This is a genomic window from Geobacter sp. AOG2 (assembly GCF_019972295.1).
Classification (GTDB): domain Bacteria; phylum Desulfobacterota; class Desulfuromonadia; order Geobacterales; family Pseudopelobacteraceae; genus Oryzomonas.
In genome coordinates this window covers 3,555,574-3,735,749 of the sequence record NZ_BLJA01000001.1, presented here as the reverse complement: position 1 = coordinate 3,735,749, position 180,176 = coordinate 3,555,574, and the positions used below count along the sequence as shown (strand labels likewise).

158 protein-coding genes, 2 tRNA genes, 2 rRNA genes and 3 riboswitches (1 of these 165 running past the window's edge) are annotated in these 180,176 nt (G+C 59.1%); of the genes, 65 read left to right on the top strand and 97 right to left on the bottom strand.

The window, feature by feature from the left end; translation table 11 throughout:
• The 7 genes from LDN12_RS16985 to LDN12_RS16955 form a co-directional block, all read left to right on the top strand.
• The coding region (locus tag LDN12_RS16985; protein ID WP_223923833.1) for a hypothetical protein at positions 1–186 on the top strand (186 nt) is incomplete at its 5' end.
• 20 nt (positions 187–206) lie between these two features.
• Positions 207–701 (top strand): chemotaxis protein CheW, encoded by a 495-nt coding sequence (locus LDN12_RS16980; protein WP_223923832.1) that lies wholly within the window; start codon positions 207–209, stop codon positions 699–701.
• A gap of 409 nt (positions 702–1,110) precedes the next feature.
• Positions 1,111–1,473 carry a lipid asymmetry maintenance protein MlaB gene (locus LDN12_RS16975; RefSeq protein ID WP_223923831.1) on the top strand — a complete coding sequence of 121 codons (363 nt, stop codon included), beginning with the start codon at positions 1,111–1,113 and terminating at the stop codon, positions 1,471–1,473.
• Positions 1,473–2,081, top strand: coding sequence for a protein-glutamate O-methyltransferase CheR (locus LDN12_RS16970; RefSeq protein WP_223923830.1), 609 nt, complete (start codon positions 1,473–1,475; stop codon positions 2,079–2,081). The genes LDN12_RS16975 and LDN12_RS16970 overlap by 1 nt, the downstream gene beginning before the upstream one ends.
• Before the next feature lie 5 nt (positions 2,082–2,086).
• Complete coding sequence (locus LDN12_RS16965; RefSeq protein ID WP_223923829.1) at positions 2,087–2,686, top strand: MBL fold metallo-hydrolase; 600 nt, start codon at positions 2,087–2,089, stop codon at positions 2,684–2,686.
• Positions 2,687–2,769: 83 nt separating this feature from the next.
• Positions 2,770–5,784 (top strand): methyl-accepting chemotaxis protein, encoded by a 3,015-nt coding sequence (locus LDN12_RS16960; RefSeq protein ID WP_223923828.1) that lies wholly within the window; start codon positions 2,770–2,772, stop codon positions 5,782–5,784.
• A gap of 66 nt (positions 5,785–5,850) precedes the next feature.
• On the top strand, positions 5,851–6,345 hold the full coding sequence (locus LDN12_RS16955; RefSeq protein WP_223923827.1) for a chemotaxis protein CheW: 495 nt from the start codon (positions 5,851–5,853) through the stop codon (positions 6,343–6,345).
• A 497-nt stretch (positions 6,346–6,842) separates the two neighbouring features.
• On the opposite strand, the gene LDN12_RS16950 is transcribed toward LDN12_RS16955, so the two are convergent.
• The 8 genes from LDN12_RS16950 to LDN12_RS16915 all read right to left on the bottom strand — a co-directional run bounded on the left by LDN12_RS16950 (position 6,843) and on the right by LDN12_RS16915 (position 15,711).
• Positions 6,843–7,187, bottom strand: coding sequence for a DUF4923 family protein (locus tag LDN12_RS16950; protein WP_223923826.1), 345 nt, complete (start codon positions 7,185–7,187; stop codon positions 6,843–6,845).
• Between the two features lie 277 nt (positions 7,188–7,464).
• Positions 7,465–9,906 carry a PAS domain-containing sensor histidine kinase gene (locus tag LDN12_RS16945; RefSeq protein ID WP_223923825.1) on the bottom strand — a complete coding sequence of 814 codons (2,442 nt, stop codon included), beginning with the start codon at positions 9,904–9,906 and terminating at the stop codon, positions 7,465–7,467.
• Positions 9,907–9,967: 61 nt separating this feature from the next.
• Positions 9,968–10,558, bottom strand: coding sequence for a DUF1638 domain-containing protein (locus LDN12_RS16940; protein ID WP_223923824.1), 591 nt, complete (start codon positions 10,556–10,558; stop codon positions 9,968–9,970).
• Positions 10,555–11,598, bottom strand: a complete 1,044-nt coding sequence (locus tag LDN12_RS16935) for a uroporphyrinogen decarboxylase family protein (protein ID WP_223923823.1) — start codon at positions 11,596–11,598, stop codon at positions 10,555–10,557. The genes LDN12_RS16940 and LDN12_RS16935 overlap by 4 nt, the downstream gene beginning before the upstream one ends.
• On the bottom strand, positions 11,595–12,275 hold the full coding sequence (locus LDN12_RS16930; protein ID WP_223923822.1) for a B12-binding domain-containing protein: 681 nt from the start codon (positions 12,273–12,275) through the stop codon (positions 11,595–11,597). The genes LDN12_RS16935 and LDN12_RS16930 overlap by 4 nt, the downstream gene beginning before the upstream one ends.
• A gap of 402 nt (positions 12,276–12,677) precedes the next feature.
• Complete coding sequence (locus tag LDN12_RS16925; RefSeq protein WP_223923821.1) at positions 12,678–13,496, bottom strand: OmpA family protein; 819 nt, start codon at positions 13,494–13,496, stop codon at positions 12,678–12,680.
• 37 nt (positions 13,497–13,533) lie between these two features.
• Positions 13,534–14,136, bottom strand: a complete 603-nt coding sequence (locus tag LDN12_RS16920; protein WP_223923820.1) for a TetR/AcrR family transcriptional regulator — start codon at positions 14,134–14,136, stop codon at positions 13,534–13,536.
• 207 nt (positions 14,137–14,343) lie between these two features.
• The gene (locus LDN12_RS16915) at positions 14,344–15,711 is read right to left on the bottom strand and encodes a multiheme c-type cytochrome (RefSeq protein WP_238482116.1); all 1,368 of its coding nucleotides are present in this window, start codon (positions 15,709–15,711) and stop codon (positions 14,344–14,346) included.
• A 577-nt stretch (positions 15,712–16,288) separates the two neighbouring features.
• On the opposite strand from LDN12_RS16915, the gene LDN12_RS16910 reads away from it, so the two are divergent.
• On the top strand, positions 16,289–16,810 hold the full coding sequence (locus LDN12_RS16910; protein ID WP_223923819.1) for a V4R domain-containing protein: 522 nt from the start codon (positions 16,289–16,291) through the stop codon (positions 16,808–16,810).
• The gene (locus LDN12_RS16905) at positions 16,780–17,658 is read left to right on the top strand and encodes a GGDEF domain-containing protein (protein ID WP_223923818.1); all 879 of its coding nucleotides are present in this window, start codon (positions 16,780–16,782) and stop codon (positions 17,656–17,658) included. The genes LDN12_RS16910 and LDN12_RS16905 overlap by 31 nt, the downstream gene beginning before the upstream one ends.
• A 70-nt stretch (positions 17,659–17,728) precedes the next feature.
• Here the strand turns inward: LDN12_RS16905 and LDN12_RS16900 are convergent, their stop codons facing one another.
• Positions 17,729–20,008 carry a PAS domain S-box protein gene (locus tag LDN12_RS16900; protein ID WP_223923817.1) on the bottom strand — a complete coding sequence of 760 codons (2,280 nt, stop codon included), beginning with the start codon at positions 20,006–20,008 and terminating at the stop codon, positions 17,729–17,731.
• Positions 20,009–20,683: 675 nt separating this feature from the next.
• Here LDN12_RS16900 and LDN12_RS16895 point away from each other — a divergent pair.
• Entirely contained in the window at positions 20,684–21,664 is a 981-nt protein-coding gene (locus LDN12_RS16895) for a DUF4382 domain-containing protein (protein ID WP_223923816.1), read from the top strand.
• 274 nt (positions 21,665–21,938) lie between these two features.
• Here LDN12_RS16895 and LDN12_RS16890 read toward each other — a convergent pair whose 3' ends face one another.
• Positions 21,939–22,331 (bottom strand): hypothetical protein, encoded by a 393-nt coding sequence (locus LDN12_RS16890; protein ID WP_223923815.1) that lies wholly within the window; start codon positions 22,329–22,331, stop codon positions 21,939–21,941.
• Positions 22,332–22,680: 349 nt separating this feature from the next.
• Here LDN12_RS16890 and LDN12_RS16885 point away from each other — a divergent pair, with 349 nt between their 5' ends.
• Positions 22,681–23,181: a cytochrome P460 family protein gene (locus LDN12_RS16885; RefSeq protein ID WP_223923814.1), complete on the top strand. Its 501-nt coding sequence runs from the start codon at positions 22,681–22,683 to the stop codon at positions 23,179–23,181.
• A 198-nt stretch (positions 23,182–23,379) separates the two neighbouring features.
• Positions 23,380–23,934: a YceI family protein gene (locus LDN12_RS16880; protein WP_223923813.1), complete on the top strand. Its 555-nt coding sequence runs from the start codon at positions 23,380–23,382 to the stop codon at positions 23,932–23,934.
• A 223-nt stretch (positions 23,935–24,157) separates the two neighbouring features.
• Here the strand turns inward: LDN12_RS16880 and LDN12_RS16875 are convergent, their stop codons facing one another.
• Positions 24,158–25,135, bottom strand: a complete 978-nt coding sequence (locus tag LDN12_RS16875; RefSeq protein ID WP_223923812.1) for a helix-turn-helix domain-containing protein — start codon at positions 25,133–25,135, stop codon at positions 24,158–24,160.
• Positions 25,132–25,722, bottom strand: coding sequence for a hypothetical protein (locus LDN12_RS16870; protein WP_223923811.1), 591 nt, complete (start codon positions 25,720–25,722; stop codon positions 25,132–25,134). Before LDN12_RS16870 ends, LDN12_RS16875 begins: the two co-directional genes overlap by 4 nt.
• A gap of 673 nt (positions 25,723–26,395) precedes the next feature.
• Between LDN12_RS16870 and yecR the strand changes: the two genes are divergently transcribed.
• Entirely contained in the window at positions 26,396–26,791 is a 396-nt protein-coding gene (yecR, locus tag LDN12_RS18020; RefSeq protein WP_374045067.1) for a YecR family lipoprotein, read from the top strand.
• 151 nt (positions 26,792–26,942) lie between these two features.
• Here yecR and LDN12_RS16860 read toward each other — a convergent pair whose 3' ends face one another.
• The 15 genes from LDN12_RS16860 to alr form a co-directional block, all read right to left on the bottom strand.
• On the bottom strand, positions 26,943–27,785 hold the full coding sequence (locus LDN12_RS16860; protein ID WP_223923810.1) for a hypothetical protein: 843 nt from the start codon (positions 27,783–27,785) through the stop codon (positions 26,943–26,945).
• A 246-nt stretch (positions 27,786–28,031) separates the two neighbouring features.
• On the bottom strand, positions 28,032–29,744 hold the full coding sequence (locus tag LDN12_RS16855) for an NAD(P)-binding domain-containing protein (RefSeq protein ID WP_223923809.1): 1,713 nt from the start codon (positions 29,742–29,744) through the stop codon (positions 28,032–28,034).
• 422 nt (positions 29,745–30,166) lie between these two features.
• A tRNA-Gly gene (locus LDN12_RS16850) sits at positions 30,167–30,241 on the bottom strand.
• An 88-nt stretch (positions 30,242–30,329) separates the two neighbouring features.
• Entirely contained in the window at positions 30,330–31,517 is a 1,188-nt protein-coding gene (locus tag LDN12_RS16845) for a glycosyltransferase family 4 protein (protein ID WP_223923808.1), read from the bottom strand.
• Positions 31,510–32,454 carry a glycosyltransferase family 2 protein gene (locus tag LDN12_RS16840; RefSeq protein ID WP_223924098.1) on the bottom strand — a complete coding sequence of 315 codons (945 nt, stop codon included), beginning with the start codon at positions 32,452–32,454 and terminating at the stop codon, positions 31,510–31,512. The genes LDN12_RS16845 and LDN12_RS16840 overlap by 8 nt, the downstream gene beginning before the upstream one ends.
• A gap of 163 nt (positions 32,455–32,617) precedes the next feature.
• On the bottom strand, positions 32,618–33,592 hold the full coding sequence (locus tag LDN12_RS16835; protein ID WP_223923807.1) for a glycosyltransferase: 975 nt from the start codon (positions 33,590–33,592) through the stop codon (positions 32,618–32,620).
• 215 nt (positions 33,593–33,807) lie between these two features.
• Positions 33,808–34,662, bottom strand: a complete 855-nt coding sequence (ccsB, locus tag LDN12_RS16830; protein ID WP_223923806.1) for a c-type cytochrome biogenesis protein CcsB — start codon at positions 34,660–34,662, stop codon at positions 33,808–33,810.
• Between the two features lie 16 nt (positions 34,663–34,678).
• Positions 34,679–36,043: a cytochrome c biogenesis protein ResB gene (locus LDN12_RS16825; RefSeq protein ID WP_223923805.1), complete on the bottom strand. Its 1,365-nt coding sequence runs from the start codon at positions 36,041–36,043 to the stop codon at positions 34,679–34,681.
• Positions 36,044–36,249: 206 nt separating this feature from the next.
• Positions 36,250–36,513 carry a cytochrome c3 family protein gene (locus LDN12_RS16820; RefSeq protein ID WP_223923804.1) on the bottom strand — a complete coding sequence of 88 codons (264 nt, stop codon included), beginning with the start codon at positions 36,511–36,513 and terminating at the stop codon, positions 36,250–36,252.
• Positions 36,514–36,603: 90 nt separating this feature from the next.
• On the bottom strand, positions 36,604–37,116 hold the full coding sequence (gene purE, locus LDN12_RS16815) for a 5-(carboxyamino)imidazole ribonucleotide mutase (RefSeq protein ID WP_223923803.1): 513 nt from the start codon (positions 37,114–37,116) through the stop codon (positions 36,604–36,606).
• Between the two features lie 186 nt (positions 37,117–37,302).
• Complete coding sequence (gene purD / locus LDN12_RS16810) at positions 37,303–38,577, bottom strand: phosphoribosylamine--glycine ligase (RefSeq protein WP_223923802.1); 1,275 nt, start codon at positions 38,575–38,577, stop codon at positions 37,303–37,305.
• Positions 38,578–38,693: 116 nt separating this feature from the next.
• Complete coding sequence (gene purH / locus LDN12_RS16805; RefSeq protein WP_223923801.1) at positions 38,694–40,250, bottom strand: bifunctional phosphoribosylaminoimidazolecarboxamide formyltransferase/IMP cyclohydrolase; 1,557 nt, start codon at positions 40,248–40,250, stop codon at positions 38,694–38,696.
• A gap of 209 nt (positions 40,251–40,459) precedes the next feature.
• A complete protein-coding gene (locus LDN12_RS16800) occupies positions 40,460–41,698 on the bottom strand; it encodes an ASKHA domain-containing protein (RefSeq protein ID WP_223923800.1) in 1,239 nt (412 codons plus the stop codon).
• The gene (selD, locus tag LDN12_RS16795; protein ID WP_223923799.1) at positions 41,698–42,726 is read right to left on the bottom strand and encodes a selenide, water dikinase SelD; all 1,029 of its coding nucleotides are present in this window, start codon (positions 42,724–42,726) and stop codon (positions 41,698–41,700) included. The genes LDN12_RS16800 and selD overlap by 1 nt, the downstream gene beginning before the upstream one ends.
• Positions 42,727–43,121: 395 nt before the next feature.
• Positions 43,122–44,255: an alanine racemase gene (gene alr / locus LDN12_RS16790; protein ID WP_223923798.1), complete on the bottom strand. Its 1,134-nt coding sequence runs from the start codon at positions 44,253–44,255 to the stop codon at positions 43,122–43,124.
• 184 nt (positions 44,256–44,439) lie between these two features.
• Positions 44,440–44,545: riboswitch (TPP riboswitch) on the top strand.
• Positions 44,546–44,611: 66 nt separating this feature from the next.
• On the opposite strand from alr, the gene thiD reads away from it, so the two are divergent.
• The 3 genes from thiD (at position 44,612) to LDN12_RS17895 (ending at position 50,159) form a co-directional block, all read left to right on the top strand.
• Positions 44,612–46,093, top strand: a complete 1,482-nt coding sequence (gene thiD / locus LDN12_RS16785) for a bifunctional hydroxymethylpyrimidine kinase/phosphomethylpyrimidine kinase (protein ID WP_223923797.1) — start codon at positions 44,612–44,614, stop codon at positions 46,091–46,093.
• Positions 46,094–46,120: 27 nt separating this feature from the next.
• A complete protein-coding gene (gene thiC, locus LDN12_RS16780) occupies positions 46,121–47,407 on the top strand; it encodes a phosphomethylpyrimidine synthase ThiC (RefSeq protein ID WP_223923796.1) in 1,287 nt (428 codons plus the stop codon).
• A 105-nt stretch (positions 47,408–47,512) separates the two neighbouring features.
• Positions 47,513–47,587: riboswitch (cyclic di-GMP riboswitch) on the top strand.
• Positions 47,588–47,759: 172 nt separating this feature from the next.
• Positions 47,760–50,159, top strand: a complete 2,400-nt coding sequence (locus LDN12_RS17895) for a hypothetical protein (RefSeq protein ID WP_274382226.1) — start codon at positions 47,760–47,762, stop codon at positions 50,157–50,159.
• Here the strand turns inward: LDN12_RS17895 and LDN12_RS16770 are convergent.
• From LDN12_RS16770 to LDN12_RS16755, 4 genes are all read right to left on the bottom strand, one after another.
• Positions 50,140–50,859, bottom strand: a complete 720-nt coding sequence (locus tag LDN12_RS16770) for a FadR/GntR family transcriptional regulator (protein WP_223923795.1) — start codon at positions 50,857–50,859, stop codon at positions 50,140–50,142. The genes LDN12_RS17895 and LDN12_RS16770 overlap by 20 nt on opposite strands.
• Before the next feature lie 220 nt (positions 50,860–51,079).
• On the bottom strand, positions 51,080–52,327 hold the full coding sequence (locus tag LDN12_RS16765; RefSeq protein ID WP_223923794.1) for a (Fe-S)-binding protein: 1,248 nt from the start codon (positions 52,325–52,327) through the stop codon (positions 51,080–51,082).
• Between the two features lie 325 nt (positions 52,328–52,652).
• The gene (locus LDN12_RS16760) at positions 52,653–54,023 is read right to left on the bottom strand and encodes an FAD-binding oxidoreductase (protein ID WP_223923793.1); all 1,371 of its coding nucleotides are present in this window, start codon (positions 54,021–54,023) and stop codon (positions 52,653–52,655) included.
• A gap of 246 nt (positions 54,024–54,269) precedes the next feature.
• Complete coding sequence (locus LDN12_RS16755) at positions 54,270–56,216, bottom strand: L-lactate permease (protein ID WP_223923792.1); 1,947 nt, start codon at positions 56,214–56,216, stop codon at positions 54,270–54,272.
• A 354-nt stretch (positions 56,217–56,570) separates the two neighbouring features.
• On the opposite strand from LDN12_RS16755, the gene LDN12_RS16750 reads away from it, so the two are divergent.
• Complete coding sequence (locus LDN12_RS16750) at positions 56,571–57,119, top strand: lactate utilization protein (protein ID WP_223923791.1); 549 nt, start codon at positions 56,571–56,573, stop codon at positions 57,117–57,119.
• Positions 57,116–59,254: an L-lactate dehydrogenase (quinone) large subunit LdhH gene (gene ldhH / locus LDN12_RS16745; RefSeq protein ID WP_223923790.1), complete on the top strand. Its 2,139-nt coding sequence runs from the start codon at positions 57,116–57,118 to the stop codon at positions 59,252–59,254. The genes LDN12_RS16750 and ldhH overlap by 4 nt, the downstream gene beginning before the upstream one ends.
• 196 nt (positions 59,255–59,450) lie before the next feature.
• On the opposite strand, the gene prfA is transcribed toward ldhH, so the two are convergent.
• The 5 genes from prfA to rho form a co-directional block, all read right to left on the bottom strand.
• The gene (gene prfA, locus LDN12_RS16740; protein WP_223923789.1) at positions 59,451–60,518 is read right to left on the bottom strand and encodes a peptide chain release factor 1; all 1,068 of its coding nucleotides are present in this window, start codon (positions 60,516–60,518) and stop codon (positions 59,451–59,453) included.
• 141 nt (positions 60,519–60,659) lie between these two features.
• Positions 60,660–61,586, bottom strand: a complete 927-nt coding sequence (locus LDN12_RS16735; RefSeq protein WP_223923788.1) for a DUF1385 domain-containing protein — start codon at positions 61,584–61,586, stop codon at positions 60,660–60,662.
• A 199-nt stretch (positions 61,587–61,785) separates the two neighbouring features.
• The gene (gene thyX, locus LDN12_RS16730; protein WP_223923787.1) at positions 61,786–62,478 is read right to left on the bottom strand and encodes an FAD-dependent thymidylate synthase; all 693 of its coding nucleotides are present in this window, start codon (positions 62,476–62,478) and stop codon (positions 61,786–61,788) included.
• A gap of 216 nt (positions 62,479–62,694) precedes the next feature.
• The gene (gene rpmE, locus LDN12_RS16725; protein WP_223923786.1) at positions 62,695–62,895 is read right to left on the bottom strand and encodes a 50S ribosomal protein L31; all 201 of its coding nucleotides are present in this window, start codon (positions 62,893–62,895) and stop codon (positions 62,695–62,697) included.
• 261 nt (positions 62,896–63,156) lie between these two features.
• Entirely contained in the window at positions 63,157–64,404 is a 1,248-nt protein-coding gene (gene rho / locus LDN12_RS16720) for a transcription termination factor Rho (protein WP_223923785.1), read from the bottom strand.
• Between the two features lie 449 nt (positions 64,405–64,853).
• On the opposite strand from rho, the gene LDN12_RS16715 reads away from it, so the two are divergent.
• The 18 genes from LDN12_RS16715 to LDN12_RS16630 all read left to right on the top strand — a co-directional run bounded on the left by LDN12_RS16715 (position 64,854) and on the right by LDN12_RS16630 (position 83,585).
• Positions 64,854–66,839, top strand: coding sequence for a proton-conducting transporter membrane subunit (locus tag LDN12_RS16715; RefSeq protein ID WP_223923784.1), 1,986 nt, complete (start codon positions 64,854–64,856; stop codon positions 66,837–66,839).
• Positions 66,840–66,976: 137 nt separating this feature from the next.
• On the top strand, positions 66,977–67,855 hold the full coding sequence (gene glyQ / locus LDN12_RS16710) for a glycine--tRNA ligase subunit alpha (protein WP_223923783.1): 879 nt from the start codon (positions 66,977–66,979) through the stop codon (positions 67,853–67,855).
• Positions 67,855–69,918 carry a glycine--tRNA ligase subunit beta gene (glyS, locus tag LDN12_RS16705; RefSeq protein ID WP_223923782.1) on the top strand — a complete coding sequence of 688 codons (2,064 nt, stop codon included), beginning with the start codon at positions 67,855–67,857 and terminating at the stop codon, positions 69,916–69,918. Before glyQ ends, glyS begins: the two co-directional genes overlap by 1 nt.
• Before the next feature lie 177 nt (positions 69,919–70,095).
• The gene (locus LDN12_RS16700) at positions 70,096–71,652 is read left to right on the top strand and encodes a bacteriohemerythrin (RefSeq protein WP_223923781.1); all 1,557 of its coding nucleotides are present in this window, start codon (positions 70,096–70,098) and stop codon (positions 71,650–71,652) included.
• Positions 71,649–72,275, top strand: coding sequence for an imidazole glycerol phosphate synthase subunit HisH (gene hisH, locus LDN12_RS16695; protein WP_223923780.1), 627 nt, complete (start codon positions 71,649–71,651; stop codon positions 72,273–72,275). Before LDN12_RS16700 ends, hisH begins: the two co-directional genes overlap by 4 nt.
• A 139-nt stretch (positions 72,276–72,414) precedes the next feature.
• Positions 72,415–73,146, top strand: coding sequence for a 1-(5-phosphoribosyl)-5-[(5-phosphoribosylamino)methylideneamino]imidazole-4-carboxamide isomerase (gene hisA, locus LDN12_RS16690; RefSeq protein WP_223923779.1), 732 nt, complete (start codon positions 72,415–72,417; stop codon positions 73,144–73,146).
• A 1-nt stretch (position 73,147) separates the two neighbouring features.
• Positions 73,148–73,909, top strand: a complete 762-nt coding sequence (gene hisF / locus LDN12_RS16685) for an imidazole glycerol phosphate synthase subunit HisF (protein WP_223923778.1) — start codon at positions 73,148–73,150, stop codon at positions 73,907–73,909.
• Complete coding sequence (locus tag LDN12_RS16680; RefSeq protein WP_223923777.1) at positions 73,906–74,232, top strand: phosphoribosyl-ATP diphosphatase; 327 nt, start codon at positions 73,906–73,908, stop codon at positions 74,230–74,232. The genes hisF and LDN12_RS16680 overlap by 4 nt, the downstream gene beginning before the upstream one ends.
• A gap of 307 nt (positions 74,233–74,539) precedes the next feature.
• Positions 74,540–74,737 (top strand): 30S ribosomal protein S21, encoded by a 198-nt coding sequence (gene rpsU, locus LDN12_RS16675; RefSeq protein WP_223923776.1) that lies wholly within the window; start codon positions 74,540–74,542, stop codon positions 74,735–74,737.
• 7 nt (positions 74,738–74,744) lie between these two features.
• On the top strand, positions 74,745–75,188 hold the full coding sequence (locus tag LDN12_RS16670; protein WP_223923775.1) for a GatB/YqeY domain-containing protein: 444 nt from the start codon (positions 74,745–74,747) through the stop codon (positions 75,186–75,188).
• 212 nt (positions 75,189–75,400) lie between these two features.
• On the top strand, positions 75,401–75,892 hold the full coding sequence (locus LDN12_RS16665) for a CvpA family protein (RefSeq protein WP_223923774.1): 492 nt from the start codon (positions 75,401–75,403) through the stop codon (positions 75,890–75,892).
• Complete coding sequence (gene dnaG / locus LDN12_RS16660) at positions 75,889–77,640, top strand: DNA primase (RefSeq protein ID WP_223923773.1); 1,752 nt, start codon at positions 75,889–75,891, stop codon at positions 77,638–77,640. The genes LDN12_RS16665 and dnaG overlap by 4 nt, the downstream gene beginning before the upstream one ends.
• Before the next feature lie 29 nt (positions 77,641–77,669).
• Entirely contained in the window at positions 77,670–79,418 is a 1,749-nt protein-coding gene (gene rpoD, locus LDN12_RS16655) for an RNA polymerase sigma factor RpoD (protein ID WP_238482115.1), read from the top strand.
• 5 nt (positions 79,419–79,423) lie between these two features.
• Positions 79,424–80,722, top strand: coding sequence for an outer membrane protein assembly factor BamD (bamD, locus tag LDN12_RS16650; RefSeq protein ID WP_223923772.1), 1,299 nt, complete (start codon positions 79,424–79,426; stop codon positions 80,720–80,722).
• A 227-nt stretch (positions 80,723–80,949) separates the two neighbouring features.
• A complete protein-coding gene (locus tag LDN12_RS16645) occupies positions 80,950–81,387 on the top strand; it encodes a MarR family winged helix-turn-helix transcriptional regulator (protein WP_223923771.1) in 438 nt (145 codons plus the stop codon).
• Complete coding sequence (locus LDN12_RS16640) at positions 81,384–82,661, top strand: MFS transporter (RefSeq protein ID WP_223923770.1); 1,278 nt, start codon at positions 81,384–81,386, stop codon at positions 82,659–82,661. The genes LDN12_RS16645 and LDN12_RS16640 overlap by 4 nt, the downstream gene beginning before the upstream one ends.
• Before the next feature lies 1 nt (position 82,662).
• Positions 82,663–83,229 (top strand): isochorismatase family cysteine hydrolase, encoded by a 567-nt coding sequence (locus LDN12_RS16635; RefSeq protein ID WP_223923769.1) that lies wholly within the window; start codon positions 82,663–82,665, stop codon positions 83,227–83,229.
• Between the two features lie 20 nt (positions 83,230–83,249).
• The gene (locus LDN12_RS16630; RefSeq protein WP_223923768.1) at positions 83,250–83,585 is read left to right on the top strand and encodes a hypothetical protein; all 336 of its coding nucleotides are present in this window, start codon (positions 83,250–83,252) and stop codon (positions 83,583–83,585) included.
• Between the two features lie 104 nt (positions 83,586–83,689).
• On the opposite strand, the gene LDN12_RS16625 is transcribed toward LDN12_RS16630, so the two are convergent.
• The 8 genes from LDN12_RS16625 to LDN12_RS16590 all read right to left on the bottom strand — a co-directional run bounded on the left by LDN12_RS16625 (position 83,690) and on the right by LDN12_RS16590 (position 91,898).
• Positions 83,690–84,286: a hypothetical protein gene (locus LDN12_RS16625; RefSeq protein ID WP_223923767.1), complete on the bottom strand. Its 597-nt coding sequence runs from the start codon at positions 84,284–84,286 to the stop codon at positions 83,690–83,692.
• Between the two features lie 35 nt (positions 84,287–84,321).
• Positions 84,322–85,443 (bottom strand): glutamate 5-kinase, encoded by a 1,122-nt coding sequence (gene proB / locus LDN12_RS16620; RefSeq protein WP_223923766.1) that lies wholly within the window; start codon positions 85,441–85,443, stop codon positions 84,322–84,324.
• Between the two features lie 2 nt (positions 85,444–85,445).
• On the bottom strand, positions 85,446–86,453 hold the full coding sequence (gene obgE / locus LDN12_RS16615) for a GTPase ObgE (RefSeq protein ID WP_223923765.1): 1,008 nt from the start codon (positions 86,451–86,453) through the stop codon (positions 85,446–85,448).
• A gap of 3 nt (positions 86,454–86,456) precedes the next feature.
• Positions 86,457–87,626 carry a recombination-associated protein RdgC gene (gene rdgC / locus LDN12_RS16610; protein ID WP_223923764.1) on the bottom strand — a complete coding sequence of 390 codons (1,170 nt, stop codon included), beginning with the start codon at positions 87,624–87,626 and terminating at the stop codon, positions 86,457–86,459.
• A 152-nt stretch (positions 87,627–87,778) separates the two neighbouring features.
• Complete coding sequence (locus LDN12_RS16605) at positions 87,779–88,753, bottom strand: 4Fe-4S binding protein (protein ID WP_223923763.1); 975 nt, start codon at positions 88,751–88,753, stop codon at positions 87,779–87,781.
• 52 nt (positions 88,754–88,805) lie between these two features.
• The gene (locus LDN12_RS16600) at positions 88,806–90,224 is read right to left on the bottom strand and encodes a DegQ family serine endoprotease (protein ID WP_223923762.1); all 1,419 of its coding nucleotides are present in this window, start codon (positions 90,222–90,224) and stop codon (positions 88,806–88,808) included.
• Positions 90,225–90,349: 125 nt separating this feature from the next.
• Positions 90,350–91,021 (bottom strand): response regulator transcription factor, encoded by a 672-nt coding sequence (locus LDN12_RS16595; RefSeq protein ID WP_223923761.1) that lies wholly within the window; start codon positions 91,019–91,021, stop codon positions 90,350–90,352.
• Positions 91,022–91,088: 67 nt separating this feature from the next.
• Positions 91,089–91,898: a pyruvate, water dikinase regulatory protein gene (locus LDN12_RS16590; protein WP_223923760.1), complete on the bottom strand. Its 810-nt coding sequence runs from the start codon at positions 91,896–91,898 to the stop codon at positions 91,089–91,091.
• Between the two features lie 229 nt (positions 91,899–92,127).
• On the opposite strand from LDN12_RS16590, the gene LDN12_RS16585 reads away from it, so the two are divergent.
• The 5 genes from LDN12_RS16585 (at position 92,128) to LDN12_RS16565 (ending at position 101,087) form a co-directional block, all read left to right on the top strand.
• Positions 92,128–92,685: an MXAN_5187 C-terminal domain-containing protein gene (locus tag LDN12_RS16585; RefSeq protein ID WP_223923759.1), complete on the top strand. Its 558-nt coding sequence runs from the start codon at positions 92,128–92,130 to the stop codon at positions 92,683–92,685.
• 28 nt (positions 92,686–92,713) lie between these two features.
• The gene (gene mfd / locus LDN12_RS16580; RefSeq protein ID WP_223924096.1) at positions 92,714–96,211 is read left to right on the top strand and encodes a transcription-repair coupling factor; all 3,498 of its coding nucleotides are present in this window, start codon (positions 92,714–92,716) and stop codon (positions 96,209–96,211) included.
• A 152-nt stretch (positions 96,212–96,363) separates the two neighbouring features.
• Entirely contained in the window at positions 96,364–98,940 is a 2,577-nt protein-coding gene (locus tag LDN12_RS16575; RefSeq protein ID WP_223923758.1) for a bifunctional diguanylate cyclase/phosphodiesterase, read from the top strand.
• Positions 98,941–99,046: 106 nt separating this feature from the next.
• A complete protein-coding gene (locus LDN12_RS16570; RefSeq protein ID WP_374045066.1) occupies positions 99,047–99,991 on the top strand; it encodes a peptidylprolyl isomerase in 945 nt (314 codons plus the stop codon).
• Positions 99,992–100,100: 109 nt separating this feature from the next.
• Positions 100,101–101,087 carry a peptidylprolyl isomerase gene (locus tag LDN12_RS16565; protein ID WP_223923757.1) on the top strand — a complete coding sequence of 329 codons (987 nt, stop codon included), beginning with the start codon at positions 100,101–100,103 and terminating at the stop codon, positions 101,085–101,087.
• A 97-nt stretch (positions 101,088–101,184) separates the two neighbouring features.
• Here LDN12_RS16565 and LDN12_RS16560 read toward each other — a convergent pair whose 3' ends face one another.
• The 9 genes from LDN12_RS16560 to LDN12_RS16520 form a co-directional block, all read right to left on the bottom strand.
• Positions 101,185–101,925 (bottom strand): response regulator, encoded by a 741-nt coding sequence (locus LDN12_RS16560; protein ID WP_223923756.1) that lies wholly within the window; start codon positions 101,923–101,925, stop codon positions 101,185–101,187.
• Positions 101,926–102,013: 88 nt separating this feature from the next.
• Positions 102,014–103,486, bottom strand: coding sequence for a D-glycero-beta-D-manno-heptose-7-phosphate kinase (gene rfaE1, locus LDN12_RS16555; RefSeq protein ID WP_223923755.1), 1,473 nt, complete (start codon positions 103,484–103,486; stop codon positions 102,014–102,016).
• Positions 103,487–103,531: 45 nt separating this feature from the next.
• On the bottom strand, positions 103,532–104,380 hold the full coding sequence (locus tag LDN12_RS16550) for an energy-coupling factor ABC transporter ATP-binding protein (RefSeq protein WP_223924094.1): 849 nt from the start codon (positions 104,378–104,380) through the stop codon (positions 103,532–103,534).
• Positions 104,377–105,144, bottom strand: a complete 768-nt coding sequence (cbiQ, locus tag LDN12_RS16545) for a cobalt ECF transporter T component CbiQ (RefSeq protein WP_223923754.1) — start codon at positions 105,142–105,144, stop codon at positions 104,377–104,379. The genes LDN12_RS16550 and cbiQ overlap by 4 nt, the downstream gene beginning before the upstream one ends.
• A complete protein-coding gene (meaB, locus tag LDN12_RS16540; protein WP_223923753.1) occupies positions 105,141–106,097 on the bottom strand; it encodes a methylmalonyl Co-A mutase-associated GTPase MeaB in 957 nt (318 codons plus the stop codon). The genes cbiQ and meaB overlap by 4 nt, the downstream gene beginning before the upstream one ends.
• Positions 106,098–106,349: 252 nt before the next feature.
• Positions 106,350–106,499 carry a hypothetical protein gene (locus tag LDN12_RS16535; RefSeq protein ID WP_223923752.1) on the bottom strand — a complete coding sequence of 50 codons (150 nt, stop codon included), beginning with the start codon at positions 106,497–106,499 and terminating at the stop codon, positions 106,350–106,352.
• 16 nt (positions 106,500–106,515) lie between these two features.
• On the bottom strand, positions 106,516–106,833 hold the full coding sequence (locus tag LDN12_RS16530; protein ID WP_223923751.1) for an STAS domain-containing protein: 318 nt from the start codon (positions 106,831–106,833) through the stop codon (positions 106,516–106,518).
• Position 106,834: 1 nt separating this feature from the next.
• Positions 106,835–107,443, bottom strand: a complete 609-nt coding sequence (locus LDN12_RS16525) for a hypothetical protein (RefSeq protein WP_223923750.1) — start codon at positions 107,441–107,443, stop codon at positions 106,835–106,837.
• Positions 107,440–108,642, bottom strand: coding sequence for a PP2C family protein-serine/threonine phosphatase (locus LDN12_RS16520; RefSeq protein ID WP_223923749.1), 1,203 nt, complete (start codon positions 108,640–108,642; stop codon positions 107,440–107,442). The genes LDN12_RS16525 and LDN12_RS16520 overlap by 4 nt, the downstream gene beginning before the upstream one ends.
• A 290-nt stretch (positions 108,643–108,932) precedes the next feature.
• On the opposite strand from LDN12_RS16520, the gene sixA reads away from it, so the two are divergent.
• Entirely contained in the window at positions 108,933–109,472 is a 540-nt protein-coding gene (gene sixA, locus LDN12_RS16515; protein ID WP_223923748.1) for a phosphohistidine phosphatase SixA, read from the top strand.
• Between the two features lie 64 nt (positions 109,473–109,536).
• Here the strand turns inward: sixA and LDN12_RS16510 are convergent, their stop codons facing one another.
• A complete protein-coding gene (locus LDN12_RS16510) occupies positions 109,537–110,586 on the bottom strand; it encodes a hotdog domain-containing protein (protein ID WP_223923747.1) in 1,050 nt (349 codons plus the stop codon).
• A gap of 657 nt (positions 110,587–111,243) precedes the next feature.
• Here LDN12_RS16510 and LDN12_RS16505 point away from each other — a divergent pair.
• The gene (locus LDN12_RS16505) at positions 111,244–111,693 is read left to right on the top strand and encodes a bacteriohemerythrin (protein WP_223923746.1); all 450 of its coding nucleotides are present in this window, start codon (positions 111,244–111,246) and stop codon (positions 111,691–111,693) included.
• A 141-nt stretch (positions 111,694–111,834) separates the two neighbouring features.
• Here the strand turns inward: LDN12_RS16505 and LDN12_RS16500 are convergent, their stop codons facing one another.
• Positions 111,835–113,163 (bottom strand): anaerobic C4-dicarboxylate transporter, encoded by a 1,329-nt coding sequence (locus tag LDN12_RS16500; RefSeq protein WP_223923745.1) that lies wholly within the window; start codon positions 113,161–113,163, stop codon positions 111,835–111,837.
• A gap of 355 nt (positions 113,164–113,518) precedes the next feature.
• Here LDN12_RS16500 and LDN12_RS16495 point away from each other — a divergent pair, with 355 nt between their 5' ends.
• Positions 113,519–115,048, top strand: a complete 1,530-nt coding sequence (locus tag LDN12_RS16495) for a radical SAM protein (RefSeq protein WP_374045095.1) — start codon at positions 113,519–113,521, stop codon at positions 115,046–115,048.
• A 150-nt stretch (positions 115,049–115,198) separates the two neighbouring features.
• Positions 115,199–115,540, top strand: coding sequence for a YciI-like protein (locus tag LDN12_RS16490; RefSeq protein ID WP_223923743.1), 342 nt, complete (start codon positions 115,199–115,201; stop codon positions 115,538–115,540).
• 511 nt (positions 115,541–116,051) lie between these two features.
• Here LDN12_RS16490 and lhgO read toward each other — a convergent pair.
• Genes lhgO through LDN12_RS16450 form a run of 8 tightly spaced genes read right to left on the bottom strand, consistent with a single transcriptional unit; the run spans position 116,052 to position 123,276 of the window.
• Positions 116,052–117,251, bottom strand: coding sequence for an L-2-hydroxyglutarate oxidase (lhgO, locus tag LDN12_RS16485; protein ID WP_223923742.1), 1,200 nt, complete (start codon positions 117,249–117,251; stop codon positions 116,052–116,054).
• Positions 117,252–117,280: 29 nt separating this feature from the next.
• Positions 117,281–117,802 (bottom strand): aromatic acid exporter family protein, encoded by a 522-nt coding sequence (locus tag LDN12_RS16480; RefSeq protein WP_223923741.1) that lies wholly within the window; start codon positions 117,800–117,802, stop codon positions 117,281–117,283.
• A gap of 24 nt (positions 117,803–117,826) precedes the next feature.
• The gene (locus tag LDN12_RS16475) at positions 117,827–118,150 is read right to left on the bottom strand and encodes a DUF1634 domain-containing protein (RefSeq protein WP_223923740.1); all 324 of its coding nucleotides are present in this window, start codon (positions 118,148–118,150) and stop codon (positions 117,827–117,829) included.
• Positions 118,147–118,980 (bottom strand): sulfite exporter TauE/SafE family protein, encoded by an 834-nt coding sequence (locus LDN12_RS16470; protein ID WP_374045094.1) that lies wholly within the window; start codon positions 118,978–118,980, stop codon positions 118,147–118,149. The genes LDN12_RS16475 and LDN12_RS16470 overlap by 4 nt, the downstream gene beginning before the upstream one ends.
• Before the next feature lie 18 nt (positions 118,981–118,998).
• On the bottom strand, positions 118,999–119,592 hold the full coding sequence (locus LDN12_RS16465) for a PAS domain S-box protein (protein ID WP_223923738.1): 594 nt from the start codon (positions 119,590–119,592) through the stop codon (positions 118,999–119,001).
• Positions 119,593–119,621: 29 nt separating this feature from the next.
• Entirely contained in the window at positions 119,622–121,046 is a 1,425-nt protein-coding gene (locus LDN12_RS16460) for a sigma-54 dependent transcriptional regulator (RefSeq protein WP_223923737.1), read from the bottom strand.
• Positions 121,043–122,830 (bottom strand): transporter substrate-binding domain-containing protein, encoded by a 1,788-nt coding sequence (locus LDN12_RS16455; protein ID WP_374045093.1) that lies wholly within the window; start codon positions 122,828–122,830, stop codon positions 121,043–121,045. The genes LDN12_RS16460 and LDN12_RS16455 overlap by 4 nt, the downstream gene beginning before the upstream one ends.
• Positions 122,831–122,889: 59 nt before the next feature.
• The gene (locus LDN12_RS16450) at positions 122,890–123,276 is read right to left on the bottom strand and encodes a PilZ domain-containing protein (protein ID WP_223923736.1); all 387 of its coding nucleotides are present in this window, start codon (positions 123,274–123,276) and stop codon (positions 122,890–122,892) included.
• Positions 123,277–123,651: 375 nt separating this feature from the next.
• Here LDN12_RS16450 and LDN12_RS16445 point away from each other — a divergent pair, with 375 nt between their 5' ends.
• The gene (locus LDN12_RS16445; protein WP_223923735.1) at positions 123,652–123,999 is read left to right on the top strand and encodes a hypothetical protein; all 348 of its coding nucleotides are present in this window, start codon (positions 123,652–123,654) and stop codon (positions 123,997–123,999) included.
• Between the two features lie 105 nt (positions 124,000–124,104).
• Here the strand turns inward: LDN12_RS16445 and LDN12_RS16440 are convergent, their stop codons facing one another.
• Positions 124,105–125,148, bottom strand: coding sequence for an NAD(P)-dependent alcohol dehydrogenase (locus tag LDN12_RS16440; RefSeq protein ID WP_223923734.1), 1,044 nt, complete (start codon positions 125,146–125,148; stop codon positions 124,105–124,107).
• Between the two features lie 199 nt (positions 125,149–125,347).
• On the opposite strand from LDN12_RS16440, the gene LDN12_RS16435 reads away from it, so the two are divergent.
• Positions 125,348–126,247 (top strand): AraC family transcriptional regulator, encoded by a 900-nt coding sequence (locus LDN12_RS16435; RefSeq protein WP_223923733.1) that lies wholly within the window; start codon positions 125,348–125,350, stop codon positions 126,245–126,247.
• A gap of 37 nt (positions 126,248–126,284) precedes the next feature.
• On the opposite strand, the gene LDN12_RS16430 is transcribed toward LDN12_RS16435, so the two are convergent.
• From LDN12_RS16430 to LDN12_RS16420, 3 genes are all read right to left on the bottom strand, one after another.
• The gene (locus tag LDN12_RS16430; RefSeq protein WP_223923732.1) at positions 126,285–128,231 is read right to left on the bottom strand and encodes a CHASE2 domain-containing protein; all 1,947 of its coding nucleotides are present in this window, start codon (positions 128,229–128,231) and stop codon (positions 126,285–126,287) included.
• A 76-nt stretch (positions 128,232–128,307) separates the two neighbouring features.
• Positions 128,308–128,943: an OmpA family protein gene (locus LDN12_RS16425; protein WP_223923731.1), complete on the bottom strand. Its 636-nt coding sequence runs from the start codon at positions 128,941–128,943 to the stop codon at positions 128,308–128,310.
• Entirely contained in the window at positions 128,943–129,386 is a 444-nt protein-coding gene (locus LDN12_RS16420) for a FecR domain-containing protein (RefSeq protein WP_223923730.1), read from the bottom strand. Before LDN12_RS16420 ends, LDN12_RS16425 begins: the two co-directional genes overlap by 1 nt.
• A gap of 157 nt (positions 129,387–129,543) precedes the next feature.
• A riboswitch (cyclic di-GMP riboswitch) is annotated at positions 129,544–129,620 on the top strand.
• 92 nt (positions 129,621–129,712) lie between these two features.
• Here LDN12_RS16420 and LDN12_RS16415 point away from each other — a divergent pair.
• Positions 129,713–130,312, top strand: a complete 600-nt coding sequence (locus tag LDN12_RS16415) for a porin family protein (RefSeq protein WP_223923729.1) — start codon at positions 129,713–129,715, stop codon at positions 130,310–130,312.
• A 108-nt stretch (positions 130,313–130,420) separates the two neighbouring features.
• Here the strand turns inward: LDN12_RS16415 and LDN12_RS16410 are convergent, their stop codons facing one another.
• Positions 130,421–130,948, bottom strand: coding sequence for a hypothetical protein (locus tag LDN12_RS16410; protein ID WP_223923728.1), 528 nt, complete (start codon positions 130,946–130,948; stop codon positions 130,421–130,423).
• A gap of 237 nt (positions 130,949–131,185) precedes the next feature.
• Between LDN12_RS16410 and LDN12_RS17825 the strand changes: the two genes are divergently transcribed.
• Positions 131,186–131,623 carry a thioredoxin domain-containing protein gene (locus LDN12_RS17825; protein WP_238482113.1) on the top strand — a complete coding sequence of 146 codons (438 nt, stop codon included), beginning with the start codon at positions 131,186–131,188 and terminating at the stop codon, positions 131,621–131,623.
• A 28-nt stretch (positions 131,624–131,651) separates the two neighbouring features.
• On the opposite strand, the gene LDN12_RS16395 is transcribed toward LDN12_RS17825, so the two are convergent.
• Positions 131,652–132,242, bottom strand: a complete 591-nt coding sequence (locus tag LDN12_RS16395; RefSeq protein ID WP_223923725.1) for a TetR/AcrR family transcriptional regulator — start codon at positions 132,240–132,242, stop codon at positions 131,652–131,654.
• Positions 132,243–132,480: 238 nt separating this feature from the next.
• Here LDN12_RS16395 and LDN12_RS16390 point away from each other — a divergent pair, with 238 nt between their 5' ends.
• Positions 132,481–134,043, top strand: a complete 1,563-nt coding sequence (locus LDN12_RS16390; protein ID WP_223923724.1) for an acetyl-CoA hydrolase/transferase C-terminal domain-containing protein — start codon at positions 132,481–132,483, stop codon at positions 134,041–134,043.
• An 82-nt stretch (positions 134,044–134,125) separates the two neighbouring features.
• Complete coding sequence (locus tag LDN12_RS16385; protein ID WP_223923723.1) at positions 134,126–134,296, top strand: ribbon-helix-helix protein, CopG family; 171 nt, start codon at positions 134,126–134,128, stop codon at positions 134,294–134,296.
• 102 nt (positions 134,297–134,398) lie between these two features.
• Here LDN12_RS16385 and LDN12_RS16380 read toward each other — a convergent pair whose 3' ends face one another.
• The 3 genes from LDN12_RS16380 to LDN12_RS16370 all read right to left on the bottom strand — a co-directional run bounded on the left by LDN12_RS16380 (position 134,399) and on the right by LDN12_RS16370 (position 138,534).
• On the bottom strand, positions 134,399–137,065 hold the full coding sequence (locus LDN12_RS16380; RefSeq protein WP_223923722.1) for a pitrilysin family protein: 2,667 nt from the start codon (positions 137,063–137,065) through the stop codon (positions 134,399–134,401).
• Between the two features lie 67 nt (positions 137,066–137,132).
• Positions 137,133–138,095 (bottom strand): metal ABC transporter substrate-binding protein, encoded by a 963-nt coding sequence (locus LDN12_RS16375; RefSeq protein ID WP_223923721.1) that lies wholly within the window; start codon positions 138,093–138,095, stop codon positions 137,133–137,135.
• Between the two features lie 61 nt (positions 138,096–138,156).
• Positions 138,157–138,534: a hypothetical protein gene (locus LDN12_RS16370; RefSeq protein ID WP_223923720.1), complete on the bottom strand. Its 378-nt coding sequence runs from the start codon at positions 138,532–138,534 to the stop codon at positions 138,157–138,159.
• A 185-nt stretch (positions 138,535–138,719) separates the two neighbouring features.
• Here LDN12_RS16370 and LDN12_RS16365 point away from each other — a divergent pair, with 185 nt between their 5' ends.
• Positions 138,720–139,001 (top strand): hypothetical protein, encoded by a 282-nt coding sequence (locus LDN12_RS16365; protein WP_223923719.1) that lies wholly within the window; start codon positions 138,720–138,722, stop codon positions 138,999–139,001.
• A 76-nt stretch (positions 139,002–139,077) separates the two neighbouring features.
• Here the strand turns inward: LDN12_RS16365 and LDN12_RS16360 are convergent, their stop codons facing one another.
• From LDN12_RS16360 to LDN12_RS16285, 16 genes are all read right to left on the bottom strand, one after another.
• Entirely contained in the window at positions 139,078–140,442 is a 1,365-nt protein-coding gene (locus LDN12_RS16360; RefSeq protein ID WP_223923718.1) for a hypothetical protein, read from the bottom strand.
• Positions 140,443–140,555: 113 nt separating this feature from the next.
• Positions 140,556–142,031 carry a glycosyltransferase gene (locus LDN12_RS16355; protein WP_223923717.1) on the bottom strand — a complete coding sequence of 492 codons (1,476 nt, stop codon included), beginning with the start codon at positions 142,029–142,031 and terminating at the stop codon, positions 140,556–140,558.
• 45 nt (positions 142,032–142,076) lie between these two features.
• Complete coding sequence (locus tag LDN12_RS16350; protein WP_223923716.1) at positions 142,077–142,607, bottom strand: hypothetical protein; 531 nt, start codon at positions 142,605–142,607, stop codon at positions 142,077–142,079.
• A 15-nt stretch (positions 142,608–142,622) separates the two neighbouring features.
• A complete protein-coding gene (locus LDN12_RS16345) occupies positions 142,623–143,513 on the bottom strand; it encodes a sulfurtransferase (protein WP_223923715.1) in 891 nt (296 codons plus the stop codon).
• A gap of 20 nt (positions 143,514–143,533) precedes the next feature.
• The gene (locus LDN12_RS16340; protein WP_223923714.1) at positions 143,534–144,286 is read right to left on the bottom strand and encodes a glycosyltransferase family 2 protein; all 753 of its coding nucleotides are present in this window, start codon (positions 144,284–144,286) and stop codon (positions 143,534–143,536) included.
• Positions 144,283–146,112, bottom strand: coding sequence for a VTT domain-containing protein (locus LDN12_RS16335; protein ID WP_223923713.1), 1,830 nt, complete (start codon positions 146,110–146,112; stop codon positions 144,283–144,285). The genes LDN12_RS16340 and LDN12_RS16335 overlap by 4 nt, the downstream gene beginning before the upstream one ends.
• A 132-nt stretch (positions 146,113–146,244) precedes the next feature.
• Entirely contained in the window at positions 146,245–147,309 is a 1,065-nt protein-coding gene (locus LDN12_RS16330) for a sulfurtransferase (RefSeq protein WP_223923712.1), read from the bottom strand.
• Between the two features lie 192 nt (positions 147,310–147,501).
• Complete coding sequence (locus tag LDN12_RS16325) at positions 147,502–148,338, bottom strand: hypothetical protein (protein WP_223923711.1); 837 nt, start codon at positions 148,336–148,338, stop codon at positions 147,502–147,504.
• Between the two features lie 130 nt (positions 148,339–148,468).
• Positions 148,469–150,406 (bottom strand): sulfurtransferase, encoded by a 1,938-nt coding sequence (locus LDN12_RS16320; protein ID WP_223923710.1) that lies wholly within the window; start codon positions 150,404–150,406, stop codon positions 148,469–148,471.
• Positions 150,407–151,008: 602 nt separating this feature from the next.
• Positions 151,009–152,058: a DUF2569 domain-containing protein gene (locus LDN12_RS16315; protein WP_223923709.1), complete on the bottom strand. Its 1,050-nt coding sequence runs from the start codon at positions 152,056–152,058 to the stop codon at positions 151,009–151,011.
• 443 nt (positions 152,059–152,501) lie between these two features.
• Entirely contained in the window at positions 152,502–153,872 is a 1,371-nt protein-coding gene (gene pcnB, locus LDN12_RS16310; RefSeq protein WP_223923708.1) for a polynucleotide adenylyltransferase PcnB, read from the bottom strand.
• A 245-nt stretch (positions 153,873–154,117) separates the two neighbouring features.
• A tRNA-Asn gene (locus LDN12_RS16305) sits at positions 154,118–154,193 on the bottom strand.
• 166 nt (positions 154,194–154,359) lie between these two features.
• Positions 154,360–156,078 carry a cytochrome b/b6 domain-containing protein gene (locus LDN12_RS16300; protein WP_223923707.1) on the bottom strand — a complete coding sequence of 573 codons (1,719 nt, stop codon included), beginning with the start codon at positions 156,076–156,078 and terminating at the stop codon, positions 154,360–154,362.
• A gap of 200 nt (positions 156,079–156,278) precedes the next feature.
• Positions 156,279–157,556 (bottom strand): acetate kinase, encoded by a 1,278-nt coding sequence (locus tag LDN12_RS16295; RefSeq protein WP_223923706.1) that lies wholly within the window; start codon positions 157,554–157,556, stop codon positions 156,279–156,281.
• A 79-nt stretch (positions 157,557–157,635) separates the two neighbouring features.
• Positions 157,636–158,961 (bottom strand): dicarboxylate/amino acid:cation symporter, encoded by a 1,326-nt coding sequence (locus tag LDN12_RS16290; protein WP_223923705.1) that lies wholly within the window; start codon positions 158,959–158,961, stop codon positions 157,636–157,638.
• Positions 158,962–159,041: 80 nt separating this feature from the next.
• Entirely contained in the window at positions 159,042–159,545 is a 504-nt protein-coding gene (locus LDN12_RS16285) for a MarR family winged helix-turn-helix transcriptional regulator (RefSeq protein ID WP_223923704.1), read from the bottom strand.
• 215 nt (positions 159,546–159,760) lie between these two features.
• On the opposite strand from LDN12_RS16285, the gene LDN12_RS16280 reads away from it, so the two are divergent.
• The 7 genes from LDN12_RS16280 to LDN12_RS16250 all read left to right on the top strand — a co-directional run bounded on the left by LDN12_RS16280 (position 159,761) and on the right by LDN12_RS16250 (position 165,129).
• Positions 159,761–160,180 (top strand): ubiquinol-cytochrome c reductase iron-sulfur subunit, encoded by a 420-nt coding sequence (locus tag LDN12_RS16280; protein ID WP_223923703.1) that lies wholly within the window; start codon positions 159,761–159,763, stop codon positions 160,178–160,180.
• Positions 160,181–160,196: 16 nt separating this feature from the next.
• Positions 160,197–161,300, top strand: a complete 1,104-nt coding sequence (locus LDN12_RS16275; RefSeq protein WP_223923702.1) for a cytochrome bc complex cytochrome b subunit — start codon at positions 160,197–160,199, stop codon at positions 161,298–161,300.
• Between the two features lie 17 nt (positions 161,301–161,317).
• Complete coding sequence (locus LDN12_RS16270) at positions 161,318–162,106, top strand: multiheme c-type cytochrome (protein ID WP_223923701.1); 789 nt, start codon at positions 161,318–161,320, stop codon at positions 162,104–162,106.
• A gap of 177 nt (positions 162,107–162,283) precedes the next feature.
• On the top strand, positions 162,284–163,033 hold the full coding sequence (locus LDN12_RS16265; protein WP_223923700.1) for a hypothetical protein: 750 nt from the start codon (positions 162,284–162,286) through the stop codon (positions 163,031–163,033).
• Positions 163,034–163,108: 75 nt separating this feature from the next.
• The gene (locus LDN12_RS16260) at positions 163,109–163,306 is read left to right on the top strand and encodes a type II toxin-antitoxin system HicA family toxin (protein WP_223923699.1); all 198 of its coding nucleotides are present in this window, start codon (positions 163,109–163,111) and stop codon (positions 163,304–163,306) included.
• The gene (locus tag LDN12_RS16255; protein WP_223923698.1) at positions 163,303–163,656 is read left to right on the top strand and encodes a toxin-antitoxin system HicB family antitoxin; all 354 of its coding nucleotides are present in this window, start codon (positions 163,303–163,305) and stop codon (positions 163,654–163,656) included. Before LDN12_RS16260 ends, LDN12_RS16255 begins: the two co-directional genes overlap by 4 nt.
• A 267-nt stretch (positions 163,657–163,923) precedes the next feature.
• A complete protein-coding gene (locus tag LDN12_RS16250; protein WP_223923697.1) occupies positions 163,924–165,129 on the top strand; it encodes a Fic family protein in 1,206 nt (401 codons plus the stop codon).
• An 80-nt stretch (positions 165,130–165,209) separates the two neighbouring features.
• Here the strand turns inward: LDN12_RS16250 and LDN12_RS16245 are convergent, their stop codons facing one another.
• From LDN12_RS16245 to cobO, 3 genes are all read right to left on the bottom strand, one after another.
• Complete coding sequence (locus LDN12_RS16245; RefSeq protein WP_223923696.1) at positions 165,210–165,926, bottom strand: SDR family oxidoreductase; 717 nt, start codon at positions 165,924–165,926, stop codon at positions 165,210–165,212.
• Between the two features lie 248 nt (positions 165,927–166,174).
• Entirely contained in the window at positions 166,175–166,579 is a 405-nt protein-coding gene (locus LDN12_RS16240) for a cobalamin B12-binding domain-containing protein (RefSeq protein WP_223923695.1), read from the bottom strand.
• Between the two features lie 174 nt (positions 166,580–166,753).
• Positions 166,754–167,281: a cob(I)yrinic acid a,c-diamide adenosyltransferase gene (cobO, locus tag LDN12_RS16235; RefSeq protein ID WP_223923694.1), complete on the bottom strand. Its 528-nt coding sequence runs from the start codon at positions 167,279–167,281 to the stop codon at positions 166,754–166,756.
• 220 nt (positions 167,282–167,501) lie between these two features.
• On the opposite strand from cobO, the gene LDN12_RS16230 reads away from it, so the two are divergent.
• The 3 genes from LDN12_RS16230 (at position 167,502) to larA (ending at position 172,192) form a co-directional block, all read left to right on the top strand.
• Positions 167,502–170,477: an NAD-glutamate dehydrogenase domain-containing protein gene (locus LDN12_RS16230; protein ID WP_223923693.1), complete on the top strand. Its 2,976-nt coding sequence runs from the start codon at positions 167,502–167,504 to the stop codon at positions 170,475–170,477.
• Between the two features lie 174 nt (positions 170,478–170,651).
• On the top strand, positions 170,652–170,897 hold the full coding sequence (locus tag LDN12_RS16225) for a YtxH domain-containing protein (RefSeq protein ID WP_223923692.1): 246 nt from the start codon (positions 170,652–170,654) through the stop codon (positions 170,895–170,897).
• A gap of 32 nt (positions 170,898–170,929) precedes the next feature.
• The gene (larA, locus tag LDN12_RS16220; protein WP_223923691.1) at positions 170,930–172,192 is read left to right on the top strand and encodes a nickel-dependent lactate racemase; all 1,263 of its coding nucleotides are present in this window, start codon (positions 170,930–170,932) and stop codon (positions 172,190–172,192) included.
• 96 nt (positions 172,193–172,288) lie between these two features.
• Here larA and LDN12_RS16215 read toward each other — a convergent pair whose 3' ends face one another.
• Positions 172,289–173,533, bottom strand: a complete 1,245-nt coding sequence (locus LDN12_RS16215; protein ID WP_223923690.1) for an OmpA family protein — start codon at positions 173,531–173,533, stop codon at positions 172,289–172,291.
• Between the two features lie 289 nt (positions 173,534–173,822).
• The gene (locus tag LDN12_RS16210) at positions 173,823–175,199 is read right to left on the bottom strand and encodes an OmpA family protein (RefSeq protein WP_223923689.1); all 1,377 of its coding nucleotides are present in this window, start codon (positions 175,197–175,199) and stop codon (positions 173,823–173,825) included.
• A 252-nt stretch (positions 175,200–175,451) separates the two neighbouring features.
• Here LDN12_RS16210 and hemB point away from each other — a divergent pair, with 252 nt between their 5' ends.
• Positions 175,452–176,426, top strand: a complete 975-nt coding sequence (hemB, locus tag LDN12_RS16205) for a porphobilinogen synthase (RefSeq protein ID WP_223923688.1) — start codon at positions 175,452–175,454, stop codon at positions 176,424–176,426.
• Between the two features lie 34 nt (positions 176,427–176,460).
• On the opposite strand, the gene LDN12_RS16200 is transcribed toward hemB, so the two are convergent.
• Together LDN12_RS16200 and LDN12_RS16195 are read right to left on the bottom strand one after the other, a co-directional pair.
• Positions 176,461–176,898 (bottom strand): hypothetical protein, encoded by a 438-nt coding sequence (locus tag LDN12_RS16200; protein WP_223923687.1) that lies wholly within the window; start codon positions 176,896–176,898, stop codon positions 176,461–176,463.
• A gap of 37 nt (positions 176,899–176,935) precedes the next feature.
• Positions 176,936–177,817: a L,D-transpeptidase gene (locus LDN12_RS16195; protein ID WP_223923686.1), complete on the bottom strand. Its 882-nt coding sequence runs from the start codon at positions 177,815–177,817 to the stop codon at positions 176,936–176,938.
• A 167-nt stretch (positions 177,818–177,984) separates the two neighbouring features.
• Between LDN12_RS16195 and LDN12_RS16190 the strand changes: the two genes are divergently transcribed.
• Entirely contained in the window at positions 177,985–179,052 is a 1,068-nt protein-coding gene (locus LDN12_RS16190; RefSeq protein ID WP_223923685.1) for a low specificity L-threonine aldolase, read from the top strand.
• A 38-nt stretch (positions 179,053–179,090) separates the two neighbouring features.
• Entirely contained in the window at positions 179,091–179,249 is a 159-nt protein-coding gene (locus LDN12_RS16185) for a hypothetical protein (RefSeq protein ID WP_223923684.1), read from the top strand.
• Between the two features lie 141 nt (positions 179,250–179,390).
• Here the strand turns inward: LDN12_RS16185 and rrf are convergent.
• Positions 179,391–179,507, bottom strand: a 5S ribosomal RNA gene (gene rrf, locus LDN12_RS16180).
• 241 nt (positions 179,508–179,748) lie between these two features.
• Positions 179,749–180,176: ribosomal RNA gene (locus tag LDN12_RS16175) — 23S ribosomal RNA — on the bottom strand (it continues 2,527 nt past the right edge of the window).

Genomic DNA, 180,176 nt, shown 5'->3' with positions numbered 1-180,176 from the left:
GTCGATGCCGCGGGGGGACAGTTCTCGGCGGTGGCGGTCAGGCCCCAGAAAAAGCAGGTGCCGGCAATCGCCCCGGCAAACGGCTATCGCAAGGCGCCGAAACCGGCAAAGCGATCCGCCACTAGCGGGGTGAGCCTGAACATGGGAGACCACGACAACCTGGACGAGGCTTTCGAAAAATACTAGACACCGAACAGGAGGTTCCCATGGCGGTTGCAGCGATTGCGGAAACCAGGCAGTACCTGACCTTCAAGCTGGCGGAGGAGGTATTTGCCGTCGATGTGGCGAAGGTGAGAGAAATCCTGGAGTTGACCACCATCACCAAGATCCCCCGGACGCCGGATTACATGCGGGGGGTGATCAACCTGCGGGGCAGCGTGGTGCCGGTGATGGACATGCGTCTCAAGTTCGGCATGGAGGAAACGGAGCAGACGGTGAACACCTGCATCATCGTGGTGGAGGTCGTGCACGAGGACGAGATCGTGGTCATCGGCGCCCTGGCCGATTCGGTGCAGGAGGTGTTCGAACTGGAACCGGACCAGATCGAGCCGCCGCCGAACATCGGCGCCGGGCTCAACACGGAGTTCATCCTGGGCATGGGCAAGAACGGCGGCCAGTTCATCATGATCCTGAATATCGACCGGACTTTCAGCAGCGCGGAGCTGGACCTGGCGGGCGAGGCGATGCAGGAGGCCGCCTGAGGCGCGCCGCGACACGTTGAAGGCTGTGGGGCCGGGGCTGCATTGTTCGGGGAGTGGAACAGTGCAGTACCGGCCCTTGGTTTTTTCGGAGCGGGGCAACGCCGCGAGGAGAAGCGGGAACATCGGGCAGCCCCACAAAAACCCCCCACCACCGCCCTCCGGCCGGCACCGCCTGGTGCCCCCCCTTCGCACATTTCTGCAACAGGTGTGTGACACACAAAGTGTTCCATAATTAAATCTCAATAATTATTTTTCAATAACCGCAGTGACGCTATTGCATCTATTTATCTGAATTTGCATACTATTTTATTTTTCCGTCCCCGAGCCGGCATCCTGGCACACAACGTGGAATATTTACACTCACCTGTAACGGCATTTTGATTTTTTCAACGCAAGGAGGCCTCGCGGAATGGCTGTTTTTTCGGTACGGATCGAAACGCTCCCCCAGGAAGCCGGGGCGGTGGTCGTCAGGGTAGCGGGCCCCACCGGGGCAACCGATGTAAGCGCCCTTCTCATGCAACTGCTGGAGGCCTTCGAGCAGACCGACGACGTGATCCTGGACCTTCACGGCGTAACGAGGATCGATGCCGCAGGCCTGCAACTGCTCTGCTCATCCCACAGAAGCTCGATCTTCAGCAACAAGGGGTTCAGGATAACCGGACAGGACCGGCCGGCCATCCGGGAAGCCGCAGCCGCTTCGGGCCGGGTGCGCACGTCGGGCTGCGCCATCGACGTCCAACACAGTTGCATCTGGTCGGGAGGCAACAGCTGATGGCCTTCACCTTTTTCATGCGCGATCAGCCGACCCTGGAGCATGCCGCGGAGCACATGATCCGCTATGCCAGCGGCCGCAGCCGGATCAAGATCTGGGATGCCGGCTGCGCCCTGGGGCAGGAGACCTGGACCATCGCCATGATCCTGGCCGAACGGATGAACCAGTTCGGGTTCAAGAACCTGCGCATCGACGCCACCGACTACGACAGCGCCAACAACTTCGGCGATTGCGTCACCGCCGCCACGTATCCCGCCGACGAACTCCAGCGGACTCCGCAGCAACTGCTCGCCAAATACTTCGAACCGGCCGACAAGCCGGGGTATCTCCGCGTGAACGAGTTGCTCCGCAGTCGCGTGACCTTCCAATACCACGATCTGCTCTCGCTGAAACCGGTGGGGGGCGATTACTGCCTGGTCGTCTGCAAGAACGTCATGCTCCATTTCCAGTACCCGGAGCGGGTCGAGGTGTTCAGGATGTTCCACCAGGCCCTGGCGCCGGGCGGATATCTGGCCACGGAGAACACCCAGAAACTGCCCCACGAGGTGGCGCACCTCTTCACCCAGGTCGTGCCGGACGCCCAACTGTTCAAGAAGGTCGGAGACTGACCGCCATGAAGATCATTCCCCTGCGGCATAACGATACCACCTACAGTTGCAACTCGTACCTGATCCTCGGCGACTGGAACCGGATCGAGGACGTCAATACCATCATCGATCCCGGCACCGATAGCTTCATCATCGAAGAGATAGACCATCTCCCCACCGGCTTCGGCAAGATCCCGGTGGCACAGGTCATCCTCACCCACAACCATTTCGACCACGCGGGGGCGGTCAAGGCCCTTAAGGCCCGTTACAACGCCCGCGTGCTGGCTTTCAGCGACGGTGCGGGGGTTGACGAACTCCTCAACGACGGGCAGTTCGTCAAGGCGGGCGACGGTATCATGGAGGTGCTCCATACCCCCGGCCATTCCTCCGATTCCATCTGCCTGTACGCACCGTCGGAAAAGGCGCTTTTTTCCGGGGACACCCAGGTGCGGGTGCGCTGGCCCGGCGACGTGTACTCCCCGGAGTATGTGGAGGCGCTGTTCAAGCTGGCCTGCCGGGATATCCAGAAGATCTACCCCGGCCACGACGAACCCATAACGAGCGATTGCCAGGAGATGATCTTCAAGACATTGAGCAACGTTAAAAGCTCTGAAAACTTACCATAAGGCGGTCAGGCGGCGGAGACTATTCGAAGAAAGGTTTTATGATCGGGCGATTTTCCAAAATCGACCGAACTAAAGGAGGTAGTATGCTGAAGAACATGAAGATCGGTGGACGGCTGACGTTCGGATTCGGCATTATTGTGGCGTTGCTGGTAATAATGTTTGGTTTGTCGCTCTTTCGCCTCGGTTCCCTCAACCACGAAATCGACGACCTGATCCACGACAAACTCGTAAAATCCAACCTTGCCGGCGACTTGCAGGACCAGGTTAACGTCATCGCCCGCGCAAGCAGGAATATCATCCTGTTGGACGATCAGAAGGACATCGACAAGGAAGAGGCCCGCATCCAGGAAGCGCGCAAAAAATCCGTGGATGATATAACCAAGCTCGACAAGATGATTGCGAGCGACACCGGCAAAGCGCTGATGAAAAAGGTGAACGAGGACAGGGAGCCCTATCGGCAGAGCACGGAACTCCTGGAAAAAACGGCTCTTGCCGGCAAGAAGGCCGAGGCCAGGGTCGTGCTGTTCGAAAAGGTCCGGCCGGCACAATCCGCCTATATGGATTCATTGCAAAAACTGGTGGATTACCAGCAAAAGCAGAGCGAGATGGTCGGCAACGACGCTTTCGCCGTGTATAAGGCAACGCGCAACATGCTGATCGGTCTCGGCATAGCGGCCCTCTTGATCGCATATTTCGTATCCCGTTTCATTACCCGCTCCATCACGGTGCCGATCAATGCCTGTGTGGATGCGGCCAACAAGATCGCCGTGGGAGACACCGACGTTGCCTTCGACACGAACGCCACGGACGAGACCGGCATCCTGCAACAGGCCATGCAAAAAATGGTCGAGGCGATCAACCGCCTGGTGGCGGATGCCGGTATGCTGTCCGATGCCGCCACTGCCGGGAAACTGGCGACCCGCGCCGACGCCTCGAAACACCAGGGCGACTTCCAGAAGGTCGTTGCCGGGTTCAATGAAACCCTGGATGCCGTGATCGGGCCGCTGAACGTGGCTGCCGAGTACGTGGACCGGATCAGCAAGGGGGACATCCCCCCCAGGATCACCGACAACTACAACGGCGACTTCAACGAGATCAAGCTCAACCTGAACAACTGCATCGACAACGTCAATGCCCTGGTCACCGATGCCAACATGCTCTCCAGGGCCGCCGTCGAAGGCCAGCTTGCCATACGCGCCGATGCAGGCAAACATCAGGGGGACTTCCAGAAGATCATGACCGGGGTGAATGCCACCATTGACCGGCTGGTGGGACTCCTCGACTCCATGCCGGCGCCGGCCATGATCATCGATACCGATTTCACCGTCCGGTACATGAACGAACTGGGTGCCAGGGTCGGCGGAAAGACGGCTGCCCAGGTGATCGGCACCAAATGCTATGACCACTTCAAAACCTCGGACTGCAAGACCCAGAACTGCGCCTGCCACCGTGCCATATCGGGCGGCCAGACCGCCAGCAGTGAAACCGATGCCCACCCGTCGGCGGGACTCGACCTGGATATCGCATACACCGGGCTGCCGCTGAGGAACGAAGCGGGGCAGATCATCGGGGCGTTTGAGGTGGTGACGGATCAAACCGAGATTAAAAAAGCCATGCGGCTTTCGGCAAAGGTCGCCGAGTATCAGGATAAAGAGACGCAGAAACTGGTCGGCTGCCTTGAAAAACTTGCCAAGGGAGATACGGAGTTTTCCGTTGTCACCGAACCCGCCGATAACGATACCCAGGGCGCCAAACAGACCTTCGATACGATAGCCGAAGCGGTCAACACCTGCGTCGCCGTCGTCAATGCCCTGGTCACGGATGCGAATATGTTGTCCCGCGCCGCCGTGGAAGGCAAACTGGCGACCCGTGCCGATGCCTCCAAACACCAGGGCAACTTCCAAAAGATCGTTGCCGGGGTCAATGACTGCCTGGACGCGGTTATCGGCCCGCTGAACGTGGCCGCCGAATACGTGGACCGCATCTCGAAAGGCGACATTCCGCCGGCGATCACGGACAACTACAACGGCGATTTCAACGAGATCAAGATCAACCTGAACATCCTCATCGAAGCCACCAACAGGATCACCGCGGCGGCCAAGGAGGTGGCCACCGGCAACCTGATGGTGGAGCTGAAGGAACGCTCGCCCAGCGACGAATTGATGCGCGCCCTCTCCGACATGGTGGCCAAGCTGGTGGAGGTGGTGAACAACGTGAAGGCCGCCGCCGACAACGTGACGGCAGGCAGCCGCGAGATGAGCGCCAGTTCCGAGGAGATGTCCCAGGGGGCGACGGAGCAGGCGGCCGCGGCCGAGGAGGCGTCCTCCAGCATGGAACAGATGACCGCCAATATCCGCCAGAGCGCCGACAACGCCTCCCAGACCGAGAAGATCGCCATCAAGAGTTCCGAAGACGCCAAGGAGGGCGGCAAGGCGGTGGCCGAGACCGTTTCCGCCATGAAGGAGATCGCCGGCAAGATCTCCATCATCGAGGAGATCGCCCGCCAGACCAACCTGTTGGCCCTGAACGCCGCCATCGAGGCGGCCCGGGCCGGGGAGCACGGCAAAGGTTTCGCGGTGGTGGCCGCCGAGGTGCGCAAACTGGCGGAACGGAGCCAGAAGGCGGCAGGCGAGATCGGCAGCCTCTCCACTTCGAGCGTGGAGGTGGCCGAAAAGGCGGGCGGCATGCTGGCCCGCATCCTGCCCGACATCCAGAAGACCTCCGAACTGGTGCAGGAGATCGGCGCCGCCAGCCGCGAGCAGGACGCCGGGGCCGAGCAGATCAACAAGGCCATCCAGCAGTTGGACCAGGTCATCCAGAAGAACGCCGGCGCCGCCGAGGAGATGTCGGCGACCGCCGAGGAGCTTTCCTCCCAGGCCGAACAACTGCAAAGCTGCATCGACTTCTTCAAGGTCGATGCCGCGGGGGGACAGTTCTCGGCGGTGGCGGTCAGGCCCCAGAAAAAGCAGGTGCCGGCAATCGCCCCGGCAAACGGCTATCGCAAGGCGCCGAAACCGGCAAAGCGATCCGCCACTAGCGGGGTGAGCCTGAACATGGGAGACCACGACAACCTGGACGAGGCTTTCGAAAAATACTAGACACCGCGAACGGGCGAGGGGCGAAGCGACCCCCCTCGCCCGACGGTTAATCAACAGGAGGTTCCCATGGCGGTTGCAGCGATTGCGGAAACCAGGCAGTACCTGACCTTCAAGCTGGCGGAGGAGGTATTTGCCGTCGATGTGGCGAAGGTGAGAGAAATCCTGGAGTTGACCACCATCACCAAGATCCCCCGGACGCCGGACTACATGCGGGGGGTGATCAACCTGCGGGGCAGCGTGGTGCCGGTGATGGACATGCGTCTCAAGTTCGGCATGGAGGAAACGGAGCAGACGGTGAACACCTGCATCATCGTGGTGGAGGTGCTGCACGAAGACGAGATCGTGGTCATCGGCGCCCTGGCCGATTCGGTGCAGGAGGTGTTCGAACTGGAACCGGACCAGATCGAGCCGCCGCCGAACATCGGCGCCAAACTCAACACGGAGTTCATCCTGGGCATGGGCAAAAACGGCGGCCAGTTCATCATGATCCTGAATATCGACCGGACTTTCAGCAGCGCGGAGTTGGACCTGGCGGGCGAAGCGATCCAGGAGGCGGCCTGAAGCGCGCAAGTATAGTGTAACGGCGCCCGGGAGGGCCGGCCGGAAATGCGTGGAGCCGGCCTGCATTGTTCAGAAAGATGAACATGCAGGTCCGGCTCTCTTTTTTACCTTATGCGGCTTGTGGGAACCGGGCGACGCCAGGATGGTTCTCAAGGAGAAGCGGGAACATCGGGCAGCCCCACAAAAAAACCCCACGACCGGAGGAATGGTCGCAGGGCCCAAAAAGGAGGAGTGCCCATCTTAGGGGTTAAACACCGGCAAAGCAATGAAAACAGCGCCTTACGAATTCTTTCCTTGATTGGCCCTTTTTCGCCGCAATGTGATCGGCCATGTCCTTGTTTCGGCAGTGAAACGGTGTGCGTTTCGAGGAGAAAACACGGGGCGGTTCCGGCATACATACCGGCAGAACGCCCTTACCGGGTGCCATGGTACTGCGCAAAAAGGCTTCCCATCGGCAACGGTCTCGTGTTCAGACGCGATTTTTTCCGAATCGACCGCTACTCTTTCTTAAACCTGGCTCCTTCCTTGCTCATCAGGGAATCCCCTTCAAGTACGAATTCAAAGGTTTGACCCGTTTTGCCCGGTCCGGTGGTGAAGATGACATGATTACCCTTTACCACATATTTTCCCTGGGAGGATCTTTTCCCGAATCTGTTGGTAAACGTTCCATCCTCTTTTAGTTCAATGGAAACAGTGGATGCCATTATATTTACGTACTTACCGGTTACCTGAAGCTTTGTCTCCCCGATGGCGCTCTTACCGGTCCCGCCCTGGGCGGCGCCGGCACACCCCATAAGGGTCAACAAGCCCCCTATCACCAGCATTACCATAATTTGCTTCATAATCGTCTCCTCTGCGCATGTTAAAAACAGGAATCCCGGGAACGGCAGAGGGTTATGAGCCCCCCGATTTCAGCCCCGGCGTAATGGGCCTGGCGAATGCCCCGAACACGCCATATCCCTCTTCTACATGACAAAAACACAATTTTCAACGCAATTCGGAAGCATTACCGAAAAACGGCCATGCCATAGCTTCTCCTCGAATTTCCGTTCCCGGACAAGGAATCGCGCCACCGGTCTCCTCCCTTTCAGCCCTCGGGATGAGACGACCCCGCCTCCGTCAATAAAGCGCCTTTATCGCCTCCCTGAGCGCCGAGAGCCGGTAGGGTTTCTGGATAAAGCCCGCCACCCCCTTGCCGGCAAACTTCTGGTTGACCTCATGCTCGCTGAAACCGCTGGACATGATCACCTTGACGCCGGGATTCAGCCGCCGCAGCTCCCGGAAACACTGCTCGCCGTCCATATGCGGCATGGTGAGGTCCAGGATGACGAAGGCGATGCCGGGAGCGGCTTTAAAGGCTTCTACGGCTTCCCGGCCGTCGTTGGCGGTGATGACCTCGAACCCCAGTTCCTGGAGCATTGCCTTCCCGATACCCCGCACGGTCTCTTCATCGTCCACCAGGAGCACCGTGCCGCCTCCTCTCCACTGGTCCGTCGAATGGCTGCCCTCATGGTTGAACAGTTCGGCCGGTTTGCCGCTGGCCGGCAGAAGGATCTTGAAGGACGTGCCTTTGTCCAATTCGCTGTAGACCTTGATCGCCCCTTTATGGCTTCTCACGATGCCCATGACCGCCGCCATGCCCAGTCCCCTGCCGGTAAACTTGGTGGTATAGAAGGGGTCGAAGATCTTGGCCAGGGTATCCTTGCTCATGCCGCAGCCGGTGTCCGCGATCTCCAGGTAGACGTACAGTCCCGCGGTGATGTTCTCGTCCAGCCAGACGTCCTTCAGGTAGCCCTTGTCGCAATCCATGCAGCCGGTCGTTATGGCGATGACGCCGCTCTTGTCCCCGATCGCCTCCGAGGCGTTGATCACCAGGTTCATGATGATCTGGCGCATCTGGGTGGCGTCGGCCTCCACCGTGGGCAGGGAAGGGTTCAGGTTGAGCCGCAGTACCGCCTTCTTGGATATGGAAACCTCCAGCATATGGAGCATATCCTCCAGCAGCCGGTTCAGGTGGATATGCTCGACCACGAACTTGCCTTTGCCCGAATAGGCAAGCATCTGCTTGGCCAGGTCCGCCGCCCGGGCCGCCGCCTCCTCGATCCTGTGCAGGTTGTCCACGGCGGGCGATTCCTTGTTGATGCGCATCAAGGCCAGATCGGCGTTGCCGAGGATCGCCATGAGGATATTATTGAAGTCGTGGGCAATGCCGCCCGCCAGAACCCCCAGGCTCTCCAGTTTCTGGGCGTGAAGCAGTTGCTGTTCAAGATGAAGCCGCTCCGCTTCGAACCGTAGCCGCTCCGTCAGGTCGCGGGCTGCGGACAGGCTATACTCGACACCTTCAAACCAGAACAACTTGATCCCGATCTCCACCGGGATCAAACGGCCGTCCTTGGCCCTTTGACTGGTTTCGATACGGAGCGCGTCGTGCGCCTTGATCTCCTCCCAATGTTTGGCCCATATTTCGGGGGGAAAGTCCGGATCGATGTCGAATACATGCATGGCCAGAAACTCGTCCCGCGTGTATCCGAGGGTTTCGCAGGCCGCCTTGTTGACATAGAGGAAACGGGCGTCCTTCCCCACGAGGAAAATCGAATCGCGGGCATTGTCCAGGGCGTGGCGGTACAACTCCAGGGTGCGGCTTTTCTCCTTCAACTCGCTGATATCGCGGTGGATCGCCAGGACCATCTGGCGGCCGCTCAGTTCTAAGAGTTGCAGGGATACGAGCATGGGGCGGATGTCGCCCGTTTTCGTGCGGTGGGCGGTCTCAAAACTGATCGTTCCCTCCCGGCGCAGCACCTCCATCACCTCGGCCTGGCCCGCCGCGTTTTTGGTGGCTTCAAAGTCGGAGAGGGCGAGGGCCGCATACTCCTCGCGGGAATAACCGAGCAACGCGTGGGCCGCCGTGTTGAACTCCAGCGGACGGAAGGCCGGGACCCCCCAGAGCACGATCCCGTCCGGAGACTGATTGAACAGGGTGCGGTACAGGGTTTCCGATTCCTGCAGCAAACGGTGGGCTTCGGACAGCTGGGAATAGTTGGCGATCTCGTTGTCCAGCATCACCCCGGCATAGACGAAGAAAGGCTGTAAATCTTCGTAGATGCTCGGGTTGGTGAGTTGCATCCCCTCCATGCGGATGGCGCCGATGTTCCGTTGGCGGGACACGAGGGGGAAGATCCAGTTTTCAAGCGTAACGGCACAGGTTTCCCCGGGGTAAGACACCTGCCCGTCGGGATTGCCGGACTGCCGAGGCTTGCCGCCGGCCAGTACGGCGGCGACATCGGGATCCGGGAGTTCCGCGAACTCCCGGCTGGCTCCGTACACGTCCCTCATCTGCCAAAGACCGTCAAGATGGTAGAAGATGGAGATGTTCGCCGCTCCGATGGTCTGCATCAGAATATCGAGGATACGCCCCACCGTGTTGTCCAGGCCCGCCACCTTGCTGAGACCGACCAGCAGATTGTTGATCAACTCAAGCCGTGACTTTTGCCGGGCAAGTTCGACCAGCCGGTGGTCCAACTCCGCTGTCGCCGTGACGGTCGCCTGTTCCTCTTTGTTCATGAAATGCCTGCCTTTGTGTGGTCTCGGGTCCCGTGCGGTGAGTCGCGGGAGGTAATTCGCATTACGGGTTTGAATCAACCGCGCGGGGCACGAGGGTTGCCGCAAGGATTGCTTCAAGATGTTCGAGCCCCACGTCGACCCAGCGCAGCTCCAGGGAGGTCATGGCGCTGACGGCTTCCGCCTCGGCGCTGAAATCCCCCGAACAGGGGGTGCGGATCGCCAGCAGGTACGTGTGGGCCGTGCGGAAGATGGAGCGCATGATCTCCGGGTCGCCGGGCATGACGCCGCCGACTATTTCCCGCCAGTGGAGCGCCCAGTCCTCGAACAGGAAGAAGGCCCCCTGCTCCAGCTCGCGACAGAACATGTCGTGGCCGAGATAGATTTCGACGCAATTCTGGCCGGGCGTTCTGGCGACGCGGGCAGTTTCCAGGATTTGATCCATGCGCGGGTGGCAGGCGCCGTAAAAGACGATCGACGGCTCCGCGGCATGCAGGCTCAGACACCTTTCGAGACCGCTCTCAAGCCGGTCGAAGTCGACGTGCAAACCCGACGGCAGGAATGCGGTCTCCAGACGCCAGCCGTTTTTTTCGGCAAGAAAGCGGATCTCCCTTTTCAGGATGCCGCATCCGATGATGTTGCGAGGCGCCGTCACGGCAGGCCGTCCCCATAGGAGCCGTGTTTGATGGCGGCATCCACCAGCGCCCGGATGTTCGGTTCCGGGATCCTGAACGGCATCAACAGGGTGCCGAAGGCAAAACCGCCGGCCCGCTTGCCGGCCTGCATGATGCCCTCCACCTCCCGGTCGATCTCCTGCGGCGACCAGTCGATCAGCCTGATATCGTTGATGGCGGCGGCGATCAGCGCCTGGGGGCCCAGGATGTTCCTGGCCTCGGCGATGTCGTCGTAGGGATTGAGGTAATAGGCGCCGATGCCGGTATGTTCCTTCAGGTCGGCGAGGATCGGGTTGATCTTGCCGCCGCCGTTGAAGAAGACGACCCCCGCCGGGCCGGGGTCTTCCAGATCCCTGATCACCCAGGGGAGCGCCAGTTCCCGGAATTTCGCGGGGGTGATGAAGGTGGCGGAAGCCACCGGGTCGACGTACACGATCAGGTCGGCGCCCGCCTCGCGCAATGCCGTGATCTGCCGGGAACAAAACTGCGAGCACAGCTCCAGCAGCCGGTCGCGAAGCTGTATGTCGCCGTTCAGAAACAGGTCCATCCACTGCCCGATGCCCATGAGCATGGACGGCAGGCTGAACGAAGCCGTCACCACGCCGAGCACCGGCCAGCGCCCCTGCGACTCCTGTTTCAGCATACGGATGCAGTGTGTCAGTTGCCGGAAGCGGGGATGATCGTTCAGATCGTCCGGGACGTGCAGCTTCCCGATGTCCTCGGGGCGGCCGATGGCCAGATGGCCGACGTTGGGCGGGCCGTCGTCGGCATAGACGATGTTCCGGCAACCGAGCACCTCCGCCTCCAGGGCGGAATAAAACATCCCCAGCAGGGTATCGTAGCCGTATTTCTCGCGAAGGCGCACCTGCCCCTCGGCCACCAGGTCGCCGCTGGAGTAGTAGTGCTTCAGGGAAACGCCCAGCTCGCCGGCCCCCTGGTCGAGGAGGTTGCAGACGATCGGCACCCGGTCGGGTGTTGCGCCGGTAAGTAGCGCTCCGAAGCGGTCCAGGCCCGTGGTCACGACCGCAACTCCTTCACCAGACGGGCTACCACGGCAGGCGCCTCGGCGGCGGTATCGGCCCAGGCGTCGGCCCCGACCTCGCGGAACAGGTTGTCGTGGAAGCGATAGGGGGCGCCGCCCACGATGATCCGCATCTTGTGCTCCAACCCCTGTTCGTTCAGCAGTTGCCGCACCCGCTTGGGGCCGCGCTCGCCGGTGGCGGTATGGATCATCATGGAGGAGATGCCGATGACCTGGGCATTGGCGGAAAGCGCGGCTTCGACGAAGCGCTCGGGGGCGACATTGATGCCCAGGTCCGTAACCTGGAACATCCTGGCCTTCAGGCAGCCGCTCACGATCTTTTTACCCAGGCCGTGGAAGTCGCCGTGACTGGTGCCGATGACGACGTGCCCCTGCACTTCGGGGGCCGATGCGAACAGCGGGATCAAACGGTCGGTCACCTCCTCGGCTATCTGCGATGCCAGGAAGTGCTGTGACAGGGTTATCAGGTTGTCGGTGGAAATCATCCCCCCGATCATCCGCTCCATGCCGGGGACGACAATGTCGAAGATCACCTTCTCGGGCGCCATGCCGTCATCCAGGGATTCCTGTATGACCTTCAGCGCCGCGGCTTTATCGGTATCGAAGAGGGCTTGCAGATAGGCATTCAGGGTGCGTTGTTCCATACTGTCAGCCATGACCGATTCTCCTGTCCGGGCATGCCTGCCCGTGGTGGAGCGATTTCATGCTGCTGGATGAAGTGATACGACCGGGGCGAGATGAGGCCGTTTCTATATAACATTAACCTTGGTTAAATTAAATGTATTTTTGCCAATGATGGATCACCCTTGGGCAAACGGCGGATGCGCCGTGCGCGCGAGCGGCGAATCCGGCCGGCGGAGATGTGGCTGGGGGGATACGGACGGCAGCGGGGTAAAAGGCCAAAAAGCCCTTTTCCTGTGAGTGGAAGGCGTGAGTTGCGGTTCCGGCGAGGGGAGACGGACTCTCTTCCGGGAGCTTTGCGGAGTAACAGACCAGGGTGGGTTTCAACGGCGCGGCGAATTTTTCGGGGCAGGGTAAAACGGGCTCATGCGCCGGACCTACCGGGCCGCGTCATGTCCCGGCGGCTGCGCCTCCCACTTCCCCGCCTCGGAATTCAACAGGACAATGTCGACCCGCCTGTTTCTGGCGCGCCCCTCCTGCGTATCGTTGGTGTCTACAGGGCGGTATTCGCCATAACCGACGGTTGAAATCTTTTCGGGCGGCAAGCCGAAACTCTCCGTGAGCAAGTGCATGATGTTGTTCGCGCGGCCGGTCGACAGCTCCCAGTTCGAGCGGAACTGTGCCGTGCTGATCGGCACGTTGTCCGTGTGCCCCTCCACCCGCACGTCGTTATCGTAGTTTTTCAATGATTCCGCAATGGTCGAGATAATAGCCTGCGACTGCGGTTTCACCGCTGCGCTGCCGGAATCGAAAAAGCCCGCTTCCTTGAGGCTTATCACCAAGCCCCGCTTCGTTATGCCGACGTTGACCTTCTCCCGCATGCCTTCCTTGGTGAGGTAGGCCTCGATGGACGACTTGATCTGCCTGAAATCCGTATCGGTCGCCACGGTCCGGGGCACTATCGTTCTCGCGCGGTTCCTGTCCGCCGGGTTCGTCGCCAGTCTCGGTTTGATATCCGGTATGGGGGTAAGGGCGCTTGAGGTGATCACATTGATCTTGGGCGACGGCGCGCCGGTCTGCGCCATGCCGAAGGCGCTTTGCATCGACTGCATGACCTCTTCGACCTTCTTCTTGTCCGATACGGACATGGCATACATGACGACGAACACCGCAAACAGCAATGTCAAAAGGTCGCCGTAGGATACAAGCCATCGTTCGTGGTTGGGATGCTTTTCCGGTTCTCGTTTCAGTGCCATAAATGACCAGTCGTCTATAAGATAGCCCAAAAAAAATTCAGGCCCTCAGAAGCCTGTCGAAAAAAAGCGCGAGACAATTTGTCACGGCCGCGGCGTCGTTTTCGATCTTCATGCGGACGATGCTGCCCTGCCAGGCGTCCCAGAAGAACAGGGCCGCGTCCTGGGGATCGACATCGGTTCTGGCGTATCCCTTTTGCTGGGCCTTGTCGATTTGGACGGCAATATTGGTACGCATGTCGTTAATGATCGCCGAAGTGGCATTACGGCACAAATCGCTGGTTTCACAGATTTCGGCGGCTATGAGGGCAACGGCGCAAAACGTTTTGACGGACAAGACCTCGTGCTTTTCCAGCAGGGTGATAAAGCAGTTCCTGAGCGCCTCAAGAGGGTCGGGGGCAGTGTCGTCGAAACACTCGTGCCATTTTTTCCAAAAGTCGATGGAATGACCCTTGATGATTTCGACCCCGAACTCTTCCTTGCTTTTGAAGTAGGTATAGAAGGAGCCTTTCGGCACGTTCGCCTGATCGACGATCTCCTTGATGCCCGTTCCGTGGAAACCGCGCTGGGAAAACAGGGCAAGGCCCACCTCAAGCAGGTGGTTGCGGGTTATTTCGATTTTATTCGGCTTGGTCACGGTCATATTATATGACCGGTCGTCTGTATGGTCAACACCTTATTTTCCATGAAGTATTCCCGGTATCGCCGGTACGGAGACGGAAAAATACCGGTTCGCGGCCACGCCCCTATCCCCGCGCCGCCCGAACGGACAGAGCCCGGACTGCGCTGCAATCCGGGCTCTCGAACCGCCATCCGGGGCGGGAAGTCCAGGGCTCCCCGCTATCGCCGGTTACTGCATCTTCTCGCCGTAACGCTCCTGGTAGTACTTCTTGATCTTGTCCAACTGATCCTTGCTCATCCCTTTTATGTACCACTCGTGTCTGACGTCATGGGACAGATACTTGTCCACGAGCTGGTTGTACAGCTCCGGTCCGGCGACGTTCTTCACCTCGGGCAGGAACTCGCTGTAGAAGTTCTTCGACACGTCGTAGATGCCGTGCCACCAGGCGTAATCGGGGCCGGACATGGCGGCGCCGTGACGGGCGCGTCTCCCTTCGTGGTGCCACAGCTCCCAATAGATCCAGTCGAGTTTATCGTCGAAATCGGCCTTGGTGAGCTTGCCCTTGTCCATGAGCTCTTTCCTGATGGCGGTGGCGGGCTTGGCAAACTTGCTGTCGTAGAGATCCACCAGATTGTCGAACTGCTTGTAGTGCCCGTCGATGAACGGCGAGGAATGGCAGTTGCCGCACACGTCCTTCATGGCGTCCCGGCGCTTGTCGAAATTCTCCAGTTTTTTCGAGACGGGCGGGCGCAGGTTCCAACTGATGCGCGCACCGACGTCATGGGTTACCGGCTGGTTGGGGGTGGCGCTCATGTGGCAGGTGGCGCAGGTCGGGGCCGCGGTATAATCCTTGCCCACCACCCACGAATCCTTGTCGAGATTGAGCTTGTCCTTGTTCACGGCATAGAGGATGCCGTGTTTGGACTCCTCGTACACCTCTTTCTGGGGATGATCCGGGCCGAGATGGCATTTGTTGCAGGTTTCGGGCTGGCGGACCTGGGCTTTGGAGAAGCTGTGCCGGGTATGGCAGGCGGAGCACGATCCCCGCGAACCGTCGGGGTTGATCCTGCCGATGCCGGTATTGGGCCAGCTGTTGGTGTCGAGCTTGCCGTTGGCCAACACCTTGACCTTGGCGCCGTGGCACTGGAGGCAGCCGACCGCAACCGCCTCGGGACCGCCCACCACCTCACCGAGATAGTTGTCGAGCGAGTTCAGGATATCGCCCGCCTTGGCGTGGTGGCTGTTGGTCATCTCCTTTTCTTCCTTCGCGTGGCACTTGCCGCAATCCTTCGGCGTCACCAGGACGGCGATCGTGTAGCCGTAGTGCTTCATGGCGTCGGCGTCGGTGGTTTCCGCGCGGTGGCAGGAAAAGCAATCGACCCCTTTCTCCGCATGCTTGCTGGTCTTCCAATCCTTGACAAAGGCCGGGGATTGGGCTTCGTGGCACGAGATACATGCCTGGGCCTCTTTGGAGATCTTCGGTTTCGGCTCCTTCCCCTTTGCCTTGGCGGCCTCGCTGCACGGGGTAAAGGCCAGAACCGCCACTCCGATGAACGTCGGCACCACCATCCAAATGTTACGCTTACCCTGCTTCATACCTGTGCTCCTTTCATGGGGACATCTACTGCACGCGCGGAAATCCGTAAACCGGGACGGTACGGGTAAAACCCTTTGGCACTGAGACGCAGGCGAAAAAGGGGCTGTTCTTTGCAGCCTGTCAGCCCGGCAGGCCTCACGGAAGTCAGTTCGGAGGATGGGTACGTTGATATCAGGGAATGCGTTTTTATAATTTGACGTAGATCAAAAACCGTGCTTTTGATAATTATACCTCGGATTTCGATGGGGGCACGGGTCAAGGGAGGTTGCGAGGACCATAACGTCAATCAAGACTCAGCCAATGTGTGAAACGCCCCTCCCGAAGCCGTTACCGCCATACCCCGGAATGGAGCCCGCAGGGAAGCGAGCGAGAACCGCCGCCCGGCGATCACCATAATCCATTACAAAAACACGCTATTTTTCTCCCTTTTTTTACAGTTTGCGTTAATTGTATTAATATATTAAAATTAAACTACTCTTTAAATCTACCGATATAAGTCTCAATCGACTTCACGCGGCTCCCCTCCCCGACCTTTGTGTTTGTCTCTCATAACGTCAACCTCATGAAAGGGGCGATATGGATACGGCGTATAAATATGAGTTTTCATGGGACCTGCTTGGCGACCTCAAGTTGGGACGGCCCAACCTGGGGCCCAACACCCGCCTGGAAGTCTACCGCCTGATGCAGTTCTGTTTTCGCGATGTCATTGAAAAAGCGCATGGGACCGGGGAGGCGGACCGGATTTTTTATGAGGCGGGATACCTGGCGGGACGGCACTTCTATACCAACCTCATCGAACCGGCGCACAACCTGAACGAGTTTCTCGGCAAGCTTCAAATGCTTCTCATGGAACTCCGGATCGGAATCCTGCGCATTGAGGAAACCGACCTGGAAAAAGGGTACTTCGTCATCACCGTGTCGGAAGACCTGGATTGCTCGGGCCTGCCGGAAAAGGATTATGAGATCTGCACCTATGACGAGGGCTTTATTGCCGCCCTCCTGGAAAGCTTCACCGGCAAACGATTCAAGGTAAAAGAAGTCGACTGCTGGTGCACCGGAGACCGCACATGCCGCTTCACAGCCCAAGCCGAGCCGTAACGGAATTTATGGATACACGTACCAGCGAGATTCTGGCTGATTTTGCCGCAGGACGGATTCCCCCGCAGATCCCCGATGATTGCGACTATGCCGAAGAGCTGAAGATGCTTGCCGCCTATCTGGACGAGTGCTACCGCTTCGCCATGGACATCTCCGGCGGCGATTTCTCCCATAACCACGTGGCCCTGAAAGGCCGTTTCGCCGGCAGCCTCAAAAACCTCCAGGCCAATCTGAAACACCTGACCTGGCAGACCAGGCAGATTGCCCAGGGCGACCTTGCCATGCGCATCGATTTTCTCGGGGAGTTTTCCTCTTCGTTCAACTCCATGGCCGAAAGCCTCGAACACGCGCGGAACGAACTCCTTCACATGAGTACCCACGACGGCCTGACCGGCCTCCACAACCGGGCCTATTTCGATACGGAGATGGACCGGATCGTCAAGGGGAGAGGCTATCCGGTCAGCATCATCGTTGCGGACGTGAACGGTCTCAAACAGGCAAACGATGTTCAGGGGCATGGGGCGGGCGACAAGCTGCTCAGGCAGGCTGCCAAGGTACTGCGCAGTACGTTCCGGGGTGAGGATGTGGTTGCACGCATCGGTGGCGACGAGTTTGCCGTCATCATGCCGAAATCCTCCGAACCGGTAGCCCTGGCCTCGGTTGAGAGGATTCGCCGGCAGATCGTCGAACAGCAGGAGGAAAACAGCATACCGCTTTCGTTGGCTATCGGCGTCGCCGAGGCGGCAACTCCCGATGACCTTCAGAATGCGTTCAGGCTCGCCGATAAAAAGATGTACGAAGATAAAAGACGGCAGAAAAGCCTTCAGGATGGGGCAACGGGGTTGTAAGACAAGGGGCTTCCGGGATGCTCGCCATTGCCCCCCCGGTTTTCAGCCTGCACAACCTTCCGCCGGGTGTTCACTTTGTCGAATCGATTGCCATTATGGCCGCCTTCAGGGTAGAGAGCTTGTACGGCTTCTGAATGAAGCCCGCCAACCCTTTGCCGACAAACTTTTGAGTAACCTCCTGCTCGTTATAGCCGCTGGACATGATCAATTTAATGTCGGGCCGGATCTGCTTGAGCTCCCGGAAACACTGCTCACCGTCCATGTGCGGCATGGTCAGGTCCAGGATCACCAGACCGATGCCGGGATTATTCTTGAAGGTTTCCAGCGCTTCCCTGCCGTTGTCGGCGGTTATCGCTTCAAAACCCAGTTCCTGCAGCATTTCTTTGCCGATACCCCGCACGGTTTCCTCATCATCGACCAACAGCACCGTTCCGCTGCCCTTCCAGTCATCCGTGGGGTCAACATGGTTGAATAGTTCGGCCGGTTTGCCCGTTGCCGGCAATAATATTTTGAAAGCCGACCCTTTGCCCGGTTCGCTGTAGACCTTTATCGCCCCCATATGCCCGCGGATAATGCCCATCACCGCGGCCATGCCAAGGCCCCTGCCGGTAAACTTCGTGGTAAAAAACGGCTCGAAGACCTTCTTCATCGTCTCCTTGCTCATGCCGCAGCCGGAATCGGCGACCTCAAGGTAGACATAACTCCCTTCGCTAATGTTCTCGATCAGCCAAACATCCCTCAGGTAGCTTTTGTCGCAGTCCATGTAGCCGGTCGTGATGGCGATGACGCCGCTCTTCTCCCCGATGGCTTCCGAGGCGTTCAACACCAGGTTCATGACAACCTGCCGCAATTGTGTAGCATCGACTTCCACGGCGGGGAGGTTGGGAGTGAGGTTAAGGCGCAGCAGCGCCTTCTTGGAGATGGAGACCTCCAGCATGTGCAGCATCTCCTGCAGCAAGAAATTCAGATCGATCGGCTCTATGACGAACCTGCCCCGGCCCGAATAGGCCAGCATCTGCTTGGCAAGGTCGGCGGCCTGGGCCGCCGCCTGTTCGATCTTGCGCAGGTTTTCAATAACGGGGGACTCCTTGTGGAGGCGCATCATCGCCAGATCGGCATTGCCGATGATGGCCATGAGGATATTGTTGAAATCGTGGGCAATACCGCCTGCCAGCACCCCGAGGGATTCGAACTTCTGCGCCTTGACCAGCTCTTCCTGCATCTTCCTTCTTTCGCTGATGTCGCGGGCAATGGCCAAAACGGAATCTTTTCCCTTATAGTTCAAATAAACGGAGACCATCTCAACCGGCACCGTCGAGCCGTCCAGCCGAACCAGATCCTCCTCGATCAGCGGGTTGTCGCCGTGGAGCCAGGCGTTCTCAATGCGCTGCGCAACCATGCTTTGCTGCCCCGGATGCACGAAATCCAGCGCACGCCGGCCATAAAGATCCTCCGGCTTCTCTGCGCCGAGGAGGGTTGCGGCCGCCATATTCATAAAGACAAAGTGCCCGTCGCTATGGACGAAGATGGCCTCAGGGGAGACCTCGACGACCCGCCGATAGCGCTCCTCGCTCTCCGCCAGAGACTGTTCGATTACCTTTCGTCCCGTGATGTCCCAGGCACACCCGACGACGCCCGCCAATGCTCCATCGATAGTGATCGGCGACTGGTAAATATCGAACCAGCGGTGCCCGGATGCTACGGCGAATTCCTTTTCGACATGCAGGGTAGCGCCGCTGCTCAGCACTTCCTGAACTTCGGCCCAGATAAGGTCCGAAACCTCCGGCCGGAAGAAATCGTGGATCGTCTTGCCGATGAGTTGATCGGGAGAGGCGAGGCCGAGATACTCCGCCATTTTGGCATTAGCCACCTGGTAGCGGCCTTCCTTGTCCTTCATCCAGGCGGCAAAGGGGAAATTGCCCAGAAGCGCCTTGATGAAATGGTCTTTTCGATTCAGGGGAGAGGCCGAGCCGTCTGCCCCCGTAAGGTCGCTATCCGTTCCCACAAAGCGGACCGCCGTGCCCGTTGCGTCGCGCAACAGAGCCGCACGGGCAAGAACGGCGACATAATGGCCACGCTTGTGTTTCAGCCTGAGAACGGCCTTATACTGCCCCGCTATGCCGTTAATGTAGTCCTGCGCCTGTCGTAATGCGGCGTCATGGTCGTCCGGGTGCAGCAGGCGATGCAGTGTGCCTATGCGATTTTCCAACTCCTCGCCGCCATAGCCGAGCATGGCCTTCCACTCGGGAGAGTAGGAAACCTCGCCAGTCCGGAGGTCCCAGTCATACGAGCCGTCGCTGGAAGCCCGCAGGACCTGCCTCATCTGCTCCTCGTTTAAAATAGGCTCCATGTCGGCTCTCTTTGCATTATGTGTCCGAGTACTGGCAAACCGTGCCGATCCGCACCGTGAGCAAGGTGGCTGCCCGGGGCGCCCCGCAGGGGGCGACTCACCCTTATTCCTGTTCCGGGCGCCGCCCGCAATTGTTTGCCCCCTTCAATCGTTTTTTTAAAAAAACGGAACTCCGGGGACGGGAAACGCCATCACTTTACCTTTAATTTTAGTCTTTTACAAACATGATGAGCACCACAACACGCCCCCTCCCACCCTCTTCCACCGCACAGAAGCGCTTTTCAATGCAATTCCGGAGTGTTAAAAAAATTAACATTCCTTATTTTTTTCCCATCCCGCCGTTTTCGCATAAAAAAACGGGAATCGAACGGCAAACCTCCCGCAGCTGTTTCATTTCGATGCAAACATGTCTCGCTTGCGACACGGATTCCGGAAAGATGCACCCTCGCGAAGGCGACACACGGCGCCGGACGCAAAAAAGCCAGGCTTTCGGCCTGGCGTGGGCGCTCTGGGGGGCGCGGAAAACGGGATCGTTATGCGTTCGAGCCTCACCGCTGGTAAATATCGAATAATGAACTATAATTAATCTGCAATGCAACCGTGCGTAACGAGGCGCCCGGACCACCCCGCCGGGACCGGCTACGGGGGGCGACCACCATTGGAGGAGGCGACCACATGCGAAAGAACATAAGACTCGTCATTGCGGGATTACCCCTGATCGTCCTTGCGGCGCTGGCGCTCGGACAACTACCCGGCTGCGGCGGCGGCGGCAGCGGCAGCGGCACCTCCTCGACCGGGACGTTGAGGGTCGCGATAACCGACAGCCCGGCGTTCCTGACTTATTCCAGCGTCCACATCAAGGTCGACAAGATCGCCGTGGTGCCCGCCGGCAAGGAGGGCTTTGCCGATACGGACCCCGGATTGCCGGTGATTGCCGACTTTACTGCCAGCGGTGGGCAGGACGTCAACATCCTCAAACTCCACTTTTTGCAACAGCTCCTCGGCTCCGCAGTCATTCCGGCGGGCACGTACAGCCAGGTGCGCCTGATCCTGCATGCAAATCCGTCGACAGCGCCGTACAATAACTATCTTATCCTTGCCTCCTCCTCGGGCCAGATCGCGCTTACCACGCCAAGCGCACAGCAGACGGGCGTGAAGATCGTCGGGAGGTTTACCGTGGCCGCCGGAGTGCTGAACACCATCATGCTTGAGTTCAATCCCGACACCGCCATAGTCAGGGCGGGGAATTCGGGGCAGTACAACCTCAAGCCTACCGGCATCCACATTCAACAGATCATGGGTGATCTGAATACCGCCACCGGCTCGATCTCGGGCATGGTCCGCTCCCCCGGTTTTGCCACCTGGTCGAGCGCCAGGGTCTCCATCGTGCCGAGAAGCCCGGCTGCGACGGCCATCGTCACCGGCGATATTTTCAGCAACTATAGTAGCCCCGGCGTCTGGAAGGCACCGTTTATCGCTTACGTGCCCCCCAATAGCTCCATGCTGATGCCATCGGCGTCCTACAAGGTCTTTGTAAGCGTCACAGGGCCGGCGGGCAAGTTCCTGAATTACTCATCGCAGGCGTTGACCGTCAGCGCCAATACCGATACATCGGTGTCGCCGGACGGCGTAGCGGGGTTGGAACTCGCGCCGTAGCCGGTTCGCCCGGGCTGAACGAATGAAAACCCAAGCCCCCCGGCAGACATCGGTCCGACCGGGGGGCTTGGGTTCTATATAACGCCGCAAGGAACCGTGATCATTTTCCCCATGATGAGGCCATGTTCAAGCGGATAGATCCGGCATTGAAAAAACTGTAAAAATAGGGGCAATGCCGGTCCGGGACGGGAAATCAGCATGACTCCCTGCACAACAAAGCTCCTCCGTGCCCTGCGGGCGTCACACACCATGCTTGCCAGAGGGTCTATCGAGCTCAGTGAGCCGCCGAAGCGGCATAATTCGGATTGACGACCGCCCCCAGTTTCTTTGCCGCATCCAGGCTGGCTTCAAATCCCGGCCCCTTGGCAAATTGCAGACTGCTCTTCCTGATCTCTTCCCACCTGCCCGGATGGGCGTCGTATGCGGCGACGTGCTTGTCTATTTCGCTGTAAAATGATTCAGGTCCCCCGACAGCCTTTGTTGCGTAACGCATGGCCTGCGCAGATTCCGTACCGTTCTTGAATGGCCCCTGCACCGCCCACACGGCATTGATTTTGGTAAAGGTATCATCCGCCGGCTCCTGCGGCTCCCTGTCCCAGAACAGGTATCCCGCGAAAACCAGGATCAGAACCGCAACCGCTCCGCCTATCACAAGCTTTTTCGACATTGCTCACTCCCTGTATTTTTCAGCCATAAATTCTGCGGCCGAATTCTTTCACTTGTATCATGCAGATACAAGCCTTTTTTGATTGCTATGCAAACCTTGTGTGAACCCGGTTTTGGAGAGGCGGCAGACGACGCGGCAGGGTCCGGCGCAGGACGGCGAACGGCGGCCCCATCAGGCCGGTCCCGGTGTGGGCGAAAGGACCGCACACAAGTCCCCTGAGGTAATAAAAAGAGCCATGTCCCCTTTGTCTTCCCCCGGATTGCCAGGAACCGATTCCCTGTTATTATTTAAAAACACGTCCCATTACCGAGAGGTCCGATACCCCCACTTTTACGTCAAGGAGGATGCAATGAGAGGAATTGCTTGTACCTGTGCGGCTTTGCTGATGGTTGCAAGTTCGGTTGTCGCGGCGCAACGCCCTGTGGCGCCTAACGGAATTGCCTGCTATTCCGATTTTATGGAATGGAAAGTTGTCGCCCCCTCCTACCGTGAGGACAAGGGGCAGATCCGCATCATCACCGGCAACAAGATCGCCGTCGCCGCCCTTCATGCCGGCAAAAAACCGCTTCCCGACGGGAGCGTGCTGGCAAAGGTGGCCTGGAAAGCCGAGAAACACCCCTCCTTTCCGGTAGCCACGGTGCCGGCCGGCTTCGCGCAGGTCGAGTTCATGGTGAAGGACGCCAAAAAGTACAAGGAAACCGGCGGATGGGGATATGCGCGTTTCGTGGGGAACGAACTGAAACCGTACGGCAAAGATGCCGGGTTTGTTAAGGAGTGCTTCGGGTGCCACACCCCGGTCGCGAGCAACGACTATCTCTTTACCCATATCGTCAAAACGCCCCGGCCATAGATGGCCCGTAGGGGCGACAGGCCTACAGGCCTGCAAATTTCGAAAAGGTTCCCGGCTCCTTGCCGAAAACTCGAAATTTGCAGGCCCGGCCCCAACGGATTACGCGAACGCCGGGACGGCCACGGGTAACAGGGAAGCGTCCTGTGGTATACTTGGCACAATGAGGGACGACTATAACGTCGAGGGCAGGAGGATGATATGAAACACCTCTTCATTCCGATCTTCACGCTGGCATTGACGCTCATGCCATTCGCCGCGGTGGCCACGACCTACACCATAGCCCCCGGCAACACCACGATTCAATTCAAGGCCAAGATTTTCAGGATAATGAGCGTCAAGGGGGCGTTCGAGAAATTCAAAGGGACGGTCGATGTCGATGAGGCGGATATTACGAAATCAAAGGTTGAAGTCAGTATCGATGCGGCCTCGATCAATACCGGCAATGACATGCGCGATGACGACCTGCGCAGTCCCGGCTTTCTCGATGCGGCAAAATTCCCGACCATGACGTTTGTATCCACAAGGGTTGAAACGCTGGGCGCCAAGCTGAAAGTGACCGGCAACCTGACCATAAAAGGGGTTACGAAAGAGGCGGTCCTGATTGTGGATGGCCCGGACAGCCTGCACGACAAACTCAATCAGGGAGCATCCGTCACGGCAACCGTCAACCGGCAGGATTTCGGCGTCAGCGCCGACGCGGTGATCGGCGATGAGGTTGCTGTCACGATCACGACGGCGTTGGGGAAGCAGTAGGTTCTTCTGGGAAAGGCTTCGGAGACAAAAAGGGGACGGGCTGTTTTTTCAAGGCCTTTATGGTGTCTCGAAAAGCAGCTTGGGCTCTTTTAGTTTTGTGTGATTAAATGGGGAGAGTGCCTTTTTAAAACCTTTGATTGATAGTGTTATCTCCCATTCTATCAAAGGAATGTGTAGAATGCAGACCTGACCCTTATATGTTTTTCTTATTATAAAGGTTACATCATGACATCATCTGTGTAACACGACGTCTGATATTGATTAGCTGCAATGTTACAGGGATTGTTTTTCTATAGCTTGGAGAACCAAGTAATAGCAATAAAACTGGCAACGAAACCAGAGTTCCGACTCCTGTTCCCGTCAATAACAGCAAGGAAGAGCTCATGCCAAACACACTCGCCCAAAGTCCTGCAAATATTCCTGAGTAAAATAGACTTGCTGTTAATGGGCCTGTAAGTAAGGAAACAACAGAAAGTGATGTTACAGTTGTTGCAGATAGCACGTTTTCAATTTCTTTTATGGACTCAATACGCACATCAGGATTTTTCCCCTCATTAAGTGACTTCTGGATTTCTACCAACTTCTGAGCACGTTCTTCTGGTTTCATCCTGTTCAGTTCATCGGCAATTTTTATGGCAAAATAATCAACAATTTTGATTTCAATTTCCTCTTCAGACCTACCGTCACCTAACATATAAACACTTTTATCTTTCTTCGGTTTCAGTTTATTTGCAATATCAGCAAGAATCTCTTTGTAAGGCATGTCATGGTCACCGCGAAACCAGTTGCCAATAGTATGTCCTGCGGCAGACCTATACTCTTTACTGATTTGGTATACGTCAGAATCCACAGGAAGCTTTAATGCCTTGCAAATTTCTGTCTTTTCTTCATTGGTTGCTTGATCTAATAACGAAAATATCGTATCGGGGTTCTCTCTAATCTTTGCTTTTTCGTGGATGCTTTCCATTTCTGATATAAGTTCTGGTTTACCCTCTTGCAGAGGAATGTTTAATGCATTTGAAATAATGGTAGACAATACTATTGCAGCAGTGCCGCTAGGCGGCTCATTATTGTTTTGATTTTCCCATCTGGCTACAGTTTTGCTCGAAACTCCTAGCATGCTTGCCAGATCATCCCTCGAAAGTCCCATTTTGTTTCGCATATCGATTATGTTGTTTGCTGTGAGAATAGATGCGTTCATGACAAAACCTCCACGGGAATTTCGTTAACTCCCAAACTTCTTATATAAGAGATAAATTCTCCGCCGGCTCTCCATAAATCCTTAATGGCTAACCAAAGCATATAGCACCCGAACGCTATCAGTGCTGCTCCTGAAATATTGTCAATTAGCATCTCCAGTAATGACGGTGCTTGAGTGGCCAGATCAACCCCAAACCATCCCGTGGCTGCTCCCGAAAGGGTACCAATACCAGTGCCAATAGCCATTATGACAACCGCAGGAATCGCAAAAGCTGTTCCCATCATTGAAATACCGGCACCACCAATCGCTGCAATGGTTCCACCTACTCCTCCGCCGACCCCAGCTCCGAATGCCGCTCCTACAAGTTCAGGAATCTTGTTTCCGCAGCCAACCGGACTAAAAAGAGAAACGCCAACGGAGATTGCCGCAATTCCAATAGCTCCCTCCATCGACCCTGCAAATGCTGGGTGGTTGTTCCTGAAGGACTTTAGCCCATCAGAAGCGCGATCTAATAATTTCTCCAGGTCGGTACGGTCTTTTCTGGCTGCTTCAATCCTCTCTAGTATTTCATTAGAAAGGTAATTCATGGCTGCCTCCTTTATTTGTTGACTTGACTAAAGGATACAGCAACCGAGAAATATGTCAACTAAATTTTCTCATATTGGCCTATTTTTTTCTATAATTGTCTTTATTGGTGGATGTTATTGGGACTTCAACATCTTGGGGGCATCCCCAAAGGGTCAAGTCTAGGGCATCCCCAAAGGGTCAGGTCTACATTCTACACATTTTTGACTCTCCTTCTCCCCCCCCTCTTCTACATCACAAAAACACACTTTTCAACGCAATTTCAAAGTGTTAAAAAAATTAACACTCCTTGACCATTCTCCACATCCCACCATTTTCACACAAGAAAAGACAGGCATCCCCAAAGGGTCAGGTCTACATTCTACACGTTTTTTACTCTCCTTCTCTCCCTCTTCTACATCACAAAAACACACTTTTCAACGCAATTTCAAAGTGTTAAAAAAATTAACACTCCTTGACCATTCTTCCCATCCAGCCGTTTTCACACAAGAAAAGCACTTAACAGGGGGTCAGTCCTTGAATTTGGAATCCAAAAAACACCTTTCCATTTTCAAGGACTGACCCTATTTATTATTCAAAATATGTATCTATGTCAGGTCGGACGTGCTACCTCTTGACAGGCTTTATGGGTTATCGGTGCATGCTTAACATTTTGTAGCTCAGGGGGGGTAAGGTATGAAAAGAGCCGTTATGGTAAAGAGTTTATCAGCACTTGTTATAATGGTTGCAGCATTGACCTCCGCTTGTACTACGACAGAGACAATGAGTTGGGTTTGTGTGGGTGGTAGCAAAGCTGATGGTAATGTTATTCTAGGCATTGATGTGCCCCCAAAATTTGGGATCAGGGAAACACTCGTCCAATGGGACCCGCAACAAGCCAACACGGAAGCTAATAAACGATGCCAGAACTGGGGATACGGTAGTGCAGAAGCCTTCCGCGACCCGTTCCCGGTTCAAGTGGTTTGCCATCAACCGGGCATTAGTCCATGCGGGTCAAAGACGCTCAGGATTATGTATCAGTGCATAGGTAATTTGCATGAGATGACTCTTACTCCAGTATCGAGCAAATAAATCATAACAATAGTTTAAGCGAACTAGCATGGTTAATTCATGCACTTAACAGGGGGTCAGTCCTTGAATTTGGAATCCAAAAAACACCTTTCCATTTTCAAGGACTGCCCCTATTTATTATTTTTGGAAAAGTATTTACTAATAAATTAGTTTAGTTTTTAGATGTCACAAAGATAGTTCCAATTCGATCCTGTTTGATAAAATGAAGTCCATCCAGAGTATACAAATAATCTTTGCTGCAAACCAAGTAATAGCCGTTATCTAGCAATCCCTGCAGAAATTTTTGGAGATCCTTTTTGTATATCCACGTCATGAAAGGACTACAAAAACCAACTGGTTGATACCCCCCGTAATATGCGAAGAGGAAATCCACCGAGTCCGCAAAATACACCTTGTCGCTGTAATTCGTGAGTTTTCGCACCTGGTCCATGAAAGGACCAAACAACTTATCCCTTTCAAAAGGGTTATAAGAATAAATAAGTCGGCCTTCGCCAGCGTTTGCGACCTGAATTGCAACCTTATCGCTGATGGTTTGTGTATAAAAAATGGAGATGATAAAAATTACTGTAATTGCGGCATAAATGCTTATGTGGCGCTGTAAGCATTTAGCTGGAGCGTTTTCTCTGTGGCAATTATTCAGATATGTTGTTACAAGATCAAGCATGTAAAAAAACAGAAACAGTAATACGATTGATATGTTGATGATATTATTTTCATGACTTCTACCAAAAAAATAGATGGAGTTACCAATGGCGCAGTAGGTTAGAAAAAAACCTATAGTCATATATGTTGAAGAAATTTCCTTGCGTAAACGTAACAGGAGAATAATAACGAGACTGAAAACAGCGGGCACATACCAGTAAAACGATTCTTTTGCAATTTTCATGAACCCAATGCCGATTTTCTGATAATTGCTGGAATAATTTCCGTATATGTCGTTTTTTGTAAAAAAATAAGTTACGACTCCCAAAATGCCAAGGATCGTAATCGGCAAGACACAGCGCTTCCCGTAATCGAGGGGCATCCCCAAAGGGTCAAGTCTACATTCTACACGTTTTTTACTCTCCTTCTCCCCCTCTTCTACATCACAAAAACGCACTTTTCAACGCAATTTCAAAGTGTTAAAAAAATTAATACAGCACTTAACAGGGGGTCAGTCCTTGAATTTAGAATCCAAAAAACACCTTTCCATTTTCAAGGACTGACCCTATTTATTATTGTTATTCCTTTATATTTCAATTCAGTTCTTGAATTTTTCGAAGCCGGCTCTTATTGCAGCCAACGCCTTAGGGCTAAGGTTTTCGCCTTCTTGCAGCATTGGAAACCTAAATGCTGACAGTCCTACTTTTCGTGAAAATTTTTTATCCAATTTTAAAGCCAGCTTCGTAATGTTCATTCCCCTTTCGCTAGACCAAAAATTCTCGAACATCTGTAGATTTTCGTTGGCATTGCCGCCACAAGGTACTCGGATACAAGTTGACATAGATTTCTGAAAATATAAAAACTGCATGAAAGATTCTATATCAGATTGCTCGGCTCCAGCTGTATTTAACCATTCAAAAATCTCATTCCATAATACAAGTAAGGAATGGTCAATCGCGAACTTTGCCATCTTGCACTGATCCGCACTTTCCGCGCTACGCATTATAATGACTTGCCTAGATGGTCTTGCTCTCAATATTTTTTGTATTTTTTCGACGTCTGTTTCACACCCTCCGAGTAATAACGTATCCTCGACATTACAATATTGCTTATACTCCATAAAACATGGAAAGCTTACGTAGTGACTAAATATTTTTTTTGCTCCATTGGAGAAGTTATAAGATGAAGATGAACGCTTGACGAAAAGAATTGAACCAAAATATTGAGTAAGGCTCGGATCGTTGATGTATACTTCTAATTGATCGGAGGGGATACAGGCAAAAATTATATCACAACATTGGAAAATCTCCTCAGCACTTTCGACAAATTTAAATTCAGTGTCATAATACATATCTACATATTTAATTTTTGTATCAAATATAACAATCTTTGAAACACGTGATTGGTCTACCATGCTTAGAGTAGACTTCCCAACCCTTCCTAGCCCCAAAATCCCCACAACAGGCTTAGGCTCTGTAACATTTTTAGTCAATATAGGTTTAGACTTCTCCTCTTTATTTATAAGAAAATTTACAAGGAGATCAATAGAATTAGTAGATAGTCCCCTCTGTCTGCGATAGACTATCAACTTTGGCAACACCTTTCTAAAACTATTCAACCAATACTTATCGTGAGCCCCCCCCCTTAACACCGGCATGAGAATCAGAAGGCTTGCTGCCACTTTTATAGAGGAATTATGCAGCATGTTTAATAATAACGCTCTATTCGTTGGGTGCATATCGGCCCAGCCGATATCGATAAACATCGAAATATATTCATAGTAGTTTGCGACTTCAGAAAATAATTCTTTGCATTTTTCTAAAATATATGGATCGTCATCAATCGATGTTTTGAATTTATCGCGACAATTTTGGATTAATTCTTCTAATAATTCTGTATCAGTGCAATCTATTTTCTTATCACCAACAACCTTAAATATATATTCATTATAATACTTATTTATATTTTTTCTTAATTTTGAAATTTTTTTTCCATGATGTTTTTTAACTAAATCTACCAAGTCAATGTAAGCTGATGAGTTCATTTGTTGCAATTGCGTCCATACTACAATAACAGCTGCAATAGAACAAATAGCAGATATAATAGATATTAAATTTTTCATGTCAGCTTTTTCTAAAATACTAGATATTTCATAATTTTTAACATCGAGTAAAATATATATACCAGAAGTTATAATAAGTAGCAAAATTATTATTATTGATACAAATAGTAAGCTTGATTTAATAATTTTCATTTTGTAATATCCATATTTTTCTACAACATCTGAGTGTTTTTTGTTATTAACTAACATAAATTACCTCACATTTTGCATCTAACTACCCCCGAACCCTGGTCAGCTTACGGGAACATCCGCGGCGTCAGGTGCAACCTTTAAACAAGTCCCCAAAGGGTCACCACATTCAAAACGTTTTTGACTTTCCCTCTTCTCTCCCCCTCTTCTACATCACAAAAACGCACTTTTCAACGGAATTTCAAAGTGTTAAAAAAATTAACACTCCTTGACCATTCTCCACATCCCACCGTTTTCACACAAGAAAAGGCATGAATCGAGCGGCAAAATCCCGGCGATTGTTTCATTTCGATACAAAGTTTTTTGCTTGCGGCGCGAATTACGGAGGGGTGCAGATTAGAAAGGGGGCTACACGGCGCGGGAGGGTCCGGCGCGGGACGCAAAAAAGCCAGGCTTTATTGGCCTGGCTTGTGCGCTCTGAATGGAGCGGGAAACGGGATTCGAACCCGCGACTTCAACCTTGGCAAGGTTGCACTCTACCACTGAGTTATTCCCGCTTGGTGAGTTTTGTTTTCTACCAAAATCAGGCCCGCGTGTCAACCATTTTTGTTCATTTTTTTTCAACGGCCCGCTCTTTATCCCTATTCAGCCTGCGGGCGTGCCGACCACCGCCCGGTAAACCTGGGTCAGGAGGGTTCCCCTGGCCTGCCAGGAGTGCTCGCCGACCGCCCTGGCCCGCACCCGCTCCCCCTGCCCCTGCAACCCTTCCCGGTCCGCCAGGAGCGCCGCGATGCGCTCCGCGAAGTCCGCGGCGTCGCCCAGGCGGGCGTAGCTGCCCGTTGCTCCCAGGATCTCCCGGTTGACTGGGGTATCGAAGACCACCACCGGCAGGGCGCAGGCCATGTAGTTGAACAGCTTGCCGTTGGCCTCGGTCAGGGACAGCTTGGGCGACACGGCCAGATCGGCCGCAGAAAGGAAGAGCGGCGCGTCGCTATAATCCACCTTGCCGGTGAAGGTGATCAGGTCGCCGATCCCCCGCGCCTCGGCCTCAGCCCGGTAGCGTTCATGGGGAAAACCCATGATCAGGAAGCGGGCATGCACGCCCCGCGCCTTCAGGAGCCCTATGGCGTCCAGCAGCAGGTCCGTGCCCTGGTAGGCGTTCATAAGGCCCAGGTAGGCCACCACCGGCACATGCGGGTCGATTCCCAGCCGCGTCCGCGCCTCGTTCCGGTCGCGGGGGCAAAACCGGTCCGTATCCACGCCGTCCATGACCGGGACCATGCGTTCGGGCGGCACCCCCCAGGCGTCCCGGAGGTCGCTGTACCCGGCGCCGGAACTGGTGACGATCCGGTCGGCGCGGTCGTTGATGAACCGCTCCACCCGCCGGAAGATGCGGGCCACGCGGGAGTCGGCCTTGAAGAAGCCGTGGTCGATGCATTCGCCGGACAGGCTCCCCTGGTAATCGAAGACCAGGGGGGCGCGGGTCGCGAGCTTGAGCAGCCAGCCGATGCCCGCCCCTTCGTGGAGGTGGGCGTGGATGATCTGGGGACGGAAGCTCAGGCTGAGTGACGCAGCCTTGGCCAACAGCAACAGGTCCAGGTAGAGCTTGTGCCAGGAGGGGCCGGCTTCCAGCCGGTTGTACCACGGTATGCGGGGGATGCGCGTCACCGGGATGCCGGGCAGGTCCCGGCCGATGTGGTAGGTGACGATGCGCACGTCGTGCCCCAGGCTGCGCAGGGCCCGGGCCTCCTCGTAGATGCGCACATGGCAGCCCCGGTCCGCGAAATAGGGGGTGGGCGCCACCATGAGGATTCTCAGCCCCGTATCAGCCAAGGTTTACCCTGTCCCGGATGACGTAGATCGGCTTGCCCTGGGATTCGTAGTAGGTCCGGGCGTTCAACTCGCCCAGAAGGCCCAGGACGATGAACTGGACCCCCATGAACAGCAGGAAGGCCGTGAGGATCAGGAGCGGGTTGCGGTTCATGCTCATGTGCTCGAAGAACTTCATGTAGAGCGTGGTCATGCCGGACAGGAAGCCGGCCAGCAGGGTGTAGATGCCCCACTTGCCGAACAGCTGGATCGGCTTGGTGGAATAGGCCAGCAGGAACTTGACCGTCATCAGGTCCAGCACGACCCGCAGGGTGCGGGAGATGCCGTACTTGCTCTTGCCGTAGAGGCGCGGACGGTGGTTCACCGGCAACTCGGCGACCTTGGCCCCCACCTGGGAGGCCAGGGCCGGCACGAAGCGGTGCATCTCGCCGTAGAGGTTGATGCCGTCCAGCACCTCGCGGCGGTAGGCCTTGAGGGTGCAGCCGTAATCGTGCAGGTGCACGCCGGTCAGGGTGGAGATGAGCGAGTTGGCCAGAAGCGAGGGGATCTTGCGGGTAATGAAGGTGTCCTTGCGGGCCTTGCGCCACCCGGAGACCACGTCGTAGCCTTCGTGGAGCTTGTCCAGCAGGCGGGGGATATCGGCCGGGTCGTTCTGCAGGTCGCCGTCCATGGGGACGATGACGTCGCCCTTGGCCGCGTCGAATCCGGCGGACATGGCGGCGGTCTGGCCGAAATTGCGGCGGAAGCGCAGGAGCTTCACCCGCTGGTCCTGGTCGGCAATCTCCTTCAGCAGCCTGAACGAGGCGTCGCTCGAACCGTCATCCACAAAGATGGTTTCGTAGTCCAGGGAGGTCCCGGCCAGGGCGTCGCGAATACTCGCGTAGAGCGCCGCCACGTTCTCCTCCTCGTTGTAGATCGGCACGACAATACTCAGTTCCACACTCACCCCGTCCTCCTTGCATCGCTTTGCTCTTTAACTCAGGTTGTTCAAAAATAGTCAGATCGTCGCAACCGCAGAAAGCCCTGCGGAGGCGTAGCAGCGCTACGCCGCACAAAAGGGCTTTCGAGGACGGCGGCGAGATGGCTGTTTTTCAACAACCTCTTCAACCACCAGTGCCGGGAGGGTCGGCCAATCCCTTCACCTGCCGCAGGTTCACTTCGCCGCCCGGTGTGCGCCGTCTGCCGGACAGGGCGCCCAGGAGCCCCCACCAGAGGCCCGCGCCGTAGGCCAGGTGGATGATGGGATAGATGAGCGCCAGCCGGGGGAACATGCCCGGCGCGCGCGCCTTTGCCGCCTCCACGGCGGCACAGAGGAGCACCAGCGCTCCGTAGCCGGCCAGGGGCAGCCACGCCAAGGAACGCACCAGCAACGGCACGGCCAGGACATAGACGAGGAACAGGGCCGGCAACAGGCTGGCAGGCTGGATGCGCCTGCTGATGAGCGTCTGCTCGGCGCGACCCCGGCCGTAGTTCAGGAACTGGCGGCAGAGCAGGCGCCACGTGGGCCGCTGGCTGCGAAAAACCGCCAGGGACGGGTCATGGATCAAGCCCGCCCCGTCATGGCGCATCCGGTCCAGGAGTTCGTTTTCCTCGTTGGGATAGAGCCGCTCGTCCAGGCCGCCGCAGGCCAGAAACCGCTCCCGGCGGAAGCTCAGGTTGCACAGGATCAGCTCGCTGTCGTCGGTCCGGCGCGCCACGCCCTGGGCACGGTAGCGGTTGCGCATCCCGCCGCCCCCCAGAGGCGAGGCCAGGGCCGCCCCGATGCTGCGTTGCAGGATCGAGTCGGTCGCCGGGGTGAGCGAAGGGCCGCCCACGGCCGCCACCTGCGGGTCCCGGTAGTGGCCGGCGACGACCTTCAAAAAGCCGGGCGAGGTCAGGGAATCGTCGTCCAGGAAGTAGACGATCTCGCCTTGGGCCTGGGCCACCGCCCTATTCCTCTGGCTGCTCGGGCTGTAGCCCTCGGCGACGATGACCTCATACCGGTCGCGCGGGTAATCCGCCGCCGCCAGCCGCTGGACGGCCGTCACGCTGAACCCCGGTTTGACCGGAATGATGATGGAAATGATTGGTTGGTCCATAAAAAAACCGGGAATTGAATTCCCGGTTCATATAATCATACTCGGTCGGCAAAATCACCTAAAATGTTGTTGAAACAACACCATGGGTTTTATACCGATTTCAAATCAAGGATGAAATCAAGGCGGCGAGGACTGAGGCGACGGAGGCGTACAGCTAGTACGCTGAGGAGCCGAAGACGAGCCAACGAAGATAGCGCCTTGATTTGGAATCGGTATTACATCTTGGAGCTGCCGTAGCTGTGCAACCCGGACAAAAACAGATTGACCCCCAGGTAGCAGAAGATGGTGGCCGCGAAGCCGATGATGGAAAGCCAGGCGGCGCGCTTGCCGACCCATCCCCTGGTGAAGCGGGCGTGGAGGAAGGCTGCGTAGATGAACCAGACGATCAGGGACCAGGTTTCCTTGGGGTCCCAGCTCCAGTAGGTGCCCCAGGCGTAGTTGGCCCAGGCCGCGCCGGTGATGATCCCCAGGGTCAGGAGCGGAAAGCCGATCATGATGGCCCGGTAGTTCAGATCGTCCAGGACCCGGATCGGCGGGAACATGCTCATCAGGCCGCCGGCGGCGCCGCCCCCGCCCTCTTCGCTCCTGGCCTTGACCAGGTACATGATGGAGATGCCGCAGGCCACGGCAAAGGCCGCATAGCCCAAGAAGCAGGTGATGACGTGGTACAGGAGCCAGTTGCTCTGGAGGGCCGGCACCAGCGGCTCGATGCCGCTCTGCATGCCGAGCTGGGCCCAGGACATGCCCAGGAAGGCGAAGGGGACCACGAAGGCGCCGACGATGCGGTATTTGTACTTCAGCTCGATGAACATGTAGATGAGGATGATGGTCCAGGAGAAGAAGACCACCGACTCGTACAGGTTGGAGAGCGGCGCGTGGCCGTAGCCTATGTCGTAGGATTCCTTCCAGCGCAGGGCGATGGCCAGGGTCTGGGCGGCGAAACCGGCATAGGCCAGGAGGCTGCCGGTCAGGCCGACGGCCTTGTTCCTGGTGGCGAGGAATGCGAAGAAGACAACCATGGACGCCATATAGGCGATGGTCGTCGCGTTGAAGAGCATTGAACTTGTCATAAACGAGGTACCTCCGCTAGATTTTCAGGTTTTTCAACTTGTCGGACAGCTCTTCGAATTGCATCTGGAATGCAGCCTGGTTCTTGCTGGCGTTGCCGTACATCCGGGCATAGCCTTTGGAAACGACGATCCAGACCCGTTTGTGGGACATGAAGAAGGCGATGAACAGGCCGCACACCATCAGGGCGCAGCCCAGCCACACCACCCAGACGCCGGGGTCCTTGGCGACCTGGAGGCCGGTGTACATCTTGGCGTTGGAGCCTTCGTACACGAACTGCAGCGCGTCGCCCCGCTGGGCGTTGGCGTCGGGATAGTTCTTGAACACGATGAAGGTCTGGGCCGTCTTACCCTTGGGGGTAACCTCCACCCTGGCGGCAGGCCCGGAGAAATTGGGCATGAACTGGCTGATGTCCCCGGTCGTCTCCAGCAGCTTGAAGGTGGTGCCGTCCTTCAGGGTGGTCGTCTGCCCCTCGCGCAGGGTGAACTGGCCGACGGGAGCGCCCGAGGCGGATTGCACCGTAAAGGAGTGGTCGCTGCTCTCGCTGGCCTGGCCGTAGCTCGACTGGTAGAAGGTGAAGCCCTTGTAGGTGAGCGGTTCGTTCACCACGACGCGGACATTGGTCAACCCTTTGACCGGCTGGCCGTTTTCCAGGACCGTCAGGATGCTCTTGAACTCCTTGGGCGCGCCGGAATCGTAGAAAGAGACATTGAACTTTTCGCACCGGACTTCAAAGCCCAGGGGGATATCCGCGCCGTTGTGGGCCTGGATGCTCGAAACGCTGGTGCCTTCGACGATGGCGGCAAACCCCTTATATCCGAACAGCGATCCGAGGATGGCGCCGATGAAGATGATCAGGATGCTCAGGTGGACGACATACACCCCCAGGCGGCACCAGGCGCTCTTCTGGGCAAAAAGGTGGTATTCCCCGTCCTGCTCGGTGACGACCGGAGCGGCAAACTCCTTGGCGAGAAACTCGACCAGCGCCTCGCGCCCCTTGTCGAGCGACGCCGAAAAACCGAGTTCCTGCTTCAGGGAAAAACCTTTGCGCAGGCTCTCGCCCAGCACCAGGGTCGGTTCACTGATGAACTTGAACACGTGCGGCAGCCGCTTGATGGAGCAGCACACCAGGTTGAGGCTGAATACGTACAGCAGGAGGATGAACCACCAACTGTGGTACATATCGAAGAAACCGAGCTTGGAATAGATCTGGAACTTCATGGGGCTGATTTCCGCCACGTATTCCGGCGGCAGCTTCCCCTGGGGAAGGATGGTGCCGATGATGGAGGTAAGCGCCAGGGAGATCAGGAGAAAGATGGTGAGCTTGAGTGAACAGAAAAAATCCCAAAGTGACTGAACGAAACTGCGGTCGGTGGTTGCCAATTGTCTCTCCCGGTCATGGTGTCGGCCGCCTGACGCTCAGGCGACAGGCTAAGTTTTATAACTTTAGCTCAAGAGCGATAAAAAATGTACTCTTTTTTTTCGGAACTATTCCGGTTTACGTTCTCCCGCCACAAAAAAAGAGGGACAACAGCAGACTTGTGTCATCCCTCTCAATAGGTACGCCGAAACAACGGATTACGAACGTGCTACTTGTGGCACTCTTTGCAGCTCGTGGGGCCTTTTTTGCCCTCGGCGTGGCAGCCTTTGCAGTTCTTGTGAGCCCATTCCTTGCCGAAGCCGGCGATCTTGCCGGGGCCTTTTTCATGGCACTTCTTACAGTTGCCGACGGCGGCGATGTGGGCCTTGTGGGGGAACTTCACCCCTTTTTTCATCTCGATGACTTCAGGAGCGGCAAAGGCGGTGCCGGCAAACGCGACCAGGGCAAACAGCGCAACAACAACGTTTTTCATGTAACTCCTCCTGCGAAAATTTTATAAAAACTGGAAGAAATTACTACACGGGAAAAAAGGATGTCAAGGGAAAAGCCCGGTTTGCGCCGTTTACGCTTCCCGTCCCGCCGCCTGCAAGGCTGCGTCCTTGCGCTCCACCTCGTCTTCCATCTCCCGGCGGTAGTCCCTGAGCGCCCCGGCAAGCCGTTCATCGCCAAGGGCCAGGATCTGAACGACGAACAGCCCGGCGTTCTTGGCCCCGGCCTTGCCGATGGCCATGGTCGCCACCGGAATCCCGCCCGGCATCTGCACCGTGGAGTAAAGGGCGTCGACGCCGTTCAGCGCCCCGCCCGGCATGGGAACGCCGATCACCGGCAGGGTGGTCTTGGCAGCCACGACCCCGGCCAGATGGGCCGCCATCCCGGCTCCGGCGATGATCGCCCGGATACCCCGGCCGGCCGCTTCCGAGGCCAGGGTCATGGCCTTGGCCGGAGAACGGTGGGCGGACGCAATATGCATTTCATAGGGGATGTCGAATTTCCGAAGCACCCCGCAGGCCTCCTGCATGACCGGCAGGTCGGAATCGCTCCCCATCATGAGCAGGACCTTTGGTGAAACTGTCATTCTATTCCTCCGAAATTGGATAGTGGTTTGTGGTTGTGGGAATTATGGGAATTATGGGAAATGGGACTTATGGGACCTATAGGACTCATGGGAAACCCCTATAGGACCTATGGGGCTTATAACTCCTATAAGTCCTATAATTCCTATAAGTCCCATTTCCCATAATTCCCATAATTCCCATATACCTCACCCCCGGTTCAGGGCCTTCTTACCGATGTCGCTGCGGTACTGCACCCCCGGCCAGGTGATCCGCCCTACCCCCTGGTAGGCCCGTTCGATGGCCTGCTGCACCGTCGCCCCCAGGGCGGTGACCCCCAGGACCCGGCCGCCGCTGGTGACGCACGCGCCGTCTTTGGCCGCGGTGCCGGCGTGGAAGACGAAGACGTCCTCCAGCTCGGCCGCCTGGTCCAGACCGCTGATGACATCCCCTTTGCGGTAGTCGCCCGGATAGCCCTCGCTGGCCATGACCACGCAGACCGCCGCCTTGTCGTGCCATTCGATGGTGCGTCCCGCCAGATCCCCTTCGGCCACGGCCATGAGGACCGGCACGATGTCTGACTTCATGCGCATCAGGAGCGGCTGGCACTCCGGGTCCCCGAAGCGGGCGTTGAACTCCAGGGTCTTGACCTGGCCGTCCTTCACCATCAGCCCCGCGTACAGCACGCCGCGATAGGGGCGTCCCTCGGCCGCCATGCCGTCCACGGTCCGGCGGAGCACCTCGGCCATGGCCGTGTCGTGCACCGCCCGGGTCACCACCGGCGCCGGGGAATAGGCGCCCATGCCCCCGGTATTGGGGCCCTGATCGCCGTCGAAGATGGCCTTGTGGTCCTGGGCGCTGGCCAGGGGGATGATGTTCGTGCCGTCGGTGATCGCCAGGAAGGAGGCCTCCTCCCCGGTGAGGAATTCCTCGATGACCACCCGGGAGCCGGCGCTGCCGAAGGCGTTGCCGCTCAGCATATCCCTCACGGCCTCCACCGCTTCGTCACGGGTCCGGGCGATGATGACGCCCTTGCCGGCGGCCAGGCCGTCGGCCTTGACCACGATCGGCACCCCGGTTTTATCGATGAACGCCTCGGCCTCGCCCGCGTCGGTAAAGACGCCGTAGGCGGCGGTGGGGACGCCGTATTTTTGCATCAGATCCTTGGAAAACGCCTTGCTGGCCTCGATGATGGCCGCGTCCTTCCGGGGGCCGAACACCTTGAGCCCATGTTCCTCGAACAGGTCCACGATCCCCAGGGAAAGCGGCTGCTCCGGTCCCACCACCGTGAGGCCGATCCCCTCGCCGTGGGCGAAGGCGAGCAGCTTGTCCAGCTCGTCCACCCGGATGGGGAGATTCTCGGCCAACTCGCCGATCCCCGGATTGCCGGGGGCGCAGAACACCTTCGTTACCAGCGGCGACTGGGCGATCTTCCATACCAGGGCATGTTCACGGCCTCCGCCGCCGATTACCAAAACTTTCATAGGGTTGTACCTCTATCGGGAAAATTTGCTTGGGTTTGAATGGGACTTATAGGACTAATGGGACGTCCAATAAGTCTTATAAGTCCCATTTGTCCCATAAGTCCCATGAGATTTTTTTAATGCCTGAAGTGCCGCATCCCGGTGAACACCATGGCGATCCCGTGCTCGTTGGCCGCTTTTATGACCTCCTCGTCCCGCACGCTCCCGCCCGGCTGGATGACGGCCGTCACCCCGGCTTCCGCGGCGGCGTCGACCCCGTCCCGGAACGGGAAGAAGGCGTCGGACGCCAGCACCGTACCCTGGGTCGCCAGAAGCGCCTTCTGCACGGCGATCTTGGAGGAATCGACCCGGGACATCTGCCCGGCCCCGATCCCCACGGTCTGGTCCCGGTTGGTGAAGACGATGGCGTTGGACTTGACGTGCTTGCAGACCCGCCAGGCGAAATCCAGGGCCTCATATTCCGAGGCGGTCGGGGTGCGTTCGGTCACCACGCGGCAGTCGGCCGCCCGCACCATCCCCAGGTCGCGCCCCTGGACCAGCAGGCCGCCCACCACCTTCTTGAGGTCGTACCCCCCGGCCACATACTCCTCCAGCAGCGGCACCTGCATCAGCCGCACGTTCTTCTTGGCGGTGAAGATCTCCAGGGCCTCGTCGCTGTAACCGGGGGCGATGACCGCCTCCAGGAAGGTGGAGGCCAGCTCCCGGGCCGTTGCGGCATCCACCTGGCGGTTGAAGCCGACGATGCCCCCGAAGGCCGAAACCGGGTCGCATTCCCGCGCCTTGAGATAGGCGCTGAGCGGCGTATCGGCCAGGGCCACGCCGCAGGGATTGGTGTGTTTGATGATGACCGCCGCGCTCTGCTCGAACTCCTTGACCGTCTCGATGGCGGCGTCCAGGTCGATGATATTGTTGAAGGAAAGTTCCTTGCCCTGCAACTGCACCGCATTGGAGACGCACGGCTCCGCAATGTCCTTCTCCACGTAAAAGGCGGCCGTTTGCTGGGGGTTCTCGCCGTAGCGCAGATCCTGGGCCTTCTTGACCTGGATGGTGAAGGTGGCCGGGTATTGCTGGGGCTCCTCGCCGAGACGCGCCCCCAGGTAATTGGAGATGGCGCCGTCATAGGCGGCGGTGTGCTGGAATACCTTGACCGCCAGGCCGTAGTTGGTGGCCGGGGAGACGGCCCCCATGGCGGCCTTCATCTCCTCCAGGACCAGGGCGTAATCGGCACAGTCCACGATCACGGTCACGTCCGGGTAGTTCTTGGCGGCGGAACGGAGCATGGTGGGGCCGCCGATGTCGATATTCTCGATGGCGTCCTCCAGCAGGCACCCCGGCTTGGCCACGGTGGCCTCGAAGGGGTACAGGTTGACCACCACCATGTCGATGTTCTCGATGCCGTGTTCCTTCATCTTGGCCACATGGGCCGGGTTGCCGCGCATGCCGAGCAGGCCGCCGTGCACCTTGGGGTGCAGGGTCTTGACCCGGCCGTCCAGCATCTCGGGGAACCCGGTGAATTCGGACACGTCCTTGACGGTCAGGCCAGCTTCGCGCAACAGCTTGGCCGTGCCGCCGGTGGAGAGGATCTCCACCCCGTAATCGGCCAGTTGCCGGGAAAATTCGATGATGCCGGTCTTGTCGGAAACGCTGATGAGCGCCCTGGTAATCTTAGCCATTGGTGACGACTCCTTTTTTATCTTATGGGGTTTATGGGGTTTATGAGACTAATGGGACTTATGGGACTAATGGGAATTATAGGACTAATGGGACTTATGGGACTTATGAGTCCTATAGATCCCATGAAGTCCTATAGCTCCTATAAGTCCTATAATTCCCATAACCCCCAGTTCCCATAATCCCCAGCCCCCCTGCCCCGCAACAAAATCTACCCGGGGAAATCGATATGCCTCATGAACATGGACTCGAACAGCGGCGTGCCCGAGAGCGGCACCACCCGGAATCGTTTGCCGAGCCGTTCCACGGAGGCAAAGCCGTCGTTCTCCGCCAGGGCCCGCTCGACGCCGGCCAGCGCGCCTTCGGGGGTAAATCTGGAGATATGTACCATGCCTTCATCGAAAATTCCAATGGTTTTAAGCCATATGGGGCGCAAAACCGCCCCGAAGGAGCCGGTCAGGAGCACATCCCGCAGGCCGGGAAAAGCGATGCCGGAGCGTTCGGCCAAGACCTCCATGCCGGCCCGGATGGCCCCCTTGGCCAACTGGATCTGGCGGATGTCCCGTTGGGTGAGGAGCAGGAGCCGCCGGGCGTCCCGGTGGATGACGAAGGCACGCTCCCCGTCCTGTTCGACCACCCGCTGCCCCAGGTTCGAGGGGATCTCGTCGGCGCTGCGCAGCCGCCCCCCCGCTTCCAGGACACCATGGCCCAGCAGTTCCGTGACCAGCTCGATGGCCGCCGAACCGCAGATGCCCACCGGCTCGCGGCCGGCGATCGTCGCGATCTTCACCCGCTCTCCCTCGATGCGGATGGAGTTGACGGCCCCCGGCAGGGCGGCCATGCCGCAGGAGAGGTTGCCCCCCTCGAAGGCCGGCCCGGCCGCGGCCGAGGTGGCCCAGATGGTGTCGCCCGAGGTCAGGGCCATCTCGCCGTTGGTGCCCATGTCCAGGCAGAGGGTCGCCTCGCCCGGCGCCGCGCCGTAGAGGAAGGCGACCGTATCGCCCCCCACGAACCCGCCCGGCATGGGGAAGAGGTACACCTGGGCCGCGCCGTCCCAGCCCAGTTCTGCCGCCGTCACCGGTTTGCCGCCGGTGAACAGGGGACGATAGGGGGGAAAGGCCAAAGACTTCACCGGCAAACCCAACAGCAGATGTTGCATGGCCGGGTTTCCGGCGATGGCGGCCTGTTTCACCCCGCCCCAGGGGACGCCGCTCTCCGCGCACAGTTCATGGGCCAGACGCAGCAGTTCGGTGCGGATCAGGGCCGCCATCTCCTGTTGCGCCTCTTCCGAGTGCACCGCCGCGTCCAGGCGCGACACCACGTCGGCCCCGAACCGGCGCTGGGGGTTCATGCTGCCGGTCATGGCCAGCCGCTTCCCGGTGGCGCGGTCGATCAGGGAAGCGGCCAGGGTGGTGGTGCCCAGGTCCATGGCGAGTGCGTAATCGGGCATCAGACGATCTCGATGGGACGGGATTGCCGGGGGAGCACGAGGCCGACCTGCCGGGTAAAGATGCCGCGCCCAGGGGCTTCGGCCAGGAAACGCTCCGCATCGCCGGGCGCGAGCGAGATCAGGAGCCCGCCGGAGGTTTGGGGATCGAAGAGCGGCAGAAGGTCCTCGTCGGTGGCGTTGCGGCCGCTCACCAGGGGGGCGTAGTGGTCCCGGTTGCGGTAACAGCCGGCCGGCACCATGCCGTCGGCGACCAGCCCGGTCACCCCGGACATGAGGGGAATGGCGTCGAGCCGCAGGCGGATGCTCGCCCCGGCGCCCTGGGCCATCTCGCTGCAATGGCCGATCAGGCCGAAGCCGGTCACGTCGGTGGCGGCGGAGGCGTTGCACTCCCGCATCAGCTCCGCGCCCGCGCGGTTGGAGGTGGTCATCCAGGCGGAGGCGTCGGCCGCCGCCCCCTCCGGGGCCATCTCCCCCTTGATGGCGGTGGAGATGATGCCGGTGCCCAGGGGCTTGGTCAGGAGCAGCACATCCCCCGGCCGGACGGTGGAGTTGCGGATGATCCGGCCGGGATCGATCAGGCCGGTCACGGAGAGCCCGTACTTCAACTCGTCGTCCTCCACCGTATGGCCGCCCACCAGACAGACCCCGGCCTCTTTCAGCACGCTGTTGCCCCCGGCCAGGATCTCCCGCAGGATTTCACCCGGCAGGGAACAGGCGGGAAAAAACACCAGGTTCATGGCGGTCACGGGGCGGGCGCCCATGGCGTAGACATCGGAAATCGCGTTGGTGGCGGCGACGCGGCCGAAGGTGAAGGGATCGTCCACGGGAGGGGTGATGATATCGGCCGTCTCCACCAGGGCGCACTCCGGCCCGATCCTGTAGACCCCGGCGTCGTCGGAGGTCTCGGGACCTACAAGAAGGTTTTCGTCGCGGTAATCCCAAAGCCCGTCCAGGGCTTTCGCCAGGCCCGCAGGACCCAGTTTCGCGGCTCAACCGGCGGCTTTTACCAACTGCGTCAGTTTGATCATGGCGTTCCTTTGCTTGGGTGGTGGGGGGTTGGGGATTTTATGGGACTTATGGGATTTTATGGGACTTATGGGATTTTATGGGACTTATGGGATTTTATGGGACTTATGGGATTTTATGGGACTTATGGGATTTTATGGGACTTATGGGACTTATGGGATCAATGGGAATGGGACTAATGGGAATTTATAGGACCTATGGGACACCTATAATTCCTATTAGTCCTATAATTCCTATTAGTCCTATAATTCCTATTAGTCCTATAATTCCTATTAGTCCTATAACTCCTATTAGTCCTATAACTCCTATTAGTCCTATAACTCCTATTAGTCCTATAACTCCTATAACTCCTATAAGTCCTATAATCCCTATAAGTCCTATTAAACCCCTCCCCCCCTCACTTCAAATAAACCCTGGGCACCCGTTTGCTGATGCCGCAGAAGATCTCGTAGGGAATGGTGCCGGCCAGGGCCGCCAACTCCTCGGCGTGGATGCAGTTCCCCGCCCCGTCGTCCCCTATCAGGACCACTTCGTCCCCCACCGCCACGCCGGGGATGTTGGTCACGTCCAGCATGATCCAGTCCATGCAGACCGTGCCGGCCACCCGCGCCCGCTGCCCCCGGATCAGCACCTCGCCCCGGTTGGTGAGGGCGCGGGGGTAGCCGTCGGCGTAGCCCACCGGCACGCTGGCGATCAGGGTCCGTCCGGGGGCGGTGAAGCGGCGGGCATAGCTGATGGTCGTGCCCGGCTCCACCCATTTCAGCATGGCGATGCGGCTTTTGAGGCGCATGACCGGCCTCAGGTCCAGTTTCCCCTGAAAATCGGGCGACGGGATGGCGCCGTAGAGCACGATGCCGGGACGGGCCAGATTGCAGCCGGCGTTATCCCGAAGCAGGGCGGCGGCGCTGTTGGCGATGTGGATATACCGCGGGGAAAACCCGGCCTTGCGGGCCTCGGCGACCACCCAACCGAACCGCTCCGCCTGGGTGCGGGTAAAGTGCTGGCCCGACTCGTCCAACTCGTCGGCGCTGGCAAAGTGGGAAACGATCCCCTCCAGGGCGAGGTGGGGCAACTTTTTCAGTTCGCTCAAAAACGCCGGGGCCTCGGCATAGGTAATCCCCAGACGCCCCATGCCGGTGTCGATCTTGAGGTGGACCTGGGCCTTGCGGAAGAGTTTTCCGGCGGCCTGGTTGAGGGCCTGGGCCTGCTCCAGGGTAAAGAGGGCGGTGGAGATGTTGTAGCCGATGCATTTGCGTTCCTGGCCGGGATAGACCCCGCCCAGGAGCAGGATCGGCTTGTCGATGCCGCTCTTGCGCAGTTGGATCCCCTCGGCCAGGAAGGCGACCCCGAAGGCGTTCACCCCCAGGGCCTCCAGCTCATGGCTGATATCCATGAAGCCGTGACCGTAGGCGTCGGCCTTGACCACCGCCAGGATCTCGGTCCGGCGGGGGATGGCGGCGCGGATGACCTCAAAATTATGGCGCAGGGCGTCAAGATTGATCTCGGCGAATGTGGGGCGGCTGTCGTACACGACCGTGGTGCTCCTTTTCCGGGTACTCTGTCGTCAGATGATGAAAGAAAGGGTCCGCCACGGTTATTACCATGTCCGCCGCCGACTGTAAAGGGGTGGGTGCCGACAGGACGGAGGAGGGAAACACCCCTCATGGTTAACATGATTGACAGAATCGGTTAAATCCAGTACCGTAGACAGAATTACAAGGCCCTGGGGGAGTTCGCAAGAACTGAGATGATTCCTTTGGAATCAGACCCTTTGAACCTGATCCGGTTAATCCCGGCGTAGGAAAGCGGCTTGCACGACTGTTCATCTTCTATGAACCCGGCCGCCTGTATCATGACAGCGCGGCCTTTTTTATCGCGAGGGAAACCATGGGCGAGTGCAGCAGACAGTTTCGTCTGGTCATCAACAATACGGCGCAGGCATTCCCGCCGATAGCGGGCGTTTACCTGATCACCGACCAGGGGGACAACCTGGTGGAACGGGTGCGGACCGCCCTCGTGGGCGGCGTGTCGGCGCTCCAGTACCGCGCCAAGGACAAAAGCCGCGAGACGCTCCTGGAAGAAGGGCGCGCGCTGAAACAGCTCTGCAAGCGCGCCGGGGTGGTCTTCATCGTCAACGACGACATCCACCTGGCCAGGGAACTGGATGCGGACGGCGTCCACCTGGGACAGGACGACGGCGGCATTGCCCAGGCGCGGGAGATACTCGGGTCCGGCAGGATCGTCGGCAAATCGACCCACGATCTGGACGAGGCCTTTCAGGCCGAGCGGGAGGGGGCCGATTACATCGGTTTCGGCGCCATGTACCCGACCGACAGCAAGGTCGTCTCCCACATGCCGGGCACCGGCGGCCTCGCCGCCATCCGCGACCGGATCAAGCTCCCGGTGGTGGCCATCGGCGGCATCACCACCAGCAACGCCTGCCGGGTGATCGACGCAGGCGCCGACGCCGTGGCGGTGATCTCGTCGGTCCTGTCCAGCCACCGCCCGGATATCGCGGTCGCCGAATTGAAACTGCTCTTCAACCGCACCTGCCCCTATCCGCGCGGCTCGGTCCTGACCGTGGCCGGCAGCGACTCGGGAGGCGGGGCGGGCATCCAGGCCGACATCAAGACCATCACCCTCCTGGGGAGCTATGCCGCCAGCGCCCTGACCGCCCTGACCGCCCAGAACACCCGGGGGGTCTCGTCCATCCACGGCCTCCCCCCCTCCTTTGTGGTGGACCAGATCGCCACCGTGCTGGCCGACATCCCGGTGGACGTCATCAAGACCGGCATGCTGCACACCGCCGCCATCGTCTCGGCCCTGGCCGAACTGCTGACGGAGCGCACCGTCTACATCCCGCTGGTCATCGACCCGGTCATGGTCTCCAAGGGGGGCACGACCCTGCTGGACCGGGACTCGATCCGGGTGGTCCTCGACCAATTGCTGCCCCATGCCTACCTGCTGACCCCCAACATCCCCGAGGCCGAACGCCTTTTGGGGAGAGCGATCCGCTCCGAGGCGGACATGGAGCAGGCCGCCCGCGATCTGCACGCCCTGGGCCCGGCCAACGTGTTGCTCAAGGGGGGGCACCTCACCGGCCGGCAATCCATCGACATCCTCTTCGACGGCTACGAATGCCGGGAGTATGCGGCGGAGCGGGCTTTCACCAGCAATACCCACGGCACCGGCTGCACCTACGCCTCGGCCATCGCCGCGTTCCTCGCCCAGGGAGAACCGCTCAGATGCGCCGTGGAAAAGGCCAAGGAATACATCACCGACGCCATCCGCCTGTCACACCCCCTGGGCAAGGGCCATAGCCCGGTTAACCATTTTGCCGCCGCGCAGCACGGCGACCGGCAACCCTGACCACTAATCTTTCGTACGGAGCACGCAATGACCCAACTGGAATACGCCCGCCGAGGCCTCATTACCGAACAGATGCAGATCGCAGCCGCAGCGGAAGGGGTCGCGCCCGAATTCATCCGCGAGGGACTGGCCGCCGGCACCATCGTCATCTGCCACAACATCAAGCACGCCAACGGCATCCCCCTGCCGGTGGGGACCGGCCTGCGCACCAAGATCAACGCCAACATCGGTTCATCCTCCGACGACACCGACATGCAGAAGGAGCTGGAAAAGGCCCGCATTGCCGTAAAATACGGCGCCGACGCCATCATGGACCTGTCCACCGGCGGACCGGTGGACGAGATCAGGCGCGCCGTGGTGGCGGAGACCAACGCCTGCATCGGCAGCGTGCCGCTCTACCAGGCCGCCCTGGATGCCGTGCGGGTCAAGAAAAAGGCCATTGTGGACATGACGGTGGACGACATCTTCGCCGGCATCGTCAAGCATGCCGAGGACGGCGTGGACTTCATCACCGTGCACTGCGGCGTGACCCGCGCCACGGTGGACCGGATGAAGAACGAGGGGCGCATCATGGACGTGGTCTCCCGCGGGGGGGCCTTCACCATCGAGTGGATGAGCTACAACCGCCAGGAGAACCCGCTCTTCGAGCACTTCGACAAGCTTCTGGAGATCACCAAGGAATACGACATGACCCTGTCCCTGGGCGACGGCTTCCGCCCCGGCTGCCTGGCCGACGCCACCGACCGGGCCCAGATCCAGGAACTGATCATCCTGGGGGAATTGACCCAGCGCGCCCAGGACGCCGGGGTACAGGTCATGATCGAAGGTCCGGGGCACGTGCCCCTGAACCAGATCCAGGCCAACATCCAGTTGCAGAAGCGGCTGTGCCACGGCGCGCCCTTCTACGTCCTGGGACCCCTGGTCACCGATATCGCGCCGGGATACGACCACATCACCTGCGCCATCGGCGGCGCCATCGCTGCGGCCGCGGGAGCCGACTTCCTCTGCTACGTCACCCCCAGCGAGCACCTGCGCCTGCCGGACGTGCAGGACGTGCGCGACGGCGTGATCGCCTCCCGCATCGCCGCCCATGCGGCCGACATCGCCAAGGGCGTCAAGGGGGCCATGGACAAGGACATCCGGATGGCCACGTGCCGGAAGAAACTGGACTGGGAAGGGCAATTCGCCCTGGCGCTGGACGAGGACAAGGCGCGGGAGTTCCGCGCCAACTCGCCGGTCGCCGACCACGGGGCCTGCACCATGTGCGGCGAGTTCTGCGCCTACAAGGTCATGGACGACGCCATGAAACGCTGACGGCCCGGCAGCCGTGCCCACCCAACCGCCAATTATCGCTTGACAAAACGGCTGCCTCGCTTAAAATTAATTTTCACATACATAGAGTTATCTTGACCTTCTGATAAGCGATACTACTAAACCGCCAGCGATGGCGGGACGGATAGCCTAAGGGTCTCACCGAGACAGCCGGGTGCCGAAAGATCAGATCTTTTGCACCCGTTTGTTTATTTTACAGCGGACAAAAAGGGTCAAAGCCGGTTCCGTCCGTTCTTCCCCAGGGGAAACGGCACGAACGGGCTGCTGAAAATCGTCGCGGGCCGCAGACCGGCCTCGCAGCGGATTTTCGGCAGCCTGCTGACGGAGGTGCTTGATGGCGTTTTCCCTGAATAAATCCCTGACCCACCTGGAGATCAAAGAACCCGATCTTTCCGAGATCTATCGTTCCTCCAACAGCGCCGTTCCCCCCGAAGAGCACTGCCAGGGCCACCCGTGCGAGGCGTTTGTCTGCGCCGCCCGCGAGGAGGACCGGTTTTGCGTGTATATCGCCTTCTTCGACACCACCACCCAACGCTCCATCATCCTTTCCACCGCCTGCGACGCCCGCAAGCCCGCCGACCAGAAGCGCCTCGTCGGCGAGGCCCTGAAGCTCACGAAGTCCATGGGTTTCGACATGGAACCGGTCAAACTCGATTACAGCGCGGCCATGCGCCAGGTCATCATACGCGGCATCAGCGTCATGCGCCCCCCTTCCCATCGTCACGGCAAACAGCACGCCAAGGCCGCTGCGCCCCCTGCGGAGCCCCCCCGGCCGGCCGCTCAGGCAGAGCCCGCTCCCGCCGCACCCAAGGCTTCGCCATCCGAGACCCCCTCGCCCGAGGTGGACGGCCTCGCCGCCCAGGTAGCCGACCTCAAAAAGGCCCTGGCGGATATGGAGCAGGCCAAGGCAGAGGCCGAACAGGCCGCTCAGGCGGCAGCCGCGGCGGAAACCGCTGCCCTTGCCGCCCAGGTGGCCGACCTCAAAAAGACCCTGGCCGACAGGGAGCAGGCCGAGGCAGAGGCCGAACAGGCCGCCCAGGCAGCAGCCGCGGCGGAAATCGCCGCCCTCGCCGCCCAGGTGGACGACCTTAAAAAGGCCCTGGCCGACAGGGAGCAGGCCGAGGCAGAGGCCGAAAAGACCGCCCAGGCAGCAGCCGCGGCGGAAATCGCCGCCCTCGCCGCCCAGGTGGACGACCTTAAAAAGGCCCTGGCGGACATGGAGCTGGCCAAGGCCGAAACCGAGAGGACGGCAGAACAGGCCGTCATGGCCGTCAAGCTGGAGTTGGAGAAAACCGTCGCCGCCCACCGGGACCGGGAGGCGGCGCTCCGGGAAGAGGCCGCCGGGCGGCGGGAGGAACCCCCGGAGACGACGGCCGATGCCGGTCTGCACGCCGAGCTGGCGGACACGACGAAGAGGCTGGGAGACCTGGAGGAGGCCCTTGACCGGGAAGCGGCGCAACGCCGGGAGGCCGAGGCGAAAGCGGAGGAACTGGATCACCGCCTGGAGCGGTCCGAGGAGGAGGCGGCGGAACTGCGCCGCGAACTGGAGCGGCTCCAGCACGATACGGCGGCGGAACGCCTGAACGCCGAACAGCAGCTTTCGAAAGAGATCGCCGGGCGGTCCGCGGAAGAGCTGGCCGCGACGGAGCGGGAACAGTCGCTGCGCGATGAGCTTGCCGCCGCACGCCACGAGAACGGCGCCGTGCAGGACACCCTGAAAAACGTCCTGAAGGAACAGCAGGTGCTCGCTAACGAGCGCGAGGCGCTCAGGGCCGAACTGGCGGTCCTCAGGGAGAGCGCGGGATTATCGTGGCAGCAGGAGCGGGAAGGCTTCGAGCAGGAACGGGAAGGGCTGCACGACAGCGTGAGACGGCTTGAGAGCGAGCTGTCTGAGACGCAGCAACGCTTCGAGGCGCTGCTGGCCGAAAAGGAGCTGGAAGTGAAGGAAGCGCGCGCCGGGCTTGAGTCCCTTTCGGCCAGGCAGGAGCAGCTTCTGGGAGAGAAGAAACTGTGGGACACCCTCGCCGGGAACTTCAAGAAGAAGGCCCAGAAGGCGGTGGAACGCCTCAAGCGCGAAAAGCAGGCCCTGGAGGAAAAGCTGAAGGAGGCGGAACAGGCCCCTCCCCCCGCACCGTCCCCGTACCCCCGGTCTGCCGCCGAGGTGCCCGCCGTGGTGGAGCGTCACGTGGAATCGCCCTTTGCCGCGCTGGGCCTGACGGATGGGGGCTCCGGCTTTGCCGGGTTCGGCAGCTTCGGCGCTTCGGCGCCGGGCAGCGGGCTGGCCTTTCGTCATGCCCCGGACATGGCGGTCATCTCCTACCATTCGCCCGACGATATCGTCGAGCTCTACGGCTCGGCCAACGTGGTCCAGGCCGCGCCGGAAGGGAGGCGGTCCCAGCTTTGCGGCGCCTATGTCTGCGTGGTGGAACAGGGAGGGAAAACGGCCATCCACCTGGCCTGGCACCTGATCGACAGCGGCGAGGTCCTCATCTGCCTGCCGGAGCGGCAGCCGGAGGGGGCGGCGAACTACGCCCGCGCCCTCCAGGACGCCATCTTCTATTTCGAAAGCGTCGGCTTCATGATGGACCGCTTCGAGCTGTCGCGCAATTCGCACCGCCAGCTCAAGGCCCTGGAAAAGATCGGCATCTGCAGGTTGGATGAACCGGCGGCGGCAGGTGACGGGACCGGGGGGAAAGCCTCCGGGGACGGCGGCGCTATGCCTGCTGCCGCGTAACGTAGGCGCTGCTGCGCTGCTCGGCAAAGGTGAGGTGGGCGTTCATCGCCTCGCGGGCCCCCTCGGCGTCTCTGGCCTTGATGGCCTGGAAGATGCGGCGGTGATGGTTGAAGAGCAGGTGATGGTCCTCGCTGGTCAGGTAGACCGCCCGCCAGACGGTCTGCTGAAACTCCTTCATGGCGTCGAACAGGCTCTGCATGAGGTGCAGCCAGACAATATTGTGGGTGGCGCGGGCGATCACGATGTGCAGGTTGGCGTCCAGGTCCTCCGAAGGCTTCAGGCCGTCCAGGTTGCGCTCCATGCCGCCGATGATCTCCTCCATGCGCCGGATGTCCTCGGGCAGCGCCCGCTCGGCCGCATAAAACGCGGTCCAGGACTCCATCCCCTTGCGCACCTCGATCACATCCAGCGCCCGCTCCTGCTCCGACCGGATCAGCTCGGAAAGCGGGTTCCCTCCGGAGGTCTCCACCAGCGACAGGACCACCGTCCCCCCACCCTGATAGGACATGACCAGCCCCGACGACGAGAGGATATTGAGCGCCTCGCGCACCGACGGGCGGGAAACGCCGAACATCTCGGCCAGTTCGCGTTCCGGGGGCAATTTGTCGCCGGGCGAGAATTCCCCCGACAGGATCGAGGAGCGGATCTGCTCGGCGATCTGGGCCGACACCTTCTTGGGCTTTATGGGCTGGAATTTCATGGGGTTCCGATCATGCCACAATCTATTCAAAATCTGCCACAGAGACACGGAGACACAGAGGTTCACAGAGAAAACCGGAAGAAAATTGATTTTTGTTTTGACGTTCTCCGTGTCTCTGTGTCTCTGTGGCAGGTGTAAAGATTTACAGTTACAAAAGGGGAACCGTATACGGCACCCCTTCTATCTACTACAGATCACACAGGTTTGCAACCTTGTCGGTTCATGCTTCGCCATCCAGGCTGCGCGCCAGGATCTCCGTCACGTGCGCGATCTTCACCTGGGGCAACTGCTCCGCCAGTCCCTTCTTCAGTTGCAGCAGGCAGCCGGGATTCCCGGTCACCAGCAGCTGTGCGCCGGTCGCCCGGATGGTGTCGATCTTGCGGGTCAGGATGCGGTCGGCCATCTCCGGCTTGGCGATATTGTAGGTGCCGGCGCTGCCGCAGCAGGCGTCGGCCGCTTCCAGCTCGCGGTATTCCAGCCCCGGAATCAGCCGGAGCAGGTCCCGCGGTTCCCGGCGGATGCCCTGGCAGTGGGCGATGTGGCACGGGTCATGGTAGGTGACCGTCTCCGGGAGCGGCTTGAGTTTGGCGCGCAGCTCTTCGGCGTGCAGCGCCAGGACCTGGGAGATGTCCCGCACCTTGGCGCTGAAGGCCGCCGCCTCCGGGTCCCCTTTCAGGTGATGGCCGTAGTGCTTCAATTCGGCCCCGCAGCCGCCGCAGTCGGTGACGATGAAATCCGCCTCGATCCCGCCGAAGACGGCCACGTTGGCGCGGACCGCCTCCTTCAGGCCCTCCATATCGCCGGAGAGCATGTTGGGCGCGCCGCAGCAGACCTGGTTGCGGGGGGTGACGACCCGGTAGCCGAGCTCGGACAGCAGCCGCACGGTGGCCCGGCTCGCCTCGCTGAAGATCAGGCTCATGACGCACCCCAGGAAGAAGGCCACGGTCCCCCGCTCTTCCCCACGGGCCGGCGTGACCTCGTCGATGGCCTGGCGCAGCGGCCGGGCCGGCAGATCCGGGAGCAGCCCTTCCATGCGTCCCAGGGTCTCCGGGAACAGCTTCAGGACCCCCAGCTTGCGCACCAGTTTTTGCAGGCCGGTGCGCTGGTAGAGGCGCATGGGGACCATGGACGCCTCCAGGCGGTCGGGATGGGGGACCAGCCGGCGCAGGATCAGGTCTTCCATGAAGGAGAGCCCCTCCCCTCCCTTGCGCTCGCAGGTGAACTCCGCCACCAGTTCGCCGGCATTCACCCCGCAGGGGCAGGCCGAGGCGCACGCCTGGCAGTCCAGGCAGAGGGAGAGGTATTCCAGAAGGCGCTCGGACTGGTCCAGCTCCCCTTCCTGAAGCTTGCGGATCAGCGCCACCCGCCCACGGGGCGAGGCGGTCTCCAGGAAGGTTTCCTTATAGGTCGGGCAGGCGGGGAGGCACATGCCGCAGCGCATGCAGTTGATCAGCTTTACGTAGTCCATTAATTTACCTCTATGGGGACGGTTGCGGATTTCCGGAACCTGGCGGCGTTGGCCGGCGGAGGCCTCTCGTGCGGCGTAGCGCTGCTACGCCTCCGCGGGCCTCCTTGTCCGCCTTGCCAGAACCCGGAACTCCACAACCGGCAGGTCAAGCGTAAAAAGACAAAATCCACGCATAAGTATCAGAACATTGGTTGCCTATCGGGCGAGAAGTTTGTGCGAGGTCAAGGCGCCCGAGGAAACCGGCGGAGGCGTAGCAGCGCTACGCCGCACAACGAGTTTCCGAAGGGCAACGCAGAGATCGCGCAAAATCCTCGCCCGTACTACGTCAGAATACCTTACCAGGATTCAAGATTCCTTTGGGATCGAAGGCGTTTTTGATCCCCCGCATGACGCGAATCCCCGATTCCCCCACCAGCCGCGGCAGATACCGCTTCTTGGCCAGCCCCACCCCGTGTTCGCCGGTGATGGTGCCCCCCATGGCGATGGCGGCGTCGAAGATCTCGTCGAAGGCGGCGTGGGCCCGGGCGATCTCGTCCTGGTCCCGCTCGTCGGTCAGGCAGGTGGGGTGCAGGTTGCCGTCCCCGGCGTGGCCGAAGGTGCCGATGGTGACGTTGTACTTGCGGGCCGCCTCCTGGATCACCGTGAGCATGGGCGCGACGCAGCTGCGCGGCACGGTGGCATCCTCCAGGATGGTGGTCGGCTTGACCCGGGCCAGGGCCGACAGGGCGGTGCGCCGCGCCGTGGCCAGCTTGAGCGCCTCCTCCGCATCCCTGGCGGTCTGGAAGAAGGAACAGCGGTGGCGCTTGCAGATCGCCTCCACGGCCGCGGCCTCCTCGGCCACCACGGCGGGGTGGCCGTCCACCTCGATCAGCAGGACCGCCTCCACGTCCAGGGGCAGCCCCACGTGGGCGTAATCCTCCACGCATTTGATGGTTACCTTGTCCAGGAACTCCAGGGTGGCCGGGATGACCTTGGCGGCGATGATGGCCGACACCGCCAGGGCCGCCTGGTGCAGCTCGGGAAAATGGGCCAGCATGGTGGTCTTGGTCCGGGGCTTGGGGATCAGCTTGACCGTGATGGAGGTGAAGAACCCCAGGGTCCCCTCGGAGGAGACCAGGAGCGGGTTCAGGCTGTAGCCGGCCACGTCCTTGACGACCTTGCCGCCGGTGCGCAACACCTCTCCGTCCGCCAGGACCGTGGTGAGACCCATGACGTAATCCGCCGTCACCCCGTACTTGAGGCCGCGCAGCCCGCCCGAGTTCTCGGCCACGTTGCCCCCCATGGTGGAGATGTTCATGCTCCCCGGATCGGGCGGATAGAACAGGCCGCGCCCCTCCACCTCGCGGTGCAGGGCGCTGGTGATCACCCCCGGTTCCACCGTGGCGGTCAGGTTTTCCTCATCCACCTCCACGATAGCGTTCATGCGGCTGGTCTGCACCACCACCCCGCCGGCCGACAGGGAGCCGCCCGACAGGTTGGTGCCCGAGCCGCGGGGCGTCACGCAGACCCCGGCCTCGTGGCAGAGGCGCATGATCCGGGCCACCTCTTCGGTAGTGCCGGGCAACAGGACCACCCCCGGCCTGCTCTCCAGTTCGGGCGTGGAATCGTAGCCGTACACCGCCAGGGATTCCCGGTCGGTCAGGGCGTACCGGTCGCCGACGATCGTTTGCAGTTCTTTGATGAAGGATTGTTGCATGGTAACCTCTTTGGAATTATGGGAATTGGAACCGATGGGACTTATGGGAATTATGGGAATTATGGGACTGCATGGGACTTATAGGACTCATGGGACTTATAGGTCCCATAGGTCCTATTGCTTTCCCATAAGTCCCATTGGTCCCATAAGTCCCATTGGTCCCATAAGTCCCATAAAAACCCAACCCCCTTAATCACCACCCAAACCCCTTAACCACCCCGCACCCCCCTTAACTCAACCCCAGCCTCAAGGTATCATCCAGGTAAAAACATACGCCTGGAGATAGACGATGATCCCCATGATGGTCGTCAGGAACAGGGCATGTTTCAGGGTGAAGCGGAACAGGTTCCCCTCTTCCCCCACCAGGCCCGTTGCGGCGCAGGCGACGGCAATGGACTGGGGAGAGATCATCTTGCCCATGACCCCGCCGCTGGTGTTCGCCGCGCCGGTGAGCAGCGGATTCAACCCGAGCTGTTCGGCGGTTACCTTCTGCATGCCGCCGAACAGGACGTTGCTGGAGGTGTCGGAGCCGGTCAGGAAGACCCCCAGCATGCCGAGGAACGGGGCCAGGAACGGAAAGAAGTGACCGGCCGTGGTAAAGGCCAGGCCCATGCTCGTGGTCATGCCCGAGGCGTTCATGACAAAGGCGAGACCGACGACCGAGCCGACGGTAACGGCCGGGAAACGCATGTCGTACAGGGTCTTCCCCAGGACCTGGAAGAACTCGGCGATGCCCACCCCGCAGATGATGGCGGAGAGCAGGGCGGCAATCAGGATCGAGGTGCCGGCCGCGGACAGGAAGTTAAAATTGAATTTGGCGGCGATCCGTGCGGGCAACTGGTCCGCAAGGGCCTTGTCCAGAGGCTTGAACTGATCCTTTGTCACGACCTTCGCCGTCACCAGTTCCTTGACCAGCTTCTGGACATCCTTTTGTTTCTTGGCAAGCGCGTCGAAGGCGGCGGTTCTTTCCGGGGTGAGCACGGCGCCCTGCCCCGCCATCCCCTGCTCTATGGGGACGATTTTGTCTTCCAAACCCTTGAGGTCGGCCAGGGCCGAGGCCACGGCGGCCTGCTTCGGATCGGCGGCCGACAGAAGCGGAAGTTGCTTGCCGATCTCGTCGGTTACGGCCGCCGCTTTCCTTATCCCGTCCTCGGGCTTGGACACCTTTTTCACGATGGCGTTATCCAGGCCGTCCACGGGGATCAGGATCGCGCTTTTGTTGAGGGCCGGCTTGATGGAGGGAATGCCCCAGATAAGGACCATGACCGTGAGGGCAAGGTAGGGAGCCCAGGCGCGCGCGACCTGCGCCCCGGTATAGCTGTGGCTTTCCTTTCCCGCGAACTCGGGTTCGTGGTCGAAGGTCCAGGTCTCTTTCGGATGCCAGAACTTGAGCAGGATGACCATGGCGACGATGGACGAGAGGGAGGCGATGATGTCGGGAAGATAGGGTCCCAGATAGCTCGCGCATCCCCACTGGGCCACGGCGAAGGTCAGTCCGCACACGATGACCGCCGGCAGCACTTCCATGGTCTTCTTCCAGCCGACCATGATAATGATAACATAGAATGGGATAAAAGCCGACACCAGCGGCAGTTGATGGGCGATCATCTTGGAGAGCTTCATGCCGTCGTCGGTGTAGCCCATGACGCCGGCCAGGGCCACGACGGGGATACCGATGGCGCCGAAGGCGACCGGCGCGGTGTTTGCGATCAGGCAGACGCTCGCCGCGTAGAAGGGGCGGAAGCCCAAACCGACCAGCGTGGCGCCGGCAATGGCGACCGGGGTTCCGAAACCGGCGGCCCCTTCGATGAAGGCGCCGAAGCAAAAGGCGATGAGGAGCGCCTGAAGGCGCCGGTCACCGGTGAGGCCGGCAAGGGATGCCCGGATGATCTCGAACTGCCCCCCCTTGACGGTTATGTTGTAGAGCAGGATGGTGGTCACGACGATGTAGAACACCGGGAACAGTCCGAAGCCGACCCCCTGAAGCGTGGCCAGTCCGGCCAGCTTGGCCGGCATGCCCCAGACGCCGATGGCGATGGCGATGGCCGAGGCCACGGCCAGGGGACCGGCGATGTGGGCCTTCATCTTCAGGACGGCCAGACAGACGAAGATGATGATAAGGGGGACGGCGGCCATCAGGGCCGACATCCCGAGACTGCCTGCGACCGGGGTGTAGTTTTGAATCCAGGGCATGACAAGATACTCCTTTCCGTACTCGGGTAGTATGCAAACGTCAGTTGAATGCCATTACATGATCCGCCTGTCCTGGATCTTCACGTGTGAGCGGAAAAATAAAATCAGGTTTTGTAAACTTGTATTACCAATTATATTTTTTCAACAACCTTGTCAATAATTTTTTGCAGGTGCGCACAAAGCCTGTTGACAAGCGTTGTTAAGATGCATTACGTTTATATGTAATGTGGTTTTACAAATTTACAGGTGGGTCCGGCATCGTCCGACGCCCTGCGGCGACACGGGCATCGGCATGGCTCTAAAACAATTTTCCACCGGGTGCGGCGGATAACGGCACTGAAGGAGACGGAAACGATGTACGAGCAATTCAAGGCCAAGGCGGAGGGGGTCGGCGCGGAGGTCCACCGCTTCGGGGACCGGGAAGCGGCGCTGGCATTCATCCTGTCGTTCCTGCGGGAGGAAGGCGTTGCCGGCGACCCGCACGCCTGCGCCGTCTGGGCCGACAGCCCGTTCCTGAACGGCATGGACACCAAGCCGCTCACGGACGCCGGGCTGCGGTTCGACCTCGACCGCGACACGGCGGCCGACGCCCGCATCGGCATCACCCAGGCCGAGTGGGGGCTGGCCGATACCGGCTCCCTGGTGCAGGACCAGACCTCCGTGGAACAGCGCCTCGCCTCCTCCCTGACCGATATCCACATCGCCATCGTCCCCACCGGCGGCATCCTCCCCGACAAAACCGCCCTTTTGACCAGGATCGACCCCCGGACCAGCCGCTACATCGCCTTTATCACCGGGCCGAGCCGGACCGCCGACATCGAGCGGGTGCTGACCATCGGCGTTCACGGGCCGGAACGGCTCGTCGTCGTCTGCGTGGATGACATGGGAGGGGCGACCCGATGAAAAAGGAATTCAGGGAATCCATAGAGAGGGCCGTGGGGAACGCCACCCTCACCGGCGCGTTGGGGAAATTCTCCGAGGCCTACAAGGTCAACCGGGCCAAGGCCTACGAGGGGATCGACTTCGAGGCCCTGCGGAGCACCATTGCCGAGCGCAAGGCCCATGCCGCCGCCAACCTGGAGCTTTTGGCGGACACCTTCGCCCAAAACGCCGAGGCCCTGGGCGCCAGGGTCTTCCGCACCGACGACCCGGAAGAGGTAAAGGAATACATCCTGAAGGTGGCCCGCGACAATAACGTGAAAAGCGTGGTCAAGTCCAAGTCCATGGCCACGGAGGAGATCCACCTCAACGCCTGCCTGGAAAAGGCGGGCATCGCGGTGGGGGAGACCGACCTGGGGGAGTGGATCATCCAGCTTGCGGGACAGAAGCCCTCCCACATGGTCATGCCGGCCATCCACATGACCAAGGAGGAGGTGGCCGACCTTTTCAGCAAGGAGGTGGACGAACGTCTGGAGAACGACATCCCGCGCCTGGTCAAGGTGGCCCGCCGGGAGCTGCGCTCCAAGTTCCTCGCCGCCGACATGGGGATCTCGGGGGCGAACATCGCCGTGGCCGAGACCGGCAGCATCGTGATCGTCACCAACGAGGGGAACGCCCGGCTGGTCACCACCCTGCCCAAGGTCCACGTGGCCCTGGTGGGCATCGAAAAGCTGGTGGAGAAATTCGACGACACCGTGCCGATCCTGACGGCCCTGCCCCGCAGCGCCACGGCCCAACTGCTGACGAGCTACGTCTCCATCATCACCGGCCCCACGCCGGCCACCGACGGCGGCCTGAAGGAGTTGCACATCGTCCTCATGGACAACCGCCGGAGCGAGATGGCCCGCGACCCCAAGTTCAAGCAGGCGCTCCAGTGCATCCGCTGCGGTTCGTGCCTGAACGTCTGCCCCATCTTCCGCCTGGTGGGGGGCCACGTCTTCGGCAGCATCTACACCGGCGGCATCGGCACCATCCTCACCGCCTGGTTCGAGGAGTTGCAGAACTCCGAGGACATCCAGGGGCTGTGCATCCAGTGCGGCAACTGCAAGGAGGTCTGCCCCGGCAAGCTGGACATCCCGGAGATGATCATGGAGATCAGGCGGCGTCTGGTGATCGAAAAGGGGCAGCCCCTGGCCCAGAAGGCGATCTTCGGCATCGTCAACAACCGCTCGCTCTTCCACGGCATGCTGCGGGCCGCCTCCGTCGCGGGCAAGCCGTTCAGTTCGGGCGGCTTCATCCGCCACCTCCCCCTGTTCCTGTCGGACCTGACCGACGGCCGCAGCCTCCCGGCCATTGCCGCGGAGCCGTTCCGGGACCGGTTCCACAAGATCGAACAGCCCGCCGGCTGCCGGGAGACAGCCGTCTTCTTTGCCGGCTGCCTGATCGACTTCGCCTACCCGGAGATGGGGGAGGCGTTGATCAAGATCCTGAACAAGGCCGGCATCCGGGTCGCGTTCCCGGAGAAGCAGACCTGCTGCGGCGCCCCGGCCCGGTACAGCGGGGCCTACGAGGTGGCGGCCAAAAACGCCGTGGACAACATCCAGGCCCTGCTGGCGGACCGGGCGGAGTACGTGGTCTCCGCCTGCCCCACCTGCACCGTGGCCCTGGCCCACGAGTTCATGGATACCCTGGAGAGCGTGGGCCGGCGGGAGTTACTCCCCAAGGCACGGGAGCTGGCCGCAAAGACCATGGATTTCTCCACCCTGGTGAAGAAACTGGTGGACGAAGGGCGGCTCACGCTGAAGGAAGGGCAGGAACTCGGCGCGATCACCTACCACGACTCCTGCCACCTGAAACGGACCCTGCGGGCCACGGAGCCGCCGCGGGAACTGCTGCGCGGGGCGGGCTACGAGGTGAAGGAGATGTTCGAGTGCGACATGTGCTGCGGCATGGGCGGCTCCTACTCCATGAAGCTGCCGGAGATCTCGGCGCCGATCCTGAAAAGAAAGCTGCACAACATCAAGGAGACCGGCGCGCCCGTCGTAGCCATGGACTGCCCCGGCTGCGTCATGCAGATCAGGGGCGGGTTCGACCAGGACACGGCGGAGGTGCAGGTGAAGCACACGGTGGAGTTATTGGCGGATCTGGTGAAGGGGTAGCATCCTGGACAGCTGCCGCAGAGACGGGGAGAAAAGTTAAAGGGACAAAACCCGTGGAAGTTTTTTGTCTTTCGACGTTCTCCGTGGCTCCGGGACAAACGGTCCCGATGTTACGGGGCAGACCGTAACAAAACGTAACATCATGCGGCAAAAACCGTAAGAAAACGTAAGGTGGGAAGGTGTGGAGCGAAGGGAATCAATTCCCTTCGCTTTGTGCTTTCAGCGCTTCCATCTGGTAATGGGCGCGCAGGGCGTCGGCGATCTCGGCGATGTCCCCCGCCATGATGGAATCCAGGCGGTAGAGGGTCAGGCCGATACGGTGGTCGGTCATGCGCCCCTGGGGGAAGTTGTAGGTGCGGATGCGCTCGCTACGGTCGCCGGAACCGACCTGCTGCTTGCGGTCGGCGGCCAGTTTGGCGCTCTGTTCCTGGAGGATGGTGTCCAGGATGCGGGTCTTCAGGACCTTCATGGCCTTGGCCCGGTTCTTGATCTGGCTGCGTTCCTCCTGGCAGGCCACCACCGTGCCGGTGGGGAGGTGGGTGATGCGCACCGCAGAGTCGGTGGTGTTGACGTGCTGCCCGCCCGCGCCGGAAGAACGGTAGACGTCGATCTTCAGGTCATCGGGCCGAATGTCGATGTCCACGTCCTCTGCCTCGGGCATGATCGCCACGGTGCAGGCGCTGGTGTGGATGCGCCCCTGGGCCTCGGTCTCGGGCACGCGCTGCACCCGGTGGGTGCCGGACTCGTACTTGAGCTTGGCAAAGACCCCCTCGCCTTCCACGGAGGCGATGATTTCCTTGAAGCCGCCCCGCTCCGATTCGGAGGCCGAGATGGTCTCCACCTTCCAGCGGTTGGTGTCGGCAAAGCGTGAATACATGCGGAACAGATCCCCGGCGAACAGGGCGGACTCGTCGCCGCCGGTCCCGGCCCGGATCTCCAGGATGACGCTCTTGTTGTCGTTGGGGTCCTTGGGCAGCAGAAGCAGTTGGATATCGGCCTCCAATTGTTCCTTTTCCGCCTCCAGGCTCTTCAACTCCTCCTCGGCCATCTCCTTCATGTCCGCGTCGGACAACAGCTCCCGGTTCTCCTCGATCTCCTCCAGCACCTTGCGCCAGCGGCGGTAGGCCGCCACCAGCTGGCTCAGGTCGGCATGTTCCCGGGAGAGCTTGCGGAACTCCGGCTGATTGGAGATGACCGTGGGGTCGGACAGCAGCGCTTCCACTTCCTGGTAGCGCCGCTCAAGCTCTTCTATCTTGTCGAACATATTCAAAACCTCTTAGATTCTTACATCTGCCACGGAGACACAGAGACACAGAGAAAAGCTGGAGAGGTAAAACCAGACGGCGTGGCACGCCTTTGACGTTCTCCGTGTCTCTGTGTCTCTGTGGCAGGTTTTAATTTCAGCTTACACAACCAGGCGGTCGTCCGAGTACCCGGCATTTTCTTCCAGAGCCTCATTCATGGAGCGGATGGCCACTTCCAACTGCTGGTCGTCCGGCTCGCGGGTGGTCAGGCGCTGCAGGGCCAGTCCGGGGGTGATGATCATCTTCACCAGGGGGTGGCCGTCGTTCTTGGCGCTCCACTTGAGGAACTCGTAGGAGATGCCGGCGATGAGCGGCAGCAGCACGACACGCGAACCGGCCTTGAGGTAAAAGGGCCACAGCTTGGGGATGAGGGAGAACACGGCGATGCTCACCAGCATGACGATCAGGAGGAAACTGGTGCCGCAGCGGGGGTGCAGGCGGCTGTAGCGGCGCACGTTCTCCACGTTCAATTCCTCGCCGGCCTCGAAGGCGAAGATCGACTTATGCTCGGCGCCGTGATACTGGAAGACCCGCTGGATGTCGCCCATGCGGGAGATGCCCCAGATGTAGATCAGAAAGACCGCCACCCGGATCACACCGTCCACCAGGTTGAAGACGATGTTGTTGGTGCCGATGTACGGCGTCATCAGCTTGGTCAGGTAGAGCGGGAGCAGGAAGAACAGGCAGATGCCGAAGCCGAAGGCCACGGCCATGGTGCCGGCCATGGCCCACGAGGAAAGTTCCCCTTTCCCCTTGTCCTTGTCCCCCTCCTTCTCCTCCTCGGTCATGGCCTCGTTGGCGGAGAAGTTGAGCGCCTTGATGCCGATGATCAGCGAGCTGAACAGGGCCACCGCGCCGCGCACGATGGGGAGTTTGACCACCGGGTACCGTTCGGAGAGCGGCACGACCAACTCCCGCTTGACCACGATCTCGCCGTCGGGACGGCGCACGGCTATGGCCATGGAACGGGGCGCGCGCATCATGACGCCTTCAATAACCGCTTGGCCGCCTACATTTATCTTTTCCATAGAACCTTTCCTAAAACAAATCTGCCACGGAGACACAGAGACACAGAGAACACCTTGAAAAACATAACGGAAGTTAAAGATTCCGCTTTGCCACAGGGCCACAAAGATGCAAAGAAAAGCAGAGTGTCTCCTGCCTTTCGCCTTTCTCTGTGTACCTCTGAGTCTCTGTGTCTCTGTGGCAGATTTTAAGATTTTACCATTATTCCAGCGTGGCGAAGAATCCCCGCACCTCGGCGGTTTGGCCGCAGCAGAACTGCCCCTCCGGGCAGGGTCCTCCCACGCAGCCCGGTCCCGCCTCGCGGAAGATGATCGGGGCGATCTTCTTCACCAGCCGGAGCATCTCGATGCTCATTTCGCGAATCTCCCACTGGGCGCGCTGGCAGCAGCGCAAGGCAAAAAAGTGCAGCAGTTCGCGGGCGTTCATGGTCATGATGATCTTGGTCTCGGTGGCGTTGGGCAGGATATAGCGGGCGTCCTCGGGCGGGATCCCCATTTCCACCAGCTGGGCGTAAGCCTTGTGCACCGTCTCGGACATGAAGGCGAAGATCTGCCGCGCGTCGGCATTCTCCGCGATACTGTCCGGCATGATGGAAGTGAACTCATCCTTGTGGGACACGTAGCGTTGGGACTGCTGGGAGAAGGATGCTATGCGGTGGCGCACCAGTTGGTGGGTGGTCACCCGGGAGATCCCCTCCATGCCGAAGGTAAAGGAGATGTGCTCCAACACCGAATAATGTCCCAGCGCCATGATCTTGTTCAGAAACTTCTCGATGTCCGTGGCTTCAAGTTTGTGCCGCAGTTCGCCGATGGACGAGGGCGAATAGCAGAGCCGGGCCGCCAGGGCTACGGTCAGTTCGGGATTGGGAGTATGTTCGATCAGGGTAACATTCATGGTATCCCACTTATGGATTGTTGAAAAACAGCCATCTCGCCGCCATCCTCGAAGCCCCTTTCGTGCGGCGTAGCGCTGCTACGCCTCCTCAGGGCCTTCTGCGGGTGCGACGATCTGACTATTTTTGAACAACCTGGATTCATTGACACGCCAGGATACAAAAAAGGGGATTTGCCTGACGACAAGATCCCCTCAATGCATTGAGCCGATGGTGGACTAAAGCTGGCCGTAACGTTTCTTGAAGCGCTCGACGCGACCGGCGGTATCGATCAACTTCTGCTTGCCGGTGAAGAAGGGGTGGCATGCGGAGCAGATTTCGGTGTTGATCTCCTTGTTGGTGGAGCGGGTCAGGAACGTGTTGCCGCACAGGCACTTCACGGTCACCTCGGAATACATTGGGTGGATACCTTCTTTCATCTTCTCTTCCTCCTAATAAATACTGCTCGGTCTCTGTATAAAAATGGATGTCGTCGGTGAGGCCCGGTCGCAAACTATAATCGTAATGATTCGAATTAATTTTTGCAACACTTTTTTCCCGTTTCCGATTCGGAAAGGAGAGCTTTTTCGTCCAGGCAAGGAAATCGAGGGGTTGCAAGGAGGCGTACATCAGTACGCCGCACGAAGCAAGCTCGAAGATTGACGCCGCATGGGCGGAAAAGAACCCTTTCCGGGCGGAAACTATTTGCTCATGGAGTCCAGAAAGTCCTGGTTGCTCTTGGTCTCCGATAGTTTGTCCAGCAAAAACTCCATGCTGTCCACCACGTTCATGGGGTGCAGAACCTTGCGCAGTATCCAGGTGCGGTGGAGAGCGCTCTTCTCGATCAGCAATTCTTCCTTGCGGGTGCCGGACTTGTTGATGTCGATGGCCGGGAAGGTGCGTTTCTCCACCAGTTTGCGGTCCAGGTGCAGTTCCATGTTGCCGGTGCCCTTGAACTCCTCGAAGATGACCTCGTCCATCTTGCTGCCGGTGTCCACAAGGGCCGTGGCGATGATGGTCAGGGAGCCGCCCTCCTCGATATTGCGGGCCGCGCCGAAGAAACGCTTGGGTTTGTGCAGTGCGTTGGAGTCCACGCCGCCGGACAGGATTTTGCCGGAGGGAGGGATAACGGTGTTGTAGGCACGGGCCAGACGGGTAATGGAGTCCAGCAGGATGACCACGTCGCGCTTGTGCTCCACCAGACGCTTGGCCTTCTCAATAACCATCTCGGCCACCTGGACGTGGCGCGTGGCCGGTTCGTCGAAGGTGGAGGAGACCACTTCGCCGTTGACCGAGCGCTGCATGTCGGTCACCTCCTCCGGGCGTTCGTCGATCAGAAGGACGATCAGGTACACCTCGGGGTGGTTGGTGGCGATGGAATTGGCGATGTTCTGGATCAGCATGGTCTTGCCGGTGCGAGGCGGGGCCACGATCAGGCCACGCTGTCCCTTGCCGATGGGCGCCACCAGTTCCACGACCCGCATGGGAAGGTTGTCGCCGGCGGTTTCCAGCTTGAGCTTCTCGTCGGGATAGAGCGGGGTGAGGTTATCGAACAGGATCTTGTCCCGGGCGACTTCGGGGGGTTCGAAGTTGACCGTTTCCACCTTGAGCAGGGCGAAATAGCGCTCCCCCTCCTTGGGGGGGCGGATCTGGCCGGAAACCGTGTCGCCGGTGCGCAGGTTGAAGCGCCGAATCTGGCTGGGAGAGACGTAGATATCGTCCGGACCCGGCAGGTAGTTGTAGTCCGTGGCACGCAGAAAGCCGAAACCGTCCTGCAGGGTTTCCAGAACCCCCTCGCCGAAGATCATACCGTTTTGCTCGGTCTGGGCGTTAAGAATGGCAAAGATCAAGTCCTGCTTGCGCAGGCTGGACGCCCCCTCGATGTTGAGATCACGGGCAATGGCGTTGAGCTCGTTAATCTTTTTGCCTTTAAGTTCCTGTAAATTCATCGGTTCTCCTGCGTGTGGCGCGACACGTGCGTGCGGCTGTGGGGTAATGTGGGGTTCAATGGGTTCCGGGGATTTTCATAATGCGTAATTGGCGCCAATGGAAAAATTGACCTCAAAAGCGGCTTTGGAAGGAACGTGCCAGGGCAGGAAACTTCCTACATAATTAAATAGATTCATTAAATTGACTAAGGATTCGCTCGGAGATTCGCACAATTTTCTTACGTAACGGAGATTTGTTTATATATAATGAGGTCTGAGTTTTCTTCTTATTTGGAAAAGTTGGTTGAGGTGTATAAAAACGTTAGCCTTAAATTCTCGACCTTGTCAACAAAAAATAATCTTGAATCCGCTTATTTCTCCGTTAATTGTCTTGACCATAACGCGCGGGGGGCGCTATAAATCAGCTCATTATCCGTGTCTGAAGCCCTCTGCGCGAGGATTACCGCACTATGAGCCCCCTTGAACTGGCACTGATCGCAGCCCTGTTCTGCCTTGTTTCCGGCATCCCGGCTCTGTGGCCCCACATACCGCTTTTCACCGGCCGCAGGATCTCGTGCGGCCTCATGGTTGCCGGTGCACTGGCCGGCCTGGCCGCCGCCCTGAACGTCCTCCTTGCAGGCGCCAGGGGAGGCGCCTGCGAGATGGCGTGGCGTTTCCCCATGGGGGAGATCGCTTTCCGCCTCGACCCTCTTTCGGCATTCTTCCTCATCCCCCTGTTTATCGTCTCCACCTGCATCTCGCTTTACGGCTGCGGCTACTGTTCCACCACGCCGGAAAACCGAGGCGAGTCGTTGTTGACCTTCTATTTCGGCGCGACCGCGGCAGCCATCGTCATGCTGCTCCTCGCCGCCAACGGCATTACCCTCCTGCTCTTCTGGGAGGCCATGGCCCTGGGCACCTTCCTGGCCATCTGTCTGGAGCACAACAAACCGGAGGTCCTGCGGGCGGGCCTCCACTACCTCGTGGCCAGTCACGCGACGACTATATCCCTGTTCGCCCTCGTCGCCCTGCTTCCCCGTACCGCCGGGTCCCTGTTTCCCGCGGCCGGATCGCTCGATCCGACCACCCTCCCGGCCACGGCGATCTTTGCCATCACTCTTGTGGGCTTCGGCATCAAGGCCGGCATCATGCCGCTCCATGTCTGGCTCCCCGGAGCCCATGCCAACGCCCCGAGCAACATCTCGGCGCTCATGTCGGGCATCGTTCTCAAACTGGGTATCTACGGCCTGATCCGGGTGCTCTCCTTCTTTGCCTCCCCCCCCCTCTGGTGGGGATTGCTCTTCCTCTGCCTGGGGATCGTTTCCGCCGTCGCCGGGGTCCTCTTCGCCATCGGCCAGCACGATATCAAGCGCCTGTTGGCCTACCACAGCATCGAGAACATCGGTATCATCGTCATGGCCATGGGAGTCGCCCTGTGCGGCCTTGCCACCGGCAACCGCATCCTGTTCGTCCTCGGCCAGGCGGCCGCCCTGCTGCATGTGATCAACCACGCCCTGTTCAAGTCCCTGCTGTTCCTGGGGGCCGGCATTGTCGTGCATGGCACCGGCACCCGCAACATCGACCGCATGGGGGGATTGGCGCGGGCGCTGCCCGTCACCTCGGCGGCCTTCCTTGCCGGCAGTGTGGCTATCTGCGGCCTGCCACCCCTGAACGGCTTTGTCAGCGAATTCCTCCTCTACCTCGGCATGTTCACGGGGTTCGACACCTCCCCCGGCAGCACCGCCGCCTTCCTGGCCCTGGCCGTACCGGCGCTGGCCCTCACCGGCGGCCTGGCCCTGGCCTGCTTCGTCAAGGTCTACGGCACGGTCTTTCTCGGGATGCCCAGGACCCCCCTGCCGCACCACCGCGAGCACCCGGCCACAACCACCGCCATGGCCTGCCTGGCCGCCTGTTGCCTCCTGATCGGGGTGCTGCCGTTCGGCGTTACCCGAATCCTGGAGCCGGTCATCGCCGCCTGCTTCCCGCAACGGGACGCGCTCCTCCCCTCGATCCAGACTACCGCCAACCTGGCCGGGCTGAGCATGGCGGCGGCAATCCTGATCCTGGCCATCTGCCTCTTGGCGGCCTTCTATATCAACCGCCTCAAATCACAGCCCGTGGAGGAGACGGGCACCTGGGACTGCGGCTATGCCGCCCCCACCACCTCCATGCAATACAGCGCTTCATCCCTCGCCGCCACCCTGGTCGGCATCTTCGGCGCAATCCTGCGCCCCGAACGCCACGAACCGGCCACCAACAGTCTTTTCCCCGGCCCTGGCCGTTTCGAGTCCCACATCCCGGAGGTGGTGCTCGACAAAGGGCTCCTGCCATTCTTAAGCGCCGTGGACCGGCACCTGGGCCGTATCCGCAGGCTCCAGAACGGCCAGTTGAACCACTACATACTCTACATCTTCATAGCATTGCTCGTTGCCCTGGCATTATCCTGTTTTTATTGACCCTTGCACGGATTTGGCTCCACATGAATGTGTTCATAACGGCACCGGATTGTTTTGATGCTCCTCCTTGACCAACATCTTTATACCTGCTATTTTAGCGGTTCTTTTTAATCTTTTCCCCTTCTGGAGGCATAATCGTGACATTTCAGGATCTTATCCTCTCCCTGCAAGGTTACTGGGCCAAGCAGGGATGCGTCATCCAGCAGCCCTATGACACGGAAAAAGGCGCCGGAACCTTCAACCCGGCCACCTTCCTGCGCGTCCTGGGTCCCGAACCATGGAAGGTGGCCTACGTGGAGCCCTCGCGCCGGCCGACCGACGGGCGCTACGGAGAAAACCCCAACCGCCTGCAACACTACTACCAGTTCCAGGTGATCCTGAAACCTTCTCCCCTCAACATCCTCGACCTGTATCTGGACTCCCTGCGGGCCTTTGGCCTCGACCCCAGCAAGCACGACATCCGCTTCGTGGAGGACGACTGGGAGTCGCCGACCCTGGGAGCCTGGGGCCTGGGGTGGGAAGTCTGGCTGGACGGCATGGAGATCACCCAGTTCACCTATTTCCAGCAGGCCGGCGGTATCGACCTCAAACCGGTTTCAGGCGAGATCACCTACGGCTGCGAGCGGATCGCCATGTACCTGCAAGGTGTGGACAACGTCTACGATCTGGAGTGGACCAAAGGGGTGAAGTACGGCGACATTCACCACGAGAGCGAGGTGGAGTTTTCCCGCTATAACTTCGAGGAGGCGGATGTGCCGCTCCTTCTGGAACTGTTCACCAAGTACGAACAGGAGTGTATCCGCCTAGCGGCAAAAGAACTGGTCCTGCCGGCCTACGACTTTGTCATGAAATGCTCCCACACCTTTAACCTGCTGGATGCCCGCGGCGCCATCTCGGTTACCGAGCGCGCCTCCTACATCGGCCGGGTCCGTAACGTGGCCCGCATCTGCGCGGAAGAATACCTGCGCATGCGTGAGCGTCTCGGATTCCCGCTCCTGAAAGGAGGTGCCGCCTGATGAGCACCAAGGAACTGTTTCTCGAGATCGGCACCGAAGAGATCCCGGCCGGTTTCATTCCCCGGGCTCTGGCCGAGATGGAGGCCATGATCGGCCGGGAGTTGACCAACGCCCGTCTCACCTTTGGCATGGTGCAGACCCTGGCCACGCCGCGCCGTCTGGCGCTGGTGGTCAAGGACATACCGGCCGTACAGCCGGACGCCGAGATCACCGCCACCGGCCCCTCCGTGAAGGCGGCATACGACGCCCTTGGCAAACCGACCAGGGCGGCTGAAGGTTTTGCCAAGGGGCAAGGAGTGGAGGTCTCGGAACTTACGACCGTCACCACCGAGAAGGGTGAGTACCTGGCGGTGACCAAAAAGGCGACCGGCCGGCCGACCCACGAGCTTTTGTCCGAAATCCTGCCGAAACTGATCGCCGACATCCCCTTCAAGAAATCCATGCGCTGGGGCGATCTGGACGTGCGCTTTGCCCGGCCGATCCACTGGATCGTGGCTCTGTTCGACGGCATCGTCGTGCCCTTTTCCTTCGGCACGGTGGAGAGCGGCACCATGTCCCGCGGCCACCGCTTCATGGCCAACACCACCTTTCCGGTGAACAGCTTTGCCCACTATCTGGAGGAATGCGAACGGCATTTCGTCATCCCGAACCCGGAAAAACGCAAGGAGATCATCCGCCGCGAAACGCACCGGGTGGCCAAGGCCGCCGGCGGCCACCTCCTGCCGGACGAGGAATTGCTGGACCAGATCGTCTTCCTGGCCGAGTACCCCAGCGCCGTGCACGGCACCTTTTCCCCCGAGTTCCTCAAGGTGCCCAAGGAGGTGTTGATCACTTCCATGCGCAGCCACCAGCGCTACTTCTCCATCGTGGACGACAACGGCAAGCTGTTGCCCGGCTTCATCACCATTAACAACACCCTGACCGACGACCCCTCGGTAGTGGTCAAGGGTAACGAGCGGGTCCTGCGCGCCCGGCTCTCCGACGCCCGCTTCTTCTTCGAGGAAGACCAGAAGGTCAAGCTGGACGACCGGGTGGAAGCCCTCAAAAAGGTGGTCTACCAGCAAAAACTGGGTACATCCTATGAGAAGATGGAGCGCTTCCGCGCTCTGGCCCAGGGGCTGGCGGAAAAACTTAACCCGGCGGTCGCGGGGCAGACGGTGCGCGCCGCATGGCTCTGCAAGGCCGACTTGGTAAGCGGCATGGTGGGAGAGTTTCCCGAGGTCCAGGGGATCATGGGGCGTGAATATGCCCTGCTGGAAGGGGAAGAGCAGGCGGTGGCCAATGCCATTGCCGAACACTACCTGCCGACCCAGGCCGGCGGCGAACTGCCCGCCTCGGACATTGGCGCTTTCGTCTCCCTTGCCGACAAATTGGATACGATCTGCGGCTGTTTCAGCGTTGGCCTGATTCCCACCGGCGCCGCCGATCCCTACGCCCTTCGGCGCGCCACCATCGGCATCATCGCCACGATCCTGGACAAAGGCTACCGCCTGTCCCTGACCGCCCTGATCGATCAGGCGCTGGTCCTTCTGGCCGCCAAACTGACGCGCCCCAAAGAACAGGCCATGTCCGAGATCAGGGAGTTTTTCCGCGGCCGCTTCGTTAACCTGTTGGGCAACGATTATCCCGCCGACGTCATCGAGGCGGCGGTGTCGGCAGGCTTCGACGACCTCGTCCAGGTCCGTGCCCGTATCGCGTCCCTGGCGAAATTCAAGTCCCATCCCGATTTCGAGCCACTGACTGTGGCCTTCAAGCGAGTCGGCAACATCATCAAGGAAGGCCTGGATGCACCGGTCGATCCGGCCCTGTTCCAGGACAGCGCGGAAAACGGCCTGTACGAGGCCTTCCAGACAGTGAAAAACTCTGTCGATGGGAGCATTGCCGACGGCCAATGGCAGGCGGCCCTGACCGGGATCGCCACCCTGCGCGGTCCCATCGACACCTTCTTCGACAAGGTCATGGTCATGGCCGAGGACGAACGGGTGCGTGCCAACCGTCTGGCCCTGTTGACGGCCATTGCCCGCATGTTCGGACAGGTTGCCGATTTTTCCCGTATCGCCTAGTTGATTCGGAAAGGTTCTGGAAAAACTATAGGGTTCTATAGGACTAATGAGACCTATAGGACCTATAAAAATCCTATGAGTCCCATGAGTCCCATAGGTCCCATGAGCAGTCCATACCGGCACCGTCGCCAGTAAATACGCGTTGAACACTGCAATCATCCAAAGGAGTTTGCCCACATGTCATTCATTGTACGCGTCATCATCGGCAACACCCTTGTAATCCTGCTGGGCGTCACGGCCATGGTCACCCTGAATGCCGGAAACGAGTTATGGATCGACATCCTCATCGGCCTGGCCATGCTGGCCGCCACATCGGCGCTCCTCGGTGTCATCAGCAGCCGCACCTTCAAACCGCTGGCCGGCTTGGTGGCCGCCCTTGAAAAAGCCGCCGGCGGCGACCTTTCGGTACGCGTGGACGTCGCTGGTAATGGCGAGTTGGGACGCCTCGCCGTTGCCTTCAACAGCATGATGAACGACATGAACAAGGCCATGCGGCAGTTCTTTTCCGTGGCGGACCTGGTCCGCGATTCGGTGGAACTGGTAAGTTCCACGACAAACTCCATGGCCCTGGCGGCCGAGGATGTGGCCCTGCAGGCCGGTACCATTGCCACCGCCAGCGAGGAGATGTCGGCCACGTCGGGGGATATCGCCCGCAACTGCCTGTTTGCCGCCGAGAATGCCCAGAAGGCCACCGACCAGACCCACAGCGGCGCCCAACTCGTTCAGAACAGCGCACGGCTGATGGACAACATCGCCCAGCGGGTCAACGAGTCGTCCAAAACCGTCGAGGGGTTGGGACAACGCTCGGACCAGATCGGCGCCATCGTCAACACCATCCAGGATATCGCAGATCAGACCAACCTGCTGGCGCTGAACGCCGCCATCGAGGCGGCCCGGGCCGGAGAGCAGGGACGCGGCTTCGCCGTGGTGGCCGACGAGGTGCGGGCCCTGGCCGAACGCACCACCAAGGCGACCAAAGAGATCAGCACCATGATCAAGTCCATCCAGGACGAGACCCTGACCGCTGTCGGCTCCATGTCCGAAGGGGTCGGCGAGGTGAAGCGCGGTACCGCCGAAACCGCCCGTTCCGGGGAGGCGCTGGAAGACATCCTCAACAAGATCAACGAATTGACCATGCAGGTCAGCCAGATCGCCACCGCCGCCGAAGAACAGACCGCCACTACCCATGAGATCACCAACAACATCCAGATGATCACCGACGTGGTCAACCTCAACGTGGAGAACGCCCGGAGCACCACCGACGCCACCGGCAAGCTGGCTGAACAGGTGGATGAACTGCACAAACTCGTCGGCCACTTCCGCCTCGCCAAAGTTCTGGAGTGGGACGAGAGCTTCGCTACCGGGATCAACCTGTTCGACCAGCAGCATCGGAAGCTGTTCGACATGGTCAACGAATTGCACGACGCCATGCAGCAAAAACGGAGCAAGGAGGCCATAGGCTCGATCCTCGGCCGCCTGATCGAGTACACCGCATCCCATTTCGGAGCTGAGGAAGAAGCCTTCCGCAAATCCGGTTACCCCGAGGAGACCCAGCACAAGCAGCACCACACCAAACTCGTGGAACAGGTGCTGGACCTGCAACGGAAATTCAATGCCGGTGAGGCGCTCCTGACCCAGGACGTGATCGCCTTCCTCCAGGACTGGCTGATTAACCACATCAAGGGTGTCGACAAGAAGTACGGTCCCCACCTCTCGGCGAGCGGAATAAAATGATAGCGATCATCGACTACGGGATGGGCAACCTCCGTTCCGTCCAGAAAGGTTTCGAAAAGGTCGGCTTCGAAGCGGTCGTCACCGCCGACCCCCGCGTGGTGTCGGAGGCCGACAAGATTGTCCTGCCGGGGGTTGGCGCATTTCGCGACTGCATGCGCAATCTGGAGACAGCCGGCTTTGTGGAGCCGATCCTGACGGTCATCGCTCAGGGGCGTCCCTTCCTGGGGATTTGCGTCGGCATGCAATTGCTCTTCACCGACAGCATTGAATTCGGTCTCTACAGCGGCCTTGGGGTGATCCCCGGCCATGTGCTGCGCTTCCCTGAAGGCATGCAGGAGGAGGGCGAAGAGCTCAAGGTGCCGCAGATGGGCTGGAACCAACTCTCCTTCAAGCGGCGTCCACCCGCTTTCGAGGGGATTGCCGACAATGCCAACGTCTACTTTGTGCACTCCTACTACGTGAAGCCGGACGACGACGGCGTCATCGCCACCACCACCGACTACGGCATCCAGTTCTGCTCCGCCGTATGGAAAGACAACATCGTCGCCACCCAGTTCCACCCGGAAAAGTCCCAGGACGTGGGATTGCGGATACTGCAAAACTTCGCAGCGATGAAGGATTAAAGACGAGAATCTTTGAATCTGCCACAGAGACACAGAGACACGGAGAAAGGCAAGAGAGAAAAACCAAACCGTTTGTATGGTTTTCTCTGTGAACCTCTGTGTCTCTGTGGCAGATGTTTAGCCTATAAGAAAGGTACCCATGATCGTCATACCCGCCATTGATCTGAAGGAAGGAAAATGCGTCCGCCTCGAACAGGGGCTGATGGACAAGGATACGGTCTTCAACGACGACCCTGCCGCCCAGGCCCTGGAGTGGCAACGCCAGGGGGCCGAGTTGCTGCACATCGTGGACCTGGACGGCGCTTTTGCCGGCGAACCGAAGAACAAGTCGGCCATCGAAGCCATCCTGGGGGCAATCTCCATCCCGGCCCAACTGGGGGGCGGCATCCGCGACCTGGCTACCATCGAAGCCTACCTGGCCTTGGGGCTGTCCCGGGTGATCATCGGCACGGCCGCCCAGCGTAACCCGGATCTGGTGAAGGAGGCCTGTACCCGTTTCCCCGGCCAAATCGTCGTGGGTATCGATGCCAAAGACGGTATGGTGGCGGTCCAGGGGTGGGCCGAGGTGACCGATATCAGCGCCGCTGACCTGGCCCGAAAATTCGAGGGGTTCGGGGTGTCGGCCATTATCTACACCGATATCAGCCGCGACGGCATGCTCCAGGGGCCCAACCTGGAAGCCACCAGAGCTCTGGCCGAAGCCGTCGCCATCCCGGTGATCGCCTCGGGCGGGGTATCCCGCCTGGAGGATATCGAAAATCTCATGGCCATCGAGAAAAGCGGTGTTACCGGCGTCATTACCGGCAAGGCGGTGTACACCGGCGCCATCAAACTGGCCGAGGCGATCGCCCTGACCAAAGGAAACGTGTGACATGCTGACCAAACGCATTATTCCCTGCCTGGACGTCAAGGGAGGCCGGGTCGTCAAGGGCGTGCAGTTTCTGGAACTGCGGGACGCCGGAGACCCGGTGGAGATCGCCGCGATGTACGACCAGCAAGGCGCCGACGAGTTGACCTTTCTGGACATCACCGCCTCCAGCGACGAGCGCGACATCATCATCGACGTGGTGCGCCGGACCGCCGAGCGGGTCTTCATGCCTCTCACCGTGGGGGGTGGCATCCGCACCGTGGACGATATCCGCCGCCTGCTGAACGCCGGGGCCGACAAGACCTCCATCAACACCGCCGCCGTACAGCGGCCGGAATTTGTCCAGGAGGCCGCCGAGCGCTTCGGCTCCCAATGCACCGTGGTGGCCATCGATGCCCGTCGCGTGCCGGGTGAGCGACGCTGGGAGGTCTACACCCACGGGGGCCGGACGTCGACCGGCATCGACGCGGTGGAATGGGCCGTGAGGATGGAGGAGTACGGATCGGGTGAGATCCTCCTCACCAGCATGGACCGGGACGGCACCAAGGACGGTTACGATCTGGAGTTGACCCGGGCCATCGTGGATGCGGTTTCCATCCCGGTTATCGCCTCTGGCGGGGTCGGAAATCTGGAACACCTGTACGACGGCTTCGTGAAGGCGGGAGCCGGGGCCTGCCTGGCGGCCTCCATCTTCCATTATCGGGAGTATACCATCGGCGAAGCCAAACAATATCTGCACGATAAAGGGGTGGCGGTACGATTATGAACGAGCGCGACGACATCCTCCAGGCGGTGTATCAGGTCATCCTGGACCGCAAAAACAATCCCTCGGAGAACTCCTATACCGCTTCCCTGATGCACAAGGGGATCGACAAAATCCTCAAGAAGATCGGCGAGGAGGCGACCGAGGTGGTCATCGCCGCCAAGGGGGGCAAGCGGGAAGAGATCGTTTACGAGACCAGCGACCTTGTCTTCCACCTCCTGGTGCTTCTGGGATACTGCGACATCCCGCCCGAGGAGATCTTCGCCGAACTGCGCCGGCGTTTCGGCATGTCGGGCATTGAAGAGAAAAACTCCCGCCCCGCATGAAATCAGTAAAATCTCAAATCTGCCACAGAGAAACAGAAAAAAACAAAAAGCAGAGAAAAAACAGGCTTCCCTGAAAAGAGGTGCTGCCTTTGCCGTTCTCTGTGTCTCTGAGTCTCCGTGGCAGATGCCGATTTTTTGGCGTTACTTTTGCCGCGCTTTTGCACAGGCAAATACCAACCCTCTATTGTCTTTTATATTGACAATCAAACATTTAGTGTTATGATTACGCTCTTACGGATTTATTTACATAACGGCGTCATACGCATCGGGATTTGACACTACTTCACAATGAGGGGGGGGATAATGGATGCCGGGAGTAAAGATCAAAGAAAGCGAACCATTCGAACTCGCCCTGAAGAAATTTAAGAAACAGTGCGAAAAAGCAGGGATTCTCTCCGAGGTTCGCAAACGCGAACATTACGAGAAACCAAGTATCAAGCGGAAGAAAAAGGCGATCGCCGCACGTAAGCGCGCCCTCAAGAAACAACGCAAGATGGTGGACTAGGACGAACATGACACTCAAGGAACAACTTGATACTGCGATGAAGCAAGCCATGAAGGCGCGGGATGACCTGCGCCTTTCGGCTGTTCGCATGGTCCGCTCCACGATCAAAAATCGAGAGATCGAGCAGAAGCGGGAGTTGGACGATCAGGGGGTCATTGAGGTCATCTCGTCCATGGCAAAACAGCGCCGCGAATCGATCCGGCTCTACGGGGAGGGCAACCGTCCCGATCTGGTGGAAAAGGAGGAGGCCGAGCTGGCAGTTCTGCTCGGCTTCCTTCCGTCACAGCTGACCGGCGACGAAATCGCCGAACTGGTAGCCCGGATCATCCGGGAAACAGAAGCCCAGGGTATCAAGGATATGGGCCGGGTCATGAAGGCGCTTACCCCGCTGACGGCGGGTCGGGCTGACGGGAAGGTCGTCAGCGACACGGTCAGGCAGCAGCTCTCCTGACACTGTCGGCCGGTGGTTTCCGGTGATCGAAGTTCTGTATTCTGTTACACGGAAGGGGCAATCTTTTTGATCGCCCCTTCCGTGTAACAATTGCCTGTGCAATGACGTCTGTATCAATCAGGAGTAACGTGACGCTCCTCCGTGAACACTAACCGCCGGGATGGCGCTCACCGACTGATATCTCTGCCCGACAGCCGGCACATGGTTCCCCGATGAATGCATTCAACATCATTATCCTGGCGGTTCTCCTCTTTTTTGCTCTCAAGGGATTGGCCCGCGGGCTCGTCAACGAGGCGTCTTCCCTGATCGGGTTGATTCTGGGCGCCTGGCTGGCGTATCATTTCTATCCGGCCGTTTCACAGCCGATACGGGGCATCACGCATCTGCCGGTACAGATTTGCGCTTTTCTGGCCTTTATCCTGATCCTGCTGATAACGGGCATCGTCATCCATATTGTCGGCAACATCGTCACCACCGCTCTGCGCCTCGTCATGCTGGGGGGTCTCAACCGGATAGGCGGATTGTTGATCGGGGCGGCCGAAGGGGTGCTGCTGCTCAGCCTGCTGTTCAGCACCGCCACAGCGGGCTTTATGCCGGAAAAGCTGAAAACCAGGATCAGGAACACGGAATCGGCCAATCTGTTGGCGCAGACAGGCGATAAAATACTCTCACACTGGCGGAGCGGAGCCACCACACAACAATGATCCCCGAAGAAAAAGTGCGGGAGATCGCGGAACGCGTCTCCATACTTGAAGTTGTCTCGGATTACGTCCAACTGAGACGCGCCGGGGCGAATTACGTGGGTTTGTGTCCGTTCCACGGGGAAAAGACCCCGTCGTTCAACGTCAACCCCGCCCGGGAGATCTTTCACTGTTTCGGCTGCGGCGAGGGGGGCAACGCCTTCTCCTTTGTGATGAAGATGGAGGGGGTCGGGTTCCCGGAAGCGGTCAAACTCCTGGCCCGGAAGGCCGGGATCGAGATCGAGGAACGGCAACTGACCCCGACTGAGCGGCACGCTCAGGACGAGCGGCAGCAGTTCCAGCGGATCAACGAGCTTGCCGCAGACTATTTTCGGTCGGTGCTCCTCAAGGAGCCCGGGGGACAGGCCGCCAGGAATTATCTGAAGGACCGGGCCGTGGATGAGGCTCTGGCCGCTGATTACCGGCTCGGCTTTGCCCCGGACCGGTGGGACGGTCTTGCCAAACATCTCAAGACCCAGGGTGTCGACCTGGAAACGGCCCAAAAACTTGGTATCATACGCAAAGGGGATAACGGCTGGCACGATCTGTTCCGCAATCGCCTGATCTTTCCGATCCGCGACCATAAGGGCCGGATCATCGCTTTTGCCGGGCGCGTGCTGGACTCATCGCTCCCCAAGTACATCAACTCGCCGGAATCGCCGCTGTATCACAAGAGCGCCGTGATGTTCGGCCTGGACATGGCCCTCCCGGCCATCAGGACCGAAAACAGCGTCATCATCGTGGAGGGGTATTTCGATCACCTGGCGCTGTACCGGGCCGGGATACGCAACGTGGTCGCCACCTGCGGCACCGCGCTGACGACAACCCATGCGAGCCTGATCAAGCGCCACGCGGCAAAGGTCTACACCCTGTTCGACAGCGACGCGGCGGGCCTCAAGGCGACCTTCCGCTCCATGGAATTGTTCCTCGAGCAGCGGATGCCGGCCTATGTCGTCACCCTGCCGAGCGGCGACGACCCGGACAGTTTCCTTGCCAAAAACCCGGTGGAGTCCTTCACCGCCTGCCGGGACAAGGCACGGCCGGTGTTCGACCATTACGTACGCACCCTGCTCGCCCGCACCCCGCCGGACAGCGTGGATAACAAGGTGCGGGTCATGGATGAGGTGATCCCCCGCTTCAGGAAAATCGCAGATCCAGTGGAGCGGGATCTGTACGAGAAAGAGATCTGCCGCCTTTTGGGCATCGCGGTGCACGCCTTCCGCAAGCGTCTGGGCGGTATGGACGTCACGGCCCGCGACATGCCCGCGGCGCAGCGACCCCAGACTCACCAGAGGGACCGGTCCCAGGACACCTTGCTGGCTCTGTTGATCAGGTACCCCGAAGCACGCGGCGATGTTCGCGCATTCGGGATCGATAACCTCTTCGAGGGACCGTACCGGCACCTGGCCGAGGCGGTGCTTGCTTCGCTCGGTGCCAGCGAAGACCCTCACCAGGTGCACAGCCTTCTGGAAGGGCTTGAAGACCCTGACCAGAAGCGGATCCTGTCCCAGGTGCTCGTGAACGACGAACACCTTGCAGATATAGATTGGCGTACGGTTATTGCTAATTTTAAGCGCAACAAAGAACAGCGCGCGCTCCACTCCATTCGCGACATCGCCGCACGGTTGGCGGTCCTGGACCCGGACAGCGAAGAATATACAGCGCTTTTACAGCAGGCCGACGCACTACGCACCAGAAAATCGAAGCTGTAGCCCCAAGGGCTGCGTTTGAGGTGAAAAAAATGGCAAAAAAGAACATGGACGACGTGAAACAATTGATCGACCTCGGCAAGGAAAAGGGTTTTCTCACCTTCGACGAGGTCAATGACATACTCCCGCCCGATATCGCCACCGATCAAATCGATGACGTCATGGGCATGTTCGGGGATATGGACATCGAGATCGTCGATTCCGCCCAAAAGGTCAAGATCCCAAAGATGAAGATCGACCTGGAAGAGGACGAGGATGTGGAGGGGGAGGCCGAAGAGGTCGAGTTCGAGCCCGGCTCAATCGGCAGGACCAGCGACCCGGTCCGCATGTACCTGCGGGAGATGGGTTCGGTTTCACTCCTCACCCGCGAGGGAGAAGTGGAGATCGCCAAGCGCATCGAGGACGGCGAACGGGACGTGGCCGGCATCATCCTCAACACCCCCATCACGGTGCGCGAAGTCCTGCAACTGGGGGACAAGTTGCGAAAATTCCAGATGAACGCCTCCGAGATCAGCAAAGAGGTCGAAGAGGAGGAGTTGGAAGAGGACGAAGAGGACGTGCAGAAGACGCGCATCCTTGCAGTTATCGATGAGATTGGCGCCCAGGACCAGATTCTGATCGAACTTGCCGACCAGGTAGAGGCGGCAAAATCGGCGGCCAAGAAGAAGGAACTGGAGAAAAAGGTACGCGAGTCCAAGGAACGTCAGGCAGAACTGCTCAAGTCCCTGCGCCTGAAAGACCGCCACATCAACAAGATCGCCGAGCGCCTCAAGGAACTCTCCATCAAGGTGGAGAAATTAGGGACGGAACTCGCCGATCTGGAAGAGGTTATCCCGGCGGATAAATTGAAGGCCCTCGTGGACCGGCTCCACAAGGACGACGAAAAGGCCATCGCCGATCTCAAAAAATTCAAGCTGGGGACCGACGAGACGCAGAAGCTGGAAAAACGCCTGCGCAGCGCCGCCCGTAAACTGCAAAAGGTGGAACAGGAGTCCGGCTTCAAGGCCAGCGACCTCTCCACCGCCCTGAAAGCCATCGAAGAGGGCGAAGCCAAGGCCCGGATCGCCAAGTCGGAGCTGATCGAGGCCAACCTGCGCCTGGTCGTCTCCATCGCCAAAAAATATACCAACCGTGGCCTGCAGTTCTTGGACCTGATCCAGGAGGGGAATATCGGCCTGATGAAGGCGGTGGACAAGTTCGAGTATCAGCGCGGCTACAAGTTCTCCACCTACGCCACATGGTGGATCCGCCAGGCCATCACCCGCGCCATCGCCGACCAGGCCCGCACCATCCGCATCCCGGTCCACATGATCGAGACTATCAACAAACTGATCCGCACCAGCCGCCAACTGGTCCAGGAGAACGGCCGCGAGCCATCTCCCGAGGAGATCGCCGAGCGGATGCAGCTGCCTCTGGACAAGGTGCGCAAGGTGCTCAAGATCGCCAAGGAACCGATCTCCCTGGAGACCCCCATCGGCGAGGAAGAGGATTCCCACCTGGGCGATTTCATTGAGGACAAGGCGGTCATATCGCCCATCGAGGCGGTCATCAAGGCCAACCTGTCCGAACAGACGGCCCGGGTGTTGTCAACCCTGACGCCTCGCGAAGAAAAGGTTCTGCGTATGCGCTTCGGCATCGGCGAGAAGAGCGACCACACCCTGGAGGAGGTCGGTCAGGATTTCGAGGTCACCCGCGAGCGTATCCGCCAGATCGAGGCCAAGGCCCTGCGCAAACTGCGCCATCCGAGCCGCAGCAAGAAACTCAAGAGCTTCGTGGAATAAGATCCGTGCGCCGATTGCCATTCGCATACCTTGTCATCTCCGCGTTGGCGCTTTTCCTCTGTCTGTCGGGTGCGCTCCGCGCCCCGGCAGCGGAGATCGACGACTCGAACCTTTTTGTGGAGGCCTTTAACGCCTACCAGAAAAAGGATTACCTCCTGGCCATCGACAAGGTCAAACAGCTCACCCAGATGTTCCCCGACACGCCGCTCAAGGACGTGTCCCTGCTGCTCCTGGCCCGTTCCGGCCTGAAGGCTGGCGACAACACCCTGGCAGCCCGCACCGTCAACCAGTTCACCACCGAATTCCCCACCAACCCCTTGCGGTCGAGCATAGAGGACGAACTGCTCGTTCTGGGGACGCGCCTGCACAAGGGCGAAAAGCTCCAGGAGAACAAGGTGCTGCATATGGCCGCCGTAAAGATGCGCAACGAGCAGCTTGCCATCGAGCGGGCCATTGCCGAAAAACAGGAGCAGGAACGCCAAGCCCGGCTCAAGGCCGAACAGGAGCGTATCGCCCGGGAAAAGGCCGAGCTGGAACGCCGGGAGCGGGAGCGGATCGCGGCTGAGAAAACCGCCAAAGAGGCTATCCGCGCGGCCACCGCCATCACCCTGGAAAACAGCCGTGTTGCCCTGGCAGGACAGAACGGGACGCTTCCCTTCGTGATCGCCAACAACACCCAAAATAGCGAGGAGTACATCCTTGAAACCAGCGCACCTGCGGAATACGGCGCGCTGCTGTCGGGCGAGGCAACCCCGGGCACGGCAACCAACCGCGTGACCATCGGGCCGGGGCGGTCCTTCAAAGGGGTCATCGCGTTCCACATACCATCGGACCGGGTGGACGGCGAGCGCAGGGAGATGGCCCTCAAAGTGGCCTCCGCGCGCTTCAGCGATGTGGTCCTGTCCAGTGAAACCCTGGTGACGACCTCCGCGCCGCTGGTGCGTGTCGTAGCGCGGCCCGCCAGCCGGAAGATCACTCCGGGCGGGCAGATCAGCTACCGCATGACCGTGCTGAACATCGGGTCCGAGACGGCGCGTGACCTGACCGTACGGACGACCCTGCCGCCCCAGTTCGAGTTCCCGGAGGCGGAGAACCCCCAATTCCACCGCGAAGGCACGGACACACTGTCGTTCAGGATCGACGCCCTGGAAACCGGAAGGATGGCGGAATACCACCTGAACCTGAGGGTACGCGGCGACAGCCGCAACGGGCAGGAGGTGCGGTGCCGGATAGAGGTTGCCAACGGGCAACTGCAACGCACGGAGACCTTCGCCTCCAGCGTTGCGACGGTGCAGGCTAACTGACCGCACAACCGTACCCACATGACATACCGCCAAACGGCCCCCGGGTGTTATATCCCGGGGGCCGTTTGCGTTACAAGCTGCTGAGGTAGATTCTCTTTGTACGTGCACCACATGAGGTAAGAGCAGTATATACCTAGATTCAACCATAATCCATATCTTGGGAGCAAGACAAAACATATTGACAGTTAAGCTTGACAGTTTAACTGCCAATATGGCATACTCTATTCATGTCATCGTCCAAACACATCGAAACGGCCGTCAGCGAACTGACACTTGCCTTGGGTTCTCTTATCAGGCGTATTCGGGCGGCAGCCCCTTCGGAACTTAGCGCACTATCATGGACACAAAAATCCGTGATCGTCCGCCTTGACAAAGACGGCCCAACAACCGCCGCAGATCTTGCGCGCGCCGAGGGGGTAAAGTCGCAGTCCATGGGAACGGCCATCGCAACACTGGCAAGAATGGGGCTGGTCGAACGCGAGGCGCACCCTACCGACGGTCGCCGAATGAACATCGTTTTGACCGCCAAAGGCAAGACCATGCGCAAGAATGTGCGAGAGGCCAAACATGCCTGGCTGGCTCACGCCATAGGAAAACTCGACAGGAAAGAGCAAGAAAAGCTCTTCGCGGCGGGCGAAGTTATAAAAAAACTCGTCGATCTATGAAAAATTCGCTTTTCCATGCCGGGCGCGCATTACGGTACCGGAATTTCAGGCTCTTTTTCATGGGACAAGGCATTTCGCTCGTCGGCACCTGGATGACGCGAATGGCGACCGGCTGGCTGGTTTACCGGCTGACCGGCTCGGCGTTCCTTCTCGGCATTGTCGGCTTTGCAGGCCAGATTGTTCCCTTCCTTCTTCAACCATTGGCAGGGGCATGGGTTGAAAGAATGGATCGCCGGAAACTCCTGATCCGGACGCAGGCCGCGGCAGCCATCCAGTCTTTTGTGCTTGCGGCCCTTACCCTCAGCCACATTATTACGATTTGGGAGATCATCGCGCTCAGCGCCGTGCAGGGGCTGGTCAATGCCTTTGATGCGCCGGGACGCCACTCGTTTTTTATCCAAATGATCGAGGATCGGAACTATATTGGAAACGCCATTGCCCTGAACTCGACGATGGTCAATGGCGCGCGCCTATTGGGGCCTGCCCTTGCCGGGGTCACGATCGGGCTTGTCGGGGAGGGCGGATGCTTTCTGATCGACGGCATAAGTTATGTAGCGGTCGTCGCATCGCTTCTCATGATGAAGATCAAACCGGTGGAAACAGCGCATACGGCGGACAATCTGTTCAGGCAAGTGCGCGAGGGCTGGGATTATGTGCGCGGCTTCTCCCCTCTCAGGACGATCCTTGTGCTTTTCGCCGTCGTCTCGCTGATGGGGTATCCGTATATGGTTTTGCTCCCTGTCTTTGCCAGTCAGGTTTTCCATGGCGGCCCCTATGCATTGGGCTGGCTTACGGCTGCTTCCGGGCTGGGGGCGCTCGTTTCCGCGCTTTCCCTCGCATTCCGAAAATCGGTCGTCGGTTTGACGCGCATGATCCAGATGAGTTCGGCCACCCTCGGAGTTGCGCTCATCCTGTTCGGTTTCTCCCGCCAGTTCGCTCTGTCGCTTGTGCTCATGGGATTTGCGGGTTTCGGCATGATGCAGAGCGCTTCCGCGAGCAGTACGGTTATTCAGACCCTCGTGCCAGAGGATAAGCGGGCCCGCGTCATCAGCTACTACGCCATGGCATATTTCGGTGCGGCCCCCATCGGCAGCCTGCTGGCAGGCGCCCTGGCCCAGAAGATCGGTGCTGCCGGCACGATTATCATCACCGGGACATTCTGTCTTGTGGGCTCCCTGTGGTTCTCGCTGCAGATGCCCAAAATCGGAACGGTCATGCGCCCGATCTATCGGGAAATGGGGCTTTGCCCAAATAACCCGGATAAGGAACAATGAAATGAAGCTTGAACCGTCCAAAACCGCCGTACTGACGCTTGACCTTCAAAAAGGGATATTGGCGATGGTGGACGGCTATGAAAGCATTCTTCCCAACGCATCCAGAATCGTGGAACTGGCCCGAAAGAAACCGTATCAGCTTATCCATGTGGGGCTGGGATTTTCCGAAGGCCACCCGGAAGTAGCCGATTGGGACACGCCCTTTCTCAGGGCAAAACACAACAATCTCTTTGTCAAAGGAAGCCCTTCCGCCGAATTTCACAGCGCGATTGCCCAACCCGGCGACCTGATTATCTATAAACAACGCATCGGCGCGTTCTCCGAGAACCACCTCAACCTGACGCTTCGCGCGCGCGGAATTGAAAATCTGGTCCTTTTCGGCATTTCCACCAGCGGCATCGTCCTTGCGACCGTCACCAGAGCGTTCGACCTGGATTTCAGGCTTACCATCATTCGCGATGCCTGCTGCGATGCGGATGCGGAGGTCCATAGCGTTCTGACGGAAAAAATATTTCCAAAACGCGGAACGGTCACCACTACGGACGCGTTTATCTCCGAACAGGAATAACCAACTGGGAGGGACTCAACATGAACTGGGCAAACCCTATCGCGTATTTTTTCGGCGGTGCTTTCCTCGCCAACGCCATTCCGCATACTGTCTGCGGCATGATGGGACGTTCTTTTCAAAGTCCTTTCGCAAAGCCGTCCGGTGTAGGGCTTTCGTCATCCACGGTTAATGTCGTCTGGGGCTTCTTTAACATGATGGCGGCGTATCTTCTTATTTTCCACGTTGGGGCTTTCGACCTCTATGCAACCACGGATGTTATTGCCATGGGAATGGGCGCCTTCCTGATCGCCCTTTATTCGGCGCGCCATTTTGGAAAATTTCATGGCGGCAATTCCCCCCCTAGTGGATGCATCTGACCCGGATGGTGTCTTGTGGGGGGCGGGGGCGGAATGCAACTGTAGCCTTGCCGAAAACAATTAATTGTAGTATTGCTCCGAATGTTGAACCGAAGTATTCTGGTTCAGACCCCTTGAATGGGTACTCGTGCGGGCCGAAAACGGCGTACCAACATGGGCACGACGAACATGGCGCCAAGGACGATCAGCATGGTCGTGTTGGGGTCGTGAAAGTAGGAGTTAAGACGCAGGGTCGTAAGCGCAATGACGGCGAAATAGAGCATGTCCCCGGCGATGGCGAAAGCCCAGCCGGCGAGGAATCCGTGACCGGCGGCGAGCGCCGAGGCGCGCCCGGTCATGGGATCGACGCCAAAGGCGATCATGACGAGCGTGACGGGGCCTGCGCCGGGGCCGCCGAAATGCGCCGCGCTGCGGGCCGTTGCGGCCTTTAAAACGTTGCCGAAGCGGGCTAACAGGGGGATCTTGCCGCACACGAGTGCGAGCAACCGGAGGACCGGTTCAAAGGCAAGGGCCAGGGCAAGATCCGAAACCAGGTAGAGCAGCGTGGTGATGGGCCAGGCCAACCCCTTGGCGCTGGCGAGCATGACGCCGGCAGGGATTCCGCCACCTACGGGTATGACGAAGAGCTTCAGCACCGACAGCATGACGGATGGGGACGGGACCAAGTGGAAAATCTGTTCGGACAAAGGGAAAGCGGCCATGGGGTTCCTGATGCGACGATAGCGGTAATGGGGAGTTACAAAACCACTAGGTTGTCCCGGTGGATGATCACGTCCCCGTAATGATACCCCAGGACATCGTCGATCTCGCTACTCTTTTTGCCCACCAGTTGAGCCGCCTCGACGCTGGAATAATCCGACAGGCCCCGGGCGAACTCCACACCGTCCGGCCCGCAGACCCGCACGCACCCTCCCCGCTCGAAACGCCCCTCGACCCGCACAACCCCTGACGGCAGAAGGCTCTTGCCCCGTTTCTGCAACACCTCCCGCGCACCTTCATCCACCACCACCCGGCCGGACGGCTTGAGGGTGTAGGCAATCCAATGTTTGCGGCGATTGAGCCCCTCTCCGGCAGGGAGGAACAGGGTGCCCACCTCGGCGCCAGCCAGGGCCGCAGCGATGATCCCGGCGCGCTTGCCGTCAACCATGATGGTCGGCACGCCGTTCTTGCCAGCCTTCTTGGCAGCCGCCACCTTGGTGGCCATGCCGCCGGTGCCGACCTTGGACCCGGCCCCCCCTGCGGCCCGCTCCACATCACGGCTGATACCCTTCACCAACGGTATCAGCCGGGCGTCCGGGTCCCGGTGGGGGTCGGCGCTGTAGAACCCTTCGATATCGGTCAGGATCAGCAGCAGATTGGCCTCGGCCACGTTGGTGACCAGGGCCGACAGGTTGTCGTTGTCCCCAAACTTTATCTCGTCCACCACCACGGTGTCGTTCTCGTTGATCACCGGGATGATGCCGAAACCCAACAGGGCGTTCAGGGTGGCCCGGGCGTTGAGGAAGCGCTGCCGGTTGACCAGGTCCTCGCTGGTCAGGAGTACCTGGGCCGCCTTGAGGCCGTGGGGGCTCAAGGCCTCTTCATAGGCCCGCATGAGGCGCGACTGGCCGATGGCCGCCGCAGCCTGTTTCTGGGGGATGGTCCGGGGCTTTTCCGTCAGGCCCAGCTCGCTCCTGCCGGCGGCGATGGCGCCGGACGATACGACGACGACCTGAAGGTGCAGGGCCTGCAGGGCGGCGATGTCGCTACAGATCCGCCCGATGACCGCCAGATCCAGGGCGCCGTCACCGTCGGTCAGCACCCTGCTGCCGATCTTGATCACCACCCGCTTCACGGATTTCAATATCTCTTTACGCATCCCTATTCCTTAGTAGCCCACAAGCGCCGGGCGATCTCGTCCAGAAGCGCCTCGACCCCTTCACCGGTGGCGGATGAGATGGGGAATACCTTGATCTTTCGATCCTCGAACCAGTTCTTGATCTCGGCGAGCCGCTCTTGGGTCTGGGGCAGGTCGGTCTTTGTGATCACCACCACCTGTTCCTTTGCGCCCAATTCGGGGCTGAACAGGGCCAGTTCGCGGCAGACCGCCTCATACTCTTCCAGGGGGTCCCGGTCCGGCATCCAGGAGATATCCACCAGGTGCAGCAGGATGCCGGAGCGTTCCAGGTGCTTGAGGAAACGGTGCCCCAGACCGGCGCCGGCGTGGGCCCCCTCGATGATGCCGGGAATATCGGCCACCACGAAGGAACGGTAATTCTTGTATTCCACCACGCCCAGGCTGGGGACCATGGTGGTGAAGGGATAGTCGGCGATCTTGGGGCGGGCGGCGGAAATCTTGCTGATGAGCGACGATTTGCCCGCATTGGGCAGGCCCAACAGCCCCACGTCAGCCATGAGCTTCAGTTCCAGCCGCAGCTTGCGTTCCTCCCCCTCTTCCCCCGGTTGGGCGAATTTGGGCGCCTTATTGGTGGCAGTGGCAAAGCGAGCGTTCCCCTGCCCTCCCCGCCCCCCCTTGAGCAGCACCACCCGTTGGCCGTCCTCGGTCAGATCGGTCAACTGTTCGTCGGTTTCGGCGTCCTTGATGACCGTGCCCACCGGCACCTTGATGACCAAGTCCTCCCCGCCGGCGCCGTGGCGGTTTTTGCCCATGCCGTTGTGTCCCTTCTCGGCCTTCTGGTGCGGGCGGTGGCGCAGTTCCAGCAGGGTGGAGAGGCCGGATGTGGCCACGAAGATCACATCCCCTCCCTTGCCGCCGTCGCCGCCACTGGGGCCACCAAACTCGATGAACTTCTCGTGACGGAAGGCGACACAACCGGCGCCGCCATGGCCGGAGGCGGTGAACAGGGTTACTTCATCAATGAATTTCATAGGCTACTTTCCGTCCAGCCAGGCCTGGATGGCCTGGAGACGCGTCCCCCAGGCATCGTTTAAGCGCTCGTTCAGGAATGCGGCGAACAGGCTGTCGAAGAGCTGGACGCCTTGCTCCAACAGGAACATGCGCTCGTAGAAGACCGCCTCCCGCTCGCTCATCTGATCCACGGTGGCGTCCTTCTCGATGCGTACCTGGGGGCATTTGAGGGAGGCAAAACCGAAGGTCTCCCCCTTGAGGGTCAATTTCCAGGGGTTTTCGTCCTTCTCCATGCAGATAGTGGCGCTGGTGATTCGTTTCCCGCCCTTGAGGGCCGAGATGGCCTCCAGATAACTATCCTGGGAACCGGAGACGGAGACCTTCTGGATGCTCCCTTCCTCGCTCCCCCCCTGAAACTGGATACGGTCGTCGATCCAGGCCGAAAAGCGCTCGCCGTTGGCGAAATGGCCCGGTCGGCTGACGTTGAACTCTCCTTCTCCGTTCACCCCACGTTGGAGGAGCCAGAGAAGGAAATCCCATCCCAACCACTGGTTGTCGCGGATCTGGGCCGCCACCGCGTCCGACCCGGCCAGGTTGGCGGCCTCCAGTTTGTCCAGCATCGGCCCCTCCACCAACATCCTGGCCCGGGCAAAGGGGTGGATGATCACCGGGCTGAGCCCCTCGAAGGTCTTGCGGAAGATATCCTCGAAGCGTTCCAGAACCTTGGTTCCCAGGCTGAACAGGGTCAGTATGCCGTTCCTCTGGTCCCAGACCACGTCCACGCTTGAGGGGACCGGCAGGGACTTGGTCAAAAGACGCAACTGCACCTGCTCCTTGATCTCCTCCCGCTTCTTTTTGGGCGCCCGGCGCAGGTTGGGGTGTTGGGCCAGGAATGCCCCCTCCTCCCGGCCGGTGTGGGATTTGAGCAGGGCGGTCGGCACCTTGCGCTGGTCGCGGCGCAGGGAGAAGACCAGGTAGTTGTCACGCCAGAAATCGGATGGCGCCTCGAAAGCGGCGTCATCGGGATGGTCCACCAGGGTCCATCCCTCGGAGGACTCCTCGGCGGAGTTTTCGATGGACTGGAACCCCCGGGCGGACAGTTTTTCTGAAAACCACTGGAACTGATCGTTCTTCGGCAGGTCGCCGGTTATGGTGTACTGGGTGATGCTGACGGTGTTGGCGTAGACTCCCATGTTGCAGGTGCTTCCTTTCGGATGATATCTTGAACAGCTGGTTAGTATGACATATTTTCATGGGTTGCGCCACGATTATGGGACCTATGAGACCAATGGGACTTATAGGCCCCTTCCCATTAGTTCCATAAGTTCCAAAAACCCATCATTCCCTACCTGCTCAGCAGCCTGCCGTACTCGGCGGCATCCAGCGCCGTGTGCCAGTGGCCGGTGAACCTGCCCACCAGCGTCCCCCCCCAGAAGATCAGCACCACCATGAGGGCGAAGAGGACGCCGGGGATGACAAACCTGCCTGCGGCTCGCATGGAAAGGGCTCCATCCACCCGACAGTGGCTGACGCAGCGCCAGCAGCCGATACATTCGGGAGAATTCACGCTCCGCTTGTGCATGACGTCGATATAGGTGGGGCAGACTTGGCTGCAGGCTCCGCAGGAGACACATCGGTCGCTGTCGCGGGTAACCCGGACCGGCGAGAGCAGGGCCGTGAGCCCCAACAGGGCACCGTAAGGGCAAAGGTAGCGGCAGAAAGGGTTGCGCAGAACTACGGAGACTGCCACCAGGAAGATGATGATCCCCAGGGCCGTGGGTGAGAGGTGCAGGAAGAAGTCCAAAAGGCGTACATCGGCAACCTTGTGGTAATCGGAGACGATGAAATCACGTAGCGCACCGGCCGACATGCCGATCGCGACGGTATAGATGAAAAAGGCCATCAACAGGTACTTCAGGCCGCGCAGGATCACATCCGGCCAGCGGGGAAGACGATAGTTGCGCTTAACGACTTTGAACCCAGCCTTCCAGGAGCATTCCGAGATGGTCGCCACCGGACAGATCCACGAGCAGAAGGAACGCCGCAGCAGCAGGGACACCGCCAGTACGGCCAGGAAAATCACCACCGCTGCCGGATGGACCGGGTTGATGCCGAGCCCCTTGAGCCAGCCGGCCAACCCCAGGAGCCCGGAAATAGGCAGAAAGCCCTCGATGCCGTCGGGACGCGCCACGTGGGTGGTTGTGCCGTCAAAACGGAGGTAGCTGACAAATTGATAGAAACGAAACCCAAGCCAGAGCATGAAGACGAGGAAGCAGAACTGGATCAGGATGCGCAACGGCTGAACATAACGAGCGGGCATGGAGCCTCCGGGCAGAAAGAAGAAGGGCGGGTTATGCACCCGCCCTCTCTGGTTATTGGTCGATCTTCACGGCCACGTAGTAGATCGCGCCGTCGGGGCGTTTCAGGAGCAGGCGGGCCACGTCGCCCTTCTTAAGCTTGGCGGCCGCGGCATTATATTTTTCCAGTGTATCCGGCCGCTGCCCGTTGATCTCTATGATCAGGTCGCCGGCGGTGATCCCCACCTCTTCGGCGGGTGAGCCCGGTTTCACCTCGCTGACGATCAGGCCCTTGGTATCCCTGATCCCCAGGCGGGAGGCCAACTCCTTGGTAAGCTCCTGCACCGCAATGCCCATGGTTGCACTCTCAGTGAAATCGTCTGTGTTGGCCAGGGTTCCGCCGTCCTTCAGCCGGGCTATGGCCACCGTCACCTCCTGCTTCTTGCCGTCGCGGAAGATCACCAGTTTGACCTTCTTGTCGATGGGGGTGACCGCCACATAGCGGGGTAGTTCATTCCCCTCGTTGATCGGTTTGCCGTCGTATTCCAGGATGATGTCGCCCGCCTTGAGGCCCGCCTTCTCGGCCGGACCATCTTTCTCCACGTTGGCGACCAGCGCTCCCTTATCGGAATCAAGGCCGAAGGACTTGGCCAGATCGGCGGTCAACGGTTGGAAGCGAACCCCCAGGTAGCCCCTGGTAACCTTGCCTTTGTCGCGCAGTTGGGCCACCACGTCCTTTGCCATGTTGATGGGAATGGCAAACCCGATGCCCTGCCCACCGGAGATGATGGCAGTATTGATGCCGATCACCTGGCCCTCGGCATTAAAGAGCGGCCCACCGGAGTTGCCCGGGTTGATGGAGGCGTCGGTCTGGATGTAGTCGTCGTAAGGTCCGCTGCCGATCACGCGCCCCTTGGCGCTGACGATCCCGGCCGTGACGGTCTGGGCCAGACCAAAGGGATTGCCGATGGCCATAACCCATTCACCAACCTCCAACCTATCGCTGTCCCCCAGTTCGGCAACCGGCAATTTCTCCTTTTCGCTGATCTTGACCAAGGCCAGGTCGAGTTTTTCGTCGCTCCCCTTGATCTCCCCCTTGACCTCTCTGCCGTCGGAGAGCTTGACCATCACCTCATCGGCGCCCTTGACTACATGGTTGTTGGTCAGGATGTACCCTTCGGCGCTGATGATGAAACCGGTACCCAAAGCCTGTTCGCGACGCGGCCTCTGTTGCGGCATTTCATCAAAATAGCGGCCAAAGAAGTCGTCGAAGAAGTTGTTGAAAGGATTCTGCTGGAACTGGGGGTGTTGCGCCCGTTGCCGCGGTTTGATGTTTTTGGTGGTCCGTATGTTGACGACGGTTGGTTTGAGCCGTTTCGCCAGCTCGACGAAATCGGGGCTAATCGGCTTGGCAATCGATATGACCGGTAGTGCAAGGGTGGCAATCATACCGACGACCAGACAACGGACAGTGGACACGAATGATGTGGACATGTGCTGACCTCCCTGAAATCACTGATTGATGAACCGAGAAGGGCGGATCGCATTACCAGCCGCGACGCCGCCCTTGACCCGTTTTCTAAAAAAGTAATCCATCAACCGGCAAAAATCAAGTTTCCCTAAGCCTCCCGCAGAATATACCCCTGTCCACGGACGGTATGGATCAGTTTGGCGGGGTAGTCCTTGTCGATCTTCTTACGCAAGTAATTGACATACACGTCAATGATGTTCGTAAAGCTGTCAAAGGCGTAGTCCCATACGTGTTCGGCGATCATGGCCCGGGAGAGGACGGTATTGGGATTGCGCATCAGGTACTCCAGCAGGCCGTATTCCTTGGACGTCAGCTCGATCTCCTTGCTGCCGCGCCACACCTTGTGGCTTACCGGGTCGAGCCGCAGGTCGGCGAAGCGGATCTCGGCGCCCCGGTCCAACTCCCCCCTTCGCAGGAGCGCACGGACGCGCGCCAGCAGTTCGGCAAAGGCGAACGGCTTGGTGAGGTAGTCGTCGGAACCGGCATCAAGGCCGGACACAATATCCTCCATGTTGTCCCGGGCGGTCAGCATCAGGACCGGCACACGGTTCCCACTCTCGCGCAATTCCTTGATCACCGTCATGCCGTCCTTTTTGGGCAGCATCATATCCATGATGACCAGGTTGTAGTCACCTTCCCGGGCCTGCTTGAAGCCGTCGAGACCGTCATAGGCCACCGTAACCTTGTAGTTGTCGTCCTCAAGGCCACGTTTGATGAAGCTGGCTACCTTCTTTTCGTCTTCAACCACGAGAATCTTCATGTCCTACCCCCTTCATTATAGGTCTCGATCCAGCATGCGCATCAATCGACAGGTGTGTATGGGGAAACTAATAGGCGGACAACTCATCCATGCGGCGCATTATTTCGGATGCCGCCTCCTCCACCGATTTGTTGGTCACATCTATGGTCATCCAGTCCGGGTGCTGCCGGTACAGCCTCTTGCAGTACTCCACTTCATCCTCAACCTGCTGGTAATCGGCATAACTCCCGCGGGGGCTCTGCCGCATGTTGAGCAGCCGTGAGGTGCGAATCTCCACCAGACGCCGGGTATCGATGACCAGTCCCACGATCTTGGTCTGGTCGATCTGAAACAGCTCCTCCGGGGGGGCGATCCCCTTGACCAGCGGCACGTTGGCCACCTTGTATCCTTTGTGGGCCAGATACATGGAAAGGGGGGTCTTGGACGACCGGGAAACCCCCACCAGAACCAGGTCGGCCTTGTAGAGGTGACGGGGCTCCTGGCCGTCATCATGCTTAACCGTGAAATCCACCGCCTCGACCCGCTTGTGGTACTCGGTATCGATGCGGTGCAACAGTCCGGGAATCTCCCGCGAGGGAGCCCCCAGATAGCGCGACATGTTATAGATCAGACTGCTGAGCAGGTCGACCACGATCAGGCCATGTTCCTCGGCAACCCGTTCAACCGCCTCGGAAAGATGCGGGTCCACGAGGGTATAGACCAGCATCCCGGGATCGCGCACCACCACCGCCAGAGCTTGCTGCAAATCGCTCTGGGAGCGGATCTGGAACAGGCGATGGACCTTGACGTCCTCTTCGTAGAATTGGGAGAGAGCCGCCTTGATTACCCGCTCGGCGGTCTCGCCGGTCGAGTCGGAAAGAACGTAAATGGTTTTCATGATCTCGCCGCAGCCCCGTTCGTCTCATTAGTTTAAGGACGTTTTTTCTAATTAAAATAGAGCCAGCTTCGTAATATGTCAAGAGATTTTGTTTGCGGGTCAGCCGATTAACACTTTACATATCGCTACGATTGCATATATTTTGTTTGCTTGGTTCGGATCGCTGCCGAATGGCCCCACCGGGCATTTGCCCGCCGTGGGTCGTACAAGGCATAGATTGAGGTTTTGAATGGGGCTTGCCGAGGATTTTGCAACACTTGAACAAATGCTGGCCGACCTCGTCCTCCGCTACGATCAGTATTTTTCGGGCCTGGAAAAACGGGAACCGCTGCCCTTGCGCGCCGAGGTAGAGAGGGCGGTGCGGCGCCATACCGGTACTCCCATCAACAACACCATGCTCAAGCATAAATTTACCACCCTGGTAGCCCGTCTCAATACCTACCGCGAACACTGGAATCGTATCCTCAGGCTTATGGAAGAGGGCAAATACTCCCGAGATCGCTTCATCAGCGACCTTCACCAGAGGCAGCGCGGCGTTGCCCCGTCGGCAAGGAACGTGGCCGCGCGGCCGGGGCCCGACAACGAGATCGAACGGGTCTACCGAGAATACTGCGAGGCCCGCAAAAGCTGCAACCTGCCGGTGGACGGCATCAGCCGCGACCAAATCCGGGCTGCCATTGAGAAGCAGAAGCCTACCCTCACGGGCAAGCTGGGAACCGACGATCTGAGCTTCCGGGTGGTGGTGGAGAACGGCAAACCCAAAATCAAAGCCGGACTGAGAAAATGAGCCGGTGAACACGAACGCCAGTAATCCGATGATCTCTTCCCTCACAACCGCTCAACCGCCTCAAATCGTCGACTGCCTGGCCGCCCTGCGCAGGGGCGAGCGACGCATCGTGCTGCCGGGCCTGAAGGGCTCCGCAGCGGCGTATGCCGTTGCCGGCCTGCTCGGTTCCTCCTCTCAAAACCTATTGGTCATTACCGCCGATCAGGAGGCCGCCGACGAATTCAGCCGTGAACTGGCCTTTTTCAGCAGCGACCCGGCACCGCTCTCCTTCCCTGCCTGGGACAGCGCTCCCTTTTCGGCTGCATCCCCCCATCCCGACATCTCCGGAGCGCGACTCGACGCCCTCTCCCGCATGCACGGCAACCAGGCGCAGGTGGTGGTGCTGCCGGTGGCGGCGGCCCTGCAAAAAGTCCTGCCCCGCTCCCTTTTCAATCAGGTTTCCTGTTACTTGGTGGCCGGAGAAGAGTTCGAGCGGGAAGAGCTTTTGGCCAAACTGGTCAGGCTCGGCTACTCAAGCGTCCCGCTAGTTGAGGACCGGGGCACCTTTGCCGTTCGGGGCGGCATCCTGGACATCTTCCCTCCCAATCTGGGCACGCCGGTCAGGATCGAGTTCTTCGGCGACACGGTAGAGACCATGCGCGCCTTCGACCCCCTTACCCAGCGCTCCCTCCAGCCGGTGGACGAGTTGGTGCTGCTCCCGTCCCGGGAGTTGCTCCTCACCGACGAGGTGTTGGAGAATATCGCACCGCGGCTAAAAGAGCGCTGCGACGCTCTGGACATCCCGGCCGACCGGCGGCGCCTGATCCTGGAGGACCTGCGCAACGCGGTCTATTTCCAGGGCATCGAGTACCTCCAGCCGCTCCTGCACCCCGGCCTGGAAACGCTCTTCGACTACGCGCCGGCCGCCGCGCTGGTTCTGCTCGACCCCGAGGCTGTCCGCGATGCCGCGGCCCGGTTCGCCGACGAGGTCGTCGCTGGCGAAAGCAAGGCCTCCAGCACCGGCCTGCCCCATTCGCCGTCGGAGGAACTCTACCTGGGCGCCGGAGAACTGGACGACATCATGGCCGGCAAGAGCCGCCTGGAGATGTCGGGGCTGGCCCTGGACGACACGGGCGGGGCTACAACTATTACCATTCCGTGCGAGGATAATGCCGGCCTGCGGGTGTCCGTCTCCAAGGAGACCACCCATGCCCTGGCCCCTCTCTCCCAGACCCTGCGGGGGTGGCTCGACCAGGGCTTCCGCATCCTCATCGCCTGTCATCAGCGTCCTCAGGCCGAGCGCCTCAAGGAGTTGCTCGCCCCCTACGGCATCCCCTGTTCCACCAGCGAGGGGACCTTTTCCGTAGAATCAGCCGGCGATCCGTCTCCCGCCGGCGTAACCCTGATCATGGGGGAGATCTCTCGTGGTTTCCGCCTCCCTTCCTCACGTCTGGCCCTGATCGCCGAAGAGGAATTGTTCGGAAAGCGGGTCAAGCGGCGGGGTCTCTCCGAGGTGCGCAAGAAACAGATTCTGGCCTCCCTGGCCGAGCTCAAGCCGGGCGACTATATGGTCCATGTGGACCACGGCATCGGCCTGTACCGGGGCCTCCAGCATGTCAGCATCGCCGGCATCGGCGGCGACTTCCTGCTTCTGGAGTATGCCGGCGGCGATAAACTCTATCTGCCCATGGACCGGCTGGGGCTGGTGCAGCGCTATGTGGGACCCGAGGGGAGCCAGCCGGGGCTGGACAAGCTAGGGGGCACCTCGTGGGAGAAGTCCAAGGGAAAGGCCAAAAAGGATATCGAGGAGTTGGCCGGAGAACTGCTGGATATCTATGCCAAGCGCCAGATCTGCGAAGGTTTCTCCTTTTCGCCCCCGGACGAGATGTACCGGGAGTTTGAGGCCTCTTTCGCCTGGGAGGAGACCCCCGACCAACTCTCCGCCATCCAGGATGTGCTGGCCGACATGCAGCACTCCCGGCCCATGGACCGGCTGGTATGCGGCGATGTCGGATACGGCAAGACCGAGGTGGCCCTGAGGGGCGCCTTCAAGGCCGCCCTGGACGGCAAACAGGTGGGTATCCTGGTGCCGACCACCATCCTGGCCCAGCAGCACTACGAAACCTTCCACGAACGGCTTAAGGAGTATCCGGTCACGGTGGAGGTCATCTCCCGCTTCCGCACCCCCAAGGAACAGAAGGAACTTCTGGAGCGCCTCAGAAAAGGCGACATCGACATCATTATCGGCACCCACCGTCTGTTGCAGAAGGATGTGGCCTTCAAGGACCTGGGACTTCTGATCATCGACGAAGAACAACGCTTCGGCGTCAAGGACAAGGAGCGGCTCAAGGCGTTCCGCGCCGTGGTGGACGTCATGACCCTGACCGCCACCCCGATCCCCCGCACCCTGTACATGTCGATGATGGGCATCCGCGACCTGTCCATCATCGACACCCCTCCGGTGGACCGCCTGGCCGTCAAGACCTTCGTGGCCCGTTTCTCCGAGGAGTTGATCCGGGAGGCGGTTATGCGCGAACTGCGCCGCGGGGGCCAGGTCTTTTTTGTCCACAATCGGGTCCAGACCATCGCCAAGCGCCTGGAACAGCTCGCTGCCATCGTGCCCGAGGCGAGGATCGCCGTGGGGCACGGCCAGATGAACGAACACGAATTGGAAAAAGTCATGCTCGGCTTCATGCACGGGGAGACCAACGTGCTCCTCTGCACCACCATCATCGAATCGGGCCTGGACATTCCCAACGCCAACACCCTGATCATCGACCATGCCGACAAGTTCGGCCTGTCCCAGCTCTACCAGTTGCGCGGCCGGGTGGGGCGTTCGACCCAGCGGGGTTACGCCTACCTGCTCATACCGGGCGAGGGTTCCATCAGCGGCGATGCCCGGGAACGCCTGCGCATCCTCCAGGATATCTCCGAACTGGGTGCAGGGTTCCGCATCGCCACCCACGACATGGAGATCCGCGGGGCGGGGGACATGCTGGGGAGCCGCCAGTCCGGCACCGTGGTGGAGATCGGCTTCGAACTGTACAACCAGATGCTGGAGGAGACCATCTGCCGCCTGCGGGGCGAGGAGATGATCGAACGGGTCGAGCCGGAGATCAACCTCAAGGTGCCGGCCTTCATCCCCGAGGCGTACATCAAGGAGACCGGCCAACGTCTGGTGATCTACAAAAAACTGACCCAGGCCGAGAACGAGGAGGATATACTGGAGGTGCAGAACGAGGTGAGCGACCGTTTCGGCGCCTACCCGCTGGCCACCTCCTACCTGTTCGAGATCATGAAGCTGCGCATCCTTCTGAAACGCCTGCTGGTGCGGCAGATCGACTACGACGGCAAGAGCATCATTGTCTCCTTCCACCCCCGCACCCCGGCCCCGCCGGACACCATCATCGCCATGATGCGCAACGAACCGAAGAAGTACCAGTTCACCCCCGACTACCGTTTGGTGGCGGCCATCACCGGCAGCGCCTTCGAGGACATCCTGGGCACGACCCGCAAACTGCTGCTCCGCCTTCTGCCGTCTGCCTAGGACCTCTTTACCGCAGAGAAGCACAAGGCCCTCTCCTGCAATCTTAATGAAAAATAATGGTACAACTTCATTGAATTATTAAGACAAACAGGATATACATTATCCTCATTAAATTCCAGATGTACGACTTCCGCATCGCGCAGGACCTCCCAATGAAAAAAATCAGTTCCAGCTCCATAACACTTAGACGCTTTATCGTTATTTCCAGCCTGACCGTGTCCTGCATCACCTTCCTGATTGTCCTGGCAGTCAGTTCCCTTATTTACAAAAAGCAACTCGAAAGCTCACTGACGCGCCTTTCCGCCTCCATCTCCCAACAGATATTCAACTCGCTGTACCAGGGCATGGAACAAGGCTGGGCACGTACCGATATCGACAGATTCCTCAACCAGTTCCGCCGGACCTTCCCCGACACCTTCAACGCCGACATCTTCCGCAGCGAGACCATCAACCGCCAGTACGGCACCACCATGACCGAGATCGCGGATAATGAGGTGCAGCGGGTATTTTCCGAAGGCGTGCCCCGCTACCGGCGGGACGGCGACCGGGTCGATCAGTATTATCCCTTCAAGGCCGAGGAAAAATGCCGAACCTGCCACCTGACCGCCCGCACCGGTGAAGTCCTGGGTGTGGTGAGAGTCGGCGAGGATTACCGCGTCATGAGGCAGAAGGCCCGTAGCACTATCCTCATTATCTTCGCGCTACTCTCGCCATTTCCTCTGGGCATGTCCTTCCTGGTCGCCGGTTACGTCAACCGGCGCATTGGGGGAGCGGTGCAGATACTCAGCACCAAGGTGCATACGGTCCACAACGTAACCGACCTCGCCTCTCTGGAACTGGAAAACCAGCACGTCGGTTTTTCCGAGTTGGACAGCATCTTCAGTGCATTCAGCAAGATCGTGGAACGGATACGAAACGTTGCCGTGGGTAAGGAAATGCTGGAGTTCGAGATCCAGGTACTGGAACGCTTCATCATCACCTCCGAATCGATCAAGGATTGGAAGGAGCGGGTCACGTACCTGCTGACCGAGGTCAGCAAACTTATGCAGGTCTATATCATGTTCTGCATTTTCCAGGTGGATGACGAAATCTTCGATATTGAGATCTTCTGGATAGATCCCCCCACCGATGAAGCGAAGAATATCATGGAGGAGATCATCCGCAGCAGGATCGGAGAAGAGCGCTTCCGAATCGACATGCCAGCCTCGATCAAGATGGTCCATAACGTCGTCAACAGCCAAGGCACGCCTCTTCAACTCAACCGCCCCGAGATCGAATTGCAAACCAAATCCCTGGTCCTCAAGGTGCCTCAGATCGGTGGTGTGGTCGGCATCGGCTTCCAGTCGAAGATGGCCATCGACCCGATCCGGTCCCTGGTCATCGACAGCATCCTCACCACCATGCTCAACGTAGTCGGCTCCATCAAGGCCATCTACAAGTACACCAAAGACCTTGAATACTATGCCACTCGCGATCCTCTGACCAACCTCTACAATCAGCGTGTATTCTGGGAACTGCTCGGATACGAGGTGGGGCGCGCCGAACGGCACAACTACAACTTCGGCCTGCTGTTGATCGACCTGGACAATTTCAAATACGTCAACGATACCCACGGTCATCTCTTTGGCGACAAGTTCCTGACCAAAGCCGGCGCCGTCATCCACGACTGCCTGCGCAAGGGGGATATTCTGGCACGCTACGGCGGCGATGAGTTCACCGTCGTGGTTGTGGAGGCCGATCAGGAACAGGTCTACATGGTGGCGAAACGGATTCGGGAGTCCCTGGAGAAAATGACGGTCGTCTCCTCGGACGGCATAACGGTCAGTGGGACCGCCTCTGTCGGCATGGCGGTCTTTCCGGTCCACGCCAACAGCGAGAAAGACCTGTTCATCTTCGCCGACACCATGGCCTACAAGGCCAAGAGCGCGGGAAAAAACCGCCTGTTCGTCCCGACGGAGGACGATGTGATCGAGGCCTTCAAAAAGAGCGGAGAAATTTCCCGAATGCTCGTCAAGGCGGTGGACGAAAAAAAGATCATTCCGTATTTTCAGCCAATCGTCGCCGCATCCGACGGCAGCGTAAACTGCCACGAGGTACTCTGTCGAATCGAGATCGGGGGCGAGATCCTTCCTGCGGCCGAGTTCATCGAGATAGCCGAAACCCTCGGCATCATCAGCCGGTTGGACTATGTGCTCATGGAAAAGGTCTTCCAGAAGGTTCAGGCGGAACAATACACGGGGATGCTCTTCATCAACCTTTCGCCCAAGTCGCTCATCCTCAGCGAATTCATCCCTACCCTCATCAGGCTGACCCATTCTTACGGAATCGACCGGGAAAAAATAGTATTCGAACTGACGGAACGGGAGACCGTCAAGAACATGACCCTGTTGGAGCGCTTCGTAGAAGAGCTTAAACTGGAAGGCTTCAAGTTTGCCATCGATGATTTCGGTTCAGGATTCTCCTCATTCCAGTACATCCGGCGTCTGCCCCTCGATTTTGTCAAAATAGAGGGAATCTTCATCCGCAATATGCTTAACGACCCTAAGGATATGGCATTCGTCAAGACACTCGCCGTACTGGCGAAGGAGTTCGGCATCAAATCGGTCGCGGAATACATCGAAAGCGAAGAGTTGCTCGTGGCGGTGCGCGAGATGGGGATCGACTTCGCCCAGGGATACCATACCGGCATGCCGACGCCGGGCTTCGCGGAACCGGCCGGGATGGTGTGAAAGCCCCCCCCGGCGAAGCCACGAAAAGAGTTGCACACCATACTTAGTGTGTGCTATTTTTTCAGGGTTTTTAACGACTTTACCCCCAATCAATAAAGGAGATTCCGTGAAAGCCATCGCCAGTGCAAAGATCATCACCTCCGCCCTCTGTATAACAGCCCTTTTCGGCTGCCAGAAGGGGCCATCAGGGTCAACGCCGGAAACCAAGAAAGAAGGCCAGGTAGTGGCCGAGGTCAACGGCACCACCATCACCACCGCCGATTTCAACCGCGAGTTGAAGAACCTGCCCGAATACCTCAAAAGCATGGCCGCCACGCCCCAGGGGCGCAAGGAAATGATGGATACCATGGTTATCCGCGAACTGATCCTGCAGCAGGCGGCCAAGGATGGCGTTGACAAGAGCCCGGAGATTGCCGATAAGCTGGAAGACCTCAAGAAGCGCTTGATTGTAGAAGCGTTTCTGAAGAAAAAAGTCGAAACCGATGCCAAGGTTTCCGACGACGACCTGAAAAAATTCTATGAGCAGAACAAGGACAAATTCAAGACCGGCGACCAGATCAGGGCCAGTCACATCCTGGTGAAGACCGAAAAGGAAGCCAAGGACATCCTGGCCCAGCTTAAGGCCGGAGGAAAATTCGAAGAACTGGCAAAGAAAAACTCTGTTGACTCTTCCGCCGCGCAGGGTGGAGATCTGGGGTGGTTCGGCAAAGGTTCCATGGTGCCCGCTTTCGAAAAGGCCGCCATGGCGCTTAAGGAAGGCCAGATTTCCGACGTGGTCAAATCCGACTTCGGCTATCATATCATCAAGCTGACCGGCAAACGCCCCGCCGGCATCCGCCCGTTTGAAGAGGTAAAGGACCAGATCAAGGCCGCCATCATGCCGAGCAAACAGCAGGAGATATTCCAGAAGATCAAGGAAGAGCTCAAAAAAGGCGCCAAGATCAGTATCAAGGAAGACGTCCTGAACAGCATCGGCGGCGCCAAGGGCGAAAGCAAACCTGACGCAGCTCCGGCGGCGCCTGCCGCTCCGGCCGCACCCGAAAAAAAGTAGTGCTATGACCGGCCCCGCCGCTCACAGCATACGATTCCAACCAACATACTAGCGAAGGGCGGGCTCTGCCCGCCCTTCCGCGTTTTCCCCTGACGAAAGACCATTGCCCATGAGACGAAACACGTTTGTCCTGCTGTTAGCCTGCCTGCTCCTGCTGCCCGCCGGTGCCCATGCCAAGGTAGTCGACGCCATTGCCGCCATAGTCAACGACGAGATCATCACCCTGTACGAGGTCACGCGCGAAGCCCAGCCTGCTCTGAGCGACGCGGAGCGAAAATCTCCCCTGCCCCTGGACGACGCAACCCGCAGCAAGATTCGCCATACCGTCCTGGACCAACTGATCGAGAAAAAACTGGTGGAGCAGAAAGTCCGCGAGCTGAACATAAAGATCGGCGATGACGAGATCCGCCAAGCCATCGAGGACGTGAAAAAGCAGAACAAGATCCAAACCCAGCAGGCGCTGGAGGCCGCTCTGGCCGGTCAGGGACTCACCTTCGACCAATACCGGGCCCAGTTGCAGGAACAGTTGGAGCGGCTCAGGCTGGTCAGCATGGAAGTCCGCTCCAAGATCCAGGTGGGGGAGTCGGAGATGCGAGAGTACTACGAGGCCAATCTGGCCAAGTACACGGAGGAGGAAAGCTTCCGTGCCCGGCACATTTTTTTCCGTATCAGCGACAAGGCCCCGGCCGAGGAGATCAAGCGCGCCATGACCACCGCCCTGATGGTGTTAGCCGAGGCCAAAAGCGGCAAGGATTTCGCCGAACTGGCCAAGAGCTATTCGGAAGACCCGGCGGCCCGCAAGGACGGCGGAGACCTGGGGGTATTCAAGAAAGGCGACATGCAGCCTGAGTTGCAACAGGCCATCCTGGCCATGAAGCCGGGCGATGTCAGCGAATTGATTTCCACCCCGGTCGGCTTCCACATCATCAAGCTGGAGGAGTTGATCAAGGGAAAAGTGAAGCCGTTCGAGAGCGTCAAGGCCGAGATCGAGGACGCGATCTACCGCAAGAAATCCGAAGAACGCTTCAGCCAGTGGTCAAAGGAGTTGCGCAGCAAGGCCAGCGTGGAGATCAAGGACCTGAAGGGGCTTTTGTAGGCGCTACCGAAGGGTGATGCAAAAACCAAAAACAGCCGTTCTTCCTGATGGGGAAGACCGGCTGTTTTTTCTGACGGTTTGGAAAACAGGCTGCACGCTACTCCCGCCGGCGCAGATACCCCAGAAACTCCTCGCAAGTGAGCTGTTTCTTGGAAACCAGATTGGCCACTTCCCGCGCCATGGCCTTCTTTTCCCCCTCCTTCATCTCGTCCTTGAGCAGCACGAACAGCGGTGTATTGTGGCTGTAGGGGTAGAGGCGAATCTTTTCCAAAAGCTCGAAGGCCGACATGTCGGGCAGCATCAGCGTGCTGAAGGCCAGGTACTTGGGCCTGATGGAGATCAACGCCATGGCTTCCTTGCCGGTATACCCCTTGACGATCTCGAATCCCACCGATTCCACGGCCTTGGACAGTTTTTCCTCTCCCGAGCGGGACACCACCAGCGCCTGCAGGTCCCACGTTTCGGCATCCTCGGTCAGGCCGTACACCGCCAGCCGTTCCAAAAGATAGTGGTCATCCACCGGCAGGGTAAAGAAACCGGCCACCGGGAACACGCCCCCAACGCTACCCTTCTCGCTCAGAAATACCGGCAGTATGGGGATATTACGGGTCGCCGGGTCGCTTTTAAGCTGGCGGAGCAGACCCCAGCCATCGGCGGAAAAAGGGGATATATCCAGGATGATGCCGAGGGGGCGTCCGGCGGCCACATTTTCAGCGCGCTCCAGGCGATTTTTGTAACCGCCGGCATCCAGATATGACGTAAGTACCTGCCCGCGACCGTTTTCCGCTTGTACCCCCAGAATCCACAGTTCCCGATCGGTGACGGCTTGTTGTGACATGACCACTCCTGTTCGATCACTTTCAAGTAAGATTAAATTACATGCCCTGCCAAAATTGTAGGATAAAAATCGGCTAATGCAACACCGGTCAGCCCGCGGAATAGCGTTCCAGCACCCGCTCGATGATATTGGTGGTGGATTTGCCGTCCACGAACGACACCAGTTCCACTCGCCCGCCGTAGGCCTCAACCACCGCCTTTCCCACGACTCCGTCGGCGGTGTAGTCGCCTCCCTTTGCCAGGATATGCGGCTTCAGCGCCGTAATCAACTCCAACGGGGTGTCCTCGTCGAAGATCACCACGTAATCGATGCAGTCCAGCGCCGCAAGGATGTGGGCCCGTTCCTCTTCACCGATCAGGGGACGTTTGGAGCCCTTGAGTCGGCGCACCGAGGCGTCGCTGTTGAGGCCCAGCACCAGGAGGTCCCCCAAGCGGCGGGCCTTCTGGAGGTACTTGACGTGCCCGGCGTGCAGCAGGTCAAAGCAGCCGTTGGTAAAGACGATCCGCTTGCCCCTCGCCTTCTCGGCCTCGATGATGGAGGGCAGCACGTCACGGTTCTTGATCTTGGACTCGCTGTCGCTGTGGCCGAGTGCCACGGCATTGATGATCTCGGCCGGCGCGACCGTGGAGGTTCCCAGCTTGCCGACTGCAATGCCGGCTGCCACGTTGGCCAATCCGGCCGCCTCGGCCATGGACAATCCGGAGGCCATGCCCACTGCCAGGGTTGCCAGGACCGTGTCTCCGGCGCCGGAAACGTCGAACACCTCCCGGGCTACGGTCGGGATATGAACCGCCGCGCCGTGGCGCGTGAACAGGGACATCCCTTCCTCGCTGCGGGTGATCAGCAGGTGTTCCAGCCCGGCGGTCTCCATGATCAATTCGGCGGCCTGGGAGAGGGAGTCCACGTCACGGATGGCCACACCGGAGGCGGTCTCGGCCTCCTTGCGGTTGGGGGTGAGGATGGTCGCGCCGTGGTAGCGGGCGAAGTCCGCCCCCTTGGGGTCTACCAGTACGGGAACGGCTGCCTTGAGGGCCGCGGCGATGGTGGTGTCGATGACGCGCTGGGTCAGCACCCCTTTGTTGTAATCGGACATGAGGATGACATGAAACTGTTCGGCATGGGTAGTGATCCAGGCGCAGACCATTTCTTCCACGTCACGGGGAAGAGGGGTGCGCGATTCCCGGTCGATGCGTACTATCTGCTGGTTGGAAGCCACCACCCGTGTCTTGCGGCTGGTGCGCCGCGCCGGATCGCGAAACACGGCTTCCGTACCGGCCTTCTGGCGTCCGAGGGCCGCCAGAAGGGCCTCGCCGTTATCGTCCTGCCCTACAGCCGAGCAAACCGCCACCTGAGCCCCCAGCGCCCGCAGGCTGTTCACCACATTGCCCGCGCCTCCCAGGCGCAACTCTTCGCGCAGCACATCCACCACCTGCACCGGCGCTTCCGGGGAGATGCGCTCGGTCTTGCCCCACAGGTATTCATCCAGCATCAGGTCTCCCATGACCAGGCAGTTGACGGCACCTATGCGGTTAAACAGCGATTCCAGTGATTTTCTATCCACAGCAACTCCAGGCGTGATTCAGAATCAGGCGCATTGCAACGCCCGTTATGGTTTCCCTTGCCCGCCCATGGTCTCCAGGATCTCCCGCCGCGCCTCGCCGATGGTCAGGGGAAGGCGCTTGAAGGGAAGATGATCGTCGATCCTGAGCCGGTGGATAAGCTCGGCTATGTAGGGAAGGCGCAGCTTGACGTTCGCCAACTCCTCCGGGGAATGAAAGACCTCCTCCGGCGTACCGCTGCGGACCAGTTCTCCCCGGCTCAAGACATGCAGGCGGGATAAGAAGACCGGCACCAGATCCACACTATGGGTCGCCATCACAATGGTGACTCCCGATTCCCGGTTCAGGCGGGTCAAGAGTTCCATCATGCGGTGCTCGCCCATGGGGTCGAGGCCGGCGGTCGGCTCGTCCAGAAGCAGGATTTCGTGCCCCATGGCCAGGAGCCCGGCGATGCAGACCCGCTTCTTCTGGCCGTAGCTCAGGTTCTGAATGTCCTTGCGTGCCAGGCCGGCCATCTCCACCGCCTCCAGCGCCTCGGAAACCCTGCGACCCACCTCTGCCTCGCCGCACCCCATGTTGCGCGGGCCGAAGGCCACATCCTCGTACACCGAGTGGGCGAAAAGCTGATCATCCGGGTTCTGGAACACCAGCCCCATCTTGCCGTAGATTTCCCGGGGCGAAAGCCGCCGGATCTCGTCCCCGTCCAGGAGTACCGTACCGTCATACTCCTTGACGATGCCATCCAGAATCTTGAGCAGGGTGGTCTTGCCCGAACCGTTGGAGCCCAAAATGCCGCAAAATTCACCCTGCATGACCTCAAGGTGGATGCCGTTCAGGGCAACGGTGCCGTCGGGGTAGCAGAATGAGGCTATCTGCGCGGCAAGGCGCGGGGTCATCGTGGCCAATTCTGTACGCTCCATGCGGCGGTGACCACGGCGATGAAAACCGCCAATCCGGTCACCTGCACCAGGCTAAGCCGCGATCCTCGCAAGAGCGGCAGCGAGCCGTCATAGCCCCGCTGCGTCATGGCGGTGGTCATGGCGTCGCTGTTGTCGAAGGCACGGATGACCAGCATGCCGGCCATGGTGCCGAACGACCGGAGGCCGCGGCGCAGGCCGCAATAACCGAGACGGTTTTTCTGGGCCGTGTAGACCGTGGCGGCATCGTCGTACAGCATGAACAACGAACGCCAGGCGAACAGGGTTACCTCCACCAGGGCGCGGGGAACCCGCAGCCACGCCAAGGCCGCCATGGTTTCCGTAAAGGTCGCCACCTGGCCCAGAAGCACCGCCACCGACACCGCCCCCATAATGCGGGAGGCGATCAGGAGGCCGTCCCGCAACCCGCCTACATGAAGGTCGGCCCCGAAAGAACCGAGCCTGAACAGCTCGACAGAGGCTCCCGGCCCCATGAACGACTTCAGGACGAGGACCACAGCGGCGATGAACAAGGGATGCAACAGACGCAACAGAAGCGTCCGCGGCCTCATGCCCTGCGCCAGGGCTGCCGGCAGACAGAATGCCGCCACGGCCCAGGGGAAGACAGCTCCGGAGGAACTGACGACCAGCGCCAGCAGCACGCCGGAGGCCAAAAGCCGGATACGCGGATCGACAGTTGCGGCAAGCCCGCCCGCGCTATCCTGTCGGCTCAGGTGTCTCATGGTTCGGCCGCGCCTCCCGTCATGCGCGCGATAACGTCCTCGGCCGCCGAATAGGGATCGATGGTGTTATCGCCCATGCCGTCCACGATCCGCTCCAGCATCCCGTCGCGCTCCATGAACGCCATGGCGTGCCGGTAGAGGCCGTCGCGCAGGATATCCACAAAATGCCGTTGGTTGCGTTCCCTGACGAAATTGGCGATCAGGCCACTGGTAAAAAGGAAATCCCGGTGGGCCAGGATTTCGCCCGCCAATTCATCCATTCCGGCGCCACGCTGAGCTTCGGTCTTGAGGACCTGGGGGTTCCAGCTCCCCTCCGGGGCGTTGCGCATTTCCAACATGGTGGTCAATTCCCGGGCAGTGCGGTCGGCGCCGTCGCGGTCGGCCTTGTTGACCACAAAGACATCGCCTATCTCCAGAATGCCGGCCTTGATGGCTTGAATATCGTCACCCAGCCCCGGCACCATGACGACGCAGGTGGTGTGGGCGGTCTTGACGATATCCACCTCATCCTGGCCGACGCCGACGGTTTCGATGATGACGACCTCCATCCCCAGGGCATCCATGACCAGGGCCACATCGGAGGTGGAACGGGACAGGCCGCCCAAGGCGCCGCGGGTGGCCAGACTGCGGATGAAAACCCCCTCGTCGGAGGCGTGGCGGTTCATGCGGATACGGTCCCCCAGAATGGCCCCCCCGGTGAAGGGGCTGGTGGGGTCGACGGCTACCACGCCGACTTTTTTACCCTTTTTGCGGAAGGACGCGGTCAACTGGTCCACCAGAGTCGATTTACCTGCTCCCGGAGGACCGGTGATGCCGATGATGTAGGCCTTGCCGGTGTGGGGGTAGAGACGTTTCAACTCCTCGACCGCATGGGGGCGGTTATCGTCGATATCGCGCATCATCCGCGCCGCGGCACGGATGTCGCCGCTCAAGACCTGATCTGCCAGGGACATGGGACACCTTTTCCCGAAAAAAATAAACGCTACGGAATGGGTACATATACCACGGGCGGGCGGCGAATACAACGCCTCTGCGACTGCGGACTGGGGGGAAAGACGATCAACGGCATTGGCGAACGGTGGAAAGGTCGCGACGCTGGAAAGGGCCCTGATGGCCTCTGGAGGCAGCCAGGCACAATCGCAGTGCTATGTTCGCGGCATGGGAGGAAATCCACGACTCATGCGGCGAGCCGACCGCACAGGGTGCTAGTCGCCGAACAGAAAACTCGACAGATACTCTCCGTAATAGCTCTTGTTGCTCTTCTTATACTCAAAGGCCAGTTGCCTGAACTTTTCGATCTGCTGGTCAAGTTCCGAATAATCGAAAATCCGCCACACTCTCCTGGGATTCCACATGATCTCGACTCCTGGATTATGACCGCTTTGCCTCGGGTGCCAACAGATAAATACCCGTCATCTTAAAGAGCATGGCATTGATTTGATTGACGCCCTGAATGCTAATCTGTGCGTCCTTTTCCGTCTTGATCGCCTTGATGGAACGGAGTAGCAGGGCGATACCCATGGAGTTTATGCGCCCCACGCTACTGAAGTCGAAGACCACCATCTTCTTCGATATCCTCTTGCTCAGCTCCTCAAAGTGGCTGTCGGCATGGCTGTCGATGTTTCCGTGAAAATGAACCGTGTCGCTCGTGCTGCCGTTTTTGATCTCAATCTTGAATTGCTGTTCCATGTCAAATCGCTCCATATTCGTATGAATCCGGGTTGAGCAGGAGATAGCCTCCCACAGAGGTTTTCAGGCCCGGCGCAAAATTTACGTAAAAGTCCTTCATGAATTTCCACATGAAGTAGAGTCCGCGTCCGGCCCGGTCGGTTGAGGTATCGTGGGCAAGGTTGATTGCGATATACCCCTGCACGGTTTCGGGAGAAAGCCGGCCCCAACTGTCGCTGACCTCCAGGAAGAGCTTTTCACCGTCAAAGGCGCAGCGCAGGACGATTTCCTCGGCGGGGGACAGACGGCGTTTTTCGCCTTTGGCATATATTTGGTTACCGCTCGCGTCACGGGGCGCGCAATAAAGGGCGTTTTCCAACATCTCATCCGCCATCAGGGCGGCGCGCTGCCGCAAAAACTCGTGAGAGGCGTCGTCTCCCTCAATGAGGCGCCCCACGCGGTCGATGATTTCCTCCTTGTCCTCGGAAGACAGGACCGGCCACTCGTGTATCTCGCGAAAATCGCCGCATGACAGGGAAGGTGCCGGTGAACATATGACCCTGCCATGCTTGCTCAGACTGAACATATTGATGGTCTCTCTCTGGTATTTTCTGTGAAGTCTTCCGATCATGGGACCGGCTCTGCGGCAACGACCAGGAGCGTCACGTCGTCTTCAAAGCATTCCGCGCCGCTGAAGGTGCGTACCGCGTCAAGTAACCCGAGCCGGAAGGATTCCGGGCTGCTCCCGGAGTTTTGCCGTGCATAGCGGGAGAATCGCTCATAGCCGAACTCATCGCCTTCCTCGTTTCGGGCCTCCACAATGCCGTCGCTGTAAAGGATCAGCAGGTCGCCGCACTGGAAATCGATGGCGATCTCATGGTATTCGCTGCCCATGTCAAAACCGAGAGGAAAACCGCCGGTGCCGTCCAGCATGACGACAGCTTCGTCGGACGACCGGTACAGGTATGGATAGTTATGGCCGGCATTGGCCAGAAACACCTTGTTCGCCGTGCGGTCGATGACGGCGATAACGGCGGTCATCATCAGGGAGTTGGACGCTGTGGCGCACACGGCCTTGTTCATCCCGCCGAGCAGTTTTCCCGGTGTTGCGACACCCCCGTCCAGCAGCAGGTGCAGCCCCGCCTTGGCAGCGGTGGCCACCATGCCGGACTGGACTCCGTGGCCGCTCACATCCCCTACCATGACCCCCAGCCGATTCTGGTCGATGAAAAAATAATCATACACGTCGCCGCTGATCTCGGAGGAGTTGATCAGCACCGCATCCAGCACCAATCCGGCGTAGTTACAGGTGGAGGGCGGCAACAGGTCCTGCTGAATCTGACGGGCCTTTTCCACCTCTTCCCGGATCCTGGCGCTCAGGGTCTCAAGCGTTGCAAGAAGATGAGCCTGGGACCGCGATATGGCCATCAAAAGTTCGGAAACATGTACGATCCCGACACACGCACCCTGCTGTATGACCGGGAAAGAATCGGTATCCAGCTCGGGGTCATGCTCCAGCAGGCGGGTCAGGGCGTAGTTGATATCGCACTCGGGGGCCAAGACCAGCGTCGTGCCGCTGATCAGGGTACTGATCGGTTTTTTGCCGAACAGGTCCATGGCAAACGGCCGGGAAAGGTGACGAATGAAAAGTTCCTTCCGGCTGATGGCCCCTTCGAACACGCCGGCGACGACGACCGGTATCATCAGCAGGGCGGGGTCCCCCTGAAAGGTGGTGACGACATCCTGGACCGACGTATGGGAAAGGACCGGCGTTACACTTCTCATGACCTCACCGAGGGTGGGGATATGCTGGTTGTCCTGAACTGTCATTAACCCTGTCCGTCCACGAGGGTTGGCCGGCCAACTCCGGCACTCAAACCTCTTTTGCGGCAGATCATACCTCCCCATTGCTACAATCGGGTTGCAGTGGGGAAATATATTTGCGACATCGCGACCCCGCAATCCGCAGGGCCAGGGAGCGGAGCGCGGCACTACTGCTTGCTTTTCCGCGAGGGCATCCGGTCGGAAGGCATTGTCACCAATCCGTTACCATCGCGAATGGAGTTGCAAAAACCCCCGTTGCACCTATACTTTACTAACTACGTGTCAAGGGAGGGGCGATGATTTTATATGTTCTCAGGCATGGGGAAGCGGTGGAAAGATCGGACGGGCTGAATGAAGAGTGGCGTTATCTGACGGAACAGGGCAGAGCCGACATCAACAAGGTGATGGAAAGGGTGGCGGAGCATGGACACAAACCGCGCCTCATCCTGTCGAGCCCGCTGGTGCGTGCGGTTCAGACGGCGGAGATTGCCGCCGGACGGGCCTGCCGGAAGAACAGGACCCTCATGGTCGAACAACTCCAGCCGGACGGCGACCGGGATGAACTCACCCGTTACATCCTGCAACAGAGCGACGCGAAACGGGTCATGATCGTGGGGCACGAACCCCAGCTCGGCTCGCTGGTGGCGGCCCTCCTGGACAGCCACGCCCCGGTTGCGCTGAAGAAGGGGAGTTGCGTCGCGCTGGAGTTGGACATCGACACGGACGAAACAAACCCGGCGCTTGAGAAACCCGCGACCTTCCTCTGGTATATCGTTCCGGGCAAAAAGATCATGAAATCCCTTAAAAAGGCCTTCTCCGGACAGCATACCGGTTGAGGGGCCGTCCCTGCCCGTTGATTTGGAATACGTGGGTCTGCACCTCTGATCGATGAGGATGCCGTCAGTCCACCCTCTGGCGGTACGCGTTCAGATAGCGGGCATCCTCGGCATAGGTTACCGGGTAGATGGGCGGTACCGGCTGTGGTTGCAGATCGCTGCCCACGTTCCTGAAGGTGAACAGGCACGAATTGGAAAGCGCTTTGTCGTGCGTGCCCCGACTGAACCGCTCGATATCGGACTGGACGGTGATCGTCGTCTTGCCCGTGTAGACCACCCGAGCAATAAATTTGAGCTGGTCGCCCAGAAACACCGGCTGGTTGAAATTAATCCGGTTCACCTGGCACGGCACCACCCGGTCGGGTGCGACCATCTCCGCGGTCAGGGCGGCCAGTTCGTAGGCCCTGCGGATGAGGTAGCCGCCGAAGACGGTCTTGGGCACGTTTTCCTGCTCGGGATACGCCCGCTGCGTCGATTCAAGCATCAACTGACCGATACGTATCCCGCGGAACTCTTCCGCCTCTTGTTCCATATGCAACTTTTTGAGAAACAGGTACTCCTCCAGAGACGGCATCTCCTCCGCCTTTGCCAGGCTGTCCCGATACGCCTGGCGCCGCTGTTCAGCCTTCCTATAGCGTTTCACCTCGATCTCCTGGGCATAGGTCAACGGCGGCAGGGTCAGGCTCTTCGCCTCTCCCCCTTCCGTGGAACGGGCGACCATGGTGAAGTAGCATGTGGCGAGGTGTCCCCATCCCGCCCCCAGGCATTCGATCCGTATGCCCACCTCCATGGAAGAACGGCCCACATGATTGATCTGGGCGGAAAAGACAAGGTCGTGGGTCGTATCGGCCAGGTTCCTCACCACCACACTGTCGATGGCGGCGGTAACGACCCGCGCCTCCGGGTAGAACCGGTTGACATAGGCCAAGGCGGTATTCTCGGCCACCTTGTCCAGGGTCTCCAGGATCTTGCCGAAACGGATGTTGCCGGCCACCTGCCGGTCGCTGGCGAGAAAACGCCGAGCCAGCACCCGATCCGTAGAAAACGGGAGCACAAACAGGTATCTCGTATCGTGCGGCGTTATGACCGCATCGTTCTTCTCGTTTTCGCTCATAGGCATCCTTTCACCGTTTCCAGGATGGCATACCGGAAACAAGCCTTAACCGCTATCATGTTTACAATAGTAGAGCATAACCGGCTCCCCGGCAACTATCTCGTGGGCTTCGCCGCTGTTTTTCAGGGCTGCAAAAAATAATTGTGCAGGACTGTAACCAAATCCGGGTTTCATTCGTCTGTTATTCCATAACACGACTGGCCTATAAGGCACCCCGCGGTCCCCTCCTGACCGCGGGGATTTTTTTGCCATAACAAGTGCCTCGCGGTGATGGCGGTTGGGAACAACTTGCAGGGCGCCACTACCCGACTCTGGATCACCTCTTGTGCGTAACGTTCACATACCCGTCTTTTTTTCCCCTCCCCTACGGTTGTTGCGGCTGAATCGAATCCATCCGGCGTCTCCGATCTCACTGAAGGTCCTCCCTGTTGCTCATCAGTACGCCCATTCAGCGCGATAACTGTCGACATGCCGAAATCAGTTTACATTAAAGATTGGAACGCTATCTGCCGAACAGGGATAAGCATGGGTGTTTGTGCCCCGTTTCAACGCAGGCTATCGGGTTATCCGGGGACGGGCATCTTCAAGCTTTATCGTGAAGATGGCGGTAATGTAATCACGAGCATCGCGGCAAGTACTTGTAGAGAGGTTTTTCGTATGAGAATTGTGTGGAGAGAATCGCTGTCGATCGGCATACCGGAAATCGACAGCCAGCATAAAGAGCTGCTGTCCCGTTTCAACAAGTTGCTCAAAGCGTGCAAAATGGGGAAGGGCAAGGCGGAGTTGGTGGGGTTGCTGACGTTCCTCGACGATTACGCGATCAGGCACTTCCACGCCGAGGAGATCGTGCTGATGCGCTGCAACTATATCGGATATGCCGACCACAAAAATGAGCATCATGAATTCATTGAAAGGCTCAAAGCGCTCAAGATTGAAATCGCAATCGATGGTGTGGCAACCCGCCATGTGACGGAAACCAACAGGCTCATGCTTAAATGGCTGAAAAACCATATCTCAAAGGCCGACAGGAAGATGGGGGACTATCTGAAGTCCATCTCGACGACTTCCACGCACTTCGATAAGACCTTTTTGGAAGCCCGCCCCTGATCGTCAAGATTAATGCTATCCGGACGGTACAGGGATCATTTAATTCGTCGACAATCCGAAGGCGGGCACATGGTGATGTGCCCGCCTTTTCAGTACCGTTCAGCCTCCGCGCATCGGCCGGATGCAGGTGCTGCGGTATCCCTAGAACATCAGTTGCGATATGGTATAGGCCACCACGGTGGATACCGAGACACCGATCAAACCCGGGAACATGAAACTGTGATTGAGCAGGTACTTGCCGATGTGGGTTGTACCGGTACGGTCCATGTTGATGGCGGCCAAGTCGCTGGGGTAGAAAGCAAAGAAGAAGTAGGCGTAGCTGGCTGGCATCAGGCCCAGCAGCAGCGGGATCGGCAAGCCGAGCGCCAACCCCAGGGGAAGCGTAATGGCGAGGGTGGCTGCCTGACTCTTCACAAAGGCGGAGATGCAGAAGGTGGCGATGGCAAAGGTCCAGGGAGCCATTTTTACCATGATGCCGATGTTCTCCACCAGGAATTTTTTATTGGCGGAAATGAAGGTATCGCTCATCCAGGCGATGCCGAAGATGGAAACGACTGCGATCATGCCGGCGATAAACACGCTGGAGTGGGCTATTTCCTTGGCCTTGACATTGGCGGAGAACATGATGAAGGCGCCGTAACCAAGCATGACGAACTGCACCACCGTGGTCATGGGGATCGGCTTCTTGTCCATTCCCATGGGGAGCAGTTGGGGGCAGCTTGCCAGCAGGATGATGGTACCTACGCCGGCGAAGAACAGGAGCACCGAGATCTTGGCGGTCATGGAGATCTCTTTGCCCAGGGTCGTGACATCCGCATCCAGGTTCTTTTTGAAATCAGGGTCCTGAAGCCGCGCCTGAAACTCGGGGTCCTTGTCCAGGTCCTTACCGCGATTGAAACTCCAGGCGGCGGCAGCCAGGACACCGATCACCCCGGCCGGCATGGTGACCATGATGATGTCGATCAAGGTCACCGGGTGCCCCGCCTTGGCGGCAAACCCCAGGAAGAAGGTCACGGCCGCCGCAACCGGGCTGGCGGTGATCCCCATCTGGGAGGCGACGCTGGAGATGGCCATGGGGCGTTCGGGGCGGATTCCGGTCTTCAGGGCCACGTCGGAGATAACCGGAAGCAGGGCGTACACCGCATGTCCGGTGCCGCAGCAGACGGTCAGGAAGAAGGTCGAGAGCGGAGCCAGGATGGTTACATATTTGGGATGGGCGCGCAGCATCCGCTCGGTCAGTTGCACCAGGTAATCCAGGCCGCCCGCCACCTGGAGGGTCGCCGACGCCGTGACCACCGCCAGAATGATCAGCATGACGGCGATTGGGGGCTCGGACGGTGAGCTGCGGAAACCCAACACCAGGAGTGAAACGCCTAGACCGCCGATCATGCCGAGCGCGACGCCACCCCTGCGGATACCGATAAGTACGGCACCTAGAACGAGCACGAATTGGATCCAGAACATTGCCATGACGAGCCTCCACCTTGAGGAAAGATTAGCGGAATCACATGATCCGCGTTTAAACTCTATCGCCTACTAAAGCACAGTCAATGCCAATGCCGTGTCCATCAAGCAACATGCTGATATTACTATAACTATGTAAATTTTTTCACATGGAGCATCAAACAAACCTCCATAACCCAAGGTTATGGAGCCTGCACGCGTGGCTCCGTAGACACCGTAATTTCAACAGGATAGCCGTCCTCATAACCGAAGGTTACGATATAACCGCTGGTTATGGGGGTTTGTGATTCACTGCCCTCCCCCGCCAAGGAAGGGGACCTATAGCTTGCCATGGCCCCCCATATTCATCATAATGGTCGGCATGCTCCTTATTTTCCCTCCCGTAGCCAAGCCGTGCGAACCGCCGGCCGGCATTGCCCAGCTGGCGGCCGCCATGCACAGCCGCGGCATGCCCTGCAGGGTACTGGATGCCAACCTGGAAGGCCTGCTCTGGTTGCTGGAACAGCCGTGCGTCGTCAATGACACATGGAGCCGCCGCGCAATCAAGGGACGACCCCGCCACCTTGCCGACCTGCGGGACGGAGATATCTACCGTTCCCCCGACCGCTACAACCGGGCCGTGCGCGACCTGAACCGCCTGCTGGCCGTTGCGGGCCAGACAAGCGGCGCAACCGTCGGGCTGGCGGACTACCAGCATCCCCACCTTTCCCCCCTGCGGAGCGCGGACCTGCTCTTCGCCGCCGGGCATCCCGAGCAGAACCCCTTTTATCCCTGGTTCAACGCCCGGTTCGAGGAGTGGCTCGACGGCATCGCCACGGTCGGCTTTTCCCTTAACTACCTGAGCCAGGCGTTGTGTACCTTTGCCATGATCGGCCACATGAGGAAACACTTTCCCGCCCTGCGCATCGTTCTGGGGGGCGGGTTGATCACCTCGTGGCTGCGGCAGCCGGGGTGGAAGAATCCGTTTGCGGGCCTGGTGGACCATCTGGTGGCGGGACCGGGGGAGACTCCCCTGCTGGAACTTCTGGGGTGCGATGCCGCCGACCGGGGACACATCAGGCCGGACTACACCCTGCTACCCATGGGCGACTATCTCGCGCCCGGCTTCATCCTCCCCTTCAGCACCGCCGGCGGCTGCTACTGGAACCGCTGTTCCTTCTGCCCGGAGCGGGCCGAGGGGAACCGCTACACGCCGCTGCCGGTATCGGAGGCCCTGACCGACCTGCACACCCTGGCCGCCCACACCAAACCGGTGCTGCTGCACCTGCTGGACAACGCCCTGAGCCCGGCCTTCCTGCGGGCCCTGGCCCTGGACCCGCCCGGCGTCCCCTGGTACGGCTTTGCCCGCCTCGGCCCTGAGCTGGCCGACCCGGATTTTTGCCGCGCCCTGAAGCGGTCGGGGTGCATAATGCTCAAACTGGGGCTGGAGTCTGGCGACCAGGGGGTGCTGGACCGACTGCACAAGGGGATCGACATCGGAGAGGCATCGGTAGTGCTGTGCAACCTGCACGCGGCGGGGATCGGAGTCTATCTATACCTGCTCTTCGGCACCCCGGCCGAGACCGAGGCCGAGGCGCGGCGCACCCTGGAGTTCGTGGTGCGCCACCACGAGGCTATTACCTTCATGAACCTGGCCCTGTTCAACATGCCGCTCCATGGCGAGGAGGCGGGCCACTACGGCATAGAGAACCCGTTCTACGAGGGGGACCTGTCTCTGTATACCGCGTTCCGCCATCCGCATGGCTGGGATCGCAAACAGGTGCGGGGCTTTCTGGAGAAGGAGTTCAAGCGTGACCCGGCCGTAGCTGCGATTCTCAGGAACGACCCGCCCCTGTTTACTTCCAACCACGCCGCGTTTTTCGTCGGCGGGGCGAGTGGGCTGCACGGGTAGTTTGCCGCAGCAATTTCGCGGGTAAAACTTGCGATGGACTCTTCCGATAGAAAGCGGTATATCGTTCGACAGCGGCCTTTTGATATCCATTACAACGTGTCAACGTATTGCAGCAATATGAGTGACCATAATAGTTTTCAAGGAGGCTTGATGCACTATCTGCTGTTCTACGACGTTTCCTCCGACTATCTGAAGCGCAGATCCGAGTTTCGGGCGGAACATCTCTCCCTTGCTTGGCAGGCGCAGGAGCGGGGCGAACTTATCCTCGGCGGGGCGCTGGCCGATCCGGTGGACGCTTCGGTGCTGCTGTTCAAAGGGGAGTCTGACGATGTGGCCAAGCGGTTCGCGGCTACCGATCCCTACGTCAAAAACGGTCTCGTTACGAGCTGGCGCGTGCGCCCTTGGACAACGGTGGTCGGCGAGGACGCGGCTTCGCCGGTCAGGCCGGAGGCAAAACGTGGCGGTTGCCGAAACGAGCAAGGTCCCACGTAGTTTGAGGCACATATATGGCCCCAAAAGCTAAAACATCCTGGGTGAGGTATCTCCCATTCCTCATTATCCCTTTGCTCGCAATAAGCTGGGGGATATCCAAATATCGATCGACGAAAACCATACCTGTCTCCCACCTTCGGATAACTGCTGCCCCCTCTCCCATGGGGCACGGCATACTGCCTGAGCAGAGAAGAGCTTTTGCCCTGAAACTCCAGAAGAATCCACCTGCCGATTACAAGGATGCCGTTTTCACTACCATCGGCGATTTTCACACCTCCCTCTCGATCCAATCCGACAGAATAGACGGGAACATGGTGCGTTCATTAACGAGCGGCGAAGAACCTTGTTCCAACTTCAGGAAAATGGGGTTCAAGCACGTACTACTGTCCAATGGCAGGGAAGCGTGGGATATTGATTTGGGGAATTGAACAAACGCCGGAGGTATGCCGGCGGAAAAACGGGGAAGGCCCCGGAGGCGTATGAAATGTGCCCCCGCACGTGAGAGACTGCGCTACCCCCTGAAATGCGCTGCCACGATCCCTTGGGCCAGGTCCATGGACGAGGTGAAGGCCGGCGAGATGGGGTTCAATACGTGGAGCGACGCCCCGTCCGCCACCACCAGGAAGTCCATGACCATCTGCTTGGTCTCCCAGTCCACCAGTTGGGGCCGGATGCCGACCTTTGTGGACGGCAGCACGTCCGTGGGGGCAAGCTCCTTCACCAGCCGGGCCGCGTCCCGATAAAAGCAGGAGGGGATGTATTTCAGCGGTTCGTGGAGCGCCACACTGCGGAACTGGGGATTTGCCAGGAACAGTGTCAAATCCTCCAGGGCGATGCCGAACCCCTCGGCGTCGATCCCGGCCAGGATGCCGTAGTTCTCCCGGCCGAAGGCGGGGATGGCCGTGGGCCCCAGGTACACGTCACCGTGGACGCTGCGGGTGAAGTGGACCCCCAGGAAGGGGTTTCGGATGTCCGGCACCGGATAGATGCTGGAGTTGACCGTAAAGGGGGCCTCCTTGCTCAGCAGCCGGTAGACACCCTTGAAGGGGATCAGGCGGAGGTTCGTACCCACGCCGAACAGCCGGGCCACCTTGTCGCAATAGGCCCCCGCAGCGTTGACGAAGCGGCTGAAACCGATCTCCCCCCTGCTGGTCCGGGCCGTGCCGCTCCCCTTCAGGCCGGTCAAGGAGCACTCCAGGTGAAACCGTACCCGGGCGCTCTCTTCCAGGTCGTTTTTCAGGCTCTTCAGCACCGCTTTGGGGTCCACCACCGCCGTGTAGTGGGAGAACAGGGCCCGCTCCACGGTCCGGGCGTTAGGCTCGATTTCCGCCAGTTGCCGTTCGTCGATCATCTCCACCTTGGCGCCGTTGGCCGTGGCCCGGCGGTGGAGTTCGTCCAGGGTCGGCAATTCCCCGTCCGTGCGAGCCACGATCACCTTGCCGTTCTCCAGCAGGGGGAGTCCCTTTTCCTTGCAGTAGGCACGCATCAGGAAGTTGCCGTTCAGGCATGACCTGGCTTTCAGGCTGTCGGGGGAATAGTAGATCCCGGCATGGAGGACGCCGCTGTTGCGACCCGAGGCGTGCCTGCCCAGTTCCGGTTCCTTGTCGATGACCACAATGTCGCCGTACCCGGCCTTGACCAGTTCACGGGCAATGGTCAACCCGATGATGCCCGCACCCACGATCAGAATTTCTGCCTTGTCCAGTTGCATATCCTGCCCCTTTGTGTCGGTTTGCCGGCTCAGGATGTGGTTTCGAACCGGGGCGTCAGGAGGACCACCGCCACAGCGGTGGCGGCGCCGATGCACGCCTCGCTGAAACGCAACACCGCATTCATGACCGGGTTAAGCGTGGGATTCAGGTGCGAAATCACCATGATGACCGCCACGGTGATGACCGCAAGGCGGCCGTGTTCGGGCACCTTCAGGAGTTGGCACAACACGATGGTAACGCCGAGTGAGACGGCCATGCCGGCCGGTCCGAACGGTAAAAAGGAGAGATACGCCCCGCTGACGACCGCGCCGATAAAGGTTCCAAGCACCCGCAGCCCCGCCGACTTCCAGGTGTCGCGGGTCGTGGCCTGAAGCACCACCAGCCCGGAGATGAGCGACCAGAGTCCCCCCATGCCCGCCGACTCACCATGAAAGAGGCTGGTGGAGTATTCCCCGCAAGGATAGGCCACCAGACAGACCACGGCATTCTGTAGGGCGACGATGATACCGTCCTTGTTGAATAGCTTCATTACCCCTGCCCCATCGATCATGAGATCACCTGTCCGATAAAAATCTTAGCCCCCGTGCCCGTGCCCCAGCAGGACGCCGGTCACCAGGGCGCACAGCACCACCAGACAGAAGAAGGCGAAGCGCCAATCCCTTTCCCGGACAAAGATCAGCCCCGCCACCACCACCCGCATGACCGGTGTAGCCAAAAGAGCCAGCAACCCCGCGGTGATCAGCCGCGGCGCGAACTCCGTATGCCCCAGCAGCATGGCGCCGATGCCCACAGCCAAAAGGGCTGCTGCGATCATCGAGCCGATGCGCAACAGGCGCGCCAGCACCATCTCGATCGCTTCGTGTTTCGTCGGTGCCTCGTGGTGCGTATCGAGCGTCATCCCCTCACCCCCCGGTAGATCATTTCGATGGCCGTATAAACGATCAGCGGAATGAAAAGTTTGCGGATGGTGGAGGTTTTCATCCTGACCATCAACCGGGCGCCCAGCACGGCCCCCAATAGCACTCCCAGCACCACCGGGCCCGCGATCAGCGGCTTGACGTCGCCACGGGCGAAATAGACCACCGCGCCGGAGGCCGCCGTGACCCCGATCATGAAGTTGGAGGTGGCGGTGGAGGCCTTGAACGGCATGCGCATGACCTGGTCCATGGCCGGCACCTTGAACATGCCGGCGCCGATCCCCAAAAGGCCGGCGGCGGCCCCGGAGAAATACATGATGATCAGGCCGGGAATGGTCCGGGTAACCTGGTATTCCACCCTTTGGCCCAGCATGCGGTCGTAGTAGGAGCCGGCCAGGTTCAGCTTTTTCGACAGGCGGTCGGGCACGACCTCCCCCGGCAGCTCGGCCTTGCGGGTCCTGAACATGTTGTAGCCCGAATAACCCAGAAGCAGGCCGAACAGGATGTACAGGAAGCGCTGGTGCAGGTAGCCGGCGATCAAGGCTCCGCTCAGGGCTCCGGTGGCAGTGCCCATCTCCAGCCACATGGCTACCCTGGTGTTGGTCAACCGGTCTCGCAGGAAGGCCACTGCCGCCCCGGTGGAGGTAGCGATGATGGAGACCGTCGAGGCGGCCACGGCCGTGCGCATGGACACGCCGAACAGGATGGTCAGGGCGGGTACGATGATGATACCGCCGCCGAGCCCGAGGATTGAGCCGACGATCCCCGCCCCGATGGCCATGATGAATATCTCGATTGTTGTGGTGAGCAGGATGGCTGTTCCCTCCGTTTATTCCTGTTTTTTGTACCCATAGAGTTTTTCGGCGCACACCGGGCAGATACCGTGGGAAAAGTCCGCGCCGGAATGGGCGGAGATGTAGGATTCCACGTTATGCCAGTACCCTTCATCGTCGCGAATGTTCTTGCAGTTGGCGCAGATCGGCAACAGGCCTTCCAGTCTCGTGATCCTGGACTCCTGGGCCTGACGGATCGCCGCGCGGGCCTCGACCCGCTCCGTGGTGTCGATGCAACTGCCGATATACCCGCCAAACTCGCCGTCGTCGAGATAAAACGGCGTGCCGCGGTCCAGTATCCAGCGATAGACACCATCATGCCGCTTGAGACGATATTCCATCTCAAAGGCCAGGCGCTTGCCGAAGTTGTCCAGGTAGATTTCCAGACAACGGTCCAGGTCTTCGGGGTGGACACCCTCCGCCCAGCCGTTTCCCTGCTCCTGCGCCATGTTCCTCCCCGTAAATTCGAGCCAGCGCTGATTGAAATAGTTGCACAGGCCGTCGGTCCCGGCCCGCCAGATCATGATGGGCGCCCGTTCGACCAGAATCCGGTACTCCTGGGGAGTAATGACGAATGCACTTGGTTCCATAATGGTGTCCTTTCTGTCCTGCGCCCGGATTACCCGCCCTGCTGCCGCATCTTCAGCCGTTTGGAAAGCGCCGGCTGGGATATGCCCAGAAGCCGCGCCGCAAGGGTCTGGTTGCCGTTGGCCCGGTCCAGGGCCTCCATGACCAGAAACGCGGCGGCATCGCTGAAGGTGGGCAGTTCATCGAACCCGGCAAAGGGATTCTGCTTGGCGGCCGGGGCCGCCGCCATCCCCCCGCCCTGTTTCGGGGAACGTTCCACGGCCTTGACGAACGAATCCATGGAAAGCATCCTATCCCGGTGCACGCTGACGGCATCGTAGACCATGGCCTTGAGCTCGCGCACGTTGCCGGGGAAGCCGTAGGTGGCGAGGAATTGCGCCAACCCCTTGGGCGGGGTCGGCTTCTTCTTGCCCAGGGCCCGGGCCGCTTCCTCCAGAAAATGATCCAACAGCAGGGGGATATCCCCGCGCCGCTCCCGCAGCGGCGGGACATGAAGCTGGTGGGTCCGCAGCCGGTAGTAGAGGTCGCGGCGGAAGGCCCCGGACGCCTCCCTGGCCGCCAGGTCCTGGTGGGTGGCGACGATGATACGGGCCTTGAGCCGTTTCGGCAGGTCGCTCCCCAGAGGGAAGTATTCCCCCTCCTGAAGCAGCCGCAGGAGCTTCACCTGGGAAGGGATGCTCAGGTCACCGATCTCGTCCAGGAAGAGGGTACCGTCGGCCGCCTCCTCCACCATGCCGCGCCGCACCTGCTCGGCACCGGTAAAGGCCCCGCGCACGTGGCCGAACAGGGTGTCGGCGAAGACCGTATCGTCGAGCCCGGCAACGTTCACCGTCACCAGTTTGCCCCGGCAACCGCTCAAGGTATGGACGGCGCGGGCAATGAGCTCCTTGCCGACGCCGCTCTCTCCGGTAATCAGGAGCGGCTGGGGGCTTCCGGCCACCGCTTCCGCATAGGTGAATACGGCCTGCATGCCCCGGTCGTTGGTGACGACGGCGCTGAAGGCCTCGGGATGCCGGACCTCCGGCGAACTGAAACGGCTGGCCATCTCCCGGTGGTCCCGTTGAAGTTCCTGCATGCGCACGGCCCGGAGCACGCCGTTTACCATGCGGCCCTCGTCGTCGGTCTTGACGAAATAGTCGAACGCCCCCCGCCTCATGCAATTGACGGCGGTCTCCACCTGGTTCAGCCCGCTGATGACGATGGAACAGACCTCGGGATGGTGTTCGGCGATCTGTTCCAGAAGTTCTTCCCCCGACAAGTGCGGCATGGTGAGGTCCAGGAGGATCAGACCGATCCCGCCCTGATCGAGGATGGCCATGACCTGGCGGCTGTCGTTACAGGTGGTGATGTTGGTAATGCCGGCGCAGGACTCCAGGGTCAGGGAAAGGGAACTGAGCCAGTCCGGCTCGTCATCCACCAGGAGGATGCCGAAATCGGGGTACAGAGGATCGCTCACGAGCCGTTCTCCTTCCGGTATTCAGGCAGCGTCAGTGTCACGGTGGTCCCGCTGCCCGGGGTCGAATCGAATTCCAGGGTACCGCCGTGTTCCTTGACGATCCCGGCCGATACGGACAGGCCGAGGCCGGTCCCTCCCATGTCCCGCTTGGTGGTGAAAAACGGGTCGGTCAGCCGCGACAGGTTCTCGGGGGAAATCCCGCTCCCCTCGTCCCGCAGGCGGAATACCACCACGCCGCGGGCGGCATCGTAAAGCGTGGCCAGCTCGATGCCCCGGCCGGTATCCGGCAATGCCTGGCAAGCGTTGATGATCAGGTTTACCAGGACCTGCTCGATGCGCTGGGCGTTGCCCCGTACCTTGGGAAGCCCCTCGGCATACTCGGCGCTGAAACGGTTGGTGGCCTTACGGATGGAGGGCTCGACCAGCCGGACGGTGGCCTGGGCCACGGCGTTCAGGTCGATGGTGCCGTTGAAGGCGGTATCGTCGCGCCGGGCAAAGTCCTTCAGGTCGTCCACGATCCGTTTGATGCGCTTGCCTGCGTCCTGAAGCTTTTCCAGGCTGCGGGGCATCTCCTCCCGCATGCGCGAATAGGGAAGCCCGCCGCAGGTAAAGTCGCCGCTCTCCTGATAGTACCGCTCCAGAACCTTGGAGGCGTCCGTGAAAAACCGCCTGAGGATCGGGACCTCCAGCAGGATCAGGCCGGTGGGGTTGTTGATCTCATGGGCCACGCCCGAAACCAGGACCCCCAGGGCGGCCATCTTGTCGGCCTGGACCAATTGCTGTTGGTTGAGGAGCAATTCCTCCTCTGCGTGCCGCCGCTCGGCGATCTCCCGGGTCAAATCGGCGGTGCGCAACGCCACCTGGCGGTGCAGGGTGCGGGACCAGAGGGCAAAACCACCCAACAGGAGTACCAGCGGGATGCCTACAATGGCGGCGTATCGGGTGACGGTGGCCCATTCGACACGATCGGGCTCCAGTACGCCGAGCCATTTTTCATAAATGGTCTCGTACTGCCCGGTCTTCCTGAGAATGGCCAGCCCTTCGTTGAAACGGGAGATCAGCTCTGCATTGCCCCGGTTCGAAGCGTAACAGTAGCGATAGGTGGCCACGTTGCGTACCACCGGGATGAGGTTGGTCAGTTTCAGTTCGCGGATGATATACATCCCCGGCACGATGGCGACGATGGCATAGTCGGTCTTGCCCGCGGCCAAAAGGCGGAGGGCGTCGGCCGGCGTGTCGGTCAGGATCAGCTTCCCACGGAACCCTTTCCTGACCAGGTAATCGTGCATGATCCCGCCCCGGTGGACGGCCACTTCCTTCCCTTCGACCTCGTCGAGGGAGTTGATCATCGGCGAGTCCCGGCGGGCGAATACTGCGTGGTTCACAATGGTGTGAGGCAGGGAAAACTCCACCTCGCGGGAACGCTCCTCCGAATAGGACATGCCTTGGAGCACATCGACCCGTCCGGTCTGAAGAGCCTCCCGCATCTCCGCCCAACTGCCGAGCCGGAACTCCACCTTCATGCCCATGACCTCGGCGATGGCACGGGTCAATTCCACATTATAGCCGGACGGGCGCCCGTTCTTGTCGATGAACTCGTAAGGGGGGTACTCCCGGTCACCGCCGACGATGATAACCTTCTGCGGGTTGTTCCGGGGCGTATCGGCGAGGGCTGCACCGCCGCACAGCAGACAGGTGACGGCGCAGGCAGCGACGATGAGGAGCACGGCAGCAAGGGAGCGAAAGGGAACCTCCCCTATCTTGAAACGTGTGATATCATGCAATGGCACGGTTTCTTCCCCAAGGCCGCAGCGATACGGAGAGCTACATGCTATCCCCTGCGTCACCTGTCCGCATTGATCCCCAAACGGGCGTACAAGCGCGAAGCGTCTCCGCCCGCCGATACTTCGCCTTGCGACGCCTGCTCGATAATATCTGCCAAGCCCTTTTCCCGGGTGGCATCAAGTCCGACAAACCTCAAGCCGACCAAGCCAAACCCCGAGTGGACGATCTGGGCGTCCAGATCGATGCCGGGGCCGCCTCCCCCCTGACGCAAGGTCAGCCCGCACCGCCCTCCCTGATGGAGCAGTTCGCAGACGGGGTCATCTACCCCGACCAGCGCCCCGTGCAGGGAAACATTCTCGACATGGCAGGGAAAACGCTGATCCTGATACAGCAATACTCCATTGGCCACAAGAACGATCCGCCGTAACGATCTTTTTTCGCGCATGGGATTGGCCCTTCCACGACACATAGTGACAGGAATTCAAATTAGACATGTCGGTTAGTTTCTCATAAAATCCGGGCAAGGACAATAAATTGGTTTGCCCTCCTCTCCATGCCGGCGACCGGTTCGCCACCGGCACGGTAGGCCGTGAACGGCGACGCAAAGAAGAATGGCCGCTACCCTCGCATTCTGGTATAATAATAAAAATAGAACTTCATGAGTTCAAGGCCGGTCGATCGTTGATAAACGCTGGTGAATCGTAGAAACAGAACATGCGAACAATTCTCCCCGAGGGGGGCGTGCAGTTTTTTCTGCGTTCTCCAACATCATCAGAGTTTAAATATTTTTCGGTTACAGAAATCTGGCAAGGGGGTTGGTATGCTGAGGATTGTACTGTTCGTGACGGTGTTCATGTCTTCAAGCATTGTGGCATATGCCCTGAACAACAGCGACTTGATACAGTTGAACCGCTCGATGTTGCGACAGCAGGAGCAACAAGAGCCGGATGTGGTACAGATGCTTGAACCGGTGGAGCGGGAGAGGCTGCGGCAACAGGAGTATGTGCAGGAACAACTAGGGAGATTGCAGCAGGAGCAGATCGGGCAGAAACACTACCAGCAGGAGGTGCTCTGGGAATGGCAACGCCAGAGAGACGCCCATAGGTTCGGCGAGGAGAGACTGCTGGATCTCCTGACACAACGCAAGCAGTCCGGACTGTTTCAGTAACATCGCCCATAGCGGCTTGAAGCCGCCGGAATTTCCCCCTCTGCCGGGCCAACCAACCGGCGGAGGCGCTCCGATGCGCCCCCGCCTTCTTTGTTCAGGGCCGGCCTAGCCCAAACTGGCCATATCGATCACAAAGCGGTAGCGCACATCGCTTTTGAGCATGCGCTCGTAAGCCTCGTTGATCCGCTGAATGGGAATTACCTCCACATCCGAGGCGACCCCGTGTTCGGCACAGAAATCAAGCATCTCCTGGGTCTCGCGGATGCCGCCGATCAGCGATCCCGCCAGGCGACGGCGTTGCATGATCAACGGGGCGGCGGAGAGCAGCGTCGGCTCGGGCAATCCCACCAGCACCATGGTGCCGTCGCGGCGCAGCATGCCGAGAAAGGCGTTGTAATCGTGCTGCGCCGAGATCGTATCCAGGATGAAATCGAAACGTTTGGCGTTCTCTTTAAATACCCGTTCATCGCTGGTGGCAATAAAATCATCCGCGCCGAGCCGGAGCGCATCCTCCCGCTTGGTGAGGGAATGACTGAGCACGGTCACTCTGGCGCCCATGGCTTTGGCAATCTTCACCCCCATGTGGCCAAGGCCGCCCAGCCCCACCACGGCGACCTCGTCGCCGGCCTTGACCCCGAAACGGCTGAGGGGGGAATAGGTGGTAATGCCGGCGCACAACAGCGGCGCCACACGTTCCAGCGGCATACCCGCGGGAATGCGCAGCACATATCCCTCGTCTACGGTGATACGCGTGGAGTAACCGCCGTAGGTGGGCGTTTTGCCGTCACGTTCGTAACTGTTGTAGGTCGCATTCATCCCCTTCTCGCAGAATTGTTCTTCACCGTCCCGGCAGGCCTCGCACTCGCGGCACGAATCAATGAAGCAGCCGACGCCCACTATGTCGCCGACCTGCCATTTTTCCACATGACCACCCACCTGTGCCACCCGCCCCACGATCTCGTGGCCGGGGACCATGGGGAAGATGGAGCCGCCCCATTCATCGCGGACTTGATGGATATCGGAATGGCAAACCCCGCAATAGAGGATGTCAATCAACACGTCATGCGGGCCGGGTTCGCGTCGCTCGACAGCAAACGGCGCCAAGGGCGTCGTGGGTGATGCAGCTGCATACGCAGGGGTCTTCAGCATGGTTCAGCCTCCATATGTTAAGAATTATTTCAATATGGTTATATGGTAAGCCGGTACACCATCCCTATCAATACCCGTTCCTGCCGAAATCTTGCCTGTTTCTGCCGTTACCCGCAGATTTGGGTGAAACCGCCTCCCGGAGATGGTATAGTTTAGCCAGGACATTATTGTGCTTGCGTACAGCCGGAGGGATAAAACAGTGGAGACGGCACAGACGGCGAAAAAAGGGCGCTTGGCGGTATTATTGGAACGGTTGGCAACCAGGGAAGGCTTCACCCGATCAAACATGGAAGGGGTGACGTTCATACGGGCGAACAAATCCTACCCCCGAGCACCGGTGACCTACGACCCCAGCATCGTGATCGTTGCCCAGGGACGCAAGCGCGGCTACCTGGGAGAGCAGGTCTTCACCTATGATCCCTGCAACTACCTGGTACTTTCGGTGCCGCTCCCCTTCGAGTGCGAGACCGAGGCCACCCCGCAGGAACCTCTGCTGGCAGTGTCGCTCAAGGTCGATCCCACGACCCTGAGCGAGTTGCTCATGGTGATGGATGACGAGAGCGCCGCGCACGGAGCAGTCCCGCGCGGGATTTACTCCACACCGCTGACCGACGACCTGATCTGCGCCGCCATCCGGCTGTTGGAGTGCCTGGAATCGCCATTGGACAGCCGCATCCTGGGGCCGCAGATCATGCGGGAGATTACCTACCGGGTGTTGTGCGGTGAGCAGGGGGGGGCCTTGCGGGCCGTAGCCATCCGGCACGGCCGGTTCAGCCAGATCGCGCGGGTCTTGAGAAAAATCCACACGGACTATGGCAACGGCATGGATATCGAATCCCTGGCCAGCGAGGCCAACATGAGTGTTTCCACCTTCCATCACACCTTCAAGGCGGTCACCTCGGCATCGCCGCTGCAGTATCTGAAGAGCATCAGATTGCACAAGGCGCGCCTGTTGATGGTCCAGGACGGTCTCAATGCCAGCACCGCCGCGGGGCGCGTCGGTTACGAGAGCGCCTCCCAGTTCAGCCGCGAATTCAAACGCTTCTTCGGCAACAGTCCGGTGGATGAGGCGGAAAAGATACGGGCCATGGCGGATTGACAGTCCGTCAGGTGTGCGGCTACCGACTGAGCGGTTCTCACTCGTCGTCAGCCAACTCCCTGGCCGTGCGAATGAATTCCTCTCTCTGGGCCATGAACGCTTCGACTACTTCGGGGTCGAAGTGTTTGCCCGACCTTGCCAGAATCCACTCCTGAGCTTCCTCGTGAGAAAAATCCCGCTTGTAGACGCGCCGGCTGACCAGGGCGTCGTACACATCCGCCAGCGCCATCAGGCGACCGGCCAAGGGGATGTCGGAGCCGCTCAGTCCGCGGGGGTAGCCGCTGCCGTCCCATTTTTCGTGGTGCGATTCGGCCATCTGAAGCGCGTAGTGTAGGAACTCCAGCTTTTCCGGGTGTTCGGTTCCGCCGATGGTCTTTGACAGGGCATGGGAGCCGATGAGCGTATGGGTCTTCATGATATCGTACTCTTCGGCCGTCAGCGCGCCCGGTTTGCACAGGATGTGATCAGGGATACCGACCTTGCCGATATCATGGAGCGGTGCGGATTTCGCCAGGAGTTCGATATTCGCTTCGTCCAGGGCGGCGTAGCCGGGAAGCGTGGCGAGTTGCCGGGCAAGGATCTCCACATAACGCTGTGTCCTCAGGATGTGCTGCCCCGATTCCCTGTCGCGGGCCTCGGTGAGTGTTGACATACTGATGATGATCGTGTCCTGGGCATCGATCAGGTCACGGTTGCGCTGACGCACCTTGCGGGCCTCTATCCCGTATTTCAGCAGGCTCAGGGCCGTCAACACGAGCAGCGGCACCGTCATGGGGAGCAGCGGCGAGATGTACAGCCCCTCGGACAGCAGTAGTTCTCTCCCTCCCCAGTAGCACCCTCCACTCATGGCCACAACGGTCACAAACGACAGGACGAATCCGGGGCGACTGAGAAGCCAAGTGCTGAGCCCTCCCGCAAGGAGAAGGGCAAACAGTTCGGCTCCCCGTGCCCACATGGGCCGGGAGATAAATGAGCCGGAAAGGATGTTGTCGATGACGTTGGCATGGACCTCGACCCCGTTGAGCGATTGGCCGGACGGCACTTGGTGGATATCACCCAGCCCTTTCGCCCAGGTGCCTATCAGGACGATCTTCCCCCGCAGGTCCCCGGCGGCCGGAGCGCCTTCCAGGATTGTTTGCGCTGAAAAATAGGGAAAGGAATTTCTATTACGGAAGTCGATCAGGGCATTGCCCTGACTGTCCAGGGGGATAGGGCGATCACCCCGGATGAGCAGGGTTTCGAATGCGTCACGGGTGATACGAAGGTTTCGTTCGCCGGATGTGAGCAGGACAGCGGTCAGGGCGAGGGAGGGACAATAGGTCCCTTCATAACGCAGCAGCAGGGGCACCCGCCTGAGGACGCCATCCATGTCGTGCTGGGCATTGGTGAACCCCTCGGCACCGGCGTTGGCGGTCAACGCCGGAACGCCCCGGATCAACCGGGCCGGTACCGGCCATTGGGCGGTGACGCCCGGTGTTGCGGTCACGACCATGCCCGGGGGAAGATGGGGAACGCTGCCGGGCCTCCCCCCCACTCCCGGAGAGAGTTCAAAAAAGTATCCGATGGCGGTCGGCAGTTCCGCCAGCGCCTCGGCCAATCGTTGCGTGTTGACGTCTATTGGCGCAAAGCCGGACGCGGCGGCTCCCGACCCCAGATCCCTCTGCCGTTCCGCCGCAATGACATCGGGAGAGGTACGATCAGGTTCCGGCATCAGGAAATCGAGGACAACCACGCCCGCGCCCAGTTTTTTCAACCGTTCGACGAGACGGGCCATGCGATAACGGGGCCAGGGCCACTGTCCGTAGGCCGTGAGGCTTTTCTCATCAACCCCCACGATCACCACGCTGCCGCTTTTTTGCGAAACGGTCCGGCCGGCGAGCATGAGGTCATAGAGGCGCAGTTCCGTCTGCTGGACGAAAAGCGGCGGAAATATCAGAAGCAAGGCCGTGCAGAGCGTCAGAAGGAAACCCGCGGCAATCAGCACGGGGCGTCCCCCCCAAAGCGGTTGAAGTCGTTGGGGATTGGTGGGGGGAGAAGAGGATACAGACATGGGAACGTACCTAACGCACGATAACCTCAACGCGCCGGTTTCGGGGTTCTTTAACCCCGTCGGGCGTTGGGACCAGGGGGTTCCCCTTGCCATGGGACGATACGGTCAGGCGTTGCGGATCAACCCCCTTCTGTATCAACAGTTCCTTGACCGCCAAAGCGCGTTCGTGGGCAAGCCTGTCGTTGAGCTGGACCGAGCCGACCGCGTCGGTATGTCCGCTGATGCTGATACTGATTGCGTTGCGCCGCTTGATGGCAGCAAGGATGGCGGGGATGGTGGCTTGGGACTCGGCAACCAGGCAGGTTCTGCCTGTTTCGAAGAAAAGGATGAATTTCTCGGATGGAAGCGGTTCCACAGCCAAGGCAGCGCCAAAGGTCGAGGCGATATAGCGGGGATCAGCGGGTGCCGGCAGAGAAGGGACATTTGACCGGCCGGAGACGACCGTCATCTCACCGGATTTTTCAAGAAGCTGTTTTCCCTCTTCCGTGGCCACCTCCGCCTTTCCCACATGACCATCCCGGTCGGGCATCAGAACGACCACCTGCCGGGCCGCGCAACCGCCCAGCAAGGCCAGGAGCACCATCATAGCCGGCAAGCCCGGCAGGACTTCCGGGATCCGCCGGTAATGACTATCCTTGCGAGACATTACTCCTGAACCTCAATCAGCAATCTGGTACCCCGCACGGCAATGGTCGCGTCAGGGATCTCCAGGTGGATGGAGTTGGGGGCCAGCTTGGCGATGAGTCCGGAGAGATAGACAAAGGTTCCCTTTACCATGCGTGCCAGGAGGGCGAATTTTGCCTCCTTCGGATCGAAGGCGTACTCTTTGAGCGCAAGTTCGCTGTTGGGGCCCAGGGAAATGGTCGTGTCGTCCGTCAGCACGATTCCCAACGAGCCATCCTTTGCGGTCCTGACCACGTCCCCCCGATACACCGCCCCTCCGACTGCGGCAGGCTGCGTTACCGTCCCCCGGAGAAAGGAAGCCGCCCCTTTCAGGGTCTGTACGTGACCAATCGCCCCGGCCGGCGCGGCGAATGCCGGAGTGGTGGCAAACAGAAGAAGGAGAAACCCAACTATTGAGGTTTTCATTGCGCGGCTCCCTTTGTCATAGAAATTCGTATCTTTTAAGGATACTCCCATAAGCCAAAATTCGCAACTGCGGGGATGCAAAAACCCCCGGCCTGAGCCATTGACATTCCCCGCGCCATGTGCATAATAGTCGCTGTTCAAAAACAGCTTGTGTGGTAGACGATAATACTCAACCATCCGCGAGGATGGGGCGGAAAGCCTATAGGGTCTCATTGAGACAGCCGGGTTGCCGAAATATCACTCTTCGGCGAGCCGGTTTTTTCATTTTCGTCCCTGCCCATCCGCGCTGCGGATGGAATCCACATAACACCCCAAAGGAGACCATCATGAACAAGATCATCTATTGCTGCTGTCTGGCAGCGGCACTGTTTCTGGCCACCACCCCGGCCATGGCGGACGACATCAAGGGAAGACTGGGCGTCACCGGAAGGCTCGGCTTTCTTGTCCCCGCCGACAGCGAATTACAGGGAAGAAGTGCCGACACGGACACCGATTTCGTAGGAGGCGGCGGGTTTATTTACGGAATAACGAAAAACATCGCGGCGGAATTCGAGATCACCCACACCAGCTTTGATGTCCACGGTAACAACACGATGGGCGGCAACGCCGAAACCATCAACTACTCCCTGGGCGGCCAGTACCGTTTTGACGTCGCGGTGCCCCAGTTCACCCCCTACGTGGGTGCAGGCCTGGATATCCTGATCAACGACTTCACTTACTCCGACGGGACCAAGACCGATGTTGACAGCTGCGTGGGCGTTCATATCAGCGGCGGCGCGGACTATTTCGTAACCAGGCAGTTTGCCCTGACCGCCCAGCTCAAGGCGGTCCTGGCGCCCAGCGCCGATATCAACTACCAGGGCAAGGCCGGCAATATCGACCCCACGAGTCTCTCCATGACCTTTGGCGCGAGATACTTTTTTTAACCAAGACCCCCCAACATCCCGAAACAGAACGCCCCGCCTTTTCATGTCAAGGCGGGGCGTTCCGTTTCAAACACGGGGATAACGGCCGGGTCCGGCACGGACCCCTGTTCAGTGTGCCCCCCTACCCTGCTCCAGCAGCAGGTTGTACCGCAGATACGCCTCCATGCGTTCCGGCGTATCGATCGTCTCCAAAAACAGAAGCCGGTCCATTTCAGCGGCCTGGCTTTGCGTGAGCCCCCGAACGGCCCTGAGCATCATGGCGGCATCCTTATAGGATTGCTCCAGGCTTTTTGCTTCCTCCGTGGTCGTAGGGGGAGTGACCATCACATCCTGAATAGCTTTGGCCATGGTCATGACAATAGTACGTTTCACGACGGCCGTGTAATTTTGGTATATCCAGATATGGACATCATCGCGGATGCCGATGCCGGTGGTATCGACCCCTGCCAGGGTGGCATCGTTGAGCTTCGGATCAGGCATGGGGAGGGCGTCGTCCGGCTCCGCGGCGGCCGCGGCTGCGGGCTTCTGCACGGGCCGATAGACAAGCGGCCCCGTACAGGCGACGAGGGCGCACCACAACACAGCCACGAAAGCCAGCTTGATAATATGCGCCCTCTGTTTGAAGATACCAGCCACACGTCACCCCTGCCCATAAGAAGCCAGCCTGGTATTTTGCAACACCTCCATGATCGTTGCAAGCGCAAACATCACGGACGCAGGAAGAGCTTCCGTAAACACCGGAACAACCCGCGGCTTGGCCGGAGTTCGGTCATCCGCGGGTACAAGCTTTGGCTCCGGCGTGGAGCCCTTGTGATGGAACCGCTTGACCGTAGTGGAGGAGTTGCGCGAAGATATCAGGAGGGAGGGTTAAGAATGTCGGACTATATCGTCACCTGCACGTCGTGCGGCACGGCAAACCGGATCCCCGCCGACAAGGAAGGGAAAAAAGGGCGTTGCGGCACCTGTCGCGCCGTCCTGCCTCCGTTGTACCGCCACCCGCAGCAGCTTGCGGATCAGACTTTCGATGCCTTTGTGGCAAACTATCCGGGACCGGTGCTGGCCGAGTTCTGGGCTCCCTGGTGACCGCACTGCACCTCATTCGCACCGGCGGTGCGGACAGTAGCGGAGAAGTTGGCGGGAAAAGCGGCGGTTGTCCAGATCGACACCCAGCAGAATCAGGTTCTTGCGGCGCGGTTCGGCGTGCGGGGCATACCGGAACTGGTGCTCTTCCGGGGCGGCAGGATCGTATCCCGCCTCGCCGGGGCGCAGAGCGTCGAGGCGGTCCTCGCCTGGTTCCGGCATCAGGTGTAGTATCTTCCCGAATACCGGACACGGCTGCTCACGCAATGATCCCCTTGGTGAAGATAGCCACGTACTGGCCGATCAGTTGTTCGTCCTGGCCGGGCGAACGGCTCATCAGCGATTCGGTGGCCAGGGTGCTGAGGAAAAAGTAATTGACCATGCCGGCAAGGGCCAAGGCGGCATTGACGGCATCAACATCCTGCCGGAATTCCCCCCGACGCATCCCTTCATGCACCACGTCCGCAAGGATGCGGATCACCTTGGCGATGGCGGGTGAGACGATGGTGGCGAAATACGCAGTGGGATTGGTGAGTTCGCTGGTATAGAACCGCAGCAGGTACGGGTTGTTGCGATGCCTCAGAATAGTCCAGCGCAGGTATTCCTCCAGTACGGCCAAGGGATCGGCCCCTTGCCGGCGGATCTCCTCGATCTGGTCGAAACAGGCGAATTGTTCCTGCAGTACCGAGCGGTACAACCCCTCCTTGCTGCCGAAATAATACGAAATCATGGAGATACTCGCCCCGGCGGTCTGGGACAACTCCCTGACGCTGACCCCGTGCAAACCGCGCTCGGCAAACAGCCGTGTTCCCACCTCCACCAACCTGCTGCGGCAATCCGCTTTTGTCATGTCACTCCCCACCGCTTGAATGTAGCGCAAGAGTAGCAAAATCGCCCGCAAAATCCAACGGTAGAGATATGTGTTCCAAATAGTTCTTGCAGGACAAACAGTGTATTGTTATGCTGTATTCGAACGAACGTTCGATATATTCACGTTGCGGCACACCGGTCAGCGGCCCCTTTCTGGAGCATGGCCGTCACGGTCTCAACGGAAAACAATCACTAACGACAAAGGAGAACGCGGAAAGATGTCAGAATTGCACAACAGGATCAGAAAAACCAATCTCCACTCCAGGATCAGGAAGGTCGAGGATGTCATCCCGCTGTTCGAGAACGGCATGAACGTCGGGTGGTCGGGCTTTACCCCCGCCGGTTACCCCAAAATGGTGCCTATCGCCCTTGCCGACCATGTGGAGAAGAACGGGCTGCAGGGGAAGCTGAAATTCAACCTGTTCATCGGCGCCTCGGTGGGTGTGGAGACCGAAGACCGGTGGGCCTCCCTGGACATGATCGATCGGCGCTGGCCCTACCAGACCGGTAAAAATATCCAGTCCGGCATCAACGAAGGCCGCATCCGCATGGGGGACAAGCACCTCTCCATGTTCGCCCAGGACCTGGGATATGGCTTCTACACCAAGGAGAACGGCGGGCGCCTGGATATTGCCATCATCGAGTGCTCCGCCATTACGGAAAACGGAGGGCTGGTGCTGACCGCCTCCTGCGGTGCGGTGCCGGAGATCGTGCAGATCGCCGACAAGATCATCGTCGAGATCAACACCTCCATCCCCAGCTTCGAAGGGTTACACGACATCATCGAACCGATCAACCCGCCCAACCGGCAGCCGTACCTCATCAGCCGTGTGGACGACCGGGCCGGCTCCCCCTACGTGCGGGTGGATACGGACCGGATCGTGGCCATCATCGAATCGAACCGCCCCGACAACGGCCGTTCCTTCAGCGAGCAGGACGAAACCTCGGAAGCTATCGCCAATCATATCATCGACTTTTTCTCCAACGAGGTGAAGGTGGGCCGCCTGCCCAAGAACCTGCTGCCGCTCCAGTCCGGCGTCGGTTCCATCGCCAACGCGGTCATCGGCGGCCTTGCCAAGGGACCGTTCACCGGCCTGAAGGTCTGGACCGAGGTGTTGCAGGACACCATGCTCGACCTCTTCGATTCCGGGAAGCTGGACTTCGCCTCCACGGTTTCCCTGTCCTATTCGGTTGACGGCTTCAAACGCTTCTACGACAATTGGGACAAGTACAGCAACAAGGTGCTGATGCGCCCCCTCTCCATCGCCAACCATCCCGAGCCGATCCGCCGGTTGGGCTGCATCGCCATGAACACCCCGGTGGAGTTCGACATCTACGCCCATGCCAACTCCACCCTCGTGGGCGGCACCAGGATGATCAACGGCATCGGCGGTTCCGGCGACTTCCTCCGCAACGCCTATCTCTCCATCATGCACACCCCGTCGGCCCGGCCGAGCAAGACCGACCCGACCGGCATCACCTGCGTGGTACCCCATGTACCCCACGTGGACCATACCGAGCACGACCTGGACGTACTGGTCACGGAGCAGGGTCTGGCCGACCTGCGCGGCCTGGACCCGAAAACCAGGGCACAACTCATCATCGATAACTGCGCCCATCCGGATTACAAGCCTCTGTTGCAGGAGTATCTGGACATGGCGACCAAGGAGTGTCTGGGACGGAAAGCGGGCCACGAACCGCAAATGCTCGACCGGGTCTTCAAGATGCAGGTCAACCTGGCCAAAAACGGGACTATGAAGATTGACAACTGGGAAGTCTAGAACCGGACATGCAACCCGGGTGCGATCCAGGTCGCGCCCGGGGGAGAAGAATGGACAACAGACCATGGGCAGGATACTAACAATGCAGAGAAGTCATGTCATCGCCATGCGGGTCAGCGATAACGAGCTCAAGAATCTGAACGTCATGGCATGGGAGACCCAGAAGACCGTACCCGAAATCATGCGTGACGCCATCAGGATGCTGAGCACCCGCTACGACCAGCTCGAATCGCAACTAAACTCGAAGGTGTAAGTAAAAAAACGGGCCGGTGCGTCGATCCGAATAATCGACAAACCGGCCAGTTCCGTTGTATCCCGATCCCCCTACCGGGGCATCAGATCCTTTTCCCCATCATCATTGCGGCTGCGGCCCGCTGGTAACCTGAACAAACCCATCAGGCCTGATCCATTTCGAAAAGGCCGACCTGACCTGGGCGGCAGAGACCTTCTGATACCTGTCGGCCGCGCGAGCCGGCTCATCCAGCGGCAAATCCAACTGTGAAAGATGAAGCAACCCCAGGGCAATGCTTGCGGTACTGGTAGAGGAGAGCAAAACCTGGTGGACGAGCAGGTTCTTTGCCTGGGACAACTCGTCAGGGCTCACGAGGTTCGTCCGCATGTCCGCCAAGTCCCGCTCTATGATCGAGCGGGCTTTCGAGACGTTCCGGGGATCGCAGCCGTAATCAACGCCAAAGCTCGAGCGGGTCTTGCCGATGTTGAGGAAGGCATCCACCGCGTAGACCAAACCGTTGGTCTCGCGAAGGTCGTGGTAGAGCCTGGTTGCGTAGAAAGCTCCAGTGAGGATATGCAGGCCGACCTGCAAGGGATAGTAATCAGGATGTGAACGGGTTATGCCGAGCGTCTCTTCGAGCGACACCTCGTCCTGCACCCTGCTGTTGTTGGGAACCACCACCGCCGCAGGCTTGTTGTCGGCAACCGGCCGATATTCGGTCTCGGGCTTGGGGCCTTCGGCTTTCCAGCCGCCGAAGTGTTTTTCGATAACCGCCCGCGCTTCGCCGGGGGTTATGTTCCCCACAACCACGATGGTCGTCACGTCGGGCCGGAAAACGGCATGGTAGTAGTCCCGGACGTCGGCAAGGGTCAGCTTTTCGACCGTTGCCGGTTTGGCATAACGGAGGGCCGGGTCGCCTTTCGGAAAGAGCGCTGTTCTGAGCGCCCGGCCGACAAGCCATTTCGGGCTTTTTTCCTGGCCGGCAAGGAGTGAGGAAGTCTCTTTTTGCACCACCTTGAAGGCCTCCTCCGGAAGCGCCGGATTGATCAGGTTATCCGCGACGAGCGCCACTCCGCGGTCAAAATGCCCCTTTACCACCTGGAGAGAGAACAAGGGTCCCACCTCGGCATCTGCGGCTATCTCATCCAGAGCGGATTGAAAAGCCAGACGATTCAGGCTTTTGCTGCCATAGCTAAAAAGCCCCCCCAGGATATCTTCCACGCCTTCCCTGCCGGGAGGCGCCTCAAGCCCCGGATTGTTTTTGACGTGGCCATACAGGCTGACCGTATCGCTGGTTCTGGTCGTTTTCACGATCAGGCGTATCCCGTTTTTTAGTGTCAGGTCGGTCGGCCCTTCCTTCACCGCCGCAACCTTGTGGGGCCTGGTGACCTGAGCGGCCCATGCGGGAAGCTTCACCTTCTTCACCTGTTTAGGGGCGAACGACTCGTTCGTGCGGCCGGAGCCTTTCGACTCCACGGGGCTGCCGGATTGCCTGGGGGTCATGATCGCGGTGATGGCCGTGTCGTTAGCCAGAAAATTCCGCGCCACACGGTTGACATCCTCGACCGTGACCCTGCCGATGGCTTGGATATCGTCGTCGGGCGAAGAGCGTCCTTCCAGGGCGAGGGCCTGGGACCATGCGGAGGCCAATCCCTCAACCGAGTTTTTTTGAAACTCCGCCTGGGCGATCTCATGGCGCTTGGACGCCTCCACCAACTCCGGGGGGACGCCGTTTGTCACATAGTCATGGATAATCTTCTTGAGGGTCTCCACCATGGGATGTCCGTCTTCCCCCTGGGGGAATGCGGAGAGGGCGAAAGCGTATCCCATTTTGGGCAAGGCATAGCTGTCGAAGCTCGTCGAAAGCGCCTTGCCCTCCGGAACAAGGGCATAAAGGTTGGCGCGCTGGCTGGAGAGGACATCCGACAAGACCATGCCGGCCGCATAATCGGGGCTCTCCAATCCGGGAAACCGGTATGCGACGAGAGCCAGCCCATAGGACAGGTCCGAGTCCAGTTGTATCTCGGCGGGCTTGAGGGGCGAGAGGGCAATCGGGGCATGTGCGGGCAGTTTTTTCCGGGGTATCCCCCCGAACAGGCGCTTGACCGTCGCCAGGGTTCGCTGCGGCTCGACATTGCCCGCGATGACCAGGATCGCGTTGTTCGGCGCATACCAGTCATCATAGAACCTCTTGAGCATGGCGCCGGTCGTCTTGTCGAAGGAAGCCACCGTTCCGAGAGCGTCATGCTCGTAGGGGGCTCCCGCGAACAGTTTGCCCAACAGGCGGGTGCTCAGGATGTACTGGGGATCGGACAGATCCTGAACCACCTCCTGCTCGATGGCCCCCCGCTCCTCCTTCCATGCCTTGTCGGAATCGATGATTCCGCGCATCCGCACCGCCTCCACATGGAGGGCGGTTTCCAGGTCCTCAACCGGGACGGTAAAGAAATATTGTGTCAGGGACTGTTCGGTTTGGGCGTTGAAATTGCCGCCCATGGCGGCGATGATGGATGACAACTGATCCGAGGTAAGCCCCGGATTGCCGCGAAACATCATGTGTTCCTGGGCATGCGCCATACCCGGAAAACCGGGAGGCGCCTCGTTTGAGCCGACGAGGTAATTGACCTGGGTCGTAACGACCGGGGCCAGGGAATTCTGCACGATGACCACCCGCAGACCGTTTTTAAGGGTGGCCCTGGTGACCTCGCCGGATAAGGCGGGGCTAACCCCGGCGAAAACACAAATTATCAGGGCGAAAACAAGCCCGACATATCGATTGATCCTGTTCATGGTACTTCCTCCACAAGCTGGAAACGCTCCTGTTTGAATAGTGATGGTTGCAAACGCCTGTCACGGTTCACTTGCACTGCAAACCGGCCCTCAGATTGTCCAAATTCCTTCTCATCAGGGCGATGAAGGTTACGCCGTGATCGAAATCATCCTTGCTGATGTTATGGGCGCCATGGAGCAGCAGAACGGTTGCCCCGGTCTCCTTGGCGATCATCTCCGAGACGCGCGGCGAAAGGAGTTCCTCGCTGTAGACATACTTCAGGCCCATGGCTTTTACCTGCTTGACGAGCGCAATCAGTTTGGCCGGTGTCGGCTCGGCGTCTGCGTTGACCGCTGAAGCGGACTCATACTGGAGACCGTAGCGATGGGCCAGATAGCCGAAGGCGTAGTGCCCGCCGTGCAGGAACGTCTTCTTGGCGCAGCTTGACAGCCCGGCCTTGTAGTCGTCGTCGAGCTTCTTCAGTTCCGCCTTGTAGGCAGCGGCATTGGCCAGATAATACCCCTTGTTGGCCGGGTCTCGGGCAGCCAGGGCCTCGGCGATGTTGTCCACCATGATCTGCGCATTGCCGAAATCGAGCCAGATGTGCGGGTCCATGCCTCCGGCGTGGTGGTGCTCCGCGCCATCGTGGTCTTCATGCCTCCCCTCCTCGGCACCGGCCTTGAGAAAGGTAACACCCTTGCTCGAATCCACCAGCAGCACGCTCCCGGCATTCAGGCCCTTGACGAACTTCACCGCCCAGGGCTCCATGTATTCGTTGGTATAGACGAACAGGTCCGCCCCGGTGACCCTGGCGGCATCCTCCGGTTTTGGTTCAAAGGAATGGGCCTCGATGCCCGGCGGCAGGATCAGATTGACATCCACCTTATTGCCGCCGACGGTGCGGGCAAAATCGTACAGGGGAAACAGGGTCGTCACGACAACCATCTTTTTGTGGGATGCGGGAGAAGAGATCGGCGCCTCTTTTTTCCGGCAGGCGCCCATGGCTGAAAGACAGAGGATCACTACTGATGCGATGAGTATTTTTTTCATATTCAGAGTCTCCGGTATCGTTTTTATTCTACACTCAGTTACCTGTTCATGCCTGAAATTTTTACACAACACGGCGGTACTCCGCATCGGCACGGGAGAGCGCCGGGGGTGAGAGTACTGTACCGGGAGGGGCGCGGCTTTGTGTGGAACGGCAAAAATAGGCGACCGCACAGATAATGACCAGGACGATGGAATAGGCCGGGGATGTGAACGGCACGTGCGTGACGTCGGAAAGCGTTATGGCGATATCGGCGGCGCGATGGTGGGCAACGGCACAGACAGGACAATCATCGCCGTGGTCCTGCCCGTCGTCGTGACGATGGAAAGCGAACAGCAGGATCGAGAACAGCACGAGTACCGACAGCACAAATGCAATACGGCGGCTACGGTGCCCGCCATCCGGGATGCTGCTTTTGGTCGATCCGGAAAAAGGTTTCATGTTAATAAATAGAAATAATTTCTATTCAGATGTCAAGCTGATAATGGTGATAATAGGGGGAATAAAAATGTGGACTATGGCTTAAGTGTCATGTTAAAAGCAGAATGGTGTTAGAATATATTCATCGTGTAGTGCTCATTCACTATCAATGTGCTTAAAATATTGAAAGATGAGGGGCAAGTACTTTGCTATACAGACGAACCATACTGTCAAAAATACTTTCCAATGGCTTGAAAGCCGATTTTGCTCTTATCAGTGACGAAGGAGAGTTCAAGGCGGCATTGTATGTGAACGGCCGGTTCATACCGGGCCCGGCGTTGCCTGAAAAACTTGACCCCCCAAGTGACGATCTTACCCACTGGATGGGTAACAAGCCGGGTGTAGGCCTTTCGACAGAGGAAGCAGAGAAGATTATTAATGCCGTTACCATAGAAAACAGTGTGGTGAAGCACCGCCGGGAATTATAAAAACAATCCCGAGGAACCTTTACTCCGTGAAACCTGCCGCGACGCCGGGCATACCCCGGAGCGAGTGGCAACCACATTATCCCGCCGAGCGCCGCCCCTGCCCATAAAGCCTGTTCACCAGGTATGCCGTTACCGGCGCCAGAGAGATCGCGACCGTTACCGGCATGCTCTCTATCCATTTGCCCTGAATGAAGTAGGGGATCTGAACCTGATAGGCCAAAAACACCGCCCAGCAGAGCACCAGGCCTGCCGGACCGGGGTAAAACGGCAGAAAGACCGCCAGACAGAGGGCATACCAGGGTTGCAGTGTTGGGGTAAGCAGCAAAAACGCCATGGCAATGGCGTAACATACCTCCAGAACCCGACGTACCCTTGCGGCCGGCGACTGCTCACCGCCGACAGTATCGATAAACCGAAGCATAAGCCCGGCGATAACCAGCAGGAAACAGCCGGACAGGAGCAGCCGGGCGCCCGCTCCCGACCCGGTCGCGGCGCGCAGTACGTTGAAAGCGAACCCGGCGAATTCCCAGTTGCGGGCATAGGCGTCCAGGCTGGCGGTCATATTGACCAGATGGGGCAGGAAGGGCAGTATCAGTGCCGCCAGCGTCCCGAGAAAGCCGGCGGCAAAATGCCGCCGGCACCCGGCAGGAACCACCATGAAGAGCAGCGGCGCCAGAATGAACGGGAACAGCTTCACCAAACCGGCGCCCGCCAAAAGCGCCCCGGACAACAGAATCGGCCATTGCCGCCGGCCCGGCGCAGGAGTGCCCCGGCTATCCGTCATAAGCAGGCAGAAAGAGCCGATCAGCATGGTAAAACCTGCTCCATCCACATGTCCCGATCCGGCGATCTCCAGTACCGGCAAAGGATTCCATGCATAGAGCACCGCCCGCCACACCGGCAACTCAAGCCGCTTCAGCAACATCGCCACAAGCAGGCACAACCCCATGTCGAGCAACACCAGAAATACCTTGAGGCCGGTAATGGTACCGCCCAGGGCCGCCCCCCCGGCAAAGAGAACCTGGGCCATCGGCGGATAAATCGTGACATAGCCGGGATGATTGATCCGTGCGTGAACGGCGGCCAGTCCGGGCGGCGGCTTCACGGAGGAAGGGGCGGTTGCGTAGGGGTTGATCCCGTGCAGCACATTGCTGCCGTCCCACAGGTAGCGATAGCTGTCGTCGGACAGTTGCGGCGGGGCGAACAGGAACAGCAGGCGCAGCAGGAATGCCACGACGAGAATGACGGGCAGGGACAATGAGATCTTCTGTCGCTCGCCGTAATAGAGGGAACCGGCAAGCGCCATGGTCATCACCGCTGTGGCGCCGACCAGCAGGGGGACCGCCAAGCGGATCTCCGGCTCCCTGGCCATGAAAGCACAGGCCGTAACGACGGCGGCTGCGAGCAGACAGGCGGGGGCGTTTCCAAATCCGCTTGCCATCAAAAGCATTTTTATACGATTTATCGGCAACGGCTTCTTGGCGCGTGCGGGCCGGCGTTCTTGTTCACTGCACTCTCCGGCTCGAAAACGCCCGTCATTGCAACCGGCGCCCATTAGAGCGGCCGCCGGTGCGGGGCCGCCTCGGCAAGATCCTTGGCGGTCACCAGGGCAAAGCCCAAGGGGAAGAGCAGGAAGAGCGGCACGGCGAACCAGGTTTCTCGCTGCCAGGCGAAGATGAGGGGCAGCAGGCAGTAAAGAAACAGCGCCAGGTTCATGACGATATAGGGGATACTCTTCTGGCGATAGAGGAAGGCCAGCCCCGGCATCCGCTCCCGGCCCCGTACGCCGAATTTAGGGGTCCGCTCAAAGGTCCCGCCGGACCGGAAGAGTCCCTTCAGTACCGAGATCGAGATACTGGGAGCCAGCCCGATGGTGAGGGCGGGCAGCAAGAGGAGATGCCTGAGCTTTCCCGACCCGCTGCGAAGGGAGTAGAGCAGGAAATAGCCCATGATCGCCCCGCTGGTGGCCAAAAAAATCGGCAGATCGATGCGCAGCATCTGGTGCAGGCCGATGCCGACCCGCCAGGTTACCGCCGGGTAAAGGGTCAGCATGACGACCATCCCCAGAAGCCAGTAGATATTGGCCATGAGATGGGCCACCGCCTCGATCTTGACGGCCAGGGGCAGGGGCGCCCGCAGCAACCGGGGCAGGATCTTGCGGGCGGTCTGGACGGACCCCTTGGCCCATCGCTGCTGCTGACTGCGCAACGCCGCCATGGTCACCGGCAACTCCGACGGCACCCGGCATTCCTCCCGGTAAACGAAACGCCACCCCGCCAACTGGGCGCGGTAGCTCAAGTCAAGATCCTCAGTCACCGTATCGGACTGCCAGCCGCCGGCGGAGACGATGGCGCTCCTTCTCCAGACTCCGGCGGTTCCGTTGAAGTTGAAGAACAACCCCTGTTGGTAGCGCACCCGGTGCTCGATACTGAAATGGGGGCCGAGCAGGAGGGACTGGATGCCGGTGAACCAGGAATGATCGGCATTGCAGAAACCCCAGCGGGTCTGAACCATGCCGACCCCGAAGTCCGTGAACCAGGGGATGGTGGCATGGAGGAAATCGGGGGCAGGCATGAAGTCGGCGTCGAAGACGGCAATGAACTCGCCCCGCGCCGTTGCCAGGCCATGGGCGAGCGCCCCGGCCTTGTAGCCGCCGCGGCCGGATCTTCTCACCACGGAGATGGCGATCCCCTGCCGCCGCCACCAGGCGGCCCGCTCGTCCACCAGGCGGCTCGTGTCGTCGTCCGAGTCGTCCAGCACCTGGATTTCGAGCCGCTCGCGGGGCCAGTCGAGACCGGCGGCGGCATCCAGCAGCCGTTCCGCCACAAAACGCTCGTTATACAGGGGCAATTGTACCGTGACCGTGGGGAGTTCGCCCAGGGCGGGCGGCGGCGGGGTCGCAAGCTTTTGGGGACCGTACAGACAGCGGATCAGCCAGATCCGGTGCATTCCGTAAAGGCAGAGACCCAACAGGGCGCTGAAATGGACTACGGTCAGGAACGGAATCAGTAGCGGCAGCAGAGACCTCATGCCCCGATCATACCCGTGCGTCCTTCATGGTGAACAGTACCGCCACTATGGTTCCTCCGGCTCAGGGCAATCGCAGGGGACGCCGAGCTGTTTTTCCTCAAAGAGATACCGGTCCGGCCGCCAGGCCCGCAGCGAACCGGCCTCTCCGTTCTTACCCGCCACATCCTCGGCCGGCACCACCCAGAACTTTTTAGTCCAGTTTCGCCAGACACCGCGCAGCTCCAGATTACCGCGCCGGTCGCTCTCGCCCCTGGCGACGATATCCACCCGAGGGGGGACGTCCGCATACCGGACCAGGGCGTATGCCGAACGGGGGCGCAGCTTGGCGGCATTCAGGGTAAAGGCGCCGGTCGTTTCACCATAGACCAGCTTGCCGCCCGCCCCCCCCTTGACAATAGACCAAGTGGCCGGATTCTTGGCGAACAGCAGCAGTTTTTTCTTGCCGCCGCCCAAGGGCGTTTTTGCCGGGACTTGCTCTGCGCCGGCGCAGATAGCCACGGAGACAACACACAGGATAAACGACAACACCAACAACGCGCGTACGGATCGATATGATAACGCTACGGGTCCCATCATGGCCGCCTACTTTCCTTACTGTCCCGACCGTTTTTCCCAGGCGGCCCACCCACCTTTGAAGTTATGGGCGTCCGGCAGCCCCGCCAACTGGTGGGCCGTCCAGGCATAGCCCGAGCGGATTCCCCCCAGACAGTAGTAGACCACCGGCTTCGAGGTATCCACACCATGTTTGGCAAGCAGCTTTTTCAGCTCCGCCGGAGGGAGCGGGTGACGGTCCCTGCCGGTGTAGAAATCCTCCCACGGGATATGGACGGCGCCCGGGATTCTGCCTCTGATCCATTCAAAGGTCGACCGGACATCCACCAGCGTGTAGGCCCCCTTCCCGTTTTGCACATCCTCCGTGGAGATCTGGTACTGGGGCTTGAGGCCCACACGGTAGCGGGCCTTTGGGACGGCAGGCCTTTCCGCCCCGCGGACCAGGGGGAGGTTCTGGCCGCGCCAGGCCTGAATGCCTCCGTTCAAGAGCCGGATGGGGCCCCTGTGTCCAAGCCAGGAAAGCAGCCAGACATCATACCCTTCGCCCCCCCAACTCTTGTCGGCATCACCGTACACCACCACCGGGCTCTTTTCATCGATGCCCAGCCCGGCCAGCGCCACCGCCAATTCCTGGGGCGGAAACGAGCTGTACTTCACCCCCTTGGCGTCGGTGCGGGTATAGTTCTCCCAGGAAAACGGGATGGCACCCGGAAGATGCCCGGCTTCCCAATCGGACTTGGGGCGGGCGTCAAGCACGACCCACTTTGCGGAGCTGCCCTTCAGGGTGGCCGCATCGATCAACCCCAGATCGGCCGCCATGGCAACCGAAGAGCAGGCGATGGTTACCGCCGCAATAAGCACTATGGCACCAATGACGCGAGGCAAGCCTGATGGTTTGGCGGGCCGGACAGATGTTGCAGCAACCAGCATGACATTCTTCTCCTTTTATCTCACGAACCGGCGACAATAGCCGTGCCGGCCGGTGTTCCCTGCCGTTTTTTCTGCTGTAACTCCAACAGTACTTCCCGGCCGATAACCCAGAGGATCGTGCCCCCTGCCTTGATCGTGCCGCCGATCGTGCGGCTGATCTTGGACGTTCCGGCGGTACGCCGGTGATACGGCACGTCACGCTCCCCGATCCGCAACCCCTGCTTGATCGCCCGTACCTGCATCTCCACTGTCCAGCCGAAAGCCTGGTCGGCCATGGCCAATCGCTCCAGATCCGCCCAGCGGATGACCCGCATCGGCCCCAGGTCCCGGTAGCGGTGCAACCAGAACAGCCTGATCAGACCGGTGGCCAGCCAGTGCCCGAAGCGTTGCTGGAAACTGAGAGCCGCCCGTTCCACCGGCACCCTTCGTCCCAGCATGAAATCACGTTCCCCGGCGGCCACCGGGGCGATCAGGCCGGGAAGGCTCGCCAGTTCGTCGCTGCCGTCGCCATCGACGAACGCCACGATATCCGGCGGGGCTTTGCTCAGGGCCGCCAAACCGGCCAGGCAGGCTCTGCCGTAGCCGGCTACCGGCTCGGTTACGACCCATGCGCCATATGCCGCAGCAACCTGAGCCGTCCCATCCGTCGAGCCGTTATCCACCACAACCACCCGCCCGATCTCCGGCGGCACGCTGCCCAGCACTCCGGGCAGGGACAACGCTTCGTTCCTGGCCGGTATGACCAGGGCTATGTCGAGGGTCGCCGGTCTCACTCGGCAACCGCCCCGACCGCCCGACGCCCCTTGAAGCGCCGGTAGGCTGCCGGAACCAGCGACACCAGCACCACCAGACCGATGCCCAGGAGCGCCGTTGCTGAAACCGTGCCTTTGATCAGCCCCACGAGCGAGCTGGAAAAGACGATGAAGGCGATGCAGGCCGGCAGCATGCAGACAAAGGAGGCGGCCACATAGTGGATGAACGGAACCTTGGTCAGGCCGAAGGCGTAGTTCAGCAGGTTGAAGGGAAAGGCGGGGATCAGGCGGGTGAAGGCCACCACCTTCCAGCCGTGCTGCGCCACCTCGTTATCCAGCCGTTCCCATTTCGCGCCGGTGAGCTTGGCGGCCACCCAGTCGCGGGCGCCGTAGCGGGCGACCAGAAAAGCCAGGGAGGCTCCGATGGTGGCGCCGGTAATGGCGTAGACCACACCCCAGACCGGACCGAAGAGGATGCCGCCGATGATGGTGACCGGTAAACCGGGCAGGAACAGCACCGGAGCCAGGCTATAAATCAGGATGTATATGGCCGGCGCCAGAATCCCGTAGGAGGCGATCAACGCCTGTAACCTCTCCTGCTGGAGATAGTGGGCGACTCCCGACAGATGCACACCGGCGATGGCCGCCACCACCAGGGCCAGCAATAGCGGCGATTTCCAGGAACCTTTCCTGTGTTGCCCCTGTTCCGGGGCAAAGGCTCGTTCCCGTGTCATGACATATCCCTTCTTGCGCTTGAAAGCGCGCTTGAGACGCAGCCGGTTGAGATAGGTAAGAGGTGCCCGTGCACCCTCTTTTTTTCCGAGCAGCGCCTGTTCCGGGGCAAACAGCAGGTCCACCAAGTGGTTTGTCGGCGTATGGCTGCCCAATGCCTGGACGCAACCGGCGCAATAGGTGATGATTCTTCTGCCGGCGGCCTCTTCCTTGCGTAACGCCCCCCATGCCTCAGCCAGTGATGGGTTCAACAGGCTGACGGCTCCGCCCTGCCCGCAACAGACGGTAGTACGTCCGGAGTGGGGCATTTCCTCCACGGTCACCCCCTGCCGCGTGAGCAGGGTGCGTACCGCTTGATGGACCGGCAGAGCGTTACGGATAACACAGGGGTCATGGATGGTCACCGTGCCGGACGCCCTTTTCGGCTGCAGCCCCGACTCGGCCAGGATCTCCCACACGGTTCCGACCTTCAACCCTCGGCCCAGGGAATTGAACATGTTCTGGCAGTTGGGGCAGGCCACCAGAACTTCGTTCACCCCCTGGCTTACCAACCATGAACGCATTTCCTCGAACATGGCCATGGCGTACTGCTCGCGTCCCAGGCTGTCGGACGGTTTCATACAGCAGTCGAAAACGATCCCCATAGCCGGATCCGTTTTCCTCAGTTCGGCGAAGAGCATGTCGACGCCATCAGGCCGGGTGCCGGACAAGGAACAACCGGGGAAGAAAATGGTCGTGCACCCTTGGGGCAGCCGGTACAGGCTGAAGCGCCGGGATGTCCCCAAGCGCTCGTAAGCCAGAAGGGGGGCATGCTCGGGAAAGTCCCCCATGCCACGGTCCACCGCCTCGCGACGCATCTCCAAAAACAGGCCGTCCAGGTCGAGCCGCTCCGGGCAGATCGTCGAGCAGAGCCCGCACAGACTGCACTCGAACGAACGCAGCAAGGATGCGGGCGCCTCCGCATCGAAGTTTTCGGTCATGGACTTTGGCGTGCCGTGCTTCCGCAGGAAGGCGCATTCCCGGACACACGCCCCGCAATCGGTGCAACCGGCCTGCGTTTCGGCAATTTTCTCACGAAGTTCCGGACGGAGTGGATCTCTTATAATAACGCTCATTGCACTATCCTGAATGCTGCATGGTCACGGCACGTTATCGCCCCGCTTGATGGATACGACATGCCGTCCGGATCACACCTGTCGTGTGATCCGGACGGCCATTCACCGCAACAATAACCGTTCGTCACTATATCAGGAGCCAGGTATTCCGGTCTCTCGGGGATTTGCATGATCAGTAGCCCACAGATACCATCCGCCTTCATAGTTGGCGGCAGGCCATCCCATCATATAGGCATAAAAGGTATACATGGCCGACCTCGCCCCGCCACCGCAGTAGAAATACATCTTTTTACCGGGGGTGAATCCCGCCTGCCTCCACTTATAGTCCGCTTCCTGGAATGACATGAAGGATTGGGCATCGGCACTGGAAATATCGTTCCAGTCCCCTATCCACTTGGCGGTGGGAATCCGCCCTTTCTCGTCAAACCACCAGTAATACGAATTGCTTGCTCCGGTAAATTCATCCCAGGCACGATCATCGACGATCATTGCGCTCGCATTCGTTCCCTTGATGACACCATAAAGATCTGAGGTCGATACCATATATTCCGGGTGTCCCGAAGTCACCCCGAAGCTCTGCACAGGGCTCCAGGCAGTTGTACCGGTCTCGACGGCGTTCCCCGCCGCCACCCACGCCTTGTAGCCGCCGTTGAGGATGCGCACGTCCTCAACGCCGGCATACAACAATCCCCAGGCGATCCGCCCTGCAGTCATGGTGGAAATATCATCGTCCGCGTAGACCACGACGGTTTTGTCCTTGGTTATTCCCATGCCGGCAAAGAAACTTTGCAACGCCGAAAGCTCTTTTACGTGGGAATCGGAAGGACTCGCATAACCACTTCCATACTCCGAGGTTGGACCGGTTTCTATCGAATACGTATCCAGGAAAATGGCGCCTGGTATGTGCCCGTCCGTAGCAAAGGGAAGTCCGGCGCCAGTGGTGGATATCTCGTTAGTGGCATAACGTGGATACCAGGACGTAAAGACGATCACATACCCTTTGCCCGGATAAGTGCTTGGAGTGCCCGCTACACCTGGATTACCGCCGTTTATGAGGGTATTGACCCATGCCGGGTCCACAAGCGCCTCATAATGCGTCTGCGCTACGCTCGCCGATACTGTCGATTTTGAGGATGTTGACGAGCCGCACCCCATCAGGGAAACGGCGATCGCCAGCGCTGGAATAACTTTTATCATATATCTTTTCATAGACGTTAGACCTTTCAGTTATTGGCACATCAATGGATAACGGCAATCAAAGCATCAGAATGAATTCATCGCCCATGACCTGTTTTTTCATGCGCCGTATTTGTGACCCAAACCTGGCCGCGCCATTGCCCCACCTACGTCATGAGCGTTTCAGCCTCACTAGCATAGCGTTCTGGGGCGTCATTGTGTTTTGAAATAGACCGACAGACTATAATTGGCCCCGGCTGCCGTGTTCTGACCATAGATCTCCGGGCGGTAGCCGACTTCCACCCCCCATGTGGGCGTCACCTTGTAGCCGACGGTAAGATCCAGCTTGCCCAGATCGAAGTTATTGGTTGTCGTAGGATTGCCGCTGCTGTCCTGTTTTCTGCCGTTATCGACGCTCAATGTACCGTCCAGCTTGGCTCGGGTAAATATGCTTTTGGTGATATCGACGCCAAATTCTATCAAGTAGCGGACCTCGTCGGAAGGGCCGTCCGCACGCCAGCGATAGCCGATCTCCACATTGCCGTAGCCGGGGATAACGGGGTAGAGCGAACGGCCGTAGAGCAGGCGCAGCTCCGTATCCACCTGGTCGTTGCCCAAGGGCAGCGGATCGGTCTTGTCATAGGTCCCCGGAATCTTGACCAGCAGTTGGGTCGAAACAATGCCGACAGCGCTGTCCAGCAGTTTGTAGCGCAGTCCCAGATCCACATCGCCCAGACCGTATGCCTTCGAGCGATTAGAGTTGTCTTCGTTCTCCAGCCATTTATAGGTCAGGGAGTTGAGTGCCGTCAGATCGTTGGTCAGTCCGTACTCGAAATAGTTGCTGACGTTGTGGTCGGTGAAGGTGCCGCCATTCGCCGTGCCGCCGCGATTCCCGGACGAGTCGAAGGTTTCGTGGGCATAATAGTAGTTATACGACAGCTTTTCATAAAAAGCGTTCTTGGGGGCGGTCCAGGCGCCGGCCAAGGCAGTACCGGCGGATACGATGACGAGCAGGCCCGCCGCGAGTAGTTTCGAGTAAAACGTGTTCACACATTGCCTCCTGGGATAAGTTGGTACTGTCGCCGTGGCCTTTCCTCCCGCCGGTTGCCCGTGCGGGCGCGCGACGGGAGGAAAGGTACGGAATGGCCGGAGCCAAGGCTTCGGCCGGGCAAGCGATGTGCTACAGGGCTGTCAGCAGCGACCAGCCAAGATCCACCGGCATATTGGCATCGTTGAACGGGGCGTCGCGGTGAATGGTGCCGGTTGCCGCTTCATAGTACGTGCTCCACACATACCAGGAGTCATAATTCTTTATGTTCGGCCAGCCCATCAGATCGGCGTAGAGGAAGCCCAGGGTGGAACGCCAGCCGGTTCCGCAATAGAAAATAACGGTTTTGTCGGATGTGATGCCCTTGGCGGCCCACATGTCGCGCACTTCGGTGTAGCTGCGCAGGGTTGTGTCGTCATCGATATAGTAACTGCTCGAACTATCGGCGTCATAGCCCCATACCGCGCCGGGGATGCGCCCCAGGCGGGTCAGGTTGGGATCGTAGCTGTAGCCGGTGGTTTCGCCGGTGTATTCCTGAATGCCGCGGACGTCCACGAGCACTTTCCCGGATTCCAGGGTGCCGTTTGAGCGGTAAAAATCCGCATACGTTTTGATCTCCGGGGTCAGCGCCTTGAACTGGCTTTGCGGATTAATGGTAAAACTTGCGGCTGTGGCCGTGCGGGCTGTCGTCTCGACCGTGCCCCCGGTGGCTGTCCAGCCGCTCATGCCGCCGTTCAGATAGCGCACGTCGACCCCGGCGTAGCGAAGTGCCCAATAAACACGTGTTGCAGCGATCTGGCTCTTACCGTACACAATGACGGTCGTGGTATTGCTCACCCCCAGGGCGGCAAGCCGTGCCTCCAAAAGACTGTCGGAAACCAGATCCCAGACGATTTCGTTGGCGTCGGTCACAGGGAAGGGGTTGGCTGGATTAAGATAATCACGGGCCTCCACATTATTGGTATCGAAGTGGATGGCACCGGGGATGTGCCCTGCATTGTATGCGCTGGAGGTTGGTCCCCAACCGCATTCGAATATTTTATAACTGTTGCCGGACGGGAAGGTTGTCGGGGTGCCGCCGGAGATAAGTGTCTGGACCCACCCGGGGTAGACGACCTGCTTGTAATTTGCCGCATACTCCATGGGGAGGTTGGGAGTGGTTGCGGCCCATTCCTTAATCGATCCATCGTAGTTGGCACAGCGGGAATAGCCCATGAGGCGCATCAGGAAGTAGGCATAGGCGCTTCTGATACCGGAAGTACAGTATGAAACCGCTTCCTTGTCGCTGGTCACCCCTCTGGATTCGAACAGGGCCTTGAGAGGCTTGTAATCGAGGCTGGTTCCATCCGCATTATAGTACCAGGCATAGGGAATATTGACCGAACCGGTGATATGTCCCGGCCGCGCTTCACCATAGAGTTGCCACCCCATGTATTCCTCGTCGGTCCGGGTGTCGAGAACCACAAAGTCGCTGTTCCCCAATCTGTTCTCGATGTGTTCCTTCTGTGCGGATATGTCGGTCCGCAGATTCGTCGCGGCGGTAAAGGTCGCGGCGGTGAGCGTGTTGGTGCCTGTCTGCGTGGGTCGTTTGTCCGCCGACCATTTATCCCAGCCACCGTTCAGGATGTGGATATCGTCGCATCCCAGGTAGTCGAGCATCCAGAAGACCCGGCCCGCGGCTCCCCAGGAGTTGATGGTCTCATCGTAGATGACGACGGTTGCGTCGCGGGTGATGCCCGCCGCGCCCAACTGCTGTTGCAGGGTGGCCAGCGGTTTCAGCGCCAGGGCGCTTCCGTCGCGGTAATCCTGCCAATGGAGGTTGATTGCGCCGGGAATATGGGATGCCGTGTACGTGGCGGTTGCCCTCGTATCAATGATGATCAGGTTCTTGGCGCCAAGACTGTCCTGAAGCGAATCCGCCGATACGAGCAGGCTGGAGTTGGGAAAGTCGCTCATGGCAGGCTTAAGGGTAGGCACGGCACTGACTTTACTCGTAGTGGAACTTCCGCACCCATACAGGGACACGGCAACGGACACCAGGAGTGTCAGCACCAACAAAATTCGTTTCATTTTCTTTTTCCCTCCACATTTAATTGCAAACCGGCAGTTTTTAATGCAATTCGGGAGCCAAACGGACTAAATGCTAATATCCATCTGATATCAATAAGTTATCTGCTTAATGAATGGAAATCCTGCTTGCTATTTACTTTTTGAATATAACTGTAACCATTTAATATTAAACATTTTTATAATTGCACTCAAATTTAGCGCCAACAGAGCGTTTCGAGTTTTGCCCCACCATGGTGTCATTTTGGCGCACATGAATATGTGATTTCGCCTTATTTCCCGGTTTTGATTCTCCGGCTTTCGTTTCGGGTTTCGCTGATCCCGCAGTGACGGGTTAACCGTTTCCGGTGGGACTCGTCACACAAATCACAATTCAAACCGATACCACCGGCAGGTGTAATCTTTCCCGGACGGTTGGATAATGTGCTGCAACGATTCTGGATGGGAAATGGGGAGATGTTGTATGGAAGGGGAGATTTGTTACAGGAAAAATACAAGGGGTTAGCCGGTGCAGGTTAAAGACCTACAAATTTCAAAAAACTCATGGGTCCTCGCTGAAAATTTGAAATTTGATAGACCCCTGTGGATCATTCCATGGATTACATCTAGAGTTTATTTTTATCAACATGGTAGAAGTACAATGCGTTAGCAAAAATGCCATAAGTCCCTTTAGCGCACCAAGCAAGCACAAGAAGTGCAATCCACACCTCTTCGAGATTTTGGTTAACTTTTGAATATTCAAGCATTTTGATTGATTGGTAACACCAAAAGCTAAAAATTACGATAAATACGGCAGCTAATTTATACATCCTTCTGTAAACAGTCCATGGTATGCAAAATAAAAATGCAGCCCAATTCCAAGAAAAATAACATTTTACTATTTTAAAATGGATAAATCTATCAACATAATATTCACTGTTTTTTCCAATTGCTGCGCAGTACTTTTCTTTTAAAGGTTGATCTTCAGTATTGCCACAACCGGTGTCATTTTTGTTTTCTTCTGAATTGCTTGTTTTGGCAGATTGGCGTGTTTCTAGTGGCTTCAAGTTAGAATAAGTGTTGCGAACTCGTTTTGATTTTGACAAGTAGATAGTCCAAATACTCGCTGCTAGGAATGAAGTTAAGATGTCACTAAGAGAGTCAGCACCAAATGTTTTAGTATTTCCTAAAACTATTTTAGGAATAATTACTGATAATACTATAGAAGCTAAAGGACCAATTATCCACAATATTATTTTTGCTTGTTTAACTACTTTCCAGTTGCGCCCCTTAGCCAATCCAAAACCACCATAAATGCTTATTGCTGTAACTATTGTAAACGTAAACCAAGTAGCATTATTGAAAGTCTTCCATAGTCCAAGAGACTCAAGATTTGGATATTGTCTTTCTGCTGTCATAAAATCAGCGTTTATTTTGCCTAACCCCATCAATGGCCTTAACAGCATCATTCCGACAATAAGCAGCGTGAGCCAGCCTCCAATACCAGACGGGCCTGCCTTGGTAACAATAATCTCTGGACTTGTTTTGGTGATAGTTTCAGTTTGATGCGGTTGCTCAGGTTCTCTTGACGATGAGCTTATGTTCAATGACGCTCCACACTTAGCACAATACTTCGCAGTTGAAATGGCTTGGGTTCCGCACCGAGTACAAAACATTTGTCCTCCTCTTACTTTAAGGTACCCCATAAGGTAACCTATAGGGGGTCACAAATTTCAAAAATGTTCACAAATCCTCGCTGAAAATTTGAAATTCGTAGGCCTGCCCCCCTGTGGATTATACTCAACAAGCACCAAAACCTGCCCTGCCCCTCTTCTACATCACAAAATCGCATTTTTCAACGCTATTTCAGAGTGTTAAAAAAATTAACACTCCTTGGCCGCTTTTTCCATCCTACCGTTTTCATACAGGAAAACGCGCGAATTTAACGGCAGAATCCCCGCGACTGTTTCATTTCGATACAAATATTTTTTTGATTGTGACGCAGGCTCAGCAGGGACAGCGCTCTATCGAGGGCAGGGCTTGGAGGGCTACGGCTCCAGGAGGTCTTCAGCGGGCGGGCAGGTTGCCTGGCCCGCGGTATGCGGGGGATCCTGGCGGATTATACCCTATCCGCCCTGTTTTTCGCAGATGGATTTCGTCGGCGGCGCCTCTTTCTCTTCCGTTGCGGCGCCCCGGCTTCTTTGGTGAGTTCGCGGGGAAGCGGCACCGGCGCCTGCTGCCGTGCCTGAGCCTCCCACCAACCGAGCTGCGTGACGACGTCCTTTTTGTCGCCGCAGGTTGTCCGGCAGTATTCAATGATATCGTTGAAATCGGGACGGGCGATGAACGACTCCGGTCGGCGGCCGGGGATCTTTTTCAGGCGCGTCTGCTGGCCGATAATGTCGCGGAGCGCAAGCCCGACGCGGTTCGTGATCATGACGATCGGGCAGGTTTCGCCCATAAACTCCGCAACCGCAGCATTAACGCTCTGCTGCCAGGGCACACCCTGTCGGCGGAACTGCGCCGCCTTCTCATCGATGTACTCGCCGAACAGAAGTGCCAGAAGGAGCGGCGGGGAGACTTTGTTCCCCTGCTGGAGAGAGGAATCGACACGGCTGAGCATTGCCCCGAACCGGGTGTGGGGAAAACCTTCGCTTTCGGCGCCGAGCCAGTTCGAGACGTGCGGGAAAAGCGCGGCAAAGAGCCCGGTCTGGCGGAGGAGTTCATAGCACCGTGCCCCCTCTCCCGAGAGGAGCAGCTTGAGCATCTCATCGTAGAGACGCGACGGCGCCGCCCTGACAATGGTATCGGCGGCGGCGACCAGCGCCTTCCAGGTATGTTCCTCGATGGTGAAGGCGAGCTGGGCGGCAAACCGCACCGCCCGCAGCATCCGTACCGGGTCTTCCTGGAAGCGGACGGCGGGATCGCCGATGGTGCGGATGATGCCGGCGTTAAGGTCGGCGAGGCCGCCGGTGTAGTCAATGATCGAGAAATCGGCGATATTGTAGGACAGCGCGTTGACGGTGAAGTCGCGGCGCAGGGCATCCTCTTCGGGGGTGCCGTAGACGTTGTCCCGCAGGATCATGCCGTCATCGTCCTTCAGCATCTGCGGGGGGCGCTGCCGGTGATCCGTCCCGGCTGGCTCTTTCGGCTCGGGTTCGGGCTCGTTCGAAGCCTGGGACCGAAAGGTCGCCACCTCGATGATCTCATCCTGATAGTGTATATGTGCAAGACGAAAACGCCGCCCGACAAGACGGCAGTTGCGGAACATCCGTTTCAGCTCGCCGGGAGTGGCGTTGGTTACCACGTCGAAATCCTTCGGCTCCCGTCCGAGCAGGAGGTCGCGCACACAACCGCCGACGAGATAGCCGACATAGCCGTTATCTCTCAGGCGGTAGAGTGCGCGCAGGGCGTTCGGGCTCATGAGTTTGCGGGAGATTCCATGTTCCTGCCGTGCGATGATGACCGAGCAGCTTTTTTTCTTTCTCATTCCGTTAGCGCCGCCGCTTCTTCACATATTTTGCTGCCTTCTTTCAAGACCGGGAGCTTATCACCTTGAAAGTAAATTCATCTATGATCCTAATTTAAAAACTTCTCCACCGTTTTTCAACCCGGTATCTGCATGGGAACATCGCTTCAACGGCTTCCGGCATGTCGCGTGCGGCCCGCAGGATACGCCAGAGACCACATAACAAAAAAGGAGCTACGAACTTAATCGTAACTCCTTGTAATGTTTGGCTCCCCAACCCGGACTCGAACCAGGGACAAGGTGGTTAACAGCCACCTGCTCTACCGACTGAGCTATTGGGGAATAGCAGTGTAGAGCCGGTCTTTTAACATGAAATTATTTGCCGTGTCAACTCAAAATGTACGTAAAAAATTGCCTCCCGGCGGCTTCCGGGTGAAGTCACTGATATTATGCCGGATATCCCGCCTGTTCCGGGGCCTCATTCCCGCAGCGGCGCTTCCCCAGGATACTAGTCGATCGTCGGCTCCGGCTTCTCCTCCGGTTCCTCCTCCTTCTCCCATCCGGTCCACATGGTCCTGATCTCGGAAAACGGGGTGGGACCGAGGGTCGTCAGATAGAAATGGAAGAAGACAAAGGCACACAGGCAACAGGCGGCAAAGAAATGAAGCCCGTCGATCAGCTTGATCCCACCCAGCACGAACAGTACCCTGCGCAGCGGCTGGATATCCAGCAACAGCAGACCGGTGACGATCACCAGCGGCATGAAGACAAACATGATCGCGAGGTAGGCCATCTTCTGGAGCGCATTGAACTTGTTCTCCGGCGTGGCGTGGAAGGGGTTCGGCTTGCCACGGAAGTAGTTGAAGGCATAAAAGACCGCCTGCCGTATCAGCCCGTGCTTCACATCCTCGCCGGTGGGGAAATAGATCCTGCCGATGGTGCGGGAGATGACGACATAATAGAGGACCCAGTACACCATGGAGAGTCCTACCACGATTCCCGCCGCGTTATGCAGGTACACGGCCGCCCGGTAGCTGCCGAACAGGTTGACCGCCTCGGGGAAGCGGATCTGAACCCCGGTGACGCACAGGGTGACGATGCTGAGGGCGTGAATCCAGTGCCAGATCCTGACCGGGGTGGGTTGCAGGTAGACGATGACCTCGTGGGCTGGTTCGTGGTGGTTGTGCTCCCTCTTCCTGCGGGTCAGGAAGCGCACGAACCCGTGGCCAAGGGGTATGACGATCCCGCAGGCGATGATGAGGCCGCCGATGATGCTGAACAGGACGCTGCGGGTCGCGCCGGTCATGTAAAAATCGGGGGTGCCGTAGAGGACGTCCAGGATCGCCCCCTTTTCAACGGGCATCCGGTTGTAGGCCCCGCTTTTGGTGGGAAAGGAAACAAAGCTGGTCTGCAACGCATGTGCCCCGGAGACGTGGCAGAAGGTGCAGTCCCAGCGGTTGTCGAGAATCTGGTAGCTGTGGGTCACCACCTCCGGCATCATCATGCCCCGCAGGCGGAGCCCGTCGTCACGGGATTTTTTGTTGAACCTCCGCAACTCCTTCAGCGAGATCCGACTGTCGCCGTTGGCGTCTATCAGGGATGGGACGCCGTTTTCGCCGGTCAGCCGCGTCAGTTCGTCGCTGGTCGCCAGACGGAAGCCGCCCTGGTCCTCTTTTTCCACGTACAGGTTGATGTAATAACCCTTTGACCCGGTATGGCAGGTTATGCACGGCAGATTATCCAGGTGCAGCCCCGCCTGGGGAAGCCATTGGCGGTGGCTTTTCTCGGTCGCCGCCGGCACGTGGCAGCGAGAGCAGACCGCGTTGATCGCCACGCCCGATACCGAGGCCGGCCTGCGGGCCTGGTGCGGATTGTGGCAGTCGGCGCAGGTTGCGTTTTTGGCGTGCAGACTCTGGGCGTACTCCTGTACAACCGAACCGTGGCACTCCTTGCAGGTGGCGTGAGAGGGCCTGGTGCCGTCATAGGGGTGCTTGTCGGTCACCGAGTCGTGGCACGAGGCGCAACCGACGACCTTATGGGTAGTTTCGGCGAATTGCACCGGATCGACATAGAGGCGCTCGCCACCCTGCTTGATGATAGCCTGCTTGCCGTGACATTCAAGGCACTCGCTGTTCTCCCTGGTGCCGAAGGCCGGTTGTGCAGCCAGCAGCGCCACCGCCAGCGCCAGGAAACATCCCCATGCCATCCCTCTACCGTTGGTTTCCATAGCCGTTCCTCGTGCAGCACTGTTGTATTTGCCGCGGCCTGCCAGGGTCTTATGGGATTTATAGGACTTATGGGACTCATGGGTCATGGATCCCATGAGTCCCATGGATTAAATTATAGCGCAAAAAAACGGGAAATAAAGCGGGGTACTGTCGGAGGTTCTACGGAAAAAAGCACGGAAATAGAGGGCCGGTCTGCGGCCTAAACCGCAGACTGGAGAGGAACGAAACCGGGACGGCCGAACGAGTAGTCGTAGTGCAGGTGATCGCTGTACTCACCGGAGAGGATAGCGGTCACATCCTGGGCAAAGACGAGTTCCTCGTCGGTGGGGATGACAAAGACCTTCACCGGTGATGCGTCACCGGTAATGAGCGCCTCTTCCCGTTCCGAGCGGATAGCCCGGTTTCTTTCCGGGTCGGGCAGGACGCCGAAACACTCCAATCCGCCCAGGGCCAGTTCACGGGCAAACCATTCCAATTCGCCCGCGCCGGAGGTGAATACCACGGCGTCCAGCGGCCCCACGGCGGCCAGGTAGGCCCCGATATACTTCTTAAGGCGGTAGGCCTCCATCTCCAGGGCCAGACGGCACCGGGGGTACCCGCCAACAGCGGCCTCCAGGATCTGCCGGCGCTCCGCATTCCACCCGGTAATGCCCCGAATCCCGCTTTTCTGGTTGAGGATACTCTCCATCTCCCGCGCCGAAAGGTTCATCTGTTGCATGATGAAGGCGGTGATGCCGGCGTCGAAATCGCCGCTGCGCGTCTCCATGACCGCCCCCTCCAGGGGGGTCAGTCCCATGCTGGTGTCGATGGAGGCCCCGTTTCGGATGGCGCACAGGGACACACCCTTGTCGATGTGAATGGTGATCAGGTTACAGGCGTCGGCGGGCTTGCCCAGCAACATTGCGGCCCGCCGGGACAGATAGATGTGGGACGGCCCATGGAAACCGTAGCGCCGCACGCCGAACTTCTTGTACCATTCGTACGGCAGGGGATAGATATAGGCAAAGTCGGGCATGGTGACGTGGAAAGCGGTGTCGAAGATGGCCACCTGGGGGAGATGGGGCAGAAGCCCCATGGCCGCCTCAATGCCGGCGATATTGGCGGCATTATGCAGCGGCGCAAGTTGCTGGAGATCCCGGATGGCATCGAGTACCTGGTCGTCGATCACCACGGAGTGGTGAAACCGTTCCCCGCCGTGGGCCACCCGGTGGCCGACGGCACCGATCTGCGCCGCCTCCCCGTCAACCCCGTACCGGGGGTCGCTGAGGGTTTCGAGGATCAGTGCAACGGCAGCCAGGTGATCGACAAATTCCACATCCTCCGTCTCCGCTGTCCGGCCCGGCACTTCGATGGTTATGGACGTTCCACCCAGCCCGACCCGCTTGACCAGGCCCGCCGCAAGCAGTGATTCCCCTCCCCACGAGAAGAGATGGTATTTTATGGAATGACTCCAGCAACTCAGGGTCAGAATATTCATGTTAGCTCCACTTGGGCCGCCGGTACGGAAATGTTACGGCAACTCACACCATAGCGCCGAATGCGGACAGTGCCCCATCTTACTCTTTAACCGGTACCTGCTCAAGAAAAGATACCTCATCTTCCTGCTCCTCGCCGACCTCGGGACAGACCTCCCGATTCAGCACACGATGCAACCTTTCCTCGTCCAATTCGTCCTCCCACTTGGAAACGACCACGGTGGCTACGCCGTTGCCGATCAGGTTGGTGATGGCGCGCGCTTCGGACATGAAGCGGTCGATTCCCAGGATCAGGGCCAAGCCGGCTACCGGAATGGTGGGGATGGCTGCAAAAGTGGCCGCCAGGGTCACAAAGCCGCTCCCGGTAACCCCGGCAGCCCCCTTGGAGGTCAGAAGGAGGATAGCGAGCACGGTCAGGGTCTGGATCAGGGTCAGATGGGTATTGGTAGCCTGGGCCACAAACAGCGCGGCCATGGTCAGGTAGATGGAGGTGCCGTCCAGGTTAAACGAATAGCCGGTGGGGATGACGAGTCCAACCACCGATTTTCGGCATCCCAGGTTCTCCAGCTTGGACATCATGCGCGGCAGCGCCGATTCCGACGAAGAGGTGCCGAGTACGATCAGGATTTCCTCGCTGACGTACCGGATGAACTTGAAGATATTGAAACCGGTAAGCCGCGCAATGGTGCCGAGCACCAGGAAGATGAAGATAATGCAGGTGAGATAAAAACTCCCCATGAGCATCCCCAGCCTGGACAGCGAGCCGACTCCGAACTTCCCGATGGTGAACGCCATGGCGCCGAAGGCGCCCAGGGGGGCGAGCCTCATGATGATGCCGACGATCTCGAACAGGACATGCGCAATCTGTTCCACAAGCCGGCACACGACCTTGCCCCGCTCGCCCAGGGCGGAAAGGGCAAAACCGAAAAGCAGGGAAAACAGGAGCACCTGGAGGATGTTCCCCTTGGCAAAGGCATCGACCACGCTCGTGGGAATGATGTTCATGAGGAAATCGGCGGTAGTGGTCGATTTGGCCTGGGCGGTAAAGGCCGTAAGGGCCGTGGTGTCGATCTTGCTGACGTCGGCGTTGAAACCGGAGCCCGGCTGGATCACGCTGACGATGACCAGGCCGATGAGGAGGGCCGCCGTGGTGACCAACTCAAAATAGAGCAGCGCCTTGACCCCTACCCGCCCGACCTTTTTCATGTCCTCCATGCCGGCTATGCCGTTCACCACCGTACAGAAGATAACCGGGGTGATGATCATCTTGATCAGCTTTATGAACCCGTCGCCGAAGGGCTTCATGGCCACCCCGGCTTCCGGGTAGTAATAACCGAGCGCCACGCCTGCCGCAATCGCCGTCAGAACCTGAAAATAAAGATGCCCGTAAATCCTCTTCCCTTTCATCCTTGTTCCCTCTCACGTTGGTTTTAGGGGCGTGGCTAAACTGAAGCAGATTTGTTCCATGTCCCGTTGGTACCTCGTTATCAGCTCTTTTGTCCCTTTTTCATCTGGGGCGCCGCCTCATCCCGCGCCAGAATCATCCGGGGGGGGATCTCCTGGGCGCCGAGGATTTTCACCAGTTGCTCCATACCGTCCTCAATGAGCAGAAGCCGCTGCACCGGCAACGTCTCCAACCCCTTGACCAGATGCCCCTGGACGACCTCAGGGGCCTGATTGACCAGATCCTTACCGTCAGGGGTCAGCTCGATGGTTACCACCCGGCGGTCATTCTGGGAGCGGGTCCGCGCGGCCAGCCCCTTTTTTTCCAGGCGGTCGAGGATGCCCACCACCGTAGCCGGCTGAACGAACATAAGCCGGGCCAAATCCGAAACCTTGACGGGCGCATTCTCCGCGATCATTTTGATCGCCCAGAGCTGGGGCCCGGTCAGGCCGGTTTCCCGCTTGGCCTTTTTGGAATAGTCGTTGAACACCTGAAATACCCTGCGGATATTATTTATGATCTCTGCAACCTTCGCAGTTTTGGTCATACCTCCTCCTTCTCCGGCCACGCACGACAAATTAAAGCAATAATCATTTTAACTGAAATTGTTTTAGCATAAACCAAACCGTGTCACAATTGCAATCTGTCCGGCACACGATTTTGTGTAAACGGAGTTTCACCCGGTCCCCCACCAAATTCTCACCTTGAAAAAACCGGCAGGGTTGCTATAAGTAATCATCTACGTAATCTCCGGAGGAATCCATGGAAAGCAACGGCAGGAGAACGTTCCTCGGACTGTGCCTGGGAGGATTGGCAGCGGCCGCAGCCGCCGTGACCGCCTGGCCCGTGTACCGCTACCTGGCGCCCCGCCCCGCCAAGACGACGGCCGCAAAGGTCGATATCCCGGAAAAGGACGTACCGGAAGGCGAGGCCAAATTCTTCGACTTCGGCGGGGCGTCGGCGGTCCTGGTGCGGAAACGGGGCGGCGACCTGATCGCACTTTCAGCCGTCTGCACCCACCTGGGCTGCATCGTGCAGTGGGAAAAAAACAAGCAGGATTTTCTCTGCCCCTGCCATGGCGGCCTCTATACCGCCGAAGGGGCCGTCATCTCCGGCCCCCCACCGAAACCGCTCACAAAACTTCCCTTTACCGTGACCAACGGGATCATCACCGTTGGCTGAAAAACCTGGAGGCGGCATGGCTCTGCTCAAACGGCTCATCGATTGGATCGACGTGCGCATCGGCGCCCGGGAGGTAGTGGCAAAGGAGTTGACCGGCTACCTGCTCCCCCGCAACATCAACACCTGGTACTCCATGGGGAGTATCCTGCTGTTCATCTTCGTCCTGCAGGTGGTGACCGGTATCCTGCTCCTCATCTACTATGTTCCGGATGCGGACAAAGCCTTCAAGAGCGTCACCTACATCATGAACGAGGTCCCCTTCGGCTGGCTGATCCGCATGTGCCACGTGGTCGGCTCCAGCATGATGGTGCTGGTGCTCCTCTTTCACATGATCTCCGTGCTCTTCATGAACAGCTACAAGAGCCCACGGGAGATGAACTGGCTGACCGGCTTCATCCTCTTCACCCTGGTCCAGGGCATATCCCTGACCGGCTACCTGCTCCCCTGGAGCCAGCTCTCCTTCTGGGCCACCACCGTGGCCACCAACAGCGCTAACGCCATCCCGGTGGTGGGGCCGTATCTGGTGGAATTCCTGCGGGGGGGCAAGCTGGTCGGCCCCCCGACCCTGGGACGCTTCTTCGCCCTGCACGTGGCCCTTATCCCGCTGGGTATCGCGGCCGTGGTCGGCGCCCACCTGTTCTTCCTGCAACGCACCGGCGTCTCCACTCCCCCCTTTGGACTCAAGGACACCACCAACCGGTGGAAAGGAGACGGCTACAGCTACGAGAGCCATCCGGGGGGCATCCCGTTCTTCCCCAACTATGCCCTTGAAGACTTGCGGTCTATCTTCATCTACCTGGCCTGCTTCCTGGCGGTGGTGTACTTCGATCCCTACCTGTTCTTCACCAGGGATTCCTTTATACCGGCCAACCCGCTCCAGACTCCGGCCCACATCAAGCCGGAATGGTATTTCCTGGCCAACTACCAGACCTTGAAGATCTTCCCCAGCGAGTTCATCGGCCTGGCGGTGCAGGGGGCCGGCATGACCTTTCTGGCCCTGCTCCCCTTCATCGACCGGACCAAGGAGCGCCACCCCCTGAAACGCCCTCTGTTCATGATCTGCGCCATCGGCGGCATCATGCTCTGGATCGGGCTCAGCGTCTGGGGGCACTACTCATGAGATACCGGGAGACTGTAATGCACCTGTCGGCACACCTGTTCATCCTCTTCGTCCTGCTGCTGCCGATGTCCTCGTTCGCGGCCGAGCCGGCGGAGATCGTCTGCATCCAGTGCCACTCCACCATGCCGGGCAAGATCGGGGAACCGGTCAAGCTCTGGAAAGGGAGCATCCACGCGGAGAACGGCATCGCCTGCAACGCCTGCCACGGCGGCGACCCCAAGGACGCGGCCAATGCCATGAGCCCGGCTAGGGGCTTCCTGGGCGCGCCCAAGGAGGCGGCCATCCCGGCCTTCTGCGGCCGCTGCCATGTAGGGGTGTTGAAGGACTACCTGGCCAGCGCCCACGGCAAGGCCCTGGGCAAGGGCGGGCCGACCTGCGTCACCTGCCACAGTAACCATCTGGTGGTCAAGGCGTCCCTGGACATCATCAACGAGAAGCGGTGCAGCCAGTGCCACAGCTTCGAGCGTGCCCGCGTGATTCGCGACGCCATGCAGGAAACCGAGGCCATGATCGTTGCCATCGACAAGAGGATCGCGGCTTACAAGGGTAACGGGGTCGATACGGAAAGCCTGGAAAAAAGCCTGTTCGCCGTGCGCAACCGTTTCCACACCCTGTTCCACAACGTAGACGTGGGGATGGTGAAGAAAGAGTCGGCCGGGATACAGGCGGACCTGAAGAAGATTCAGGACCAGCTCAAGGCCCTGGACGATTCACGCCAGAAACGGAAGATCGCCGGGGCGGTCGTTGTTTCGGCCATGCTGCTGCTGGCGTTGTTTGCGCATTTGCTGAGGAAGACGTTTGATTAGGTGATGGAGAAGATATGATTCGGACAGAATAAGTCAGAATAATTTTTCAGTTTTAAAGGGAATTTTAGGGAAGTTGGTAAGGGGAGGACAGTGTGGACCTTGCCCATTCCATAATATATCACGGTTAGTGGGTAGTCTAATCGTAGGGTAGCCGAATAAAATTAGAGAAAGGCAATAGTGACAGGTAACTCCCGCTTCCCGATAACGCTTCCTCTCTTATATGCGATACTCCTCGGATCTGTTGGATTTATAGGCGGCTTCTTCGGTCCGATTTTACTAAATCCGCATGCCAATCAAGGGCCGATGTTTGGGATCTTTATTTCAGGTCCGTTTGGAGTTGTTCTTGGTCTTATTCTCGGTGTTATAGTAGGGATAAAACAACCACAATCTTCTGTGGCTGCCTTACTCATTGCCGCACTATCTCTCGCCACTTTTTGTCTATATTTCAGCCTACCAAAAGATGAATATCAAGGCTTCATAATTGATGCAGAGACCATCAGTTGCGAATCGCCGACATCCATTGTCCCATCCGCAGTCGAACGCTGGAATAATATTAAAGGCACACCTGAGTATCAACTCCGCCCAGAATGGAAAAACGACATTGCTCGAATGATTGAAACGGATAAGGGATTTATTTTGAGGCTGAAAGTTCACCGCAGGAAGAAAATATATGAGCAAAAAAAACCGTGGAATCGCGGTCATATTGTTGCATCTTCGTGGGTACCTGTAGGTGTTACGGAGAACTATTTTGCACGTGACACAGGTGGCTCTTGTGCCGACTTCAGAGTTGGGCAACGGGCATTTTATTCACCCATTTGGGAAGAATCGAAAGTATCGCCTCCAGATGTGCTGCCAACTTTCCTTGGTGTTCACACGTTGCAAATCGTTCCGTCAAAATTCCAGCAGTCCTCGCAAGCCACGGACTGAACCAAAACCCATTGACTTTGATACTATATATAGTACTATATCCCTATGACGCAAGCTGACAAGACGATAAACAAAATGCGTAACAACCCGGACGGGTGGAGGATCGAAGACCTCCAGGCCGTGGCGAATCGCATGGGGATTGCGTGGCGTCATGATGGCGGGAGCCATTGCGTTTTTATAACTGCCGCCGGAAAAACCCTTCCGGTGCCGGCAAAAAAGCCGATCAAGATGATTTACGTCAGGAAGTTTCTGGCACTGCTGGAGGAACCATGAAAGACATTAAAGCATATCCATTCGAGACACGGGCGCTCACAGCAGAAGAGGGGGGCGGCTACATGGTCGCGTTCCTCGATTTCAACGAGTGCATAGCTGACGGCGAAACTATCGAGGAGGCGATTGCGGAAGGTTTCAAGGCCTTGGCCGCCGTGATCGCCACGCTTGAAGAACGGGGCCTTCCGGTCCCGGAACCGGGCAACTACGGCGCATACTCCGGCAAGTTCGTGCAGCGGCTCCCGAAAAGCGTTCATGCCCGGTTGCAGGCCAGGGCGCGACAGGAGGGCGTCAGCATCAACACCCTAGCCGCGACCTACATCGCGGAGGGCCTTGCCCGCAAGGCGGCCTGATCCATGCCTCTTAGCTATTTCGATAACAAAGCGCTCGTTTCATGAGCCGCTTAAAAGCCGAAACCTGAGAGGCAGCCCCAGAGAAGAGCATCAAGAACCACCAGGTCATCTTTTCTCATTTTCCCTCCTTATCCCCTCCCCCTGCGGCTGAGTCGCGAAGTGAAAGGGAACTCATCCAAGACACTCGAAACTTTAAATTACCCGATTGCTTATTTAATGTTTTAGGTATAACTTTAAATAAACAAATCTATAATTAAAGGTTGCAGCATGCGAAAAACCGATCTGAGCCCGGAACGCCGCGCATTGCTCGTGCCCGTGGCGAGTCACCCGGGAGCATATGCGCTCGTTCCGCCGCTTACGCCTCGCGTTGACCGGCTCACCGGGCTGCAAGGTCTGCACGGCGAAGTAAGCCGGGCGCATACGGCTCTGGCGAATCTTCAGACGCTTGCGCATGGGCTGCCCAACCCGGACCTTGTCACGCGGACGGCAGACCGGCGCGAAGCCGTGCGGAGCAGTCAGATAGAGGGAACCAATTCGGGAATAGATGAGCTGTTGACCTACGAAGCCACGGGCAGTGATGAGGGGCTGCCGCCGGATGTCCGGGTCACGCTCAATTACGTCACAGCTCTTGAGTATGGTCTGCAACGGGTCAGGGAGCGTGGGGTCGCCGCCTTCACAAACGATCTGGTCAAGGAACTTCATGCCCGGCTCATGTCGGGTGGTGACAACTCATGGGCACCGGGTGAGTACCGGGACAAACAAAACTGGATCGGCAGCCTTAAAATAGACCAGGCGCGTTTTGTCCCTCCGCCGGCCGGCAATGTGCCCGACTGCATGGATGATGTGATCTCGATGCTACGGTATGCGCCGGCCGAGGAGGATCAGATCGAAATGCCCATCGTGGTCCGCATGGCGGTCGTTCACGCACAATTTGAGACAATTCACCCGTTTTTCGACGGCAACGGGAGGGTCGGGCGTATCATCCTGCCCCTTATGCTGGCTGCGGAGGGTTATCCGCCGGTGTATCTGTCGGGCTATCTCAAGGACAATCAGAGGGAATATTACGACACCCTGGCAGGCGTCCAACTTAAGGGCAAATGGGCGGAGTGGATCAGGTTTTTCGCGATTGGCGTCGATACCGCTGTCCAGGAGTCCATCGGCACGGCGCTCGGGCTCGGGGCAATCCTCCGAAAGTGGCAAGACATTGTAGGCGGGCTTGGCCTGCGCCGCCAATCGGTTTTGCACAAGTTTCCCGAACTTATGCTCGGGACCCCTGTTTTGACGGCACACAAGGCCAAGAACGCCCTTGGCATTTCTTTTCCGTCGGCTAGTGCGGCCTTGGCCATGCTTGAAGAAAAGGGGGTTTTGTTCCAGCGGGAAAAACACCGGCGGTACAGAACCTTTTACGCGAGGGAAGTGATCGAATTACTGAACAGGCCGGCAGGGACAGCCGGGTCAGGCATGAAAGAATGATCGAATACGAATATTGTTTTTCAACAAAACGACCGCCCCGGTGATCCGGGGCGGTCGTTTCATGTACGAACCTGCCCCCGCTACATGGCCGAAAACTGGCGCTCAAGGCCTTTCGGGTCTTTCGCCCACACTTCGCCTACCTGGGCGGACATGGGATCGGGAAAGATATCCTCCTGATCCGCCAGGATGCCTTTGATGATGTTCTCCGCCGTTTCCGGCGCGCCGGTTTTCGGCATGGCGAAGTCGCGGGACATGTCGGTATCGATCGGGCCGGGGAAGATGCCGTGTACGGAGATGCCCTTGGCCTTCAATTCCGCCCGCATCGCCTGGGTTGCGGAAAAGAGCGCCGCCTTTGAAGCGCTGTAACCGCCTACGGCGGACATGCTGGCGAGGCTGAGAACGGAGAGGACATTGGCAATGGCGCCGCCCCCTTTCTTCTCCAGCACCGGCGCAAAGGCGCGGACCACGTTGAGCGTGCCCAGGTAGTTCACCTCCAGATCGTGTTTCAGCGCGTCGGGTTCACCGGTGACAACGGACGAAAAGGTGGCGACACCGGCGTTGTTGATGACTATGTCCACATCCTGCGCCAGGCCGGCAGCCTTTGCGACGAGATCCGGGTCGGTAATGTCCAGCTTCAGCGGCACCACGCGGCTGTCGCCGAATGCCGGGAGCTCTTCGGTCTTGCGGGCCGCGGCATAGATCTTCTTGACCGGGTGTTTGAGCAATTCTTCAACGAGGGCCTTGCCGATGCCCCTGTTCGATCCGGTTACCAAAATAGTTGTATTTTCAAGTTTCATGACTTTCTCCGTTCATGGGTATGGGGTTCGACACTCATCATAATAAGACTATAATAGTCTTTTATGGCAACATCAAGTGTCATTCGCGTTACTCATTCGACAAAAAAAGCCGCCCCGGTGATCCGGGGCGGCTTTGATAAGGTGTTGATTGCCTTCCCCCTTTAAAAAAAGGGGACCGAGGGGGATTTAACAACGGCTCGAAGCAAATCCCCCCTAGCCCCCCTTTGTCAAAGGGGGGAACTATACGTTTATGCCCGAGGGATCACGTTGTCCTTCACCCAGGAGACGATGTCATCCGTGGAGGTGCCGGGGGTGAAGATCTCGCTGATGCCGGCCGCTTTCAGGCCGGGGATGTCGTCCTCGGGGATGACGCCGCCGCCGAACACCTTGATATCGTCGGCATTCTTTTCCTTGAAAAGTTGGCAGATGCGGGGCAGGAGGGTGTTATGGGCGCCGGACAGGATCGACAGGCCGACGCAGTCCACGTCTTCCTGGATGGCGGCCGAGACGATCTGCTCCGGCGTCTGGTGCAGGCCGGTGTAGATAACCTCGAAACCGGCATCGCGGAAAGCGCGGGCGATAATCTTCGCACCCCGGTCGTGACCGTCCAGCCCCGGTTTTCCCACAAGCACGCGTAATGTCCTTGAAGCCATGAAAGTTACCTCCGATGTGAAATATATAAGCTAGACCCAGTTTCCATTAACGAATTCGCAAAAAGCTCCAGCCGGCAGGTGCGCGAAATTTGAGGAGTGAGGCGTACCCGTGCGGTACGTCGCAGCGACGAGAATGAGCGCAACGAACCGGATGGACTTTTTCCGGATTCGTCATCACATTTCTATTCCCGTGCGGGCCGGCACCCCCGCCTTATAGTAATGCTTGACCTCCCGCATCTCGGTCACCAGATCGGCCGCCTCGATCACCCGTTCATGGGCGTTGCGGCCGGTCAGGACCAATTCCGTCCTTTCGGGTTTGAGGCTCATGAGTTCCAGCACCTGCTCAACATCCACCAAACCGAAGCCCACGGCTCCGTTGATCTCGTCCAGGACCACCAGGTCGTATTCCCCCGAGGCGAGGATACCCTTGGCCCGCTCCAGCGCTTCCTGGGCCACCCTGCGGTCCTCGGTGATGTCCCTGGTGTTGACCCAGCCTGGGCGGCCGGACTGCATGATGGTAAACAACGGAGCCAGTTTTTCGGCGATCAGGTGTTCGCCGTAGGGGCCTCCCCCCTTGATGAACTGGAAGACGCACACCTTGAGGCCGCGGCCTATGGCTCGCAAGGCCAGTCCGAGGGCCGCGGTGGTCTTCCCCTTGCCGTTGCCGGTGTACACCTGTATGCAGCCACGTTCCAACGCCATGCGACAATCCCGGTTAGAATCCCGCAAAACCCTTCCAATACAGGGCTCTTCGCGATTACAGCAGAATAAAACAACGGTGTTTGACTATAGCAATTCAGCCAAGCGCGGTCAAGCAAAGGATTGCCGCTTCAAATTGCGAGCTATCCATTGCAGAGAACCCCAGAGGCGGTATACTATGGGGCGATCCACGCCATACAACCCATTTCCCAGGAGCAGTCACATGAACCTTCCCGCCGTCATCCGCCGTTCTGCCAAGGCCCGACATGAAGTCAGCGCACAAAACGCCGATTGGCTCCAGCAACATATGAGTCCCTACTTTTTCCACGCCATGGCCGACGAGGAGGATGCCCTGGTGCTGCTGGCGCGGGAGATGGGCCGGTTGCGGGACAACCGGAGCCTGATCCTGACAGACCGGGAAAAACGCCTGGTGATGGCCTGCGTCAACCAACCCGGCTCGCTTTACGAAACCCTGCGCCGCATAGGTGAACAGGAGATTTCCTATGCCATGTTCTCCCATTCCAATGCACCCATGCCGGGTATGGCGCATGAACTGGAGGTGCAGCGTTTCGAGTTCGACCGCCGCCATAGCCACGAGATCGACCTGCACCAGGAGGTGGAAATCCCGCCCGCCCTGACACGCAGACTCCGTGCCGAGTTGCGCCGCACCTTTCCAGGGTTCGACCTGAAAAAACTCGACCACCTGTTGAAGATCCTCTGGCTGAACGACGAGAATCTGATCCGCATATCGCCTCCGTCGCGGCTTGCCTGGCTGATCTGGCTCTTCGAGCGGGGTAACGCCTCGGGCGGCCTGTTCCTCGACATCTGCGAGGTCGTGCGCGACGGGCGACCGGAGACCAGGGTCCTGTTCGCCGTGGGCAATCCGCCCCAGGACGAATTCCTGCTCCAGGTGCTGGAGGTCTTCAATCGCCTGGATGTGGGCATCCGCAGGGCATACTGCCAGACCATCTCCAACGGGATCCATCCCTACTTCCTGGGGGCCTTCTTCGTGATCAGCCGCCAAGGCGCACCCCTGTCGCCGGACAGCGATCTGGCCGCACGCCTGACGCGTGAGCTGTGCACCACCCAGATCATCGCCACCTCCTCGCCCGCCTACCGCGACTACGTCACCGAGGGCCAGATGTCGGGCGAGGACGCCGCCCTGGTCAACGCCTTCATCGCCTTCTGCCATACCAGTCTGGCCCACAGTCAGCCGGACCGCTTCGGATTGGAGGATGTGGAGAAAGCCTTCTATGACCATCCAGAGATGGCCCAACGATTCATCGGCCTGTTCAGGGCGCGCTTCGATCCCGACCTGGCCGGGCGGGAGGCCGTCTACAACAACCTTCTGGCCGAGACGCAAGCGGCGGCCCAGGAGTACAACACCGGCCACCGCTGGCTGGACGACATCCGCCGGGCCGTCTACCGCTGCTGCCTGCTGCTGGTCACCCATACCCTCAAGACCAACTTCTTCGTGGTGGCCAAACAGGCCCTGGCCTTCCGCCTCGACCCCACCTACCTGCGCGAGATGGGGCACGAGTTCACCGCCGATCTGCCCGAGGCGCTCCCCTTCCGGGTGACGTTCTTTTTCAGCCGTTACGGCGCCGGCTACCATGTGGGCTTCTCGGACATCGCCCGTGGTGGTTGGCGCACGGTCATCGCCCGCAGCGCCGACGACTACATCACCGCCGCCAACACCCTCTTCCGAGAGGTGTATGTCCTGGCCAACACGCAGCACTTCAAGAACAAGGACATCTACGAGGGTGGCTCCAAGATGACCCTGGTACTGGATGCCTCCGACCTGGAGCAGGCGGGCGGCGAAGCGGAGAACAGCCGCCTGTACAAGTTGCAATACGGCATCGCCAACGCCTTCCTGGACATCTTCGTGACCGAGCAGGGCCGGGCCAGGGACCCGCGCGTGGTGGACTATTACGGCGACGACGAGCCGATCGAGATCGGCCCGGACGAGAATATGCACGACGGCATGATCGAGGCCATAGCCAGCCTGTCCAGGAAGCGGGGTTACATCCTCGGCATCGGTATCATGTCCAGCAAGCGGGTCGGCATCAACCACAAGGAGTACGGGGTCACCTCCACCGGCGTGGTCAAATTTGCCGAGATCACCATGGCCGAAACGGCCGGAATAGACATCCACAAGGATTCTTTCTCACTCAAGATGACCGGCGGGCCCAACGGGGACGTTGCCGGAAATGCCCTGCGCATCATGCTGGAACGCTGCCCGCTCATGCAGGTGCGCCTGATACTGGACGGCACCGCCGCCCTCTACGATCCCAGCGGCATCGACCGCGGAGAGTTGCAGCGCATCGTGCTGGCCCACGATCTGGACGCCTTCAGCCCCGATGCCCTGGGAGAAGGAGGCTTCATCATCTACCGCACCGGCAGGCGTGTGGAGGGGCTGAAAGAAACGCACCGCAAGGTGGTCCGGGGGGCGGACGGGCTCGTGGAGGAATGGCTGGAGGTTGACGACTTCTATCGCGAGTACAACAGCCTGGTCTTTACGGTCAAGGCGGATCTCTTCATCCCCGCCGGAGGCCGCCCCGAAACCATCGACGGCCAGAACTGGCGTTCATACCTCGACGACAAGGGGACCCCTTCGGCCCCCGTAGTCGTGGAGGGGGCCAACTCGTTCATCACTCCCGAAGCCAGGACCCAGCTCCAGAAGAGCGGCGTGGTAATCATGCGCGATGCTGCGGCCAACAAGTGCGGCGTCATATCGTCCTCCTACGAGATCATAGCCAACCTGCTCCTCTCCGAACAGGAATTCCTGGAGCACAAGGAGGAGTATGTTAAGGACGTACTGGCCATCCTGGAGAAACGGACCGAGGACGAAGCACGCCTGATCCTGCGACGCCGGCGGGAATCCGGCGACAGCCTTCCGTACACCGAGATTTCCGATACCATCAGCATCAACATCAACAGCTTCTATACCCGGCTATTCGAATTCTTTTCCGCACGGCCGGAACTCTGCCTGCAGCACCCCTTCCGACAGGCGATCTTCAACCATCTGCCGCGGCTCCTGCGGGAGACGCCGGCCTTTCGGAAGCGCGTCAGAAATCTGCCCCGCAAATACCTATGCGCCATCCTCGCCGCCGAGATCGGTTCGTCTCTGGTCTACACCGGCAACCGCGACACGGATTTCGAGGATATGGTGAGAAGACACCTGGCGCGGACGCTATGACCAAGAGCCCGCGAGAACGCCCGGAGCCGGGCTTGCGGAGCGGCATTCAACCGGGAGGATTTTTCACGCCTCCCGGAAAATTTTGCTTTATGTTGCATTGCCTGCTGTGCTAGATATAGAGCCAGTTCATCAACACTTTAGCGACCACCATGCTACGCCATAAAGGAGCCTGTCATGTCCACCAACAACGATAATGCCGCAGCCGCCGTCATTGCCTTTGTATCCGGCGCCGTCATCGGCGCTGCAGCCGCGCTTCTCCTGACCCCGAAACCGGGCCGCGAGGTGCGGGAAAAACTGACCGACCTGGGAGAAAGCGCCGCCGAGAAGATGAAACGCCTCGCTCGGGAAGCCAAGTTCAAGGTTGCTCCCAAAACAAAGGGCGGAGACTACCAGTACGACGGCGGGGACGCCTGGATCTGACGGGCTGTTGAAAAACACAGGAGGCACCTCCCGTGGAACTTAAATACGGCTCAACCTCGTTTCCGCTTTTGCTCCCGCAGGAACGCCTGGCCGGCGTCATAGAACCGGCCCTACCCCTGCCGGACCAATCCCCCGAAGAGATCATCACCACGGCGCTGGACGGCTGTGAATCGGTTATGGCGAGTTTTGCGCCGGACGACCGGGTCGTCATCGTCACCTCCGACATCACCCGCTACACCGGCAGCGAGGTGTACCTCCCCCTGCTGGTGGAGCGGCTCAACCGCCGCGGCATACCGGATCGCAACATCGAGATCCTCATCGCCCTCGGCATCCACCGCAAACAGACGCCCCATGAGCATGAGAAGATTCTGGGACCGCTCCATGGCCGCATCAAGGTCACCGATCACGACTGCGACGACCAAGCCTCACTGGTCACGGTGGGGAAGACCTCCGCAAACATCGAGGTCAGCATCAACCGACGGGCCGCCGAGGCCGACCGGCTCATCCTGACCGGGGTGATCGGTTTTCATTACTTCGCCGGGTTCGGCGGGGGGCGTAAGGCCGTCCTGCCGGGCATCGCCAGCCGCCAGGCCTGCATGGCAAGCCACTTCAGCGTACTCAATCCCCAACCGGGCAGCGGCAAGAATCCCTCGGCCACCACCGGCAACCTGGAAGGAAATCCGGTGCACCAAGCCATGGTCGAGGCCTGTGCCATGGTTGCCCCGGACCTGCTCCTGAACACGATCCTCTCCCTGGAAAAGCGCGTCATCGCGGCCTTTGCCGGATCGTGGCGCGAGGCCCACGAACAGGGATGCCGCTCCTACCGGGAGCTCTTTTCCTGCCCAATCGCGAATAAAGCCGATCTGGTCGTCGTCTCCTGCGGCGGTTTTCCCAAGGACATCAACCTCATCCAGGCGCACAAGTCCATGGAGTATGCATCCCAGGCCCTCAAAGAGAGCGGCGTGATGATCCTCCTGGCCGAATGCCGTGACGGTTTCGGCCATGCCACCTTCTTCAACTGGTTCCGCCACCGCACCCTGGACCAGTTCGAAGCCGCGTTACGGGCGCAGTACGAGATCAACGGCCAGACCGCCTATTCCCTGTTCCATAAGGCGCAGCGCTTCTCGATCATCCTGGTGTCCCGGTTTCCCAATCACCAGGTAGAGGAGATGGGCATGCTCCCCGCCCCTTCGCTTGAAGACGCCCTGGTAAAGGCAGAAACGCTACTGCAGTCGTCGTGGCGGGCGCTGGTCATGCCCGAGGGTGGGAGCGTATTGCCGGTGGCGACATCCTGAGTCGTCCCGCCGTTTCCGCGGCCCGCAAACGCACAAACGCCCTTCCGGATGGTACCGGAAGGGCGTTTGTGCGTTCATGCGACAGCCGCTAAAGCATTACTTGGCGTCACAAGTGAAGTTTGCGTCGATACGACGGTTTTTCTGCTTGCCGGCGGCACTCTTGTTGTCGGCGACCGGCTTGGTGGGACCGTACCCCTTGGCGCCAATCCGCTCAGGGGCAATCTTGAAGTTCTTGATGATATAATTTCTCACACTCTCGGCGCGGCGCTGGGAGAGACTCATATTCATCTTCAGGGAACCAACGTTATCGGTGTGTCCTTCGATGACACCCTTGGCGCCCGGGTTTTCGTTGAGGAAATCCCCGACCTTTTTCAGCTCTTCGTGGTACTTGGGCTTGATGTCGGACTTGGCCGTATCGAACTGAATCTCCAACGTTGTGGGACTGCACAGCTTGGCAACGGGCTTGGGTGCCACTACCACCGGTGCGATCACCGCGATCTTGGCGGCGCTCGTGGCACTGCCGCCTTCTCCGGTGCAGGTCAGGGTATAGTCGGTGTTATCGGCGGGCGTGATGTTCATGGAACCCTGTGCCTGAACAGGCCCGATGCCGGGCTGGATATCGCAGGCGGTGGCGTTCCGGGAGGTCCAACTCAGCGTCGCAGGCTGCCCTTTGGTGATGCTGGCAGGTGCAATGGTCAGGGTGCTCGTCGGTGTGACCGGGACTGGAGCGGCCGGCGGGGGTTCTGCCGCCTTCGGAGGTTCGGGAGCCGGCGCAGGAGCCGCCGGAGCCTCAACCGCCTTTACGACCGGTGCCGTGCCGCCAAAGGGGATGTAGGCGCCTATGGTGTACTCAACGTTATTGAGGGTCTTGCTGTCGCTGCCACCGGATTTGAAGAGGATATGGCGTACATCTCCCCGCAACGCAAAGTTGTCGGTAAGGAAGTATTTCACACCGGCACCGTAATCAAAGGCCCCCTTGGGCTTGTAGTCGTTGAAGTTAAGACCGGCATAGCCGGCAGCAACGTAGGGAACAAGGGTATTGTCCGGGAAGAAATGATACAGCAGCTCTCCGCCGTAACGGTACATGTCGAATTTGTTCTCCGATTGGGTCGACTCGGTATGCGCGTAGTCGAAGAGCCCCTCCACGCCGAACGCCTTGGTAAAATTGTAGCCCAGGCGAGCCCCGACAACAGGGGCGGTATCGAGATGCTGCACGCCGTCATAGGTATAGCCGCCTATCACGGGCGAAAGGGAGAATGTCCCCTCCTTATTGCCTGCCGAAGCTGTCGTTGCAAGTACCGCCATCAGGCCTGCGACAACCAGTGCGAGCGATTTCTTCATAACATGGTTCTCCTTTCATACCAGATTAGTAAGTGATTATTTTCTACCACTAACCTTGGTGCGATACAACTAAAAAGACAATTTATATCCTCTATGTCGCGAGTTACACAAGCCTAACAACAGTTTACAACTGCCAAACAATATAAAGAGGGTATCACGTGCTGGCGGGCAGCAGCAAGAATGCCCCCCCAGACCGCGACAAAAAAAGGGGCGTACCATGTGCGGCCAGTACGCCCCTTTCACCCTGTTCCCGTACGGCCGGTTCACCGCACAGGGTACCTACATGCTGCTATTTCTTTATAACGCAGTCGATAACCGCATCAATCCTGCGGTTCTTCTGCCGCCCCTCGGCAGTATTGTTGTAGGCAATGCGGCGGGTGTAGCCGTATCCCTTGGCCGTAAGGCGGGAGCGGTCAATCCCGAAGTTCTCTACCAGGTAGTTCACCACATTCTCGGCACGCTCCCGGGAAAGTTTCATATTGTATTCATAGCCACCCACGTTGTCGGTATGCCCTTCGATGACAGCGGTCGTTGTCGGGTACTTCTTCATGTACTCACCCACCTTGGCGATCTCATCGTGATACATGGGTTTGATATCCGCTTTGCCGGTATCGAATTCCATCTGGAGCGACATGCAGAGCCGTTCGGGGGGGTGGACCTCCTTGACATCGAAGGCACAGTCGATAATGGCCTCGATGCGGCGGTTCTTCTGTTTTCCCTCCTCGGTGGCATTATCGGCGACCGGACGGGTTGAACCATATCCCTTGGCCGTGAGGCGGGACCTCTCGATGCCGAATTTTTCAACCAGGTAGTTCACGATGTTCTCAGCACGTCTTCGGGACAGGTCGAGGTTGTGCTCCGGGGTACCGACATTGTCGGTGTGCCCTTCGATGACAGCGGTGGTAGCCGGATATTTTTTCATGAAGTCGCCGACCTTGGCTACCTCGTCGTGGTATTCCGGCCTGATGGCAGTCTTGTCGATGTCGAACTCGATATGGAGCGTGACGCAGTACTTGTAGTGGCCCGGGGTGGGCTCAGCCGCCGGGATTTCTTCCAGCGGAGCTTCTTCGGGAGCCGGTGCCGGAGCGACCACGGGTTCAGGAGCCGCCGGAGCCTCAACCGCCTTTACGACCGGTGCCGTGCCGCCAAAGGGGATGTAGGCGCCTATGGTGTACTCAACGTTATTGAGGGTCTTGCTGTCGCTGCCACCGGATTTGAAGAGGATATGGCGTACATCTCCCCGCAACGCAAAGTTGTCGGTAAGGAAGTATTTCACACCGGCACCGTAATCAAAGGCCCCCTTGGGCTTGTAGTCGTTGAAGTTAAGACCGGCATAGCCGGCAGCAACGTAGGGAACAAGGGTATTGTCCGGGAAGAAATGATACAGCAGCTCTCCGCCGTAACGGTACATGTCGAATTTGTTCTCCGATTGGGTCGACTCGGTATGCGCGTAGTCGAAGAGCCCCTCCACGCCGAACGCCTTGGTAAAATTGTAGCCCAGGCGAGCGCCGACAACCGGGGCGGTATCGAGATGCTGCACGCCGTCATAGGTATAGCCGCCTATCACGGGCGAAAGGGAGAATGTCCCCTCCTTATTGCCTGCCGAAGCTGTCGTTGCAAGTACCGCCATCAGGCCTGCGACAACCAGTGCGAGCGATTTCTTCATAACATGGTTCTCCTTTCGTTGGCACTTTTGGATCACTATCTTCTGAGACTGCCCTGACTCAAGCACGACCATTACGTACGTCCGATCAGACTACAGATTATTGTGTAAATCATAGCCCTAAACTGTCAAAAAACAAGATAACGGGGGAATTTTTTTAGTGCCGGACCGGTTGGTTGGTCGTGCTGCTTGCATTATGACCGAACGTTGCAGTATTATTTTTAGATAACTATTGTCGAAGAAAGGGAGGTATGCATGTTTTTCCCCCAGTTCAGGGCGCGCAGGATTCGTGGCAACGAGATATTCCGACGCATGGTCCGCGAGACGACGCTGTCGGTGAATGATTTGATCTATCCCATGTTTTCTGCATTCGGTAACGGGCCGCGGAAAGAAATTTCCTCTATGCCGGGCATCTACCAGCAGTCAATCACGGATATCGTGGCGGAGGCCCGCGAGGTGTACGCCCTGGGTATTCCGGCGGTGATACTCTTTGGGATTCCGGAGACAAAGGATGCGGTGGGAAGTGATGCCTATTCGGATAGCGGCATCATCCAGGAGACGATTCGGGCGTTAAAGAAGGAGGTGCCGGGACTGGCGGTCATCACCGATGTGTGTATGTGCGAATATACCGACCACGGCCATTGCGGCATCATCAAGGATGGCGACGTGGACAACGACGCCACGCTGGAACTCCTGGCCAAGGAGGCGCTTTCCCACGTCAAAGCCGGTGCCGACATGGTGGCACCGTCGGATATGATGGACGGCAGGGTGGCGGCCATCCGCGAAATTCTGGATGAAAACGGTTTCGATGCGATCCCGATCATGAGCTACGCGGTAAAATATGCCTCGGGGTATTACGGTCCTTTCCGCGAAGCGGCAGACTCGACCCCCCAGTTCGGCGACCGCCGCTCTTACCAAATGGACCCCGCCAACCGGCTTGAGGCGTTACGTGAGGCGGCATCGGACATCGAGGAGGGGGCCGACATCATTATGGTCAAGCCGGGCCTCCCCTATCTGGATATCGTCCGGGACATACGCAACGAGTACAATCTGCCGCTGGCGGTGTACAATGTTTCCGGTGAGTACAGCATGGTCAAGGCCGCAGCTCAGAACGGCTGGATCGATGAGGAGCGGGTCGTCATGGAAACCATGCTCGGGTTCAAACGCGCGGGCGCCGACATCATCATCACCTACCACGCCAAGGATGTGGCCCGCTGGCTGAAAAAGTAACCGGGTTCCATCCGGAGTTTCCGGATGGAACCAGCTATTCGTTCAGCCGTTCCTGCATTTCCCTTTTCTGCTTCCTGATAGCCCCCTCTTCTTTTCCATCAAGGGAGGGGGGGCTCATCTCAGGCAGCTTCGTCGGCAAAGACGGTAGTTTGGGAAGCGAAAACCCCGTGCCGGAGCTTTTCTGCGGCGTGGATGTCCGTGTCGGCGCTACGGATGCTCCCTTGCACGGGATCGCGGCATGGGGATGCCGGCGCACGGCACGGTGTCGCTTGGGAAAGGTCCGTGTCATGTCGATCTCGGACGGTGAATACTCAGTCAGGGTGTCCCGGTTGATCAGCACATGGACCTTTCCTGGGGAACGCCAGACCGACTTTGCATCGATCACGCCGCCATCCTTCAGGTAGACCTTGGCCGCCAGGGAAGGCGTCGCCAGACCCAACAACACCAGAGCTGTAATAATCATCCGCATCATGTTACCCCCGCTTTCAGGATTATCCTCTACCAAAGCATCACCGCCGGAACGGACTTTGGGGAAGATACCGCGGCAATTCTCCACGGACCTCAACCGCCGGCGCGTCCTCCAACTCCTCCAGGTTCCCGCTGTCGCCCTCGTAATCCTCTTCTCCCACGGCCCAGGCATAGACCTTTTCCGAATCCAGCAGCTCCGGTTTATCCGGGACCCCGAAAACCCGCTTCTGCATCGCCTCGTCGTAGAGCCCAATGCAGCCGTGGGAGGCGGGACGGCCCGGCAGGTCACGGGCGTGGATCCAGTAGCCGACGCTCTTCTCGTCAATATAAAACCTCATGGCATTGTCCATGGGATACTGCTCCGAATCATCCTGGGTCTTATAGAGGGACGAGGTATGATTACGGTCCCGTGCGCTGATACGGTACTGCCCCGTGGGGGTTTCTGTACCGGGCTTCCCGGTGGCGGCCGGTACGGAAAAAACAAGTTTCCCATGTTCATAGGCCCCCATCCATTGCTCAGTGACATCCACCAGGATATACTTTTCGTGCCGCCGGGCGGGCTCGTAAAAACGCGGCAGCGGCGTATAGCCGCGAATATCGGCCATATTGTCAGGCGCCTTGATCGTCATGCCGGGGTACACATGACGCCGGTCGATGCGATTGAAACGCGCTACCCAGACCCAATCTTTTCCAAAGAGCGATTCCAGGGTTTCATCCGGCTGGATGAAATGAGCGTGCCATTTGATGGACTTGAGGCTGGGATACTCAACCCGGGAAAGATCCTCCTGCGCCTTGTCGTCAGGGGAGGCACCGGGCTCGCTGGTCTCGGAGGGCGTGCGTAAGACGGTGACCCCAACCAGCAGTGAGGTAAAGAGGAAAACCAGGGCTATTTTGTGGGAAAGCCCCATTCGACTGGGACGCATACGAAATCCTTCCATTCTTAAAACGTAACAAGATATAATATTCGCTTACTGTGAGATATTCAACCCCTAGCTGCCGTTAACATGACAAATATGTGGCAGCGTGACGGTTGTCCATGCTATGTATGCCTCCATAATACTCTTTTGAGGCGGTTTACAGGAGATATCATATGTCACTCGACAGCAAGCAGTCGCCACAGCCGTTATTTAACCAGTTTGCCAGCGACAATTACGCCGGGATCTGCCCGGAGGCCTGGCAGGCCATGGAGGAAGCGAACCAGGGGTTTGTCTCCTCCTACGGTGACGACCGCTGGACCGAGCGCGCCTGCGAGAGCATCCGCAACCTGTTTGAGACCGACTGCCAAGTGTTCTTCGTTTTCAATGGCACGGCAGCCAATTCCCTGGCCCTGGCCTCACTCTGCCGCTCCTACCATAGCGTTGTCTGCCACGACATGGCCCATATCGAGACCGACGAGTGCGGCGCCCCTGAGTTCTTTTCCAACGGTACGAAGATCATGCACACGGATGGCGCCAACGGCAAGTTGGACCTGGATGCGGTTGAACTCGCCATCACCCGGCGCAGCGACATCCACTATCCCAAACCGCGGGTATTAAGCATGGCGCAATCCACGGAACTGGGAACCGTCTACACGCCCGACGAGCTCCGGGCGGCCTGTGACCTGGCCCATTCCCACGGCCTGCGGGTGCACATGGATGGGGCGCGCTTTGCCAATGCCGTGGCAACCTTGGGTGTGACGCCGGCGGAGACGAGCTGGAAGGTTGGGGTCGATGTCCTCTGCCTGGGCGGGGCCAAGAACGGTATGGCCATCGGCGAAGCGGTGGTTTTCTTCGATCGGGGGCTCGCCGAGGAGTTCGAGTACCGCTGCAAACAGGCGGGGCAACTGGCCTCCAAGATGCGTTTCATCTCCGCCCCGTGGATCGGCATGCTCGAGAGCGGAGCCTGGCTGCGCAACGCGGAAAACGCCAACCGCCAAGCCCGGCTGTTGGCCAGCGAACTGGCCCGAATCCCCGGCGTGCGCCTTATGTATCCCTGCCAGGCCAACGCTGTCTTCACGGAGATGTCGGAAAAAGCAACCACGGCACTGCGTGCGGCCGGATGGCACTTCTATTCATTCATCGGCACCGGCGGCGCCCGCTTCATGTGCTCGTGGCTGACCACCGAGCAGGATGTGGCCAGCCTGGTCGCTGCGGTTCGGCTGGCCTGCGCGGAAGCATAAGAACGCTTCTGGATCAGCCGGGCAAACAAGGGGGGATCATGGTCAAGACGGCAACATTCGAGGCGCTTCTGGCTGATACGGTTCCGGACGGCACGGGCGGGTACATCTTCACGCTGGAAGGAAAGACCTATACGCTCAAGGATAAGGACGAGGTCCGCGCCATAGCGGAGTCTCACGGTTACATCATCATCTACTAGTGCATTGGGGTTTCTGTATGCGGTAGATGCGGGTGTGCCCACCCTTACCGACCATTCAAGCTTCGCAGACATTATTTTTAACAATCCTGAAACGCGAGCGAGCCCTTCAGATAGTTCTGAAGGGCTCGTTTGTGTAATTATTCCCGGCGGCGACCTACTTTCCCACACAGCTACCCGTGCAGTATCATCGGCCCTGAGGGGCTTAACTTCCGTGTTCGAGATGGGAACGGGTGTGACCCCCTCGGCATAGCCACCGAGAAATCTTTCGGGCTTCGGCTTTTGGTCATCTGCGGCGTTGCCTGCATCGTGTGTCGTTCAACGTAGCGCTGCTACGCCTCACGCCCCACTCCTTGGCTGCCTGGCATATGACACAAAATCCTGTGCCCTTATCGTTTATCCAATTGCATTGTGGTTTGTAGTTTAGGTTTGTTTGTTAGTTGGTGGATTTATATCCGGCCTGGGGGAAGGAGAACCTTCCCCCGGACCGTATTTTATTTTTATGGTCAAGCCTCACGGCCGATTAGTACTGGTAAGCTAAACACATTGCTGTGCTTACACACCCAGCCTATCAACGTTGTGGTCTACAACGGGCCTACAGGGGTTGTTACACCCAGGGATACCTAATCTTGAAGGAGGCTTCCCGCTTAGATGCTTTCAGCGGTTATCCTTTCCGTACATAGCTACCCAGCGACTGCGCCTGGCGGCACAACTGGAACACCAGAGGTACGTCCATCCCGGTCCTCTCGTACTAAGGACAGCTCTTCTCAAGTATCCTACGCCCACGGTAGATAGGGACCAAACTGTCTCACGACGTTTTAAACCCAGCTCGCGTACCGCTTTAATTGGCGAACAGCCAAACCCTTGGGACCTACTTCAGCCCCAGGATGCGATGAGCCGACATCGAGGTGCCAAACCTCCCCGTCGATG

Coding starts and splice junctions, on each gene's coding strand:
- LDN12_RS16915 (WP_238482116.1), bottom strand. CDS start 15,711: ATGAAGCAGGGTAAGCGTAACATTTGGATGGTGGTGCCGACGTTCATC.
- LDN12_RS16890 (WP_223923815.1), bottom strand. CDS start 22,331: ATGTCGAAAAAGCTTGTGATAGGCGGAGCGGTTGCGGTTCTGATCCTG.
- yecR (WP_374045067.1), top strand. CDS start 26,396: ATGAAAAGAGCCGTTATGGTAAAGAGTTTATCAGCACTTGTTATAATG.
- LDN12_RS16585 (WP_223923759.1), top strand. CDS start 92,128: ATGGGGCTTGCCGAGGATTTTGCAACACTTGAACAAATGCTGGCCGAC.
- LDN12_RS16195 (WP_223923686.1), bottom strand. CDS start 177,817: ATGCGTCCCAGTCGAATGGGGCTTTCCCACAAAATAGCCCTGGTTTTC.
- LDN12_RS16750 (WP_223923791.1), top strand. CDS start 56,571: ATGTACGAGCAATTCAAGGCCAAGGCGGAGGGGGTCGGCGCGGAGGTC.
- LDN12_RS16450 (WP_223923736.1), bottom strand. CDS start 123,276: ATGCGCGAAAAAAGATCGTTACGGCGGATCGTTCTTGTGGCCAATGGA.
- LDN12_RS16670 (WP_223923775.1), top strand. CDS start 74,745: ATGACACTCAAGGAACAACTTGATACTGCGATGAAGCAAGCCATGAAG.
- LDN12_RS17895 (WP_274382226.1), top strand. CDS start 47,760: ATGGCGTTTTCCCTGAATAAATCCCTGACCCACCTGGAGATCAAAGAA.
- glyS (WP_223923782.1), top strand. CDS start 67,855: ATGAGCACCAAGGAACTGTTTCTCGAGATCGGCACCGAAGAGATCCCG.
- hisA (WP_223923779.1), top strand. CDS start 72,415: ATGATCGTCATACCCGCCATTGATCTGAAGGAAGGAAAATGCGTCCGC.
- LDN12_RS16900 (WP_223923817.1), bottom strand. CDS start 20,008: ATGGAGCCTATTTTAAACGAGGAGCAGATGAGGCAGGTCCTGCGGGCT.
- LDN12_RS16525 (WP_223923750.1), bottom strand. CDS start 107,443: ATGATCGGAAGACTTCACAGAAAATACCAGAGAGAGACCATCAATATG.
- LDN12_RS16300 (WP_223923707.1), bottom strand. CDS start 156,078: ATGGAAACCAACGGTAGAGGGATGGCATGGGGATGTTTCCTGGCGCTG.
- LDN12_RS16910 (WP_223923819.1), top strand. CDS start 16,289: ATGGATACGGCGTATAAATATGAGTTTTCATGGGACCTGCTTGGCGAC.
- LDN12_RS16765 (WP_223923794.1), bottom strand. CDS start 52,327: ATGGACTACGTAAAGCTGATCAACTGCATGCGCTGCGGCATGTGCCTC.
- LDN12_RS16770 (WP_223923795.1), bottom strand. CDS start 50,859: ATGAAATTCCAGCCCATAAAGCCCAAGAAGGTGTCGGCCCAGATCGCC.
- LDN12_RS16760 (WP_223923793.1), bottom strand. CDS start 54,023: ATGCAACAATCCTTCATCAAAGAACTGCAAACGATCGTCGGCGACCGG.
- proB (WP_223923766.1), bottom strand. CDS start 85,443: ATGCGTAAAGAGATATTGAAATCCGTGAAGCGGGTGGTGATCAAGATC.
- LDN12_RS16335 (WP_223923713.1), bottom strand. CDS start 146,112: ATGAGCGTTATTATAAGAGATCCACTCCGTCCGGAACTTCGTGAGAAA.
- LDN12_RS16590 (WP_223923760.1), bottom strand. CDS start 91,898: ATGAAAACCATTTACGTTCTTTCCGACTCGACCGGCGAGACCGCCGAG.
- thyX (WP_223923787.1), bottom strand. CDS start 62,478: ATGAATGTTACCCTGATCGAACATACTCCCAATCCCGAACTGACCGTA.
- LDN12_RS16315 (WP_223923709.1), bottom strand. CDS start 152,058: ATGTTTTGTACTCGGTGCGGAACCCAAGCCATTTCAACTGCGAAGTAT.
- cbiQ (WP_223923754.1), bottom strand. CDS start 105,144: ATGAGACACCTGAGCCGACAGGATAGCGCGGGCGGGCTTGCCGCAACT.
- LDN12_RS16290 (WP_223923705.1), bottom strand. CDS start 158,961: ATGAAAGGGAAGAGGATTTACGGGCATCTTTATTTTCAGGTTCTGACG.
- LDN12_RS16965 (WP_223923829.1), top strand. CDS start 2,087: ATGAAGATCATTCCCCTGCGGCATAACGATACCACCTACAGTTGCAAC.
- LDN12_RS16295 (WP_223923706.1), bottom strand. CDS start 157,556: ATGAATATTCTGACCCTGAGTTGCTGGAGTCATTCCATAAAATACCAT.
- LDN12_RS16605 (WP_223923763.1), bottom strand. CDS start 88,753: ATGCCCGCTCGTTATGTTCAGCCGTTGCGCATCCTGATCCAGTTCTGC.
- LDN12_RS16240 (WP_223923695.1), bottom strand. CDS start 166,579: ATGGCTTCAAGGACATTACGCGTGCTTGTGGGAAAACCGGGGCTGGAC.
- thiC (WP_223923796.1), top strand. CDS start 46,121: ATGACCCAACTGGAATACGCCCGCCGAGGCCTCATTACCGAACAGATG.
- rpsU (WP_223923776.1), top strand. CDS start 74,540: ATGCCGGGAGTAAAGATCAAAGAAAGCGAACCATTCGAACTCGCCCTG.
- ccsB (WP_223923806.1), bottom strand. CDS start 34,662: ATGACAAGTTCAATGCTCTTCAACGCGACGACCATCGCCTATATGGCG.
- LDN12_RS16385 (WP_223923723.1), top strand. CDS start 134,126: ATGCAGAGAAGTCATGTCATCGCCATGCGGGTCAGCGATAACGAGCTC.
- LDN12_RS16895 (WP_223923816.1), top strand. CDS start 20,684: ATGCGAAAGAACATAAGACTCGTCATTGCGGGATTACCCCTGATCGTC.
- LDN12_RS16835 (WP_223923807.1), bottom strand. CDS start 33,592: ATGGACCAACCAATCATTTCCATCATCATTCCGGTCAAACCGGGGTTC.
- mfd (WP_223924096.1), top strand. CDS start 92,714: ATGATCTCTTCCCTCACAACCGCTCAACCGCCTCAAATCGTCGACTGC.
- LDN12_RS16355 (WP_223923717.1), bottom strand. CDS start 142,031: ATGAGGTCTCTGCTGCCGCTACTGATTCCGTTCCTGACCGTAGTCCAT.
- LDN12_RS16520 (WP_223923749.1), bottom strand. CDS start 108,642: ATGACAGTTCAGGACAACCAGCATATCCCCACCCTCGGTGAGGTCATG.
- LDN12_RS16475 (WP_223923740.1), bottom strand. CDS start 118,150: ATGACGCTCGATACGCACCACGAGGCACCGACGAAACACGAAGCGATC.
- LDN12_RS16800 (WP_223923800.1), bottom strand. CDS start 41,698: ATGCCCGATTACGCACTCGCCATGGACCTGGGCACCACCACCCTGGCC.
- LDN12_RS16880 (WP_223923813.1), top strand. CDS start 23,380: ATGAAACACCTCTTCATTCCGATCTTCACGCTGGCATTGACGCTCATG.
- LDN12_RS16700 (WP_223923781.1), top strand. CDS start 70,096: ATGTCATTCATTGTACGCGTCATCATCGGCAACACCCTTGTAATCCTG.
- LDN12_RS16715 (WP_223923784.1), top strand. CDS start 64,854: ATGAGCCCCCTTGAACTGGCACTGATCGCAGCCCTGTTCTGCCTTGTT.
- LDN12_RS16215 (WP_223923690.1), bottom strand. CDS start 173,533: ATGAAGAAATCGCTCGCACTGGTTGTCGCAGGCCTGATGGCGGTACTT.
- LDN12_RS16330 (WP_223923712.1), bottom strand. CDS start 147,309: ATGATAAAAGTTATTCCAGCGCTGGCGATCGCCGTTTCCCTGATGGGG.
- LDN12_RS16285 (WP_223923704.1), bottom strand. CDS start 159,545: ATGACCAAAACTGCGAAGGTTGCAGAGATCATAAATAATATCCGCAGG.
- LDN12_RS16595 (WP_223923761.1), bottom strand. CDS start 91,021: ATGAAGATTCTCGTGGTTGAAGACGAAAAGAAGGTAGCCAGCTTCATC.
- LDN12_RS16550 (WP_223924094.1), bottom strand. CDS start 104,380: ATGACCCCGCGCCTTGCCGCGCAGATAGCCTCATTCTGCTACCCCGAC.
- LDN12_RS16420 (WP_223923730.1), bottom strand. CDS start 129,386: ATGAAAACCTCAATAGTTGGGTTTCTCCTTCTTCTGTTTGCCACCACT.
- LDN12_RS16415 (WP_223923729.1), top strand. CDS start 129,713: ATGAACAAGATCATCTATTGCTGCTGTCTGGCAGCGGCACTGTTTCTG.
- LDN12_RS16465 (WP_223923738.1), bottom strand. CDS start 119,592: ATGGAACCAAGTGCATTCGTCATTACTCCCCAGGAGTACCGGATTCTG.
- hisH (WP_223923780.1), top strand. CDS start 71,649: ATGATAGCGATCATCGACTACGGGATGGGCAACCTCCGTTCCGTCCAG.
- LDN12_RS16600 (WP_223923762.1), bottom strand. CDS start 90,224: ATGTCCACATCATTCGTGTCCACTGTCCGTTGTCTGGTCGTCGGTATG.
- LDN12_RS16635 (WP_223923769.1), top strand. CDS start 82,663: ATGAAGCTTGAACCGTCCAAAACCGCCGTACTGACGCTTGACCTTCAA.
- LDN12_RS16735 (WP_223923788.1), bottom strand. CDS start 61,586: ATGGAAAAGATAAATGTAGGCGGCCAAGCGGTTATTGAAGGCGTCATG.
- LDN12_RS16275 (WP_223923702.1), top strand. CDS start 160,197: ATGGCTCTGCTCAAACGGCTCATCGATTGGATCGACGTGCGCATCGGC.
- LDN12_RS16930 (WP_223923822.1), bottom strand. CDS start 12,275: ATGGCTGACAGTATGGAACAACGCACCCTGAATGCCTATCTGCAAGCC.
- LDN12_RS16560 (WP_223923756.1), bottom strand. CDS start 101,925: ATGTCACAACAAGCCGTCACCGATCGGGAACTGTGGATTCTGGGGGTA.
- thiD (WP_223923797.1), top strand. CDS start 44,612: ATGGGCGAGTGCAGCAGACAGTTTCGTCTGGTCATCAACAATACGGCG.
- cobO (WP_223923694.1), bottom strand. CDS start 167,281: ATGGCGTTGGAACGTGGCTGCATACAGGTGTACACCGGCAACGGCAAG.
- LDN12_RS16375 (WP_223923721.1), bottom strand. CDS start 138,095: ATGAAAAAAATACTCATCGCATCAGTAGTGATCCTCTGTCTTTCAGCC.
- LDN12_RS16970 (WP_223923830.1), top strand. CDS start 1,473: ATGGCCTTCACCTTTTTCATGCGCGATCAGCCGACCCTGGAGCATGCC.
- LDN12_RS16945 (WP_223923825.1), bottom strand. CDS start 9,906: ATGAACAAAGAGGAACAGGCGACCGTCACGGCGACAGCGGAGTTGGAC.
- LDN12_RS16350 (WP_223923716.1), bottom strand. CDS start 142,607: ATGATGGGACCCGTAGCGTTATCATATCGATCCGTACGCGCGTTGTTG.
- pcnB (WP_223923708.1), bottom strand. CDS start 153,872: ATGAGAAAGAAAAAAAGCTGCTCGGTCATCATCGCACGGCAGGAACAT.
- LDN12_RS16905 (WP_223923818.1), top strand. CDS start 16,780: ATGCCGCTTCACAGCCCAAGCCGAGCCGTAACGGAATTTATGGATACA.
- LDN12_RS16280 (WP_223923703.1), top strand. CDS start 159,761: ATGGAAAGCAACGGCAGGAGAACGTTCCTCGGACTGTGCCTGGGAGGA.
- LDN12_RS16625 (WP_223923767.1), bottom strand. CDS start 84,286: ATGGCCGCTTTCCCTTTGTCCGAACAGATTTTCCACTTGGTCCCGTCC.
- rpoD (WP_238482115.1), top strand. CDS start 77,670: ATGGCAAAAAAGAACATGGACGACGTGAAACAATTGATCGACCTCGGC.
- LDN12_RS16855 (WP_223923809.1), bottom strand. CDS start 29,744: ATGTTAGTTAATAACAAAAAACACTCAGATGTTGTAGAAAAATATGGA.
- LDN12_RS16680 (WP_223923777.1), top strand. CDS start 73,906: ATGAACGAGCGCGACGACATCCTCCAGGCGGTGTATCAGGTCATCCTG.
- LDN12_RS16575 (WP_223923758.1), top strand. CDS start 96,364: ATGAAAAAAATCAGTTCCAGCTCCATAACACTTAGACGCTTTATCGTT.
- LDN12_RS16975 (WP_223923831.1), top strand. CDS start 1,111: ATGGCTGTTTTTTCGGTACGGATCGAAACGCTCCCCCAGGAAGCCGGG.
- LDN12_RS16565 (WP_223923757.1), top strand. CDS start 100,101: ATGAGACGAAACACGTTTGTCCTGCTGTTAGCCTGCCTGCTCCTGCTG.
- LDN12_RS16370 (WP_223923720.1), bottom strand. CDS start 138,534: ATGAAACCTTTTTCCGGATCGACCAAAAGCAGCATCCCGGATGGCGGG.
- LDN12_RS16480 (WP_223923741.1), bottom strand. CDS start 117,802: ATGATCGATGGGGCAGGGGTAATGAAGCTATTCAACAAGGACGGTATC.
- LDN12_RS16255 (WP_223923698.1), top strand. CDS start 163,303: ATGAAAGACATTAAAGCATATCCATTCGAGACACGGGCGCTCACAGCA.
- LDN12_RS16755 (WP_223923792.1), bottom strand. CDS start 56,216: ATGCCCTGGATTCAAAACTACACCCCGGTCGCAGGCAGTCTCGGGATG.
- LDN12_RS16645 (WP_223923771.1), top strand. CDS start 80,950: ATGTCATCGTCCAAACACATCGAAACGGCCGTCAGCGAACTGACACTT.
- LDN12_RS16200 (WP_223923687.1), bottom strand. CDS start 176,898: ATGATGCGGATGATTATTACAGCTCTGGTGTTGTTGGGTCTGGCGACG.
- LDN12_RS16630 (WP_223923768.1), top strand. CDS start 83,250: ATGAACTGGGCAAACCCTATCGCGTATTTTTTCGGCGGTGCTTTCCTC.
- LDN12_RS16390 (WP_223923724.1), top strand. CDS start 132,481: ATGTCAGAATTGCACAACAGGATCAGAAAAACCAATCTCCACTCCAGG.
- LDN12_RS16530 (WP_223923751.1), bottom strand. CDS start 106,833: ATGGAACAGCAATTCAAGATTGAGATCAAAAACGGCAGCACGAGCGAC.
- rho (WP_223923785.1), bottom strand. CDS start 64,404: ATGAATTTACAGGAACTTAAAGGCAAAAAGATTAACGAGCTCAACGCC.
- purD (WP_223923802.1), bottom strand. CDS start 38,577: ATGAAAGTTTTGGTAATCGGCGGCGGAGGCCGTGAACATGCCCTGGTA.
- LDN12_RS16955 (WP_223923827.1), top strand. CDS start 5,851: ATGGCGGTTGCAGCGATTGCGGAAACCAGGCAGTACCTGACCTTCAAG.
- LDN12_RS16345 (WP_223923715.1), bottom strand. CDS start 143,513: ATGCTGGTTGCTGCAACATCTGTCCGGCCCGCCAAACCATCAGGCTTG.
- meaB (WP_223923753.1), bottom strand. CDS start 106,097: ATGTCCCTGGCAGATCAGGTCTTGAGCGGCGACATCCGTGCCGCGGCG.
- LDN12_RS16510 (WP_223923747.1), bottom strand. CDS start 110,586: ATGAGCGAAAACGAGAAGAACGATGCGGTCATAACGCCGCACGATACG.
- LDN12_RS16535 (WP_223923752.1), bottom strand. CDS start 106,499: ATGTGGAATCCCAGGAGAGTGTGGCGGATTTTCGATTATTCGGAACTT.
- hisF (WP_223923778.1), top strand. CDS start 73,148: ATGCTGACCAAACGCATTATTCCCTGCCTGGACGTCAAGGGAGGCCGG.
- LDN12_RS16640 (WP_223923770.1), top strand. CDS start 81,384: ATGAAAAATTCGCTTTTCCATGCCGGGCGCGCATTACGGTACCGGAAT.
- dnaG (WP_223923773.1), top strand. CDS start 75,889: ATGATCCCCGAAGAAAAAGTGCGGGAGATCGCGGAACGCGTCTCCATA.
- LDN12_RS16490 (WP_223923743.1), top strand. CDS start 115,199: ATGCACTATCTGCTGTTCTACGACGTTTCCTCCGACTATCTGAAGCGC.
- LDN12_RS16920 (WP_223923820.1), bottom strand. CDS start 14,136: ATGACCGTGACCAAGCCGAATAAAATCGAAATAACCCGCAACCACCTG.
- LDN12_RS16495 (WP_374045095.1), top strand. CDS start 113,519: ATGCTCCTTATTTTCCCTCCCGTAGCCAAGCCGTGCGAACCGCCGGCC.
- LDN12_RS16500 (WP_223923745.1), bottom strand. CDS start 113,163: ATGGCAATGTTCTGGATCCAATTCGTGCTCGTTCTAGGTGCCGTACTT.
- LDN12_RS16505 (WP_223923746.1), top strand. CDS start 111,244: ATGAGAATTGTGTGGAGAGAATCGCTGTCGATCGGCATACCGGAAATC.
- LDN12_RS16260 (WP_223923699.1), top strand. CDS start 163,109: ATGCGTAACAACCCGGACGGGTGGAGGATCGAAGACCTCCAGGCCGTG.
- obgE (WP_223923765.1), bottom strand. CDS start 86,453: ATGAAATTCATTGATGAAGTAACCCTGTTCACCGCCTCCGGCCATGGC.
- LDN12_RS16395 (WP_223923725.1), bottom strand. CDS start 132,242: ATGACAAAAGCGGATTGCCGCAGCAGGTTGGTGGAGGTGGGAACACGG.
- LDN12_RS16875 (WP_223923812.1), bottom strand. CDS start 25,135: ATGAACGCATCTATTCTCACAGCAAACAACATAATCGATATGCGAAAC.
- LDN12_RS16440 (WP_223923734.1), bottom strand. CDS start 125,148: ATGCTGAAGACCCCTGCGTATGCAGCTGCATCACCCACGACGCCCTTG.
- LDN12_RS16185 (WP_223923684.1), top strand. CDS start 179,091: ATGGTCAAGACGGCAACATTCGAGGCGCTTCTGGCTGATACGGTTCCG.
- rpmE (WP_223923786.1), bottom strand. CDS start 62,895: ATGAAAGAAGGTATCCACCCAATGTATTCCGAGGTGACCGTGAAGTGC.
- LDN12_RS16445 (WP_223923735.1), top strand. CDS start 123,652: ATGCTGAGGATTGTACTGTTCGTGACGGTGTTCATGTCTTCAAGCATT.
- LDN12_RS16210 (WP_223923689.1), bottom strand. CDS start 175,199: ATGAAGAAATCGCTCGCACTGGTTGTCGCAGGCCTGATGGCGGTACTT.
- LDN12_RS16885 (WP_223923814.1), top strand. CDS start 22,681: ATGAGAGGAATTGCTTGTACCTGTGCGGCTTTGCTGATGGTTGCAAGT.
- rdgC (WP_223923764.1), bottom strand. CDS start 87,626: ATGGGAGTCTACGCCAACACCGTCAGCATCACCCAGTACACCATAACC.
- prfA (WP_223923789.1), bottom strand. CDS start 60,518: ATGTTCGACAAGATAGAAGAGCTTGAGCGGCGCTACCAGGAAGTGGAA.
- LDN12_RS16870 (WP_223923811.1), bottom strand. CDS start 25,722: ATGAATTACCTTTCTAATGAAATACTAGAGAGGATTGAAGCAGCCAGA.
- LDN12_RS16950 (WP_223923826.1), bottom strand. CDS start 7,187: ATGAAGCAAATTATGGTAATGCTGGTGATAGGGGGCTTGTTGACCCTT.
- sixA (WP_223923748.1), top strand. CDS start 108,933: ATGATTTTATATGTTCTCAGGCATGGGGAAGCGGTGGAAAGATCGGAC.
- LDN12_RS16380 (WP_223923722.1), bottom strand. CDS start 137,065: ATGAACAGGATCAATCGATATGTCGGGCTTGTTTTCGCCCTGATAATT.
- hemB (WP_223923688.1), top strand. CDS start 175,452: ATGTTTTTCCCCCAGTTCAGGGCGCGCAGGATTCGTGGCAACGAGATA.
- LDN12_RS16190 (WP_223923685.1), top strand. CDS start 177,985: ATGTCACTCGACAGCAAGCAGTCGCCACAGCCGTTATTTAACCAGTTT.
- LDN12_RS16425 (WP_223923731.1), bottom strand. CDS start 128,943: ATGTCTCGCAAGGATAGTCATTACCGGCGGATCCCGGAAGTCCTGCCG.
- LDN12_RS16980 (WP_223923832.1), top strand. CDS start 207: ATGGCGGTTGCAGCGATTGCGGAAACCAGGCAGTACCTGACCTTCAAG.
- LDN12_RS16320 (WP_223923710.1), bottom strand. CDS start 150,406: ATGAAACGAATTTTGTTGGTGCTGACACTCCTGGTGTCCGTTGCCGTG.
- LDN12_RS16230 (WP_223923693.1), top strand. CDS start 167,502: ATGAACCTTCCCGCCGTCATCCGCCGTTCTGCCAAGGCCCGACATGAA.
- LDN12_RS16925 (WP_223923821.1), bottom strand. CDS start 13,496: ATGGCACTGAAACGAGAACCGGAAAAGCATCCCAACCACGAACGATGG.
- ldhH (WP_223923790.1), top strand. CDS start 57,116: ATGAAAAAGGAATTCAGGGAATCCATAGAGAGGGCCGTGGGGAACGCC.
- LDN12_RS16250 (WP_223923697.1), top strand. CDS start 163,924: ATGCGAAAAACCGATCTGAGCCCGGAACGCCGCGCATTGCTCGTGCCC.
- purH (WP_223923801.1), bottom strand. CDS start 40,250: ATGGCTAAGATTACCAGGGCGCTCATCAGCGTTTCCGACAAGACCGGC.
- lhgO (WP_223923742.1), bottom strand. CDS start 117,251: ATGCAACTGGACAAGGCAGAAATTCTGATCGTGGGTGCGGGCATCATC.
- purE (WP_223923803.1), bottom strand. CDS start 37,116: ATGACAGTTTCACCAAAGGTCCTGCTCATGATGGGGAGCGATTCCGAC.
- LDN12_RS16225 (WP_223923692.1), top strand. CDS start 170,652: ATGTCCACCAACAACGATAATGCCGCAGCCGCCGTCATTGCCTTTGTA.
- LDN12_RS16665 (WP_223923774.1), top strand. CDS start 75,401: ATGAATGCATTCAACATCATTATCCTGGCGGTTCTCCTCTTTTTTGCT.
- LDN12_RS16820 (WP_223923804.1), bottom strand. CDS start 36,513: ATGAAAAACGTTGTTGTTGCGCTGTTTGCCCTGGTCGCGTTTGCCGGC.
- LDN12_RS16245 (WP_223923696.1), bottom strand. CDS start 165,926: ATGAAACTTGAAAATACAACTATTTTGGTAACCGGATCGAACAGGGGC.
- LDN12_RS16270 (WP_223923701.1), top strand. CDS start 161,318: ATGCACCTGTCGGCACACCTGTTCATCCTCTTCGTCCTGCTGCTGCCG.
- LDN12_RS16360 (WP_223923718.1), bottom strand. CDS start 140,442: ATGGCAAGCGGATTTGGAAACGCCCCCGCCTGTCTGCTCGCAGCCGCC.
- LDN12_RS16960 (WP_223923828.1), top strand. CDS start 2,770: ATGCTGAAGAACATGAAGATCGGTGGACGGCTGACGTTCGGATTCGGC.